Genomic DNA, 167,563 nt, shown 5'->3' with positions numbered 1-167,563 from the left:
CGGCAGGCCCACCCCTGGGGCAAGGGGCTTCGCCCTGGCCTTCGGCCACCCCAGGCCCGGGCCTGCCTCCGGTCCAGCCTGCCACGACGCCTCAAACACCTTCCCCACACACCACACGACCCACCAGGGCAGCCAAGGAGGCGGCGGGCGGGGGTGGGGTGCGGGCACGGGGGTCTGCGTAGCGGGCGCCCGTACCGGCTTGCCGGGGCCCGCGGAACACGGGGGTCGGCGAGGGGGCCCGCAGCCCCGTCTGGGCTGGATCCGGCGTCAGACTCGCCGCCAGACTGCCATCGCCCAGGAGAACACGCCGAACAGCAGGAGTCCGGCGGCCACCGCGACCAGCAGCCAGGGCCCGGCGGGGGTTTCCGCGAAGGCGCGGAGGGTGTCGTCGACGCCTCTGGCCTTCGCCGGGTCGTAGTCGGCCGCCGCGTACACCAGGAAGCCGCCCGCGGCCGTGAAGACGGCACCGCGGGCGAGGCCGCCCACGACGCCTACCGTGTCCACGGTCGTTCGCGCCCAGGGGGGAAGGGCCGTCGTGTCCATCTCCTTGCGGAACATGCGCATCGCGGCCTGTACCGCGATGACGATGCCCCCGATCGCGATGCCGCAGCCGACCGCTCCGACCAGCCAGGGGCCCGCGGGAGCGTCCATCACCCGCGCCGTGAGGTCTCGGGACTGCTCGTCGCCGGAACGGTTCTCCTTGCGGCCGGCGGCGAAGGAGAGGACGGAGTAGGCCAGCACCCCGTAGAACACCGCCCGGGCGGCGGAGGAGGCCCGCTTCGTGGCCTTGCGGCCGTCGGGTCCGGTGGCACCGAACACCGCCTCCGACAGCCGCCACAGGGCCATGGCGCCCAGGCCGATTCCGATGGCCCACACCAGTACGGAGCCGTAGGAGCGGTCGGCCAGGGTGGCCAGTGCGCCCGACCGGTCGGCCTCCTCGCCGGTGTCCCCGAAGGCCACCTGCAGCGCCAGCAGGCCCACCAGGACGTACAGCACCCCGCGCGTCGCCAGCCCGGTGCGGGCGGCCACCATGATCGCCCGGCGCGTCTCGCGTCTGGCGCGCCCCCCGTGGTCGGGGCCTTCGGTGCCGGGCCGCGAGTCGCGTCGGGTCGCCGGTTCGCCGTACGAGGACATGGGCCGAGCCCCTTCCCGGGCCCGTCCGTCCCGCCGCCCGGTGCGGCGGGGGTACGGGCACCTGCTCGCGGCGGCCGCCGGTGGCTCTCCGTGACCGCGTCGGCGGGCCGCTCAGGTCCGCCCCTTCCCCGCCCGCGCCGTCTGATGTGCGGCCGGCCGGATCCGGGCGGTCAGGTGACGCGCCGGGCCGCGGGCCGTTCGGCGAGCTGCCGGAACAGCCGGTTGCCCAGGCACTCGGTCAGGTACGGGACCCCGTCGGTGTAGCCCGAGCCGGGCGCGTCCCCGAGCATGCGGGCCGCGAGGCTCCGGTGGGTGGCCTTCCATCGCTGGTGCCGGTCCTCCAGGCGGGCCAGGGCCGCGTGCAGCAGGTCCCGTTCCGCGTGCCCCACCGGGGTCCGGCGGCGCAGGTCCAGGTAGGCCCGGGCCACCGTGTCGTGACCGGCGTCCTCGGCCTCCGCGCGTACGGCCGGGACGCCCGCGAACGCCGCCGAGCACAGCCGCTCGCCGGACGGCAGCCCGCACAGCACCTCGAACCGCTTGTACTGCTCGGACTGGATGGCGCTGGCGCCCTGGGTGTACCGGCGGAACGCCGCGAAGTGGTCCGGCCGCATGGTGGCCACGAGCCGGAACAGGGCCGCGGCCCGGTCGACCGAGGCGGCCGCCCGGTCCACGTGCCCGGCCGCGTCCCCCGGCCGGTCGTCGCGGAGCGCGGTGATCGCGGCCCGGACGTCCGCCACGACCGCGGTGAAGAGCATCTCGTGGGCCTGGAGGGCGCGGATGAAGAAGAACTCGTCGTGCAGGACGTACACCGGCTGGACGGTCAGGTCGAACCAGCGGCCGGCGGCGGTGGCGGGGGGCCGGGGGAGGAGGTCGGCGACCTCGCCCGCGTCCCGGCCGCCGAGGTCGTCCGAGACGAACCGCAGGGCGTGGCGCAGCCGCTTGCGCGTGGTGTCGGGGCCGGGCGGATCGGGGTCCGGCCCGCCGCCGGAAGACCGGCCGCCGGGCTCCGGTACCCGCGACTCGTACCGCACGACGTCGGCTATCAGCAGCGTCGCCATGTGGTTGGGGTCCAACGGCCCGTCCGGGTCGTCCAGGACCAGTTCCAGCAGGGGGAGGGAGAGGTAGGTCCGGTTCGCGTAGCGTCCGTCGTGCTTGTCGAGCAGGCAGTCCAGGAAGGTGCGCAGGTACGGCAGCCGGTCGGTGGCGTGGCCGGACCTGAGGGCGCCCAGGCTCCGGAGCACGGGGTCCGGAAGGAAGTGCTTCCCGGTCCGGCGCACCTCGTCCGTGACCCGGCGGGCCAGCAGGTATCCGTCCCGGCACGCGGGCAGCTCCATGGTCATCTCTCGTCGCCTCCTCGGCGTGGGCCTCACCGTCGGGGTGGGGTGGGGGACTCCCAGTAGGCGGGGCCGGGGCGGGGCGCGTCACGTCGCGGACATTCGTGTCTTGACAGGGGGGCGGCAGCGGGATGCGCCGCCGCGGCCCCTCCCGTGCCGTGCCCCGCCCCGCCTCAGATCCGCCGGTGGGCGTGCAGCAGGTACTCCTCGCGGTGCAGCGGGTTGCCGTCCGTGCGGGGGCGGCAGCGCGGGGCCGCGGCGGGGGCGTAGCGGTCGAAGGCCGACTCCAGGACGCCCTCGCCGCCCGTGAGCCCCGGCAGCTCCCGCTCCAGGCCGTGCACCCGGTCGGCCGGTACGCACCCCTCCAGCACGTACCCGTCGCCCTCCGCCGCCGGCGTGCCCGGGACGGCCCCGGCCCGCGCCAGGGCGAGGGCCACCGCAGGATAGGCGGCCTGCGGGAACTCCAGCCGGAAGCGGTGCACCGGCTCGTGCACCGCCGTGCCGGCCCGTGCCAGGGCGGCCATCAGCACCAGCGGGGTCAGCGCACGGAACGCGCCCGCGGTGCTGCGGATGCTGCAGAAGCCCGAGTGCGTCATGGTGACCGTGCAGTCCGGCACCTGCCAGCCGTACAGGCCCTGGCCGAGTGTGGTGTGCACGGTCTCCTCGACCGCCCGCATGAAGGACAGCGGCAGCGAGCCGAGTTCTACCTCGCGCCGGAACACCACGCCGCCGCCCGGCGGCCCCGGCTCGACGCGCAGGCCGACGGTCGCCAGGAACGGGTTGCCGTCGTGGTCGAGCACCTCGTGGGCGGCGCCCGTGCCGGTCACGCGCTCCACGCAGATCGGGGTCGTCTCCTCGAAGCGCACCGCCAGCCCGAACTCCTCGGCGAGGGTGGTCTGGAGCACCTCTTTCTGCACCTCGCCGTAGAGCGACACCGAGAGCCGGCCGCCCGCGGGGTCCTGGCGCAGGCCGATCAGCGGATCCTGCTCGGCGAGCCGGCCGAGTGCCAGGTGCAGCCCGCCCTCGTCGGAGGGTCCGGCGGGCACCACCACGGTCTCCAGGGAGGGCGGCGCGAAGACCCGCCCGTACGGACGGTCCCGCGGCTCGCGGCCGACGGCGTCGCCGATCCGGACCTCGGCGAGGCCGCGCAGCACCGCGATCTCCCCGGCCCGGGCCGCGGCCCGGCGTTCCAGCGTGCCGCCGGTGAAGACGGCCAGTCCGGTGACCCGTCCCTCGCCGTCACCCACCCGCACCTGCTGCCGCACGGCGAGCGTGCCGGAGAACAGCCGGGCGTACGCGAGCTTCTCGCCGCGCTCGCCCCGCTCCACCTTGAACACCCGGCCCGACAGCGGTCCGTCGGCGTCGGGGCGTACGGCGGGCAGGAGTTCGCGCACCGCGTCGACCAGCTCCGGCACGCCCGCGCCGGTCACGGCCGAGCCGACGTACACCGGGTGGACCCGGCCGGCCCGGGTCGCGCCGGCCAGCGCGCGGCGCAGCCGCCCGGGCGTCGCGGAACGCTCGTCGGCCAGGTAGGCGCCGAGCAGGTCGTCGTCGTGGGCGGCGAGCACGTCCAGCAGCCGCCGGGCGAAGTGCGGGTCGTCCGCGGCGAAGAGCGCGGTCCGCGCCTCCTTCGTGCCCAGGCCGTCCACGACCCGGCCCATGGGGACGACCGGCACGCCGAGCCGGCGCTCGATCTCGCCGACCACGCGGACGTCGTCCGCGCCGCGCCGGTCGGCCTTGTTGACGAAGACGAGGGTGGGGATGCCGAGGCGCTTGAGGGTCCGCATCAGGACGCGCGTCTGGGGCTGGACGCCCTCCACCGCGGAGACCACGAGGACGGCGCCGTCGAGGACGCCGAGCACCCGCTCGACCTCGGCGATGAAGTCGGGGTGCCCGGGCGTGTCGACGAGGTTGACGGACACCGCGCGGGCGCCGGAGCCCAGCCGGAAGTTCTCGACCGCCGACCGGATGGTGATGCCGCGGCGGCGTTCGAGTTCCAGGCTGTCCGTGCGGGTGCTGCCCGCGTCGACGCTGCCGATCTCGTCGATGACCCCGGCGGCGTACAGCAGCCGTTCGGTCAGGCTCGTCTTACCGGCGTCGACGTGCGCCAGGATCCCCAGGTTCAGCGTGCGTTGCGTTGACTGCACTGAGCGTCATGTCCTTCGGGTTGATGACCGTTCCTTCCGTGGGGGACATGGACGTTCCGCGCATCGCAGGCTGCTCCTCGCTCGTGGTTGTGGTGCCCGAGGAGGGTGACAGGGCGACCGGGGGAGCGGCAACGCATTTATCCCGTCGCGCGCCGGTGCCGGGGCGACCGGTGCTGCTGCTGACGCCGCCCTGGGCGCTGCTGATGTGCTGCCTCGTTGTACGACGGCCTCGCCCGGCCGAGTCCCGCCGGCCGCCTCGTGGTCGTGCTGAGCGTGCGCCGTGGACGGGCGTCCCGCGGGCGGCGCGGGGGCGGTGCGGGGGGCGGCGCGGGGGGCGGCGCGGCAACAGGGCAAGGCCGGCGGCCACGCATGCCGGTGCCCCGGCCCCGCGGGAGGCGGGACCGGGGCACCGGGTGTGTTGTCGGGCGGGTGGAGCCTCGGTCAGAAGCGGAGGGTCCAGCTGTTGATGTAGCCCGAATTGCTCGACCACGGGTCGTGGGCCCGCAGCTTCCACTTGCCGTTGGCCGCCTCGGCCGAGGCGTTGACCGTCCAGATGCCGCCCACGTCCGGCATGTCCCACGTGGAGTCCGTGAGGCTGATCGGGTAGACCGTCCCGTCGGGGGCGATCAGGTCGACCGACAGGAACCCGTAGGCCGGGAACTTGACGGAGACCGCGACCTCCAGGTTGCTCGGCGCGTTGCCCGAGAGGCCGGTGACGGTGACGGAGCTGGTCGCCGGCTGGTTGCCGCTGATGGTGTGGTTGTTGCTGTTGGTGAACCGCGGCCCCACCGGCTTCAGCGGCGTCGAGCCCACGTACAGCAGGCGGTTGTACGAGCCCGTGCCCCGGTCCCAGATCTGCCCGGTGGTGGAGCTGTCCTTGAGGGCCTTCGAGACGGTGGCCGGGCTGGCGGTGCGGTGGGCCGAGAGGTACAGCGCCGCGGCGCCCGCGACGTGCGGGGTCGCCATCGACGTGCCCGAGAGGGTCGTCGAGGAGCTGTTGTCCCACCAGACGGCCGAGGTGATGTTCGTACCCGGCGCGAACACGTCCACCAGCGGACCGTAGTTGGAGAAGTCCGACCGCCGGTCGTCGCTCTGCGTGGAACCCACCGTGATCGCGGCGCCCACACGGGCCGGCGAGTGCTGCGAGGCGTCCTCGTTGTCGTTGCCCGCCGCGACGGCGTACGTGATGCCCTTCGAGATCGAGTTCCGCACGGCCGTGTCGAGCGCGGAGTTCGGGCTGCCGCCGAGGCTCATGTTGGCCACGGCCGGCTTGACGGCCTTGCGCGTCACCCAGTCGATGCCCGCGACCACCTGCGAGACGGTCCCGCGGCCGTTGGCGTCGAGCACCCGGACGGAGACGATCTTGGCCTTCTTGGCGACGCCGAAGGTGGTGCCGGCCACGGTCCCGGCCACGTGCGTGCCGTGGCCCTGCTCGTCGTCGGCCGGTGTGCCGGGTGCGATGGCGTCGTACCCGGACCGCGCGCGTCCGCCGAAGTCCTGGTGGCCGAAGTTGACGCCGGTGTCGATGACGTACACCGTCACGCCCGTGCCCGCGCTGGTCGGGTACGTGTACTTCTGGTTCTGGCCCGGCTTGCGGCGGCGGTCGAGCCGGTCCAGCCCCCACGAGGGCGGCGTCGGCTGCGTGGTGTCGGCCTTCACCGCGGCGTCCTGGACGACCTCGGCCACGGCCGGGTCGGCGGCCAGCCGCCTGGCCTGCTGCTCGGTCATCTCCGCCGCGTAGCCGTTGAGCGCCGCTTCGTACGTGCGGCGGATCTTGCCGGAGTACCGCTCGACGACCGAACGTCCGGCGGGCGACTGCGACTTCGCCTTGGCCTGGTTCAGGATGACGATGTACTGGCCCGGGATGGTGCCCGGCGCTCCGGCGTTGGCCACCGTGCCCTCGGGCGGCGGCGCGGCCTCCGCGGATGCGGCGGTGACGCCCCCGAGCAGCGTGGCGGCGGCGACCGCCAGTACGGTCAGCCGACGACGGCGTGTCTGATTTCTGGCATGCATGATTCACTCCCCCCTGGGACCCCCTGCCGGTCCCGTCCCGCAAGACTGTCTCGTCCGCCCCTTCCGGGCAAGGGCGCATCTGGCGTGTCGGAACATCAATTCGCGCCCCCCTGGCGGAAGTTGGCGTGTTGCCACTGTTTCGGCACAACGCGCGCGACCACGAGGGCGGGGCTTCGGCCGCCCCGCTACTGCGCCGTGATGCGGCCGTCGCGGAGTTCCAGGACGCGGTCGGCGAGGTCCAGAAGCTGGGGGTCGTGGGTGGCCACCAGGGCCGTCACGCCCTCGCTGCGGACCACCGAGCGCAGCAGCTCCATGATCGTCAGGCCGGTGGCCGCGTCCAGCTGGCCGGTGGGCTCGTCGGCGATGAGGAGGGAGGGGCGGTTCGCCAGGGCGCGGGCGATCGCGACCCGCTGCTGCTGGCCGCCGGAGAGCTCGGTGGGCCGCTGGTCGGCATGGCCGGCCAGGCCCACCAGGGCCAGCAGCAGCGCCACCCGCTCGTCGCGCTCGCGCGGGTCCGTACGGCGTAGCCGCAGCGGCACCCCGACGTTCTCCGCCGCCGTCAGGATCGGGATCAGCCCGAAGTTCTGGAAGACGAAGCCGATCCGGTCGCGCCGCAGCTCCAGCAGCTCCTCCGCGCCCAGTCCGTCCAGCGCGGTCCCGTCGATGACGACCCGCCCCCGGTCCGGGCCGTCCAGCCCGCCCACCAGGTTGAGCAGCGTGGTCTTGCCGGCCCCGGAGCGGCCCTTGAGGGCCACCAGTTCACCGCGCCGGACCTCGAACGTCGCACCGGCCAGGGCGTGCACGGCGGCCGGGCCGCTGCCGTACGAGCGGTGCAGGTCCGTCACCGCCACCATGGGGTGGCCGGCCCCGGGGTCCTCGCCGTCCGTGCCCGCCCCGTCCACGGCCACCTGTGTACCGCCGCTCCGCTCCGCCATCGGTCCGCCCCCGTGCATCCCCGTACGTGATCGTTCCGGCCCAGTATGGGCAGGCGGAACTTGTCCGGGCAATGACGGAGCGGGACGCAACTCCTGTCGAAGCGGGAGCGTTCGCCGCCCATTCCTGGGCCATTCCTGGACGATTCCCATTTGCTTCAACATCATTTCTTGATAGAAAACCGAACGAGCCGGCACCCAGGACCGTCGGCCGGGGGGCGGGTGTTCAGTGACGGCGTTCATCTTGCTGCGCGCACGCGCGCACCGGCTGCTGCTCGCCTGCGCCCTGCTCGCCGTCCTCCTCACCACCGCGGTCCTCGCCGCGCTCGCCGCCTTCTCCGCCTCCGTCGGGGACGCCGCCCTGCGCGGGACGCTGCGGGGGCCGGCCGCGGCCTCCGCAGCCCTCGTGGTGAGCGCGGACGTACCCCCGGAGCGCCGCGCCGCCGCCGACGCCGCCGTGGAGCGCGCGGCCCACCGCACCTTCGACGGGCTGCCGGTGACGGTGCGCAGGCTCACCGCCTCGGGTCCGTACGAGCTCCCGCGCGCCCTCCAGCCGGCCGCCGCCCGCTCCGGCAACCCGGACCTCACCCACTTCGCCGCCCTCGACCCCACCCGGATCCGGGTCACCGCCGGCACCCTCCCCGGTGCGGCCGCCGCCCCCGGCACTGCTGGGGCCGAGGTCGCCGCCGCCCTGCCCCAGGCCGCCGCCCGGCGCCTCGGCATCGCCCCCGGCGCCCGGCTGCGCCTCGTCGACCGCCTGACCGGCACACCGCTCACCGTCCGGATCACCGGCACCTACCAGGCCCACGACACCCGGGACCCGTACTGGCAGCTCGATCCCCTCGCCGGACGCGCCGTCCGCACCGGTGTGTTCACCACGTACGGCCCCCTGCTCGCCGCCCCTTCGCTCCTCGCCTCCGGCCGCACCTCCACCGGAACGTCCGGCTGGCTGGCCACCGCCGACCCCGGCGCCCTCACCACCGGCCGGATCAACGCCCTCCGCGCCGCGGCGACCAGCGGACCGGAAGCCCTGCGCGCGGAGCCCGGGTTCACGTCCGGCGCCACCGTCCGCACCGCCCTGCCCGCCGTCCTGGCGCAGACCTCGCGGGCCCTGGTCGTCGCCCGTTCCACCCTGCTGATCGTCGCCCTGCAACTCGTCCTGCTCGCCGGGTACGCCCTGATGCTCGTGGCCCGGCTGCTCAGCGCCCAGCGCTCCGGCGAGACCGGCCTGCTGCGCGCCCGCGGCGCCTCCCGGGCACGCGTCGCCGTCCTCGCCGCCACCGAGGCCCTGCTGCTCGCCGCGCCCGCCGCCCTGCTGGCCCCGCTGCTGGCCGGCCCGCTCACCCGTCTGATCAGCGAGTACGCGGGGACCGGCGAGGGCACCGGGTTCCGGGCCGCGCCGCCCGCCGGGGTGTGGGCGGTGGCCGCGGCGGTCGCGCTGTGCTGCGCGGCGGCCGTCGTCTCGCCCGCGCTGACCGCCGCCGCGGACGGCACCGTACGCCTCCGCCGCGGCCGGGAGGGCGCGCTGCCCGCACCCGTGCGGGCGGGCGCCGACCTCGGCCTCGTGCTCGTCGCGGGCGTGGCCTACTGGCAGCTGGACCGGCGCACCGGCGCCGCGGACCCGTCCGACGCCGCGGACTCCGGTCTCGGCGTCGACCCGCTGCTCGTCGCCGCCCCCGCGCTCGCACTGCTCGCCGGCACCGTTCTGACCCTCCGTCTCCTGCCGCCCCTGGCCCGGCTGGCCGAACGCCGGGCCGCCAGGTCCCGCGGCCTCGGGCCCGCGCTGGCCGGCTGGCACCTGGCCCGCCGACCGCTGCGCGGGGCCGGGCCGGTGCTGCTGCTGGTCCTCGCGACGGCCATGGGCACCCTCGCCGTCGGCCAGGGCGCCTCCTGGGACCGCTCGCAGCGCGATCAGGCCGACTACGCCACCGGTACCTCCGTACGCGTCCTCGACGCCCGCCCCGGCGGCCCGGGCCAGTCCGGCCTCTACGCGCAGTGGCCGGGCGTACGGCAGGCCGCCCCCGCCCACCGCACCACCGTGGACCTTTCGGGCGGCCGCACCGCCACTGTGCTCGCCCTCGGCCCGGGCGACGCCCCGGAACGGCTGCTGCTCCGCCGCGACCTCGCCGACGAGCCGGCCACCGCCCTGCTGCGCGCGCTCTCCCCGAACCGGCCCGCCGACGGCGGGCCCACCGGGTCCGGCGGCGGACCCGCGCCCGCCCCCGACCGCGCCATCCACCTCCCCGACCCCGGCATCCACCTCCCCGACGACGCCCGCGCCCTCACGCTCGACCTGAGCCTGACCGCCACCCGCAAGGGCCCGCACCCGCCCCGCGCGGCCCTCCCGGCCCCGCCGGAGGCACCGGTCCCGCCGCCGGTCCTCACCGTGCTGGCCGAGGACCGCTTCGGCCTGCCGTACGAGCTCACGGCGGGCCCCGTCCCCGCGGACGCCCGCCCGCGCCGGCTCACCGTCGACCTCGACCGCACGGCCTCCGGCGCCCGACACGCCCCGGCCGGCCCCCTCCGCCTGACGGGCCTCCAACTGCGCGGCACCCCGCCGGCCACCGCGTCCGAGGCCCACCGCCTGGAGATCACCGCTCTGCACACCCGTGCCCCGGACGGCACCCCCAGCGCCCTCACCCCGCCCGCCGCCGTGCACTGGCAGGGCGTCATGACCGGCACCCGGGACGGCGAACAGCGCCCGGCACAGCAACTCGCGACCGCCACCGGCCTGCCGATCGCCCTGGCGTACGACACGGGCACGGCGGCCGACCCGGACGACGCGTACGCGGTCCGCTACCGCACGGCCCGCCCCACCCCGACCGGCTCCGCCGGCTCCGCCACGGGTACCCGACCCGTCCCCGCCATCGCCACCGACGCCTTCCTGGACGCCGCGGCCGCACGCCCCGGCGACAGCGTCGACGTCACCCTGGCCGGCGAGCGGCTGACGGTACGGCTGGTGCGGACGGTGCGCCAACTCCCCACCACCGGAGGCCCGGCCGGGGACGCCGGCACCTCGGCCGCCACCGGTGGCGCCCTCCTGCTGGACCTGCGCACCGTCAACCGGGCGCTGACGGAACGGGGGAGCGGGACCCTGGCCCCCACCGAGTGGTGGCTGAGCACCCGCCCCGGCGAGGCGGCCGGCGTGGCCGCCGCCCTGCGCGCCCGCCCCGACGCCGGCTCCGCCGACGAGGTGCTGGTACGGGACGAACGCGCGGCCGCCCTCCTCGACGACCCGCTCGGCCGGGGCCCCCGCGCCGCCTTGCTCGCCGTCACCGTCGCGGCAGCCGCCCTCGCCGCCGTGGGCTTCGCGGTCAGCGCGGCCGGGTCCCTCCGGGAACAGGCCGCCGAACTGGCCGTGCTCCGTGCCCTGGGCGCCTCCCGCCGCAGGCTCGCCGCCCTCTCCGCCGCCGAACACGGTCTGCTCGTCCTGGTGGGCGTACTGGCCGGGCTCGGCATCGGCGTCCTGCTCACCCGGGCAGCTGTACCGCTCCTCGTACTCACGGCGCGCGCCGAACGGCCCCTGCCGCCGGTCCTCGTCGAACTGCCCTGGACCCATCTGGGCCTGCTGCTCGCCGGAGTGGCCGCCGTACCGCTGCTCACCGCGGCCGCACTCGCACTCCGCCACGCCGGCCCCGCGCCCTCGCTGCGCGACCAGGGGGACAGCTGACATGACCCACCCCACCAACGACCCCACCGCCAACGACCCCACCGCCAACGACCCATCCGCCGACGGCCCTGCCGCGCAGCGCCCGCCCGCCGAGGGCCCTTTCGAGAAGGGTGCTGCCGCGGAGGGTCAGGCCTCCGGCCCGGCGGCCGCCGGTGACCCGGCGGCGAGCGGTCCGGCTTCCGACGGTCCGGCGGCCGGGCGTCACACGGCCACCCGGCCGACCGCGAACGGCGTGGCGGCCGGTGGCCCTGCCTCCGCCGGTCCCACCGCCGGCGGCCGAGCCGCGGACGGTGCTGCAACCGACGGCCGCGGCCCTGCCTCCACCGGCCTTGCTGCGGCCGGCCCGGCAGCAACCGGGTCCGCGGCGAACCGTGCGGCGGCCGGCGGCCCCGCCGCCACCGGACCCGCCGCGAACGGCACCGCCACCGGCGCCCCCGCCACGCTCGCCGTCCCCACCTCCCACCCCCGGCAGGCCCGCACCCCCGCCCCCTGGGTGCGGACCCGGCTGCGGACCGCTCGGCCCGCCGCCCTGGCCCTCGGGCTGCTCGTGCTCGTCACGGCCTTCCTGGCCGCGGCCCTTCCGCGTGCCGTGGACGCGTACGAGACCCGGGCCCTGCGGTACGCAGTCCGCCACGCGCCCGCCGCCGGCACCGTCCTCGAACTCTCCGCCCCCCAGCCCGGCCTCGGACTGCCGGACTCCGCTCGGGAGCAGGCCCTGCGCCCCGCTCCGCTGGCCGCCGTCCACACCCGCGCCGCGGCCGCGCTGCCGGCTCCGCTCCGGGCGGACCCCGACCAGTCCGCGTACGGCGTCCGCACCACGGATCCGATGGCCGCCACCGATCCGTGGCTGCCGCGCCCGGACGCCGTCCCGCCCCGCTTCACGCTGGCCGCGCAGTCCGGTCTCGCCGCGCACGCCACCGTGCGCACCGGTCGCCTGCCGGCCGCCGCCGCTCCGGTGAACTCCGGCACCCGCCGGGTCGAGGCGGCCGTCACCACCGGCACCGCCGCCGCCCTGCGCCTGCGCGCCGGCTCCGTCGTGCACCTCATGGTCGGCGCGTCCGGCGACGACCTGCTCACGGTCACGGTCACCGGCACCGTCGAGCCGCGCATCCCCGAAGGCTCCTACTGGTCCGCCACCCCGCTCCTGCGCACCGCCGGCCTCGCCGCGGAGAAGAAGGGCGGCACCCCGGCGTACCACTGGCAGGCCGCCCTCCTCCTGCACCCGGACGCCGCACCCGCCCTCCTCGGCACCCAGGCCAAGCCCGAGCGGTACTGGCAGTTCGCGCCGGCCACCGACGGCCTCACCACCCGCGACACCCCGGCAGCACTCCGCCGCATCGCCTCCCTCGAAGGCGGGCCCGACCTGCTGCGACTGCGCACCGTCGCGGGGAACACGGCAACGCTCAGCACCGACCTGGAAACCGTGCTCGACGGCCACCTCGCGGCCCGCGAGGCCGTCTCCGGCATCGTCGCCCCGGCCGCCGTCGGCACCGCGGCCGTCGCGGCGGTGGTCCTGGCCATGGCGGGCAGTCTGACCGCCGCCCGCCGCCGCGACGAACTGGCCCTGCTGCGCGCCCGCGGCGCGTCCCTCACCGGCATCGGGACTCGCCTGGCAGGGGAGGCCGCGGTGATCGCCGTACCGGCCGCCGCCGCCGGGCTGCTCGCGGCCCTGCTCCTGACCGACGGTTCCGGATGGCTGCCCGCCACCGCCGCCGCTGCCGCGGTGGCGGTGCTGGCCTGCGCCGCCCTGCCGCTGCCCGCGGTGTTCGCGCACCGCCGCCCCCGCGCCCACGGCGAGCGCGACGACCTCCTCACCGCCCGCCCCGGTCGCGCCCGCACCGTCGCGGAGCTGACCCTGCTGGTCCTGGCCGCCGCCTCGCTCCAGGCCCTGCGCGGCCGGGACCCCGCGGAGGCGGGCGGCCCGCTGGCCGCGGCCGCCCCGGTCCTCGTCGCCCTCACCGCCGCGCTCGTCCTGGTCCGCCTCTACCCCCTGCCCCTGCGCTGGGCCGCCCGTCCCGCCCGCCGGCTGCGCGGCGCGGTCGGCTTCCTCGCGCTCGCCCGGGCCGGCCGCGCCCCCGCCGCCGGGGTGCTGCCGCTGCTCGCCCTGCTGGTGGCCCTGACCACGGCGGCGCTCGGCGGATCCGTACTGGCCGGGGTCACCGACGCCCGGGACCGCGCCGCGCTGCTGGCCACCGGCGCCGACGTACGCGTCGCGGCCCCCGGCGAGTCCCGCCCGCTGCCCGCCGGCACGGAGACGGCCGTCGGGCGCGTAGCGGGGGTGCGTGAGGTGACCGGCGTACGGATCGACCGCACGGCCTCCGCGGCGGGCAGCCAGACCACGGGCGACCCCACCACGGGCAGCCACACCTCGGGCAACCGGAGCAGCACCGCCGGCCAGAGCGCCGGCAGCCCCCGTGCCCTGACCCTGGTCGGCGTCGAACCGGCCGCCTACGCCCGGCTCGCCCGCAGCACCGGACTGGGCGCCTTCCCCGCCACTGCCCTCGGCCGCTCCGCCGGCGTGCTCGACGCCGTCGCCTCGCCGGCCCTCGCCGCCCGCCTCGGCGACGGGCCCCGCCGCGTCTCCACCGCCGGCGGCGAGGTGACGGTACGCGTCGTCGCCGTACGCCCCGTCACCCCTGCGGCCCCGCGCGGCGAGTTCCTCCTCGTCGACGTCGCGGGCCTGCCCGGCACCGGCGTCACGGCCCTGCTCGCCACCGGCGACCCCGACCCCGAGGCCCTGCGCGCCGCCGCCGGCGGCCTGCCCGTACGGCTGCGGGCCGCCGAACGTGCCGCGCTCACCGACACCCCGCTCCAGCGGGGCGCCGAAGCCGTCTACGCCACCGCCGTCGCGGCCGGCGCCGGGTACGCCGCCGTCGCCCTGCTGCTCTCCCTGCTGCGCTCCGCGCCCGACCGGGCCGCGCTCCTGCTGCGGCTGCGCACCCTGGGCCTCGGCGCCCGCCAGGGCCGGGCCCTGGTACTGCTGGAGGCCCTGCCGCAGACGCTGCTGGCCGGGGGCGGCGGCGTACTCACCGCCTGGGCGACGGTACGGCTGGTCGCCCCCGGCATCGACCTGACCCGGCTGGTCCTCACCGCCGCGCCCGCCCTCACCCCGCCCCCGGCCCTCCCGCTGCGCGCCGACGCCTGGTCGCTGGCGCTGCCCGCGGCCGGTGTCGTGGTGCTGGCGGCCGTGGTGGCCGCGGCCCAGTCGTGGCGGCCGGGCCGCCGACGCACCCCCTCGACGACGCACGGACCGGGAGACACGCGATGACGGACACCAAGACCGGGGCCGGCGCGACGGACGCCCGGCCCACCCTGGCGGAGCTGGAGCGCCGCGCGGCCGCACACCGGGACCGGCCCTCGTACGGCCACGACGCCCTGATCGCCTGCGACCGGCTGGTCCGCGTCTTCACGACGGACGGCGTCGAGGTCCAGGCCCTCCAGGGGCTCGACCTGCTCGTCCGCGAGGGGGAGTTGATGGCACTGGTCGGCGCCTCGGGCAGCGGCAAGTCCACCCTGATGAACATCCTCGCGGGCCTGGACGTGCCCACCGCGGGCGCGGCCCGCGTGGCCGGCCGGGACCTGCTCGCCATGGACGCCGCGGGCCGGCTCGACTACCGCAGGAACGTGGTCGGCTTCGTCTGGCAGCAGACCTCCCGCAACCTCCTCCCGTACCTGACGGCCGCTCAGAACGTGGCGCTGCCGATGCGGTTGCGCGGCCGCGGCCGCCGGCGCGAGCAGGCGGCGCGGGCCCGGGAGCTGCTGTCGATGCTCGGCGTGGCCGAGTACGCCGACCACCGCCCCCGGCAGCTCTCCGGCGGCCAGCAGCAGCGCGTCGCCATCGCCGTGGCACTGGCCAACTCCCCATCGGTGCTGCTGGCCGACGAACCCACCGGCGAGCTGGACTCCGCCACCGCCGAGCAGGTCTTCGCCGCCTTCCGGCGCGCCAACGACGAGCTGGGCACCACCATCGTGATCGTCACGCACGACCAGGCCGTGGCCTCGGAGGTGCGCCGCACCGTCGCCATCAGGGACGGGCGGACCGCCTCCGAGGTGCTGCGCCGCACGGAGGTGGACGCCCACGGCCGGGAGTCCCTGGTCTCGCGCGAGTACGCCACCCTCGACCGGGCCGGCCGCCTCCAGCTGCCGGGCGAGTACACGGCGGCCCTCGGCATGGCCGACCGCGTCCTCCTCGAACTCGAACCCGACCACATCGCGGTCCGCCCCGACACCCCGGAGTGACCCCCGGGTCCTGCAGCGTCCGGCGCCTGCCCCCACCTTCAGCCCCTTGGCACCACGAGGCCGGCTCCGCCACGCAACAGGGCCTTCCCGTACACCCGTTGCGCCGCCGAACGGGTGGTTTCCGGCCCGATACGCCCGTCCCGTGCGCCAGACTCGGCCGCCCGGGGGTCGGCGTACGGCCGCCCGGACAGACCTGGTCCGAACACACGGACCGGGACACGCGACGGAGGGAGCGGTGGTGCGCGGCGGACTGGTGGCGGTGGTCGGGGGCAGCATCGCGGGCTGCGCCTTCGCTTCGGCGGCGGCCCGCGGCGGCGCCGACGGGGTCGTGGTGCTGGAACGCACCCGCGGGCGGCTCGCGGACCGCGGCGTGGGCCTGTGCGTGCACGACGACCGCGCCGCCGAACTCCGGGCCGCGGGCGTCCTGCCGCCCGGCATCGCCGCCCACCCGCTGGCCCGTCGCTCCTGGCTGGCCGCGGACGGGACGCCGGCGGGGCGGGTCTTCTGGGAACAGCCCTTCCCCTTCCACTCGTACCACTGGGGCCTGCTGTGGCAGAGCCTGCGGGAGGCGGTACCGGAGACGGTGGACTTCCGGCAGGGCGCGGCCGTCACCGGGCTGACGCCCCCGCCGCCCGGCGGGCCGGGCCGGCCCGTGGTGCGCGAGGCCGGCGGGTCCGGCACGGCGTACGACCTGGTCGTCGGCGCCGACGGCTACCGCTCCACCGTCCGCGGTGCCCTCTGCCCGGACTCCCGCCCCCAGTACGCCGGTTACGTCTGCTGGCGCGGCAACTTCGACGCCCGGCTGCTGGCCGGCCCCGGCGAGGGGCCCTGGCCCTCCGACACGGTCGCGACGGTCTGCTTCCCCGGTGGCAGCTGCGTGATCTACCGCATCCCGGGCCCCGACGCCCCCCGCGTGAACTGGGTCCTGTACGCGGTGCCCCCGCCCGGTACGGGGCTCCGGCTGGACGACCCGACGAGCTTCCCGCCCGGCCGGCTCACCGAGGCCCTCTCCGGCGCCCTGGCCGGGCTCCTGGAACGCCGCTTCCCGCCCTACTGGGCCCGGGTCCTCGCCCTCACCCCGGCGCAGGACACCCTCGTCCAGCCCATCTACGACCTGGAGACCGCCCGCGTCGCCGGGGACGGCCTGCTGCTGGCGGGCGACGCGGCGAGCGTGGTGCGCCCGCACAACACCAGCGGGGCCGCCAAGGCGCTCCAGGACGCCGGCGCCTTCGAGGCGGCCTGGCGCGCCGCCGGCACGTGGACCGAGCTCCAGGCCCGCTACGACGCCGCCCGCGGCCCGGCCGGCCGCGAACTGGTCGCCCTGGCCCGCCGGCTCGGCCGCGCCCAGGTGGAACGTACCCCCGACTGGACCGGCCTGACCGCCGCGGACACCGCCACCTGGTGGCAGCACCAACTGGGCGGCGCGCCGGGCATCGGAGGCGGAGCGCTGCGCACGTAGGGCGCTTCCTGCGGATCACCCGTCCCGGGGCGGGCCGGTTCGTGCCCGCGCGCGGGGGCGTCCGCCGACCGGAGATCCTCTGGTCGGCGGACGCCCCCGGCTTCCGGCTTCGCCGGTGCTCTGCGCATGTGGTTCGGGCCTTCCGGCCGCCCCGTCAGCCGACCCTGTCGAAGACCTTGACGATCGGTGACACGAGGTCGCCCACCTTCTCGACCGTCTTCACGACGGGCTTCACCACGGAGGCGGCCTTGCTGCCGCCCCGCGTCACGAGGGAGAGCGCCGAGCGGCCCGCCGCGGCCGCGAATTCACCGCTGCCGAAGCCGTGCTCGATTCCGGTGGCGATGGCGCTGATGCCCGAGGCGACCACCGATACGCCGAAGCAGATGGCGGCGATGCTGCCCAGGACCGGGGCTGCGGGGAAGAAGACGCAGGCCACGCCGAAGCCCACGCCGAGGAGGCCGGCTGCGACGCTGACCTTGTCGGCGGTGTCGGCCCACCAGGAGGCGTCGTTCCACCACTCGTCCTTGTCGCCGCCTTCGGTTCCCTTGGGGTTGACCTGGTCGTTGGTGGAGGAGTCGGCGGGGTTGCGCTGGGCGTCCCGGTCCCTTTGGGCCTGCTCGGCAGCCGCGCGTGCGGCAGCCTGGATTTCTGCGGTCCGCTTGGCGGTGGCGGTCTGGCGCGCCTCGGTGGCGGCTGCGGCGGCGGCCTTCGCGTCATTGCCTGCGGCGATCTCGGAGGCGCGGGCGTTCGCGGCGGAGGCGTTGGCGCTGTTGGCGGAGGCGACCGCGCTGCGGGCCGCGTCGATCGCGCGGTTGGCGGAGTAGTTCGCGGAGCGGGCGGCGCTCTGTGCGGTGGCGGCTGCCTCCCTGGCCTTGTCCGCCGAGGCCCGGGCGTCGGCTGCCGACTTGTCGGCGGCGTCGGCGTTCTCGCGTGCCTTCGTGGCGCTCTGGGCGGCTTCGTTCGCTGCGGTGACCGCCTTGCCGGCCCACTCCTGGGCTTCGGTGGCGGCCTTGCGCGCCAGGGCGGCGACTTCCGATGCCCGTGCCGCGTTCTCCACGGCCTCCTGGGCGGTCTTGGCCGCGGTCGCGATGGTCGCCTGCATGGCGGCGGCGTGGGAGAGGGAGTCGTGGTCGAGTTCGGCCGCCCGGTGCAGCACGGTCTCCACGAAGCGCCGCCGCATCCAGGCCGGGCCTTCCATGGCGACGTCGGCGTAGGCCCTGGTGTAGGCGCCGCCGGTGGCCTTGGCGGTCAGGGTGACCACGGCGTCGTCCTGCTCGACGGCCTTGTTCAGGTCCTCGTCGAAGAACTTCTGCAGCGCTTCGGGGGTGTTGGTGTTGAGGGCGTCGTTGGCCGCCTTGGTGACTGCCTTGCCGGGCTTGGTGTTGAGGATCTTCAGGATGTTCACCCTGTTGTCCATGGCCCGCGATTTGATGACGCCGGAAGTGTTGAAGTCGCCTTCGGCGGGCAGGCCTCCGGCCAGGGCCTCCGCCGCAGCCTTGGCGACGGCAGGCTCGGACACCTGTGCGATGAACAGGATCGTCTCGCGGTTGTCCTGGTTCGCGGCCAGCTCGCGGTCCAGGTCGATCCAGGAGTAGACGTCCTCGTCGGATCCGGACAGGGCGAAGCGGGCGGCCTGGCGGGTCCAGGTTCCCTTGGAGTCCAGCAGTGCGACGGCCGCCTTGCGGCCCAGGGTCGCCGCGGCGGCGAGGTCGTTGTTCCCCAGTGCCTGCTCGGCCTTGGCGATGAGGTCCCTGGTGGCCTGGGCGGTCTGCTGTTCCTGTGTCCGCTTGTTGAGGATGGCGGCACGCTCGGCCTTGTCCACGAGGGCGAGCTGAGCGGCTTCCTTCATTCCCTGGATCCGGTCGGTCTCCAGAGTGGTCTTCTCGGCCTCGCGGGCCTGCTTCTCGACCTTGATGGCCTCTTCCACCGCCGTGGTGGCGTTGTTCGCGGCCTGTACGGCTGCGCCGGCGTAGGCGGTGGCCTTGTTGGCGAAGTCGACGGCCTGTCCCGCGTACTTGACCGATTCCTCCGCGGCGTCGGCGGCCTTCTCGGCGTGTCCGGCCGCGGACTTGGCGGCATCCCGCGCGACGCCTGCGGCCTTCGCGGCGGCGCTTGCCAGGGCGCTGGCCGTGGACGCGGCGTTGGTCGCCTGGTTGGCCGCGTTGGTGGCGATCGCTGCCTGGCGCTGGGCCTCGGCGGCCTCGCCCTGGGCCACTCCGGAGGCCGAGGTGGCGGCCTGGGCGGAGGCGGTGGCGGCGGCTGCCGCGGTGCGGGCCGCGGCGGCGGCGTCCTTGCCGGCCTGCGCGGACTGCTCCGAGGCCTTGGCGGCCTCGTCGGCCGCGGCTGCGGTGGCGTAGGCCTTGGCGGCGGCGTCGCGCGCGGCGACGGCGGCGTTCTTGGCCTCGTTGGACTTGGACGCGTCCTTCGATGCTGCGATGGCGGAGTTGTAGGCGCGCGAGGCGGCCGATCCGGCGGCCGCGGCGGCCTGGGAGGCGGCGGTGGCGGCCCAGGAGGCGCGCTGCGAGGCCACCACCGCGGCGCTTGAGGCACGGATGGCGGTCCGGGAGGCGGATGCGGCACCGGCGGCGGCACTGGCGGCGTCCCGTGCTGCGGCGGCGGACCTGCGTACGTCGTCCTTGGCCTTCTCCGCCTCGTACGCGGCCCTCTCCGCGGCCTTCCTGGCCTCGTCGGCGGCGAGGGTCGCGCGCGCGGAGGCCTCGACCGCCAGGTCGGTGTTCTCCCGGGCACGTGCGGCCTCGCGTTCGACGACGGCGACGAGCTGGTCGATGGTGGCGGCCTCCTGGTCCCGGGCCCGCGCGATGTGCTGGCCGGTGTCGAGGTACCACTGCACGTCGTCCGCGTTCCCGTCCAGGGCGCGGTTGGCGTACTTGGTGAGCTCGGGCCCGGCGTTGGTGAGCGTCCGCATGATCTCGACGCGCCGGTCCTCGAGCCGGGCGGAGTACTGGCCGGTGAGCAGGTACTTCTCAAGTGCCAGGTCGGTGCCGGCGGTCAGTGCGGCGTTGCCTTCGCGCTTGAGCGCCTTTCCGCCGTTGGCCATGACGGAGAGGGTGGCGACCCGCATGTCCTCGGTGACCGACGGGCGGTAGCCGTCCTTGACGAACGCGGCGATGGCGGTGTCACCGCCGTTGAGGGCCGCCTGTGCGTCACGGCGTATGCCCTTCCCGCCGTTGGCCAGGTAGGTGAAGACGGCGACGCGGTTGTCGATCCGTGTCGCCCTCGGCAGGTCCTGGGTGAGGAAGGTGGTGATCTCATCGTCGGTGCCGCTCAGGACGTGGGCGGCTGCCTCCTTGACCGCCCTCCCGCCCAGGGCCCATGCCATGACCGCCTTGCCGCGGTCGGTCTCGGGAAGGGGCGGTGTGCCGGCCGCGACGTTGCGGGGTGCGGCACGTACGGGGGTGGAGAAGAGCAGGGGAGTGGCGGCTGCGGCCGTGCCTGCCGCCAGCATTGCGGCGAAACGGCGGCGGCTCCAGAACGTTGGCTGCACGAAAGGCCTCTCTGGTTTATCGGCATCGGTTCAGACCGCTGCCGGGAGTCGTATCCGAACAACGGTGATGCCGTGACCTTACGCAGCTGATTGACGAAAAAGGACGTGCCGGGAAGTCCGCTGCATATCCCGCTGGAGAATGGCTTGATGCGATCCAGAAGTTTGCGCAAAATCGATGCAACCCACCCAATGCGTGACGCAACTCACCCACCGGAAGGGATAGTTCATCACGACATGCCCGTTTTTTCGCTTCGCATGATCTTGTTGTGGCTGTTTTGATTCGAGTGATCGGCAAGGCCGCATGTCGAGGGGTCCACCTCTACTCCGTCAACTCCCGGAGGGCCGCGCGGCTGCTATTCGGATGTCTTGGGCAAGGTCCGGCGATAAACAGGACCGGCCGCATGCATGCCCGGCTGTATTCACGACTCCAGCACTGCCGATTCGCGACTACAAAACCTCGATCGACAGGACGAAAAATGAACGTGCGCAGCGCAATCCTGCGAACCGTCGGAGCCGCTGCCGGGGCCGGTGCGCTGGCCTGGGTCGCCATCGCGGGTGGCTCGACGGGCACGACCGGCACCGACGGGATCGCCGCCCAGGCCGTCGCGGACGAGGGCCCGGGCTACGCGGTGGAGGACTTCGCCTACCCCAACGCGGACAAGATCCTCGCGGAGAGGAACATCAAGCTGAAGAAGGGCAACGGCCACATCCTCCTCGCCGACTGCGGCTCCGAGGAGGGCCTGCTGGAGGTCTACTCCCGCACCAACGAGAAGGTCTGCTTCAAGGTCACCGGAACCACCGGCTACCTGAGCCTGGAGATCCCCGCCGTCTTCGGCGTCAAGGGCAACGACTACGCCTCCACGGTCGACATGACCACCGGGACCGAGGAGAAGACCTTCACGGTCGACAAGAACACCTGGACGCCGGTCGGAGAGACCGCGGACGAGCAGGGACGCGACTTCATGCTCCTGGAGATCAGGACCTCCAAGTAGCACACAGGCGCCCCGGCGCCGGCAACGGCGCCTGCCCGCACTCCGCCTGACCGCATCCCCCACCTTGACCCAAGGAAGCCCCATGCCCCGAACCAGCCCTCGGCGCTCCTGGCTGCCCGCAGGCCTGACCGCCCTGATCGCCGCCGGCCTGCTGGCACCCGCATCCGCGCACGCCGCCATCGGCACCCCGGACACCGGCTCCCACGCCTACACGGCACATCTCACCATCGGCGACGAGACCAACGCCCGAGGCTGCTCGGCCACCCTGGTCGCCGGCGACTGGCTGCTGAGCGCCAAGAGCTGCTTCCCCGCCGACACCACCGCCGGAGCACCGAAGCAGCCCGTCAAGGTGACCGTGGGCGCAAGCACCTACAACGTCGGCGAACTCGCCCCGCGCACCGACCGGGACGTGATCCTCCTGCGCCTGGACCGGCCCGTCACCAACGCGACCCCCGTCAAGCTCGCCTCCGCCGCGCCCGCCGCCGACACGGCGGTCACGGCCGTCGGCCACGGCCGCACCAAGGCCGACTGGGTACCCGGCAAGGTCCACACGGCTTCGTTCAAGGCCACCGCCACCACGACCACCACCCTCACCCTCGAAGCCGCCGGGCAGGGCAACGCCATCTGCCAGGGCGATGCCGGCGGGCCCGTCCTGAACGCCGACGGGCAGCTCGTCGCCCTCAACAGCCTCTCCTGGCAGGGCGGCTGCCTGGGCACGGACCCGGCCGAGACCCGCACCGGTGCCATCGCCGTCCGTGCCGACGACCTGCGCGAGTGGATCCTGCAGACCCGCGCCCTGACGGCCGGTTGGAAGACCGAGGCGCTCCTGCAGGCCGGCACCACGCTGTACCAGGGCATCCGCCTGGCCGGTGGCGACTGGACGGGCTTCACCGACGTCCAGACCAAGGCAGGCGACATCGGCGGCATCCGCACCGCGGCCGCCGCCGGCATCAACGGCGACACCCACGTCCTCGCCGTCGGCAACAACGCCCGCCTGTTCCACACCATCCGGAAGGCGGACGGCACCTGGGGCACCTTCGGGGACGTGGGCGCGGTCGCCGGCGGCCTCGCGAACCTCACGCAGGTCTCCGCCGTCTCCATCGGCCACGACCTCCACGTCGTCGCCGTCGCCGACGGCAGGATCTTCCACACCGTCCGCAACGCCACCGGCCACTGGACCCCCTTCGGCGACGTCGCCGGCGCCGTCGGCCCGATCGGCAAGGTCACCGCCGTCGCCACCGCCAGCGCCGGGGGCCAGCTCCAGGTCACTGCCCTCAGCGGCGGCAAGGCCCACCACACGGTCCGCAACACCACCGGCCAGTGGACCCCATGGGGCGACGTCGTGGCGGCCACCGGCTCCACCACCGGCCCCATCACCTCCGTCGCCATGGCCGGTGCCGGCAACGACGCCCACATCGTCATCGCCACCGACAACAACACCCGCCAGTACCACGCCATCCGCAACGGCAACGGCACCTGGACCCCGCTCGGCGACCTGAAGGGCATCCTCGGCACCGTCACGGCCAAGTCCCTCTCCGCAGCCACCGTCGACGGTGAACTCCAACTGGCCGTCACCACCACCGGCAACAAGGTGCTGCACACCGTGCGTCGCACCGACCGCACCTGGGCCACCACCACCGAGGTCACCCCCCAGGGCGTCACCGCCGCTCCCGGCGCCATCGCCATCACCGGCACCCTCTAGCCCACGCGTCGCCGGTGTCCGTGGCGACCCCCGGCGCCACGGACACCGGCAGCGCAGTTGTGGCGCACATCGTGAAGGAAGACCCATGACTCACACCCGTACGCGCTCGATGCGGACGGCATCCCTGCTCGTCACCGCCACCGCGGTCGCCGGGGGCATGATCTCGGCCGGCTCCGCCCATGCCCTGGCGGGCCCCGAAGCCCCTGCCGGTCAGTACGCATACACCGCGAAACTGGCCATCGGCGAGGACGACAACAGCCGCGCCTGCACCGCCGCCCTGGTCGACGCCCGATGGGTGCTGACCGCCGCCGCATGCCTGGCCGCCACCCCCGGTCAAGCCATCACGGCCGGACAACCCGCCCTGAAGGCCACCGCCACCTTCGCCGGCGGCCAGACCCGGGACATCGTCGAAGTGTCCGCCGGCGCCGCCGACCGTGACCTGGTCCTGGCCCGCCTGGCCGCACCCGTCACCACGATCGCCCCCGTCAAGCGGGCCACCACCGCCCCCGCAGCCGGCACCGACCTGACCGCGGCAGGCTTCGGCCGCACGAAAACGGACTGGGTGCCCGGCGACCTCCACACCGGCACCTTCACCACCGGCAACACCGACACCGCGACGCTGAGCACCACCGGCAAGGGCACCGACGTCCTGTGCAAGGGCGACACCGGCGGCCCGCTCCTCAACGCCGCCGGTGAACTGGTGGGCATCAACAGCCGCTCCTGGCAGGGAGGCTGCCTCGGCACCCCCGCCGCCGAAACCCGAACCGGCGCCGTGGCTGCCCGCACCGACAACATCCGCGACTGGATCGACCAGGTCACTGCCCCCCGCAACGGCTCGCGGGTGTCGGTCCTGGCCGGCGGTGGCGGCACCATGTGGAGCCAGTCCGGCGACCTCGGCTACGGGGAGTACGGGCAGGGGTGGTCCAAGGCCGACGGCAAGGACATCACCCGGGTGACCAGCGTGCGTTCCGGCGAGTACCTGCGCGTCTACGGGATCGCGGGAGGCAGGGTCTACGGCCAGGACCTCAACGTCCGTACGGGCCAGTGGTCGGGCTGGGGCGAGATCCCCGGCGGCGCCGCCGGCACCAGGGACATCACCGCCGCGGTCGTCAACAACGTCGTGCACCTCCACATCGCCGGCGTCGACGGATCCCTCTACACCCAGGTCGGCGACTACAACGCCGGCCGCTGGAACACCGGTTGGACCAACGTCTCCGCCTCCGGCCTCACCAGCGTCACCAGCGTTGCGGCCGGCACGACCGTGCGCCTGTACGCCGTGGCCGACGGCCGCGTCTACGGCCGCGACCTCAACACCCAGAACGGCTCCTGGACCGGCTGGGGCGAACTCCCCGGCGGCGCCGCCGGTGTCAAGGACATCGCCGCCAGCCTCGTCGGCAACAACGTCGAACTCCAGATCATCGGCGCCGACGGCGCCGTGTGGATGCAGTACGGCAACTACGACGCCGGCCACTGGAACACCACGTGGACCCGCGCGGGCGGCACCGGCCTCACCCGCCTGAGCAGCAGCCCCGTCGGCAAGAGCGTCAACGTCTACGCCGTCGGCTCCTCCGGCAAGGTCCTCAACGCCACCCTCGAAAGCGGACCCGGCACCTGGACCGCCTGGAAGGAAATCCCCGGCGGCCTCACCGGCTCCAACGACGTCTCCGCCACCGCGGTGGCGGCACCCTCCAGGGTCTCCCTGGCCGCGGGCAGCCAGGGCACGCTCTTCAGCCAGAGGGGCGACCTCGCGACCGGGGCCTTCGACGCCCAGTGGGCCCAGGTCGGCGGCGTCGAAGTCACCCGTCTGACCAGCGTCACCGCCACGAACCACATCCGCTACTACGGCATCGCCGGCGGCAGGGTCTACGGCCGTGACCTCGACACCCGCACCAACACCTGGTCGGGCTGGGGCGAGATCCCGGGCGGCGCCGCCGGCGCCCGCGACATCACCGCCGCGATCGTCAACAACGTCGTCTACCTCCAGATCGCCGGATCCGTCGGCTCGCTCCACACCCAGGTCGGCGACTACAACGCCGGCCGCTGGAACACCGGCTGGGCCGACGTCTCCGCCTCCGGCCTGACCGGCCTGACCAGCGTTGCGGCCGGCACGACCGTGCGCCTGTACGCCGTGGCCGACGGCCGCGTCTACGGCCGCGACCTCAACACCCAGAACGGCTCCTGGACCGGCTGGGGTGAACTCCCCGGCGGCGCCGCCGGCGTCAAGGACATCGCCGCCAGCCTCGTCGGCAACAACACCGAGCTCCAGATCGTCGGCGCCAACGGCGGCCTGTGGACCCAGTACGGCAACTACGACGCCGGCCGCTGGAACACCGCATGGACCGACGCCGGCGGCACCGGCCTCACCCGCGTGACCAGCACCCCGTCCGGCAAGAACGTCCACGTGTACACCGTCGGCGCCGCCGGCAAGGTCCACGGCTCCGTCCTCGACAGCGGCCTCGGCACGTGGACCTCGTGGAAGGCGGTCCCCGGCGGCCTGGCCGGCACGACCGACATCACCGTCACCACCAAGTAGCGCGCCCACAGCAGGCCGGCCTCGCCCTGTATCGGACGCCACCCGCGGTACGGGCGGGGCCCGCCGCCGGCCCGGGAAGCCCCGTAGCCGCTCCGGCGGCGGTCGACAGCTTCTCCCAGGCCCCCAGGCCCCAGGCCCCCAGGCCCCCTCAGACACCCTCACGCGCCGACCCCTGCCACCAAGGAGGTTCCACATGCCACTTCCCCGCCGCCAGGCGAGACTGACCGGCCTCGTGATGACTGCCACCACAGTCACAACCGGCCTCGTCGCCGTCGCTCCGGCGCACGCCCTGACCGGTGCCGAAGCTCCGGCCGGCCAGTACGCCTCCGTGGTCAGGCTGAACGTCGGAGACGAGGCGAACCGCCGCGCCTGCACCGCCACCCTGGTGGACGAGTGGTGGGTCGCCACCGCCGCCGGCTGCTTCGCAACCGTCCCCGGCCAGCCGGTGCCCGCGGGCAAGCCCGCGCTGCCGGCCACCGTCACACTGGCCAACGGCGAGACACGCGAAGTCACCGAACTTGCCCCCCGCGCCGACCGCGATCTGGTCCTGGCCCGTCTCATGCTGCCTGCCAGAGGCGCAGCCACCGCCAAGGTCGCCACCTCGGCCCCCGCCACCGGCACCGACCTCACCTCCGCCGGGCTCGGCCGAACGAAGACCGAATGGGTTCCCGGCAAGCCCCACACCGGCACCTTCACCCTGGACTCCACGGCCGCCACCACCCTGGCCGTTGTCGGCAAGGGAACCGACGCCATCTGCAAGGGCGACACCGGATCCCCCCTCCTCAACGCCGCAGGTGAACTCGTCGGCGTCAACAGCCGGTCGTGGCAGGGCGGCTGCCTCGGCACCGACCCGGCCGAAACCCGGACCGGCGCCATTGCCGTCCGTACCGATGACATAGCCCAGTGGATAGTCAAGACCACCGAACCGCGGCGGTCCGCCGCGGCGCACGAGGCCGGCGGCGCCGACCAGGTGCGTTTCGCCGACTGGGACGGCGACGGCAAGCCCGACTACATCAGCATCGCCACAGACGGCAACGTCAGCGTCTGGCTCAACCGCGGTCCGAACGCCTGGGCAACGGTCGGTCGCGTGGCCACCGGCACCACCGCCGACCGCTCCCGCGTTCGCCTCGCCGACTACGACGGCGACGGCAGGGCCGACTACTGGGTCATCAACGCCAACGGCTCCGTGAACGTCCATCTCAACCGCGGCGGCGACGTCGGCGGCGGCTGGAAGGACCTGGGCATCGTGGCCTCGGGCATCACCGCCAAGCAGGACCAGGTCCGGTTCGCCGACTGGGACGGTGACGGCCGCGCGGACTACATCACGATCGTCGACAACGGCAACGTCAGCGTCTGGCTCAACCGCGGCGACAACGCCTGGGAAGGCATCGGCCGGGTCGCCACCGGTACCACCACCGACCGCTCGCGGGTACGCCTGGCCGACTGGAACGGCGACGGCAGGGCCGACTACTGGGTCATCAACCCCAACGGCTCCGTCAACGTGTGGGTCAACGAGGGCGGCGACGTCGGCGGAGGCTGGATCACCGTCGGCCAGGTCGCCTCGGGCGTGACCACCGAACACGCCCGCGTCCACTTCGCGGACTTCAACGGTGACGTCCACACCGACTTCCTGCTGCGCGGCAGTGGCACCAGTACCGCCTACAGCGCCTGGCTCGGCGACGGCAACGTCAACGGGTGGAACGGCATCGGCCAGATCGCCAGCGGCGTGTAACACGCCAGCGCGAACCCATGCCTGAAGGGACGGATCCCACACAGGAGACCGTCCTGCCCGGCCGACCCCGCCGCCTGTCCACTGCACGGCATCCGGCGCTTGCCGTCGTCGGCCGGGCCACCACCGCACGCGTCACACCGGCGCGCCCTCTCCCGCGGGCCGGCAGGCCCCACACGCTAAGGATGCCCATGAGGCCACCCGCACGTCTGCGACGCGTTCGCAGAATCGTTTTCCCTCTTCTGATGGCCGCCGCTGTGGGCTTCTCCACGGCCGGCGTGAGCCCCGCAGCCGCCAGCCCGGCCGAGACGCGCAGCGTGGCCGACAGGCTGAACCTCGCCGACTTGCCCCCGACTGCCCCAGCGCGCGAGACCAGTCTTCTCGCGACCGCTCCGGGCGAGCGCTGCCAGCCCACGGCCACCCACTCGAAGGCACGCAGATCCGGCGCCACCCAAGCCTGCGTCAGCGTCCGCACCTCGCGCAGGCCGGCTCGCGCCACGGCAACCGGCAGGGCGCCGCAGGCCTCACCCTCGCCCTCGGCCCTGGCCGCCGGCACGGGCAGCTGCACCCTCGCGGCGCCCGGCGTCTACACCTACGAGCGCTTCCAGTACTGCGTGCGCGGGGTGGAAGTCCTCTACACGCTGCGCGACTCGAACGGCAGGGAGATCGGCTCGGGCGCGCTGGACATCGCGACCAGTGCATCCCTTCCCGCGCAGGGCACCACGTGGAACGAGCACGTCACCACCACGATGACCCGCGCATCCGGTCAGGTCACCACGCTCAGCGCCAAGTTCCGATCCGCCTGCTCGGCCGGCTGCAAGGCCACCAAGACCGCCCCGTGGTTCGGCGCGAACCTGACCGTGGGCCAGTCCGTCAACGGTGACGTCTCCTACGCCTCCACCCCCGCCGCCGGCCAGCAGCTCGACTTCACCACCTCCTACACGCTCTACGTCACCACGCCCGGTGCCCAGGCGACCGACCCGAACGCGTCGTGGAGCAACCCCCGCAAGATCCGCTGTGACGACGCCGTCCGAGACACCGGCGCCGGCGGCACGGCCTCCCCGGGGTGCGTCGTGCCCAGCGTCATGGCAGCAGTGGAGATGAGTGCGGAGCCTGTCTCGTCCTCGGGCCAGGGCGCCGCCGCAGCCGCCTACCACTGGGCGCAGAGGAACCTCTCGGACGGCTGGGGCTTCAAGAAGCCGCTCACGCGCGCGAAGAGCGGCGTCGCCGACCGCAAGAGCGCCACCTGTGGCAGCTTCCAAGCGAGGGACGACCTCGTCGACAACGCCACCTGCGCGGAGTTCCCGTTCGCCGCCGCCCGTGAGGGCGGCAAGGACGGTGCCCTGTGTACGGACATCATCCCCAACTACAGCAGTGGGGGATGGGACTACTACGACGGGTCGGCCGGCAGCTCGGGCATCGACACCGGCAAGGCCTGCACCCGCGCCCACGTCCCCGCGGCAGACCTCGACGCCGCGGAGCAGAAGCTCGCCGGCGACTTCACCGCCCAGCGCGTCCTGGACGCCGAGCAGTTCGACCTCAACGTCACCGCGGCGCCCGCACAGGCGCAGGCCACCTGCCTGCAGGACCCGCCGGCCAGGTCGTTCCCCTCCGGCACCGGGTGGATCCGGAACACCACCGAACCGGTCGACCAGCGGAACAAGACCACCAACCCGCCCGGCCCCGCCGGCCACCGCGCCAGCGTGGCCCAGGCCTGCCTGGGCAAGACCCTCAAGAGGGGCACCGCCGCGGCCGGCGACATCACGGGCTGGCAGGACGCCCAGCTCTTCGCCGCAGCCAACAGCCCTGGCACCGGCCTGGCCCGGTGCCACCTGATCGCCAACATCCTCGGCGGAAAGGGTTCGAGGGTCGGCGACCAGAACAACCTGGTCCCGTGCTGGCAGTTCGGCATGAACACCGGAACGCCCAGTATGCGCACCTACGAGTACATGGCCCAGACGGAGGTGAAGGAGCCCACCTTCGGGCCCAATGACGCGATCTTCTACGAGGTGATACCGCGCTACAAGGACGTCACGAGCACCATCCCGCTGGGTGTGGAGATGACCGCCAGGATCGAGCGGGCGAACGGCACGTCCCAGCCGCTGTTCCACGAGGAGTTCATCCCCAACACCCAGGGCGGCAACGGGCTGTACAACCTCGGTAACTGATCAACTCGCACCACCAGGAGCCGGCATGACCCGCACCACCCCTCCGCGGCCGTTCGACGTCACCGCGGCCCTGCCCCGGCTGGCTCCCCTGGCACGCACGGCGACCCGGCTGCATCCCCGGGCCGGGTCGCCGTCGCCGCACGACAGCTCGGTCGGCGGCCCCCTGCTGTGGCCCGCCGGCGAACCGTGGCCCCACTGCGACCTCCCGCACGTGTGGGACCAGCACAACCCGGCTCTCTCGCCCGACGACATCCGGACGCAGCGGCACATCACATCGGCGGCCGCCCGCAGGGCACAGGGCGGTTCCCCGCTGCCGCACCACACGCCCGAGGAGACGGCCGCCTACGAGCAGGCCGGCGTGGGCCGGCCCTGGCCCCGGGGGCCGGTGCCCATGCTGCCCGTGGCCCAGGTGTACGCACGCGACGTCCCCCTGCTGCGCCCACCGGGGCCGGCCGACCTGCTCCAGGTCCTGTGGTGTCCGTTCGACCACCCGACACACCCCAGGACCGCCGTGTTCTGGCGGACCGCCGCCGCGGTCACCGACGTCCTCGCCGCACCCCCCGAGCCCCCGGCCGTCCAGTTCTCCGGCTATCTGCCGCAGCCTTGCCTGCTCACGCCGGAGCAGGTGATCGAGTACCCCCATGCCACGGAGCTGGGGCGGGAACTCCACGGGCAGGTGCAGGACTGCCCCGCATGGCCGTCGGCCGGTGCCGAATGCGACGGCGAGGACGAACCCACCGCAGAGGAGTTCTACAACGAGGCGCTGTCCGTCGCCCCCGGCTGGAAGGTCGGCGGATGGACCCGCTGGGGTCTCACCGACCCACGCCCCCGGCCATGCCGTACCTGCGGCACCGAGCTGGTCCCCCTGCTGACCATCGCCTCGTCCGAATGGGACGACACCACCGACACCTGGACCCCGTACCAGGACCGGGCCGGCGCCGCAGGATCCGTGAGCGATCCGTCCCCGGCGCAGCCGACCATGATCCAGATCGCGGACGGCTACGACCTGCAGCTCTACGCCTGCCCCGCGGATCCAGAGCATCCGCACCTCGACCTGGTCCAGTGATCACGTCCGGTTTCCCTGTCCGGGAAGGGAGGTGTTTGGGGCAGGACTCGCGGGTCATACGCGCCGAGTCAGGGCGCCCGGCCGGGAACGGCGCGGGCGCCGGAGCGGGGGCCGCCCCGCACGACGCGATCCGACGAGGAGGCTGCGCACATGGCCGGCATAGGCGGCTGCATCGCCCTGATCGTGGTGGGGGCCGTCCTCACCTTCGCGAGCGACTGGCAGATGGAGAGCGTGAACCTCGACGTGGTCGGGCTGATCATGATGGGCGCCGGCCTGCTGGGCCTCGGCGTGTACGGGAGCGTGCTGCGCCGGCGGCGCGTGCCGGCCGCCCTCCCGGTGGTCGACGAGACCCGCGACCGCACCTGACCCCACCCGCCCCACCCCCAGCGAAGACCAGGAGGCAAACGGAGATGACGAACGTGTCGCGGCTGCCGGGCCCCGCGGAGTACCTGTGGCAGTGGCAGACGGAAGCGGCGTGCCGCGGGCTGGAGCCGGAACGGTTCTTCCACCCCGAGGGCGAGCGCGGCGACGACCGCGCCGCCCGCGACCGCGCGGCGAAGCGCGTGTGCGAGCGGTGCCCGGTCCGCGCCCAGTGCCTGCGGCACGCCCTGCGCGTTCAGGAGCCCTACGGCGTGTGGGGCGGTCTGACCGAGGAAGAGCGCAGGTCCCTGGCCTCACCGCTGCGCGCCACCGCCTGAGGCGGCTTTTAACAGGGCCATTCCCGCACGTCAAGCCACGTATTGCAGTGGCGTGACCGGGATTCCCATTCGGGGTTTATTTGAAGCACGCCCCCACCGGGGGAAACGAATCCCCCGGAAATCCGGGGAGCGGTTGCCGAATTACCTTTGTTTCGAATGGAGAATTCCGATGTACCAGCGTTTCCTGACCCGTCGCATCGTTCTGGCCGGTTCCTCCCTCGCTCTGGTGGGCGGCGGCATCGCCCTCCCGGCGACCGCGATGGCCGCGCCCGCTCCGCAGGCGGTGGTGACCCTGGCCCCGGCCGACAGCGCCGACGGCATCGGTACCGGTGGCGACGCCAACGCCGAGAACACCACGGTCGGCGGCACCGCCACCGGCGGCAACGCCAACTCCGGCGTCGGCGAGTGCAAGGGCAAGTGCACCATCACCACCGGCAACGCCACCGGAGGCAACGCCAGCGCCGACGCCGTGAACACCGGCGACGCCACCGCGGTCGGCGGCGACGGCACCGGCACCGGCGGCACCGTCACGAAGAAGGACATCAAGAAGGAGATCAAGGAGCAGGTGAAGAAGAAGGTGAAGAAGTAACCCAGGCGGACATTCCTGCGGACCCTGCGGATGCCGGAGCGGCCGACGGCCCCTCCGGCATCCGCATGCCCGCGCCTTCCCGGCCCTGACCCCCGCCGGGACCTTCAAGATCTGGGTGCCGCCAGAGGCGCAGGACAGCGCCGCCCTGCTGCGCTCGGGCCTCGCCAAGGCCGACGCGGCCACCCGACGCGTCGCGCCTGGCGCGTCACCGACGGCGGCCGGCCGCCCGGGACGCCGCCCGGGTCCCCCTCCGCCACCGTGCCGGTCTCCCTCGGCGACGAGGAGATCCGTGCGGTCTGACGGGAAGGGGTGGCCGGGCGGGGGCCCGGCCACCTGGGTCAGGTGCCCAGCGGGGCACCGCGCCACTGCTGGTTGGTGTGCGTCGGGGTGCAGTCCCAGATGCCCAGGCGCGCCCCGTTGCCCGTGGCCCAGCCCAGAGCGTCGAGGCAGCGGCCGGAGTGCAGGCTGCGCAGCAGACCGCCCGGGAGCACCTCCCACTTCTGGTTCAGGCCCTGGTGGCAGGAGTTGAGACCGAGCAGCGAGCCGTTCTCCGTCTTCGCGTACTGGACGTCCATGCACCGGCCGAGCGCGCGGAGCGTGCCGTCGGCCTCCAGCCGCCACATCTGCGCGTCGGTGCCGTTGCAGTCGTAGAGCTGGATCGGGGCGCCGTCCTTGAGGCTGGCCCCCTTCACGTCGACGCACTTGCCGGAGTGGACCCCGACGATCTGGCCGGAGCCGGGCGGCGGCGGCGCGGTGCAGTAGATCTCCACGAGCACCTGGTAGTAGTCGCCGCTGCCGATCTGCTGGGCCCGCGGGCCGGCCGACCGGCTGCAGCGGTTGGTGTCGTAGCCCTCGTTCACGGCCTGTGAGTAGGCCGAGTTCCAGGCCGCCTGGACGGCGATGTTGTACGGGCCGTAGCCGGTGCCCAGGAAGTACTTCGGGGCGGTCGGCGCCAATGCCGCCGTGGCGGAGGCGCTCGACGCGGTGTCCGCAGTGCCGGACGCCGACGCCGTTCCGGCGAAGAGCGCCGTGGCGGCGAGGAAGGTCATGGCCGTGGTCGACAGCCATCGAACCAGCTTCACACCAGGCTCCTTTCAAGGGGGTGGTGGCCGTGCAGGTGGATGTGTGCCGCCGGGGCCCCGCGGACGGCTCGACCCTAAGCCGCGGCCTGCGGGCCGGGAGTCTCACGTGAGTATCAACTCCCGACACAGATCGGCCGGTTGTGTGCTGACCTGTGAGGACGGCGGGTGGGTATCGTCCCGGATCCGTGAAGATCACCCATGGCCTCGACGTCCTGCTCGCCGCGCTGGCCGCGCATCCCGTCGTCAACCTGTGCGGCGGGCTCGGCACCGGCAAGAGCACCCTGGCGCGCCGGCTGACGGTGGCGGCGGCCGTCGACCTGTCCGGCCTGCCGGCGGACCGGGCGGGGGAGCGGACCGCCGAGCTGGCGGCGGTGCCCGCCGACGGGCTGCTGCTGGTCGACGGGGTGGACGGACCGGGGCACGCGGAGGCCGTCGCCGAGGCGCTGGACGCGCGTGCCCGGCCGGTGGTGCTGGTCAGCCGGCGCCCGCTGCGAGCCGCCCCCGGCTGGGCGCGGCACGACCCCGTGACCGTGCCGCTCGGTCCCCGCCCGGCAGCGGCCGTGGAGGAGCAGGTCCGGGCCGCGGGCCTGACCGACCCCGAGGCGGTGGCCCTCGCGGTCCGCCTCTCCGGCGGACTGCCCCTGCTGGCCGAACTGGCCTGCCGGGAGCTGCTGTCGGGCACGCCGGCCGACGCACCGGGCGCGGTCGCCGACGCCGTGGCCGAGGAGGTCGTACGCCGGCTCGACCGGGAGCACGCCAGGCCTGGCGGCCGCCACCGGCACGCGCTGCGGCTGCTGGCGACCGTACGGGCCGGGGACGAGCGGCTGCTGGCCGGCGGCCCGGACCTGTTCTCCGCCCTGGCCGGGCTGAGCGTGGTGCGGCGCGAGCCGCTCGGGCTGGCGGTCCGCGAGCCGTACCGGAGCCTGCTGGAACTGGCCTACGCCTGGCGGCGCCCGGGAGCCCACGAAGGCGTGCGCAAGCGCGCCGCGGACTACCGCAGGGCGCAGCTCACCGAGCGCGCGGACCCCCGGGAGCAGGCCCGGCTGGTGGAGCAGGGGCTGTTCCTCTCCGGCGACCCGGTCCTCCGCGACGCCCTGTTCCCGCCGGTCGACGACGCGGCGCTGGTCGGCCCCGCACGGCCGGGGGAGGCCGATGCGGTCGGGCGGCTCATGCGCAGCTGGGCGGCGCGCAGCGGCTTCGACACCCGGCGCGCGGAACGCGTCACGCAGCGCTGGCTGGAGGACGGAACGTCGTCGTTCCACCTGGCCAGGGACCGGGACGGCGCACCGGTGGCACTGGCCGCGCTGCTGCCGGTCGGGTCGGCGACGGCGGACGGGATCGAGCCGCTGCTCCAGCAGCACGCGGAGGGTACGGTGCCCGCGGGCGGCCTGTTCCTGGGGGCCGCCTTCGGCACCGACGCGGGCGCGCACGCCCAGATCCTGCGGCACGTCCTCGTCCGGTCCGTCCTCGCGGGCCACCTCGTGGTCTCCACCGCGAGTCCGGACTACCAACTCCTGCTGCGCACCCTGAGCTTCCGCCCGCACGGCGCGGTCCGGGACGACGTCTACCGCTGCGGGCGGCCCCCGGAGGTGTACAGCCACGACTTCGCGGCCGCCGGCCTGCCGGGGTGGATGCGCCGGCTGGCGCCGGGTGCGGGACCCGGCCCGGCAGCGGACCTGCCCGCGCTGGTCGGCCGGGCGCTGGCCCGCGTACGGGAGCCGGACCGGCTGGCGGACAGCCCGCTGCTGGCCCGGCCGGGGCTGTCCACCCCGGGTTCGCTGTGCGACTGGCTGTACGAGGCGGTGGGCGCCCTCGCCGCCTCGCGGGACGCCGCCGACGCGGAGGCGGGCACCATCCTCGCCGCGTACTACCTCGGGCGCCCCCGTACGCACCACCAGGTGGCCCGGAGCCTCCACCTGAGCCGGGCGACCTACTTCCGCAGGCTCCGCCGGGGCCTGGCGCTGCTGGCCGGCCGGCTGCCGGGCGCCCAGGGCGCCGGACCCGTGCCGGGGCTCGGGACGACCGGGCGGTGAGCGGGGCGGGCCCGCCCGGCGCCCGGACGCAGCCCGCCCGGCGCGCGACGCCGGCCTGGTGGGCGCAGCTCGCGCGACGCGGGTCCGGTCGGCGCAGCTCAGCGCGGTACGCCGGCCTCCGGTGCGTCGCGCCCGCTCAGCGCGGTACGCCCACGGCCGGGCGGCTGGCGAAGTACCCGGCCGCCATGTCCTTCTCGCCGTGCCCGGCCTCCGCCGCGCGCCGGAACCGGGCGCCCGCCGCCTCCGCCATGTCGACGAAGACACCCGCGCCCGCCGCGGCCTCGGAGATCAGCCGGGTGTTCTCCGCCGCGTGCCGCACGGTGAAACTCGGCTGGTAGTCGCCTTCCAGTACGGCCTTCGACTTGGTCTGCACGTACACGTTGTCCATCGGCCCGCCGGTGACGGCGGTGAGGAACAGCGAGGGCTCCACCCCGAGCCCCTCGGTGAGGGCCAGGGCCTCGCCGAGTGCGGCGGTGAGGTTGAGGGCGAAGCCGACGGTCGCCAGCTTCAGCCGGGTCGCGGCCCCCGCCTGGTCTCCCACCCGCACGGTCCGGCTGCCCACGGCGTCGAAGACGGGGTCGAGCCGCGGGTCGGCGGGTCCGGCGGCCAGCACCACCAGCGTGCCCGCCTCGGCCGGCGCCCGGGTGCCCTGCACGGGGGCGTCCACGAACACCAGGCCGTGGTCTCGGGCGAAGGCGGCGAGCTCGTCGAGCGCGCCGACGCCCACCGTGCCCATCTGCGCCCACACCTGACCATCCGTCAGTGCGTCGGCGGCGGACTCCATCACCTCGCGGACGGCGGCTCCGTCGCCGAGCATCGTGATCAGTACGTCCGCCCCCGCGACGGTCTCGGCGGGCGTCGCGCAGACGACGGCCCCGTGTTCGGCGAGCGGGAGCGCCTTGTCCTGCGTCCTGTTCCACACCCGGACGGTGAGGCCTGCGGCCAGCAGGTTGCGCCCCATGCCCGCGCCCATGATCCCGGTACCCAGCAGTGCGATGGTGGTCATGCGGACCAGCGTAGGGGCGCCCGCGGCGGCGGCCCCCGCACCGTGCGGGCCCCCGGCGTGTTGGCGGCACGACCGCGCCGCCCGGCTCCGGGCGGCGCGATCGAAGGGGAGGCGTGGAGTGGTGCGCAGGGGCGGCTCAGCGGGTCGGCGTGACGTGCCGTGGCGTGGTGAGCACGACGGACGGGACCTGGTCGGCGGGGCGGTTGGCCATGAGCCGGGCGTACGCCCGCCGGAGTTCCGCACCGCGTACGGGTCGCCGGGCGGCCAGGGCCGACAGGTCGCCGGGGCACTGGAGTTCCCACCGGGGGAAGCGGCGGCGGTCGCCGGCCACCCGCGCGTTGGGCGCGAAGTAGAACATCGTGGTGTTCTCGTGCGGGTTGTGGGCGGAGCCCTCGAAGAGGAACTGCCCGGCCGACTCCAGTCCGTCGATCAGCCCCCCGATCACGTCCTCGTCGGGAGTCTCCAGGAACAGCCCCACGTGGTTCTCGAAGCCGTGCGCGCGCTCCTGCGCGCCCACCTCGTCCCGGTAGCCGGGGCTGGTGGCGGGGAAGAGGAAGACCTCGACCTCGGGGCCGGGCGCGGGCGTGACCCGGAGCCGGGTCACCCACACCTCGACGTCGTCCGGAAGTCCGTGGCGTTCCACCAGGCGCCGCTTCACGAGGACGCTCGGTATTATCGCCGAAGCGGACCAGCCCTTTTCCTCGAAGTGGTCGAGCGCGGAATCCGCGGTCTGCGGGAAGAGCAGTGTCGCGCAATGCGAGACAATGCAGCGGAAACGTATTTCCCGTTTCAGTCCGCCCGGTATCCAGGGTGGCAGGAGATTGTCCAGGGAACTCTCGGACGCATGGTGCGCGTAATCGACAGCATGCTGGAGGCGTTGGATGTCGCGCGCGTCGAATGCCACGTGTTGCATGTCGCAGCCTTTCTGTTGCCGACACCCGATTAAAGGCATGTCACCCGAGAGGAGGCGCGCAGTTGTAGGCTGGTCGGGTGAACGCGTCGGGGCTGTACTGGGCCGATGCCGGGGCCGCGGTCGGCCCCGCTTGTGGCATCCGGCCGAGTGGCGCATTTTCGGGAAGGGGTCCTTTCCCGGAAGGTGCGGAATATGCCGCCGTACAGCGGAAGAAATACCCCGAGGATCCTGGTCGCCGGAGCCGGAATAGGCGGTCTCACGGTGGCGCTCAGCCTCCACGCCGCGGGCTTCGACGACGTCCTGCTCGTGGAGGCCTGCCCCCGGCTCCGGCCCGTCGGTGCGGGCATCAACCTCCAGCCCGCCGCCGTACGGGAACTCACCGAACTCGGCCTGGGGGAAGCCCTCGACGCGGCGGCGGTGGCGACCTCGCGGCTCCAGTACCACCACCGTTACGGCGGCCTCATATGGTCGGAGCCGCGCGGCCGCGCCGCCGGCTACCACTGGCCGCAGTACTCGATCCACCGGGCACGGCTCCAGGAACTGCTGCTGGCCGCGGTGCGCGAGCGGCTCGGCCCCGGGGCCGTCGTCACCGGCCGCCGCCTCACCGGGTACCGGCAGACCCGTACCGGGGGAGTGCCGGCGGTCCGGGCCCTCGCCGCCGGGGAGTCCGCCCGGTACAGCGGTGACCTGCTGATCGCGGCGGACGGCGTCAACTCGGCGGTGCGCGCCACCATGTACCCCGGCGAGGGCCCGCCGGTGTCCAACGGCATCTGCATGTGGCGGGGCGTCACCGAGGGGCCGGCCTACCTCGACGGGCGCACGATGACGATCTTCGGCTGCAACTCCCGCGTGAAGGCCGTGGTGTACCCCGTCACCCGGCCCGACGCCGCCGGGCGCTGCCTGCTCAACTGGGTGGTCGAGACGCGGGGGGACGGCGGCCCCTCGGAGGGTGGCCCCTCGGAGGGCGGCTCCTCGGGCGCCGGCCTGCCGGGCGGGGGCCCGCCCCCGGCCGACTGGGACTCCGCCACCTCCCCGGACCTGGTCCTCGCCCATCTGGACGGCTGGCGGACCGGGTTCCTCGACCTGCACGCCATCGTCGGCGCGGCACCACGCATCCTCCGCTACCCGATGATCGACCGGGACCCGCTGCCCAGCTGGGTCGACGGCCGGGTCGTGCTGCTCGGCGACGCCGCCCACCCCATGTACCCGACCGGTTCCAACGGCGCCTCGCAGGCCATCGTGGACGCCCGGGTGCTCGCGTACGAACTGGCCCACCACGACGTCGACGAGGCCCTCGCCCGCTACGACGCGGCCCGCCGCCCCGAGACCTCCCGGCTGCTGGCCGCCCACCGCCGCCTGGAGCCGGACCCGCTGCTCCATCAGGTGGAGGTCCTCGCCCCGAACGGCTTCTCCGACATTCGTGAAGTGCTACCAGCACACAGACTGGCCGGCATCAGGTCCTGCACGCGCCAGGTGACGGGCGTGGACGCGGCGGGGCTCAACGCACGTCCCTCGTGGAACGTCCCGGCACGAACGGCTCCGGTATGCGCCTGGTCCACGCCGTAGGCCTGACCTCCGCGGCCCTGCTGGCCGCCCTGCTCCCCGCGGCGGCGGCGTTCCCGACGCCGTCCGCCTCCCGGTCGGCGTCCGCCCCGGCGGTCCCGGAGGACTGCGGGCCGGACCCCTCCGGGACGTGCGTCCGCCGGGGTCCGGAGCAGCGGCTCGGCGACGGGCGGGTGCGCGTCTACACCGAGTACGCCCGCGACCGGCCCCGGGCCGTCGGCGTCGAACTCTCGGCCGGCGCCCTCGACCGGCTGCCGTCCACCCCCACGGACGGCGAGCACTGCCACGACGCGGACGGCGACGGCGTCCGCGACCCCGCCCACGAGTGCGTCGGCGGCCACGGCCGCGAGCTGGCGCTGCCGGCCACCCCGCCGGACCGGCCCGCGCTGCCCTTCGACTGGGTGCTGTTCAACTGGAACCCGCACGGCCACACCCCGCACGGCCGCTACGACGTCCCGCACTTCGACGTGCACTTCTACCTGGTGCCCCCGGCGGAGCGCGCGGCCATCCGGGTCGGCGGCTGCGCACTGATGATCGACTGCGGCCAGCTGGCCACCGCCTCCCGGCCGGTGCCCGCCGCCCACCTGCCCGCCGGGTACCCCGCGTCCAGCCCGCAGACCGCGGAGGGCGCGATGGGCTCCCACCTGGACAGCCGGCCCCCGAGCACGGGGACCCTGGCCGGCCAGACGCTGATCTACGGGGCCTACGGCGGCCGGCTGATCTTCATCGAGCCCATGCTCACCAAGGCGTTCCTGGAGCGGCAGCGGACCGTGCCCGGCCACCGGACCTGCGAGCCGGTGCCGCAGCCGGCCGTCTGGCGGACCCCCGGCTGGTACCCGACGCGCTACTGCACCGCGTACCGGCCGGAGACCGGCGCCCACACGGTCTCGCTCACGGACTTCGTCCGCCGCTCCCCGGACTCCGCGGCCGGTGGCGGCTGGTCGGCGCCGTACGGGGCCTGGCCGGCGGCGTACCCGCGGACGCGGTAGCAGCCGCCGGGGCCGCGCGGGCCCGTCAGGGCGCCGTGACCTCCAGGTGGTACGTGGTGTCCACCCAGAAGCCGTTGGTGGCCTCGGCCCGGATCTCCAGGACGTACTCGCCCGGGGTCAGCGGCGTGATGCCGCACCAGATCCCCCACGCGAAGCGGCGCGTCAGGCCCGTGCGGAAGGGGGCCGCGAACTCCTGGAGGGCCAGCGGTATCCCGTTGAGCGTGGCCGAGGCCTCGGCCACGCCCATGGACTGCGGAACCTTGGAGTACTCCCGGGTGTGCTGCATGTTGAGCACCGGGAAGAACAGCGGCCGGTCGGACGGCACGGCGCAGCGGCGCACCACCTTGCCGCCGTACGTCCCCGCGAGGAACCACAGGTCCCTGGGCTGCTTCCAGTCGGCGAACTCGCCGGTCTCGTCCCGGACCGGGCTGACGTCGTCGGGCGCGGACAGCGCCCACTTCCACCAGCGGCCCGCGAGGCCCCCGCCCTCCTTGGCGCTCAGCGCCCACGTGCTGTCGGTCGATCCGGTGCCGCTCATGGCTCCCCTCCCTCACACGGCCCCGGCGGACGGGGCACGTTTTGAACAGACGGACCCTACCCGGCCGTGACGCAGCCTCCGGACGCGCATCCGCCACGGGCCACGGAGCGACCTGCTCCGCCTGCCGCCCCGGTGCGGACCGGCCCACTCCCGCCCGCTGCCCCCGCGCGTCGCGCGGCCGGGTCCGCGCCGCCCCTCCTACGGTTCCGGTATGTCAGACCTTCCGGCCGACCGGCCGGCGGCCGGGGTCAGCGGCCCCTCGCCCGAGATGCTCGAAGCCCTGCGCGAACGGCTCAAGGAACGCATCTACGCGGCCATCACGATGCTGGCCGTCGTCGTCGGACTGGCCCAGAACCCGCACACCCGGCACGCCACGGCCGCGCTGTACGTGACGTGCACCGCCGTCGGGCTGTGGCTGGCGACGCTGGTCGCCGACGCGCAGGCGCACCGCGTCGTCCACCAGCGCCTGCCCGACCGGCGGGAGGTGCAGCACTTCCTGTTCGTCAGCAGCCCCCTGCTCGGCAGCGCCGCGGGCCCGCTGGTCATGGTGGGCCTGTCGGCCGCCGGTGTGCTCGGGCTGGAGACCGCGCTGTGGGTGGCGGTCGGCGTGGACGTCGCCTCGCTCGCGGCCTGGGGATACACCGGAGGCCGCCGCATGGGCGGCGGCCTCCTCGTATCGGCCCTGGCGGGTCTGGTCGACGCGGCCATCGGCCTCGGGGTGGTGACGGTCAAGCTCGTCGCGGGTCACTGAGGGCCGGGCGCGGGCCCGGAGCGACCGGACCGCTCCTGAGATGGGGTCAGCAGGCCCGTACGGGCTTCAGGTTGTGCACGTAGCGGGCCGAGACCCAGCCGTTGACGTTCTGCAGCCGGTACCAGACCGGGTTGCCCTGCACCCAGCCGCCGCGCTTCTGGCAGTTGAGCAGGACCTTCTGGCGGGGCTTCAGCGTCTTGACCGTCTTCGAGTACACGGTGGGCTTGGCGCGGACGTTCAGGCCGCTCTTGGAGAGGACCACGCCCTCGGGGTACCCGGCCTTGGCGGCGACGGGCCCGGAGTGCGGGGCCCCGGCCGCCCGGCCGGGCGCGGCCGCCTGGTCGCCTGCTGCCCACCCCGCCGCCCCGAGCACCAGTCCGGCCGCCACCACGGGTGCCAACACTGCCGTCTTCATCGTCATCGCTCCACTCCAGCCTCGTGTGCCCGGCCGGTGCACGGGCCGGGTCCGCCTGCCCGACTATCCGGTCCCGCCCCGCGCGCGCGGTGAGGACACGCGCGGGTAGGGCCGTACGGGGGAGCGCGGCCGCCCCGCGGCGGGCGGGGGCGCCCCTCCGGGCGCCGGAGGGCCGCTCAGCTCCGGAGGCTGCGCGCGCCGCGGCCCAGCCGGTCGCGCAGGAGTGCGCGCAGCGGGCCCGGGCTCTCGTAACCGACCCGGCGGGCCACGGCCGCCAGCGGCAGCGCGGTCGTGCGCAGCAGGTGCTCGGCCTGTTCCACCCGGAGGTTCTGCACGAGGCGGATGGGGGAGCAGCCGAGGGTCCGGGTGACCGTGCGCTGGAGGGTGCGCTCGCTCACCCCGAGCGCCCGGGCGGCCGCCGCGATCGACAGCGGCTCGCCCATCCGCGCCCGCACCCACCGCTCGAACGCCGAGACCAGCGGGTCGTGCTCGGCGAGCGCGCTCGGGATCGCGTACGCGGCCTGGGCGGCCCGGTCGTCGACGACGAGGTAGCGCCGCACCAGGTCGGCGAGGGCGGGACTGCGGGTCCCGACGATCGCCAGCGCCAGGTCGAGGTGGCTGAACGCGGCGCCGGCGGTGGTGATCCCGTCGCTGGTCGTCACCATCCTCGCCGATGCCCGCGACCGGCGTGCTGCCGGCGGGCGTCCTGCGCGACGACTACCCCCTGCCACACCGCCCCTGGCGCCCCCTGACACCCCACCACCGCGCCTTCAGGGACACCCTGGCCGGGCTCCCCGCCGTCCGGTCCCCCGCCCTCCGCCGCTTCCGCGGCGCCGGAGGAGGGCTTGCCGCGAGCGGCTAGCCGAGGGGCTCCGGCGGGGGTGTGGTGGTGGTCAGGCGGCGCAGGGTGGCCAGGGACGTGCGGAGGGTCTCGTCGTCGACGCCGGCGTTGAGGGCCACGCGGACGCCGAAGGCCGCGCGGGCGCGGCTCGGGGTGTATTCGTCGCCCGGCGACACGAGGATGCCGGCCTCCCGGGCGGCGGAGGCGAACTGGCCGGCCGACCACGGTTCCGGAAGCGGCAGCCAGAGGTGGGGTGCCGAGGGGTCCACGTGGACGCCGAGCCCGGCGAGGAGTTCGCGGGCCAGGGCGTTGCGCCGGCGGGTCGCCTCCGCGCGGGCTGCGGTCAGGACGCCGGCCGTGCCGCTCCGTACCCAGCGCGCCAGGATGTCGCCGAGCAGCGGCGGGGCCAGCCAGGTGGTGGCCCGGACGGCGGAGGCGAGCTCGGCGTGCGCCTCGCGGGGGGCGGCCAGGACGCCGATGCGCAGCCCCGGCGTGAGGACCTTCGCCGTGCTGGCGACGTGGCAGGTGCGGCCGGGCAGCAGCGCCGCCAGCGGTGCCGGGCGGGCGTCGGCCAGCGGGCTCAGCGGGTCGTCCTCCAGGACCCAGACGCCGGCCCGTTCGCACACCGCGGCGAGCGCCTCGCGCCGGTCGGCCGGCATGGTGCGGCCCGTCGGGTTGGCGAGCGTGGGCTGGAGGTGGACGAGGGCGACCGGTCCTGCCGCACAGGCCCGCGCGAGCGCGTCGGGCAGCATGCCGTGCCCGTCGCTCTCGACGGCGACCAGGGGCACGGAGAGCCGCCGGGCCGCGGCGATCAGGCCGGGGTTGGTGAGCGGGGTGGTCGCCACCGTGCCGCCCGCCCCGGCGAGGGCGAGCAGCGTGACGGTCAGGGCGTGCTGGGCCCCGGAGGTCAGCAGAACGCGCCCGGGTTCCGGGTGCCAGCCGGCGTGGGAGACCCAGGCCGCGGCGGCCTCGGTGTGGGCGGGCGCGTCCTGGTTCTGCTCGGTCGTCGCGACGGCGAGCAACGCGACCGGGTCGTCGGCCAGTCCGGCCAGCGCGGCGCCGAGGAGGCCGGCGGGGTCGACGCCGGGGGAGACCGGCGGGTGCAGGGAGGCCAGGTCCACCGCGCCGCGCTCGGCGCCGGCCAGGCCGAAGCCCGTACGTACGAACGTCCCGCGCCCCACCTCCGAGGAGATCAGCCCGCGGCTCTCGGCCTCCGTGTACGCCCGCGCGATGGTGCCGACGGTGACCCCGAGGGCGCGGGCCAGCGCGCGCTGCGTGGGCAGCCGGTCGCCCGCACGCAGCCGCCCGGCGGCGATGTCGCGGGCCAGGGCATCGGCGAGGGCACGGTAGGCGGGGCGGCCGGGGGCCGGCTCGCCGGGCAGCCAGGAGGCTTCCGGGTGGGACATCGGGCCCTTCCTCTCGTGGCGGTGCCGCCGTGTGCCGCCGCTCGGACGGGCGGATGCGCGGATCGACACCCCTGGGCGACCGGATTGACACCCAAGATTAGCGTCACGATCGGCACGTGTACGGGCGCAATCCGCTGTCGGCGCTCGATTGAACCCCTTACTCGGTCGATTGACACCCTTCATTGGGTCTCTCTAGGGTGTCAATCGTGAAACCCCACCCCATATGGCGGAGCCGCGGCTTCCGCGGCCTGTGGGCCTCGGTCGGCGTCAGCCTGGCCGGCACCCACGTCTCCGTGATCGCCCTGCCCCTCACCGCCCTCGGCGCGCTCGACGCCACCCCCGGCCAGGTCGCCCTGCTCGCCGCCGCGGCCACGGCGCCGTTCCTGCTCCTCGGTCTCCCGGCCGGTGCCTGGGTCGACCGCCTGCCCCTGCGCCCGCTGATGATCCGCTGCGACGTGGTGCGCTTCCTGCTGCTGCTCAGCGTGCCGGTGGCGTACGCCCTGGACGTGCTCGGCCTCGCGCAGCTCTACGTCGTCGCCTTCGCCACCGGTGCCGCGGGCGTCCTCTTCGACGTCGCGGCCCTCTCCGTGCTGCCGTCGGTGGTGGAGCGGGAGCACCTCGCCGTGGCCAACGGACGCCTCGAAGCGGTCCGCGCCACCGCCCAGACCTCCGGCCCGGCGCTCGGCGGCTCGCTCGTCCAACTGCTCACCGCACCCGTCGCCGTGCTCGCGGACGCCCTCAGCTACCTGCTCTCGGCCGTCCTCCTGCGCGGGCTGCCCCTGCTGCCGTCACCGCCGGGCGCGGACCGGTCCGAGGGGCTGCTGCGCCAGGTCGGGGCGGGCCTGCGCTACTGCCTGACGCACCGCCACATCCGCCCGCTCGCCCTGTCCGCGGCCTGGGCGAACCTCTGCACGGAAGCCCTGCTGGCGGTCTTCGTCACCCACGCCGTGCGCGACCTGCACCTTGCGGCGGTCACCGTCGGCCTCGTCCTCGCCCTCTCCAACCTGGGCTACCTGGCCGGCTCGCTGGTCACACCCTGGCTCAACGACCGCCTAGGCGTCGGCCGGACCATCGTCCTCAGCGCGCTCCTCCACGGCGGCTCCGTGCTGGTGGCCCTCGCCCCGGAGACGGCGACCTGGGCCTGGCTCGCCGCCGGCCTCGCCCTCACCGCCGCGGGCGGCGGCATCTGGAACGTCGACGCGGTCACCCTCCGCCAGGCCGGCACGCCGCCGGAGATGCTGGCCCGGATGAACGCGACCAACCGGTTCCTCATCTGGGGCACGATGCCCCTCGGCGCGGCGGCGGGAGCGCTGCTGGCCGAGGTGTGGGACCTGCGTACGGCCGTCACGGTCGCCGCCCTGGCCCTGCCCTGCTGCGCCCTCCCGGTGTTCTTCTCGGCGGTGCGCCGGCTGAAGACGATGCCCCTCCGGCCCGATCCGGAGCCCGATCCGGAGCCCGGTTCCGGTCCTGCTCCCGAGGGTGAGCCCGCCCCGGCCGCCGTGCGCCCCGCCTGATCCCGGGGCTCAGGAACTCCCGGGCGCCCCGAGGAGGCGGCGCAGCCAGCGCGTCCGGCTGTCCCGGGCGTCACGCGTCAGGGCCGCGTGGGGGGCCAGGCCGTCGAAGCCGTGGAACGCGCCCGGCCACACGTGCAGTTCGGCCTGGCCGCCGGCCCGCCAGAGCGCGTTCGCGTAGGCCACGCCCTCGTCGCGGAACATCTCGGCCGACCCGACCTCGACGTAGGCGGGCGGCAACCCGGAGAGGTCCGTGGCGCGGGCGGGCGCCGCGTACGGCGGCGTGTCCCCGGCGTCGTGGAGATCGCCCAGCAGCGCCCGCCACACCGTCGCGTGGGAGGTCAGGTCCCACACGTCGCGGCCCGACAACTGCCGGGCGGAGAAGGTGGAGCCGCGGTCGTCCAGCATGGGGGAGAGCAGCAGCTGCCCCAGTGGCACCGGCCCGCCGCGGTCCCGGGCCAGCAGGGCGAGCGCCGCCGCCAGCCCGCCGCCGGCGCTCTTCCCGCCCAGCACGATCCGGTCCGCGTCGGCGCCCAGCGCGGCCGCGTGCCCGGCGGCCCAGACCAGGCCGGCGTAACAGTCCTCCAGCGCCCCCGGGTACCGCGTCCGCGGCGCAAGCCGGGCCTCGGCGGAGACGACGGCCAGCCCCAGCGGCAGGACCCACTCCTGGAGCACCCGCGGCAGCACCGACCAGGCGTTGCCCATGACCATCGCCCCGCCGTGCAGGTAGTACAGCAGCGGCAGCGGGCCCGTGACCCCGGCCGGCCGCGCGCTGACGAGGGTCACCTCGGGCGCGCCCGGCGGCCCCGGCACGCGCAGCTCGGCCACCTCGAAGCGCCCGTCGGACCGCAGCTCCGCGACCGTCGGCCGGGGCCGGCTCGCCGCGTCACGCTCCTGCCTGTCCCGGAGGTTGTCCGGAGTCACCGGTTCCCGCGGCCCGCCCCGCCGCAAGTGCGCCAGTACGGCGCCCAGTTCGGGGTCAAAGGGTGGCACGGGCACCTCCGCGGCCTCCTCCGTCCCCGTGGCGGCCTCCCCTCCTCCGGCACCCGCCCCGCGTCCGTGCGCCCCCCGCGGCATCCGACGCTCACCCATGCCCACCTCCGGCAGTACGGCCACAGCGGCACCGCGCGTTCCGGCCGCCGCACCGCCGTGGCTCCGGGCCCCCAGGCCCCCACACCCGTACGGCCCAGCCAACCACAGCGCGCGGCCCGCAGGGGCCCGGCCGGTCGGTTCCCGCCCTCCCGACGCCCGACGGGTGATGTTCGTGCGGGTCGCCGGCCGCCGGGCCGGTCCCCGGGGGCACCCTGCCGATACTGCGGGGATGAGAGCCACCCGCCCGTCCTCCCTGCCGCGCCTCGCCGCGGCCACCGCGGTGACCGCGGTCAGCGCACTGCTCGCCCTCACCGTCCCGGCCACGGCCGCCGGCGGTGCGGGCGGCGGCGACGGGGGCGGCCACCGCCGCCCCTGCGCCGCCTCCCGGATCCCCGACCGCGGCCCCGCCCGCGACATCCTGCGGATCGCCGAGCAGGCCAAGGCCGAGATGGGCCTCAAGTCCGTGATCCTCAAGGTGACCGTGGACGGCCGCGAGGTGGTCACCTCCGCCATCGGCGAGTCGATGACGGGCGTCCCGGCCGACCCCGCCATGCACTTCCGCAACGGCAACATCGCCATCAGCTACATGGGCACGGCGCTCCTGCGCCTCGTCGACCAGGGCAAGGCCCGCCTCGACGACCCCATCTCGCGCTGGCTGCCCGACGTGCCGGACGCCGAGCGGATCACCCTGCGGATGCTGGCCGCCTCCACCACCGGGTTCGTCGACTACGTACCGCTCCCCGAGTTCCAGCAGGTCGTCTACGGGAACCCGTTCCGCCAGTGGACGGCGCAGGAGCTCGTGGCCCTCTCCACGAGCAAGGAGCGCTGGTACGAGCCGGGCACCAACTGGAGCTACTCGCACGCCAACTTCGTCCTCCTCGGCGCCGCCCTGGAGAAGATCACCGGGACGCGGCTGGACATCCTGCTCAAGCGCCAGATCCTGGGCCCGCTCGGACTGCGCGAGACCCGCAACAGCTTCACGCCCGACATCCCGACCCCCGTCCTGCATGCCTTCAACGACGACCGCGGGACGTACGAGGAGTCCACCTTCTGGAACCCCTCGTGGACCACCGCGCCAGGCGCCGTCGAGACCACCGACATCTGCGACCTGGCCCGCTCCGCCTCCGGCATCGGTGCGGGCGAGCTGCTCTCCCCGGCCTCGTACCGGCAGCTGCTGAACCCCGGGACGGTCGGTCTGGGCCACGCCACCGAGAAGTGCCCGGCCACGGTCTGCATCGCGCAGACCGAGAAGACCCACTACGGCATGGGCGTGCTCATCCTCGGCGACTGGATCTCCCAGCACCCGCTGTTCTTCGGCTACTCCGCCTCCATGGCCTACCTGCCGTCCGAGCGGCTGTCCATCGCCGTGTCGACCACGCAGGGCCCCACGGCCGTCGACGGTCACAGCGCCCACACGATCGCCCAGCGCATCGCGGCGGACCTCGTACCCGAGCACCCCATCCCCGACTTCGGCTGACCCGCCGCCCCTGCCGCAGACCGCGCCCTGCCGGACCCGGCACGGCCCTCGGCCCTCGGACCTCGGCCCGCCCTCCTCGCCCCCGCCCCTCTGGGAGACACACCCGTGCCCACCCCTCCCCATCCCGCTCCCGCGCCCCCCTCCGGCGGCGGCCGCCGCCTGCGCGCCGGGCTGTCCGCCACGGCCCTCGCCGCCGTCGCGCTCGGTACGCTGCTCCAGCCCGCCCAGGCGGCCGGCGGCGGACCCGACCCCGCGGGCGGCAAGCCGTACGACGACGCCCGCCTCCAGCGCCAGCTCGAACAGCTGGTCGCCCAGGACGACGGACCTCCCGGCGTGATCGCCGCCCTCACCAGGGGCGGCCGCACGAAGGCGTACACCGCAGGCGTGGGCGACATCGCCACCGGCCGCCCGCCGCGGCTGGACGACCACATGCGCGTCGCCAGCGTCGCCAAGGCGTACAGCGGGGCCGTCGCCCTCCGGCTCGTCGACCGGGGCGAGCTCTCCCTCGACGACACCATCGGCGAGGTGCTGCCCGACCAGCCCGCCGCCTGGCACGCCGTGACGCTGCGCCAGCTGCTCCAGCACACCAGCGGACTGCCCGACTTCTCGGCGTCGCCGGAGTTCCGGGCGATCCTGATCGCCGACCCCCACCACGTCTTCGACTCGCGCAGGCTGCTCGACTTCGTGGCCGGGCAGCCGCTGCTCTTCCAACCGGGCGCGCTGTACGAGTACTCCAACTCCGACAACATCGCGGTCGCCCTCATGGCCGAGGCGGTCACCGGCCGCCGCTACGAGGACCTGCTCAAGGAGCTCGTGTACCGGCCGCTGGGCCTGCGCCGGACCAGCCTCCCCGAGGGCTTCCGGCTGCCGCAGCCGTACATCCACGGCTACGACACCACCGTCGAGCCGCCCGAGGACGTCAGCGAGCTGTTCGGCACCTCGGGATCCTGGGCCTCGGGCGGCATCGTCTCCACGCCCAGGGAGCTGGGCATCTTCATCCGCGCGTACGGCGGGCCCGCCCTGCTGTCGGAGAAGACCCGCAAGGAGCAGCTCACCTTCCGCCCCGGCGACTCCTCGGAACCCGAGGGCCCCGGCACGAACGCCGCCGGCCTGGCGATCTTCCAGTACACGACCCGCTGCGGCGTGCTGTACGGCCACACCGGCAACACCGCGGGCTACACGCAGCTCGCCGCCACCACGCCCGACGGCACCCGGTCGTTGACGTTCTCCGTCAACACCCAGACCAGCAAGAGCAACAAGCCCGCTCTGCTGGCCCGCCTCCGCACCGTCCAGGAGAACTTCGCCTGCGCCCTGCTGAACGGGCACTGACCGCCCGGCTCCACCCGCGTCAGGACGCACCGGCGTCCGGTCCCGTCCGGCCCCGGCCGCGCACGGCGGTGCGTCTTGACGGAGCAGGGGGGTTCGGCGAGCGTGACAGGAGGCCGCGCCCGCCCGCCGGGCGCGCCGGACCGGAGGTCCCCCGTGGGCGAGAACAAACGCCGCATGCTGGCCGGTGACTGGTACCTGCCCGACGATCCCGAACTCGCCGCCGACACCCGCCGTGCCGCCGAGCTGTGCGCCGCGTACAACGCGCCGGGCCCGCCGCCGCCCGAGCGGCGCGACGCCATCCTGCGGGCCGGATCCCCGCAGTGGCCTGCGGTGCTTTCACCCGAAAGCATTAAGATCGCGAGCGGAATCAGCATCTCTGTTCGATAGGGGACACACCACATGGCTCAGGTCACGCTCAAGGGCAACCCGGTGCAGGTCAACGGCACCCTTCCGGCCCCCGGCACCCAGGCCCCCGCGTTCGCCCTCGTGGGAGCCGGCCTGGCGGACGCCGCGCTCGCGGACTTCGCCGGCAAGCGCAAGCTGCTCAACATCTTCCCGAGCGTCGACACCCCCACCTGCGCGGCCTCCGTGCGCGCGTTCAACGAGAGCGCCGCCCGGCTCGACAACACGGTCGTCCTCTGCATCTCCGCCGACCTGCCCTTCGCGCAGGCACGTTTCTGCGGCGCCGAGGGCCTGGAGGACGTCAAGAGCCTGTCGACCCTGCGCGGCCGTGAGTTCCACGAGGCGTACGGCGTCGCCATCGCCGACGGCCCGCTCGCCGGTCTGACCGCGCGCGCCGTCGTCGTCCTCGACGAGAACGACCAGGTCCTGCACTCCGAGCTGGTCGGCGAGATCGCCGAGGAGCCGAACTACGAGGCCGCCCTCGCGGCCCTGAAGTAACCCCGGCCGCCCGGTGCGGGCGGCCGGCGGCCGGACCAGGGCCGCCGCCCGCCCGCACCGGCGGGAAGGGCCCGGACAGGCGCTGCGCCCCGCCGGTTACGGCCCCCCGCCCCCGGTTGCGCCGCTGCCGCCCCCGGCGGCGTCCGCGCCGCCGCCCGCGCCCTCCTCCGCGGTCCGCGCGATCCGGCGGGCCATGCCGCCGAACACCACGGCGTGGAACGGCGCCACGCTCCACCAGTACAGCTGCCCGGCCAGCCCGCGCGGGTGGAACAGCGCCCGCTGCCGGTACCGGGAGCGCCCGTCCCCGTCCGGTTCCGCGTACATCTCCAGCCAGGCCAGGCCCGGCAGCCGCATCTCCGCGCGCAGCCGCAGCAGGCGCCCCGGCTCGATCTCCTCCACCCGCCAGAAGTCCAGCGAGTCGCCGACCCGCAGCCGTGCGGTGTCCCGGCGCCCGCGACGCAGGCCCACGCCGCCGACGAGCCGGTCCAGCCAGCCGCGCACCGCCCAGGCGAGCGGGAACGAGTACCAGCCGTTCTCGCCCCCGATGCCCTCGACCACCCGCCACAGGTCCCGGCTCCCGGCGGCCACCTCCCGTTCGCGCACGTCCTGGTACAGGCTGCCGCCCGCCCAGTCCGGGTCGGTCGGCAGCGGGTCGCTCGGGGCACCGGGCAGCGAGGCGGAGGACCAGCGGGTGGCGACGTCGGCCTCCCGCACCTTCTTCAGCGCCAGGGCCAGCGCCCGGTCGAAGGGGATCGGGGTCCCCGGCGGGTCCGGCACCCACTCGGCGATGTCGTGCTCCGCGCAGACGACCTCGTGGCGCAGCGACTCGGCGAGCGGCCGTGCCAGCCGCGGCGGAACCGGCGTGACCAGGCCGATCCACTGGCTGGACAGCCCCGGCGTCAGCATCGGCACGGACACGATCAGCCGCCGCCGCAGGCCGGCGACCTCGGCGTAGCGGATCATCATCGTCCGGTAGTCCAGGACGTCCGGGCCCCCGATGTCGAAGGCGCGGTTGACGTGGCCGGGCATCGCGGCGCTGCCGACGAGGTAGCGCAGCACGTCCCGGATCGCGATGGGCTGCACGCGGGTGGCCACCCAGCTGGGCGTCACCATGACGGGGAGGCGCTCGGTGAGGTAGCGCAGCATCTCGAACGACGCCGACCCCGAACCGATCACCACCGCGGCCCGCAGCACCGTGGTCGGCACGCCGGACGCCAGCAGGATGCGCCCCACCTCGGCGCGGGAGCGCAGGTGCGGCGAGAGCTCGGCCTCCGGCACGTCCCGGGGCGTCAGCCCCCCGAGGTACACGATGCGCCGTACGCCGGCCTCCGCGGCCGCGTCGGCGAAGCACCGGGCGGCGAGGCGGTCGGTGCGCTCGAAGCCGGGGCCGGAGTTCATGGAGTGCACCAGGTAGTAGGCGACGCGCACCCCGCGCAGGGCGTCCCGCAGGCTTTCGGCGTCGGTGACGTCGCCCTTCACCACCTCGGCCTGCCCGGCCCAGGGGTGGTCCCGCAGATGCGCGGGGGTGCGGGCCAGGCAGCGCACCCGGTACCCGGCGCGGAGCAGCTCGGGCACGAGCCGCCCGCCGATGTAGCCGCCGGCACCGGTCACCAGGCACAGCGGCCCGTCACCGGCCCCGTGCTCCGGATCCTCCGTCGGTCGTGGACTCACGGGTACCATCCTCTCTCCCCCCACCCCTCCCTTCCGCCCGGGAGAGCCGTACGGACGCACCGAACGCGGGAGAGTGCGCGTTCCCCGCCCCCGACGGCAGCACCCGCACCCGCCTCCTCAGGACCCGGCCGACACCACCGGACCATGCCCGCCGTCCGGCAGGCCCCGCAGCTCGCGCGTGCCGGCCGCGACGGCGGCGACGGCGGCGAGGCAGAGCAGCCCGCCCCCGGCCAGCGCGACGGTCCCGGACGTGGCGCCCGCGACGAGCCCGGCCCGCAGGTTGCCGAGCTCCGGACCGGCCTGCCCGACGATCTGCTCGGCGGCCCCCACCCGCCCGAGCAGCCCGGCCGGGGTGTGGGCCTGGACGACCGTGCCCCGGGACACGACGGACACGGTGTCGGCCGCACCCGCCACGACCAGCAGCCCCAGCCCGGTCCACGCGTCCGCGGTCAGGCCGAACAGCGCCAGCGCTGCTCCCCACACGGCGGACCCGCCCAGCATCACCAGCCCGGGGCGCGGCAGCCGGGTGAACGTCCCGGAGAGGAGCGACGCCGCCACCCCGCCGACGGCCAGCGCCGTCAGGAACAGGCCCAGCGTGCGCGGATCGTTCCCGAACCGCTCGGCGTTGACCAGGGGAAACAGGCTCACCGGCATCGCCAGCACGGTGGCTGCCAGGTCCGTGAGCAGCGCGCCGCGGATGACGGGCGTGCGCACCAGGAAGGCGAGCCCGTCCAGCACCCCGCGGGCCCCCGGCCGCGCCGGTTCGTCCCCCGGGGGCATCCGGGGCAGCCCGTACGCGCCGGCCAGCGCGGCGAGGAAGGTGAGGGCGTCCACGAGGTAGCAGACGCCGACGCCCAGACCGCCGGCGATCACCCCGCCCAGGGCAGGCCCGGCCAGCATGGCGGCCTGGAACGAGACGCGCCCCAGGGCCAGCCCCGCGGCCAGCTGCTCCCCGGACAGCAGCGAGGGGACGAACGTGCGCGCGGCCGGGCCCGCCCCGGCGACGAAGCAGGACTGCAGCGCGACGAGCCCCAGCAGCCCCGCGACGGGCAGCGGAGCGAGGAACCCCTGGAGCGCGAGCAGCCCCGAGCACAGGGCCTGACCCCCCGTCATCAGCAGGTAGAACCGCCGCCGGTCGACCCGGTCGGCGACCGAGCCCGCGAAGAGCCCGAGCGCCACGAGCGGAACCGCCTGGGCCAGCCCGGCCGCCCCCGTCCACGCGGTGCTGCCCGTGGTCTGCCAGACCTGGAACATGACCGCGACCAGCGTCATCTGGCTGCCGAACCCCGACAGGGACTGCCCGGCCCACAGCCGCCGGAACGCCGGCACGGTGCGCAGCGGCGAAACGTCGACCAGCGCCCGCCTCAGCCCCATGCGGGGTCCTCGGCCGGCTCCCCGGCGCCCGGGCGGCCGCCGGCGAGCTTCCCCGCCAGGTGGTCGTACGCCGTGTGGGCGTGCAGCCGGACGCCGGTGACGAGGGTCGCGTCGTCGGCGTAGAAGCCCGGGTTGTGGTTGGTGACCAGGCCGAGGCCGCCGGGTACGGGGACGGGCGTGCCCAGCGCGTCGAGCTCGGCGTCCTGGACGCCGAGCATCACGTACAGGCCCCCGTACCGGTTGACCAGCTCGGACACGTCGTCGTACCCCAGCGTCGGCGAGGTCTCCAGCACCCGCTCGGCGCCGACGACGCGCCGCAGCGTGGGCAGCGCGGCCGTCACCCACCCCTCGGTGTTGTGCACGGGCGGCACGTCCTGGAGGTAGTCGACCGCCGCGGTGCAGGAGTACGCGGCCGCGGAGTGCTCGACGAGCCGGGCGAGCCGCTCCTGCACCTCGCCCATGCCGGACTCCACGGCGCAGCGGATCGTGCCCCACAGGGTGACGGTCTCGCCGATGATGTTGAACCGGCCGACGTCCTCGACGTGCCCGATCGTGACCGTGACGGCGTCGAAGGCCCGCAACTGCCGGTACAACTGCCCGATCCCGGTCAGGACCGCGCCGGCCGCCGGCATCGGGTCGATGCCCTGCCAGGGCGTGGAGCCGTGCACCTGCCGCCCGGTGATCACGATCCTGACCAGGCAGGAAGCGGCGTACTGGTTGCCCACGCGGTACCCCACGTATCCCTTCGGGTACGGCGTGACGTGCATCCCGAAGGCCATGGTCGGCTCCGGATCCTCGAACGCGCCCTCCGCGACCATCTGCCGCGCCCCGCCCGGCTCGGCCACGGGCGGGCCCTCCTCGGCGGGCTGGAAGACGAACAGGGCGGTGCCGGGGAGCCGTTCGCGCATCCCGGCCAGCACGGTCGCCGCGCCCATCAGCATGGCGGTGTGGCAGTCGTGCCCGCACGCGTGCGAGACCGGGAACGGGCCCCCGGGGTAGTCCGTGTCGACCACGGTCGACGCGAACTCCACCCCGCTCAGGTCCTTCACCGGCAGGGCGTCCATGTCGGCCCGCAGCGCGACGACCCGCTCCCCGGGCAGCCCGCCGCGCAGTACGCCGACCACCCCGTGCCCGGCGATCCCGGTGCGCACCTCGTCGAGCCCGAGCGAGCGCAGGTGGTCGGCCACGTACCGCGCGGTCCCGGCCTCCCGGTTGGACAGCTCGGGATGCCGGTGAAGGTGGTGCCGCCAGGCGACCACGTCCGAGGCCGCCTCCGCCGCGCGCCGGTCCAGTTCCGCGTACACCGCCCGCCGGTGCGGTTCCGCTTCCACCGCCCGATGATCCGGTTCCGCGTCCACCGTCTCGTCGTCGCCCATGCGCGCCCTCCGTCCGTCCCTACCTGCACCGGTGCCGCCGGCGGCAGCCTACGGACCCCGGCCCCGTACCCGGAGCCGAATTTCCCGTCGCCGCCCGGGTGTCAGCCCGAGGTGGGCCGGCTCCGGGTCGGTCAGCACCCGTGCCCACCACGCGTGCAGGAACCCTGCCCGCCGCTCCGCGGCGAGCGAACACCCTTTCGTCCGGCCGGGTTCCGCAGCAAGGTGGTGATCATGCCGAGCAGCCGGACCGTCGCGGTCCTCTCCGACGTCCACGGGGTGCTGCCCGCCCTGGAGGCGGTGCTCGACGAGCCGGACGTACGGGCCGCCGACCGCATCGTGCTCACCGGCGACATCGCGGCGGGCCCGCAGCCCGCCGAGGTCCTCGACCTGCTGACCGGTCTCGGCGACCGCGCGCTCTGGATCGCCGGCAACGCCGACCGCGAACTCGTCGAGTACCGCCGCGGGCAGCGCGACGCCGTCCCCGACCCGATCGCCCCCTGGGCGGCGGAACAGCTGCGCGATGACCACCTCGACCTGCTGGCCGGCCTGCCCCCTTCCCTGACCCACCCGGTGGACGGCCTGGGCGAGGTGCTGTTCTGCCACGCCACACCGCGCGACGACGAGGAGACGGTGCTGGTGGACTCCCGCCTCGACCGCTGGCAGGAGGTCCTCGCCGGCGTCGACCCCGCGGTACGGACCGTCGTGCTCGGCCACACCCACATGCCGTTCGTACGCCTCGCCCACGGCCGGCTCGTCGTCAACCCCGGCAGCGTCGGCATGCCGTACGGCCGAACCGGCGCCCACTGGGCCCTGCTGGGACCCGGCGTGGCGCTGCGCACCACGCACTTCGACGCCGACGCCGCCGTGGCCCGGCTGACCAGGGACTCGGCGTACCCCGGCATCGCCGACTGGGCGGATGCGTACCTCCGCACCCCACCGACCGACGCGGACGCCCTGGAGGCCTTCGGCCCCCGCGACGGCCGCAGCGCACCACCCGAACGGGAGACCCGCACATGCCACTGAGGACACGCACGCTCCGCCTCGGCCTCTACGCCGACGCCGAAGGGCTGGAGTGGACCGTCGGCCTCGTCGAGGACGCCGTTCGCGCCCGGAGCGCCCGGATCGCCGACACGACCGTCGCCCACACCCTGCCCGGGGGCCACGTGACCACGGCCGAGATGTACGACGTCCTGGCGGACCAGTGGGCCTGGGAGCACCCGGGCCAGGACGCGGGCACCCGCGAACCGGTGGAACTGCGCGTCCGGCTGGTCTGCTCGCTGCGCACCTGGCGCGCCGTCCGCAAGACCGTGCTCCGCACGATGTGCCCGCCGTCCACGGAACCGCACGTCTGCCGTGTCCCGTGGTCCGCCTGAACCACGCCGTCCGCTGCGGGCGCCGGCCGACGCCCCTCAGGCCACCGGAGTGCCGGCCGGCGCGCACACCTGCGCCGGGCCCGCGCGGAAGACCTCGGGGGGCGGCAGGTCGTACTGGAGGCAGCCGGCCTGCGCCGCCGACTCCCCCCGACACGGAACCGGCGGGCCGCCCCACGCATCTGAGAGGGCGTCGCACGCGAGGGAGGCACGGATGACGGGTACGGGGACCGGGACAGGGAGCGGGACCGGTAGGGGCCGGCGGCCCTGGCAGGTCGAGGCGGCCTGGCGGCTGACCTTCGTGGCGTGCGCTGCGGAGGCGGTGGTGTGGGTGCTGGGCGCGTTCGTGGTCGAGCCGACCGGTCTGGACGACATGACCGCGGCCGTCGGGGCCGGTGCCGCCGCCCGGCAGCTGGCCCTGTCCGGTGCGGTGTCGGCCGTGCTCCTGGCGGCCTGGATCGCCGTGGCCGCGTACGTACGGGCGGGCCGCGGGTGGGCCAGGGTCGTGCTCACCGCCGCCGCGGCCGTGGCCCTGCTCGCCCGGGCCGCCGACCTCGGCATGGACGGGACGGTGCCAGGCGGCTGGGCCCTCCTCGCCGGCCTCCCCGACCTGCTGGGCGCGGCCGCCGTCGTACCGCTCCACCTGCCCGCCGCCCACGCCCACTTCCGGCGTCGCCCGCCCGCCGCAGCCTGACGGCCCGCCGACCCCGTCAGGCGAAGGCCTCGACGACCAGGTCGGCCAGCAGGGCGCCCGCCTTGGCGTCCGGGTCGAGGTCGGGGTCGTAGATGGTCACGTTCAGGCCCACGCACCTGGGGGAGCCGACCAGCACCCGCAGCAGCCCGGCCAGTTCGGCCGGCAGCAGCCCGCCCGGATCGGGGCTGTCGACCGCGGGCATCACGGACGGGTCCAGCACGTCCGCGTCCAGGTGCACCCAGAACCCGTCGGTCACGGGCGGGTGCAGCCCGTTCAGTGCGGCCTCGGCCACCGCCGCCGCCCCGCGCTCCCTGATCTCCCCGACCGTGGCCGCGGGGATGCCCGCGGCGCGCAGCTCCGGCAGGTCCGCGTCGCCGTCGCGCAGCCCGAAGAGGCGTACGTCCTCGTCGCGCAGGTACGGGCCGAGGCCCTCCAGGTCCGAAAGCCCGGCCTGGCCGCGGCCGGTGGCGAGGGCCAGCTCCTCGCCGCCTGCCGCGCCGACGGGCCCGTTGACCGCCTCGTTGCCGGGGTGGCGGAAGTCCGCGGAGCCGTCGATCGCGGCCAGCCCGTACCGGCCGAGCCGGCGCATGGCGAGGGACGCGCCGAGCTGGATCGAGCAGTCGCCGCCGAGCACCACGGGGAAGTCGCCCGCCCGCAGCAGGGCTTCGATCCGGTCGGCGAGGGTGACGGTGTACGCGGCGAGGGGCCCGGCGTGGAACACGCCGTCACCCTCCCTCCAGTCCCCACGGTCGTAGCGCGGCGGCACGACCACACCGCCCTCGACGGCCCCGAGCCGCCGCAGCAGCCCCTGCTCGCGCAGCGCGCCGGCCAGCTTGTACACACCGGGCACGGCTCCGGGCACGGGCGGCCGGAGTCCGAGGTTGGACGGGGCGTCGACGAGAACGATGCGTCGCATCCCCCCATCCTCCGCCAACGCCCTCCCCTCCGCGCGGTTCTGGAGGAAGGAGGGGGGCGGGCGAGCGGGCGGGTGGGCGGGCGGCGGGCAGCCGGCCCGGGGCCCGGCCGACCAACCGGCCGACCAGCCGGCCGGGCGGGCGGCTGGGGTGGCGGAGGGCCCAGCGTGCCCCGCGGCGGCGCCGGTGGGGGTGGCGGGCGGTGCCGTGTTGCCGGGCAGGGGGTGGTGGGGTGCGGGCGCGCTGTGGTGGGGGAGCCCGCGGTGGGGTGCTGTCTTGCCGCGGCGGCTTGGTGGCCGTAGGGCGCGGGTGGGTCTGCGGCGGCGCCGCGGGGGCGGCGGGCGGCGCTGCGCTGCCGCCTTGCTGCGGGCGGGGCGCCGTGTGGCGCGGTGTTGTCCCGCCGCGGGGCGCGCCCGCGGCCGTCCCGACGGCGAGGCGCCCGGACTGCCTCTGGGCCCCCAGGGCCGGGGACCCGCCTGCGCCCCGCTCACAGACGCCGTTCCGAGGGGCAACGCCCAAAGCGGCGCGCGGTGAGCCGGCCGGGAATGGCACGTCACGCAGCCGTGCCCGGACGGGAACGAGTCGCCAACCGAACGGCCAGGCATCCCGGCACCCGGTCGGTCCACCGGCGGGAGCCCGCTGCCCGATCGTTCCCCTGGGCCGGCGAGCTGGTCGGCAGCGGAAGGGTGGGAAGGCCCGGCTTCCGGACGGTTGGCCGGATCGTGTTCCCGGCTGGTGATGGGGCTGACGGCCGGCCGGCTGACCCTGCGTCCGGACAGTTCCGGGCCCGTTGCCCGACCGTGTGCCCACCAGCGAACGACTGGCCGTCGAACCGCCAGGGCGGCCCGGGGGCCGGACGGTCTGCTGGGAGCAGCGCGCCCCCGACCGTGTGGCCGGCCGGCGGCGGGGTCGGCCGGCGGTTGGGTGGATCGGCCTGGCCATTGGACAGCCCGCCGGGAGGGGCCGGCCGCCGAAGTCCGAGGCCGTACAGCAGGCCGGTCCGGGCCATGGTCCGCCTGGGGGCCGCGCTGCGCGACGGTGTCCCCGTCCAGCGGACCTGCGGCAGTCGAACGGCCAGGCCGGACCGGCATGTCGACGGTGAGGAAGGGAGACCGCCGGCGCCCAGGGCATCCCGCGCACCTGCCTGCCTGCCTGCCTGCCCTGGCCGTCGTCCCGAGCCCTGCCGGCCACCTCGCACCCTGACGTGCCCGTGCTGCTGCTCGCCGGCGACCGCGACCTGTCGACCCCCGTGCAGTGGGCGCGCGAACCGGCCGCCACGACCCCGCGGGCCGAACCGGTCGTCGTACCCCGTGCCGGACACTCCACCCAGAGCCGCAGCGACGAAGGCGCCGCCGCCGCCCAGCGGTTCCTCCTCCGCTGAGCGGCGCGGAGCGACGGCACCCGGGTCCGGCCGCGCCCCCGGCAGGCCGCGGCCGGGGACCCGGACACCGATCTTGGTCCGAATGGCAGACAGGCGCGGGATTGGAACGTACGCTCGGGCGGCATGACGTGGCGTTCGAGTGTGAACCAGAAGTTGGCGCAGCTCACCGGCTATGAACTGCGCAAGGCCCGCCCCGCAGGGAAGGCGACCCCGACCCCCGTGGCGGCCCCCAAGGCTGCGGCCCCGAAGCCGGCGGGACTCCGCTTCCCCGCGGACTACGACGACGGGGCCAAGGAGATCATCACCGCGGTCAAGCCGTGGACGATGACCTCGGTCGAGCGCCTGAACGCGCTGGTCCAGTCCGTCCGTTACGTCACCCGGCACCAGCTGCCCGGCGACATCGTCGAGTGCGGCGTCTGGCGCGGCGGCAGCATGCAGGCAGTGGCCCGCACCCTGCTCTCCCTGGACGTCACCGACCGCGAGCTGTACCTCTTCGACACCTTCGAGGGCATGACCGAGCCCACCGAGGAGGACAAGCGCGTCGACGGCGCCAGCGCCGCCGACCTGCTGGCCACCCAGGGCAAGGACCGGCCGATCTGGGCGCTGGCCACGCTGGACGACGTACAGGACGGCTTCTCCCGGATCGACTACCCGGCGGAGCGGCTGCACTACGTCCAGGGCAAGGTCGAGGACACCATCCCCGAGCAGGCGCCGGAGCAGATCGCGATCCTCCGCCTGGACACCGACTGGTACACCTCCACCAAGCACGAGCTGGAGCACCTCTACGACCGGCTCGTCCCCGGCGGCGTCCTGCTGCTGGACGACTACGGCTACTGGCAGGGCTCCCGCCAGGCCGTGGACGAGTTCCTGGAAGAGACGGGCGCCCGGCTGCTGCTGACCCGCATGGACGAGGGCCGCATCGCCGTGAAGCCCTGACCCGGACGGAGGACCCGCCCGCCCCGGCGGCCGCCGGACCCCGCACCCGCGCGCGAGAGTGGGGGTGTGGAACTGGAGTCGGCGGCCGCCGAACTGTACGGGCTGGACCCGGCCGGGTTCACCGCTGCCCGGGACGCCATGGCCGCCCGGGTGCGGCAGGAGGGCGACCGCGCCCTCGCCAAGCGGATCGCCGCGCTGCGCAGGCCGACGGTGGCGGCATGGGCCGCGAACCTCCTCGCCCGCCGCAGGCCCGCCGAGGCGGAGCGACTGGTGGAGCTGGGCCGGGCCCTGGGCGAGGCGCAGCGCACGCTGGCGGGGGAGGAGCTGCGCGAGCTGTCCCACCAGCGGCACGTGCTGGTCACCGCCCTGGCCAGGGACGCCGTGGCGCTGGCGGCGGAGGAGGGCCGGCCGGTCTCGGAGCCGGGCCTGAGGGAGATCGAGCAGACCCTCCACGCGGCCCTGGCCGACCCGGCGGTCGCCCGGGAATGGCTGGCCGCCCGGCTGGCCAGAACCCCGCCGCCGCCAACGGGCTTCGGCATCGAACCGGACCCGACGGCGGTACGAGCTCACCGCCCCTCCCCGCCCACGGCGGCACGGTCCCCCCGCCCGCCCGAGCCCGCCCCCGCCCCGCCGGCGGAACCGAAGCCTGACGCGGTACGGGCCCACCACCCGCCGAAGCCCGTCCCGGCGGCGGCGCCGGACCCGGCCCCCGCGCGGTCCCGTCGCCCGTCGGCCACCCGCCGGGCGGACCCCGAACCCGCCACGGAGCGGGAGCCGGCCGTGGCAGGGGCCCGACGTCCGGCGGAGCCCGCCTCGGAGCCGGAGCCGGAGTCGGAGGTACCCGCTCCCGACCCCGCACACCTGCGTGCTCTGGAGGAGGCGCGGGAGGCCGCCGACACGGCCACCCGTGAGGCGGAACGCGGCCAGGAGCAACTCCGCACGGCGGAAGAGGAACTCCGCCGGGCCAGAGCGGCGCTCAGGGAACGCGAGGAGCAACTGGCGGAGGCGGAGCACCACCTCACGGAAGCCCGCACCACGGCGGACCGCGCCGCCACCCACCACCGCGAAGCCGCCCGGGCCGCCCGGACCGCACAAAAGGAGGCGGACAGGACGCTCCGCACCCTCGCCCGCCTGGAGGCCCGCCCGTTGCCCTGAGTTTGGACCCAGGCCGGCGGCACAGGGGTGCCGGCGCTTGACGGCCCGGGCCAGCCGCTGGCCATCGGCCACCGGTTCCGGTGCAGCCACCGGCCCCGTGGCTTCCGGCGCCGGCGGAGTTGAGCCCGGCGCAGGCGCAGGCGCAGCCGCCTGGCACCGGCGCTACGGCCTCCGGGGCCGGCGGAGCCACCCGGTTCCGGTGCAGCCACGGGCCCCGCGGCCTCCCGTAGCGGCGGGGCCGTCGGCCCGGCGGGTCAGTCGATCAGGATGCCCGGGTTCAGGATTCCCGCCGGGTCCAGGGCGCCTTTGGCGGCGCGCAGCGCGGCGGCGAAGGGGGCCGGGCGCTGGAGGTCGTACGCGGGGCGGTGGTCGCGGCCGACCGCGTGGTGGTGGGTGATGGTGGCCCGGTGCCGGTGCAGGACGTCGTTCGCCACGGCCTTGAGGTCGTCCCAGAGGGCCACCTCGTCGCCGGGCCGGCCCGCGGCCAGCACCGTGAAGTACGGGGCCGCCCCGTCGGGGTAGACGTGGGTGAGGCGGCAGTTCACGGTCGCCGGGTACCCGGTGGCCTTCCGGGCCGCCGCGCCGACCTCGGTGCGCACCGCCTCGATCAGCCCCGGGACCCGGTCCCAGGTCGCGGCCGTCTCGAAGGTCTCCGCGACGGCGCCCATCCGGGCCAGCCCGTCGCGCAGGTACGGCATCCGGAGGAACGCCGAGCGCCAGGCGTCCACCGCCCCGTCCGCGGACCTGTCCGCGTCCCGCGCCCCGTCTCCGCCCGCTGCCCGGTTCCCGTCGCCCGGCCCGGCCGGACCGGCGCCCGCCCCGCCCCCCGGGGACGTGCCGCGCTCCGGTCCGGTCGCACCGTCCGCCCGGCCCCCCTGAGAGCGGGCCAGGCCGACCGCCTGGGCCAGCCGGTCCGTGACCGGGAAGTGGCCCGACTCGAAGCCCAGCACCAGCACCGCGCTGCCGTCGTGCGAGGCACCCGACATGGCCGCTTCGCCGGCGTCCAGCAGCCGGCAGTTGGCCGGCATCAGACCCGACTGCGCGATCAGCCGTACGGCCTCCAGCGCCGCGTGGAAGTCGGCGAACGCCACCGCCGCGGAGGCCTTGTGGACGGGCCGCTCCCGGAGCCGCACCCACGCCTCGGTGATCACGCCGAGCGCGCCCTCCGAGCCCAGGAACAGCCGGTCGGGCGACGGACCCGCCCCCGACCCGGGCAGCCGCCACGACTCGCTCACGCCGGCCGGGGTGACCACCCGCAGCGACTGGACGAAGTCGTCGATGTGCGTGGGCCCGGTGGCGTAGTGGCCGCCCGCCCGGGTGGCGAGCCAGCCCCCCAGCGTGGAGAACTCGAAGCTCTGCGGGAAGTGCCGCAGCGTCAGCCCGTGGGGCCGCAGCTGGGCCTCCAGGTCCGGGCCGAGCGTGCCGGCCTGGATGCGGGCCGCCCGGCCGAGCGTGTCGACCTCCAGCACCCGGCCCATCGCGGTCAGGTCGAGGGACAGGACGGCGCGGTGGGCGTCACCGCGGTACTCCACCCCGCCGGTCACCGAGGATCCGCCCCCGTACGGCACCACCGCGACTTCCCGCTCCGCGGCCCAGTCCAGCAGGTCCGCCACCTCCCGCTCGTCCCGCGGGCGGGCCACGAGGTCCGGGACGCGCCCGGGCCGGCCGCGGAGGGCGCGTACGACGTCGCGGTAGGCCTTCCCCATGGCGTGGGCCGCGCGGTCCTCGGGGTCCGTGCGGATCACGTGTGCCAGGGCGGCGGGCGGCGCGACCGCGGGGGCCCCGATCCCCAGGTCCGCGACGCGCGGCACCGGCAGGGGCCTGGCCGACGTGCCGGGGAGCAGGGCGCCCATCGCGACGCATTCGGCGTCGTCCGGGTGGGCGTCCGTCCACCCCCACCCCCACCAGGAACGGGTGCGGGAGGTGCGCTGCGTCGCGGTGCCTGCCATGGCTGTGCTCCAGGGATAGCAGTAACTTACCTAGCGGTAAATTACCTACTGATAATATCGCCGCATGGCAACCCCCCGATCCAAGGCCGGCACCAAGGGCGTCCCCCGCCGGGACCGCGAACGGCAGATCCTCGCCGCCGCCACGCACGAGTTCGGCACCCACGGATACGCGGCGGCCTCGCTCGCCGCGATCGCCGCCCGCGTGGGGGTCACCAAGACGCTGCTGCACCAGTACTTCGGCACCAAGGAGGACCTGTACGTCGCCTGCCTGGCACCGGTCGGCGACCGCCTCCTGGAGGCGATCCGCACCGGCATGGGCGACCAGGGGACGGGGCCGGGCACACCCCTGCGCGTGCTGCGCGGGATCTTCGACGCCCTGGAAGGGCAGCGGGAGGCGTGGTTCGTGCTGTACGACACCACGCTGCCGCCCGGCGGCGAGGCCGCCCGCCGGGCCGCCGCGTACTGGTCCGCCATCGACGCCCTGGCCGCCGGAGGCACGGCCGACCTGCTGCGCGCCACCGGCTCGGCGGACCCGCTGGACGCCGATGCGCTCAAGTACGTCTGGCGCGACCTGGTCGCCACCCTGGTCCGCTGGTGGGTGAAGCACCCGGAGGAGTCCCCCGAGGCCATGGCCGCGCGCTGCGCCCGCCTCTTCGCCGCGGCCGCCGCGCTCACCCCGGCCTCGCAGGGCGGGCGGCGGCCGGTCCGGGATGCCGGGTGACCGGAGGGTCTCTTTCCGCAACGCGATTGGCGGAGGCTGCCGCGTGGAACCCGTCACTGCATGACCGAAGGTGCGAGCCCGTACATCTCAAGCCCGAGGGTCACCGTTCTGGGAGTGCAGAGCGGTGACCCGCCCTTCCGCATCGTCGAGGTCGACGGAGAGGTGGTGGGGACGGCCAGGTCCATGACGGACGTGATCCTCATCGCCGCGGAGGCGGGGGTCCACATCCACGACCTCGACGACCTGGAGACCGTCCGCTGGGTGGGAGGGGGCAAGTTCACCTGGCAGCTCCACCACCTCTGACCTGCCCGGACTCAGGGACCCGCGTTGAGTTCCGCCACGATCGAGGCAGGTGAGTGCCCGCTGCCGTCGGACAGCCGGTGGAAGTCGACCGAGACGTAGTTCGGGTTCCGTCCCCCGGTCGCGGTCCGGCACTGCCCGGCGATGCGGTCCCGCAGCTTCGCCCCGTTGTCCAGGGCGGCCGTGAGGACGGTGGGCACGTTGCGGTGGTGGCTCATCGTGAACAGCCGCCGGAAGCCCGGCTCCCGCTGGTCCAGCGGCACGTCGGACCAGCGGGTGACGCAGGCCAGGTCGTTGCCGAGGTCACCGAGGCTCCAGTAGTTGCTGACCGTCCAGGACTTGTCGTACATGACGCCCAGGTGCTCGCGGTCGGAGCGGTCCGAGAAGACCAGCAGCCGCTTCCCCGCCGTGACGAGGTCCGCGACCCTGGGCCAGCCCTTCTGCCGCACGCCCCAGTCGTCGGCCCGGAACAGCAGCTCGTTCAGGCCGCGCACCCGGCCGAGGGAGTTCTGCAACTGACCTGCGCTGACGTAGTCCTCCAGGAAGACGGTCACGACCTCCTGGGGGTGCGTGGCGAGGAAGTCCACCACCGTCTGCATCGTCCCGTGGAACGACTGCCGGGGCAGGGCGTACGTGGCTCCGGCGAAGGCCTTGCAGTCGCCGTGGCACAGGTACACGTCGCTCGGGTAGCAGTCGCTGCCGAAGCTGATGATGCACAGCCAGGTGCTGCGCTCGTACCAGTGGGTGTCGAGGCTGAGGCCCCGCACGCCGTTGTCGAGCTGGGCGCGCACCGACTCGGACTGGTTCACCGAGCTCCAGCGGGAGTCCTCGTAGTTGGTGAAGGCGTTGTGGGTGGTCAGGAAGGCCACCTCGTCGAGCCGGCGGTCACCCCAGCGGGCCGAGGCGGCGTCGGCGGCCGCCCGCGTGGCCGCGGTGGCCGTGGCGGTGGCCCGCGTGGCCGCGACGGCCTGCGTGGCCGGGGCGCGGGGGCCGGCCGGGGCCGGGGCGGCGGTCGCGGAGGCCGCCGTACCGAGCACGGCCAGCAGCAGGAGGCCCACGAGGGCGCGGAGGCCGCGGCGCCGCCCGTGAGAGCGCGCTCGTAACATGTCCATGACAATCATGCGGGGAGGCTACCGCGTGGTACCCGCGTCCCGCTGCCCCCGCGCAGCGCCTTCCCGCCGACGCCGCCCGGGCCCCGTCACGGGCCCGCGAAGGGGCACCGGCCCGCCCGGAAATCCGGATGCCCCGCCGCCCACCGGCTGACATGCTCACGGACATGTCACCCCGCAAGATCCGCCCCAGCCTCTACATCTCCGTCGACATCGAGGCCGACGGCCCCATTCCCGGCCCCTACTCCATGATCAGCCTGGGCGCGGCCGTCGCCGGCCGGCAGGACGCCGACGGGTACGTTCCCGCCGACCCCGAGCGGCAGACCTTCTACCGCGAGCTGCGCCCGGTGAGCGACGCGTTCGTGCCGGAGGCGCTGGCCGTCAGCGGCCTCGACCGGGAGCGGCTGCGCACCGAGGGGACACCGCCCGAGGCGGCCCTGCGCGCGTTCAGCTCCTGGGTGCGGCAGGTGTCCGACGGAGCGCAGCCCGTGATGTGCGGCTACCCCGCCTCGTACGACTGGACCTTCCTGTACTGGTACCTGATCCGGTTCACCGGGGAGAGCCCCTTCGGGCACTCGGGCTGCCTGGACATGAAGACCCTGTACGCGGCGAAGGCCGGGCTGCCGCTGCGGTCCGTGGCCAAGGGGACGATGCCCCGCGAGCTGCTGTCCCGGCGGCGGCACACCCACCACGCCCTCGACGACGCCATCGAGCAGGCCGAGCTGATGAGCAACCTGATGCTCTGGCGGCCGGAGGCCTGATCCCCGCCGGGCCTGCTGCGGGGGGTGCCCCGCGGGGCCTGCGGCCACAATGGAGGCATGGCCTCCGAGGCACCCACCGGCATCCCCGGCCCGGACCCCGACCCCCCGGACCCCGACCCCCCGGACACCTCGCCACCCGCCGGGGGAGGGCCCGACGGGTCCGACGGCCCGCGTGCGGCCGCCGAGCGGGACGCTCCCTCGAACCCGGACCGGGGCGCGGCCGTGGACGACGCCCGGGGGACCGCCTCGAAGGGCGACGGGGGCGAGGCCCCGAACGACGCCCGGGGCGAGGCCCCGAACGATGCCCGGAGTGCCGCCTCGAACGATGCCGAGGGTGCCGACTCGAACGATGCCCAGGGCGCCGCCCCGAACGGCGGCCACCCCGACACCTCCGGCCGCACCGAAAAGGGCCTCGCGCGCTGGCTGCTGCGTTCGGTGCTCGCCGACCCCGGCCACCTCCCGGAGATCCTGGCCTCCTTCGCCTCCCGCCGGCTCGGGACCGCCGCGGCCCGTACGGTCGCCAAGGTCCGCGCCGATCACCCGGACGCTGGTCCCGAGGAACTTCGCGGCATGGTGGCGAACCGGGGCCGGCGGATCGTGGTGACCGAGGGCTCCTTCGTCGGCGGTCCCTTCATCGTGGTGATCCCCTTCGCCTTCTGCGCCGCCCTGCTGGCCCAGCTGCGCATGTGCCTGGAGCTGGGCGCGCTGGCAGGCCGCCCGGCCACCTCCCCGGACCGGACCGCCGAACTGCTCGTGATCCAGGGCGTCTACCCCGACATCCCCGCGGCCAGTGAGGCCCTGGAGAAGCTGGCCGCGCGCACGGACCGCGACGGGGACCTGTCGCCGCCGCCCGGGCCGCGTCCGTCCCGGGTGGCCGCACTGTGGTCGCTCGTCAAGCGCATGGCCTACCTGCTGGGGCTGCTCGGCCCGGAGGAGGACACCTCCCGGCTGATCGTCAAGATCGGCCGCTGGGCTCTGGTGGGCCTGGTCTTCCTGGTGGGGATGGTGGCCCCGCTGGTCTGGATCCCGTACCTCGGGTGGTCCTACCACCGGTCCACGGGGGAGCTGGCGGCGCGCACGGTGGCCTTCTACGGCGCGGCGACTCCGGCCGAGGCGGCCGAGGCGGTCGCCGAGGTCCATCCGACGGCCGCCGACCCCGGCATGATCGCGGCCGCCCTGCGGACCCTCTCCTCGCTGCTGGTGCCGGTCGGCGCCGTGATCCTGGTCTTCGTGGCCGCCGTCGACGACTCGCGCTGGCCGCTCGTGGCCGTGACCGTGACCGTGCTCTCCCTCGCCGTCGGCACCATCTGGTACCTCCGCCACCGCATGCGCCACCGCCGCCCCTCCCACGACTGAGCACGCGGACGGACGGCGGTGGCGGGGTGGTGCCCTAGAGGCTGAGCGCGTCCTCCGCGTTCGTCACCCAGGGGGTGACCGAGTTCTTGTCGGGGGACACGTACAGGCCTGGGGTCGGCGCCTTGAGGGGGGTCTGCACGAGGTCGGACGAGGTGTCCATGGTCATGGCGATCCAGTCGACCGTCCTGCCCTTCCCGTCGTTCCCGCCGCCCATCAGGCCGGCGTACGCGGACTCGCCCGGGGCCAGCTCGAAGGCGTCCTCGATGGCCGGTGCCGTGCCGCGCTGCGTGGCCTGCCCGTCCAGGTCGCCGAAGGTGACGACGGGGTGGCCCAGGACCCGGCAGGGCTTGGTGCTCTTGTTGGTGACCTTCAGCAGGTGGCTGCCCGTCGTGGGCTCCGCCAGACTCGCGGTGAACTTCACGTCGAAGGTGCTGCACGGGAACACGTCGAAGTCGGGGTCGGTGCTGCCGCCGGTCGCCGTCGGCGCCGTGGTGGCCGGCGGCGTGGGCTTCGCGGTGGCCGTCGGGGCCGTGGAGGGGGAAGCGGAGGCGGACGCGCCCGGGCCCGTGCCCGGCGTCTTCCCGCCGCCCGACGCGTCGTCCTGCGAAGGGCCGCAGGCCGTCAGGGCGAGGGCGGACACGGCGGCGAGGACGACGGCGGCTCTGCGTACGGTGCTCATGATGCTGTCCCCCGGGGTGAGGAGCGCGGGAGTGCGCTGGGCGTGGCACCAGCGTCCCGGAGAAGCTTCACGGCTCTGTGACGGCGCCTTCCCGAATCCACCACGGACCGGCCTCCGGCGCCTCCACCGCCTCTCCTGCCTCCACTGTCGCCCCCGCCTCCGCTGTCGCCCCCGCCTCCACCGCCCTCCACGGCCCCCGCACGGCCACCGGTCAGAACATGGTGTTGCCGTTCAGAGAGGTCGGCGGGACCACCTGGAGCACGTCCCAGTGCTCCACGATCCGGCCGTCCTCGTCGAAGCGGAAGATGTCGATCCCGGCGTACTCCTCCTCGGGCCATGCCTGGTGGCAGTGGAGCACCACGTGGTCGCCCTCCGCGAAGGCCCGCTTGAACACCACCCGCTTGCCCGGGTACTCGGCGGCCATCCGCTCGAAGTACGCGATGAACGCCTCCTTGCCGTCGCCGACATGCGGGTTGTGCTGGGTGTAGGTGTCGCCGACGTACCGTTCGACGGCCTCGGCGGGCCGGCACTGGTTGAACATCAGCTCGTAGAACGCCATCGCCGTGGCCTTGTTGCGCACCGGATCGCTCATGGCGTCACCGTACGGGCGGAACCGGGCCCCCGCATGACGAACCCGGCGGCGGCGAACGAGGCGGCGGCGGACCCGCCACCGGCCAGCCCACCGGCCAACCCACCGGCCGGGCTCAGAGCACCGGCTGGACGTCCCCCGTCGTGACCGACCGGCCGTGGGCGCCCGCGGCCAGGTCGCCGGGCGGAATCCCGGGGTGGTGCCGCAGGCCGTCGCCTTCGTCGTACGGCGCGCCGAGCGCGATGCGCGACACGATCCGGTAGCGGTCGCCGCGGTACACCGAGTGGACGTACTCGACGGGCCGCCCCTCCCGGTCCGTGGTCAGCCGCTCGAACCGCAGGGCGGGGGAGTGCGCCGGTACGCCGAGCAGCCGGGCCTCCCGGTCGCCCAGCACGGTGGGCTCGATGGCCTGGACGGCCTCGTGGACCCGTACGCCGTGCCGCGCGCCCAGCAGTTCGTAGAAGTCCCCGCTCTCCATGTCGCCCGGTGCCAGGCCCGGGACGAGCGCGGCCGGCACGTGCAGGTGCTCGATCGCCATCGGCTCGCCGTCCACCAGTCGCAGCCGCGCGATGTACGCCACCTCGTCGGCCGGGGGCAGCCGAAGCCTGCGCCCCAGGGCCGTGCCCGCGGGCACCGTGCCGAACTCCAGCACCCTGCTGGCCCAGCTGCCCCGCGCCCGGGGCAGGCTGAATCCCGGTTCGGCGCCGGCCGGCGCCAGCTCCTGGGTGATCTTGGCCGGGGCGACGAACATGCCCCGCCCGTGCTCACGGACCACCAGGCCCGCGGCCACCAGTTCGTCCACGGCCGCGCGCACCGTGGGCCGGGACACCCCCAGTTCCTCGCACAGCGCGCGCTCCGACGGCAGGGCGGCCCCCGGTGCGCCGGCCTCCGCCAGACCGCGCAGGTGATCGCGTACCCAGATCCGCTTCGGAACCGGACCCCCGGGTGCCTCGGCCATGTTCCCGTCCTCTCGTCCACCCCGTGCAGGTGACCAGACCAGCTCGGCGATGTTACCAGTGGGCGGACCGGTCGCGGCAAGTCTCCGGATCGCGCAAAACCGTTTCTGAGGAGGCAAGTTGAAGGGAAGCGAGGGAGGGGCCGACGCCTTGACCGGCCTCCGGTCCTGTGTCATTTTTCTTACCAGTTGCTGGCCAGTTGACGTACTGGTCGGGCAACTGGTCAGTTCCCCGGCACCCGCAGAGGAGGACCCCCGTGAGCCTGGTGAGCCCGTCCCGTCCGCTCCCGGCCCACGGCGGAGCCGTCCCCGCCCTCCTGCCCCCGCCCCGCCACCTCGCCCGCGTCCCCGGGTACTTCACCCTCACGCCGGACGCCGCCGTACGCGCCGAACCCGCCGCGCGGCAAATCGCGGACCTGCTGCGCACCCTGCTCCGTCCCGCCACCGGGCTGCCCCTCCCGCCCGCGGCCGACGGCACCCTGACCCTCGCCCTCGACCCCGCCGAGCACCCGTCGCTGGGCGCGGAGGGCTACCGGCTGAGCGTCCGGCCCGACGGCGTACGCCTGCTCGCCGCCCGGCCCGCCGGGCTGCGGAACGCCGTCCAGACCCTCCGCCAGCTGCTGCCCCCGGCGGCGCTGGCCCGCCGCCCCGCCGCCTCCGGCACCGCGTGGACGCTGCCCTGCGTGGAGATCACGGACCGGCCCCGGCACTCCTGGCGGGGCCTGATGGTCGACACCGCGCGCCACTTCCAGCCGCTGGACCGGCTGCTGCGCACCGTCGACCGGATCGCCCTGCACAAGCTCAACGTCCTGCACCTGCACCTGACCGACGACCAGGGCTGGCGGCTGCCCGTGGACGCGTACCCCCTGCTCACCGCGGTGGGCTCGGTCCGCGCCCGCACCCCGCTCGGGCCGCCGGGCTCCGGGTGCCGGGACGACCGGCCGCACGGCGGCGCGTACACCAAGGCCGAGCTGCGGCGACTGGTCGGGTACGCGGCCGAGCGCGGGGTCACGGTCCTCCCCGAGGTCGAGATGCCCGGCCACACGCGGGCCGCCCTCGCCGCCTACCCGCACCTCGGCAACCACCCGGACCGCCGGCTCGACGTGTGGACCGAGTGGGGGATCTGCGACACCGTGCTCGGCGTGCACGACGCCGCCCTCGACTTCTGCCGGACGGTGCTCGACGAGGCGATGGACCTCTTCCCCGGCCCGTACGTCCACCTCGGCGGCGATGAATGCCCCACCGCCGAATGGGAGTCCAGCCCCGCCGCCCGCGCCCGCGCGGCCGCCCTCCGCCTCCCTGGCCCCCGCGCGCTGCGCGGCTGGTTCCTCGGCCGGGCCGGAGCCCACGTGCTGGCCGCGGGCCGGCGCCCCGTCTGCTGGGCCGAGGGCGACACCGACGCCCAGCCGCCCGGGGCCGCCCTGCCGCCCGAGTTCGTGCTGATGGCCTGGCGGGACGCCCGGCACGGACTGGCCGCCGCCCGGCGCGGCCACGAGGTGGTGATGGCCCCGCACCGCTCCACGTACCTCGACTACCCGCAGTCGGACCGCCCCGGCGAACCGCCCGGCCAGCCCGGCGAGGTGGTGGACCTGGCCGCGGTGTACGCCAACGACCCCGCGCCCGCCGCCTGGCCGGCCGAGCACGCGGCACGCGTCCTGGGCACCCAGGCCCAGCTCTGGACGGAGTACGTCACCACCGCCGACCGGTACGACCACCTCCTCTGGCCCCGGCTCTGCGCCCTCGCGGCCCGGGCCTGGAACCCGGACGGCGACTACCACCGGGACTTCCTCCCCGCCCTGGCCGCCCACCGCCCGCGCCTGGCCGCCCTCGGCCTCGCCGGCCAGACCCCCTGACCTGCGGGGCCCGCACCGCGCACCCCGCAGGACCGGCGCCTCATCCGCTTCATCCGCCCCACCCGCACCCCTGCACCCCCGCACCCCCAGGCAGGTTCCGTTCCGTGCCCCCACCGAAAGGGAATCCCGTGTCCGACCGCCCCCGTCGCACCGGCAGGCTCGCCCTGGCCGCCGCCCTCGCCCTCCTCTCCGGCACCGCAGCCGCGGGTCTCCTGGCCGCCCCCGCCTCGGCCGCCGCCGACGCCCTCAGTGTCCAGTACCGCACCAGCGCCGGCGGAGCCACGGCCGACCAGTCCGAACCCTGGCTCCGGATCACCAACACCGGCGCCACGACCGTCCCGCTCGGCCAGGTCCGCCTGCGGTACTGGTTCAAAGCCGACGGCCCCGCGGTGACCTACCGATTCGCCTGCTCCTGGGCGGTGACGGGCTGTGCCCACATCACCGGCTCCTTCGGCACTCCCGACCACCCCACCGCCACCGCCGACCGGTACCTGGAGATCGGCTTCACCGCGGGCGCGGGGTCACTCGCCCCCGGCCAGTCCACCGGCGACATGCAGCTCCGCTTCCACCGCACCGACTGGCAGCCGCTGACCCAGTCCGACGACTACTCCTTCGGCCCCGGCCGGACCTCGTACGCGGACTGGGACAAGGTCACCCTCCAGTCGGGCGGCACCCTCGTGTGGGGCACGGCCCCGGCCGGCAACGACCCGACCACACCCCCCACGACGCCCCCGACCACCCCGCCGACCACGCCCCCCACCACCCCGCCGACGGACCCGGACGCACCGGTCCTCTTCGACGACTTCACCTACGCCTCCAGCACCGACCCGGCCCTCGCCCGCAACGGCTGGACCGTCAAGTCCGGGCAGGGCGGCCCCGGCGTCCCCGGCGCCACCTGGTCCCCGCAGGACATCACCTTCCCCTCCGCCGGGGGCAGCACCGTGATGAACCTGCGCCTCACCACGGACGGCACCGCCGCCGGTACCCGCGAGACCGAACTCCAGACCTTCGCAAGGAAGTTCGGGAACGGCACCTACGCCGCCCGGGTCCGCTTCGACGACACCCCGTCCGGCGGCCCCGACGGCGACCACGTCGTCCAGACCTTCTTCGCCTTCACCCCGCTCAACGCCCCCATGGACCCCGCCTACAGCGAGCAGGACTTCGAGTACCTGCCCAACGGCGGCTGGGGCGAGCCGGGCAACATCATGTACGAGACCACCTGGGAGACCTACAACCCCGACCCCTGGAACGCCGTGAACACCCACGGCGAGCAGCGTGCCTCGCACGACGGCTGGCACGACATCCAGTTCACCGTCGACGGCAGCTCCGTGACGTACTGGGTCGACGGCCGGATCGTCGCCACCCACGGCGAACCCTACCTGCCGGAGACCCCGCAGTTCATCGACTTCAACCACTGGCTGATCGACCTGGCCGGCCAGACCTCCGCCACCCCGCGCTCGTACGACGAGCAGGTCGACTACGTGTACTTCGTCAAGGACCGGGTCCGCACCCCGGCCCAGGTCGCCGCCGAGGTCGCGGCCCTGCGCGCGGCGGGAACCGCCTTCAGGGACACCGTCCCGAACAGCTGACGGCACGGGCCGGTCCACCCCCCGATCGTTTTCCGCCGAATCTGCCATTCCGGCCCAACGGGGCCTGAGGCTCAGTAGCTTGAGCCGGGCAGGTTCCGGTGGGGGAGCGCATCTCTCCCGCCACGGACGCGAACAGAGCACCAGAGGGAGTGGACGAATTGGCGAACGTGGAAGTCTCCTTGAAGGAGGCGATGACCTCGATCGAGGGAGCACTGGGGGCGGCCCTGGTCGACTACACCAGCGGCATGGCCCTGGGCACCCTCGGCGGGGGCAAGGACCTCGACCTGGCGGTCGCCGCGGCGGGCAACACCGACGTGATCAGGGCCAAGGTCCGCACGATGGAGATGCTCGGCCTCCGGGACGAGATCGAGGACCTGCTGATCACCCTCGGCGGTCAGTACCACCTCCTCAGGCTGCTCAAGGGCAAGTCCGGGAGCGGCCTGTTCCTGTACCTGGTCCTGGACAAGGACAGGTCCAACCTGGCCATGGCCCGGCACCAGCTGCGCCGCATCGAGGCCGCCCTCGAGGTCTGACAACGGCTCGTGACGGCCCTCGCATGCCCATTAGTTGAAGAATTCTTCAATTCGGCAGATCCAAATCTGGCCAAGTGTGGGCATGCGCGGGCCGCCGGGACGCGACGATGGGACGAAAGACCGCAGGCGGCTGGGCACGGGCCGGGCCCCGCCGTGGTCGGGCGACAGCAGGAGCACACGTGGGCATGCAGGTACCGCTGTACCAGGCGAAGGCGGAGTTCTTCCGGATGCTCGGGCACCCGGTCCGCATCCGCGTCCTGGAGCTCCTGCAGACAGGGCCCATGCCGGTGCGCGACCTCCTCGCGGAGATCGACATCGAGCCCTCCAACCTGTCCCAGCAGCTCGCGGTGCTGCGCCGGTCGGGCATCGTCGTCTCCACCCGCGAGGGCGCCACGGTCAGTTACGCCCTCGCCGGCGGCGATGTCGCCGACCTGCTGCGCGCAGCCCGCCGCATCCTCACCGAGATGCTGGCCGGCCGCAGCGAGCTGCTCGCCGAGCTCCGCCAGACGGAGCCCCGCCCTCAACAGCACCCTGAACCCCACCCGCACCCGCGCACCCACCCGGTCGCGGTGCCCGGCAGGCCCTACTCGAAATGACCGCCCGGGCACGGCTGCCGGGCGGACCGGCAGCGGTGTCAGAGGGAGAGGTTCAGGTTCAGCTGCCAGGAGACGCCGAAGCGGTCGTTCACCCAGCCGAACTTCTCACTGAAGCCGTACGAGCCGAGTGGCATCAGCACGGCGCCCCGGTCGGCCAGGGCCGCGTACAGGCGGTCGAGCTCCGCCTCCGTGTCGCACTCGACGAAGAGCGAGACCGCCGGGGTGAAGCCGAATGCGTGCGTGGCCGGGCTGTCGATGCACATGTACCGCTGCCCGGCGAGCGCGAAGGTGGCGAACTGCACGGTGCCCTCCGGGCCCTGCCCGTCCGCGCCGTAGCGGGTCACGCCGATGACCTCGGAGTCCTCGAACAGCGAGACGTAGAAGGCCATGGCCTCCTCGGCCTGCCCCTCGAACATCAGGAACGTGGTGATCTTCTGAGGCGTCGCGGCCATCCTGCCGGCTCCCTGGGTGGTGGCGTGACCTTGCCCGGCCGAGGCTAGGCCACGCGCCCGTCCCGGCCGGCGAGGCGCACGGCCGCGGCGCCGATCGGCTGCCGTACGGGTCAGCCGGTGGGAGCCATGTCGTACGTGACCCACATCGTGCGGGCGGCCACCTGGTCGTACTTGGACCGGGCGCGGTGGTTGTCGTCGGCGGTGATCCACCGGACGACGCTCCAACCGCGCTCGGCCGCGATGCCGCGCAGCCCCTCCAGCAGGAGATCGGCCGCTCCCGAGCCCCGGCTCTCGGGCGCGACGAACAGGTCGTCGAGGAAGCAGCCCGTGGTGGCCGACAGCGGCCGCGCGAACGGCCGGTAGTGCGCCAGCCCGGCGAGCCGCCCGTCCGCGCCCTCCGCCACCAGCGCGTTCACCTCGTGGGCCGGATCGTTGATCCACGACCAGACCAGCGCGGCGGCCTCGTCCGTCTGCTCCACGCGGTAGAACTCCGCGTAGCCCCGGTAGAGGGCGCGCCACTGCGGGAAGTCGTCCGCGCGCACCGCGCGGACCTGGATGCCGGTCATCTGGAGGGTGCCTTCCTGTCCGTACGCGCGGCTCCCCGTGGGGCCGCGCGAACCGATCATGCGCGAGGGGGAGGGCCGGCACCCTGCCGCGGTGTCGAAAACCGCCCGCACCCACACGCCGCACCGGACAGTCGTACGAACACGGCAGCAGCGGCCGGCGCACCCGTCAGCGGGTGTGCGAGCGGTACGCCCGCATCGCCAGCGGCATGAAGACCAGCGTGATGCCCGCGGCCCAGACCAGCGACCACATGATCGCGCTGCCGGCGGGCGTGCCGAGGAGCAGGCCGCGGAACGCGTCCGACAGGTGGGTCACCGGATTGACGTTCACCCAGGCCTGAAGCCAGCCGGGCATCGTGTCCACCTGGACGAAGGCGCTGCTGGTGAAGGTGATCGGGAAGATGAGGGTGAACGCGAACACCTGCACCTTCTCCGCGTCGCCCGCCAGCATCCCGATCAGCACCGCCGTCCACGACACCGCCGCGGCGAACGTCAGGAGCAGCAGCGTCGCGCCGAGGAACCCCGCCACGCCGCCGGTGATCTCGAAGCCCAGCACGGTGCCCAGGGCGATCATCAGCAGCATCGCCCACAGCTGCTTGGCCAGGTCCGCGGTGATGCGCCCGAGCAGCGGCGCCGTCCGCGCGATCGGCAGGCTGCGCAGCCGGTCGAACACGCCCTTCGTCAGGTCCGTGTTGAGTGCCATGGCCGTGTACATGCTCATGAACAGGGTGTTCTGCACGATGATGCCCGCGAGCGCGTACTGCAGGTACTCCTGCGGGGAGCCCGCCATCTGCCCGCCGAACACGTACGTGAACAGGAACACGAACATGATCGGCGTGATGCTGTAGTCCACCAGCTCCAGGGGGTTGTGCTTCACCGAGACCAGGCTGCGCCACGCCATCGTTCCGGTCTGCCGGAGGGCCGCGAGGGGGCGTACCCGCCCGCCGCGCCACTGCGTGTCCGTGAGTGCCGCCGAGGTCATGACGGGGTCACCGCCTCCGAGTACCGGTCTTCCTCCGCGCTCTCCTCCGCGTCGGCCTCCGGCTCCGCCCGGTGGCCGGTGAGCGCCATGAACACCTCGTCGAGCGAGGAGCGCCGCAGGCTGAGTTCGCCGACGGAGATGCCCGCCTGGTCCAGGCGGCGCACGACGCTCGGCATCAGCGCCGGGTCGTTCACCGGCGCGAGGATCCCGTCGCCCTCGACCGCGGCCTGCGGGCCCGCCTCGGCGGTCACCAGGAGGTGCGCCGCGCCGAGGTCGGCGGGGTCGGCCGGCCGTACGTACAGCACCTGTCCGCCGACCTGGGACTTCAGCTCGTCGGGCGTGCCGCCGGCGATCACCGTGCCCTTGTCGATCACGACGATGCTGTCGGCCAGCCGGTCCGCCTCGTCCAGGTACTGCGTGGTGAGCAGGGTCGTCATGCCCTCGGCGACCAGGACCCGCAGCATGTCCCAGACCTCGCTGCGGCTGTGCGGGTCCAGGCCGGTCGTCGGCTCGTCCAGGAACAGCACCCGCGGCCGGCCGACCAGGCTGGCGGCCAGGTCGAGGCGGCGCCGCATGCCGCCCGAATAGGTCTTGGCGGCCCGCCCCGCCGCGTCGCTCAGGTGGAAGCGGTCGAGCAGGTCTGCGGCCCGGGCCCGGGCCTCGGCCCGCGACATCCCGAGCAGCCGGCCGATCATGAGCAGGTTCTCGGTGCCCGTCATGTTCTCGTCCACCGCCGCGTACTGCCCGGTCAGCCCGATGAGCGAGCGCACCATGCCGGCCTCGCGCACCACGTCGTACCCGCCGACCTCGGCGTGCCCGCCGTCCGGACGCAGCAGCGTCGCGAAGATGCGGACCGCCGTCGTCTTGCCCGCGCCGTTGGGCCCCAGCAGGCCCAGCACCGTGCCCGTCGGGACCTCGAGGTCCACACCGGCGAGGGCGCGGGTCTCCTTGAACTGCTTGGCCAGCGCCTCGGCCCGGATCGCGTAGCTCACGAGATCACCCCGTTCGTGGAGGAAGGCGCATACCCCTCCACTGTGACGCACGCCACTGACAACCGGCCCGGCGAGCCGGCCGCGCGGCGCGGGACCCGGGTTCCGCCGGACGGCGCGGCACCGCGGCGGGAAGCGCGACGGACGGCGGCTGTCCCGCGGGCGGCTTGCACGGGTACGGCACGGCGTCCGCCGATCCCGGCCCACCGGGCCGCAGGCCACGCCGGGGCAGCGGCCCGCCCCGGCCCCGCGACCCTGCGCGACGCCCTCGACCGCGTCCACCGCGCGGGCGTGCCGGGCGTCTTCGCGCAGGTCCGAACGTCATCGCACAGGCTCGACGTTGCCGGGCCCAGGGCCTGTGACGGCCCTCGCGGGTCCGGGCGCCACGGGCCACCCGCGCCCGTGGTCCGGGGCCTCAGGCGCGTGCGCGGAGGTAGGCCTCCAGCGCGGCGGCCCCGGCCAGCATCGCCCGCCCCCGGGCGGCCAGCCGGCCGTGCCAGCCGGTCAGTGTGGCCTCCAGCGGTTCCAGTCCGCCGGCCGCCCGTACCTGCTCGATCAGCGGGGCGATCTGCTCCAGCAGGTACCCGCCCCGCCGGAGCTGGTGGATCAGCCGGGCGTCCCGTACGTCCGCGGCGTCGTAGACGCGGTACCCGGTCAGCCGGTCGCGGCGCGGGCGCAGCAGGCCGGCCCGCTCCCACGTACGCAGCGTCGCCGGCCGGAGCCCGAGTTCCGCGGCCAGCGGCCCGATGAAGGTGCCGCCGGCCCCGGCGGGCGCGCCGGGTGCGGCGGCCCCGCCGGGCGCGGTCCCCGTGGGTTGCGCCGCGGACGGACCCGCCGCGGCGGGTGCCAGATCGCGGAGCGCGTCCTCCACGGCGCGCAGCGTCCGGCGGTCGGCGAGCAGCTGGGCGTGGCTCTCGTCGATGAGCCGGAACGCCTCGTCGGCGGCGCCCCGGTTCACCGCCCGCATCACGTCCGCAGCCGTCCGGTGGCCGTGCCCGGGAACGAGGGCGAGGAACGCGTCGAGAGCCCGGGCGTGCAGGTGCGTGTAACGGCGGTAGCCGCTCTCCGTGCGGCCGGCGGTCGGGAGGATGCCGTCCTCCTCGTAGTTCCTGACGGCCTGGGCCGACAGCCCGTGCCCGCGCGCCAGGTCGACCGGCCTCAGGTAGCCACCGGTTTGAAGGTTCGATCCCATGCCGACGAGGATATCCCCGCTTGACGAGCGGCTTTTCGACGCCTGACCGCGAAGAGTTTCAACCGTATCTTCAACGATAGTGTTGAAGGCATGACGACCAGAAGCCGGTACACCGCCCGTCCCGTCGAGGCCTCCGCCGTGCTGCGCCTGCTGCACGGCAGGCGGCCCCGCGTGCTCGCCCTGGGCGAGCCCACCCACGGTGAGGAACTCCTCCTCGACGTGCGCAACGACCTCTTCCGGCAGCTCGTGGAGGAGGAGGGCTACCGCACCATCGCGATCGAGAGCGACTGCCTCGCCGGCCTCGCCGTGGACGACCACGTCACCTCGGGCACGGGCACGCTCGACGAGGTCGTGGCGCAGGGCATCAGCCACGGCTGGGGCGCCTCCCCGGCCAACCGCGAACTCGTGCGCTGGATGCGCGCCCACAACGAGGGCCGGCCCGCCGCCGACCAGGTGCGCTTCGCGGGCTTCGACGGCCCGCTGGAGATGACCGCCGCCGCCGGCCCCCGGCAGGCACTCACCGCGCTCCACGGCTACCTCGCGGCCCACGTGGACGCCGACCTGCTGCCCTGTACCGCGGAGGCCCTCGACCGCCTGCTCGGAGCCGACGACCGGTGGACCGAACCCGCCGCGATGACGGACCCGGCCCGGTCGGTGGGCCGCACCGCCGAGGCGGGTGCACTGCGGCTGCTCGCCGACGACCTGGCGGCCCTGCTCGAAGAGCGCACCCCGGAGCTGCTCGCGGCCACCCCGCGGGAGGCCTGGGACCGGGCCCGGCTGTACGCGCGCACCGCCACCGGCCTGCTGCGCTACCACCACTGGCTGGCCGACACCTCGACGGGCCGCCTGACCCGCCTGGTGGGCGTGCGGGACCAGATGATGGCCCGCAACCTCCTCGCGCTGGCCGAGCGCGGCCCGGTGCTCGTCCACGCCCACAACGCCCACCTCCAGCGCCCGCGGAGCACGATGCGGCTGGGCGGCACGCCGCTGGCCTGGTGGAGCGCGGGTGCACTGGTGAGCGCGCGGCTGGGAGAGGAGTACGCCTTCCTGGCGACCACGGTCGGCACGATCCGGCACCACGGCGTCGACACCCCGCCCCCGGACTCCCTGGAAGGGCTCCTGTACGGGCTCGGAGAGGACCGCTGCCTCGTCGACCCCGGCGCCCTTGCCGACGCCCTCGCGCAGAACCCGCCGGCCCCCCGGACCTCGCCCTGGTTCGGGTACTTCCCGATGGACCCGTCCCATCTCGCCGTGACCGACGGGCTGGTGTTCGTCAGGGACCTGCCGGAGACCCGGTAGGCCGGCCGGGCTCCGGCCGAGCCGGTTCAGGCCCGGCCGGAACCCTGCGCCCGGTGCGTGGGTGCGTGGGTGCGCCAGTGCGTCAGTGCGTCAGTGCGGCCTTGGCCGCCACGATGACCAGGCCCAGCAGCAGGTTCACCAGGGCGCACAGGGCGACCAGCTTCCGCGGGGCCCCGGCCCGTACGGCGCCCGCGGTGGCCCAGCCGACCTGCCCCGCGATCGCGACGCCGAGCGCCAGCCACACCGAGCCCTGCTCGTCCATCCCGAGCAGGGGACTGATCAGCAGCGCCAGCGCCGGGGGGAGGGCCGCGTCGATCACCGGCCGCTCCCCGGCCCCGACCCGGAGGACCTCCCTCCGGCTCAGCCTGTGCCGGGCCGCCAGGCTGGCCCCGAAGACGTGGGAGAAGACGTGTGCGGCCCAGAAGACGAAGGCGGTCAGCAGCACCAGCAGCGCCAGGTTCGCCCGGGGGAACTCCCCGTACGTCCCGCCGCCGACCACCACCGAGGCGGCGAGCACGGAGCCGTACACCGCCCCCGTGTAGTCGGCGTGCGAGTCGGGAGGCCGCCACCACCAGTGGTGGTGGCGGTGGTGGTGATGCCGGCGGGCCGGCGCGCCCGCGGCGGCGTCGGGCCCGTCGGTGCCGTCCGTCCACCGGTCGTCCACGCGATCGACCTCCCTCGGGTGGGCCGCGGTCCGCCCCTCCGGGCGTGGCGGACGGAGCCCTCCACCCCATGGGACGACGCCGGCGCCACTCGCGCACCACCCGTTCCGGGCGAGCGGGCGGGTTGCCGGACCGTCCCGTGTGGCGGGTGCCACGGGTGCGCACGATCATGAGAGGGATCCGGCTCACCCGGACGGGTCACCCCGTACGGGTGTCCCCTGACCAGTCGTTCGGTGCGGCGGCCCGGGGGCCGGGCACGACGCCGACGTCGCCCACCTGGAGGGGTGCTGTCCGTGACTCCTTCCCGCCCCGACGGCCACGACCGTCTGCCGATCGAGCCGGTGCCCGTGTACGTGGGCCCGGCGCCCGGCCGTGCGGCGCCCGGGTACACGAGGCCGGTGCGCGTGCCGCCGGTGCTTCTGCCGACGCCCGTACCTGCCGACCCGACGTACGCCGCCCCCGGTTCCGGCGTGCACACCGCCCCGGACGCTGCGCCCGTCCGCGACCGGCCCGGCAGGGGGAACACCGGGCACGCCGGGCGCGGGGCCCGCGCGGCGGGGCACGGCCGGGCCGCCCTGCGGGAACCGGTCGACGACCCGCTGCTGACGGCGAAGCTCACGGTGCCGGTCTACCCGGGCGGGCTGGTGTCCCGGCAGCGCCTCCACGACGCACTCACGGAGGGCACCCGCGGGCCCCTGACGGTGGTCACCGGCCCCGCGGGCGCGGGCAAGACGGCGCTGGCCGCGTCGTGGGCCCTCTCCGCGGACCCGCCGGGACCGGTTGCCTGGGTCTCCCTGGACGCCTGCGACCGCCCCGGCACCCTCTGGGCGTACGTCCTCGGGGCCCTCCGCCGCGCCGGGGTCGCACTTCGCCCCGACATCGGCGGGCCGCTCAGCGCCGAGGGCGTCGACCACTCGCTCCTCGTACGCCTGGCGGCCTCCTTCGACGGACAGCCGGCGCCCGCGGTCCTGGTCCTGGACGGCGTCGACCGGCCGGCCGCCCCCGACCTGGCCGAGGGGCTCCGCTTCCTCGTCGAGCACACCGGCCCGGACCTGCGGCTCGTCCTGCTCGGCCGGGCGGCCCCGCCGCTGCCGCTGGCCCGCTACCGCGCCGAACGGCGCGTCCACGAGATACCCGGCCGCGACCTCGCCTTCACCGCCGCCGAGGCGGCGGAACTCCTCGCCGGGCGGCGGACCGGCCACGGCAGCGGGGAAGGCGGCGGAGGGGGCCGGGAGCGGGGCCGGGAGGCGTCGGCCGACCGGGAGACCGCGACCGCGCTCGTACGCCGTACGGAAGGCTGGGCGGCCGGGCTGCGGCTGTGCGCCCTCGCCATGGACGGGTACGACGACCCGGCCGCGTTCACCGGCTCGCGCCGCGCCGCCGAGCACGCCGTGGCCGACTACCTGCTGGCCGAGGTGTTCGACACCCAGCCGGGACCGACGCGCGAACTGCTGCTGTGCACCGGCCTCTTCGGGCAGGTCCACCCCGACCTGGCCGACGTGCTGACCCACCGCCGGGACGCCGCGCGCGTGCTGGAGGCGCTGGCGCGCGCCCACGCCTTCGTCGAGCCCGTCGGCGACACCGGCTGGTACCGGTTCCACCCCCTCTTCGCGGGCGTGCTGCGCACCCGGCTGCGCGGCAGCCGCCCCGATGCGCTGCCCGGGCTGTACCGGCGGGCCGCACGCTGGCTGGCCGGGTGCGGGCGGGGCACCGGGGTGCCGGAGCACGCGGCGGCGGCCGGGGACCGGCCGGCCGCGGCCGCCCCGGGGCTCCGCGGCCTGCCGGTGGGCCACCGGCTGGAGGGCGACGGCACCGGGATCCTTGTGGACCTCTTCGCCGGGAGGCCGTCCGACGCCGAGGGCACGGGACCCGCGCTCGCGGCGGCGGCCCGCAGCCTCGGGGCGGGGGACCCGGCCGCGTGCCGGGCCTGGCTGGACCGTGCGGAGGACGGGATGCGCCGTGCGGAGGACCGGCCTGGCAGCCCGGCGGAGGCGGAGCCTGCCGAACGGCTCGTGCTCGCGCTGCTGCGCCTGCTGTCCGGCCCGCACGGGCACACGGACGGCGCCGCCGGCCCGGACGCCGGCCCGGCTGCCGGGCCCGTCTCCGGCCTTGCCGCAGGGCCTGCGCTCGGCCTCGCTGCCGGTCCGGACCGGCAGTCCTCCGCCGCCCGGTCCGTCGAGGAGCCGGGGGCTGTCGATCGGGTGGCCGCCCACCCCTCGGCTTCCCGGCCGGTGTCCGCCGTGCCGTCCGCCGGCCCTCCGTCGCCCGCGTCCGGCGACGCATCGGCGGCAGCGGGCGGGCGGGCGTCCGGGGGAGTGGTGGCCGGCGGGCTCGTGGGCGGTGACCAGGCGTTCATCGACCGGCCCCCCTCGCCCCCGAGCCGCTCCTCGTCCGCGTCCGGCGCGGCAGCGGCGGGGAGCGGTGGACGGCCGGGCCGGGGGGCCGGGGCCGCGGGACGGGCGGCCCCGGCACCGTCCGGGCGGTGGCGGCACGGAGCCGGGCCGGCCGGGCCGACCGCACCGGCGGGCGGCAGCGGCGGCGGCAGCGCGCCGGGGGCCCGAAGCGGCAGCGCACCCGTGTGGCCCGTGCTCGTCGAAGAGCTGAGCGCGCGCGAGCGGCAGGTGCTCGCCCAGGTCGCCCGGCTGATGTCGACGGACGAGATCGCCGCCGAACTCGGACTGTCCGTCAACACCGTGAAGACCCACCTCCGCAGCATCTTCCACAAGCTCGGCGTCTCGCGCCGCCGCGACGCCGTGGAGCGGGCCAGGGAGCTCCAGATCCTCTGAGCGGCGCGGCGGGGCGCCAGGGCATCACCGTCGGCCCACTCCTGGCTCACTCCCGGCTCACTCCTGGCGGGTGAGGCAGTGCCGCGGGCACCGCGCACACACTGGTTTCCCGAACCGTTCCGCCCGCCGGGAAGACCACCGGCCGGGCGGACCGGCGGGGCGTACCGGTCGCCCCGCGGGGAGGAGGCGCCACCGTGGTCACGAAGTCGCACCCCACGCCCCACTGGCCGACCCCCGACGAGCGGGCCGCCGCGGGCAAGGCCGCCCGCGCCCGCGTCCGCCGCGCGGACCAGGGAGGCCACGAGCCCGCCCCCGACCGCCCCGACCCCGTCGCCACCCTGGAGGCCCAGGCCGCCTCCCGCGTCCCGGAGCTGGTCCCCATCCGGTACGGCCGGATGCTGGAATCCCCGTTCCGGTTCTACCGCGGCGCGGCGGCGATCATGGCCGCCGACCTGGGCCGGGCGCCCCACACCGGCCTCACCACCCAGCTGTGCGGCGACGCCCACGCACTGAACTTCGGCCTCTTCGCCTCCCCGGAGCGGAACCTCGTCTTCGACATCAACGACTTCGACGAGACCTGCCCGGGCCCCTTCGAGTGGGACGTCAAGCGCCTCGCCGCCGGCTTCTCCGTGGCCGGCCGCGACAACGGCTACGACGAGGTGGACCGCCGCGCGGTCGTCCGCGAGGCCGTCCGCTCGTACCGCGAACGGATGCGCGCCTTCAGCGACATGCGGGTCCTCGACATCTGGTACGCCCACGACGACGCCGAGGACCTGCGCGCCCTGGTCGCCGCGGAGGGCACCCGGACCATGCGCCGCCGCACCGACGAGGCCCTGACCAAGGCCCGCAGCAAGAACCACCTCCGGGCGTTCGCCAAGCTCACCCGCGTCGTCGACGGCGAACGCCGGTTCGTCGCCGACCCGCCGCTGGTCACCCCGCTCCGCGACCTGCTGGCCAAGGGCGGCGACAGCGATCCGGCGCCGGCCCTCCGCGCCCTCCTCGCCGAGTACGGCGGCACGCTGACCGCCGAACGCCGCGAGCTGCTCGGCCGGTTCCGCCTGGTCGACATCGCCCGCAAGGTCGTCGGCGTCGGCAGCGTCGGCACCCGCTGCTGGATCCTGCTCATGCTCGGCCGGGACGACGAGGACCCGCTGATCCTCCAGGCGAAGGAGGCGGGCGAGTCCGTCCTCGCCCCTTACGCCGGCCCGGTCACCCAGGACAACCAGGGGCAGCGCGTCGTCGAGGGCCAGCGGCTCATGCAGGCGGCCGGGGACATCTTCCTCGGCTGGCACCGGGTCACCGGCATCGACGGCCGCCGCCGCGACTTCTACGTGCGCCAGCTCCACGACTGGAAGGGCGGCCCCGACACCGACGCCATGGTGCCGGCCGGCATGCGGCTGTTCGCCAGGGTCTGCGGGGCCGCCCTGGCCCGCGCCCACGCCCGGGCCGGCGACCCCGTCGCCATCGCCGCGTACCTCGGCTCCGCCGACACCTTCGACCGGGCCCTGGCCGACTACGCCGAGGCGTACGCGGAGCAGAACCGGCGCGACTACGAGGCGCTCGCCGCCGCGGTCGCCGACGGGCGCGTCACGGCCGCCCCGGACCCGGCCGCCGCGCGGTCCTGAGATCACCCGCGCCGGGTGATGCGGGAAACGGCCGCGCGGGCGACAGTCGGAGCCGCACCATCCGCCAGAACAGGAGACTGCGATGGACCGCTACGTGCCGCTGGCCTACGACTACCCGCTGCTGGGTGCCTTCTGGACCACGATGTGGATCTTCCTATGGGTCCTGTGGTTCTTCCTGCTGTTCCGCATCATCGGCGACATCTTCAGCGACCACGAGCTCGGTGGCTGGGGCAAGGCCGGATGGATCATCTTCGTGATCGTCCTGCCCTTCCTGGGCGTCTTCGTGTACATCTGCGCCCGCGGCAAGAGCATGGGCGAGCGCTCGGTAGCCCACATGAAGGCGCAGCAGGAGCAGATGGACTCCTACATACGCGAGACGGCGGGCACCAAGGGCAGCAGCACCGCGGAGCAGCTCGCCAAGCTGTCCGAGATCAAGGCACGCGGAGACCTCTCCGAGGCCGAGTTCCAGGCGGCCAAGGAGAAGCTCCTCCGCTGAACGACCGCCTCCGGGACCACCGCATCCGAACCGCCACTCCGGCGGCGACCCGGACCACCACCGTCGCCGCCGACGCCACCGGGACGCAGCAGGTGGCGCGGCCGGGCCCGTGCCCGGCCACGCCACCCCCGCGTGCGCGGCGGCGCGACCACAGGCCACGCGACACCACAGGCCACGCCCCCCACCAGACACGCGCCCCACAGGGCGCGCCACCCCACGACCGGCCGCCGCCCCCCCCGGGGTCGAGCGGCGCTCGAGCGCGTACGGGCAGGGTGGGACGGCAGTACGCCACGCCGTGTCTCCAGGAAAGCAGCACATGTCCGCGCCGTTATCCGAAGCCGCGCCGCCCGCGGCCACCGCACCGGCCCGGCAGGGGGCCCTCGTCCGGCGCCCCGGGACGGCGCTGCGCGCCCGCGGGCCGCGTCCCGGCCCCGCGCTCGCGGTCATCGCCGGCGCCAACGCCACGATCCACCTCGACGACCCGCTGATGAACGTCGCCCTGCCGGGCATCCGGGCCGAGCTGCACCTGACGGCCCTCTCGGCCTCCTGGGTCATCGGCGCCCACCTGCTGGCCTTCGGCGGGCTGCTGCTGCTCGGCGGCCGGGCGGGCGAGGTCCTCGGCCGGCGCCGCGTCTTCGTCTCCGGCCTGGTCGTCTTCACCCTTGCCGGCCTGCTGCGGGCGCTCGCGCCCAACGGCGAGCTGCTGATCGCCGTACGGGCCGCCGAGGGGGCCGGCGCCGCCCTGGTCGCGGCCAACGGCTTCGTGCTGATGCTGGACGCCTTCCCCCGGGGACCGGCCCGCAAGAAGGCGATCGCCGTCTGCACCGCCGCCGGGGCGGCCTCGACCGCCGGCGGCCTGCTGCTGGCCGGCGCCCTCACCTCCGTCGGCTCCTGGCGCTGGGTCGTGCTGCTGAACGTGCCGCTCGGGCTGGTCCTGGCGCTGCTCGCCCCCCGGGTGCTGGCCGAGTCGGCCCGGATCCCGGGCCGCTTCGACGCCGCCGGTGCCGTGCTGTCCGCCCTGGGAGCGGCCTCCCTGGTGTACGGGCTGTCGCAGGCCGTCGAACGCCCCTGGTCCAGCCTGCAGGTGGCCGGCCCCCTGGCGTCCGGCGCCGCGCTGCTGGCGCTGTTCGTCCGGGTACAGAGGCACACGGCGCAGCCGATCGTACGGCTCGGTCTGTTCCGCGACCGGAACCGGGCGCTGGCGTACGCGAGCATGCTGGCCGTGCCCGGCGCGGTGATCGGCGCCTACTTCTTCCTGAGCCAGTTCTTCCAGCAGGACCGCGGCTGGTCGCCGCTGGCCGCCGCGCTCGCGCTGCTGCCTGTGCCGCTGACCACGGCTGCGCTGGTCGGCTTCGCGGTGCGGGAGGAGCGGGCCCTGGGCGCGAAGCGGGTGATGGCCATCGGCGCCGCCGCCCTGCTCCTGGAGAACCTGTGGCTGACGCGCCTGGGGCCCGAGGACCCGTACGCGACCGCCGTGCTGCCCGCCCTCGTCCTGCTCGGTGCCGGCCTGGCCTTCTGCGCCGTCCCCGCGACCGTGCTGGCCACCTCCGGGCTGAAGGCGGAGGAGACCGGATCCACCGGCAGCGTGCTCAACGCCTGCCAGGCCGTGGGCGGTTCGCTGTGCGTCGCGCTGCTGGTCACCGCGTCCTCCGGGCACGGGAGCCTCCCCGAGGCCATGTCCGCCGGCTTCGCCGCCGCGGCCGCCTGCGGGGCGGCCGTGCTGGCCCTCGCCCTAGGGCTGCGCTCCCGCCCCCGCTCGTAGCCCGTGGCTCGTAGGGCGATGGCTGAGCGGCCCCGCAGCCCGGGTCAGCGCGAAATCCGGTCGACGTGCGGAAGTCGCGGCTCCGGGGCCGGCCGCCGGCGGCGGGAACGATCGGGGCCGCGCATCCGTCCTCAGGGTGAGCAACGCTGCCGTTGCCTTGGCACGACCGGGGAGAGGGAGCCGTGGAACCGAGGGACGTTTCGACGCTGGAGACCGCGCTGCCGGACGGGCGGCGGCTGGTCCTGTCCTTGCCCGCGACGGACGCCGCGTGGGCCGCGGGCGGGGTGCAGGGACTGCGCGCCGTGCCTGCCACGCACGAGGGCCGCGGGGACGAGCCCGCTCCGCTGCCCGATGTCGAGCAGGCACAGCTGCTGAGGATCGCCCTGCTGGGTATCGGGGCCTGATCCCTGCCCCCGGCCCGGAGACGGCGCGAACCGGCGGATACTCTCGCACGGTTGTACGGAATCGGGGGGTCTGATGGCGGGCAGGGCGATGCCGGGCGTGGTGCCGGCGCTGATGGCGTGCGTGGTGCTGGCGGGCTGCGCGCCGGACGGGGGTAAGGGCGCCGCGGAGCGGGGCGCAGCCCCTCCCACGGCCTCGGTGCCGTCTGCGGACCAGGGCGCCGAACGGCCGCGCGCCACGGGCACCCCGCGGCCCGCCGGCAGCGCGCCGGGGAAGGCCGCCGGCCAGGTGGCCGCGAAGGGCGGCACCATCGGTGCCGCCGGTTCGGCATGCGTGCTGCCCGTGACCTTCGACTTCGCGGCCTCCTGGGAGCCGGCCGCCATCGAGCCGGCCCCTGCCGACTCCGTGCTGGGCAAGCTGACCCGGCAGGGCCCCTTCAACACCGTCTGCGAGATCGATGCCAAGCCCGCCGGTGCCATCGGGTTCCTGCGGGTGTACACCCGGGACGCCGGCGCGGGCTCCCCGCGCCGGGCGCTGGAGGCCTTCGTCGCGGGGGACCGGAACGCCCACGGGGCCGCGTACACCGAGACCGCCACGGGCGGCCTGCCCGTCGCCGCGGTGACGTACACCGTCACCAGCGAACTCCTCGGCGAGTCCAAGCGGGAGAGCGCGCTCGCCGTCACCACCCCGCGCGGGGCGGTGGTCCTCCACGTCGGCGGACTGGACACGGCCGAGCACCGGCGGATGCTCCCGGCGTACGAACTCGCCAGACGCAGCATCCGGCCGGCCGGCGGCACCCGCTGACACGGGGGGAGCCGCCGACCGGCCGGCATGCAGCCCTGAGCCGACCGGAACCCGGTCCCGGGCCGCCCGGAACTCAGCCCTGCGCCGCCCGGAAGCCGGGCCCCTGCGCCGCCCGGAACTCAGCTCTGGGCCGGCGGCTCCACCGGCGTCAGCACCACGAAGTCCGCGCCCGCCGGGTCGACGCAGACGGCCAGCCGGCCCACGCCCTCCGCGTCCTCGGGGCCCATCTGGATGGTGCCGCCCTGCTCCCTGACCGCGGCGACCGCGGCGTCGCAGTCCGCGACCGCGAAGACCGGGTGCCAGTACGGCTTGCCGTCCGCCAGCGTCAGGTGCTCCTTGGGCATCTCCATCAGGCCGCCCTGCATCCGCTCCTCGGGCAGCCCGGCCGGGGTGATCAGGGAGTACGTGCCCCCGCCGCCCGGCAGGCCCATGTCGCCGAACGTCCAGCCGAAGACGCTGCCGTAGAACTCCTTGGCGGCCGAGGCGTCGGTGGTGTACAGCTCCGTCCAGGAGAGCGAGCCCGGCTCGTCCACCAGCTCGATGCCGGTGTCCGAGCCAGGCTGCCAGGCGGCGAACTGGCCGCCCAGGGGGTCGGTGTACTGGGCCATCCGGCCCCACTCCCCGAGGTCCCGCGGCGCCACCCGCACGGTGCCGCCGCCCTGCTCGACCGCACGGGTCGTGGCGTCCGCGTCGGCGACCGAGTAGTAGATCATCCAGGCGGAGCGCGCCCCCTCCTCGGTGAGCTTCCCGAGGCCGGCGACGATCTTCCCGTCCTTCCGGAACATCCCGCCTTCCATGCCCTCGTCCCCGGCGCCTTCCCCGCCCGTGTCCATGGGCTCGTAGTCCCAGCCGAGCACGGCGCCGTAGAACGCGGCCGCGGCGGGCACGTCGGGCGCGCCGAGGTCGATCCAGCAGGGGGAACCGGGGACGAAATCGGTAGTGATCACGGGGTCTTCCCTTCCACGTGTCCGGTACCGACCCAGCGTGACACCGGCCACTGACACCCGCCCCCGGACGCGCCCGCCGCACCGCCCCGCACGGGGCCGCCGCTCAGTCCCCGGTCAGCGCCGGCCCGGTCCGCCGGGCCAGGGCGTTGCTGCCGATGGAGTTGTGCACGCTGAAGCTCACCGCGTCCGGGCGGTACCGGTCGTCGGACCACTCGACCGGCCGCCCGTCCCGCGTGGTGGTCATCCGGCGCACCCGCAGCAGCGGGCTGGTGCGCCGTACGTCCAGGAGTCCGGCGTCCTTGGCGCCGGCCGCCACCGCGTCGATGAGGTGCTCCCCGTACGCGAACACCAGCCCGGTGTCGTCCAGCAGGCGCTGCGTCACCGACGGGCAGTCCGGCTCGATGCGCTCCACGGCGGGGGCGATCCAGCCGGCGTACACGGTGCGCTCCAGCAGCACCGGTTCGCCGTCCAGCCCGCGCAGGCGCAGCACGTGCAGCACCGGCGCCCCGGCCGGCACCTGCAGCCGCATGACGTCCCGCTCCGTGGCGGGCCGGTACGCCGACTCCACCACCAGGCCGGTCGCCGTACGGCCCATGGCGGCGGCCCACTCGGCGAAGCTGCGCAGCTCGGCGAAGCTCTGGCTGCGGCGGCTGGCCAGCACCACGCGGCGGGCGCCCTGCCGGGAGCCGATCAGGCCCTCCGAGGTCAGGGCGAGGACGGCCTGGCGCACCGTGCCGCGGGAGACGCCGAACCGCGCCGCGAGCTCCGTCTCGGAGGGCAGCCGAGCCCCCACCGCGTACTCCTCGCGGTCGATTGCCCGGCGCAGTTCCTCGGCGATCTCCTCGTGCCGGGCCGTCATCGGCTGTGCCCCCGTCCTCGTGAGTGGACCTCGCAGGCGGACTGCGCGAGCGAGTGTCGTACCTGAGCGCTGACTGTGCGCCAAGTACGTGTCACCTACAGCCTAGGCGCTGCGCCCACGGAACCGGAACGAGCGAAGAGTGTCCAGGACATTGGCCTGATCCCGACGCTTCCCGTTCACCGGAACGTCATGACTGCCGGGCCTACTGAGGCCAACTTGTTCAGACAAGTTGGCGCCGATGGGCCCGTATCCCCGGGACCGCCGTGCCGCCGCCCCCACCCTCGTGCGCCCCCTCGCGCCGCCTCCCAGGAGAGACCGTGTCCCTGCCGAGAAGTGCCGCCCTCGCCGGTTGCCTCGCCGCCGTCGCCGCCCTCACCCTCACCGCCTGCGGTGCCGCCCCCGAGAAGGCCGCCGCCACCTCGAACGGCAAGGACGCGGCCACCGCGACCTCCGCCGCCGACTTCGGCGGGATGGACGCCCTCGTCAAGGCCGCGAAGAAGGAGGGCGTGCTGCACGCGATGGCCCTGCCCCGCGACTGGGCCAACTACGGCGCCCTCATCGACGGCTTCACGCAGAAGTACGGCATCAAGGTCGAGGTCGAGAACCCCGACGGCAGCAGCCAGGACGAGATCAACGCCGTGACCAGCCGCAAGGGCCAGGACCGCGCCCCCGACGTCCTCGACCTCGGCACCTCCTTCGCGGTCAGCGGCGCCCAGCAGGGCCTGTTCGCCCGCTACGAGGTCGCCGCGTACCACGACATCCCGTCGGGCCAGAAGGACGACAACGCCGGCTGGGTCAACGACTACGGCGGCTACGTCTCCATCGGCTGCGACGCCAAGCGCGTCAAGAACTGCCCCACCACCTTCAAGGACCTGCTCAAGCCCGAGTACAAGGGCCAGGTGGCCCTGAACGGCAACCCGACCAAGTCCGGCTCGGCCTTCGGCGGCGTCTACGCGGCCGCGCTCGCCAACGGCGGCTCCCTGGACGACATCCAGCCCGGCATCGACTTCTTCGGGAAGCTGAAGCAGAACGGCAACTACACGCCCGTCGAGTCCACTCCCGCCACCGTCGAGAAGGGCGAGACGCCCATCAGCATCGACTGGGACTACCTCAACGCCGGCTACGCCGAGCAGTTCAAGGGCAAGGGCGTCGACTGGCAGGTCGCCGTCCCCGAGGACGGCAAGTACGCCCAGTACTACGCCCAGGCCATCAACAAGGACGCCCCCCACCCGGCGGCCGCCCGCCTGTGGCAGGAGTACCTCTACAGCGCCGAGGGCCAGAACCTGTGGCTCAAGGGCTACGCCCGCCCCGTCCTGATGCCCCTCATGGAGCAGGCCGGCACCCTCGACCAGGCCGCCGCCGCCAAGCTCCCGAAGGTCACCGGCACCCCCACCTTCCCCACCGAGGCCCAGCAGACCAAGGCCAAGGGCACCCTCGCCCAGAACTGGGGCAAGGCCGTCGCCGGCTGACCCGGCCCGCCGACCCCACCGAAACGGAACCGGACGATCCCCCACCACGCCCCATGGCCACGGACATGACCACCGACACCACCACCGCGCGCACCGCCGCCGCGTCCCCCGTGGACGCGGCCGCGGCCGCCCCCGCCGCCCGGACCGGGCGGCGGGCCCGCCGCGGCGGCGCCCTCGCCGTCGTCCCCCTGCTCCTCTTCACCGCCGTCGCCTTCGGCCTGCCGGCCCTCGCGATGCTCGACGGCGCCTTCACCGTGAACGACCCGGCCACCGGCACCGCCGCGTACGGCCTCGGCAACCTCACCGCCTCCTGGCAGGGCGCCTACCTCACCGCCCTCCTCGGCAGCGTGAAGCTCTCCGCCACCTCCGCCGTCCTCGCCGCGGTGCTCGGCCTCCTGCTCGCCCAGGCGGTCGTCACCTCCCGGATACGGGCCCTGCGCGAGGCCGTCCTGACCGCCTCCGGCGTCCTCGCCAACTTCGGCGGCGTACCCCTGGCCTTCGCCTTCGTCGCCACCCTCGGCAACTCCGGCGTCCTGACCAGGCAACTGGGCCTGGCCGACACCGGCTGGAGCCTGTACAGCTTCTGGGGCCTCGTCCTCGTCTACCTGTACTTCCTGGTTCCCCTGATGGTGCTGACCATCACCCCCGCACTGGACGGCCTGCGCACCCAGTGGCGGGAGGCGGCCCAGAACAACGGCGCCACCCGGCGCCAGTACTGGCAGTACGTCGCCCTGCCCGTCCTCGCCCCCTCGCTCCTCGGCGGCCTCGTCCTGCTCTTCGGCAGCGCCTTCGCCGCGTATGCCACGGCCGCCGCGATGGTCGGCAGCTCCGTCCCCCTCGTCACGCTCCAGATCGCCGACGCGATCTCCGGCAACGTGCTCATCGGCCAGGAGAACGTCGCCCTGGCCCTCAGCCTCGACATGGTCCTCGTCGCCGGCCTGGTCATGGCGGTCTACCTCCCCCTGCAACGACGGAGCGCCCGATGGCTCGCCTGACCCCCCGCCCCGTGCCCTGGCGGGCCCTCGTCCTGACCGTGGCCGCCCTGTACTTCCTGGTCCCGCTCGCCGCCTCGGTGGTCTTCACCGTCGACGTCCCGGGCCGGGGGCTCGACCTCGACGCCTACGCCCGGATCCTCGGCACCGAGGGCTTCCTGCCCAGTCTGCTGCTCTCCCTCGAACTGGCCGCGGCCACCATCGCCGTTGTCCTGCTGCTGATGGTCCCCGCCACCGTGGCGCTCCGGCTGACCGCGCCGAGGCTGCGGCCCGTCGTCGAGGTCGTCTGCTCGCTGCCGCTCGTCGTACCGCCCATCGCCTTCGTCGCCGGCATCGGCACGGTCCTCAAGTGGGGTCCCGAGCACCTCTCCCGCACGCCCCTCTTCCAGACCTTCGTCGCCGTCCAGAACCCGGACTTCCCTTTCGTCCTGGTCCTCGCGTACGCCGTGATGGCGCTGCCCTTCGTGTACCGGGCCCTCGACGCGGGCCTGCGCGCCGTCGACGTACGCACCCTCGTGGAAGCGGCCCGCAGCTGCGGCGCGAGCCTCCCGCACGCCCTGCTCCGCGCCGTCCTGCCGAACCTGCGCGGCGCCCTGCTCAACGCAGCCTTCCTCACCCTGGCCCTGGTCCTCGGCGAGTTCACCACCGCCCAGCTCCTCGGCTTCCGGCCGTTCGCCGTCTGGATCGTCAACACCAGCGGCTCCGACGCCCAGATGTCGGTGGCCGTCTCCGTCATGAGCCTGCTGGTCACCTGGCTCCTGCTGCTGGCCCTGGCCGGCCTCGGCGGCCGCCGCACCCCCTCCTCGACCACCGACCGGAAGTGACACCCGCCATGACCCTCACCGCACCCGAGAAGACCACGGCCACCGCCGCCACGGTCGAACTGCGCGCCCTGCGGCGCACCTTCGGCGCCACCACCGCCCTCGACGGCCTCGACCTGACCGTCCGCCCCGGCGAACTCCTCGCCCTGCTCGGCCCCTCCGGCTGCGGCAAGACCACCGCCCTGCGCATGCTGGCCGGCTTCGAGCACCCCGACTCCGGCGAGATCCTCGTCGACGGCCGGGACGTCACCGCCGTACCGGCCCACCGCCGCGACGCCGGCATGGTCTTCCAGTCGTACAGCCTCTTCCCGCACCTGAACGCCCTCGACAACGTGGCCTTCGGACTCCGGATGCGCAAGGTCCGCTCCGCCGAGCGGCGCTCCAGGGCCGCCGAACTCCTCGACCTGGTCGGCCTTGCCGACAAGGGAGACCGCTTCCCCCACCAGCTCTCCGGCGGCCAGCAGCAGCGCGTCGCCCTGGCCCGCGCCCTCGCCCTGCGCCCCCGCGTGCTCCTGCTCGACGAACCGCTCTCCGCGCTCGACGCCAAGGTGCGCCTCACGCTCCGCGAGGAGATCCGCCGCCTCCAGCAGGAGCTGGGCATCACCACCCTGTTCATCACCCACGACCAGGAGGAAGCGCTGTCCATGGCCGACCGGGTGGCGGTCATGCGCGCCGGCCGGCTGGAGCAGATCGCCACCCCGGCGGAGCTGTACGCCCGCCCCGCCACCGCGTTCGTCGCCGAGTTCGTCGGCACCATGAGCCGCCTCCCCGGCCGGCTGCACGCGGACGCCACCGTCGAGGTGCTGGGCGGCCGCCTGCCGGTCGACGGCACGCCGCCCGCGGGTGGCAGCGCGGGTGGTGGAGTGGGTGGCAGCGCGGGTGGTGGAGTGGACAGCGCGGGGGTCGACGTACTCGTCCGGCCCGAGTCCGTCCGGGTCGCCCCCGACACGGCGGGCGACGCCCGGGTCCTGGGCACGTCGTTCCTGGGTGCGACGGTACGGGTCACCGTGGCCCTCCCCGACGGCACCCCGGTCAAGGCCGACCTGCCCGCCCACGAGGCGGCCGCGCTCCCGGTCGGGGCCCCCGTACGGCTGTCCCTGCCCGACCGCCCGGTCCTGGTCGCGCCTCGGGCGTCCTGACGAGACCCCGCCCCCCGCCCCGCCGCCAGCCGCCAGCTGCCAGTTCCGACCGCGTCGGTCGCCTTGATTGCCTCGATCACCTCGATCGCGTCGGCCGCCCCGATTGCCTTGACCGTCCGTATCGCCTCAACCGACCTGACCGCTCGACCGCCGAAAGAGAACCACGTGACGCCGCCGCCCCAGGCCCCCGCACCGACCCGCCTGCAAGCCGTCCTCTTCGACATGGACGGCACGCTCGTCGACACCGAGCAGCTCTGGTGGGACACCGTGGCGGACGCGGCCGCGGCACTCGGCCACACCCTGGCCGCCGCCGACCAGCCGGACGTCCTCGGCCGCCCGGTCGAGCACACGGCCCGCTTCCTGGCCCGGCGCTGCGGCGACGTCCCGGCCGCCCCGATCGCCGCCGAGCTGCACCGGGAGTTCGCCGAGCGCGTCCGCACCGGGGTCGTCCCGCGGCCCGGAGCCCTGGCCCTGCTCGGCGCGCTGCGTGACGAGGGCGTTCCCACCGCCCTCGTCACGGCCTCGCCGCGCGAGGTCGCGGAGACGGTCGTGGCCGCCCTCGAACAGGCCGGCCACGGCGGCTTCACGGTCACCGTCACCGCCGACGACACCATCCTCACCAAGCCGAGCCCCGACCCCTACCTCGCGGCCTGCCGCGCCCTGCGCGTGGCGCCCGCCGCCTGTGTGGCCGTCGAGGACACCCCCACCGGAGTGGCCTCCGCGGAGGCGGCCGGCTGCCAGGTGCTCGCCGTGCCCTCGGTGGCACCGATCGCCCCCGCCCCCGGCCGTACCGTGCTGGCCTCCCTCGAAGAGGCCACCCCCGGACGGCTGCGCGCCCTGGTCGCCGACGCACCCGGCCCGCGGTTCCTCGTACCGGCCCTCACCACCCGCCGGGCCCGGGCCGGCCGCCCCTTCCGGGCCACGGTCGCGGGCCTCGTCCGGGCCGGCGCCCAGCCGGTGACCTTCGCCGCCTCCGTACGCCCCGACTGGCTCACCGTCCACGCCGACGGTTCCCTGACCGGCACGCCCGTCGCGGGCACGCGCTTCGTCGGCCCGCCTGTCGCGGGCACGCCCTTCGTCGGCACGCCGGCTCTGGGGACGGGGGCCCCGGTAACTGAGGCCCCGGAGACGGCCGTCGCCACCGTCACGGCCGTCGACGCCCACGGTGCCACCGCCCACCTCACCGTCCGCATCCCCGTCGTGCCGGCGGACGCGCCGCCGCTGGACCGGGTCCGGGTCATGAGCTGGAACCTCTGGCTCGGCGGTGTGCCCGTCGACGATCACCGCGACAAGCAGCTGGCCGTGCTTCTGGACGCCGACGTCGACGCCGTGGGCCTCCAGGAGACCGCCGTGCACGCGGCGCCCGAACTCGCCGGGGCGCTCGGGTGGTTCCACCACGCGGCCGGCGAGAACCTCGCGGTCCTCAGCCGTCACCCGATCACCGCCGCCCTCGGCGATCCCGGCGTCGGCTTCTACGGAGCGGCCGGCGCCCGCATCCGGCTCGACGAGCACCCCGACGGCACCCCCCACGAGCTGGTGCTGTGGACCGCCCACCTCAACCACGCCCCTTACGGGCCCTACGACGCCTGCTTCGACGGCCTCCCCGAGGCGGCACTGGTCCGGCGCGAGGAGGAGTCGGGCCGGGTCCGCCAGATCGGCGAGGTGCTCGCCGCCATGGCTCCCGATCTGGCCGCGGCCGACCACACCCCGGTCCTCCTGACGGGCGACTTCAACGCCCCCTCACACCTGGACTGGACCGCCGGCGCGACCGCGCCGCACGGTGGCCGGGGGCCGGTGGACTGGCCCGTCTCCCGCGCCGTCGAGCGCGCCGGCCTCCGCGACTCCTACCGGGAGGCCCACCCCGACCCGGTGACGGCCCCCGGCAGCACCTGGTCGCCCGTCCACCCACAGCACGAGGACGGCAGCGGCCGGCCCGAACCGCAGGACCGCATCGACTACGTGCTGCACGCGGGCGCCCGACTCACCGTCCTGGACTCCACTGCCGTGGCCACCGGCCGCAACACCCCCTGGCCGGACGTGGCGGCCAACGACTGGCCTTCCGACCACGCGGCGGTCGTCACGACGTACCGTCTCAGCTGACTGAGGGCCCGGCCCTGAGGCCGCCCGCCCTACTGCCGCTCCTCCATGCGGATCGTGTCCTCCAGGTCCTCGTGGGCCTTGCCCGGGCGGCCCTCCTGCTGCTCCAGCAGTGCCGCCGCGATGGCGTCGAGCTTGCGCTGGATGGCGCGCTCGGCGCGGCGCTCGCTGTTCTTCAGCAGGGCCAGCAGCATCAGCGACACCGCGCCGATCGCGTCGCCGACCAGGTGCTGCCATCCGATGGCCAGCCCCAGGACGTGCACCACGACGAAGGCCGCCACCAGGACCAGGCACAGCCCGGAGAACAGCGCCGAGCTGGTGAAATTGGAGGCGTGCTCGGCGAGGCGCGCGAAACGCCCCCCGACCCCGTCGCCGGACTGCTCGGCAGGATGCTGGAGAACCATGCTCGGCGCCTGCCCCGAACCTTCCGGCCACACTCCACGTTCTGGGGCTGGGGCTGGGGCTGGGGCTGGGGTTTGGGTTCCGGGTTCCGGGCCAGGACGGTGCACCCGCCTCCTCGGAGGCCTCAGGCCCCCTGCCCACCCGGGGGCACAGGCTGGGTGGGCCTGCGCGTCAAGGTGGCCGGGGTGGGCGTCGACGCCGCCGCCGCGCCCGCCGTGGTGGAGACCGCCGCCGACCCGGCAAGGCCGGCGCGCCTCGCGCCGGGGCCGACCGGCCCCACCGGCGACCGCTTTCGGGTGACGCGGCCGCCCGGCGCCGACGGGAGGGCGGGCGGCGGGTCGGATCATCGCTGGCGGCCGGTCATGACCCGGTCACGCAGGGCGGCCGCACCGGGCCGTCCCACGTTCCGCCCTCCGGCCGGCGACCGCCACCGGCCGCAGCCGGGAGACCATGTGCACATCCTGCTCGTCGCCAGCGCCTTCAACAGCCTCACCCAGCGGGTCCACGCCGAACTCCGCGACCGCGGCCACCGGGTGGCCGTCGAGCTGGCCCTGCCGGGTACGGACCTCCCCGCGGCCGTCGACCGTCACGACCCCGACCTGGTGCTCGCCCCGATGCTGCGCACGGCGCTCCCCGAGGCGGTCTGGTCCGCCCACACCTGTCTGATCGTGCACCCCGGGCCGCCCGGCGACCGGGGCCCGTCCTCCCTCGACCACGCCCTCCACGACGGCACCGCACACTGGGGCGTCACCGTGCTCCAGGCGAACGCCGAGATGGATGCCGGCGACGTCTGGGCCTCTGCCTCCTGCCCCCTCCCGCCCCTCGGCAAGAGCGACGTCTACCGCGGCGAGGTCGCCGACGCCGCTCTGGAAGCGGTGCTGCTGGCCGTGGCCCGGTTCGCCTCCGGCACCCACGTACCGGAGCCGCAGACCACCGGCCGGGTCCGTCCGCCCGTACGCCAGGAAGACCGCCGCATCGACTGGCACGCCGACCCCACCGAGCTGGTCCTGCGCCGCCTGCGGGCCGCCGACTCCCGGCCCGGCGTCCTCGACGAACTCCTCGGCGCCCCCTGGTACCTGCACGGCGGCCACCCCGAGGACGGCCTGCGCGGCCGCCCCGGCGCCCTCCTCGCCACCCGCAACGGCGCCGTCTGCCGGGCCACCGCCGACGGAGCCGTCTGGATCCCGGAACTCCGCGCCCCCCGCACCCCCGGCGCGCCCGCGCCGGTCAAACTGCCCGCCACCCTCGCCCTCGGCCCCCTGCTGCCCCCGCTCCCCGAACTCCCGGCCCCCGCCCACGCAGACGCGGCCCCCCGCACCTGGACCGACATCACCTACCGCGAAGAGGGCGCCACCGGCTTCCTGACCTTCGCCTTCCCCGGCGGCGCCATGAGCACCGCCCAGTGCCGGCGGCTCCTCGACGCCTACCGCGCCGCCTGCGCCCGCCCCACCTCCGTCCTCGTCCTCGGCGGCGGCCGCGACTTCTTCTCCAACGGCATCCACCTCGGCGTCATCGAGGCCGCCGCCGACCCGGCCGCCGAGTCCTGGGCCAACATCAACGCCATCGACGACCTGGTCGAGGCAGTCCTGACCACCACCGACCGCATCGTCGTCGCCGCCCTCGGCGGCAACGCCGCCGCCGGCGGCGCCATGCTGGCGCTGGCCGCCGACGAGGTCTGGTGCCGCTCGGGCGCCGTGCTCAACCCGCACTACCGGCTCATGGGCCTGTACGGCTCGGAGTTCTGGACGTACACCCTGCCCCGCCGCGTCGGCCCCGCCACCGCCGCCCGCCTGATGGACGAGGCCCTTCCCGTGGGCGCCGACGCGGCACGGCGCCTCGGCCTGGTCGACCGTACGATCCCCTGCTCCCCGCAGGAGTTCGCCGCGCGCACCCGGAACCTCGCCGTCCGGCTGTCCGCCGTACCCGGCACCCAGGTCCGGATCGCCGCCAAGAAGGGCCGGCGCGAGCGCGACGAGGCCCTCCGGCCGCTCGCCGACCACCGCGCCGACGAGCTGGCCCGCATGCGGGCCGTCTTCGACGACCCGGCCGCGCCCTACCACGCCCTGCGCCGGGCCTTCGTACGCAAGGAACCCGCCGCCGGCACCCCGGCCCACCTCACCCTCCCGCCCCGCCCCCTGCCGCAGGGCGAACCCGCCCCCGGCCGTCACCGGACTGGCCGCACATGACACGGCAGCCGCCCCCGCCGGCTGTTAGCAAGAAAGGTGAGGCCGCCCCGGGCGGCCCGTCCCCCCACCCCTCCCCGAGGAGGAACCCCGCATGGACGCGAGCCCGACGACCGCACCGGTGGAGGACCCCACGGTCCACATCCTCTGGATCAACGCCGGCCTGAGCTGTGACGGCGACTCCGTCGCCCTCACGGCGGCCATGCAGCCCACCATCGAGGAGATCGTCACGGGCGCCCTCCCCGGGCTGCCGAAGGTCCAGGTGCACTGGCCGCTGATCGACTTCGAGTGCGGCCCCGTCGGCGGCGCCGACACCTTCATCGAGTGGTTCTTCAAGGGCGAGCGCGGCGAGATCGACCCCTTCGTGCTCGTCGTCGAGGGCTCCATCCCCAACGAGAAGGTCAAGCGCGAGGGCTACTGGTGCGGCTTCGGCGACGACCCCGCGACCGGCCAGCCCATCACCACCAGCGAGTGGATCGACCGGCTCGCGCCCAAGGCCCTCGCCGTGGTCGCCATCGGCACCTGCGCCACGTACGGCGGCATCCACGCCATGGAGGGCAACCCGACCGGCGCCATGGGCGTGCCCGACTACCTCGGCTGGGACTGGAAGTCCCACGCCGGCATCCCCATCGTGTGCGTTCCCGGCTGCCCCATCCAACCGGACAACTTCTCCGAGACGCTCACCTACCTGCTGTACCAGGCCGCAGGCTCGGCCCCGATGATCCCCCTCGACGACAAGCTGCGCCCGACCTGGCTGTTCGGCGCCACCGTGCACGAGGGCTGCGACCGCGCCGGCTACTACGAGCAGGGCCAGTTCGCGCACACCTACGACTCGCCCAAGTGCCTGGTCAAGCTGGGCTGCTGGGGACCGGTCGTCAAGTGCAACGTACCCAAGCGCGGCTGGATCAACGGCGTCGGCGGCTGCCCGAACGTCGGCGGCATCTGCATCGCCTGCACGATGCCCGGTTTCCCCGACAAGTTCATGCCGTTCATGGACCAGCCGCCCGGCGCCACGGTCTCCACCAAGGCCAGCGGCGCGTACGGGGCGGTCGTCCGCAGGCTCCGCTCGATCACCCTGCACACCGCCGACAAGGAGCCCAAGTGGCGCCACACCGGCAAGAAGCTCACGACGGGCTACCGCCCGCCGCGCTGACCCCCGGCACCCTCCGGCGACCCCGCCCCCGCACACCCGCCCCCGCACACCCGGAAGGCTCACGGCACACACGATGACACCGAACACCAAGGCGGCCGGTGACGGCAGCGGCCTCGTCGAGATGGCCTGGGACCCGATCACCCGGATCGTGGGCAGCCTCGGCATCCACACCAAGATCGACTTCAAGCAGAAGCGGGTCGCCGAGTGCTACAGCACCTCGTCGGTCTTCCGCGGCTACAGCGTCTTCATGCGCGGCAAGGACCCCCGGGACGCGCACTTCATCACCAGCCGCATCTGCGGGATCTGCGGGGACAACCACGCGACGTGCTCGGTGTACGCGCAGAACATGGCGTACGGCGTCAAGCCGCCCCACCTCGGCGAGTGGATCATCAACCTCGGCGAGTCCGCGGAGTACATGTTCGACCACAACATCTTCCAGGAGAACCTGGTCGGGGTCGACTACTGCGAGAAGATGGTCCGCGAGACCAACCCCGGCGTCCTGGAGCTCGCCGAGCGCACCGAGGCCCCGCACGCCGGCGAGCACGGCTACCGCACCATCGCCGACATCATGCGCTCCCTCAACCCCATCGAGGGCGAGTTCTATCGCGAGGCGCTCCAGGTCAGCCGCTACACCCGCGAGATGTTCTGCCTGATGGAGGGCCGCCACGTGCACCCCTCCACGCTCTACCCGGGCGGCGTCGGCACCGTCGCGTCCGTGCAGCTCTTCACCGACTACATGAGCCGCCTCATGCGGTACGTCGAGTTCATGAAGCGCGTCGTGCCGCTCCACGACGACCTGTTCGACTTCTTCTACGAGGCCCTGCCCGGATACGAGGAGGTCGGCCGGCGGCGCGTCCTGCTGGGCTGCTGGGGCGCCCTCAACGACCCCGAGCACTGCGACTTCACGTACGCCAACATGACCGACTGGGGACGGAAGATGTTCGTCACCCCGGGCGTCGTCGTGGACGGCAAGCTGGTCACCAACGACCTCACCGAGATCAACCTCGGCATCCGCATCCTGCTCGGCAGCTCGTACTACGACGACTGGGCCGGCCGGGAGCAGTTCGTCACCCACGACCCGCTGGGCAACCCCGTCGACCCGCGCCACCCGTGGAACCAGCACACCCTCCCCGCCCCGCAGAAGCGGAACTTCGACGACAAGTACAGCTGGGTGATGTCGCCCCGCTGGTTCGACGGCAAGGACCACCTGCCCCTGGACACCGGCGGCGGCCCCATCGCCCGGCTCTGGTCCACCGCCCTCTCCGGCCTCGTCGACGTCGGGTACGTCAAGGCCACCGGGCACAGCGTCGTCATCAACCTGCCCCGCACGATGACCAAGCCCGAGACCACCTTCGAGTGGCGCATCCCGAAGTGGAGCAACGCGCTGGAACGCAACCGCGCCCGCACCTACTTCCAGGCGTACGCCGCCGGTATCGCCCTGCACTGCGCCGAGAAGGGCCTCGCCGAGGTGCGCGCCGGACGCAGCCAGACCTGGGAGAAGTTCGAGGTGCCGGACGAGTCCATCGGCTGCGGCTTCACCGAGGCCGTCCGCGGCGTCCTCTCGCACCACATGGTCATCCGCGACGGGAAGATCGCCAACTACCACCCGTACCCGCCGACCCCGTGGAACGCCAGCACCCGTGACACGTACGGCACCCCGGGCCCGTACGAGGACGCCGTGCAGAACACCCCGATCTTCGAGGAGAACCCGCCCGAGAACTTCAAGGGCATCGACATCATGCGCGCCGTGCGCAGCTTCGACCCCTGCCTGCCGTGCGGCGTGCACATGTACGTCGGCGGCGGGAAGACCGTCAAGCAGATGCACGTGCCCACCGGTCTGAGCGGACTGGGCGGATGAGCGCCCCGGGCGCGCCGGCCGGCGCGCGCGAGGCCGGGCGGCGGATCGAGGAGATCCTCGACGGGTTCGCCGCCGCGGGCGACCCGGCGGCCCTGGCCGCGGCCGAGGACCTCGTCCGGGTCCTCATGGAGTTCTACGGCGCCGGGCTCGCCCGCGTCGTGGCCGCCCTGGACCCGGCCCGGCTCGCCGGGCTCGCCGGGGACGAACTGGTGGGCGGCCTGCTCGCCCTGCACGGCCTGCACCCCGAGGACGCCAGGACCAGGATCGACCGGGTCCTGGCCGCGGCCCCGGAACCCGTCGAACTGGTCGCGCTCGACGAGGCCGGGGGAGTGCTCTGGCTACGGCAGACCGGCAGCGGCGGCTGCGGCTGCGGCGGTTCCGGCACGGAGGCCCTGCGGCGCGCCCTGGAGGACGCCGTCGGGGCCCTCGTACCCGAGGTCACCGCGGTCGAACTGGAGCCCGCCGACCGCCGCGCGCCCCAGCCGGTACTCCTCCAGATCGGCACCCGGCCCACGGCCCCGGCGCGGGTCCCGTGACCGCCGCACCGCCGATGCCCCCGTACCCCGGGGACCGGACCGGCCCGCGCCGGGCGCGCGGGCTGGGCCGGTTCACCGGCCCCCGGCCCCCGCGCCCCGAGGCGTGCGAACTCTGCGGCACCCCGGTGTCCGGGGACGGCCACCGCCACCTCGTGGAGACCGAACGGCGCGCGCTGGTGTGCGCCTGCCGGCCCTGCGCGGTGCTCTTCGACCGCCCCGGCGCCGCCACCGGCCGGTACCGGACCGTACCCGACCGCTACCTGTCCGACCCCGGACACCGGCTGGACGGCGGTGCCTGGGACCGGCTCCGCATCCCGGTCGGCACCGCCTTCTTCTTCCACAACGCCGCCCTCGGCCGTCCGGTCGCGCTCTACCCGAGCCCGGCCGGCGCCACCGAGAGCGAACTCGACCCCGACGCCTGGCAGTCGCTGCTCGACGCCACCCCGCTGGCCGCGCTGCTGCGGCCCGACGTGGAGGCCCTGCTGCTGCGCCGCGACGGCGGCCGCACCAGCTGCCACCTGGTCCCGGTCGACATCTGCTACGAACTTGTCGGCCGCATGCGCCTGCTGTGGCAGGGCTTCGACGGCGGCGCCGAGGCGCGCGCCGCGCTCCGCGAGTTCTCCGCCGAGGTGGAGCGCCGGGCCCGGCCCGTGGCCGCGGCCACCGCGCCCACCGGGACGGGAGCCCCGTGACCGACCTCTCCTTCGCCTGTACCGGGGTCCGCGCCGACCCCTACGCCGCGGGCCCCACCCTGGTCTTCCGGCTGCGCGTCACCGCGCCCCCGGACACCCGGGTCCACGCCCTCGCCCTCCGCTGCCAGCTGCGCATCGAACCGGCCCGGCGCAGCTACGGCCCCGCCGAGGCGGAGGGGCTCACCGACCTGTTCGGCGAGCGCTCCCGCTGGGGCACCAGCCTCCAGCCGCTCCAGTTCGCCCAGGTCGCCGTGATGGTGCCGGGGTTCACCGGGGAGACCGAGGTCGACCTGCCGGTGCCCTGCACCTACGACATGGACATCGCGGCCACCCGTTACTTCGGGGCGCTCCGCGAGGGCGAGGCCCCGCTGCTCCTGCTGTTCTCCGGGACCGCCTTCACCGGCGCAGGAGGGTTCCGGGTGGCACCGGTGCCCTGGGACCGCGAGGCGCCCTTCCGGCTGCCGGTCGCCGTCTGGCGGGAGATGGTCGAGCAGCACTTCCCCGGCTGCGGCTGGCTGCGCCTGTCGCGGGACACCATGGACGCCCTGCTCGCCTACCGGTCCCGGCACGCGCTGGCCTCCTGGGAGTCGACCGTACGGGCCCTGCTGGACGCCGCCGGGTCCGGCCGCGCCCCCCAGGTGCCCGGAGCCGCGGCCCGTACCGGCGGGCCGGCCGCCCTGCCGGCCCGTTCCGGCGAGAGGCGGACCCCGTGACCCTCACCCCGGCCCCGGCCCCCGCCGCCCCGGCCGGCGGGCCCGGCACGGCGGGCTTCGCGTACGCCCGTCAGGTCGCCGACGCCGTCCTCTTCGAGGGATACGTGCTCTACCCGTACCGCGCCTCGGCGGCCAAGAACCGGCTGCGCTGGCAGTTCGGCGTGCTGGTGCCGCCGTCCTGGGGCCCGGCCCACGGCGAGCACTCCGCGTTCCGGACCGAGCTCCTGATGGAACCGCGCGGCGACACCGTGCTCGCCGTCGAGCTGCGCTTCCTCCACCCCCTGCGCCGCACCGTCCAACGGGCCCTGCCCGGCGGGGGATTCGCGGACACCGCGGAGCTGCACCTGCCCGACCGGGTGCTCGTCCCCTGGGACGAGGGCGCCGAGGAGCGCGTGGAGTTCACGGTGCCGGTCCGCGACCTGCTCGGTGACGGGCAGGTACGGTGCTTCGGCCGGCCGGCCCGCGAGGAGACCGAGCCCGTCCTCGACGACGACGGCCGCACGGTCGGACGGCTGGTCCGCCGCGCCGCGGCCGTCGAGGGCACCGTACGGCTGCAGGCGGCCGAACTCGACGTCCCCTACCGGGCGTACCGGCTGACCGCGACCGTCGACAACACCAGCCCCTGGACCCCGGACGGCGCCTCCGAGGCTGCCGGCCGCGACGCGGCCCTGCCCCGCTCCCTGGTCGCCGCGCATCTGCTGCTCGGCCTGGGCGCCGGCTCGTTCCTGTCCCTGACCGCACCCCCGGAGTGGGCCCGTGCGGAGACGGCCGCCTGCGAGAACCGGCACACCTGGCCGGTGCTCGCCGGGGAACCCGGCCGCACGGACGTGGTGCTGTCCTCCCCGATCATCCTGGAGGACCACCCGGCCATCGCCCCCGAGAGCGCCGGCGCGATGTACGACGCGCTGGAGATCGACGAGATCCTCGCCCTGCGCACCGCGGCCCTCACCGACCAGGAGAAGCGGGAGGCCCGCGGGACCGACGCGCGGGCCGCGGCCGTCGTCGACCTCGCCGACTCCCTGCCGCCGGAGGTGCTGGACCGGCTGCACGGCGCGGTGCGCACCCTCCGGGAGATCACCGGCGAGGAACGCCCCGGCGGTGCCGACGGCCCTGAGGGCTTCGGCGGATTCGAAGGGGCCCCGGGCCCCGACGCGGACCCCGGGGCCGGCCTGTTCCGGCCCGACACCCCCTGGTGGGACCCGGCCGGAGCCGATCCCGCCGGCCCGCCGCCCGAGCGGGTGACGGTGGACGGCGTACCCGTCGGCCGCGGCAGCCGGGTGCGCCTGAGCCCGGGGCTGCGGCGCACCGACGCCCAGGACCTGTTCCTCCAGGGCCGTACCGCCCTGGTCGAGGAGGTCCTGCACGACGTCGACGGGGGAGTGCACCTCGCGGTCACCGTCGAGGGCGACCCCGGCGCCGACATCCGCCGGGAACAGGGCCGCTTCCTGTACTTCCAGCCCGACGAGGTCAGCCCCCTGCCCGACGAGGGCGACGTGCGGGACGCGTCTGCGGAGGCGGACCGGTGACCGGCCGGACCCTCGTCGCCGGCATCGGCAACGTCTTCCTCGGGGACGACGGCTTCGGCGTCGAGACCGTGCGCCGGCTCGCGGGCGCGACCCTGCCCGAGGGCACCGAGGTGACCGACTTCGGCGTCCGGGGCGTCCACCTCGCGTACCAGCTCCTCGACGGCTACGACACCCTGGTCCTGGTCGACGCCACCGCACGCGGCGGACCCCCCGGAACCCTGTACGTCATCGAGCCCGACACCCCCGGGGAGGGCGCTCCCGTGGAGCCTGACCGCCCCGGCGTCGTGCTCGACGGCCACCAGATGTCCCCGGACACCGTCCTGGCCCTGCTGGGCACCCTCTGCGCGGGCACCGGCACCAGCCCGCCCCGCCGCATCCTCGTCGTGGGCTGCGAACCCGCCTGCCTCGACGAGGGCATCGGGCTCAGCGCCCCCGTCGCCGCCGCGGTCCCGGAAGCCGCCCGCCTCCTCCTGGAGCTGCTCCACGACACCGGCCGGGAGCGCGCCCGCAGCTTCGGCCCGGCACACCTCCCGGCGGCCACGGCCGCCGCCCGCTCCGCCGAACTCCCCGACAGCTGAAGGAGAACCACCGTGACGAAGACCGCCGCCGGCACCGCGCTGCTCGTCGTGGGCGCGGCCGTACTGGCCCTGTTCCTCCCGGACATCAGGCGCTACCTGCACATGCGCCGGCTCTGAGCCGGACGGCGTACGGCGGGCGCCGCCCGACGGCGCGCCCGAACGCCCCGCCCCCGTCCGGCCGGTGTAATGAGCCGCGGCAGGACGGAGTCCCATGCACGAGATGTCGATCGCCATGGCCGTGGTGGCCCAGGTGGCGGAGGCGGCGGAAGCCGGCGGCGCACGCGCCGTCAGCGAGGTCCGCCTCCAGGTGGGGGAGCTGGCCGGCGTCGTACCCGATGCCCTGGCCTTCTGCTTCGAACTCGCCTGCGCGGACACGGTGCTGGCCGGCGCCACCCTGGTCACCGACACCGTGCCGGCCCGCGCCGGCTGCCGTACCTGCTCCGCCGACTGGGCCGTCGGCATGCCGCCCGACCTGTCCTGTCCCCGCTGCGGCTCGGCGGCCGGCACCGAGCTGCGGTCCGGCCGCGAACTCCAGATCGCGGGCGTGACCTGGGACGACGCGCCGGGCGGCGCGCACCACCGCGAACCCATCCCCGAGGAGCGCTGAACCATGTGCCGAACGGTCGACCTCAAGCAGGCGGTGCTCGCCAAGAACGACGGGGCCGCGCAGGTCCTGCGCGACCGGCTGGCCGAGGCCGGCACCACGGTCGTGAACCTGCTGTCCAGCCCCGGCAGCGGCAAGACGGAACTGCTCGAACGCGAACTCGGCCTGGCCCGCACCCGGGGCGTTCCGGCCGCCGCCCTCACCGCCGACCTCGCCACCGAGAACGACGCGGTGCGGCTGGCGCGCTCGGGCGTACCCGTCAAGCAGGTCCTCACCGACGGGCTGTGCCACCTGGAGGCCGTCATGCTCGGCCGCCACCTCGACGGCTGGCTGCCCGAGGGCACCCGGCTGCTGTTCGTGGAGAACGTCGGCAACCTCGTCTGCCCGGCCTCCTACGACCTCGGCGAGACCCTGCGCGTCGTCCTCGCCTCCGTGACCGAGGGCGAGGACAAGCCGCTCAAGTACCCCACCGCCTTCGGCCTCGCCCAGCTGGTGCTGGTCACCAAGGCCGACCTGGCCGTCGCCGCCGAGTTCGACGAGGCCGCGTTCCGCCGCAACGTCGAGCGGGTCAACCCCGGAGTGGAGGTGGCGCTCACCTCCGCCCGGCGCGGCGAGGGCCTCGGCCTGCTGCTCGACCGGGCGCTGGCGGTGGCCCCGGACACCCCCGCCCACGTCCCCGTCATGGCCGGTCACACCCACGCCCACCACCACTGAACGGCCGGCACCCGTGGAGACCGTGGAGAGCGTGGAACGCCGCCTGGTCACCGTCCGCGGCGTGGTCCAGGGCGTCGGCTTCCGCCCGTACGTGTACACCCGGGCCACCGCCCTGGGGCTGACCGGGCACGTCACCAACACCCCCGAGGGCGTCGTGGCCGAGGTGGAGGGCCCGGCCGCGGCCGTACGGGAGTTCTGCGAGCGCCTCGCCGCGGACGCGCCCCCGCTCGCGGTCGTCGACGCCGTCCGGCACCGCCCGCTGCCCGCCGCCGGCACCACCGGGTTCACCATCGTCGCGTCCCGCACCGAAGGCGCCGCCCGCACCCTGGTCTCGCCGGACACCGCCACGTGCGCGGACTGCCTCGCCGAACTCGCCGACCCCGCCGACCGCCGCCACCGGCACCCCTTCATCACCTGCACCCACTGCGGGCCCCGGTTCACCATCGTCACCGCCCTGCCCTACGACCGGGCGCACACCACGATGGCCCGCTTCCCGATGTGCCCCGACTGCGCCCGGGAGTACGCAGACCCCGCCGACCGGCGCTTCCACGCCCAGCCCGTCGCCTGCCCGGCCTGCGGCCCCCGGCTGCGGCTGCTGGCCGGCCGGCCCCCGCGCGAGACGGACGACGCCGACCCGGTGGCCGGGGCCCGGGGGCTGCTCGCCGAGGGCGCCGTCGTCGCCGTCAAGGGCCTCGGCGGCTACCACCTCGCCTGCGACGCCACCCAGAGCGCCGCCGTGGCGGCCCTGCGCCGCCGCAAGGGCCGCGGGGACAAGCCGTTCGCCCTGATGGTCCCCGACCTGGCGGCCGTCGAACGCCTCGCGTTCACCGGTCCCGAGGAACGCGCCCTGCTCACCGGCGCCGCCCGCCCGGTGGTCCTGCTCAGACGCCGCCCCGGCGCCCCGGACGGGCCGGTGCCCGCCGACGAGGTGGCCCCGCGCTGCCCGGACCTCGGCTTCGTGCTCCCGTACACGCCCGTCCACCACCTGCTGCTCGGGCTGCCCGGCGACCCGCCGGGACCCCGGCTGCTCGTGATGACCAGCGCCAACCTCGCGGGCGAGCCCATCGTCACCGACGACGCCGAGGCCCTGGAACGCCTCGCCGGCATCGCCGACGCCTGGCTCACCCACGACCGGCCCATCCACGTGCCGTGCGACGACTCGGTGGTGCGCGTCTGCGACGGCGAGCCGCTGGTCGTACGCCGCTCCCGCGGCCACGCGCCGCTGCCGCTGACCCTCCCGCTGCCCGTCCCCGAGACGCTGGCCGCCGGCGGGGACCTGAAGAACGTCTTCTGCCTCGGCCGGGACCGGCAGGCCTGGCTGTCCGCACACATCGGCGACATGGACTCCCTCGCCACGCAGGCCGCCTTCGAGCGTGCCGAGCGGCAGCTGGAGTCCATCACCGGCGTCACGCCCCGACTCCTCGCAGCCGACCTGCACCCCGGCTACCGCTCCACCCGGTGGGCCCGACGCCACGCCGGCGAACGGCCGTTGGTGCCGGTCCAGCACCACCACGCCCACATCGCCTCCGTCCTCGCCGAGCACGGTCACGACGGCACCCGCCCAGTGATCGGCATCGCCTTCGACGGCACCGGCTACGGGGACGACGGGACCGTCTGGGGCGGCGAGGTGCTGCTCGCCGACTACGGCGGGTACGAACGTTTCGCGCACCTGGCCCCCGTGCCGCTGCCCGGCGGCGACGCGGCCGTCCGCCGCCCGTACCGGATGGCGCTCGCCCACCTGTGGGCCGCCGGCCTGGACTGGGCGCCCGACCTGCCCTGCACCGCCGCCTGCCCGCCCACCGAACTCGGTGTCCTGCGGCGGCAGCTGGAGCGCGGGCTGAACTGCGCGCCCACCTCCGGCATGGGCCGGCTGTTCGACGCCGTCTCCTCCCTGGCCGGCGTCTGCCACCAGTCCGGATACGAGGCCCAGGCCGCCGTCGAACTGGAGGCGGCGGCCCTCACCGCCGGGGACACGGCAGCCCCGGCGGAGGGGTACCGCTTCGCCCTCGGCCCGGGCACGCCGATCACGGCGGACCCGGCGCCCCTGCTGGCCGCGGCCGTCGCCGACCTGCGCGCCGGCACCGCCCCCGGCGTGATCGCCGCCCGTTTCCACCGCGCGGTCGCCGGACTGGTCCTGGAGCTGAGCACCGCCGCCCGGGCGACACACGACACCGGCACCGTGGCCCTCACCGGCGGGGTCTTCGCCAACACCCTGCTGTCCACGGCCTGCGCCCGGCTGCTGCGCCGGGCCGGCTTCACCGTGCTGCGCCACCGGCAGGTCCCGCCGAACGACGGTGGCCTGGCCCTCGGCCAGCTGATGGTCGCGGCCGCCCGGCGGCGCCCGGAACACCCAGAGCGAGGAGGAGCCCATGTGCCTGGCGGTACCCGGCAGGGTGATTGACATCGGCGAACGGGACGGCACCCGGATGGCCACCGTCGACTTCGGCGGAGTGGTCAAGGAGGTGTGCCTGGAGTACCTGCCGGACCTGCGGGTGGGGGAGTACGCCATCGTGCACGTCGGCTTCGCCCTCCAGCGCCTGGACGAGGAGTCCGCCCGGCAGACCCTGGAGCTCTTCTCCGAACTGGGCCTGCTCCAGGAGGAGTTCGGCGACCCGTGGGAGCAGGCCGCCGCGGAGGCCGGCGGATGGCCGTTCGGCGACGACAGCGCGACACAGGAGGCGGCGCGGCAGTGAGGTACATCGACGAATTCCAGGACCCGGACCTCGCCCGCCGGCTGCTGGACGACATCCGGGCCACCGTCACCCGCCCCTGGGCGCTGATGGAGGTCTGCGGCGGGCAGACGCACACGATCATCCGGCACGGCATCGACCAGCTCCTCCCCGAAGAGGTCGAGTTGATCCACGGACCCGGCTGTCCGGTCTGCGTCACCCCCCTGGAGGTCATCGACAAGGCGCTGGAGATCGCCTCCCGCCCCGACGTGATCTTCTGCTCCTTCGGCGACATGCTCCGCGTCCCCGGCAGCGGCCGGGACCTGTTCCGGGTCCGCGGCGAGGGCGGCGACGTCCGGGTCGTGTACTCGCCGCTCGACGCGCTCCAGATCGCCCGGCAGAACCCCGACAGGCAGGTGGTGTTCTTCGGCATCGGCTTCGAGACCACCGCCCCGCCCAACGCCATGACGGTGTACCAGGCCGAGCGGCTGGGCATCCGCAACTTCAGCCTGCTCGTCTCGCACGTCCGGGTGCCTCCCGCCATCGAGGCGATCATGGGCTCGCCCAGCTGCCGGGTCCAGGGCTTCCTGGCCGCCGGCCACGTGTGCAGCGTGATGGGCACGGCCGAGTACCCCGTACTGGCCGACCGCCACCGGGTGCCCATCGTGGTCACGGGCTTCGAACCGCTGGACATCCTGGAGGGCGTACGCCGGGCCGTACACCAGCTGGAACGCGGCGAACACCGGGTCGAGAACGCCTACGCCCGCGCCGTGCGCCCCGAGGGCAACCCGGCCGCGCTCGCCATGCTCGCGGACGTCTTCGAGGTCACCGACCGGGCCTGGCGCGGCATCGGCGTCATCCCGGACAGCGGCTGGCGGCTCTCGCCGAAGTACCGGGGGTACGACGCGGAGCACCGCTTCGCCGTGACCGGCATCACCACCCGCGAACCCGAGAAGTGCCGCAGCGGCGAGGTGCTCCAGGGCCTCCTCAAGCCGCACGAGTGCGAGGCCTTCGGCACCCTGTGCACCCCGCGCAACCCCCTCGGCGCCACCATGGTGTCGAGCGAGGGCGCCTGCGCCGCGTACTACCTCTACCGGCGCCTCGACCTCGCCCCGCCGCGTGCCGCCGACGCGGCGGCCGCGGGCGGCGGCACGGGACGCACGGAGACGACCGCACCCCTGGAGGCGAACCCCGTTGTCTGAGACCGCACCGCTCGACGTCACCGGGTGGACCTGCCCGGCCCCGCTGCGCGACCACCCCCGTGTGGTCATGGGCCACGGCGGGGGAGGGGCCCTGTCCGCCGAACTCGTCCGGCACGTCTTCGCACCGGCCTACGGCGGGCCCGCACTCGCCGGCCTCGGGGACAGCGCGCAGCTCACCCTGGGCGGCGCCCGGCTGGCCTTCTCCACCGACTCCTACGTGGTGCGGCCGCTGTTCTTCCCCGGCGGCAGCATCGGCGACCTCGCCGTCAACGGCACCGTCAACGACCTGGCGATGAGCGGGGCCGTCCCCGCCTACCTGTCCTGCGGGTTCATCCTGGAGGAAGGCGTCGAGGTCGCCACGGTCGCCCGGGTCGCCGAGGCGATCGGCACCGCGGCCCGGGCCGCGGGCGTCGAGATCGCCACCGGCGACACCAAGGTCGTCGAGGCGGGCCACGGCGACGGCGTGTACGTCAACACGGCCGGCATCGGGCTGATCCCGGCCGGCGTCGACCTCCGCCCCCAGCGCGTGGTCCCCGGCGACGTGGTCATCGTCAGCGGCGAGATCGGCCTGCACGGCGTGGCGATCATGAGCGTCCGCGAGGGCCTGGAGTTCGGCGTGGACGTCGCCAGCGACTGCGCCGCGCTCGGCGGCCTGGTCCAGGCGATGCTGGCGGTCACGCCCGATCTGCACGTCCTGCGCGACCCCACCAGGGGCGGCCTGGCCGCCGCCCTCAACGAGATCGCAGCCGCCTCCGGCACCGGAGTCGTCCTCCGCGAGCGCGCCGTCCCCGTGCCGCCCGCGGTCGCCAACGCCTGCGCCGTCCTCGGCCTCGACCCCTTCTACGTCGCCAACGAGGGCAAGCTCGTGGCCTTCGTACCGCGCGAACACGCCGACGCCGTCCTCGACGCGATGCGCGCCCACCCCCTGGGCCGGCGGGCGGCCGTCGTCGGAGAGGCGGTCGCCGACCACCCGGGGATGGTGGTGGCCCGCACCGCCCTCGGCGGCACCCGGGTCGTCGACCTCCCCGTCGGCGAACAGCTGCCCCGCATCTGCTGACGGCCCCGCCAGGCGGGCGCGGCCGTCCGCCGCGCCCGCCGGGCGGACCACGGCCGCCGCGGTGTGGACGCCCCGGCCCCGGGTAGGCGCAGGCGGGTACGCAAGCCCCGGGGCCGCGCCGCACGGCGCGGCCGGAAGGAGAGGCGGGCCATGACCGAGAACGACGCGCGCGCCGACGACGTGTACCAGCCGCAGGACGCCGACCAGCCCGGAGAGCTCCAGCCGGACCTGGAGAACACCCTGGACGAGCCCGGCCTCGACGACCGGCTCGACACCGCCGACTCGCCCCCCGAGCGCCCGTACGCCGTCGCGGGCCCCGCGACCACGGGCCGCGAGCTGCGGGACGGCACGACCCTGGACCAGCGCCTGGCCACCGAGGTCCCCGAACCCGACCCCCGCGGCGCACCCGACGGCAACGGGATCGGCGACCTGCCCGACGGTGAGGGCGAACCCGTGGACGACCAGGCGGGCACCCGCCGGGCCGGCCGCCTCGCGCCGGCCGACGATCCGGGCCCCGGCCCGCACCCCCACCTGTCCGTCCGGGCCCACGACGTGGGCATCGACGGCGGCGCGGCCTCCGCCGAGGAAGCCGCCGTCCACGTCATCGAGGAGGACCACGAGGACGACGAGGGCACCGGCTGAAGCGGTCGCGGGTTTGGGCTGCGGCCGTGCGGCCATGAGCGGCAAGGGCCGCACCCACCCACCGCCCGCAGCCCCGTACGCCGTCACGCGGAGGGACCGGTCATGGATCAATCACGGGCACCCGTACTGGAAGCCCTGCAGGAGTTCCGCAGCAGGGGCGACGTGGTCTACGGACCACCCGGCCACAAACAGGGCCGCGGCGTGGACCCGCGCGTGCTGGAGGTCGTCGGGGCGGACGTGTTCCGCGCGGACGTCCTGCTGCTCAACGGACTCGACGACCGCCGCGAGTCCCAGGGCGTGCTGGACCGGGCCCAGGAGCTGATGGCCGACGCGGTCGGCGCGGAGCAGGCCTTCTTCTCCACCTGCGGCAGCTCGCTCTCGGTGAAGACCGCCATGCTGGCCGTGGCCGGACCCGGCGAGAAGATGCTGGTCTCCCGCAACGCCCACAAGTCCGTGATCGCCGCCGTGATCGTCAACGGCGTCGAGCCGGTCTGGGTGCATCCCAAGGGCGACCCCGAGCGGCACCTCGTCCACCCGCCGGAAGCGGACGACGTACGCGCCCGGCTCCGCGAACATCCCGACGCCAAGGGGATGCTGCTGATCACCCCCACCGACTGGGGCACCTGCGCGGACATCCGCAGTGTGGCCCGGGTGTGCCACGAGCACGACGTGCCCCTGGTGGTCGACGAGGCGTGGGGCGCCCACCTCCCCTTCCACCCCGGACTGCCGCCCTGGGGCATGGACCACGAGGCCGACCTGGTGGTGACCAGCGTCCACAAGATGGGCGGCGCCATCGAGCAGAGCTCCGTCTTCCACCTCCAGTACGACCGCATCTCGCCGGAGGCCCTGAAGCAGCGCGAGGACCTGCTCGGCACGACCAGCGCCTCCACGCTCGTGTACGCCACGCTCGACGGCTGGCGCCGCCAGATGGCGGAGCACGGCCACGAACTCCTCGACGCCGCCCTGCACCGGGCCAAGCGGATCCGTGCCGCGATCGAGGCGCTCCCCGGTCTCCACCCCATGGGCGGGGAGGTCGTCGAGGAGGGGCTGGCGGCCGCCTTCGACCCCCTGAAGATCGTCGTCGACGTACGCGGGCTCGGCATCAGCGGCATGCAGGGCGCGGAGTGGCTGCGCACCCACCGCCACGTGGACGTCGGCGGGTCCGACACCTGCCGGATGAGCGTGTCCGTCACGCACGCGGACGACGACGCCACCGAGGAGAAGCTGCTGGACGCGCTCGGCGCGCTGGTGGAGGGGGCCGAGGCGATCGGCCGCCGGCCCCCGGTCCGGCTGCCGGACCCGCCGGCCCTGGAACTCGAACAGGCCGTCCTGCCCCGGGAGGCGTTCTTCGCCCCCGCCGAACACGTGCCGGCCGACCGCGCCGTCGGGCGCGTCGCCGCGGAGACCATCAGCCCCTATCCGCCGGGCGTTCCCGCCGTGGCGCCCGGCGAGGTCATCACCCGGGAGATCGTCGACTACCTGCGCAGCGGCGCGGACCACGGCGTCCTGCTGCCCGACGCGGCAGACCCCACGGCCCGCACCCTGCGCGTGATGGCCCGGCGGAACGGGCGCTGACGGACCCCGGAGAGCGGAGCGGGCCGGCCGGTGGTCCGGCCGGCCCGCGTCCCCGGCCTCAGCGGAGGTCGAACCGGTCCAGGTTCATCACCTTGTCCCAGGCGGCCACGAAGTCGTGCACGAACTTCTCGCCGGCGTCGGCGCTCGCGTACACCTCGGAGAGCGCCCGGAGCTGGGAGTGGGAGCCGAAGACCAGGTCGACCGCCGTGGCGGTCCACTTCACCTTGCCGGTCGCGCGGTCCCGGCCCTCGTACTCGTTCTCCGTCGTGTCGGACGCGCGCCACTCCGTGGCCATGTCGAGCAGGTTGACGAAGAAGTCGTTCGACAGCGTTCCGGGACGGTCGGTGAAGACGCCGTGTGCCGACCCGCCGGCGTTGGCGTCCAGCGCCCGCATGCCGCCGATCAGCACGGTCAGCTCGGGGGCGGTGAGCGTCAGCAGGTTGGCCCGGTCCAGGAGGAGGGTCTCCGGCGGGAGCTTCTCACCGGACCGAAGGTAGTTGCGGAAGCCGTCCGCGGCCGGCTCCAGAACGGCGAAGGACTCGACGTCCGTCTGCTCCTGCGAGGCGTCCGTGCGCCCCGGGGCGAACGGCACCGTGACCGGGTGCCCGGCGTCCCGCGCCGCCTTCTCCACGGCCGCGCACCCGCCCAGCACGATCAGGTCGGCCAGCGAGACCTGCTTGCCGCCGGACTGCGCGGAGTTGAACTCGCTGCGGACGCCTTCGAGGGCCTCCACCACCGCGGCGACTCCGGAGGCCGTGTTGACCTCCCAGTCCTTCTGCGGGGCGAGCCGGATCCGCGCTCCGTTGGCCCCGCCGCGCATGTCGGTGCCGCGGAAGCTGGCCGCGGACGCCCAGGCCGCGGTGACCAGTTGGGAGACGGACAGCCCCGACGCGAGGACCGCCTCCTTGAGGGCGGCGACCTCGGCGTCGCCGATGAGGTCGTGGCCGGGCGCGGGGACCGGGTCCTGCCACAGCTGCGGTTCGGCCACCCAGGGACCGAGGTAGCGCGAGAGGGGGCCCATGTCGCGGTGCAGCAGCTTGTACCAGGCCCGGGCGAAGGCGTCCGCGAGCTGGTCCGGGTTCTGGTGGAAGCGCCGCGCGATGGGCTCGTACACCGGGTCCATCTTCAGCGCGAGGTCCGTCGTCAGCATCATGGGCGCGTGCCGCTTCGACGTGTCGTGGGCGTCGGGCACGGTGCCCTGGGCCGCGGGGTCCGTCGGCGTCCACTGCTTCGCGCCCGCCGGACTGGTCGTCAGCTCCCAGTCGTACCCGAAGAGGTTGTCCAGGTAGCCGTTGTCCCAGCGGACCGGGTCGGTGGTCCAGGCCCCCTCCAGCCCGCTGGTGAGCGCGTCGGCGCCCTTGCCGGTGCCGTAGGTGTTGGGCCAGCCCAGGCCCTGCGCCTCCAGCGGGCAGCCCTCCGGCTCCCGGCCGACGTACTGCGGGTCGACGGCGCCGTGGCACTTGCCGAAGGTGTGCCCGCCGATGATCAGCGCGGCCGTCTCCTCGTCGTCCATCGCCATGCGGCCGAAGGTCTCGCGGATGTCCCTGGCGGCGGCCAGCGGGTCCGGGTTCCCGTTGGGGCCTTCGGGGTTGACGTAGATGAGGCCCATCTGGACGGCGCCGAAGGGGCCGGTGAGCTCGCGGTCGCCCACGTAGCGCTCGTCGCCGAGCCAGGTGTCCTCGGGCCCCCAGAAGATCTCCTCGGGCTCCCAGATGTCCTCGCGTCCGAAGCCGAACCCGAAGGTCTTGAACCCCATGGACTCCATGGCGCAGTTCCCGGCGAAGACCAGCAGGTCGGCCCAGGAGATCTTCCGGCCGTACTTCTGCTTCACCGGCCACAGCAGCCGGCGCGCCTTGTCCAGGCTCGCGTTGTCCGGCCAGCTGTTGAGCGGGGCGAAGCGCTGGGCGCCGCTGCCGCCGCCGCCCCGCCCGTCGGCGATCCGGTACGTCCCCGCGGCATGCCAGCTCATCCGGATGAACAGCGGCCCGTAGTGGCCGTAGTCGGCGGGCCACCAGTCCTGCGACGCGGTCATCACGTCGAAGACGTCCCGCTTCAGCGCTTCGACGTCGAGGGTCGCGAACTCCGCCGCGTAGTCGAAGTCCTCGCCCATCGGGTTCGCGCGGGGGGAGTGCTGGTGCAGAACCTGGAGATCCAGCTGGTTCGGCCACCAGTCCCGGTTCGTCATCGGCCGGGTCGGCACGGGGGCCGGGGAGGGGATGACCGGGTTCTCGCTTTCGCTGCCGGACACGTGCGCCCTTCTTCCTCTTGGTCCTTCTATCGCCTGACGCGTCCGTATGCTCCCGCATCGCACACCTCAGAGCCACGAGAACACGCATGGGAACGCCGAGTCGGCGAAAGGATGGAGACGCGCGTGGGTCAGCGGGGGCCGGGACCGGCCGCGGGGGCCCCGGGGGAGATCCGGGTGAGCACCAGGAGCGCGTCGACGAGGTCCTCCGCAGGGGCGCCGGTGGCAAGGCGGCGCAGCTGCTGGCCGAAGACCAGCGCGACGGCGGCGCCGGCCAGCCGCTCGGGGTCCGGCACGCCGAGGTGCGTCAGGAGGCGGGCCGCGAGCAGGTCGTAGGCGGCGAAGCACTCGGCCGCGGCAGTGCGCAGCCGTTCGTCGCGGCCGGCCTGGACGTAGAGCTCGAAGGGGGCGATGTGCCGGCTGTCGAAGCCGTCGACGCCCGCGACCTGCGCCACCACCTCGGCGGCCTGGCGGATGTCCAGACCCTCCGAGCACTCGTCGGCGAGGGTGGTGAAGTGCCTGGTCTCCTCGGCCACGAAGTGCAGCAGGCTCTCCCGCAGCAGCTCGTGCTGGGTGGCGAAGTGGTACGTGACGGAGCCGAGTGAGACGGCGGCCTCCTTGGCGATGCGCCGGTTGGTCACGGCCGCGACCCCGTCCTGCCCGATGATCCGCAGCACGGCGTCGATGATGCGCTGGCGGGTGGCGGAGGCAGGGGACATGGCGGCATTCTGCCTCATCCTCGGGGGTTCCGGGCCCCCGGGTCTGCCGCCCGGCTCCTCTGCCGCACCTGGACAGCGGGCGGCCCCCCTCCCTACTGTTCGTTCGAACGAACAACAGGCGAGCACGGGAGTTGTCATGAACATATCTGGAGCGAACGTTCTGCTCACGGGTGCCACCGGCGGCATCGGGGCGGCCCTGGCCGCGCACCTCACCGCGGCCGGGGCCCGCCTCACGGTCACCGGGCGGCGCGAGGAGGCGCTCAAGGCCGCCGCCGACGCCCACGGCGCCCGGGGAGTCCTCGCCGACCTCGCCGTCCGGGAGGACGTCGCCCGCCTCGCCGAGGCCTGTGCCGACACCGACGTGCTGGTCGCGAACGCCGCCCTGCCCGCCAGCGGCGAACTCCTCGACTACACCGAGGAGCAGCTCGACCGCGCCCTCGACGTCAACCTGCGGGCGCCCATCGTGCTGTCCCGGCTGCTCGCCGCCCCCATGGTGGCCCGCGGCCGCGGCCACATCGTGCTCGTCGGCTCGATCTCCGGCAAGGCGGCCACCCGCTTCACCTCCCTCTACAACGCGACCAAGTTCGGGCTGCGCGGCTTCGCCCTCGCCCTGCGCCAGGACCTCGGCGGCACCGGGGTCGGGGTGTCGCTGGTCCAGCCGGGGTTCGTCCGGGACGCCGGCATGTTCGCGGCCACCGGAGCCGCCACGCCGAACGGCATCAGGACCGTCACTCCCGGCCGGGTCGCCGAGGGCGTCGTACGGGCCGTCCGCCGGGACCTGTGCGAACTGAACGTGGCCCCGCTGGAGCTGCGGCTGCTGAGCGCCGTGGCCGGCCAGTTCCCCCGGTTCGCCGAGCGGGTCCAGGCCCGCGCCGGCCTCGACGGCTCCGTACGGCAGATCGTCGCGGCCCAGCGGTCGCGCCGCTGACGGCCGGCCCGCCGCCTGAGTCGCGGGCGGGCCGCGGCGGGCCGCGGGCGGAAAACCCGTCGCGCGGCGGACGGAAAGGGCCGAGACTCGGGCCATGAGCGACATGGGGGAGTTCCGGGCGGCCGCCACCGCATGGGCGGCGGGCGGCCCGGACGGCCCCGCCCGCGAGCTGGCCGAACGGCTGCGGGTCCGCACGGTGGTGCTGCTCGAAGGGCCCAGCGACGTCGCGGCCGTCGAGGCGCTGGCCGCCCGCCGTGGCCGGGACCTGGCGGCCGAGGGCACCTGCGTCCTGTCCATGGGCGGTGCCATGAACGTCGGGCGCTTCGCCGCCCTGCTCGGCCCGTCCGGCCTCGGCCTCCGCCTCACCGGACTGTGCGACGAACGCGAACGCCCTTACTACGCCCGCGGCTTCGCCCGGGCCGGGGCCGCGGCCGACGGGTTCTTCGTCTGCGCGGCAGACCTGGAGGACGAACTCATCCGGGCCCTCGGCGTCGCGCGGGTGGCCGACCTGGTCAGGGCGGAAGGTGACGAGCGGGCCCTGGAGACCTTCCTCAACCAGCCCGCGCAGCGGGACCGCGGCGCGGAGCAGCTGATGCGGCGCTTCCTGGGCACGAAGAAGGGCCGCAAGATCCGCTACGGGCACGTCCTGGTGGAGGCCCTCGACCAGGACCGCGTCCCCGCCCCGCTGGAGAGCCTGCTGGCCGGACTCTGACCGAACCGGCCGTCCCGTCAGCGGACCTGCGGGTCCGCTGAGGTCAGCAGGTGGAGCGCCCGGTGCTCGGCGCCCGCCTGGGCGGCCCCGGCGCCGAGCAGTCCCCGGTCGGCCGCCTCCCCCAGCGCGGTGCTCAGCTCCATGCAGCGGTCACAGTCCTCGAACCAGCCCGGCACCAGGTCGAGGTGACGGTTGGCCAGGTGGCGCGCCAGCCTGGTGAGCGGGTGGGGCGCACCTTCGGGGGACAGCTGCTGCGCGCGCCGCGCCGGGTACTGCACGGTCTGGCGCAGGCGCGTGCAATCCGGACAGACCGTCAGGACGGCCGCGGGGTCGGCACTCATGCGGCCACGGTAACGCCCCGGGGCCCACGGTGCGGTCCCCGGCTCGGCGCCGTCCGCCGACCGGGTCAGCGGGACCCGGCTCGGGCGGCCCTCCGGCCCGGTGCCCGCGCCCTTGTCCTCCCACGGCGGCGACCTTACTGTTCGTTCGAACAACTCGGCTCCGGGACGGCCGCTCCGCGCGCGGGCCGGCGCGGCCGGGCGTCCCCGCACGGCCGCCGGCCCGGGCTCGTACGGCTTCCCGCGACACGGCACGACCCGCCACCGCAAAGTCCCTCCCCGCCCCGCCACGCCACGTGAACGGAGAGCCAGGCTGTGCTGAGCGACCACCCCCCGAACCACCCGTCCGAGACCCCCCGCACCCCCTGCCCCGCCCACCACACCGCCGCCCCCGGCGTCGAGCGCCGGACCCTGCTCCGGCTCGGCGGCCTGCTGGCCGTCGGCGGAGCCGCCGCACTCTTACCCGCCCCCCTCGCGAGCGCCGCGACCACCGCCGGCCAGGGCACCGACACGGTGACCACCACCTACCAGGGCCGCTCGCCCAACGGCTTCGACCAGTGGGCGTCCGTACCCTTCGACGTCCCCGCCGGCATCCAGCGCATCACGGTGTCCTCCGGCTACGACGCGGCCGCCGGCATCCTCGACACCGGCATCTTCGGCCCCTCCGGCTTCCGCGGCTGGTCGGGGAGCGCCCGCTCCGAGTTCACCCTCTCCGGCGCGGACGCCACCCCCGGGTACCTGCCCGGGCCCATCGAGCCCGGCCCCTGGTACGTCGCCCTCGGCCCCATCGTCCGAGCGGCCGGCGGCATGGCCTGGCAGGTCACCGTCACCCTCCACCACGGCGACCCGTTGCCCGGCCGGCCGTACGAGATCCTGCCGACCGCCGTGCCGGGCCGGGGCCCCGGCTGGTACCGGGGCGACCTGCATCTGCACAGCGTGCACTCCGACGGCGGGCGCACGGTGGACGAGATCGTCGAGGCCGCCCGCCGCGAGGGTCTGCACTTCCTGGCCACCTCCGACCACAACACCAGCTCCACCGGCGTGTCCTGGCGCGGCAACATCCCCACCGACCTGCTCGTCCTCAACGCCGAGGAGGTCACCACCCGGCACGGCCACTGGCTGGCCGTGGGACTGCCCCAGGGCGAGTGGGTGGACTGGCACCACGGCCCCCGCGACGGCGCCTTCGACGCCCACTCCCGGCGGGTCCACAGCCTCGGCGGCCTCACGATCGCCGCACACCCGCTCACCCCCGCCGCGGGCTCGTTCTGGGAGTTCGGCCTCGACCGCGTCGACGCGCTGGAAGTGTGGAACGGCCCCTGGACCCTGGACGACGCGGCCAACATCGCCGCCTGGCACGCCCTGCTCTGCGTCGGCAAGCGCGTCGCCGCCGTCGGCAACAGCGACGCCCACAGCCCCGCCGACGCCGTCGGCCGCCCCCACAACGTGGTGCGCGCCGCCTCGCTCTCCGCCCCCGCCGTCCTCGACGCCCTGCGCCGGGGCCGTTCGTACGCCGTCGAGTCCGCGGCCGTCACCGTGGACCTGACGGCCCGCGGCGGCGGTGCGGTGGCGGGCCCCGGCGAGGAACTGCCGCTGTCGTTCTTCGACGCCGTCGACGTCACCGTGGACGTCTCGGGCGCCCCCGACAGCATCGTCACCCTGTACACCGAGTGGGGCATCATGGCCGCCACCTGGATCGGCGCCGACGGTCGCGGGCAGCTGCGGTGGCGCGGCTGGGGCAAGGCCTCCCTGTTCGCCCGCGCGGAGGTCCGCCGGCCCAGACCCGCCTCCACCACGCTCGACCAGCTGGTCGCCGTCACCAACCCGGTCTGGTTCCACTCCGCCCAACTGCCCCCGTACGACGTGGAACGGCGCACTCTCTTCCACACCGAGCGGCGGCCCGACGGCACATGGAGCAGCATGCGGCCGCTGCCCGGGGCCGGCGGCGCGGCCTCGTTCGCGGGCCTCCAGACGGCCACGGCCGGGATGGCGGACGGGTCGGTGGTCGTTCTGGGCATCGCGCCCGACAACAGCCTGTGGCTGACCTCCGTACGGGGCTCCGCCACGCTGCTGCCCTGGCAGCGGATCACCGGCCCGGACGGCAGGGCCGACTTCACCGTCCGGGAGGCGGACCTCGCCGGGTTCCCGGACGGCACCTGCCAGATCGTGGTGACCGCCATGGACGGCACCGTCCACCACCAGCAGCGGCGCGCCGACGGCGCCCTGACCGGCTTCCGGGCCGTGCCCGGCAACGCGGGCGCGAGCCGCTGGGGCGCGACCAAGGTGTCCGTCGCCGCGATGCCCGACGGGTCCGCGCAGCTGGTCTGCTACGGCACCGACGGGGCCATGTACCACTGCGTCCGCCGGGCCGACGGCTCGTGGAGCCCGTGGGGGTGCCTGGCCGGCTACGGCGGGGCGGCCACGTTCTCCGGCCCCGCCCTGGCCGTCACCGGCATGCCCGACGGCTCGTCGCAGCTCCTGGCGATCGGCCTGGACGGCATGGTCTACCACCAGCTGCGCCGCCCGGACGGCTCCTGGACGGGCTTCCGGCCCCCGCGGGGCGTCACCACCCCCACCATGGGGGCCAGCGCCATCGGCATCGCCGGCACGCCCGACGGCGCCGCACACGTCGTGGCGGTCGGGCTCGACGGCCGGGCCTGGCACAACATCCGGCGGCCCGACGGCTCGTGGACACCGTTCGCCCGGATCCCCGGCCCGAACGGCACCGACGGCTTCCCCGCGGGCCAGGTCCGCATCACCGCCCTCCGCGACGGCACCACGCACGTGTCCGCGGTGAGCGCCGGCTAGGGGGTGTTCGCGGCCCGGGTGCCCGTGCGGGAGGGCGCCCGCGGCGTACGGCTCCCCGCGTGCCCGCGCCCTCCCCTCACGGGCATCCGGGCCGCCCGGGCCGCCCCGGCGCGCGCATGGGCGGCGCCGCCGGGGGAAGGCGGCACAGGGAGACGGACGTGACAGGAGGGCCGGGGGCGGGGGCCGCACGCGGCCACCGGGGCCCGGGGGGCCGAACGAAGGGCGATCAGCGGTGGACGAGCGGCTTCCCGACCCCACGACGCAGTACCCCCGGCCGGACTTCCCGGCCCAGGAGCAGTCCCCGCCCGGGTGGACCGGGCCCATGGACCCGCCGCCGGACCACGGCGAGGACTCGTACCGGGGCCACGACCGGCTGGCCGGCCTGCGCACCCTGGTCACCGGAGGCGACTCGGGCATCGGACGGGCCGTGGCGCTCGCCTTCGCCCGTGAGGGCGCGGACGTGGTCTTCACCCACCTGGCGGAGGAGGAGCGGGAGGCGGACGAGACCGCGCGGCTGGTGCGCGAGGCCGGCCGCCGGGCGGTGCCGGTGGCCTGCGACATCCGCGAGGAGGCCGCATGCCGGTCCCTGATCGAGCGTACCGTCGCGGAGCTCGGCGGGATCGACGTGCTGGTCAACAACGCGGCGTACCAGATGTCCCAGCCCGACGGCATCGAGGCCATCAGCACCGAGCAGTTCGACCGGGTGGTGCGCACCAACCTGTACGGGATGTTCTGGCTGTCCAAGCTGGCCCTGGCCCACATGGGAGCGGGGGCCTCCATCATCAACACCACGTCCGTGCAGGCGTACAAGCCGAGCCCGCACCTGCTCGACTACGCCATGACCAAGGGCGCCATCGCCAACTTCACCCAGGGCCTCGCCCAGATGCTGGCCGAGCGCGGGATCCGGGTCAACGCCGTCGCCCCCGGGCCCGTGTGGACCCCGCTGATCCCGGCGACGATGCCCGACACCCGGGAGTTCGGCAAGCAGTCGCCGCTGGGCCGGCCCGCGCAGCCCGCCGAGATGGCGCCCGCGTACGTCTTCCTCGCCTCCCCGCAGGCCGGCTACATCACCGGGGAGATCATGAACGCCACCGGGGGTACGCCGCTGCCGTGAGCGGGGCGAGGTGGGGCGGGGCGGCCGCGTTCCCGGCAGGGGCCCGGCCCCGGGGCCCCGCCCGCCGGGGCCGTCAGTCCGGCCAGGTGCCGGTGACCTTGCGGACCGTCGTGGCGCCCGCGCGGTCCACGGCCGCCCTGACGAGCGCGAAGACCGCGCCCTGGATGGCGGCCGCGATCAGCACCTCCCGCCATGTCCGCTCCTCGTCCGTGGCGTCGGGCGCGTCCTCCTGGTCGCCCAGCACCTTCCACAGCTGCTTGAAGAGCGCGCCGGCCGCCAGGCCGCCCGCCGTGCCCAGCAGCATGCCCACCGGCTTGTACGTGATAGCCGCCGCCTTCATGACCGCCGCCTTCCGTGCTCGTCGTCCGTTCCGTGCGTGTGGTCCTCCACGGGCCCCTCGCCTACCCCGGTCCGGCCGCCCCACTCCTCCCGGGCCGGCGGTCCGCGCGTTGCGGCCGGCGAACGGCGGGTAGGGGCGGGGGGTGAGCTACGTACACCACGGCGCCGCCTACGAGCGGGACAGCCGGTACCTGACCACCCGGATCACGGCCGACGGCCGGGAGGGCCACCCGGTGGAGCCCGGCCGCTACCGCCTCGTGGTCAGCCGCGCCTGCCCCTGGGCGAGCCGGGCCGTGATCGTACGGCGCCTGCTCGGCCTGGAACGGGCCCTGCCCATGGCCGTCGCCGGGCCCGTGCACGACGAGCGCAGCTGGACCTTCGACCTCGACCCCGGCGGCCGTGACCCCGTACTCGGCATCGAACGGCTCCGCGAGGCCTACCTCGCCCGCGACCCCGGCTACGACCGCGGGATCACCGTGCCGGCCGTCGTGGACGTCACCACCGGCGCGGTGGTGACCAACGACTTCCCCACCCTCACCCTCGACCTGTCCCTGGAGTGGACCGCGTACCACCGTCCCGGAGCGCCCAGCCTCTATCCCGCCGAGCGGCGGGCGGAGATCGACGCCGTGAACGCGGAGGTCTACAAGGACGTCAACAACGGGGTGTACCGTGCCGGGTTCGCCGGCTCCCAGGCCGCGTACCGCGAGGCCTACGAGGCGTTGTTCGAGCGGCTTGACCGCCTCGCGGAACGGCTCGCGGCCACCCGCTACCTCGTCGGCGACACGGTCACCGAGGCGGACGTAAGGCTGTTCACCACACTGGTGCGCTTCGACGCCGTCTACCACGGCCACTTCAAGTGCAACGCGCGCAAACTGACCGAGATGCCGGTGCTCTGGGCGTACGCGCGGGACCTGTTCCAGACGCCGGGCTTCGGCGACACCGTCGACTTCGAGCACATCAAGCGGCACTACTACGAGGTCCACACGGACATCAACCCGACCGGCATCGTCCCGGCCGGCCCCGACCTGGCGGGCTGGCTCACCCCGCACGCCCGCGAGGAACTGGGCGGCCGCCCCTTCGGCGAGGGCACGCCGCCCGGCCCGCCCGGGCCGTCGGAAGCCGTGCCCGTGACCCACACCCCGTGGGCGACGGCCCCGGCCTGACTTTCCCCTCCCCGTCTCCCGTGATTCGGTGCACAAGCGGCGCGGGTGAGCCGGGTGCAGCGATGCGCGGGGAGGCCATGGTCGCCCGACCGGAGCAGGGGAACCCATGGAGCACCCTGGCACCCGGCACCGGCACGGGCCCACCCGGCACGGCACCGGCAGGGCCTGTCCGGCGGGGTCGCGGCCCGTCAGACGGGCTCCGCGAGGATCCGGCGGAGGGCCGTGCCCGGGGCCTCGTACGCTCCGGCCACGAACGCCCGGTCGTACGCCCCGTCCCCGATCGCCGCGCGAGCGCTCCGCTCCGCCCGGTCCCGTACCGCCGACAACTCGGGGGTGCCGCGCTGCGGGTGGCCGACCGTCCGCCAGCACGCGAAGGCCGCCCCGTACACGTCCGCCGACTCCACGGCCCGGGCCTGCGCGGCGAGGCTCGCCGACAGCAGGTCCAGGCCCAGGGCCACCCCGAACGCATCGCCGATCGCGTGCTTGCCCGCCACCATCCGCCGCGCGCAGACCTCCGCCTCCGCCGGACTCCCGCTCAGCAGCGCGCCCAGCGCCAGCTGGTGGTCCAGGTACGAGCGGGTCCACACCTCCCCGCGCCGCACGCACTCGTCCCGCAGGTCCGCGGCGGCCGTCCGGGCTTCCGCGAGCCGTCCCTCGCCGGTCAGCGCGAACACGCCCACCAGCAGGCAGCGGGCCCGCCTGGCCGGCGTGCCGCGCAGCTCCGCCAGGGCCCGGGCCGCGCAGGCACCGGCGTCGGCGGCCCGCCCCCGCAGCAGCAGCACCACCCCCTGGAGGTAGGCCGCGTCGAGCAGGCGGTCGTCGTCCCGCAGCAGTTCCGCGTACGCGCGGCTCGCGAGCGCCAGCTCCGCCGCGGCCGGATGGTCGCCCTGGAGCGCCCGTACCAGGCCCAGCGCCCAGAGCGCCCGGGCGTGGGCGTCCGGGGCGCCGTACGCGTGCAGCGGCCCGTCCCGGTCCGGCACGGCTCGCTCCGGTCCGGCCCCGTCCGGCCCGTCCCGGTCCGGCTCGGCGCCGCCGGTTTCCGTGAACCGCGCAAGGTAGTGCCCGGCCTCGTGGAGGCGGCCGCCGCAGGCCCAGAAGAAGCCGACGAGCGCGGCCAGTTCGAGGGCCGCGGCGGGGTCGGCGTACCCGAGGTGGTCGAGGGCGGCGCACACGTCCGGGTACGCCGCTCCCAGGTCCCGGTACGCACCCATCTGGTCCGGCCCGAACCAGGTCCGGTCCGCCTCCCGGGCCAGCGAGAGGAAGTACCGGGCGTGCCGGTCGGCCACCCGGTCCCGCTCCCCGAGCTCCGCCAGCCACATGTCGCCGTACTCCCGTACGGTGTCCAGCATCCGGTAGCGGCCGCCGGGCGTCAGCATCACGACGGACTTCCGGCACAGCCCCGCCAGGGCGGCGTCGAGGGCGGGCGCGTCGAGCGGACCGCCGCAGCAGACCGCGCGCAGCACGGCCAGTCCTGTCTCCGTCCGGAACACCGACATCCGGGCCCACAGCAGCCGCTCCGCCGGCGTGCACAGCTCGTGGCTCCAGCCGACGGTGGTCCGCAGCGCGCGCAGGCGCCGGGGCTGCGCGGCACCTTCCGCCCCGTGGTCGTCCCGTCCCTCGCCCAGAACCTCGTGGAGCCCTTCGCCGAGCAGGGCGGCCAACACGGCAGGCGGCCGCTCACGCAGCTGCGCCGCGGCCAACTCCAGGGCAAGGGGCATGCCTTCGAGCCTTCGGCACAGCCCGGCCGCGGCGGCGAGGTCGGCGGGCCGGGACAGCGGAGCACCGGCGGCGGCCGCGCGGTCGAGGAACAGGGTGAGCCCGTCGGTGGCGGCCGGCAGCGGCGCCAGCTCGTGTACCCGCTCGCCGGGCACCCCGAGCGGCTCCCGGCTGGTGGCCAGCACGGTCAGCGCCGGGCAGGCGGCCAGCAGTTCGCCGACCAGGGCGGCGCATTCGGGGACCAGGTGCTCGCAGGAATCCAGGACCAGCAGGACCCGCCGCCGTCCGATCCACTCCGCCAGCGCTGCGACGGGCACCCGCGGCGAGTGGTCGGCCAGCCCCGCAGCGTCGGCCACCGCGGCCCCCAGCAGCCGGCCCCCGCGCAGCGGCCACAACGGTGCCCAGCACACGTCCACCCCTTCCCCCTCCGGTTCACCCGAAAGGCGGGTGACGAGGCGGGCGGCGAGCCGTGACTTGCCCACTCCGCCGGGGCCGGTGACGGTGACCGGCCCGGGCCGCCGGAGCCACGGCCGCAACCGTGCCACCTCGGCAGCTCGGCCTACGAAGGCGGTGTCCTGTGACGGAATGGGGGTGCGCACGCGGCGATTGTCCCGCCGCGGCCCGCCCGCTCCGCGCCACCGGTTCATCACACCGGCCCACCCCCAGGCTGCGGTTGCCCCGTCCCCTCGCCCCGCCTCCGCAGGGTTCCCCCGTCGTCCACGTGGCCTGGGGAGCCGGGGACCGTGAAGCGGATTCACGCCGGGGCGGCGGCGGAGCTCCGAGGGGACGGCGGTGTCGTCCCGGACCGGCCGACTCCCGCGCCCCGGGAGGTGCACGGCGCCCTGCGCAGCGCGGCGGCCGCCGCATCCGCCCCCCACCCACACGTGCCAGGGCCCGTTCACAGGTTTGGGGGTGACCGCGGCGCGCGGCGTCGCGTTGGTCGGGCATGCAGTCGTCACGCGGCCGGAACACCGCGATAGCCCATGCGCGTCCCGCCCGGCACGAGGCGGAGGCCGCGCTCGTCGGGCAGTACCCCCGCCTGGTCCGCCTCGCCCACCTGATCCTGCCGCCCACCCTCGGCCGCCACCGGCGCGTGGTGACCGCCCACGGCCTGGTGCAGGGGGCCCTCGCCGGTACGCGTACCGGCCGTCAGGACCGCGCGGCACCCCCGTACCCGGCCGGGCCGGCCGGAATGTCCCCGCCCCCGGGACGACCCCGGCTGCCCGAGCCCCGCCCGGCCGCCGACGACAGCCCCGTACCCGAGGACCCGGCCTACGCGTGGCTGCGCGCCCGCGTCGTGCGCTCCGCCCTCCGGCACGGCCGCCGCCTGCCCCGCACACCCCTGCCCGCGGTCTTCGGCCTCCGCCTCTTCCCCCGCTCCGGCGGTGCCGCCGAACTGGGCCTGGACCGCGCCCTGTCGGAGGTCGCCGCGCCGGTGCGGGCCGCGCTCGGCCTGCACCTCCTGGAGGGCCTCGACGAGTCGGCCACCATCCGGCTGCTCGCCGCGGCCGGCGTGACCGACCCCGGGGCCGCCGTCCGTACGGCCGCCCGGCTCGCCGCCGGAGCCGGGCACCCCACGACCGAGCCCCCGCCCCCGGCCGGCACGGCGGAACCCCCCACCGCGGAATCGCTTCTGCTCAGCAGCGAGTTCGACCCCTGCACGGTCCACCTCCGCCCCACGGACCTGCTCCGGCGCCGGCGCCGCATCCGCTGGGCGGCCGCCCTCGCCGCGACGCTGGCCGCCGCCGGGGGAGTCCTCCTGCCGCGGGCCGGGCAGCTCCCGGCGGACCGGCCCTCCGCGGCCCGTGCCGCGGTGGACGCCGCACTGGACCCGGCGGCCCTGCGCCGTACCTCACCCGACGCGTGGGCCGACACCTCCAGGGTCGACTTCACCGCCTGGCCCGCCCGGGGCACCCGCACCGCCGACATCCCGCTGCTCGGCCGCGCCCTGCGGGCCTGGGGCACGTACGGACGCCCGGGCCTCCGTGCGGGAGCCGACCCCGACACGGCCACCGGCGCCCCCACCGTGCCCCCGCGCCTGCTGTACGCGGGCCAGGTCGGCCGGAACCTGGTCGTGCTGCTCCACGACGGCGAACGGCTGGCCCGCTACACCGAAGCACTCGACGCCACCGGCGCCCCCGAGCTGCGACTGGCCCGCGCCGACGGCGCCGACGTCACCACCGCGGCCGCGGTCGTCCTCGCGCGCACCCCCTCCGGGACGCGCTACCTGCTCGCCCCCTGGATCGCCGGGAGCGGGACGCGGGACCTGCTGGCCCCCGGTACCCCGGCGCGGCCGCTGCCCACGGCCCCGGACGGTGTGACGGCCCCGGTCCCCGCCCCCGAGGCGGGACCCGGAGCCGAACCACCGGGAGGAACCATCCCGCCGGCCGCCCCCGACTGCACCCGCCACCCCGCACTCCAACTCCGTTCCTCCGCCCGCATCGTCGAGAAGCACGGCTTCCTGGTCGCCGACCTCGGCGGCCTGCTGCCCGCCCACCTCACCTGGACCCCGCCGCCCGGCGCCGGCGCCCCCGCCCGGCAGCCCCGCGAGGCCACCGGGCGGGCCGCGCTCGACTCCTGGGCGCGGTCGGCCTGCCGGCTCGCGGGTCTGCGCGAAGCGGGCGTACGGGCGGTCAACCGCTGGGACTTCGCCGGCCAGGACCTGCCCGGAGCGGGCGGCCGCGCCTCGTGGGTGTGTCTGCGGGCGGACACCTGGGAGGGCACGGGACGGGTGTCCGTGACCCTGGAGGTCCCCGGGCGGCGGCCCGCAGCCGTCGAGACCCACCCCGTCCGCGAGGCCCACGGGACGGCCGCCTGCAGCAGGTTCGGCCAGGACATGCTGGCGGGTGCCGTCTGGGCGGCGCCTTCGGGGGTCCGCTGGTTCCTCGCGGCCGGCAGCCGGCGCGTCCGCACGGTCGAGGCAGCCGGCCCGGTCAGCGCCAGTGCGCCGGGCCGCTTCCTGGCCGTACGACTGCCCGCCGCCCGCACCGCGGCGGCCGGGGGTGGCGTACGGCTCTCCGGAACCCTCGACTCGGGACCACGCCTCGACGGCTGGACACCCGGCACGGGGACGCTGCCGCCCGCCACCGGGGTGCGGTCGGAACCCGCCCGCCCACCCCTCAGGGACGGGCGATCGCCCGCTCCAGCAGCCCGTGCAGCACCTTCTTCTCCTCCTCGCTGAGCCCGGCCAGCGGCGAGTCCACGGCGAGCAGCCCGGTCAGCCGCTCGCGCAACCCGGCACCCTCCGGGGTCAGGACGAGGTGCTTGGCGCGCCGGTCGGTGGGGTGCGGGCGGCGCTCGACCAGGCCCTGCTTCTCCAGCCGGTCGATGACGAAGGTGGTGTTGGAGGGCTCGCAGCTCATGCGCTCCGCGAGCTCCCGCATGGTCATGGGCCCGCTCATCTCCCGGAGGGCGGTGGCCTGCGGCGCCGTGAGCCCCAGACGGCCGGCGCGCTCGCGCACGTGCTCGGAGATCCGCTGGGCCAGCCCGTTCACCAGGCCGCACAACTGGCGCTCGGCGATGGCCTGCGGCTCGGGGGGCGTCGTCATGGCGCCACCCTACCAACTCCCTCAAGACAGAATATTTACAGCTTGAATGATTCGAGCTTGATCCTTATGGTGGTGATCACCGCGGAGTGGAAACCCCCGCTCTTCTGACGCTCCCTCACAAGGACTGCCGCATGCCCCACATGACGACCACTCACGACGAACGACTGCGCCGCCCCTCCGGGATCCGCTCGCTCCGACTGGGCGAGACGAAGGTCTCGTACGTGCCGGACGGCGCCGTACGGCTCAGGCCCACCGCCGTGCTCCCGGACACCACCGACCGGACCTGGGCCGAGCACCCGGAGTACCTGGACGCCACCGGCCACCTCGCCGGCAGCGTCGGCGCCCTGCTCGTGGAACACGGCGACCGCGCGCTGCTGATCGACGCCGGCTTCGGCCCCCGCTCGTACCGGCCGGGCCCGGACGGCCCGGTCGAGGAGATCCACGGCGGCGCGCTCCTGGACGGCCTCGCCGCACTCGGCCGCGCTCCGGAGGACGTCGAGGCGATCGCCTTCACCCACCTCCACGCCGACCACCTCGGCTGGGCGTGCCTCCCGGTCCCGGGCACGGACCGCCTCGCGTTCGGCCACGCCCGCCTTCTGCTCTCGGAGCAGGAATGGGACTCCCGCGACGAGCTGGCCGCCCAGGGCATGGCCGACGAGGTCGCGGTCCTCGCGCCCCGCGTGCACACCGTCGCGGACGGCCAGGAGATCTTCCCCGGCGTCCACGCGAGGATCGTCCCGGGCCACACCGCAGGGCACGCCGAGTACGTCATCGCCGGGGGAGGCCGGCGCCTGATCGCCTTCGGCGACGCGGCCCACTCGCCCCTTCAGATCGACCACCCGGAATGGTCCTCGGCCTTCGACCACGACCCGGCCCGCACCGCAGCCCACCGCCGCCGCCTCGTGGCCGAACTGGCGGAACCCGGCACCCTCGGCTTCGGCGTCCACTTCGCCGACGTGGTCTTCGGCCACGCCGCCCCCTCCGACGGGTCCCCCGGGTGGCGCCCCGCCACCGCCTGACGGCGGCCCGGCGCGGCCTGCGGGCTGTGCGGGTGACCGAGACGACGCCGCACGACGCCGACCGGGCCCGATTCACCCGTGCGCGGGGTCGCCACGGCGGCCCTGCTTCCGGGTGGGAGCCCCCCGCCCCGGCGGCCTGCGCGGCGAGCACGGCCATCCGGTGGGTGCGGACGTGATCGGGATGCCTCGAGGACCCGCGTGCGTCGTGCGTGATCACGCTGTCCGGGCGGAACTCCCGGATGTGGGCCACGAGGCTCCCGACCGCCACGGCGAGCGGCACGTCGAGGAGGCGGGGGCCGGGGGAGGACTCCGGTACGCGGGCGTCGGCGAAGGCGAGCAGCCGGGGCGTACCCGCGCCGAGGAACCGCAGGGCCTCGGCGAGCTCGGCCGCCCGGTGCGTGCCGGCCGCCCACGTGGCGGTGACCACGGCCGTGCGGGCTCCGGCGGCGGCGTGCCGTGCGAGCAGGCTGCCGGCGGCCAGGGCCTCGTCGTCGGGGTGCGCGAACACCCGAGCAGGCTGGGCAGGCTCACCGTTCCCTCCGTCCGTGGGCCGCGCAGGGGTTCCCCACCCCGCCGACGACGGCCACCACCCGTCAGTCCAGGCAGAACTCGTTGCCCTCCGGGTCCGCCATCACGATGAAGCCGGTGCTCAGCGGGGGTTCCGGTTCGAAGCGGCGCAGCCGTGTGGCGCCCAGGGACACCAGGCGGTCGCACTCGCCCTCCAGCGCGGTCATCCGGTCGTCCCCCTGGAGTCCGGGCGCGGCCCGGACGTCGAGGTGGACCCGGTTCTTGGCCGTCTTGCCCTCCGGCACCCGCTGGAAGAACACCCGCGGCCCGTCCCCGTCCGGGTCCTCGATGGCCGACCGGCTGTTGCGCTGGTCCTCCGGTACGCCGACCCGCGCGAGGAACACGTCCCACGCGGCCAGCGCATCCCCGCCCGGAACCGGATCCACGCCGGGCGGCCAGGGGTGGGTGTACCCCAGGACCTCGCACCAGAAGATCGACAGCACCCGCGGGTCGTGGGCGTCGAAGGTGACCTGGAAGCTGCGGCTCATCGGTTTGCTCCGTTCCGTTCCTGGACCTCTGCTGCAGGCGGACCGCGCCGCCCCAGCCCCACCCTCACACCCCCCCGCTCTCGACGGGCTCCCGCCCCGCCGAGCAGGTCCGGCGCCCCGATCTCACAGGCGGAAAGTCTGTTCCGGAAACATTTGGTCGGTTACCGTCGTTTGCCCCACAGATGCCGCCGTCGCCCGCCCCGCCGTGGTGCGCTCACCCGGCCGACGCCCCGGAACGCCATGCAGAGTCCTCGTACCGTCCCCGCCCTTCTCATAGCCTCCGCCGCGCTGGCGGCGCTGGTCGGCTGCTCCACCGGCGCCGATGCCGCCGTGCCGGCAGGCGGCACGCCTGCCGCGGCCCCGGCCCGGTCCGCCGCCTCCGCCCACCTCGTCACCGCTCCCACGGCGCCCCCGTCGTCCACCGCGGCTCCGGCCCCGGCCGCTGCCTCCGCACCCTCGAAACCCGCCGCCGCACCCGTCGCCGACGACGACGCCCGCACCCGGCCCGCCGTCCTGGCCATACCCGAGATCGGCCTGGCCGGCCTCCGCGTCCTCCCGTACGAGGGCACCACGGACGACTGGCCCGGCACCCGCATCCAGAACCAGGGGCTGGGCGCCAGCCCGTACGGGCCCCGGGGCGGGGTCGCCCCAGGCGAGGTCGGGAACTACCTGGTCACCGCCCACCGGCTCTCCGCGGGCGGCCCGCTGCGCGACCTCCCGGCCCTGGACCCCGGCGACTCCGTCTTCGTGACCGCGGGCGGCGTGGTGCACGAGTACCGGATCACCGAGACCCGCAAGACGTCCTTCCGGTCGGCCGCCTCCCTGGCCGAGCAGCGCGCAGCGGTCCCGGGCAGGCCGGGCGTGGAACCCGTCAAGCCCATGATCACGATCTCCACCTGCGCCACCCCGGAGGACAACGCCGAGGGCAACCACTGGCGCGACGACCGGGGCAACCCCGAGCACCGCATCGACAAGATCGGCGTCCTGGTCTCCTCCAGGCCCCGTTGAGGGGGCCCGCCGCGCGCTGACGCCGACGGCGGCCCGCCCGCATGCCGACGGCGGCGGCCCGCACGCCCAGGCGCAGCGGACCCGCCGACGGCGGCAGGGCCGCGCCCGCACCTGCGGCGGCCCCGCAGTGCCCGTCCTACCCGCCCGCCCGTTCCGCCGTGACCAGGAGGTACTCCCACTCCATGGCCCCGTCGGCGAGGTACCGCCCGGCCAGCTCCGCCAGGGCCGTGTCCAGGGCCGCGACCCGCTCGGGGTCGTCGCCCACGGCCCGGTACGTCGCGATCGTCGGCCCGTAACAGGTCTTGAAGAACTCGCGGAAGTCCTCCGGCCGGGCGAACCGGTCGACCCGGAGCGCCCGCCGCTGCGCCTCCAGGCCCGACACCCGGTCGCCGAACAGCTCTCGCACGTGCTCCTCGGAGCCCCACAGCGGCGGCGGCGACGCGCCGGGCGGCGGCGCGGGCGCGTACGGGCGCATCGTCGCGAACATCTGCCCAATGAAACCCTCCGGCGTCCAGTTGACCAGCCCGATCGTGCCGCCCGGCCGGACGACCCTGACCAGCTCGTCGGCCGTCCGCTGGTGGTGCGGGGCGAACATCACGCCGACGCAGGACATCACCGTGTCGAACGAGCCGTCCCCGAACGGCAGCGCCTCGGCGTCCGCCTCGCGCCACTCCAGCTGCGCACCGCGCTCCGCCGCAAACCGGCGGCCGGCCTCCAGCAGCTCGGGCGTGAGGTCGGAGGCCACCACGTCGGCGCCGAGGAGCGCGGCCGGGACGGCCGCGTTCCCGGAACCGGCCGCCACGTCCAGCACCCGGTCACCCGCCTGTATGCCGCAGGCCTCCACCAGCACGGGGCCGAGCGCCGCGATGACGTCCGTGGCCACGGCCGGGTAGTCGCCCAGCGCCCACATCGCCCGGTGCTTCGCCTTGAGGGCCTGGTCGGCCGGATCGGCCTGGTCGGCCCGGTCGGCCGGGGCCGCGTCGTTCGCCTCACTCATGCCGGATCCCTCCGTATCCGCACGGTCACGTTCGGTACCCGAGCCTAGGCCTCCCCAACCGGCCCCGCGCGGCGAGACCGTGCGCAGCCCCCGAGCCCCGAACGCTCCGCCGGCACCCCCAGCCCCGACCCCACCCCCACCCCGGGCTGTGGCCCCCGCCGTCAGTCCTGCCAGTAGAACAGCAGGTCCCGGACGGAAAGCGGGTTCCGGTGCCCGAAGAAGTAGACGCCCAGCCCCGTGACCACGAGGTCCCCGACGGCGTCGTCGATCCACCGGAACCCGGCCGTCTCCAGCGCCCCGCGCACGGCCGGGTCCTCCTCGTGGCCGGCCGCGAACCGCCCGAGGTCGCTGATGTGCACCTCCGGGCCGTCACCCCGCCGGCCGGCCGGCTCGTCCCCGTACCCGATCACGTGGTACGTGCCGCCGCCCTGCCGGTGTGCCTCGCCGCACGAGAGCGGCGGCCGCGGGCGCAGCCCCGCCGCCTCCAGCGCAGCCATGGCGCGGCGCAGCTGCGCCTCCACGTCCACCGGAGCCGGCGGCTCGGCGCACAGCGCCTCGATCCGCCACCGCGGATCGCTTGCCGCCTCGCACTCCGCCCCGTACTCGTGCAGGACCGCGGCCCGCAGTTCCTCGTCCAGGCCGGGTACGTCGACCCGGGGGCGCCCCAGCTGCTCGTACAGCTCCCGGGTCCGCGCCGCGTCCCCCGTCAGCCGGTGCAGTGCGTACGCCGCCCAGAGCGCCGCCGACGTGCCCGGACCCTCCGTCAGGAACCGCCGCAGCCGATCGGGGTCGGTCAGCATCGACTGGGCCAGGTACGCCACCGCGGGGTCGGGGTCGGCCAGCGCCGAGGTCACGTCGCCGCCCATGCGGTCCAGCATCCGCACCGCGTACGCCCGGTCCTCCGGCCGGCCCCCGTCGAGCAGCTCCCGCACCGCCGGCGCGCCGTACCGGCCGGCCAGCGCGTCGAGCCCGGCCTCGCCGGTGAGCCGCCGCCGGCGCCACGGGCTGAACGCCAGAGTGGCCAGCTCGGGGACCGCCGTCAGGTCACCGAGCGCAGCCCGCGCCTCCAGCACCGCCTCGGTCATCCCGTACGCGTTCTCGTCCCGCCGCGCAGGATCCCGCAGCCAGGGCAGCAACTCCGGCCGGCCGGCGAGCAGCTGGAGCAGAGCGATCCGGACCGACCCCGTGTCCCCGGCGTCGCGCACCCGGTCCAGCAGCACGGGCACCCAGCGCTCCGGCACCCGTCCCTCCAGCGCGGCGGCACACGCGTTCCGGCGCCACCACGGCTGCGCCGCGTCGGCGGCACAGCGCGCGAGCGCCTCGGCGTCGTACGCCCGCAGGCCGTCGGAATCGATCCGCCCCGCCTCGGGCGTCAGGCTCTTTATCGTCACCGGCATCCGGCGATGCTACGCGGCCCCCGCCTCCCCGACGATCGCATGCGGAAGCCGCTTGAGCTCGACCCCGAACTCGGCGGCGTAAGCGGCGAGCAGTTCCGCGTCGGCGAGTTCCCGCACGTCCCGGCCGCCGTCCGGCGCGGTACGGATCAGCCGGCTGCCGCTGAGGGTGGTGCGCCCGCCGTCGGGCGCGAGCCGCGAGCACATGGGGCCCCGCCGGAACGGCGAGTCGGGCGAGGTGGCCTGCCACCAGCAGGTGGGAACGAAGTCCGCGAGCGTGTACGGCCGCAGGTCCAGGCGGTACTGCGGGCTGCCGTCCTGCACCACGTCGAGCAGGTCGCCGTACGGGGTGATGGTGAACGCCCCGGCCGGGTCGTCCTGCGGACCGCGCCGGTCCAGGCGCAGCGGCAGCATGCTGAAGCGGCCGAAGCCGACGTCGGCCAGCCATGGTTCGTCCAGGTCGACGCGCAGCGCCATGTGGTCGAAGGGCGGCCCGGGCCGCTCGCCGTCGAACACCCGGCCCGCGAGCAGCGACACCCGGTAGCCGAGCGCCTCCAGCAACGCGGCGAACAGGCCGTTGAGTTCGTAGCAGAAGCCCCCGCGCCGACCGGTGACGATCTTCTCGAAGAGGGCCTGGACGTCCAGGACGACGGGCTCGTCCAGGTGGATGCTCAGGTTCTCGAAGGGCACCGCGCCGAGATGGGCCCGTTGGAGCGCGGCCAGCGCCGCCGCGTCGGCCCGCTCGGGCCGGGCGAGCCCGATCCGGTCGAGATAGGCGTCGACTTGCCGTGCGTCGAGCGGGCGGCCGGATGCAGTCGCAGAGTGATCCATCACGCCATTCCACCCCGTCGGCCGCGCCGCGGCCATCCGACCTTGGACCTAGGCCGTGTCTTTCGGATCAGCCCGGGCCCGCGGGCATTCGGCCACCTCGATCATGCCCGCGGCGGTACCGTGGCCGCGCTCCGGCCACCACTCCCGGTGTCCGGGCCCAGGGGAGGGGCGGGGGCTCTTGTTCGGACACTCGGTCACCGGGGAGACCACGGACGGTCGGCGCAGGCCGGTGAGGGTCCGGGGCGGGTGGCGCATCGCGGGGATCCTGGCCGCCGCCTTCCTGGTGCTGGGCGCCGGCCCGCAGAAGGCACCTGCCGCCCAGGCGGACGCACCCCCGTCGCAGGCCGTGCCCGGCTCCTGGCAGCGCCCGGTCCCGGGCGCCGCCTCCGCGCGGCTGGAGACCGACCCCAAGGGCGGCGTCACCGTGCAGGACTGCGACGGATCAGCCGGCACCGCCCCCGCCACGCGGCGCTTCAGCGCGACCGGCACGGCCCTGCCGGGCGCGCCCGCAGGGGCGTTGGCCATGTGCGTCCGGACGGTCACCGGCTCCGGCCTGACGGTCGGCATCCGGCCCCGCCCGCGTACGGGCGACCGGGACCCGTCGATCGTCGTGGCCTACCGCGGCGCGGACCTCCTGTGGTCCCGTCCGATCACCTCCACCTGCAACAACGCGCCCCTGGGCGTGTGGAAGCTGATGAACGGCGCCGACGGCAACGTGTACGGGACCGCGAGCACGCACACCGCCTGCGGCCGCCAGAACGCGGTGTTCGGGATCTCGGCCGCGACCGGCGCGCTCCTCTTCGTCAACCGCTCGGCGAGCGCGTACGAGCTGGTCGGCACGCACCGGCGCGGACTGGTGGCGACCTACGGCGACGACGGCCAGGGGGTCCGCTTCCTGGACTACCGGGGCCGCGAGTACGGGCGCGTCAAGGTGGTCGGCTCCGCCAGGGAGATGGCCCAGCGGCTCGCGGTCAACCCGGACGGCTACGTCTTCGCGTACCTGACCGACCGCACCGGCACCACGACCCGTCCGGACTGCGGGGCGTACTACGCCGCCAACCGCATCGAGGTCTTCAACACCTCGGGCCGCACCGGCCGTTACGCCTTCCCCTACTGCACCACGGCGAACGTCAACGAGTGGTCCGCGGCGTCCTGGGGCATGCCCGTCCTCCTCAGCGGCTCCCGCACGGACGTGCCCAACCCGGACCGGGTCATGGCCTTCGACACCAAGGGCCGCAGGCTCTTCTCCCGCACCGTCCTGGAACGCGGCGAGGACCGGTCCTACGGCGCGCTGGGCGTCCACGCCGACAGCCGCGGGCGGATCCTGCTCCCCTCCAACATGGCGTACGACGGCTACACACGCGTGAGCCTGCACGTGGACGTGCTCAGCCACCGCACCGGTGCGCTGCTCGACTCCTTCGACAGCGGTGACCTGGACGGCGCCCTCGGCCAGCACACCAACGTGTACGGATTCGCCGACGACCGGGTGTACTTCCTCAAATCGGTCTGCGCCGACCAGGCCTGCACGACGTGGCAGCGGACGCTCTTCTCCCTCGGGCACACCGGTGTCGGCATGGACGAGCCCCGGGCCACGCTCCTGAAGTCCGCCCGGGCGCTGCCCGCGCCGGTGCGGATGGCGGCGCTCGGCGACTCGTACTCCTCGGGCGAGGGCAACCCGCCCTTCGACGCCGGGTCCGGGACGTGCCACCGCACCGCGCAGGCGTGGCCGCGCCTGGTGGGGGCGGAGGACCCGGGCGTGCAGCTGGTCGGGCACTTCGCCTGCTCGGGGGCGAAGGCCTCGGCGTTCACGGAGTCCTTCAAGGGCGAGCCCGCCCAGGTGACGCGGCAGTTGAAGGGTCTCTCACCGGCGCCGGGACTGGTGACCCTGACCATCGGGGGCAACGACGTCGGCTTCTCGCGGATCCTGTTGCACTGCTTCGTCTCCGACTGCGTCATCGACCGCACCATCGCCCACGCCGAGTCGTACGTCGCCGGGCCGCTGCCGGGGCTGCTGCGCAGCTCGTACGCCCGGGTGCGGTCGACGGTCCCGCGCACCTCGCGGGTGCTGGTCGTGGGCTACCCCCGGCTGTTCCCCGAGAAGCAGGAGGAGACCAGGCGCTGCGGCTGGCTCACCCCCGCCGAACGCACCGGTCTCAACCGCCTGGCGGCCAAGCTCGACGCCGCGAGCCGCACGGCGGCCGGCACCGCCAAGGTGTCGTACCTGTCGGTGAGCGGGGTCCTGGACGGCCACGAGCTGTGCTCCGCGAAACCGTGGGTGTACGACGTGGGCCGTAACGGGGGCGACAACCGCGGGCACCCGCTCCCGGACGGCCAGCGGGCCCTCGCCAAGGCCGTGCGCGGGGCCATCGCCGCCGGCTGACGTCCCCCGGTCCGGGGCACGCCGGATCAGGGCGGTGTCCCTCGGATCAGGCCGTGTCCCGCCCCCGCTCTGGCTCCTCCACCACGCTCGTGCCGCTGCCCGGCTGCGACTCCCACGTCCACGTCTCCTCCAGGCGGAGACGGCCGTCGGGGAGGGCGGTCACGAGCGAGGTGCAGTGGCCGGAGGCGGTGGTGCCGTCGGTGCGGAGCTGTACGTACCGGAAGTCGAGGGTGTCGCCTGCCCGCGTGCCGACCAGATGCCCCATGACCACGTCCCCGCCGCGGTACTCGGCCCAGATGCGGCCGTCCTGCTCGTGGTAGTCGAACCGGGTCTGCCGGCCGACCTGGCCCGGTGACTGGTCGGCAACGGGGACGAAGAGCAGACCGTCGAGCGAACGCGCCACGCGTGTCTCCTGGAGCAACGGAAGGGACGGGAAGAGAACGGAAAGGAACAGAACGGATCCGAACAGAACGGAATGGAACCGAACGGAAATCGGCTGGGGCAACGGCAGTCGACCCTACCCCGGCCGCCCCGGACCCCCGTCGGCGCGGTGATGTCGGTGGCGCGTGCGACGATCCCGGACATGATCGTCGCCCTGGCCTCCCTCCTGCCCGCCCCCGGTACTCCGCACGCCTCCACCACGTACACGGACTGGGTCGCCGCCCACGACCCGGCGGCACTCGCCCCGGCGCGCGCCCTGTTGGAGGAGATGCGCACCGAACTCGGCCGTTCCTCGAACAAGCCCGGCCGGTTCGTGGACGCCATGGCGACCAGGGCCCGGCGCCTCCCGCCGGCCCATCTGCCGTGGTTCTGGGACACGGTGGGCCACCGGCTCATCGGGTACGGCAGCCGCCCCGGCGGGCGGGCCTACGCGGCGGCACGGGCAGCCGAGGCCGAGCACGCGCTGCCGGTCGACGCCGCCTACCGACGGGCCAACGCCCTGCTGTTCGCGTCGGGCGGGGCGATGCCGGCCAAGGAGTTCGGTGCCCACCAGCGCTTCCTCGCCGAGGTGTTGGAGCCGGCGGCCGCGCACACCGCCCTGGAGGCGTTCCTCACCGCGTGGGCCGGCTCCCGCGCGGACCTCCCGGCCGATCTCGTCCGCCGCGTACGGGCCTCGGCGAAGGCGGCGGGACACGGCGAGGAGGAGGTCGCCCGGGTGGTCGCCGCCGTGCTCGCGGTCACGCGGGGGAAGACGGTGCCGGACTCCCTGCTCGACGCCGCCGCCGTGGTCCTGGCCGCCCATCCGCCGGCGGACACCCTGGCCGCCGGGCTCGTGGAGGTCTTCCCGGACGGCGCCACCGACGGCGGCCCCTGGCTCAGGATGCTCATCGCCTGCGGCGCCACGGAGGCGATGGCGGCCGGCCGGGTGGTCCCGGCCGGCGGCCTGCACCGCTGGGTGGGCCACTTCGTGCACATGTACCAGTACGCCGCCCAGACCGGCGGCGGGGTCGCCCGGCAGCCGCTGCCCGCGGAGTTCCTCGACCTCGTCGTCCGGCTGGGAGCCCGGCTGCGCGCGGAGGGCGGGACGGTGACCGTGCACACCACCCGCCACCACTACCAGGGCTTCGACGCCGACGTGCTGGACGCCTGCCTGGCGGCCGGCGTCGCCGTCGCGGACCCGGGCCCGGAGACGCGGATGCGGTTCTGGGGTGAGAGGTCCCGGCGGGACCTCGTCGCGCTCGCCGCCGACCCGGTGTTCGGGCCCCGGCTGGAGGACACCGTGCACGAGGACCTGAGTGCGCCCGGCCGCTCCGTGATGCGCCGGCGCAGGTCCGGTTCGGCGGTGACGCTGCTGCCGGGCGTCCAGGGCATCGCGCAGGAGGTCGCCGTACGCGTCGGCAAGCTCGTCGGGACCGTCGCGGGCGGCGGCATGGCGGGCGCCGAGGAGGCCGTGGCCGAGCTGGAGACGCTGCTGGACCGGCCCACGGTGACGGCACTGGACGGGATCGCCGACGCGCTCGCGGAGGCGGGCGCGGCCGGCGCGCTGCGGCGCTCCCTGACGGCCGGCCTCCCCGAGGAACTCGCCTGGCCCGCCCTGGAGGAGGTGTACGCGGAGTTCGCGGCGGAAGCGGCGGCCGGCCCCGGAGCCGCGGCGGAGGAAGACACCCTGCCCGGGGTGCCCGGCGTGGCCGGGGTGACATCCAGCTGGCCGGTGCTGACGGTCTTCTCGCGCGACCGCGCCGTCGCGGTCGCCCCGGACGGGGTGCGCGCGAGCTGCAGCTTCACCGTGCCCGACGACGCGACCGCGTTCGCCGTGCACCACGTCGGCGGCTCGTTCCTCGTGAGCTGGTCCGTCGCCCCCAACCCCTACTCCTGCGACACCGCCGTCTGGGCCGACCGCCCCGACGAGCCCTTCACCCCGGATGAGCAGGGCGGCCTGGTGGCGTTCGGCGGCAGCCTCGACGGCGCGTACGGCTTCCAGTTCGAGACCGCCGACGGCGGCGGCCGGCACGGCGGCCACCGGGTGCTCAGGCCCGGCGGCCGCGAGGGCATCGACCGCGACGAACTCCAGCTCGGCGACGGCAGGCGGATCTGGACCAACGCCGTGTTCGGGCGTCGGCCCTGGCAGGTGGTGGACCCGGTCACGGGCGAACCGGGGGAGTCCGAGCCGCTGCCCGACTTCCCGGGCCGCGCCCCCGCCCCCGACCCGGCGGCCGACCCCTGCGAGGCCGACATGACCCTCGCCGGCGAGGCGCTCCAGCTGGCGCCGCTGCCCGCCGGCCTCACCTCCTCCCCGCTGGGCAGCCGGGACGGACTGGTCGGCACGCGCGTGCTGTTCCGTACGCGCCACCGCCACCACGCCCCCGACCACTACCTCCTGGAGAGCGTGGACGGCCGTACGGCCCGCTTCGACATCGACCGCCAGGGCCAGGAGCCGTGGGGCCTGTGGGCGCCACCGGAGGGAGCGGCGCAGGACGTGGTCCTCGCCGAGGCCAAGACCCGTACGGGGGTGCGCGGTTACGCCGCGGACGGCACCCTGCTCTGGGAGCTGGACGGCCACCCCTCGCCCCGACACCCCCGCGGCCGCCCGAACCGGCAGGCCACCGTGTCGAACGGCATCGCTCTGCCGCCCGCCTTCTGGTACCTGCTGCGGACCCGGGACGCGGCCGGCTCGCGCGCTCTGCGCTCGGTGGCGCCCCACACCACGGAAGCCCTGCTCGCGGCTGCCCGCTCGGACGCCGCCGGCGCCGCGGCCGGAAGGGCCCCGAACACCCCGGAGGACGCCACCGCCCGCACCGGAGTCCCGGCCGCGCCGCCCGGAGCCCCGGGCGCCCGTACCGGCACTCCGGCCGCCCCCGCCCTCCGCGCCGTCGTCGCCCGGGAGCTGCCGGACCTCACCGACCCGGTGCTGGTCGAGGCCGTCGTGGCCGTGGCCCTGCGGGCCGTCCGCGTGGAGGAGCGCAGGCTCGCCCTGCACCGCCGGGTCACCCTCCTCGCGCAGGTGCCCCCGGCCCCGCCCCGCGCCACCGCACCGGACTCCGCACTCGTCCCCGCCCTCATCGGACTCGTCCCGCTGGACGACACGGACGCCTCGCGGCGCTCCCCGGACGCACAACTGCCCGCCACCCTGGCCGCCTTGGCTGCCGACGGCGCCTGCCTGTCGGGAAGTCTCGCGGAGGAGGTGCGGCGGCTCGCGCCGCCCGCGCCCCCGCGCGACTGGTCGGCGCTGCTCGGCGCCATCGACGCGGTGGCCTGGAGGGTGGCCGTGGCAACCACCGGCGACGCGGACCGCGCCGCCCTGACGGCCCTGCTCGAAACCTGGACCGACCAGCCGTTCGCCCGCCCCGGACGGTGGTGGTCGGGCCGGGCCGCCGCCGACGTGCTCGACGCCCTGCGCGGGGACGGCACCGCCGTCGCCTCCTGGCCGGTGCGGGCCGGCGGGTCGCAGCACTGGTTCGTGGCCCCGGTTGCCACGGATCCCGCGCACGACCCGGTGCCGGCGGCCGTGCCCGAGGCCCGCCCGGTGCGGGTGGAGCAGGACGACGCGGCCCGGCTGAAGGCATTCCTCACCGCCCTCGCCGAGCACGGCCCGCTGCCGCTGACCGAGCCGCTCGCCGCCCGGTTCGCCGAACGCACCGGCGTGCGCCGGGCCGTGGCCCGGCTCGTGCTGGCCGGCCTGGTCGCCCGGTCCGACCGGGACGAGCACCGCGCCCTGCTCCGCAAGGCGCCGTACCGCGCGACGCCGATGACCACGGAGACGTACGACCGGCTGCGCGCCCGGCTCGGGGGAGCGGGCCGGCGCGCCGTCCTCGCCGCCGGCGTCCCCGCCGACCCGGCCGACCTGTGGCGCCCGGGCGGACCGGAAGCCGCCGCCGACCGGATGGCCGAGGCGTGGTGCGGGCTGCTCGGCGCGCTCCCGGCCGTGGACGACGCGGCAGCCGAGGCCCTGGAAGCCGACCTTGAGCTGCCCGACCTGTGGGCCCGCCGCCTCGCCGGCGGGTACGGGGCCGCCCAGGACGGGACCGTCCCGGCGGCCGGCTGGAGCCTGGCGGCCACCCCCTACGGCATCAGGGCCGAGGTGCGCGCCGAACCTCCGGCCGGCGTCGAAGTGCCGTACCGGACCCCGGTGGGCGCCCCGCTCCAGGAGATCGCGAGCGCGCTCGCGTGGGCGTGGACCGACCGGCCGGCCGGCGACCCCGCCGTCGCCGGCGCGCTGGACGTGTACGACCGGCTCCGGGCCGAACTCGCGCGCCCGGAACTGCTGCTGGCGCTGCCCGGCGGGCGGGTCCAGGACACCTCGGCGCGGATCGCGGAGCGGTTCGGGCCGGCCACCCTGCCCGTGGCCATGGACGCCCGCAAGGAGGAGGGCCCGGTCCCGGTGACGGCCTACGACTCCGGCCCGCTCGTGGTGTGCGCGCCGGGCGGCCAGACGTTCGTCCGGCCTGCGGCGATCACGGACGCCGAGGTGTGGCGTCGCGTGCGCGAGGTCACCGGCCTCACGGAGGAACTGGACCGGCTGGAACCGCTGCTGCCCGGCGGCGGCCTGGAGCGGATGATGCGCCGGGCCGTCTCGGGTGCGGTGCCGGCGGGCACGTACGAGGCGGACCCGCGCCGGTCCTGCCCGGACCTGGTCGCCCGTGTCGCCGGGGTCCTCGGCACCGGCACCGACGCAGCGGCGCTCCACCTCCAGCTGGCGGCCCTGGCCGCGCCCACCGACCGCAACGTACGCCGGTGGAACGGCTGGTCGAGCAAGCGGCACGCCGAGGTCAGGACGGAGCTGCTCGCCACGGGCCGGGTCGTGGAGGCCAAGCGCGCCCGCGCCGGCCGGACCCTCTTCCTCCCCGGCGACTGGACCGAACTCAAGGCGCCGCACCTGCCGTTGGAGACCGCGAAGCTCGCCACCCACCAGGTGCGTCCGCTGTGGGGGAACCGCATCCACGCGCCCTTCGGCCGCATCCTGCCCACCGCGCCCCTGCACGAGCTGTTCGCAGCGGCCTGGGACCGGCTGTCCGGCTCGGCAGAGGGCACCGGGGAGGGAGGCGGGGAAGGCGCCGCCTGAGCCGTTGAGCGTTCGTTTACCCCTGCGCGGGACAGTGGTGCGCAGGGGTACTGCGAGCGGAATCGACCGTGTGGGGCGGTCGCGCGGTACGCCGGGAAAGAGTGGGGGAGCGCATGACCACGGCCGCGTACACGAACCGGGCCAGCCTGCGGTACTCGATCGCCTTCATCGGCCACGCCGACCTGGAGGGCGAGGTCGAAAGCGTCTCGCACCAGGCCCTGCGCGGGGACAACCACTACCAGGACCTGCCCGAACCGAAGGACTGGACCGGCGCCCTGCGGGGCGTCCAGCACCGCAAGGACGCCGAGCGGCAGGTCGTGAACCTGCTCGCCGACGCGATCTACCGGCACCTCGGCTGCACCAGCACCGCGCAGTACAAGGCCCGCATCGCCGCCGTCCGTCGCGGCACCGTCGACCTGTACTCCGACATGGGCCCGTGCCACTCCTGCCGGTCCGTGATCAAGGATTTCCGCACCGATTTCCCGACGCTGGGCGTGCAGGTCCGCTACCGCAACTCCCTGCACGGGGGCGGCACCGCGGCCCTCATCTCGGCGGGCGACGGCCTGTACGGCAGCTACGGCATCGGCGACGCCACCCAGCGCCCGGACGGCCAGTGGGTCAAGAACTACCCCGGCGCCCCCGTGGCCGCGGCCACCGCCACCTTCGACGCCAAGGTCGCCGGCCCGGACGGCATGCGCTTCCGCGGCACCACGAACGCGGTCGACCAGCAGCCCCACGCCCCGTACCTGTACCCGGCACCGAACGCGACGGCAGTGCCGCTCGATGAGGTGACCGCCGTCCTGGACCAGGTCGCCCGGTCCGTGAGCGACCAGATGGCCCCCGGCCGGCAGATGCGCCCGCAGGCCTTCCGACAGTGGATCCGCGGCATCGACCAGGGCACCGTCCGGCTCAGCTGCGAACGCGGACCGAGCCAGGCGGGCCGCACCGCGGTCGCGGCCTTCGTCGCCGACTTCCCCAAGCTGCGGGTCGAGCTGTCCTACCCCGGCACCGGAGCCCAGACCGACGGGTACGGGTACACGGACGCCACCCAGCGCCCCGACGGCACGTGGCTCAAGGCCTTCGCCGCCGCCCGCTGACCGGCGCCCAGTACGGCACCACCACCCTGCCCGTACGGCAGCCCGCCGCGGACCGTGCGGGCAGCGCGTGCTTCCCGTACGGCGGGGGAGCCGGGCCGGCGGGGCCCCGGACCTCCGCTCCGCCGGGCCTCAGGCCTCCGCCCACGAGCGCAGCAGCGCCTGGCGCTGCCGGGCCCTCGGCGTACCGCGGTGCCCGTCGCCGCGCGCCCAGGCGGTGAGGACCCCGGGATCCGCCTCGCCCGCGACGAAGCGGGCGAGCAGCGACTGGGAGAGCTCGACCTCGTCGGTCGGGTAGCCGCCGGCCACCGCGGCGTGCACCGACACCTCCTCGGTGACGTCCACCTCCGGGTCCGTCGAGCTCAGGCGCAGGCTCATCTCCGCGGGCTCGTCACCGCTCCCGCCCACCGCCGCGAGCAGCACCTCGAACGCTTGCCCGAGACGGCTGCCCGTGCCCTTCACGGGTACGTCCACCACCGACGCCGCGCGGAGTTCCTCCCACGCCCACGTCCGGGTGCCGTACGGGTCCTCCGCCACCACACCCTCGGACGTCAGACGCACGCACTGGCCGTCCACGGCCGGCGGCGAGCCCACGTACACCGCGTCCTCGGTGATCCAGAACAATCCGACCATCGCCACGGTTTCACCTGCCTCGTGTCACCCCCCCCAGCGCACCAAGGTCACCCGCCCCCTCATCCTCACCCGCACCGAGATGCGCGGCAATCGCGGCCGCCCTGTCAAGTCACGAGAACTCGCGACATGACCCGCCCCGGGGCCGAGGGCTTACTCGAAGGACGGGGGCCACCCACGCGATCGAGGAGCGAGACCATGCGCACAGCCGACCCGAACCCGACGCCCTCCACCGAGGGGAGGCCGTCATGAGTTCCCTGCCCCCGCCGTCCGAGCGCCCCACCGGCCCGCCGTCCGGTCCGCTGTCCGGCCGGCGCACCGACGAACTGCCACCGCCCCCGAGCCCCCCGCCACGGCCCGGACCACCACCCCCGCCCTCCGGGTCGTCGGGACCGCCGCCGGGCCCGCCGTCCGGTCCCTCGGGTCCGCCGTCCGGGCCGTCCGGTCCGCCCTCAGGCCCGTCGGGTCCGCGGGGCGGCGGAGAGCCGGGGGACGCCGACGGTCCCGCGCACGCGCCCCGCCGCCGGCCGTCACGCAGGACCCTGCTGAGCGCGGGCACGGCCGTGGTCGTCGGCACGGCGGCCGTCCTCACCTTCACCCTCATGGGCGGTGAGCAGGCGGTCGGCGGCGAGGTCTTCCTGCAGTCCGCCTCGGGCGCGGGGCCCGACCCGTTCACCCCCTCGACGACCACGGAGGCGGCCGAGGGGAACGACTCCGCCGGACCCGTCACGGCGTCCCAGGCCGCCGCCACCCCGCGCCAGACCGTGCAGGCGACCCGCGCACTGGAGGTCGACGGCGCACACCCCGGCCTGTACGGCGGCACCCGGAACGTGGCGAGCTGCGACGTGGAGCGCCAGATCGGCTACCTCACGAAGCACCCGGACAAGGGCCGGGCGTTCGCGGCCCCGCTGAACATCGAGGAGTCCGCCGTCCCCGCGTACCTGCGGTCGCTGACGCCGGTACGGCTGGGCTGGGACACGCGGGTCACCAACCACGGATACAGGGCCGGCACGCCCACGAGTTACCAGGCCGTCCTGCAGGCCGGCACGGCCGTGCTGGTCGACGACCGCGGTGTACCGCGGGTCCGCTGCGCGTGCGGCAACCCGCTGGCGCCGCCCGTCGCGGTGAAGGGCGCGCAGACGTACAGCGGCAAGGAGTGGACGGAGTTCCGCTACTCCGAGGTCGTGGCGGTGCGGCCGGCCGCGAAGCCGGTGGAGACGGTCACGGTCTACGACAAGGGCAGCCAGGGCTGGTACGGGCGCCCGCGCGGCGACGCGAAGGCGGAAGGCGACCACGATGTCCCCCCGCCCGAGGACCGCGCCGCCGACTCGCAGGGCCCCGCCCTCCCGGCCCCCCACCCGGAGGGGAACCGGCAGCCGCAGGCCGACCCGGCGAAGGAGAAGGCCGAGGACGGGTCCGAGCCGGACCGGCGCTCCGACCCGGACCCGGGCAGGAACCCCGCGGAGGACCACACCCGGAACCAGGACCAGGACCAGGACCAGTACAAGAAGGACCAGCACCCCGACCAGGACCAGAACCCCGACCCGGCCAAGCCCCCGGAGGAGGCTCCGGGGAAGGACCCGGCCGGGGACCCGGGTAAGGACCCCGGTGCGGACCCGGCGAAGGACCCGGCGAAGGACCCGGGCAAGGACCCGGCCCAGGAGCCGGGTGAGGACCCGGGCAAGCATCCGGGTGAGGACCCGGCCAAGCCCCCGGAGGAGGCTCCGGGCAAGGACCCGGCCGAAGAGCCGGCGAAGGACCCAGGCAAGGCGGATCCGGCCAAGGACCCCGCCCACACCGCGCCGGACACCCCGGCGAAGGACCCCGCGCGTGACGCCGACAAGCACCAGGGCCGGGATCCCGCCCAGTCCACCACCGAGCAGGAGCCCGCGGGCACCGGCGGCCAGGCCCCTGCGAAGAAGCCGCCGCAGGATCCGCCCAGGGAGAAGGCGAAGGACCCCGCCGAGCCCCGGCCCGAGGAGCAGGCGGGCGACCCCGCCGAGGCTCCCGCCAAGCCCCCGGCCCAGGAGGGCACGAAGGACGGGACGCCCCTGGAGCAGCAGGGGCCCCCGAAGCCGAAGCCGAAGCCGAAGGACGAGGGCAAGGCCCCCGGGCCCGACTCCCCGCCCAACCCGGAACCGAACCCCGCGGCCCCCGCCCCCGCAAGCCCCGACCCGGGGGCCCCGAACGCCGCGGGGAAGCCGGGGTAGCCACCCCGGGCGCACCGGCGGGAGTCCGGTCAGCCCCGAGGAGGGTGCGTGGTGAGCCAGTGGCGCGCGATCTGCTCGCGCGTCGCGACCCAGGCCCAGCCCCGCTGCGCCACGTGCTTCAGGAAGCCGTCCAGGGCCCTGATGCGGCCCGGCCTGCCGATGATCCGGCAGTGCAGTCCGACGCTCATCATCCGCGGGCGGTCGGTGCCCTCCGCGCGGAGTGCCTCGAAGGTGTCGACCAGGTATGCGAGGAGGTCGTCGGCGGTCGAGAAGCCGTGCAGGATCAGGAACTTGAAGTCGTTCGCGTCCAGGCTGTACGGGAGGACCAGGTGCGGGCGGCCGGCCGCCTCTGCGTAGAACGGCAGGTCGTCGGAGTAGTCGTCCGAGTCGTAGAGGAAGCCGCCCTCCTCGGCGACCAGCCGCCGGGTCCGCGGGCTCGTCCGGCCGGTGTACCAGCCCACGGGGCGGCGGCCCACGAGCCGCTCGACCGTCGCGACCGTACGCGCGATGTCGGCGCGTTCGGTGTCCTCCGGGACGTCCCGGTAGTCGATCCACCGCCAGCCGTGGCCGGCCACCTCCCAGCCGGCCGCGCCCATCGTGCGTGCCGCTCCGGGGTTGCGTTCGAGGGCCTGGCCCACGGCGTGGACGGTGAGCGGCACGCCGTGCGCGGTGACCGTCCGGTGGACGCGCCAGAAGCCGGCGCGCGAGCCGTACGCGAACATCGACTCGACGTTCAGGTCGCGCCCGCCCTCCACGGGCGGCGCGCCGACGATCTCGTGGAGGTAGCCCTCCGAGGTGGCGTCGCCCTCCAGGACGCTCCGCTCGCCGCCCTCCTCGTAGTTGAGGACCAGGCTCACGGCCACCCGGGCACCGCCGGGCCAGGCGGCGTGCGGCGGCTCCGCGCCGTACCCGACGAGATCACGCGTGTGCTCGACCACGCCCGCACCCTACCCCCGCCGCCGTCACGAGGCGCGGGCACCGCGTACGTCCTCGGCAAAGACGCGGACGCTCACGGCGCGGTCCGTCATGAGACGCATCGCCGTGCGCCGAGTCCCCGCGTCGCCGGCCCGCCCGCCGGTGGCCGGCCGGCGGGCCCCGCGTGCGGGTCAGGTGTGGAGGCGGCCGTTCGTGCCGTCGTGGGCGTCGGCGTGGTCGTCGTCGAACCAGTAGTCGCCGGCGGCGAGGTAGCGGAAGGCGTGGGTGCCGTGCGCCGGGAGGGCGACGCTCGCGGCGCGGGTCCCGTCACCCCGCGGGGTCAGGGGGTGGGCGGCCGGGTTCCAGTGGTTGAAGTCCCCGACGACGCTGACCGGGCCGGCCGGGCTGTCCTCGGGAAGGATGAACGTGACCTGGGTGCGGCCCTTGAGCTGCTTGCGTTCGAGCACGGAGGAACTCCAGCCGAGTAGGGAGACGGGCCCCTGCATCCTCGCCCCGGGCCCCCCGGTCGCGGGCGCTACACGCCCGCCGGGCCGGCCCCGTCACTCGGCCGGTCCCCGGGCCCCCGGCGGCCGGGGGGAGCCGGCGCGGCGGAGATGGTGCAGCCGCCATGCCGCGGCCGACTCGACCTGGGCCGTGCTGAGCCCCGTCACACGGCAGAGGCCGTCGATGCTCAGCCCCTCGGGATGCCGGTGCATCGCGCGGTCGATCTTCACGCTCCACAGCTCCTCGTCGACGTACGGGCGCGCGCCGTAGTGGCGCTGGAGCTCGACGAGGTGGGCCTCCGTGCAGGCGAGCAGCGGCCTGGCGCCGTCCTGCTCGGGGTCGGAGGGATGGGCGAAGGAGGAGTCGGGTGCGCGCCCGGAGACCGCAGTGCCGGCCCGGGTGCTTTCCCGGCACAGGTCGCAGACGTCCGGGAGTGGCGGGCCCCCGGTCCAAGCGGTGCTGTGCATCGTCGTCTCCACTGGCGTGTCAGGCGAATGGGCGGTGTCTGCTTGGCAGGTCGGTGGGGTGAGCGGGACGGGTGGGGCGCGCGGGGGAGGGTGCTGCGCCGGACGGGTCGAGTCCGCCCAGCAGTTTCAGCAGGTCGGTGATCTCGTGCTGCCCCTCGGCGGGATGGCGGAAGAGGGTGCCGGGTGTGACCTGGTAGTGGTTGCGCCGGCCGCGTCGGTCCCGCGTGAGGTACCCCGCGTTCTCCAGGTCGGTGACGATGGCCAGCGCGGCACGCTCGGTCACCTGACAGGCCGCTGCCATGTCGCGCAGCCGGATCTCCGGATCACGGAAGATCATCGCGAGGATCCGGGCGTGATTGGTGACGAACGTCCAGCTGGACCGGCGCTCCATCGGTTCCATGTCCGGAATTATACGATTTGCGATTCCGGTTTCGCCAGAGCGGAATCCGTCGTCCCCCTTGCCGTGCGCCGGGAGGCCCCCGGGCGCGTTGTCCCGGCGAATGTGGGTAGCGGCCGGGAGGAACCGGTGTCGATGCACCGATGACCGCTGAATGGGAGGTGGCAGGAATGGCCGGTGGGAAGAAGGCCAAGAACGTCGGCAAGACCGTCAAGGGCAAGACCAAGGAGGTCACCGGCAGGGCGGTCGGCAACGAGAGCCTCGAAATGAAGGGCCGGGCCGAGCAGGCCGCGGGTGACGCGAAGCAGACGGCCCAGAAGGCGAAGGACACCCTCAAGCACTGACCGGGCGCGTCACGGGGCCGGCGGTCGCAACGGCGACCGCCGGCCTTCCCGTGTGCGGGTCCGGTGTGCGGAGCGGAGCGGCGGGACGGCAGAAGGCCGTGGCCGAGCGGGAGAGCTGCGGCCACGGCGGCGGGAAGGTCGCGAGCGGCTCAGCGGCGCCGACGTGCCCGACGGGGCTCTTCCTCCTCCTCGGACTCGCCCTCGTCTTCGTCTTCGTCTTCGTAGTCCCCCTCCTCGTCCTCGTCTTCTGCGTCCTCGTCCTCGTCCTCCTCCGTGTACTCGTCCTCCGGCTCCTGCCCCCGCTCCTCGTCGTCCTCCCCGCCTTCCTCGTCTTCGTCCTCGGGGTAGTCCCCTTCCGTTTCGCCCTCCTCTTCCGCGTCTTCCGCCCCTTCCTGCCCCTCTTCCTCGTTCTCGCTCTCTTCCGCCTCCCGTTCGAGGGCCTCCTCGTGGCTGACGACGACCTCGCCGTCCTCGATCTCACCGCGCCAGCCCTCGGGCTCTTCGTTGGAGAGGCTGACGTACCGGTCGAAGTGCTTCAGATCCAGGCGCAGGCGCCTGCCCTGGGCCCGCCAGATGTTCCCGGTCTTCTCGAACAGGCCCGCGGGGTAGTACTCGACGACGAGCAGGATGCGGGTCAGGGACGGTGCGAGTTCGTGGAAGGTCACGCAGCCGCGGGTCGTGCCCTTCGGTCCGTCCGAGCTCCACACGATCCGCTCGTCGGGAATCTGCTCCTGAACGGTTGCCTTCCAGTTCCGCGTCGAGGGGCCGACCTTCACCTTCCAGTCGGACGTGGTGTCGTCGCCCTGTGACACGCTGCGCACGCCCTTGGCGAAGCTGCTGAAGTTCTCGTACTGCGTCCAGTGGTCGTAGGCGGTGCGCAGCGGCACTCCCACGTCGATGCTCTCGACGATGTTGATGGCCTTGGTGCTGCCCTTGCGGCCCTTGCCCTTGCCCTTGCCGCCGAGCAGGCTCGAACCGACTTCCTTGACCTTTTCCTTGACCGGCTCGATCGACTGGCCCAGTGCCGCCTTCAGCGGCGAGTCGCCCTGGAGGAGCCGGCCCCCGATCCCGGGCAACGGGCTACCGTTCTCGGCCGAGTCCTGCAGCCGGTCCGTGAGGTCGCCGACCTTGTCCACGGCCTTGTCCGCCAGCTGGCCGGCCTGGGCCGAGAGGAACCCCGAGACTTCGTCCATCAGCTTGTCGAAACCCGACTGTGCGCCCTTCGCGTCGCGCTCCGTCGTGGCCATGGTTCACCTCCTCGCCGTCGATGTGCGGGCGGCCGACTTCTTCGAGGCCGTGGTCTTCTTGGCGGCCGTCTTGGACGCCGGCCGCCGGGCCGTGGTCTTCTTCGCGGGCGCCTTCTTGGCCGGTGCCTTCTTCGTGGTGGCCTTGGACGCCGGCTTCGCCGCGGACGTGGAGGGCGCGGAGCGCCGCGAGCCGGATGACGGCTTCGCCTTGCTGCCGGAGGGGGTCGCCTTCTTCGCGGAGGAGTTCGCCGCCCCGCTCCGGGCGGCGGACTTCTTGGCCGGGGCCGCCTTCTTGGCAGCAGCCTTCTTCGCCGATGGGGCGTTCCCGGCCGACGTCTTCGCCGCGGAGGTCTTCTTCGCGGCCGAGGACCTCGCCGTGGAGGCCCGCTTCCTGGCCGGGGCCGCCTTCCTGGCCGCGGCCGCCTTCTTGGCGGGGGCCTTGCGTGCGGGGGAGGAGCGGCGTGCGGGCCGCCGACGGGCCTCCGGCTCCTCCTCCGGCTCTTCCTCCGGTTCCTCGTCCGGTTCCTCTTCGGGAGCCCGGTCCTGCGGCTCCTCCTCCCGGTCCTCCTCGTCGCCGTACCCCTCGTACTCCTCGTCCGGTTCTTCCTCGGCTTCTTCCTCGTCCTCGTCCTCGTCGTCGTAGCGGTAGTCGCGGTCGTCGTCACGATCGTCGTACCGGTCCTCGTCCTCGTCCTCGTCCTCGTACCGGTCCTCGTACCGGTCCTCGTCCTCCTCCCCCTCCTCGCCGCCGCTGTCGCCCTGCGTCAGGGCCAGGGTGCGGTCGTGGACCGTGTCGGCGAGTTGGGAGAGCCTGCGGTTCGCGGCCGCCGTCACGGCCTTGCGGCCCGCGTCCAGCGCCTCGCCCCTGAGCTGCTCGCCGAGCTCGGCTACCTGTGGCATCTCGCTCAGCCGCTTCAGTGCCTGGGCCGCGATTTCCTTCGGGTCCAGTCCCAGCTTGCGGCCGGCCGCGTAGGTCACCAGGGAGAAGGCCAGGCGGCCCTTCTTCGCCCGGCCCAGTACGTATCCACCGGCGACCGCGGCCGCCAGGGCGATCTTGGTCGTGTCCTGCATGAGTCTGTCCCTTCAGCAGGCGGGTCAGTGGGCGTGCTGCTCGCCACGGCGTCACTTATGCGCCGTAAAGAGAGCGAATTTCAGAGAATGATGGTTTTCAATCGACAAGGTGTTGTTTGCCCCTTGAGTGAGCGGGCAGGCGAACGAGTCAGCCCGCGAGGGGAGTGGCTCATGGCTGAAGCACAGCCCGCCCGCCGCCGGAAGGCGCCCGCACGCCGCGGCGTCACCGGTGCCGCGTCGGCCATGCGTTCGGCGAGGGAGCAGCTCGCCCAGCTGCTGGGCCGGGAGCCCGAATCGGTGTCCTCCCTGCGCCCGACCGAAGAGGGCTGGGAGGCCCAGGTCGAGGTCCTGGAGCTGGCGCGCATCCCCGACACCACCAGCGTCATGGCCAGCTACAAGGTCACCATCGACGGGGAGGGCGAGCTGATCTCGTACGAGCAGACCCGGCGCTACAGCCGGGGCATGATCGACCGGCCGGCCTGAGGACCGGCCCCCGCGAAGGGAAGCGGCCCATGACTGTGGTCCCGCAAGGCGCGAGCAGCGTCGGCAGAACCGGAGGCGGAAACACGGCGAGCCTCTACGACGTACTGGAACTCATCCTCGACCGCGGCCTCGTCATCGACGTGTTCATCCGCGTCTCGGTCGTCGGGATCGAACTGCTGAAGATAGACGCGCGGATCGTCGTGGCCAGCGTCGACACCTACCTGCGGTTCGCCGAGGCGTGCAACCGCCTCGACCTCGAATCGGGCCGCAAGGCGCCGACCCAGCTGACCGACGTTGTCGGCAACGCGGTCGAGAGCGGGGCGCACGGCAAGTCGAAGGGCGCCCTGAGCGGTGCCGTCGAGGCGGTGACGCAGGCCTTCAGCGGCAAGTCGGACGACGAGGACGAGCCGGAAGAGGAAGAGCCGCAGGAAGAGGCGGAGGAGGAACCGGAGGAGGAGCCGGAGGAGGAGCCGGCCCCGCGCCGACGCCGCCCCGCCCGCCGCACGGCCCCCCGCCGCGCAAGGGAGTAGGCGATGGCCGTGTACGTGTACTCGATCACCGGCGCGGCGCACCCGTGCCGCCTGGACGGCCTCACAGGCGTCGGAGCCGAACCCGCGCCGCTGCGCACCGTCACCGCCGGCGGGCTGCGCGCCGTGGTCCAGGACGTCGACGAGGAGATCCGGGCAAAGCGCCGGGACCTGACGGCGCACCAGGAGGTGCAGGAGCGCCTGATGGCCGACGGCACCGTCCTGCCACTGCAGTTCGGCTACATCGCACACGACGACCAGGCGGTCGCCGACGTGCTCGAACAGGGTGCGGACGCCTACCGCGAAGCGCTGGAGCGGCTGGAGGGCTGCGCCGAGTACCACGTGCGCGCCGCCCAGCACGAAGAGGGGCTGCTGCGCGAGATCCTCGACGACTCCCCCCGGGCACGGCGCCTCAACGACCGGATCAAGGAGGGTGACCAGGACCCACGGCTCCCGCTCCAGCTCGGCGAACTCGTCGCCGGCGAAGTGCGCAACCGCCAGGAAGCCCTGGCTGCCGGACTGGTCCAGGCACTCATCCCCTTCGCCCGGGACCACACCGTGCGCGCCCCGGCCGACGGCGACATCGTCAACCTCTCCCTGCTCGTCGAGCGGGAGCGGCAGGACGAGCTCGCCCAGGCCGAGGCGAGCCTCGCCGAGCAGGTCCACGGCGTCGCCTTCCGCTTCGCCGGACCACTGCCCCCGTACAGCTTTGTCTAGGGTCCCGGCCCCGGCCGCCGCGGGCGGTCCGGGCCCGCCGGGCGTCAGGAGGAGCCATGGGGCTGCTGACCAGCCTGCTGACGGCACCGCTGCTGCCGGTGCGCGGCGTGGCGTGGGTCGCGCAGCGCGTCCTCGACAAGGCCGAGGAGGAGTTCTACGACCCGCGGCCCGTCTACGCCGCGCTGTCGGACCTCGAACGGCAGCTGCGGGCCGGCGAGATCGACCAGGCCGCGTTCGACAGCGCCGAGGACGAACTCCTCGACCGGCTCGACGAGATCGCCCGGCACCGGCAGGGCCTGTCATGACCGGGGACGCGGCCCGCCGGCCCGCCACGACCGGGGAGGCCGAGGACCGTGACTGACCCACTCGCCGACCGGCTGGGCCCCCTGCCGTCCCGGGCCGGCGCCATGTCGTACCCGCCGGCCTCGACCGGCAGCCTGGCCGACATCCTCGAACGCGTCCTGGACAAGGGCATCGTCATCGCCGGCGACATCCGCATCAACCTGCTCGACATCGAGCTGCTCACCATCAAACTCCGCATCCTCATCGCCTCGGTGGACAAGGCCAAGGAGATGGGCATCGACTGGTGGGAGCACGACCCCTCCCTCTCCTCCCGGCACAGCGGCGACCCGCTCGCGGAGGAGAACCGACGCCTGCGCGCCGAGCTGGAGTCGCTCCGGCGGGAGCGCCTCGCCCCCGCGGCCGGCGGCCGCGACGAGCGGACCCTCACCCGCGGCGAGCAGACCCCTGCCTCCGACGGGCAGCCCCCCGCCCCCGACGGGCGGAGCGCCCCCGGGGAGCGGGCCTCCCGGCCCCGCGCCGCCGGCGCCGGCAGCAGGAAGCGGCAGAGCCCGTGAACCCCGACCGCACCCTCACCTACGTCTACGCGGTCGCCGCCCCCGCACCCGGGCTCGGCGAGGCCGTCTCCGGCCTGCGCGGGGTCGCGGCCGCCCCCGTCGAACTCCTGGAGCCGCAGGACGGCGGCCCGCCGACCGCCGTGTTCCTCACCAGCCAGGTCCCGGAAGCCGACTGGGCGGAGGAACCCCTGAAGGCACGCTTCGAGGACCTCGGCTGGCTTGAGGACACCGCCAGGGCCCACCACCGGGTCATCGAGACCCTCACCGACCGCACCACCGTCCTGCCGCTGCGCATGGCCACCCTCTACCAGGACCGCGACCGCGCCCTGGCGGCACTCGGCCGGCAGCACCGCGCCTTCGCCGACCGGCTCGCCTCCCTGGCCCACCACCGCGAGTACGGCGTCAAGGCGTACGTACGCCCCGCCCCGGAGGACACCCTGTCCGGCACCCCGTCGACGGCACCTTCCCCCGCACCCGCCGCGAGCCCCGGCAAGGCGTACCTCCGGGCGCGCAGGGCCCAGCACCACGCCCGCGAGGACCGCCACCGCCAGGCCGCCCGGGCTGCGGAACGCATCGCCGCGACAGCGGCCTCGTACGCCTCCCACCGCGTCCGCCACCCCACCCAGAGCGGCCCCCTCACCCGGGGCGAGAGCGGGGAGAACGTCCTCAACGACGCCTACCTGGTCCGGGACGACCAGGCCGGGGCGTTCCGCACCGCCGTCCAGCAGGCGGGGGAGGGCCTGCCCGGTGTCCGCATCGAGGTCACCGGCCCCTGGGCGCCCTACTCCTTCGCGACGCTCCCGCTCGCCCCCGACCGGGCCGACGCGGCGCGCACCGCCCCCGGCGGGACCACCGGCAGCCCCACGGCACACCCGAGCCCATGACGATCGCCGACCACGACGAGCCGCTCCCCGGCAGGCAGGTCGCCCTCGTCGACCTCCTCGACCGGCTTCTCGCCGGCGGGGTCGTCATCAGCGGCGACCTCGTCCTGTCCATCGCCGACATCGACCTCGTACGCATCTCCCTGCGCGCCCTCGTCACCTCGGTGAACAGCGAGGCGCAGGACCGCTCCGACGCGTTCACCCCCTACGGCGCGTACGGCCCGAACGACCACCGCGAGCAGCAGCCATGACCACCCCCGACCCGTCCCCCGCCCCCGGCCTCGACACCGTCAGCGACACCATGGCCACCGCCTTCCGGCTGATCCAGGCACCCCCCGAGCCCCCCGGTGAACCCCGCGCCCCGGCCCGGCGCCTGCGCACCGACCCCGACCGCGTGGGCGAGGACCTCCTGAAGCTGGTCCTCACCCTCGTCGAACTCGTGCGCCAGCTCATCGAACGCCAGGCCCTGCGCCGCGTCGACGCCGGCGACCTCACCGACGAGCAGGAGGAGGAGCTCGGCGCCACGCTGCTCGCCCTCCACGACCGGATGACGGAACTGTGCGCCGAGCACGGCTACGGCCTCGAAGACCTCAACCTCGACCTCGGGCCCCTCGGCCCCCTGCTCCCGCCCGATCGGCCCTCGCTCGATGAATAGAAGTCGTCTCGTTCGGCGAGCCGTTCATCGAGGGCCAGGCGGTGGAGCTTGGCCCACACCCCGGCCGCTCCGGACGCTCAACGATCCCCGCCAGGACTCACGGAATACCGCGTCACCCAGAGGAGATGGCAGCCAGGCGCCCCGCGACAGGCCCTGCAGTTCTCGTCTCAGCGCTTGGTCTTGGCGGAAGCACGTCGGGTCGGGGGAGGGTCTCCTGCCCCGATGGAAATGGAACCGTCCGAGACCTGGCACCAGTAGCCGGCACTCGCCGCGCAGACTGACGAGTCGTCCGCCCCCTCGCAGATTCCGCCCGGCGGGGCTGTTTGGGAGGTGAGTCCCATGACGACGGTGAGTGCGCTGGGTGAACCAGGCGACTGGTATCTCAGAGTTGCCGTCGCAGCCTGCGGCATGTTCCCGATCCAGACGCCCAGAGGCGTCTCCGCGGGGATCTGCTGCCCCATGAACGGGGACATGTTGGCGGGGGGAGCGCCCTGGAGTGTCAGGTTTTCCGCAGTGTAGTTAAAGACCTCGATGGGACACGGAAGGGGGGAGGTCGTTCCCGAGCCGATGCTGTGACCGCTGCCCGCGGTGTGTCCGGTGCCGACGAGGTTGTCGCGGCCGGCGGCGTTGTTGCCGTTCCCGAAGATGTTGACGTTGTTGTTGCCGTTGTTGAACACGACCGAACCCCCAGGTGCGGGGTCATGTCCCTGCGCCGCCACCATCGGAGAGGAAGAAACTCCCGCAGCCAGGACAACAGTTGCCACTGCCAGCGCGCGCAAACGGTGCATCCATCACTCCCAATTCCGAGCCGACCAAACCGTGACAAACCTAGTCAATGCGGAGCCCTGTGCAAGGGAGGCTCTCCGTTATGCCCTCAGAGGACGTCAAGAGGCCATCTCAATGGGGTGACTCGGTATTCGGTGAGTCCGCCCACCGGCGGTTCTCGGAGTGGTCGAAAGCCGGGGTGTGGGCCAAGCTCCACCGCCTGGTCCTCGATGAGCCTGTCGACCGGGGCACGTACGGCTCGACGATCCACCTCATCATGGAACGGCCGGGTCTGCCCATATCCGTCGGCATGTCCGGGCCCGACCTGCACGACAGCCAGGCCCGCATACCGCTGGTGAAGGGCATCCCCCCGATCCGCTCGCGCAGTGGTCGGCGACGGCGCGAGCCCGGCAGACGCCACGCCGACAGGGGCTCACCACAAGCTAGCGGCTCGGACGCGGGACGAGTCGCAGCAGCGTCTGCAGCACGGCGTCCACGCCGTCGCGCGCCGGCTCGTCGCCGACGTGGATCAGCAGCCGGGACAGCGTGCGCATCAGCTGGGGCGAGGCCATCACGCGCGGGTGCAGCACCGGGCGGAAGCCGTACCGGGAGAAGAGCAGGTCACCGGCGAGGTTGCCCAGCCGGTAGTAGCGTCCCCAGCGCCGCCGGATCTCCGACGGGTACTGCAGCAGCGCGTGCTCGCGCCGCGGACCCGCCGGCCGCGCCAGGGCCAGGGCGATGATCTCCGCCGCCGTCTCCGCCGACTCCATGGCCTGGGCGATGCCCTCGCCGCTCCACGGGCTGACCATGCCCGCGCTGTCCCCGACCAGCACCAGCCCCTTGCGGTACTGCGGCCGCCGGTTGAGGCCCATCGGGAGGGGCGCGCTGCGCAGCGGCGAGTCGGCGTTCTCCTCGCGCAGCCCCCAGTCCTCGGGCATCCGGGAGAGCCAGAGGTCCAGGGTGGCCCGCAGGTCCACGGGCCGGCGCCGCCGCTGCTGCGGCAGGGCGCCGAGGCCGACGTTGACGCGGCCGTCGCCGAGCGGGAAGACCCAGCCGTAGCCGGGCAGGTCCAGGCCGCTGCCCGGGCAGCGCAGGTCGGCCCAGAGTTCCAGGTACGGGTCGTTGGTACGGGCCTCGCTGCGGTAGTAGCGGCGCGCCGCCGCCGCGACGGGCCGGCTGGCGTCGCGGTCGAGCCCCAGGGCCAGCGCGGTGCGGGCGGAGGCCCCGTCGGCCGCCACCACCAGCGGGGCCAGGTACCGTACGGGCTCCTCGTCGGGCCCGCGTACGGCGGTCACCCCGGTGACGTGGCCCGCGCGGTCCGTCAGCGGGGCCGTCACCTTGACCTGCGTGCGCAGCCGGGCTCCGGCGGCGCGGGCGTGCCCGGCCAGCAGGTCGTCGAAGTCGTGCCGGGTGCGGGTGAGCCCGAAGTCCGGGAGGCTGCCCAGCCGCGGCCATTCCAGCTCGACCGTCTTCCCCTCGCACACCCACCGCATGCCCTTGTTGCGCATCCAGCCCGGCTCGTTGACGTCGACGCCCAGCCGCACCAGCTGGTGCACGCTGCGGGGTGTGAGCCCGTCCCCGCACACCTTCTCCCGGGGGAAACCGCTCTTCTCCAGCAGCAGTACGTCCAGACCCGCGCGCGCGAGGTGGACAGCGGCCGCGGATCCCGCGGGCCCCGCCCCCACCACGATGACCTGCGCCTCTTCAACCCCGGCATCGCCACGTTCGGTGATCACCCGACCACTATGCCGTGTGATGCCCGGGGCCGCCGTGCGGCGCGGCCGAAATCGCCCGACGGCACGAGTGGCGGCTCCGCCCCGGAGGGGGAGGGCGGAGCCGCGTCCGACGGGGCCCGTGGGCCCGGGGCCGTCACGCGTGCTTGCGGCGCGTGAACAGGCGGTAGAGGGCGAGCAGGATGAGGGAGCCGACGATGGCGGCGATCCACGTGGAGAGTTCGAAGAACCCGTCCACGGAGTCGACGCCGAAGATGACCTTGCCGAGCCATCCGCCGAGCAGGCCGCCCGCGATGCCGATGAGCGTGGTGACGATGATCCCGCCCGGGTCGTCTCCGGGCATCAGCCACTTGGCGATGATGCCCGCGAGCAGCCCGAGGAGTATCCAAGCGAGTATTCCCATGATCCCTTCCTGGCTCGTCGTGAGGCCGGTGATGATTCCGCTTCTTTACCGTCCGGCGCTTCGTAAACGCTAAAGGGGCGGCCGGTGGCGAAAAACCGGAAAGGGATTTCGGGGGGACCGTCAGAAAGCGGCGCGCAGGAGCCGTCGGATCGCCAGCCGCACGCCCCACCCCGTGAGGCGCAGGCTGAGCCGCAGGAGCATTCGGCGGGGGACGGCCCGGTATGTCCAGCGGGCCAGTGTCCGCCGCCTCCGCCACCGTCGCCTGCGCCGCCGCAGATCGGGTTTCACGGGGATCTCCTCCCGGTTGCGGGAAAAGATCGAAAGAATCCGGGTGGGGAAGCCCCGGAAGGTCCACTTCTCCCTACGAGAATACTTTGCCCACCGTCTTCACCGGATTCCCCGTTTCAAACGCGGGCGGAGCGGCGCACCCGTGTACGGCCGGGCGTCCCGGAGCGCGCGCGTCCGGCGCGCGGCCCCGGGCGGCGACGGGCACGGGCCGGCATCAGGCGGCGGCACCGCCCTCCACGGGCCTGCGGCCCCAGGCCGTGAGCATGCCGGCCGACAGCGATGCGCACTCGGGGGAGTCCAGGTAGCGCACCGCCGCGTCCACGGCCGCGTCGTCGACCAGGCCGGTGGCGCGCATCGCCGCCCGGCTCCGCTCCCACGTGTCCGCCCAGAAGCGGCTGATGGGGCTGCCCGGCTCCAGCGGGGGTACGTGGATCTCGGCGGCCACCGGTACGAGCCCGGCCCCGCGCAGCAGTTGCGGGTACGACGGCACCCACGACACGTCCGTGCCGATGGTCTCCCGCAGCCCCTGCCACATCGCGCGCATGACCTCGGTGTACGGCGTGCCGGGTGCCCGGTCGCCCGTCAGGTCGACGGCGTCGCCGAGCACCAGGAACCCGCCGGGCTCGACGAGTTCCGCCAGCTGCCCGACGAGCCGCTCGTGCTCGGCCAGGTGCATCAGCACGAAGCGGGCGTGCACCAGCCGGAAGCGGCCGGGGGCGAAGCCCCGGGCGGTGACGTCGGCCTCCAGCACGTCCAGCCCGGGGTGGTCGGGGAGGAACCGCACGTCCCGGTCGACCGCGAGCACGCTCGCCACCCCGGCCTCGTCCAGCAGCCGCCGGGACACCGTGCCCGTACCGGCACCCACGTCGAGGCAGTGCCAGCCCGGGCCGACGCCGAGGGCGCGCAGCCGCGCCATCGTCGTGTCGTCGTAGGCGAGGGCACCGTAGTCGATGCGCTCCCCCTCGCCCGCCTCCTCGGGGCGGAAGACGTCCTCGCCGTAGCGCCCGCCGGCCGGTGCGGTGCTCATGCCGCCGCCCGGATGACGCCGGCCGAGCCGGGGCGGTCGTCGAACGGTTCCATGGCGTACCTCCACACACTGGACCGGTGGCGCACGGTCTCCCGGGCCGCGACACCACCGATCCTCCTCCGCTCCCGGCCGCCCCGCGCGGTCAGATCCGGTGCACGGTGTGCAGCGTCGTGTCGTAGGTGCCGCCGCCGTCGAGGAGCGAGGCACCGGCGACGTCGGCCATCGTCGGGCCGTTGACGGTCTTGCGGCTGGACACGAAGCGCGCCTTGCCGGAGGCGTCGGTGCCCAGGTGGATGCCGACGTGGTCCACCTCCCCGTCCCTGTCGGTGTCCCAGAACAGCAGGTCGCCCGGCTGGAGGAGGGCGAGGACGTCCGGAGTGGCGCCGGTGGTGCGGGCCAGGCGCACACCGGTGGCGTGGTCGGCCATCTGCTCGGAGGTACGCGGGAGCCGGGCCGGCGACGCGTCGTACATGTCGGCCACCGGAACGCCCATGTGGTAGCCGTACACCATGCGGGTGTAGCCGGAGCAGTCGAGGGAGCCCAGGAAGTCCGGGTCGGCCGTCTTCACCTTGCCGTTGGGGAAGGTCCAGTCCACGCCCATGAACTCGTGGAAGTCGGCGCCCACGGTGCGGTCGCCGTAGGGGTCGGCGGGGCTGTACTGCGCCTCGCCGAGCACCTTCCGGCCGGCGGCCGGGCCCGCACCGCTGGTCACCGCGGGCGCGCCGGGCAGGAACATGGCCGCGTACGCAAGGACGTCCGGGGCGAGTGAGCCGGTCCAGCCGCGGACCGTCTGCTCCAGGGCGGGCGTCCAGGTGCCGTCGAAGGGCGCGGGCAGCACCCGCACCCAGTCGCCGTGGGTGACGCTCGGCGGGGTCGCCCACGCGGCGTCGGCGACCTGGAACGCGGTGGCGGAGAACGTGACGGGCAGGCTGGTGCAGCCCTGGTTGGCGAGGGCCCGCAGACCGATGCGGCCCTTGGGGGAGTTGGCATCGGTGACGTCGGCATGCCAGGTGCCGGGCTGTCCGGCGGAGGCCCGCCAGGCCCTGACCCGGATGCGGTTGCCCTCCCGCAGCACCCGTATGCCCCACGCCGTGCCGGCGGGCACGCCGGTGGCGAGGGTGAGCACCGGACCGAGGGCGGCCGGGGCGCCGCCCGTCACCTTCTCCACGCGCAGCTCGACGGCGCCCGTGGTCAGGAAGGAGAGCCGGGCCCGGAGGTGGTTCTCCGCCGATGCGTAGCCGAAGAGCAGGGCGTACGAACACGCGTCGCCCGTCGGCACCTTGTCGAAGGCCGCCACCGCAGTCACGTCCACGTCGGTGATCCCGTCGTCCTTCAGCGTGGCGTAGCGGCTCGCGCCGTCCGTGGTGAGGGCGATGAGTCCGCGGCCCGGCGACACCGAGAAGTCGCCGGACACGGGGCCCTCGGTCTCCCAGGTGCCGCCGCCCGGCGAGTTGCCCCAGTACGGACGCGTGGCGGGGTTGCGCGCGGGGTCGGGCAGGGTGCGGTCGAAGTCCTCGGCGAACGGCCGCTTGTTCTCCGCGAAGGTACGCCGCGGGCCGGGCACGACCACCGTGCGGGCGCCGTGGGTGAGCAGGGCGACCCGGCGGCCTCCGGAGGTGACCTCGGTACGGGCCGGGGTCCCCGGCAGGACGGTCGCGGTGAGCGGCGAGGTCAGCGTGACCTGCGTGAACCAGGAGGCGTCCATGGGCGCCACGGTCACGGAGGACGCGGGCCCGGCGAGCCCGGCGGGGAGCGGGGCCGCGACCGCGCCTTCGGCGGCCCGGGCGGCGGGCGCGGGGGCGAGTACGGACAGCGGGACGGCGGAGGCGGCGAGCGCCGACAGCAGGGTGCGGCGTGACGTGTGTGTCATGCGTACATGATCCACACGCCCCTGGAGTCCCTCGTTCAGGGACGGTGGTCGTCGGCGCCGGGTGCGGACTCGTCCGGGGTCTGCCACGAGTCCTCCCGGGCGCGCGCGGGCCGTGGCTGGCGCGCCGGCCGCGCGCCCGGGTCCTTGCGGGCCGCCGCCCGCCGGCTGCCCCACCAGAACGCGCCGAGCAGGACCGCGACGACGACCAGGCCGGCCAGGATCAGGAGGAGCGACGGGGAACCGTAGGCGGCGAGCTGTGCGGCGGACGGGAACGGGGCGGCGTCGGGTGCGGCGGAGGGGAGGGACGCGGGGGCGGGTGCGGTGAGGGCGCTGGGAGTGATCATGGCCCGCGTCTACCCGCTGTGCCGCGCCTTGCACGCGGCCGTTTCCGCCGGCCTGCCGTACACCCCCGGGGACCGGGTCTCAGGCGGCCGGGATTCGGTGCCGATGACCGGGGTAGCCGGTCACACGGGCCGGGCGCGCCCGGACGGGCGCGCGGGATCCGGGCCGGAAGCCGGCACGGGAGCCGCGGCCGGACGCAGCACACACGAAAGGCGGTGGGGTCGTGACCGGAACGTCGATCGACGCGTTCGCCGACCGGCTGGACGGGCCCGTGTACGTGGTCACCGTGGCCGCCGGCCGCGAACGTGCGGGCTGCCTCGTCGGCTTCGCCTCGCAGTGCTCCATCCACCCGCCGCGCTTCATGGTCTGGCTGTCCACGCTCAACCACACGTACCGGGTCGCCCGCCGCGCCTCGCACCTCGCCGTCCACCTCCTCGGCCCCGACCAGCGGCCCCTGGCCGAGCTGTTCGGCGGCGAGACCGGCGACGAGGTGGACAAGTTCACCCGGGTCGCATGGCGCCCCGGCACCGGCGGGAGCCCCCTGCTGACCGGGGCCCACGCCTGGTTCGAGGGACGCATCGAGGCCAGGGTCGACGGCGGCGACCACATCGGCCACCTCCTGGCCCCCGCCGAGGTGTCCCCGCCGGCCGCGGCCGGCCCCGGCGTCCTGACGTACCACGACGTCAAGGACATCGACCCCGGACACCCCACCTGACCGGCCACCGGACACCGAACGCGGGCCGGGCCGCCTCCACCGCCCCGGACCGCTCCCTCTCCCGGTCCGTTGTGTGACTCCCGCTCCGCTGGGCAGGCGCGCCCCCGTCCGTGCCGTCTACCCCGCCGAGGAGCCATGAACAGCGCCCTCCGCCTGCCCGTCGTCCTGGGAGGCTCGGTCCTGCTCACCGTCGCCGCCGGCTGGGCCGTCGACCTGCTGCTGCGCCGAGCCGACGCCCGCCACCCCGAAACGCCCCTGTGGAACGCCCTGCGCCGCTGCCGCCCCGCCCTGCAGATCGTGCTGCTCGCCGCCCTGCTGCGGGGCGCCTACCGGCAGACCGCCTGGCAGCCCCTGGAGGACCACGAGGCCGTCGTCGGCCACGTCCTCTCCCTCGTCCTGATCGGCGCCGGCGCGTGGCTGATCGTCGGCGTGGCCTCCGCCGCCGTCGAGTCCGGTTACGCGCGCTACGCGACCGGCCCCCGCGACCCCGCCCGGCTGCGCCGGGTCCGTACCCAGGTGACGCTGATCATGCGGGTCGTGACCGCCGTCGTCGCCGTCGTCGCGGTCGCCGCGATGCTGCTCACCTTCCCGAGCTTCCGCGCACTCGGCACCTCCGTGCTCGCCTCCGCCGGGATCATCGGCATCGTCGCCGGCATCGCCGCCCAGTCGACGCTGGGCAACCTCTTCGCCGGTTTCCAGATCGCGTTCGGCGACCTCGTCCGCATCGGCGACACGGTCGTCGTCGACGGCGAGTGGGGAGTGGTCGAGGACATCACCCTCACCTTCCTCGCCGTGCGGACCTGGGACGAGCGCCGGATCACCATGCCGGTCTCGTACTTCACCACCCGGCCGTTCGAGAACTGGTCCCGCGGCGGCCTCCAGATGACCGGCAGCGTCTTCCTCCACTGCGACCACTCCGCGCCGGTGGACCTCATACGCGACCACGTGCACGACATCCTCCGCGGCTGCCCCGCGTGGGACGGCCGCGGCTGGGACGTCGCCGTCACCGAGACGACCCCCTCCACGATCGTCGTCCGGGCCATCGTCACGGCCAAGGACGCCGACGACCTGTGGACCGTCCGCTGCGCGGTACGGGAACGCCTCGTCGCCTGGCTCTCCGAGAAGCACCCCCACGCCCTGCCGCGCCTGGCGGTGGCCCCGGCCGTCTCGTCGGACGGCGACGGCCCGCGCCGCCCGGCCTGGGACTGACGTCCGGACACGCCCCGTGTACGGGCGCGGACTCCGGGCACACGCGCGGCATGACCGTACCCAAGACCACAGTCCTCGTCCTGGACAGCGCCGACCCCGAGCCGCTGGCCCGCTTCTACGCCGACCTCCTCGGCGGCACCGCCGCGCCCGCCCCGGACGACGGGGACCTGCTCCTCGTGTCCGGCCCCGCCGGCGTGGTCCTCGGCGTCCGCCGGGACCCGCACCACGCCCCGCCGAGCTGGCCCCTCCCCGAGGGCTCCCAGCAGGCCCACCTGCACATACTGGTCCCCGCGCCGAACCTGGACGACGCCGAGCGCGAGGCCGTGGCGCTCGGGGCCCGGCCGGTGGCCGCCGAGGACCCCGGCAGCGGGCCGGGCAGCCGTACCAGCGTGCGCCGCTACGCCGACCCGGCGGGCCACGGGTTCATCCTGTCCGCCGTCCGGCCGGGGGCCGTACCGGCCCAGTCCCGCCGCGGCTGAGGGGGCCCGCACGCGGGCCCGGTCCCACCGGGCGCGGGGTGCGGTCCCGGCCGGGTCCCGTTGGCGAGCGGCCGCCGCGCCGGCCGCCGTCGGCCCGCAGCCGGCCCCTGCTGTGCCCTCCGGGGTGAGAAGGGTCACCGGCGGGACCCGGTCCCGGCGGTCCGTTGCTAGATTGTGCGGCGGCCCCACCCGAGGCCCCGGACGAGATGCGCCGTACCCGGTTACGCACGACGACGCGCCCCACGGCGCCGTCCCACCGGCAGGCGCCGTACCGCTGTCCGGCCCCGGGCAGCGTTTCCCTCGTCGCACAGATGGGCCGACCACATGACCGTGCCGCTCACCCGCACCCTCTACACCACGACCGCGCAGGCCTCCGGAGGCCGCACCGGAGCGGTCGTCACCGATGACGGACGGCTGGACGTCCGGCTGGCTCCGCCCCGCAAGAAGGTGCCCGGCACCACCAACCCCGAGCAGCTGTTCGCGGCCGGCTTCGCCGCATGCTTCACCTCCGCGCTGGCCGAGGTGGCCGGCGAGTTCGGTGCCGACGCGTCGGCCGCCCGCGTGGCATGCGAGGTCCGGCTGGGCACCACGGACACGCCCGCGGGTTACGGCCTCGCCGTCGGCCTCACCGTCTCCGTGCCCGGCTGGACGGCGGCCGACCTGCTGCCCCTGCTCCACCGCGCGGACGCGGTCTGCCCCTACTCGCAGGCGGTACGCGGCAACATCGAGCTCTCGCTCCGGGCGCTCGACGGCGGCCCGGCCGATGCCTGAGCCGGCCGCCGCGCCCGGGCCGCCGGACCGAAGCCGGTACCCGGTCCCGACCGGGACCCCGGCCCCCGGCGGGCCCGGCGTGCCGGTGCCGGAGCGGGGCGCGTGGCTGCGGCGCGGGATCAGCCGCGACGGCGGACCCCTGCGCGAGGACCAGGAGGTGGTCTGGCTTCAGGACGGCCCGTACTTCGCGGACAGCCGGGGCTTCGCCGGCACCACCGAATTCGACGGCCGCCGGGTGCACTTCCACCACCTGACGGGGGAGCCCGGCGAGGACGCGGGCAGCTTCCGGTGGGAGGGGACGGACCTCGTCGAGTGGGGCGCCAACCCGGACGGCAGCACCTTCCTGGAGGTCTGGACGCCGCTCCCCGGGGCCGAGGGCGACAGCGGCTCCTGGACCGGCCGGGACCACCACGTCGTACGCGTCGGCCGGCACGTGGTCCACGTCGACTCCCGTACGGGCACGTACTGGCGGCTGTGACCACCGGGCTCTCGGGAGCGGGGCGGGGGCCGCGGCAGGCACCCTAACCGGCTCCTCTCGGCCAACCGGCGGCGCTTTCCGGACGGATCGGGCCGCTCCGGGCCCTCGCGGTGCCCGGGCGCGCGGATGCGGGGCAGGCGCGGGGGCGGCGGCGACGCGCCGCCACCGCCGCGGGGGACCGGTACCGGACTTCCCCGCGGCGGCCGACCGGACCACGGAGGTAACGAACATGCGGATCATCGTCACGCGATCCGGCGGCTTCGCGGGTGTGGAGAAGGCCCGCGAGCTCGACACCTCGGGCCGCCGCGACGCGGCGCACTGGGAGGAGCTGGCCCTCAGGGCCCTGTCGGGCACCCCGGACGGCTTCCACTACCGGATCACCGTGGACGACCAGGTGGTCGACGTCGAGGACGGCTGCCTCTCCGAGGACCAGCGCAGGCTGATCCGCGCCGTGCTGGACGAAGCGGCCTGACCTGACGTCAGTGGCCCGGACGCCCACGGCGGCCGGGCCACCGCCGACACACGCCGGCGGGGGGGGGGGGGGGGCGGCCCGCGCGCGGCCCCCCCCCCCCCGGGCCCCCCCCCCCGGCCGCGGGGGGCCGCGGACCACCCCC

149 protein-coding genes, 2 pseudogenes and 1 riboswitch are annotated in these 167,563 nt (G+C 74.9%); of the genes and pseudogenes, 94 read left to right on the top strand and 57 right to left on the bottom strand.

Going from position 1 to position 167,563, the window contains the following annotated elements:
* Positions 1-267: 267 nt before the first annotated feature.
* The 5 genes from ACIF6F_RS23260 to ACIF6F_RS23240 form a co-directional block, all read right to left on the bottom strand.
* The gene (locus tag ACIF6F_RS23260) at positions 268-1,032 is read right to left on the bottom strand and encodes a DUF1206 domain-containing protein (RefSeq protein ID WP_399949556.1); all 765 of its coding nucleotides are present in this window, start codon (positions 1,030-1,032) and stop codon (positions 268-270) included.
* A 272-nt stretch (positions 1,033-1,304) separates the two neighbouring features.
* On the bottom strand, positions 1,305-2,474 hold the full coding sequence (locus tag ACIF6F_RS23255) for a tryptophan 2,3-dioxygenase family protein (RefSeq protein WP_399949540.1): 1,170 nt from the start codon (positions 2,472-2,474) through the stop codon (positions 1,305-1,307).
* Between the two features lie 167 nt (positions 2,475-2,641).
* The gene (locus ACIF6F_RS23250; RefSeq protein WP_399949538.1) at positions 2,642-4,615 is read right to left on the bottom strand and encodes a GTP-binding protein; all 1,974 of its coding nucleotides are present in this window, start codon (positions 4,613-4,615) and stop codon (positions 2,642-2,644) included.
* Positions 4,616-5,056: 441 nt separating this feature from the next.
* Positions 5,057-6,628 carry a S8 family serine peptidase gene (locus ACIF6F_RS23245; RefSeq protein WP_399949536.1) on the bottom strand — a complete coding sequence of 524 codons (1,572 nt, stop codon included), beginning with the start codon at positions 6,626-6,628 and terminating at the stop codon, positions 5,057-5,059.
* A gap of 185 nt (positions 6,629-6,813) precedes the next feature.
* Positions 6,814-7,563: an ABC transporter ATP-binding protein gene (locus ACIF6F_RS23240; protein WP_399949534.1), complete on the bottom strand. Its 750-nt coding sequence runs from the start codon at positions 7,561-7,563 to the stop codon at positions 6,814-6,816.
* A gap of 226 nt (positions 7,564-7,789) precedes the next feature.
* Between ACIF6F_RS23240 and ACIF6F_RS23235 the strand changes: the two genes are divergently transcribed.
* The 4 genes from ACIF6F_RS23235 to ACIF6F_RS23220 all read left to right on the top strand — a co-directional run bounded on the left by ACIF6F_RS23235 (position 7,790) and on the right by ACIF6F_RS23220 (position 16,928).
* Positions 7,790-11,230: an FtsX-like permease family protein gene (locus ACIF6F_RS23235; protein ID WP_399949532.1), complete on the top strand. Its 3,441-nt coding sequence runs from the start codon at positions 7,790-7,792 to the stop codon at positions 11,228-11,230.
* A gap of 1 nt (position 11,231) precedes the next feature.
* Positions 11,232-14,498, top strand: coding sequence for an FtsX-like permease family protein (locus tag ACIF6F_RS23230; protein WP_399949530.1), 3,267 nt, complete (start codon positions 11,232-11,234; stop codon positions 14,496-14,498).
* A complete protein-coding gene (locus ACIF6F_RS23225; RefSeq protein ID WP_399949528.1) occupies positions 14,495-15,469 on the top strand; it encodes an ABC transporter ATP-binding protein in 975 nt (324 codons plus the stop codon). The genes ACIF6F_RS23230 and ACIF6F_RS23225 overlap by 4 nt, the downstream gene beginning before the upstream one ends.
* A gap of 238 nt (positions 15,470-15,707) precedes the next feature.
* Entirely contained in the window at positions 15,708-16,928 is a 1,221-nt protein-coding gene (locus tag ACIF6F_RS23220; RefSeq protein ID WP_399949526.1) for a monooxygenase, read from the top strand.
* A 154-nt stretch (positions 16,929-17,082) separates the two neighbouring features.
* On the opposite strand, the gene ACIF6F_RS23215 is transcribed toward ACIF6F_RS23220, so the two are convergent.
* Entirely contained in the window at positions 17,083-20,433 is a 3,351-nt protein-coding gene (locus ACIF6F_RS23215) for a hypothetical protein (RefSeq protein WP_399949524.1), read from the bottom strand.
* Positions 20,434-20,909: 476 nt separating this feature from the next.
* Between ACIF6F_RS23215 and ACIF6F_RS23210 the strand changes: the two genes are divergently transcribed.
* From ACIF6F_RS23210 to ACIF6F_RS23170, 9 genes are all read left to right on the top strand, one after another.
* Positions 20,910-21,425 carry a hypothetical protein gene (locus ACIF6F_RS23210; RefSeq protein ID WP_399949522.1) on the top strand — a complete coding sequence of 172 codons (516 nt, stop codon included), beginning with the start codon at positions 20,910-20,912 and terminating at the stop codon, positions 21,423-21,425.
* 82 nt (positions 21,426-21,507) lie between these two features.
* On the top strand, positions 21,508-23,127 hold the full coding sequence (locus ACIF6F_RS23205; RefSeq protein WP_399949520.1) for a trypsin-like serine protease: 1,620 nt from the start codon (positions 21,508-21,510) through the stop codon (positions 23,125-23,127).
* Positions 23,128-23,212: 85 nt separating this feature from the next.
* Complete coding sequence (locus ACIF6F_RS23200; RefSeq protein ID WP_399949518.1) at positions 23,213-25,660, top strand: trypsin-like serine protease; 2,448 nt, start codon at positions 23,213-23,215, stop codon at positions 25,658-25,660.
* Between the two features lie 235 nt (positions 25,661-25,895).
* Positions 25,896-27,392 carry an FG-GAP-like repeat-containing protein gene (locus ACIF6F_RS23195; protein WP_399949516.1) on the top strand — a complete coding sequence of 499 codons (1,497 nt, stop codon included), beginning with the start codon at positions 25,896-25,898 and terminating at the stop codon, positions 27,390-27,392.
* A 242-nt stretch (positions 27,393-27,634) separates the two neighbouring features.
* The gene (locus tag ACIF6F_RS23190; protein WP_399949514.1) at positions 27,635-29,557 is read left to right on the top strand and encodes a DNA/RNA non-specific endonuclease; all 1,923 of its coding nucleotides are present in this window, start codon (positions 27,635-27,637) and stop codon (positions 29,555-29,557) included.
* Between the two features lie 25 nt (positions 29,558-29,582).
* The gene (locus tag ACIF6F_RS23185; RefSeq protein ID WP_399949512.1) at positions 29,583-30,623 is read left to right on the top strand and encodes a hypothetical protein; all 1,041 of its coding nucleotides are present in this window, start codon (positions 29,583-29,585) and stop codon (positions 30,621-30,623) included.
* 150 nt (positions 30,624-30,773) lie between these two features.
* Entirely contained in the window at positions 30,774-30,989 is a 216-nt protein-coding gene (locus ACIF6F_RS23180; RefSeq protein ID WP_399949510.1) for a hypothetical protein, read from the top strand.
* 44 nt (positions 30,990-31,033) lie between these two features.
* Positions 31,034-31,321, top strand: a complete 288-nt coding sequence (locus tag ACIF6F_RS23175) for a WhiB family transcriptional regulator (protein ID WP_399949508.1) — start codon at positions 31,034-31,036, stop codon at positions 31,319-31,321.
* Positions 31,322-31,490: 169 nt separating this feature from the next.
* On the top strand, positions 31,491-31,910 hold the full coding sequence (locus ACIF6F_RS23170) for a hypothetical protein (protein ID WP_399949506.1): 420 nt from the start codon (positions 31,491-31,493) through the stop codon (positions 31,908-31,910).
* 338 nt (positions 31,911-32,248) lie between these two features.
* Here ACIF6F_RS23170 and ACIF6F_RS23165 read toward each other — a convergent pair whose 3' ends face one another.
* Positions 32,249-32,992: a ricin-type beta-trefoil lectin domain protein gene (locus ACIF6F_RS23165; RefSeq protein WP_399949504.1), complete on the bottom strand. Its 744-nt coding sequence runs from the start codon at positions 32,990-32,992 to the stop codon at positions 32,249-32,251.
* A 185-nt stretch (positions 32,993-33,177) separates the two neighbouring features.
* Between ACIF6F_RS23165 and ACIF6F_RS23160 the strand changes: the two genes are divergently transcribed.
* Positions 33,178-35,025: a hypothetical protein gene (locus tag ACIF6F_RS23160; RefSeq protein ID WP_399949502.1), complete on the top strand. Its 1,848-nt coding sequence runs from the start codon at positions 33,178-33,180 to the stop codon at positions 35,023-35,025.
* A gap of 136 nt (positions 35,026-35,161) precedes the next feature.
* On the opposite strand, the gene ACIF6F_RS23155 is transcribed toward ACIF6F_RS23160, so the two are convergent.
* The gene (locus tag ACIF6F_RS23155) at positions 35,162-36,031 is read right to left on the bottom strand and encodes an NAD(P)-dependent oxidoreductase (protein ID WP_399949500.1); all 870 of its coding nucleotides are present in this window, start codon (positions 36,029-36,031) and stop codon (positions 35,162-35,164) included.
* 136 nt (positions 36,032-36,167) lie between these two features.
* Positions 36,168-36,689, bottom strand: a complete 522-nt coding sequence (locus ACIF6F_RS23150; RefSeq protein WP_399949498.1) for a hypothetical protein — start codon at positions 36,687-36,689, stop codon at positions 36,168-36,170.
* A gap of 447 nt (positions 36,690-37,136) precedes the next feature.
* On the opposite strand from ACIF6F_RS23150, the gene ACIF6F_RS23145 reads away from it, so the two are divergent.
* Positions 37,137-38,510 carry a flavin-dependent oxidoreductase gene (locus tag ACIF6F_RS23145; RefSeq protein WP_399949496.1) on the top strand — a complete coding sequence of 458 codons (1,374 nt, stop codon included), beginning with the start codon at positions 37,137-37,139 and terminating at the stop codon, positions 38,508-38,510.
* Complete coding sequence (locus tag ACIF6F_RS23140; RefSeq protein WP_399949494.1) at positions 38,489-39,496, top strand: hypothetical protein; 1,008 nt, start codon at positions 38,489-38,491, stop codon at positions 39,494-39,496. Before ACIF6F_RS23145 ends, ACIF6F_RS23140 begins: the two co-directional genes overlap by 22 nt.
* A 25-nt stretch (positions 39,497-39,521) precedes the next feature.
* On the opposite strand, the gene ACIF6F_RS23135 is transcribed toward ACIF6F_RS23140, so the two are convergent.
* On the bottom strand, positions 39,522-40,034 hold the full coding sequence (locus ACIF6F_RS23135; RefSeq protein WP_399949492.1) for a hypothetical protein: 513 nt from the start codon (positions 40,032-40,034) through the stop codon (positions 39,522-39,524).
* Positions 40,035-40,245: 211 nt separating this feature from the next.
* Here ACIF6F_RS23135 and ACIF6F_RS23130 point away from each other — a divergent pair, with 211 nt between their 5' ends.
* Positions 40,246-40,785, top strand: coding sequence for a hypothetical protein (locus ACIF6F_RS23130; protein ID WP_399949490.1), 540 nt, complete (start codon positions 40,246-40,248; stop codon positions 40,783-40,785).
* A gap of 46 nt (positions 40,786-40,831) precedes the next feature.
* Here ACIF6F_RS23130 and ACIF6F_RS23125 read toward each other — a convergent pair whose 3' ends face one another.
* The gene (locus ACIF6F_RS23125) at positions 40,832-41,200 is read right to left on the bottom strand and encodes an SH3 domain-containing protein (RefSeq protein ID WP_399949488.1); all 369 of its coding nucleotides are present in this window, start codon (positions 41,198-41,200) and stop codon (positions 40,832-40,834) included.
* A gap of 176 nt (positions 41,201-41,376) precedes the next feature.
* Positions 41,377-41,865: a helix-turn-helix domain-containing protein gene (locus tag ACIF6F_RS23120; protein WP_399949486.1), complete on the bottom strand. Its 489-nt coding sequence runs from the start codon at positions 41,863-41,865 to the stop codon at positions 41,377-41,379.
* Positions 41,866-41,873: 8 nt separating this feature from the next.
* Here ACIF6F_RS23120 and ACIF6F_RS23115 point away from each other — a divergent pair, with 8 nt between their 5' ends.
* Complete coding sequence (locus ACIF6F_RS23115) at positions 41,874-42,062, top strand: hypothetical protein (protein WP_399949484.1); 189 nt, start codon at positions 41,874-41,876, stop codon at positions 42,060-42,062.
* Here the strand turns inward: ACIF6F_RS23115 and ACIF6F_RS23110 are convergent.
* On the bottom strand, positions 42,059-43,447 hold the full coding sequence (locus ACIF6F_RS23110) for a PLP-dependent aminotransferase family protein (protein WP_399949482.1): 1,389 nt from the start codon (positions 43,445-43,447) through the stop codon (positions 42,059-42,061). The two genes, ACIF6F_RS23115 and ACIF6F_RS23110, sit on opposite strands and share 4 nt — an antisense overlap.
* 206 nt (positions 43,448-43,653) lie before the next feature.
* On the opposite strand from ACIF6F_RS23110, the gene ACIF6F_RS23105 reads away from it, so the two are divergent.
* Entirely contained in the window at positions 43,654-44,961 is a 1,308-nt protein-coding gene (locus ACIF6F_RS23105; protein WP_399949480.1) for an MFS transporter, read from the top strand.
* Positions 44,962-44,970: 9 nt separating this feature from the next.
* Here the strand turns inward: ACIF6F_RS23105 and ACIF6F_RS23100 are convergent, their stop codons facing one another.
* Positions 44,971-45,951: an alpha/beta hydrolase gene (locus ACIF6F_RS23100; protein ID WP_399949478.1), complete on the bottom strand. Its 981-nt coding sequence runs from the start codon at positions 45,949-45,951 to the stop codon at positions 44,971-44,973.
* 328 nt (positions 45,952-46,279) lie between these two features.
* On the opposite strand from ACIF6F_RS23100, the gene ACIF6F_RS23095 reads away from it, so the two are divergent.
* The 4 genes from ACIF6F_RS23095 to tpx all read left to right on the top strand — a co-directional run bounded on the left by ACIF6F_RS23095 (position 46,280) and on the right by tpx (position 49,756).
* A complete protein-coding gene (locus ACIF6F_RS23095) occupies positions 46,280-47,527 on the top strand; it encodes a serine hydrolase domain-containing protein (RefSeq protein WP_399949476.1) in 1,248 nt (415 codons plus the stop codon).
* Between the two features lie 105 nt (positions 47,528-47,632).
* Entirely contained in the window at positions 47,633-48,856 is a 1,224-nt protein-coding gene (locus ACIF6F_RS23090; RefSeq protein ID WP_399949474.1) for a serine hydrolase domain-containing protein, read from the top strand.
* Positions 48,857-49,009: 153 nt separating this feature from the next.
* Positions 49,010-49,243 (top strand): maltose acetyltransferase domain-containing protein, encoded by a 234-nt coding sequence (locus ACIF6F_RS23085; protein ID WP_399949472.1) that lies wholly within the window; start codon positions 49,010-49,012, stop codon positions 49,241-49,243.
* 12 nt (positions 49,244-49,255) lie between these two features.
* Positions 49,256-49,756 (top strand): thiol peroxidase, encoded by a 501-nt coding sequence (gene tpx / locus ACIF6F_RS23080; RefSeq protein ID WP_399949470.1) that lies wholly within the window; start codon positions 49,256-49,258, stop codon positions 49,754-49,756.
* Between the two features lie 96 nt (positions 49,757-49,852).
* On the opposite strand, the gene ACIF6F_RS23075 is transcribed toward tpx, so the two are convergent.
* The 3 genes from ACIF6F_RS23075 to ACIF6F_RS23065 form a co-directional block, all read right to left on the bottom strand.
* Positions 49,853-51,427, bottom strand: a complete 1,575-nt coding sequence (locus ACIF6F_RS23075; RefSeq protein WP_399949468.1) for an SDR family oxidoreductase — start codon at positions 51,425-51,427, stop codon at positions 49,853-49,855.
* 117 nt (positions 51,428-51,544) lie between these two features.
* Complete coding sequence (locus ACIF6F_RS23070) at positions 51,545-52,801, bottom strand: MFS transporter (RefSeq protein WP_399949466.1); 1,257 nt, start codon at positions 52,799-52,801, stop codon at positions 51,545-51,547.
* Positions 52,792-54,177: a M20 family metallopeptidase gene (locus tag ACIF6F_RS23065; protein ID WP_399949464.1), complete on the bottom strand. Its 1,386-nt coding sequence runs from the start codon at positions 54,175-54,177 to the stop codon at positions 52,792-52,794. Before ACIF6F_RS23065 ends, ACIF6F_RS23070 begins: the two co-directional genes overlap by 10 nt.
* Positions 54,178-54,408: 231 nt before the next feature.
* Here ACIF6F_RS23065 and ACIF6F_RS23060 point away from each other — a divergent pair, with 231 nt between their 5' ends.
* The 3 genes from ACIF6F_RS23060 to ACIF6F_RS23050 all read left to right on the top strand — a co-directional run bounded on the left by ACIF6F_RS23060 (position 54,409) and on the right by ACIF6F_RS23050 (position 56,241).
* Complete coding sequence (locus ACIF6F_RS23060; RefSeq protein WP_399949462.1) at positions 54,409-55,200, top strand: metallophosphoesterase family protein; 792 nt, start codon at positions 54,409-54,411, stop codon at positions 55,198-55,200.
* A complete protein-coding gene (locus ACIF6F_RS23055; protein WP_399949460.1) occupies positions 55,191-55,550 on the top strand; it encodes a hypothetical protein in 360 nt (119 codons plus the stop codon). Before ACIF6F_RS23060 ends, ACIF6F_RS23055 begins: the two co-directional genes overlap by 10 nt.
* A gap of 211 nt (positions 55,551-55,761) precedes the next feature.
* Entirely contained in the window at positions 55,762-56,241 is a 480-nt protein-coding gene (locus ACIF6F_RS23050) for a hypothetical protein (RefSeq protein WP_399949458.1), read from the top strand.
* Positions 56,242-56,257: 16 nt separating this feature from the next.
* On the opposite strand, the gene ACIF6F_RS23045 is transcribed toward ACIF6F_RS23050, so the two are convergent.
* Complete coding sequence (locus ACIF6F_RS23045; RefSeq protein WP_399949456.1) at positions 56,258-57,157, bottom strand: arginase family protein; 900 nt, start codon at positions 57,155-57,157, stop codon at positions 56,258-56,260.
* 1,208 nt (positions 57,158-58,365) lie between these two features.
* On the opposite strand from ACIF6F_RS23045, the gene ACIF6F_RS23040 reads away from it, so the two are divergent.
* From ACIF6F_RS23040 to ACIF6F_RS23030, 3 genes are all read left to right on the top strand, one after another.
* The gene (locus ACIF6F_RS23040; protein WP_399949454.1) at positions 58,366-58,536 is read left to right on the top strand and encodes an alpha/beta fold hydrolase; all 171 of its coding nucleotides are present in this window, start codon (positions 58,366-58,368) and stop codon (positions 58,534-58,536) included.
* Between the two features lie 123 nt (positions 58,537-58,659).
* Positions 58,660-59,472, top strand: coding sequence for a TylF/MycF/NovP-related O-methyltransferase (locus ACIF6F_RS23035; protein WP_399949452.1), 813 nt, complete (start codon positions 58,660-58,662; stop codon positions 59,470-59,472).
* Between the two features lie 66 nt (positions 59,473-59,538).
* Positions 59,539-60,627 carry a hypothetical protein gene (locus ACIF6F_RS23030; RefSeq protein ID WP_399949450.1) on the top strand — a complete coding sequence of 363 codons (1,089 nt, stop codon included), beginning with the start codon at positions 59,539-59,541 and terminating at the stop codon, positions 60,625-60,627.
* 254 nt (positions 60,628-60,881) lie between these two features.
* Here the strand turns inward: ACIF6F_RS23030 and ACIF6F_RS23025 are convergent, their stop codons facing one another.
* Positions 60,882-62,576, bottom strand: coding sequence for an FAD-binding oxidoreductase (locus ACIF6F_RS23025; RefSeq protein WP_399949448.1), 1,695 nt, complete (start codon positions 62,574-62,576; stop codon positions 60,882-60,884).
* Positions 62,577-62,640: 64 nt separating this feature from the next.
* Here ACIF6F_RS23025 and ACIF6F_RS23020 point away from each other — a divergent pair, with 64 nt between their 5' ends.
* Positions 62,641-63,297 carry a TetR/AcrR family transcriptional regulator gene (locus ACIF6F_RS23020; RefSeq protein ID WP_399949446.1) on the top strand — a complete coding sequence of 219 codons (657 nt, stop codon included), beginning with the start codon at positions 62,641-62,643 and terminating at the stop codon, positions 63,295-63,297.
* A 60-nt stretch (positions 63,298-63,357) separates the two neighbouring features.
* Entirely contained in the window at positions 63,358-63,600 is a 243-nt protein-coding gene (locus tag ACIF6F_RS23015) for a hypothetical protein (protein ID WP_399949444.1), read from the top strand.
* 11 nt (positions 63,601-63,611) lie between these two features.
* On the opposite strand, the gene ACIF6F_RS23010 is transcribed toward ACIF6F_RS23015, so the two are convergent.
* Complete coding sequence (locus ACIF6F_RS23010; RefSeq protein ID WP_399949442.1) at positions 63,612-64,709, bottom strand: PI-PLC domain-containing protein; 1,098 nt, start codon at positions 64,707-64,709, stop codon at positions 63,612-63,614.
* A gap of 164 nt (positions 64,710-64,873) precedes the next feature.
* On the opposite strand from ACIF6F_RS23010, the gene ACIF6F_RS23005 reads away from it, so the two are divergent.
* Both ACIF6F_RS23005 and ACIF6F_RS23000 read left to right on the top strand, forming a co-directional pair.
* Positions 64,874-65,467, top strand: coding sequence for a 3'-5' exoribonuclease domain-containing protein (locus ACIF6F_RS23005; RefSeq protein ID WP_399949440.1), 594 nt, complete (start codon positions 64,874-64,876; stop codon positions 65,465-65,467).
* A gap of 57 nt (positions 65,468-65,524) precedes the next feature.
* Positions 65,525-66,823 carry a hypothetical protein gene (locus tag ACIF6F_RS23000; protein ID WP_399949439.1) on the top strand — a complete coding sequence of 433 codons (1,299 nt, stop codon included), beginning with the start codon at positions 65,525-65,527 and terminating at the stop codon, positions 66,821-66,823.
* 34 nt (positions 66,824-66,857) lie between these two features.
* On the opposite strand, the gene ACIF6F_RS22995 is transcribed toward ACIF6F_RS23000, so the two are convergent.
* From ACIF6F_RS22995 to ACIF6F_RS22985, 3 genes are all read right to left on the bottom strand, one after another.
* Positions 66,858-67,502: a DUF4232 domain-containing protein gene (locus ACIF6F_RS22995; RefSeq protein ID WP_399949437.1), complete on the bottom strand. Its 645-nt coding sequence runs from the start codon at positions 67,500-67,502 to the stop codon at positions 66,858-66,860.
* 211 nt (positions 67,503-67,713) lie between these two features.
* Positions 67,714-68,094, bottom strand: a complete 381-nt coding sequence (locus ACIF6F_RS22990) for a nuclear transport factor 2 family protein (protein ID WP_399949435.1) — start codon at positions 68,092-68,094, stop codon at positions 67,714-67,716.
* 112 nt (positions 68,095-68,206) lie between these two features.
* On the bottom strand, positions 68,207-69,049 hold the full coding sequence (locus ACIF6F_RS22985) for a GntR family transcriptional regulator (protein ID WP_399949433.1): 843 nt from the start codon (positions 69,047-69,049) through the stop codon (positions 68,207-68,209).
* Between the two features lie 254 nt (positions 69,050-69,303).
* On the opposite strand from ACIF6F_RS22985, the gene ACIF6F_RS22980 reads away from it, so the two are divergent.
* The 4 genes from ACIF6F_RS22980 (at position 69,304) to ACIF6F_RS22965 (ending at position 73,617) form a co-directional block, all read left to right on the top strand.
* The gene (locus ACIF6F_RS22980) at positions 69,304-70,899 is read left to right on the top strand and encodes a beta-N-acetylhexosaminidase (RefSeq protein WP_399949432.1); all 1,596 of its coding nucleotides are present in this window, start codon (positions 69,304-69,306) and stop codon (positions 70,897-70,899) included.
* Between the two features lie 128 nt (positions 70,900-71,027).
* The gene (locus ACIF6F_RS22975) at positions 71,028-72,488 is read left to right on the top strand and encodes a cellulose binding domain-containing protein (RefSeq protein ID WP_399949431.1); all 1,461 of its coding nucleotides are present in this window, start codon (positions 71,028-71,030) and stop codon (positions 72,486-72,488) included.
* A 158-nt stretch (positions 72,489-72,646) separates the two neighbouring features.
* Positions 72,647-73,021, top strand: coding sequence for a hypothetical protein (locus ACIF6F_RS22970; protein WP_399949429.1), 375 nt, complete (start codon positions 72,647-72,649; stop codon positions 73,019-73,021).
* A gap of 185 nt (positions 73,022-73,206) precedes the next feature.
* Complete coding sequence (locus tag ACIF6F_RS22965) at positions 73,207-73,617, top strand: ArsR/SmtB family transcription factor (RefSeq protein WP_399949427.1); 411 nt, start codon at positions 73,207-73,209, stop codon at positions 73,615-73,617.
* Positions 73,618-73,655: 38 nt separating this feature from the next.
* Here the strand turns inward: ACIF6F_RS22965 and ACIF6F_RS22960 are convergent, their stop codons facing one another.
* The 5 genes from ACIF6F_RS22960 to ACIF6F_RS22940 all read right to left on the bottom strand — a co-directional run bounded on the left by ACIF6F_RS22960 (position 73,656) and on the right by ACIF6F_RS22940 (position 77,795).
* Entirely contained in the window at positions 73,656-74,069 is a 414-nt protein-coding gene (locus tag ACIF6F_RS22960; protein WP_399949425.1) for a VOC family protein, read from the bottom strand.
* A gap of 110 nt (positions 74,070-74,179) precedes the next feature.
* On the bottom strand, positions 74,180-74,695 hold the full coding sequence (locus ACIF6F_RS22955; RefSeq protein ID WP_399949423.1) for a GNAT family N-acetyltransferase: 516 nt from the start codon (positions 74,693-74,695) through the stop codon (positions 74,180-74,182).
* A 106-nt stretch (positions 74,696-74,801) separates the two neighbouring features.
* Positions 74,802-75,614 carry an ABC transporter permease gene (locus tag ACIF6F_RS22950; protein ID WP_399949421.1) on the bottom strand — a complete coding sequence of 271 codons (813 nt, stop codon included), beginning with the start codon at positions 75,612-75,614 and terminating at the stop codon, positions 74,802-74,804.
* Positions 75,611-76,606, bottom strand: a complete 996-nt coding sequence (locus ACIF6F_RS22945) for an ATP-binding cassette domain-containing protein (protein ID WP_399949419.1) — start codon at positions 76,604-76,606, stop codon at positions 75,611-75,613. The genes ACIF6F_RS22950 and ACIF6F_RS22945 overlap by 4 nt, the downstream gene beginning before the upstream one ends.
* Positions 76,607-77,018: 412 nt before the next feature.
* Positions 77,019-77,795 carry a TioE family transcriptional regulator gene (locus tag ACIF6F_RS22940; RefSeq protein ID WP_399949417.1) on the bottom strand — a complete coding sequence of 259 codons (777 nt, stop codon included), beginning with the start codon at positions 77,793-77,795 and terminating at the stop codon, positions 77,019-77,021.
* Between the two features lie 90 nt (positions 77,796-77,885).
* Between ACIF6F_RS22940 and ACIF6F_RS22935 the strand changes: the two genes are divergently transcribed.
* Positions 77,886-79,094, top strand: coding sequence for an erythromycin esterase family protein (locus tag ACIF6F_RS22935; RefSeq protein WP_399949415.1), 1,209 nt, complete (start codon positions 77,886-77,888; stop codon positions 79,092-79,094).
* Between the two features lie 82 nt (positions 79,095-79,176).
* Here ACIF6F_RS22935 and ACIF6F_RS22930 read toward each other — a convergent pair whose 3' ends face one another.
* Complete coding sequence (locus tag ACIF6F_RS22930; RefSeq protein WP_399949413.1) at positions 79,177-79,758, bottom strand: hypothetical protein; 582 nt, start codon at positions 79,756-79,758, stop codon at positions 79,177-79,179.
* Between the two features lie 291 nt (positions 79,759-80,049).
* On the opposite strand from ACIF6F_RS22930, the gene ACIF6F_RS22925 reads away from it, so the two are divergent.
* From ACIF6F_RS22925 to ACIF6F_RS22900, 6 genes are all read left to right on the top strand, one after another.
* Positions 80,050-82,542: a LuxR C-terminal-related transcriptional regulator gene (locus tag ACIF6F_RS22925; protein ID WP_399949411.1), complete on the top strand. Its 2,493-nt coding sequence runs from the start codon at positions 80,050-80,052 to the stop codon at positions 82,540-82,542.
* Positions 82,543-82,736: 194 nt separating this feature from the next.
* Positions 82,737-84,167, top strand: coding sequence for a DUF2252 domain-containing protein (locus ACIF6F_RS22920; RefSeq protein WP_399949409.1), 1,431 nt, complete (start codon positions 82,737-82,739; stop codon positions 84,165-84,167).
* A gap of 82 nt (positions 84,168-84,249) precedes the next feature.
* Positions 84,250-84,663 carry an SHOCT domain-containing protein gene (locus tag ACIF6F_RS22915; RefSeq protein ID WP_399949407.1) on the top strand — a complete coding sequence of 138 codons (414 nt, stop codon included), beginning with the start codon at positions 84,250-84,252 and terminating at the stop codon, positions 84,661-84,663.
* A gap of 316 nt (positions 84,664-84,979) precedes the next feature.
* Entirely contained in the window at positions 84,980-86,425 is a 1,446-nt protein-coding gene (locus ACIF6F_RS22910; RefSeq protein ID WP_399949405.1) for an MFS transporter, read from the top strand.
* Positions 86,426-86,607: 182 nt separating this feature from the next.
* Positions 86,608-86,829 carry a hypothetical protein gene (locus ACIF6F_RS22905; RefSeq protein WP_399949403.1) on the top strand — a complete coding sequence of 74 codons (222 nt, stop codon included), beginning with the start codon at positions 86,608-86,610 and terminating at the stop codon, positions 86,827-86,829.
* A 73-nt stretch (positions 86,830-86,902) separates the two neighbouring features.
* Complete coding sequence (locus ACIF6F_RS22900; protein ID WP_399949401.1) at positions 86,903-87,631, top strand: lipoprotein; 729 nt, start codon at positions 86,903-86,905, stop codon at positions 87,629-87,631.
* A 119-nt stretch (positions 87,632-87,750) separates the two neighbouring features.
* Here the strand turns inward: ACIF6F_RS22900 and ACIF6F_RS22895 are convergent, their stop codons facing one another.
* Both ACIF6F_RS22895 and ACIF6F_RS22890 read right to left on the bottom strand, forming a co-directional pair.
* On the bottom strand, positions 87,751-88,578 hold the full coding sequence (locus ACIF6F_RS22895; RefSeq protein WP_399949399.1) for a VOC family protein: 828 nt from the start codon (positions 88,576-88,578) through the stop codon (positions 87,751-87,753).
* 103 nt (positions 88,579-88,681) lie between these two features.
* Positions 88,682-89,437 carry a GntR family transcriptional regulator gene (locus ACIF6F_RS22890; RefSeq protein ID WP_399949397.1) on the bottom strand — a complete coding sequence of 252 codons (756 nt, stop codon included), beginning with the start codon at positions 89,435-89,437 and terminating at the stop codon, positions 88,682-88,684.
* Between the two features lie 323 nt (positions 89,438-89,760).
* Here ACIF6F_RS22890 and ACIF6F_RS22885 point away from each other — a divergent pair, with 323 nt between their 5' ends.
* The 5 genes from ACIF6F_RS22885 to ACIF6F_RS22865 all read left to right on the top strand — a co-directional run bounded on the left by ACIF6F_RS22885 (position 89,761) and on the right by ACIF6F_RS22865 (position 95,958).
* Positions 89,761-90,906 carry an ABC transporter substrate-binding protein gene (locus ACIF6F_RS22885; RefSeq protein ID WP_399949554.1) on the top strand — a complete coding sequence of 382 codons (1,146 nt, stop codon included), beginning with the start codon at positions 89,761-89,763 and terminating at the stop codon, positions 90,904-90,906.
* A gap of 65 nt (positions 90,907-90,971) precedes the next feature.
* On the top strand, positions 90,972-91,901 hold the full coding sequence (locus ACIF6F_RS22880; RefSeq protein WP_399949395.1) for an ABC transporter permease: 930 nt from the start codon (positions 90,972-90,974) through the stop codon (positions 91,899-91,901).
* Positions 91,889-92,722, top strand: a complete 834-nt coding sequence (locus ACIF6F_RS22875; RefSeq protein WP_399949393.1) for an ABC transporter permease — start codon at positions 91,889-91,891, stop codon at positions 92,720-92,722. Before ACIF6F_RS22880 ends, ACIF6F_RS22875 begins: the two co-directional genes overlap by 13 nt.
* Before the next feature lie 8 nt (positions 92,723-92,730).
* Positions 92,731-93,858, top strand: coding sequence for an ABC transporter ATP-binding protein (locus ACIF6F_RS22870; protein WP_399949391.1), 1,128 nt, complete (start codon positions 92,731-92,733; stop codon positions 93,856-93,858).
* A gap of 165 nt (positions 93,859-94,023) precedes the next feature.
* A complete protein-coding gene (locus ACIF6F_RS22865; protein WP_399949388.1) occupies positions 94,024-95,958 on the top strand; it encodes an HAD-IA family hydrolase in 1,935 nt (644 codons plus the stop codon).
* A 29-nt stretch (positions 95,959-95,987) separates the two neighbouring features.
* Here the strand turns inward: ACIF6F_RS22865 and ACIF6F_RS22860 are convergent, their stop codons facing one another.
* Complete coding sequence (locus ACIF6F_RS22860) at positions 95,988-96,359, bottom strand: hypothetical protein (RefSeq protein ID WP_399949386.1); 372 nt, start codon at positions 96,357-96,359, stop codon at positions 95,988-95,990.
* A gap of 450 nt (positions 96,360-96,809) precedes the next feature.
* Between ACIF6F_RS22860 and ACIF6F_RS22855 the strand changes: the two genes are divergently transcribed.
* From ACIF6F_RS22855 to ACIF6F_RS22775, 17 genes are all read left to right on the top strand, one after another.
* The gene (locus ACIF6F_RS22855) at positions 96,810-98,543 is read left to right on the top strand and encodes a hydrogenase maturation protein (RefSeq protein WP_399949384.1); all 1,734 of its coding nucleotides are present in this window, start codon (positions 96,810-96,812) and stop codon (positions 98,541-98,543) included.
* A gap of 91 nt (positions 98,544-98,634) precedes the next feature.
* On the top strand, positions 98,635-99,693 hold the full coding sequence (locus ACIF6F_RS22850) for a hydrogenase expression protein HypE (protein WP_399949382.1): 1,059 nt from the start codon (positions 98,635-98,637) through the stop codon (positions 99,691-99,693).
* Positions 99,694-99,766: 73 nt separating this feature from the next.
* Positions 99,767-101,551, top strand: coding sequence for a nickel-dependent hydrogenase large subunit (locus tag ACIF6F_RS22845; protein WP_399949380.1), 1,785 nt, complete (start codon positions 99,767-99,769; stop codon positions 101,549-101,551).
* On the top strand, positions 101,548-102,087 hold the full coding sequence (locus tag ACIF6F_RS22840; protein ID WP_399949378.1) for a hypothetical protein: 540 nt from the start codon (positions 101,548-101,550) through the stop codon (positions 102,085-102,087). Before ACIF6F_RS22845 ends, ACIF6F_RS22840 begins: the two co-directional genes overlap by 4 nt.
* Positions 102,088-102,101: 14 nt before the next feature.
* Entirely contained in the window at positions 102,102-102,779 is a 678-nt protein-coding gene (locus tag ACIF6F_RS22835) for a DUF5947 family protein (RefSeq protein WP_399949552.1), read from the top strand.
* Positions 102,776-103,492: a DUF6084 family protein gene (locus ACIF6F_RS22830; RefSeq protein WP_399949376.1), complete on the top strand. Its 717-nt coding sequence runs from the start codon at positions 102,776-102,778 to the stop codon at positions 103,490-103,492. Before ACIF6F_RS22835 ends, ACIF6F_RS22830 begins: the two co-directional genes overlap by 4 nt.
* Positions 103,489-105,018, top strand: a complete 1,530-nt coding sequence (locus ACIF6F_RS22825) for a hypothetical protein (RefSeq protein ID WP_399949374.1) — start codon at positions 103,489-103,491, stop codon at positions 105,016-105,018. The genes ACIF6F_RS22830 and ACIF6F_RS22825 overlap by 4 nt, the downstream gene beginning before the upstream one ends.
* On the top strand, positions 105,015-105,596 hold the full coding sequence (locus tag ACIF6F_RS22820; RefSeq protein ID WP_399949372.1) for a hydrogenase maturation protease: 582 nt from the start codon (positions 105,015-105,017) through the stop codon (positions 105,594-105,596). The genes ACIF6F_RS22825 and ACIF6F_RS22820 overlap by 4 nt, the downstream gene beginning before the upstream one ends.
* Before the next feature lie 12 nt (positions 105,597-105,608).
* Positions 105,609-105,713, top strand: coding sequence for a DUF6893 family small protein (locus ACIF6F_RS22815; RefSeq protein WP_399949370.1), 105 nt, complete (start codon positions 105,609-105,611; stop codon positions 105,711-105,713).
* 94 nt (positions 105,714-105,807) lie between these two features.
* The gene (hypA, locus tag ACIF6F_RS22810; RefSeq protein WP_399949368.1) at positions 105,808-106,203 is read left to right on the top strand and encodes a hydrogenase maturation nickel metallochaperone HypA; all 396 of its coding nucleotides are present in this window, start codon (positions 105,808-105,810) and stop codon (positions 106,201-106,203) included.
* 3 nt (positions 106,204-106,206) lie between these two features.
* Positions 106,207-106,914 (top strand): hydrogenase nickel incorporation protein HypB, encoded by a 708-nt coding sequence (gene hypB, locus ACIF6F_RS22805; RefSeq protein WP_399949366.1) that lies wholly within the window; start codon positions 106,207-106,209, stop codon positions 106,912-106,914.
* Between the two features lie 22 nt (positions 106,915-106,936).
* The gene (gene hypF / locus ACIF6F_RS22800; protein WP_399949550.1) at positions 106,937-109,315 is read left to right on the top strand and encodes a carbamoyltransferase HypF; all 2,379 of its coding nucleotides are present in this window, start codon (positions 106,937-106,939) and stop codon (positions 109,313-109,315) included.
* Positions 109,284-109,607: a HypC/HybG/HupF family hydrogenase formation chaperone gene (locus tag ACIF6F_RS22795; RefSeq protein ID WP_399949364.1), complete on the top strand. Its 324-nt coding sequence runs from the start codon at positions 109,284-109,286 to the stop codon at positions 109,605-109,607. Before hypF ends, ACIF6F_RS22795 begins: the two co-directional genes overlap by 32 nt.
* Complete coding sequence (gene hypD / locus ACIF6F_RS22790) at positions 109,604-110,785, top strand: hydrogenase formation protein HypD (RefSeq protein ID WP_399949362.1); 1,182 nt, start codon at positions 109,604-109,606, stop codon at positions 110,783-110,785. Before ACIF6F_RS22795 ends, hypD begins: the two co-directional genes overlap by 4 nt.
* Positions 110,778-111,842, top strand: coding sequence for a hydrogenase expression/formation protein HypE (gene hypE / locus ACIF6F_RS22785; RefSeq protein WP_399949360.1), 1,065 nt, complete (start codon positions 110,778-110,780; stop codon positions 111,840-111,842). The genes hypD and hypE overlap by 8 nt, the downstream gene beginning before the upstream one ends.
* Positions 111,843-111,992: 150 nt before the next feature.
* Positions 111,993-112,484, top strand: coding sequence for a DUF5709 domain-containing protein (locus tag ACIF6F_RS22780; protein WP_399949358.1), 492 nt, complete (start codon positions 111,993-111,995; stop codon positions 112,482-112,484).
* Between the two features lie 102 nt (positions 112,485-112,586).
* Positions 112,587-114,059 carry an aminotransferase class I/II-fold pyridoxal phosphate-dependent enzyme gene (locus ACIF6F_RS22775; protein WP_399949356.1) on the top strand — a complete coding sequence of 491 codons (1,473 nt, stop codon included), beginning with the start codon at positions 112,587-112,589 and terminating at the stop codon, positions 114,057-114,059.
* Positions 114,060-114,117: 58 nt separating this feature from the next.
* Here the strand turns inward: ACIF6F_RS22775 and katG are convergent, their stop codons facing one another.
* Both katG and ACIF6F_RS22765 read right to left on the bottom strand, forming a co-directional pair.
* A complete protein-coding gene (gene katG / locus ACIF6F_RS22770) occupies positions 114,118-116,307 on the bottom strand; it encodes a catalase/peroxidase HPI (protein WP_399949354.1) in 2,190 nt (729 codons plus the stop codon).
* Positions 116,308-116,435: 128 nt separating this feature from the next.
* The gene (locus ACIF6F_RS22765) at positions 116,436-117,023 is read right to left on the bottom strand and encodes a TetR/AcrR family transcriptional regulator (protein WP_399949351.1); all 588 of its coding nucleotides are present in this window, start codon (positions 117,021-117,023) and stop codon (positions 116,436-116,438) included.
* 136 nt (positions 117,024-117,159) lie between these two features.
* Here ACIF6F_RS22765 and ACIF6F_RS22760 point away from each other — a divergent pair, with 136 nt between their 5' ends.
* Positions 117,160-117,951: an SDR family NAD(P)-dependent oxidoreductase gene (locus ACIF6F_RS22760; protein ID WP_399949349.1), complete on the top strand. Its 792-nt coding sequence runs from the start codon at positions 117,160-117,162 to the stop codon at positions 117,949-117,951.
* Positions 117,952-118,045: 94 nt separating this feature from the next.
* On the top strand, positions 118,046-118,663 hold the full coding sequence (locus ACIF6F_RS22755) for a TOPRIM nucleotidyl transferase/hydrolase domain-containing protein (protein WP_399949347.1): 618 nt from the start codon (positions 118,046-118,048) through the stop codon (positions 118,661-118,663).
* Between the two features lie 17 nt (positions 118,664-118,680).
* Here ACIF6F_RS22755 and ACIF6F_RS22750 read toward each other — a convergent pair whose 3' ends face one another.
* Positions 118,681-119,004 (bottom strand): hypothetical protein, encoded by a 324-nt coding sequence (locus ACIF6F_RS22750; RefSeq protein WP_399949345.1) that lies wholly within the window; start codon positions 119,002-119,004, stop codon positions 118,681-118,683.
* A 312-nt stretch (positions 119,005-119,316) separates the two neighbouring features.
* Here ACIF6F_RS22750 and ACIF6F_RS22745 point away from each other — a divergent pair, with 312 nt between their 5' ends.
* Both ACIF6F_RS22745 and ACIF6F_RS22740 read left to right on the top strand, forming a co-directional pair.
* Positions 119,317-121,806, top strand: coding sequence for a CehA/McbA family metallohydrolase (locus ACIF6F_RS22745; protein WP_399949343.1), 2,490 nt, complete (start codon positions 119,317-119,319; stop codon positions 121,804-121,806).
* A 232-nt stretch (positions 121,807-122,038) separates the two neighbouring features.
* A complete protein-coding gene (locus ACIF6F_RS22740; RefSeq protein ID WP_399949341.1) occupies positions 122,039-122,920 on the top strand; it encodes an SDR family oxidoreductase in 882 nt (293 codons plus the stop codon).
* A 73-nt stretch (positions 122,921-122,993) separates the two neighbouring features.
* Here ACIF6F_RS22740 and ACIF6F_RS22735 read toward each other — a convergent pair whose 3' ends face one another.
* Positions 122,994-123,260, bottom strand: a complete 267-nt coding sequence (locus tag ACIF6F_RS22735; RefSeq protein ID WP_399949339.1) for a DUF4235 domain-containing protein — start codon at positions 123,258-123,260, stop codon at positions 122,994-122,996.
* A 142-nt stretch (positions 123,261-123,402) separates the two neighbouring features.
* On the opposite strand from ACIF6F_RS22735, the gene ACIF6F_RS22730 reads away from it, so the two are divergent.
* Entirely contained in the window at positions 123,403-124,422 is a 1,020-nt protein-coding gene (locus ACIF6F_RS22730) for a glutathione S-transferase family protein (protein ID WP_399949337.1), read from the top strand.
* A gap of 188 nt (positions 124,423-124,610) precedes the next feature.
* On the opposite strand, the gene ACIF6F_RS22725 is transcribed toward ACIF6F_RS22730, so the two are convergent.
* The gene (locus ACIF6F_RS22725; RefSeq protein ID WP_399949335.1) at positions 124,611-126,737 is read right to left on the bottom strand and encodes an ATP-binding protein; all 2,127 of its coding nucleotides are present in this window, start codon (positions 126,735-126,737) and stop codon (positions 124,611-124,613) included.
* Positions 126,738-127,084: 347 nt separating this feature from the next.
* Between ACIF6F_RS22725 and ACIF6F_RS22720 the strand changes: the two genes are divergently transcribed.
* On the top strand, positions 127,085-129,319 hold the full coding sequence (locus ACIF6F_RS22720) for a hypothetical protein (protein WP_399949333.1): 2,235 nt from the start codon (positions 127,085-127,087) through the stop codon (positions 129,317-129,319).
* On the opposite strand, the gene ACIF6F_RS22715 is transcribed toward ACIF6F_RS22720, so the two are convergent.
* Positions 129,258-129,686 (bottom strand): MarR family winged helix-turn-helix transcriptional regulator, encoded by a 429-nt coding sequence (locus tag ACIF6F_RS22715; RefSeq protein WP_399949331.1) that lies wholly within the window; start codon positions 129,684-129,686, stop codon positions 129,258-129,260. The genes ACIF6F_RS22720 and ACIF6F_RS22715 overlap by 62 nt on opposite strands.
* A gap of 140 nt (positions 129,687-129,826) precedes the next feature.
* Here ACIF6F_RS22715 and ACIF6F_RS22710 point away from each other — a divergent pair, with 140 nt between their 5' ends.
* Complete coding sequence (locus ACIF6F_RS22710) at positions 129,827-130,705, top strand: MBL fold metallo-hydrolase (RefSeq protein ID WP_399949548.1); 879 nt, start codon at positions 129,827-129,829, stop codon at positions 130,703-130,705.
* Positions 130,706-130,907: 202 nt separating this feature from the next.
* Here the strand turns inward: ACIF6F_RS22710 and ACIF6F_RS22705 are convergent.
* Both ACIF6F_RS22705 and ACIF6F_RS22700 read right to left on the bottom strand, forming a co-directional pair.
* Positions 130,908-131,213: pseudogene (locus tag ACIF6F_RS22705) on the bottom strand (PIG-L deacetylase family protein); the annotation flags it as partial.
* 85 nt (positions 131,214-131,298) lie between these two features.
* Positions 131,299-131,760 carry a VOC family protein gene (locus ACIF6F_RS22700; RefSeq protein WP_399949329.1) on the bottom strand — a complete coding sequence of 154 codons (462 nt, stop codon included), beginning with the start codon at positions 131,758-131,760 and terminating at the stop codon, positions 131,299-131,301.
* A 240-nt stretch (positions 131,761-132,000) separates the two neighbouring features.
* Here ACIF6F_RS22700 and ACIF6F_RS22695 point away from each other — a divergent pair, with 240 nt between their 5' ends.
* A complete protein-coding gene (locus ACIF6F_RS22695) occupies positions 132,001-132,768 on the top strand; it encodes a class E sortase (RefSeq protein WP_399949327.1) in 768 nt (255 codons plus the stop codon).
* 136 nt (positions 132,769-132,904) lie between these two features.
* Here the strand turns inward: ACIF6F_RS22695 and ACIF6F_RS22690 are convergent, their stop codons facing one another.
* The 3 genes from ACIF6F_RS22690 to ACIF6F_RS22680 form a co-directional block, all read right to left on the bottom strand.
* A complete protein-coding gene (locus tag ACIF6F_RS22690) occupies positions 132,905-133,765 on the bottom strand; it encodes a class I SAM-dependent methyltransferase (RefSeq protein ID WP_399949325.1) in 861 nt (286 codons plus the stop codon).
* A 161-nt stretch (positions 133,766-133,926) separates the two neighbouring features.
* Positions 133,927-135,162, bottom strand: coding sequence for a hypothetical protein (locus ACIF6F_RS22685; protein WP_399949323.1), 1,236 nt, complete (start codon positions 135,160-135,162; stop codon positions 133,927-133,929).
* 9 nt (positions 135,163-135,171) lie between these two features.
* A complete protein-coding gene (locus ACIF6F_RS22680) occupies positions 135,172-135,990 on the bottom strand; it encodes an arylamine N-acetyltransferase (protein WP_399949320.1) in 819 nt (272 codons plus the stop codon).
* Positions 135,991-136,168: 178 nt separating this feature from the next.
* Between ACIF6F_RS22680 and ACIF6F_RS22675 the strand changes: the two genes are divergently transcribed.
* The gene (locus ACIF6F_RS22675; protein WP_399949318.1) at positions 136,169-138,370 is read left to right on the top strand and encodes an SGNH/GDSL hydrolase family protein; all 2,202 of its coding nucleotides are present in this window, start codon (positions 136,169-136,171) and stop codon (positions 138,368-138,370) included.
* A gap of 46 nt (positions 138,371-138,416) precedes the next feature.
* Here the strand turns inward: ACIF6F_RS22675 and ACIF6F_RS22670 are convergent, their stop codons facing one another.
* A complete protein-coding gene (locus tag ACIF6F_RS22670; protein ID WP_399949316.1) occupies positions 138,417-138,773 on the bottom strand; it encodes a hypothetical protein in 357 nt (118 codons plus the stop codon).
* A 180-nt stretch (positions 138,774-138,953) separates the two neighbouring features.
* Between ACIF6F_RS22670 and ACIF6F_RS22665 the strand changes: the two genes are divergently transcribed.
* Together ACIF6F_RS22665 and ACIF6F_RS22660 are read left to right on the top strand one after the other, a co-directional pair.
* Positions 138,954-143,870: a hypothetical protein gene (locus tag ACIF6F_RS22665; RefSeq protein ID WP_399949314.1), complete on the top strand. Its 4,917-nt coding sequence runs from the start codon at positions 138,954-138,956 to the stop codon at positions 143,868-143,870.
* A gap of 113 nt (positions 143,871-143,983) precedes the next feature.
* Positions 143,984-144,967, top strand: coding sequence for a deaminase domain-containing protein (locus ACIF6F_RS22660; RefSeq protein WP_399949312.1), 984 nt, complete (start codon positions 143,984-143,986; stop codon positions 144,965-144,967).
* A gap of 129 nt (positions 144,968-145,096) precedes the next feature.
* Here ACIF6F_RS22660 and ACIF6F_RS22655 read toward each other — a convergent pair whose 3' ends face one another.
* The gene (locus ACIF6F_RS22655) at positions 145,097-145,603 is read right to left on the bottom strand and encodes a hypothetical protein (protein WP_399949310.1); all 507 of its coding nucleotides are present in this window, start codon (positions 145,601-145,603) and stop codon (positions 145,097-145,099) included.
* Between the two features lie 554 nt (positions 145,604-146,157).
* On the opposite strand from ACIF6F_RS22655, the gene ACIF6F_RS22650 reads away from it, so the two are divergent.
* Entirely contained in the window at positions 146,158-147,804 is a 1,647-nt protein-coding gene (locus ACIF6F_RS22650) for a DUF6777 domain-containing protein (RefSeq protein ID WP_399949308.1), read from the top strand.
* Positions 147,805-147,833: 29 nt separating this feature from the next.
* On the opposite strand, the gene puuE is transcribed toward ACIF6F_RS22650, so the two are convergent.
* The 4 genes from puuE to ACIF6F_RS22630 all read right to left on the bottom strand — a co-directional run bounded on the left by puuE (position 147,834) and on the right by ACIF6F_RS22630 (position 150,090).
* The gene (puuE, locus tag ACIF6F_RS22645) at positions 147,834-148,742 is read right to left on the bottom strand and encodes an allantoinase PuuE (RefSeq protein ID WP_399949306.1); all 909 of its coding nucleotides are present in this window, start codon (positions 148,740-148,742) and stop codon (positions 147,834-147,836) included.
* A 168-nt stretch (positions 148,743-148,910) separates the two neighbouring features.
* Positions 148,911-149,186 carry an isoamylase early set domain-containing protein gene (locus ACIF6F_RS22640; RefSeq protein WP_399949304.1) on the bottom strand — a complete coding sequence of 92 codons (276 nt, stop codon included), beginning with the start codon at positions 149,184-149,186 and terminating at the stop codon, positions 148,911-148,913.
* 93 nt (positions 149,187-149,279) lie between these two features.
* Positions 149,280-149,690, bottom strand: a complete 411-nt coding sequence (locus ACIF6F_RS22635) for a hypothetical protein (RefSeq protein ID WP_399949302.1) — start codon at positions 149,688-149,690, stop codon at positions 149,280-149,282.
* Positions 149,691-149,709: 19 nt separating this feature from the next.
* Entirely contained in the window at positions 149,710-150,090 is a 381-nt protein-coding gene (locus tag ACIF6F_RS22630; RefSeq protein WP_399949300.1) for a helix-turn-helix transcriptional regulator, read from the bottom strand.
* Between the two features lie 167 nt (positions 150,091-150,257).
* Between ACIF6F_RS22630 and ACIF6F_RS22625 the strand changes: the two genes are divergently transcribed.
* Positions 150,258-150,431, top strand: coding sequence for a CsbD family protein (locus tag ACIF6F_RS22625; RefSeq protein WP_399949546.1), 174 nt, complete (start codon positions 150,258-150,260; stop codon positions 150,429-150,431).
* A 149-nt stretch (positions 150,432-150,580) separates the two neighbouring features.
* On the opposite strand, the gene ACIF6F_RS22620 is transcribed toward ACIF6F_RS22625, so the two are convergent.
* Complete coding sequence (locus ACIF6F_RS22620; protein ID WP_399949298.1) at positions 150,581-151,678, bottom strand: SRPBCC family protein; 1,098 nt, start codon at positions 151,676-151,678, stop codon at positions 150,581-150,583.
* A gap of 3 nt (positions 151,679-151,681) precedes the next feature.
* The gene (locus tag ACIF6F_RS22615; protein ID WP_399949296.1) at positions 151,682-152,749 is read right to left on the bottom strand and encodes a histone protein; all 1,068 of its coding nucleotides are present in this window, start codon (positions 152,747-152,749) and stop codon (positions 151,682-151,684) included.
* Between the two features lie 171 nt (positions 152,750-152,920).
* Here ACIF6F_RS22615 and ACIF6F_RS22610 point away from each other — a divergent pair, with 171 nt between their 5' ends.
* From ACIF6F_RS22610 to ACIF6F_RS22575, 8 genes are read left to right on the top strand one after another with little or no spacing between them, the layout of a single operon-like run.
* Entirely contained in the window at positions 152,921-153,232 is a 312-nt protein-coding gene (locus ACIF6F_RS22610; RefSeq protein WP_399949294.1) for a gas vesicle protein, read from the top strand.
* Positions 153,233-153,261: 29 nt separating this feature from the next.
* Complete coding sequence (locus ACIF6F_RS22605) at positions 153,262-153,762, top strand: gas vesicle structural protein GvpA (protein WP_399949292.1); 501 nt, start codon at positions 153,262-153,264, stop codon at positions 153,760-153,762.
* 3 nt (positions 153,763-153,765) lie between these two features.
* Positions 153,766-154,476 (top strand): GvpL/GvpF family gas vesicle protein, encoded by a 711-nt coding sequence (locus ACIF6F_RS22600; RefSeq protein ID WP_399949290.1) that lies wholly within the window; start codon positions 153,766-153,768, stop codon positions 154,474-154,476.
* Between the two features lie 56 nt (positions 154,477-154,532).
* The gene (locus ACIF6F_RS22595; RefSeq protein ID WP_399949288.1) at positions 154,533-154,781 is read left to right on the top strand and encodes a gas vesicle protein GvpG; all 249 of its coding nucleotides are present in this window, start codon (positions 154,533-154,535) and stop codon (positions 154,779-154,781) included.
* A 48-nt stretch (positions 154,782-154,829) separates the two neighbouring features.
* Positions 154,830-155,333, top strand: coding sequence for a gas vesicle protein GvpJ (gene gvpJ / locus ACIF6F_RS22590; RefSeq protein WP_399949286.1), 504 nt, complete (start codon positions 154,830-154,832; stop codon positions 155,331-155,333).
* Positions 155,330-156,217 (top strand): GvpL/GvpF family gas vesicle protein, encoded by an 888-nt coding sequence (locus ACIF6F_RS22585; RefSeq protein WP_399949284.1) that lies wholly within the window; start codon positions 155,330-155,332, stop codon positions 156,215-156,217. The genes gvpJ and ACIF6F_RS22585 overlap by 4 nt, the downstream gene beginning before the upstream one ends.
* Entirely contained in the window at positions 156,214-156,465 is a 252-nt protein-coding gene (locus ACIF6F_RS22580) for a gas vesicle protein (protein ID WP_399949282.1), read from the top strand. The genes ACIF6F_RS22585 and ACIF6F_RS22580 overlap by 4 nt, the downstream gene beginning before the upstream one ends.
* Complete coding sequence (locus ACIF6F_RS22575; RefSeq protein ID WP_399949280.1) at positions 156,462-156,869, top strand: gas vesicle protein K; 408 nt, start codon at positions 156,462-156,464, stop codon at positions 156,867-156,869. The genes ACIF6F_RS22580 and ACIF6F_RS22575 overlap by 4 nt, the downstream gene beginning before the upstream one ends.
* 167 nt (positions 156,870-157,036) lie before the next feature.
* Here the strand turns inward: ACIF6F_RS22575 and ACIF6F_RS22570 are convergent, their stop codons facing one another.
* Positions 157,037-157,546, bottom strand: a complete 510-nt coding sequence (locus ACIF6F_RS22570) for a hypothetical protein (RefSeq protein WP_399949278.1) — start codon at positions 157,544-157,546, stop codon at positions 157,037-157,039.
* Positions 157,547-157,773: 227 nt separating this feature from the next.
* Between ACIF6F_RS22570 and ACIF6F_RS22565 the strand changes: the two are divergent.
* Positions 157,774-158,067, top strand: a pseudogene (locus tag ACIF6F_RS22565) (IS5/IS1182 family transposase); the annotation flags it as partial.
* Between the two features lie 10 nt (positions 158,068-158,077).
* On the opposite strand, the gene ACIF6F_RS22560 reads toward ACIF6F_RS22565, so the two are convergent.
* The 5 genes from ACIF6F_RS22560 to ACIF6F_RS22540 all read right to left on the bottom strand — a co-directional run bounded on the left by ACIF6F_RS22560 (position 158,078) and on the right by ACIF6F_RS22540 (position 163,299).
* The gene (locus tag ACIF6F_RS22560; RefSeq protein ID WP_399949276.1) at positions 158,078-159,370 is read right to left on the bottom strand and encodes a geranylgeranyl reductase family protein; all 1,293 of its coding nucleotides are present in this window, start codon (positions 159,368-159,370) and stop codon (positions 158,078-158,080) included.
* Positions 159,371-159,503: 133 nt separating this feature from the next.
* Positions 159,504-159,770, bottom strand: coding sequence for a GlsB/YeaQ/YmgE family stress response membrane protein (locus ACIF6F_RS22555; RefSeq protein WP_399949274.1), 267 nt, complete (start codon positions 159,768-159,770; stop codon positions 159,504-159,506).
* Positions 159,771-160,272: 502 nt separating this feature from the next.
* Positions 160,273-161,085, bottom strand: a complete 813-nt coding sequence (locus tag ACIF6F_RS22550) for a class I SAM-dependent methyltransferase (protein WP_399949271.1) — start codon at positions 161,083-161,085, stop codon at positions 160,273-160,275.
* Between the two features lie 142 nt (positions 161,086-161,227).
* Complete coding sequence (locus ACIF6F_RS22545; RefSeq protein WP_399949269.1) at positions 161,228-162,955, bottom strand: NlpC/P60 family protein; 1,728 nt, start codon at positions 162,953-162,955, stop codon at positions 161,228-161,230.
* Between the two features lie 35 nt (positions 162,956-162,990).
* The gene (locus ACIF6F_RS22540; RefSeq protein WP_399949267.1) at positions 162,991-163,299 is read right to left on the bottom strand and encodes a DUF6479 family protein; all 309 of its coding nucleotides are present in this window, start codon (positions 163,297-163,299) and stop codon (positions 162,991-162,993) included.
* A 221-nt stretch (positions 163,300-163,520) separates the two neighbouring features.
* On the opposite strand from ACIF6F_RS22540, the gene ACIF6F_RS22535 reads away from it, so the two are divergent.
* From ACIF6F_RS22535 to ACIF6F_RS22510, 6 genes are all read left to right on the top strand, one after another.
* On the top strand, positions 163,521-164,012 hold the full coding sequence (locus ACIF6F_RS22535) for a flavin reductase family protein (protein ID WP_399949265.1): 492 nt from the start codon (positions 163,521-163,523) through the stop codon (positions 164,010-164,012).
* 135 nt (positions 164,013-164,147) lie between these two features.
* Positions 164,148-165,221 (top strand): mechanosensitive ion channel family protein, encoded by a 1,074-nt coding sequence (locus ACIF6F_RS22530; RefSeq protein ID WP_399949263.1) that lies wholly within the window; start codon positions 164,148-164,150, stop codon positions 165,219-165,221.
* A gap of 50 nt (positions 165,222-165,271) precedes the next feature.
* Positions 165,272-165,700: a VOC family protein gene (locus ACIF6F_RS22525; protein WP_399949261.1), complete on the top strand. Its 429-nt coding sequence runs from the start codon at positions 165,272-165,274 to the stop codon at positions 165,698-165,700.
* A 178-nt stretch (positions 165,701-165,878) separates the two neighbouring features.
* Positions 165,879-165,940: riboswitch (guanidine-III (ykkC-III) riboswitch) on the top strand.
* Positions 165,941-166,024: 84 nt separating this feature from the next.
* The gene (locus ACIF6F_RS22520) at positions 166,025-166,471 is read left to right on the top strand and encodes an Ohr family peroxiredoxin (RefSeq protein ID WP_399949259.1); all 447 of its coding nucleotides are present in this window, start codon (positions 166,025-166,027) and stop codon (positions 166,469-166,471) included.
* Positions 166,464-166,949 carry a hypothetical protein gene (locus ACIF6F_RS22515; RefSeq protein WP_399949257.1) on the top strand — a complete coding sequence of 162 codons (486 nt, stop codon included), beginning with the start codon at positions 166,464-166,466 and terminating at the stop codon, positions 166,947-166,949. Before ACIF6F_RS22520 ends, ACIF6F_RS22515 begins: the two co-directional genes overlap by 8 nt.
* 229 nt (positions 166,950-167,178) lie before the next feature.
* The gene (locus ACIF6F_RS22510) at positions 167,179-167,421 is read left to right on the top strand and encodes a protealysin inhibitor emfourin (RefSeq protein WP_399949255.1); all 243 of its coding nucleotides are present in this window, start codon (positions 167,179-167,181) and stop codon (positions 167,419-167,421) included.
* Positions 167,422-167,563 lie beyond the last annotated feature (142 nt).

This window comes from Streptomyces sp. NPDC086023 (assembly GCF_044540325.1).
GTDB lineage: Bacteria > Actinomycetota > Actinomycetes > Streptomycetales > Streptomycetaceae > Streptomyces.
Note: the sequence above shows the minus strand (reverse complement) of the source record. Positions and strands in the feature narration are given on the sequence as shown.

Excerpts from the sequence above, each read along its gene's own strand:
- ACIF6F_RS23190 (WP_399949514.1), top strand. The coding sequence starts at position 27,635 with ATGGCCGCCGCTGTGGGCTTCTCCACGGCCGGCGTGAGCCCCGCAGCC.
- ACIF6F_RS22795 (WP_399949364.1), top strand. The coding sequence starts at position 109,284 with ATGTGCCTGGCGGTACCCGGCAGGGTGATTGACATCGGCGAACGGGAC.
- ACIF6F_RS23145 (WP_399949496.1), top strand. The coding sequence starts at position 37,137 with ATGCCGCCGTACAGCGGAAGAAATACCCCGAGGATCCTGGTCGCCGGA.
- ACIF6F_RS22660 (WP_399949312.1), top strand. The coding sequence starts at position 143,984 with ATGACCACGGCCGCGTACACGAACCGGGCCAGCCTGCGGTACTCGATC.
- ACIF6F_RS22950 (WP_399949421.1), bottom strand. The coding sequence starts at position 75,614 with ATGACCTCGGCGGCACTCACGGACACGCAGTGGCGCGGCGGGCGGGTA.
- ACIF6F_RS22625 (WP_399949546.1), top strand. The coding sequence starts at position 150,258 with ATGGCCGGTGGGAAGAAGGCCAAGAACGTCGGCAAGACCGTCAAGGGC.
- ACIF6F_RS23000 (WP_399949439.1), top strand. The coding sequence starts at position 65,525 with ATGGCCTCCGAGGCACCCACCGGCATCCCCGGCCCGGACCCCGACCCC.
- ACIF6F_RS22600 (WP_399949290.1), top strand. The coding sequence starts at position 153,766 with ATGGCCGTGTACGTGTACTCGATCACCGGCGCGGCGCACCCGTGCCGC.
- ACIF6F_RS22615 (WP_399949296.1), bottom strand. The coding sequence starts at position 152,749 with ATGCAGGACACGACCAAGATCGCCCTGGCGGCCGCGGTCGCCGGTGGA.
- ACIF6F_RS22695 (WP_399949327.1), top strand. The coding sequence starts at position 132,001 with ATGCAGAGTCCTCGTACCGTCCCCGCCCTTCTCATAGCCTCCGCCGCG.
- ACIF6F_RS22840 (WP_399949378.1), top strand. The coding sequence starts at position 101,548 with ATGAGCGCCCCGGGCGCGCCGGCCGGCGCGCGCGAGGCCGGGCGGCGG.
- ACIF6F_RS22860 (WP_399949386.1), bottom strand. The coding sequence starts at position 96,359 with ATGGTTCTCCAGCATCCTGCCGAGCAGTCCGGCGACGGGGTCGGGGGG.
- ACIF6F_RS22685 (WP_399949323.1), bottom strand. The coding sequence starts at position 135,162 with ATGCCGGTGACGATAAAGAGCCTGACGCCCGAGGCGGGGCGGATCGAT.
- tpx (WP_399949470.1), top strand. The coding sequence starts at position 49,256 with ATGGCTCAGGTCACGCTCAAGGGCAACCCGGTGCAGGTCAACGGCACC.
- ACIF6F_RS22665 (WP_399949314.1), top strand. The coding sequence starts at position 138,954 with ATGATCGTCGCCCTGGCCTCCCTCCTGCCCGCCCCCGGTACTCCGCAC.
- ACIF6F_RS22890 (WP_399949397.1), bottom strand. The coding sequence starts at position 89,437 with ATGACGGCCCGGCACGAGGAGATCGCCGAGGAACTGCGCCGGGCAATC.
- ACIF6F_RS22510 (WP_399949255.1), top strand. The coding sequence starts at position 167,179 with ATGCGGATCATCGTCACGCGATCCGGCGGCTTCGCGGGTGTGGAGAAG.
- ACIF6F_RS22955 (WP_399949423.1), bottom strand. The coding sequence starts at position 74,695 with ATGATCGGTTCGCGCGGCCCCACGGGGAGCCGCGCGTACGGACAGGAA.
- ACIF6F_RS23035 (WP_399949452.1), top strand. The coding sequence starts at position 58,660 with ATGACGTGGCGTTCGAGTGTGAACCAGAAGTTGGCGCAGCTCACCGGC.
- ACIF6F_RS22835 (WP_399949552.1), top strand. The coding sequence starts at position 102,102 with ATGCCCCCGTACCCCGGGGACCGGACCGGCCCGCGCCGGGCGCGCGGG.
- ACIF6F_RS23180 (WP_399949510.1), top strand. The coding sequence starts at position 30,774 with ATGGCCGGCATAGGCGGCTGCATCGCCCTGATCGTGGTGGGGGCCGTC.
- ACIF6F_RS22915 (WP_399949407.1), top strand. The coding sequence starts at position 84,250 with ATGGACCGCTACGTGCCGCTGGCCTACGACTACCCGCTGCTGGGTGCC.
- ACIF6F_RS23175 (WP_399949508.1), top strand. The coding sequence starts at position 31,034 with ATGACGAACGTGTCGCGGCTGCCGGGCCCCGCGGAGTACCTGTGGCAG.
- ACIF6F_RS22595 (WP_399949288.1), top strand. The coding sequence starts at position 154,533 with ATGGGGCTGCTGACCAGCCTGCTGACGGCACCGCTGCTGCCGGTGCGC.
- ACIF6F_RS23260 (WP_399949556.1), bottom strand. The coding sequence starts at position 1,032 with ATGGTGGCCGCCCGCACCGGGCTGGCGACGCGCGGGGTGCTGTACGTC.
- ACIF6F_RS22760 (WP_399949349.1), top strand. The coding sequence starts at position 117,160 with ATGAACATATCTGGAGCGAACGTTCTGCTCACGGGTGCCACCGGCGGC.
- ACIF6F_RS23020 (WP_399949446.1), top strand. The coding sequence starts at position 62,641 with ATGGCAACCCCCCGATCCAAGGCCGGCACCAAGGGCGTCCCCCGCCGG.
- hypB (WP_399949366.1), top strand. The coding sequence starts at position 106,207 with ATGTGCCGAACGGTCGACCTCAAGCAGGCGGTGCTCGCCAAGAACGAC.
- ACIF6F_RS23130 (WP_399949490.1), top strand. The coding sequence starts at position 40,246 with ATGTCAGACCTTCCGGCCGACCGGCCGGCGGCCGGGGTCAGCGGCCCC.
- ACIF6F_RS22540 (WP_399949267.1), bottom strand. The coding sequence starts at position 163,299 with ATGATCACTCCCAGCGCCCTCACCGCACCCGCCCCCGCGTCCCTCCCC.
- ACIF6F_RS22530 (WP_399949263.1), top strand. The coding sequence starts at position 164,148 with ATGAACAGCGCCCTCCGCCTGCCCGTCGTCCTGGGAGGCTCGGTCCTG.
- ACIF6F_RS22960 (WP_399949425.1), bottom strand. The coding sequence starts at position 74,069 with ATGGCCGCGACGCCTCAGAAGATCACCACGTTCCTGATGTTCGAGGGG.
- ACIF6F_RS22630 (WP_399949300.1), bottom strand. The coding sequence starts at position 150,090 with ATGGAACCGATGGAGCGCCGGTCCAGCTGGACGTTCGTCACCAATCAC.
- ACIF6F_RS23205 (WP_399949520.1), top strand. The coding sequence starts at position 21,508 with ATGCCCCGAACCAGCCCTCGGCGCTCCTGGCTGCCCGCAGGCCTGACC.
- ACIF6F_RS23245 (WP_399949536.1), bottom strand. The coding sequence starts at position 6,628 with ATGCATGCCAGAAATCAGACACGCCGTCGTCGGCTGACCGTACTGGCG.
- ACIF6F_RS22520 (WP_399949259.1), top strand. The coding sequence starts at position 166,025 with ATGACCGTGCCGCTCACCCGCACCCTCTACACCACGACCGCGCAGGCC.
- ACIF6F_RS23070 (WP_399949466.1), bottom strand. The coding sequence starts at position 52,801 with ATGGGGCTGAGGCGGGCGCTGGTCGACGTTTCGCCGCTGCGCACCGTG.
- ACIF6F_RS23135 (WP_399949492.1), bottom strand. The coding sequence starts at position 40,034 with ATGAGCGGCACCGGATCGACCGACAGCACGTGGGCGCTGAGCGCCAAG.
- ACIF6F_RS23210 (WP_399949522.1), top strand. The coding sequence starts at position 20,910 with ATGAACGTGCGCAGCGCAATCCTGCGAACCGTCGGAGCCGCTGCCGGG.
- ACIF6F_RS22735 (WP_399949339.1), bottom strand. The coding sequence starts at position 123,260 with ATGAAGGCGGCGGCTATCACGTACAAGCCGGTGGGCATGCTGCTGGGC.
- ACIF6F_RS22700 (WP_399949329.1), bottom strand. The coding sequence starts at position 131,760 with ATGAGCCGCAGCTTCCAGGTCACCTTCGACGCCCACGACCCGCGGGTG.
- ACIF6F_RS22910 (WP_399949405.1), top strand. The coding sequence starts at position 84,980 with ATGTCCGCGCCGTTATCCGAAGCCGCGCCGCCCGCGGCCACCGCACCG.
- ACIF6F_RS22995 (WP_399949437.1), bottom strand. The coding sequence starts at position 67,502 with ATGAGCACCGTACGCAGAGCCGCCGTCGTCCTCGCCGCCGTGTCCGCC.
- ACIF6F_RS22580 (WP_399949282.1), top strand. The coding sequence starts at position 156,214 with ATGACGATCGCCGACCACGACGAGCCGCTCCCCGGCAGGCAGGTCGCC.
- ACIF6F_RS23195 (WP_399949516.1), top strand. The coding sequence starts at position 25,896 with ATGACTGCCACCACAGTCACAACCGGCCTCGTCGCCGTCGCTCCGGCG.
- ACIF6F_RS23140 (WP_399949494.1), top strand. The coding sequence starts at position 38,489 with ATGCGCCTGGTCCACGCCGTAGGCCTGACCTCCGCGGCCCTGCTGGCC.
- ACIF6F_RS22605 (WP_399949292.1), top strand. The coding sequence starts at position 153,262 with ATGACTGTGGTCCCGCAAGGCGCGAGCAGCGTCGGCAGAACCGGAGGC.
- ACIF6F_RS23120 (WP_399949486.1), bottom strand. The coding sequence starts at position 41,865 with ATGGTGACGACCAGCGACGGGATCACCACCGCCGGCGCCGCGTTCAGC.
- ACIF6F_RS23200 (WP_399949518.1), top strand. The coding sequence starts at position 23,213 with ATGACTCACACCCGTACGCGCTCGATGCGGACGGCATCCCTGCTCGTC.
- ACIF6F_RS22750 (WP_399949345.1), bottom strand. The coding sequence starts at position 119,004 with ATGAGTGCCGACCCCGCGGCCGTCCTGACGGTCTGTCCGGATTGCACG.
- ACIF6F_RS23050 (WP_399949458.1), top strand. The coding sequence starts at position 55,762 with ATGACGGGTACGGGGACCGGGACAGGGAGCGGGACCGGTAGGGGCCGG.
- ACIF6F_RS22875 (WP_399949393.1), top strand. The coding sequence starts at position 91,889 with ATGGCTCGCCTGACCCCCCGCCCCGTGCCCTGGCGGGCCCTCGTCCTG.
- ACIF6F_RS23010 (WP_399949442.1), bottom strand. The coding sequence starts at position 64,709 with ATGGACATGTTACGAGCGCGCTCTCACGGGCGGCGCCGCGGCCTCCGC.
- ACIF6F_RS22755 (WP_399949347.1), top strand. The coding sequence starts at position 118,046 with ATGAGCGACATGGGGGAGTTCCGGGCGGCCGCCACCGCATGGGCGGCG.
- ACIF6F_RS22610 (WP_399949294.1), top strand. The coding sequence starts at position 152,921 with ATGGCTGAAGCACAGCCCGCCCGCCGCCGGAAGGCGCCCGCACGCCGC.
- ACIF6F_RS23230 (WP_399949530.1), top strand. The coding sequence starts at position 11,232 with ATGACCCACCCCACCAACGACCCCACCGCCAACGACCCCACCGCCAAC.
- ACIF6F_RS22900 (WP_399949401.1), top strand. The coding sequence starts at position 86,903 with ATGGCGGGCAGGGCGATGCCGGGCGTGGTGCCGGCGCTGATGGCGTGC.
- ACIF6F_RS22775 (WP_399949356.1), top strand. The coding sequence starts at position 112,587 with ATGGATCAATCACGGGCACCCGTACTGGAAGCCCTGCAGGAGTTCCGC.
- ACIF6F_RS23125 (WP_399949488.1), bottom strand. The coding sequence starts at position 41,200 with ATGAAGACGGCAGTGTTGGCACCCGTGGTGGCGGCCGGACTGGTGCTC.
- hypA (WP_399949368.1), top strand. The coding sequence starts at position 105,808 with ATGCACGAGATGTCGATCGCCATGGCCGTGGTGGCCCAGGTGGCGGAG.
- ACIF6F_RS22990 (WP_399949435.1), bottom strand. The coding sequence starts at position 68,094 with ATGAGCGATCCGGTGCGCAACAAGGCCACGGCGATGGCGTTCTACGAG.
- ACIF6F_RS22680 (WP_399949320.1), bottom strand. The coding sequence starts at position 135,990 with ATGGATCACTCTGCGACTGCATCCGGCCGCCCGCTCGACGCACGGCAA.
- ACIF6F_RS22870 (WP_399949391.1), top strand. The coding sequence starts at position 92,731 with ATGACCCTCACCGCACCCGAGAAGACCACGGCCACCGCCGCCACGGTC.
- ACIF6F_RS22525 (WP_399949261.1), top strand. The coding sequence starts at position 165,272 with ATGACCGTACCCAAGACCACAGTCCTCGTCCTGGACAGCGCCGACCCC.
- ACIF6F_RS23065 (WP_399949464.1), bottom strand. The coding sequence starts at position 54,177 with ATGGGCGACGACGAGACGGTGGACGCGGAACCGGATCATCGGGCGGTG.
- ACIF6F_RS22845 (WP_399949380.1), top strand. The coding sequence starts at position 99,767 with ATGACACCGAACACCAAGGCGGCCGGTGACGGCAGCGGCCTCGTCGAG.
- ACIF6F_RS22555 (WP_399949274.1), bottom strand. The coding sequence starts at position 159,770 with ATGGGAATACTCGCTTGGATACTCCTCGGGCTGCTCGCGGGCATCATC.
- ACIF6F_RS22780 (WP_399949358.1), top strand. The coding sequence starts at position 111,993 with ATGACCGAGAACGACGCGCGCGCCGACGACGTGTACCAGCCGCAGGAC.
- ACIF6F_RS22985 (WP_399949433.1), bottom strand. The coding sequence starts at position 69,049 with ATGGCCGAGGCACCCGGGGGTCCGGTTCCGAAGCGGATCTGGGTACGC.
- ACIF6F_RS23025 (WP_399949448.1), bottom strand. The coding sequence starts at position 62,576 with ATGGCAGGCACCGCGACGCAGCGCACCTCCCGCACCCGTTCCTGGTGG.
- ACIF6F_RS23045 (WP_399949456.1), bottom strand. The coding sequence starts at position 57,157 with ATGCGACGCATCGTTCTCGTCGACGCCCCGTCCAACCTCGGACTCCGG.
- ACIF6F_RS23110 (WP_399949482.1), bottom strand. The coding sequence starts at position 43,447 with ATGTCCCACCCGGAAGCCTCCTGGCTGCCCGGCGAGCCGGCCCCCGGC.
- ACIF6F_RS22710 (WP_399949548.1), top strand. The coding sequence starts at position 129,827 with ATGACGACCACTCACGACGAACGACTGCGCCGCCCCTCCGGGATCCGC.
- ACIF6F_RS23185 (WP_399949512.1), top strand. The coding sequence starts at position 29,583 with ATGACCCGCACCACCCCTCCGCGGCCGTTCGACGTCACCGCGGCCCTG.
- ACIF6F_RS23060 (WP_399949462.1), top strand. The coding sequence starts at position 54,409 with ATGCCGAGCAGCCGGACCGTCGCGGTCCTCTCCGACGTCCACGGGGTG.
- ACIF6F_RS22940 (WP_399949417.1), bottom strand. The coding sequence starts at position 77,795 with ATGGGATCGAACCTTCAAACCGGTGGCTACCTGAGGCCGGTCGACCTG.
- ACIF6F_RS23115 (WP_399949484.1), top strand. The coding sequence starts at position 41,874 with ATGCCCGCGACCGGCGTGCTGCCGGCGGGCGTCCTGCGCGACGACTAC.
- ACIF6F_RS22690 (WP_399949325.1), bottom strand. The coding sequence starts at position 133,765 with ATGAGTGAGGCGAACGACGCGGCCCCGGCCGACCGGGCCGACCAGGCC.
- ACIF6F_RS23170 (WP_399949506.1), top strand. The coding sequence starts at position 31,491 with ATGTACCAGCGTTTCCTGACCCGTCGCATCGTTCTGGCCGGTTCCTCC.
- ACIF6F_RS22965 (WP_399949427.1), top strand. The coding sequence starts at position 73,207 with ATGCAGGTACCGCTGTACCAGGCGAAGGCGGAGTTCTTCCGGATGCTC.
- ACIF6F_RS22575 (WP_399949280.1), top strand. The coding sequence starts at position 156,462 with ATGACCACCCCCGACCCGTCCCCCGCCCCCGGCCTCGACACCGTCAGC.
- ACIF6F_RS22620 (WP_399949298.1), bottom strand. The coding sequence starts at position 151,678 with ATGGCCACGACGGAGCGCGACGCGAAGGGCGCACAGTCGGGTTTCGAC.
- ACIF6F_RS22850 (WP_399949382.1), top strand. The coding sequence starts at position 98,635 with ATGGACGCGAGCCCGACGACCGCACCGGTGGAGGACCCCACGGTCCAC.
- ACIF6F_RS22715 (WP_399949331.1), bottom strand. The coding sequence starts at position 129,686 with ATGACGACGCCCCCCGAGCCGCAGGCCATCGCCGAGCGCCAGTTGTGC.
- ACIF6F_RS22515 (WP_399949257.1), top strand. The coding sequence starts at position 166,464 with ATGCCTGAGCCGGCCGCCGCGCCCGGGCCGCCGGACCGAAGCCGGTAC.
- ACIF6F_RS23055 (WP_399949460.1), top strand. The coding sequence starts at position 55,191 with ATGCCACTGAGGACACGCACGCTCCGCCTCGGCCTCTACGCCGACGCC.
- ACIF6F_RS23240 (WP_399949534.1), bottom strand. The coding sequence starts at position 7,563 with ATGGCGGAGCGGAGCGGCGGTACACAGGTGGCCGTGGACGGGGCGGGC.
- ACIF6F_RS22545 (WP_399949269.1), bottom strand. The coding sequence starts at position 162,955 with ATGACACACACGTCACGCCGCACCCTGCTGTCGGCGCTCGCCGCCTCC.
- ACIF6F_RS23225 (WP_399949528.1), top strand. The coding sequence starts at position 14,495 with ATGACGGACACCAAGACCGGGGCCGGCGCGACGGACGCCCGGCCCACC.
- ACIF6F_RS22880 (WP_399949395.1), top strand. The coding sequence starts at position 90,972 with ATGACCACCGACACCACCACCGCGCGCACCGCCGCCGCGTCCCCCGTG.
- ACIF6F_RS23255 (WP_399949540.1), bottom strand. The coding sequence starts at position 2,474 with ATGACCATGGAGCTGCCCGCGTGCCGGGACGGATACCTGCTGGCCCGC.
- ACIF6F_RS22720 (WP_399949333.1), top strand. The coding sequence starts at position 127,085 with ATGCAGTCGTCACGCGGCCGGAACACCGCGATAGCCCATGCGCGTCCC.
- ACIF6F_RS23005 (WP_399949440.1), top strand. The coding sequence starts at position 64,874 with ATGTCACCCCGCAAGATCCGCCCCAGCCTCTACATCTCCGTCGACATC.
- ACIF6F_RS22635 (WP_399949302.1), bottom strand. The coding sequence starts at position 149,690 with ATGCACAGCACCGCTTGGACCGGGGGCCCGCCACTCCCGGACGTCTGC.
- ACIF6F_RS23015 (WP_399949444.1), top strand. The coding sequence starts at position 63,358 with ATGACCGAAGGTGCGAGCCCGTACATCTCAAGCCCGAGGGTCACCGTT.
- ACIF6F_RS22765 (WP_399949351.1), bottom strand. The coding sequence starts at position 117,023 with ATGTCCCCTGCCTCCGCCACCCGCCAGCGCATCATCGACGCCGTGCTG.
- ACIF6F_RS22550 (WP_399949271.1), bottom strand. The coding sequence starts at position 161,085 with ATGAGCACCGCACCGGCCGGCGGGCGCTACGGCGAGGACGTCTTCCGC.
- ACIF6F_RS23155 (WP_399949500.1), bottom strand. The coding sequence starts at position 36,031 with ATGACCACCATCGCACTGCTGGGTACCGGGATCATGGGCGCGGGCATG.
- ACIF6F_RS23095 (WP_399949476.1), top strand. The coding sequence starts at position 46,280 with ATGAGAGCCACCCGCCCGTCCTCCCTGCCGCGCCTCGCCGCGGCCACC.
- ACIF6F_RS22935 (WP_399949415.1), top strand. The coding sequence starts at position 77,886 with ATGACGACCAGAAGCCGGTACACCGCCCGTCCCGTCGAGGCCTCCGCC.